This is a genomic window from Methanobrevibacter sp. AbM4 (assembly GCF_000404165.1).
Lineage (GTDB): Archaea > Methanobacteriota > Methanobacteria > Methanobacteriales > Methanobacteriaceae > Methanarmilla > Methanarmilla boviskoreani.
The window spans coordinates 1,118,529-1,349,214 of the sequence record NC_021355.1; the positions used below are offsets into that span (position 1 = coordinate 1,118,529).

A 230,686-nucleotide genomic window follows, 5' to 3' on the forward strand; every position below is an offset into this window, starting at 1 on the left:
TTCAAGCTCTATTTCAGGATAATCTGAGGACATATACTTTTCAAACTCATTATACAAATCATCTTCAGGATTCATTATATCACTGAATATTTAACCTCTAGCCAATTGTTGATGAGCCCTTGCAAGGTGACCTGCTGCAAGTGCACCTAAAAGTGAAAGTTCTCCTGCAAGTACAGTAGATATAACGATTTCTGCAAACTTACGAGCTCCACCATCACCCTTTACACCTAAAATATTAAGACCTTCACTAGCCGTTGCAAGGGAAGTTCCTCCACCAACGGTTGCAATAGGAACATCAGGCATATTTACAGAGAAATATAAATCCCCATCCCTATCCTCTGCTGTTGTAATTCCAATAGAACCTTCACTTACATGAGCTGCATCCTGACCTGTTGCAAGGAAAATAGCCGCAATCATATTTGCATAATGAGCATTATAAGCCATACTACCTGCAACAGCAGATCCCAATAAGTTTTTAGCCGTATTAACTTCCGCAATAGCTACAGCAGTGGTTTTTAATTTAGCCTCCACAACATCTTTCGGAATCAATATATCCGCAACAAGTGACTTTCCTCTACCTTCAATCATATTGATTGATGCAGGTTTCTTATCAACACATACATTACCACTTAATGCAATATGTACGGCATTTGTTTCCTCTGCCATTTTGTTTAATACCTTTTCCGTTGCAATGGTAACCATATTCATACCCATACTGTCTCCAGTAGAGTATACAAATCTTGGATAGATATAATCCCCAACAACAAATATTGGATCTATCTTAAGCAATTTTCCATGTGAGGTAGTAGATTCCGCAATCTCTTTAAGTTCTTTGAAATTATCCTCAAACCATTTTTTAACATTTAATGCATCCACTGCAGAAGGTGCTTTAATAACAGGTGCCCTTGTCATTTTATCATCAATAATTCTAGCATTGACACCGCCAGACGCTTTAATGGTAGAGCATCCTCTGTTAATGGATGCTACAAGTGCACCTTCTGATGTTGCAAGGGGTATGTAAAATTCCCCATTTACCTCCTCACCATTTATCAATAATGGTCCTGCCACACCAAGAGGTAATTGGATTGCTCCAATTGGATTTTCAATATTCTTCTTAAATACATTATCCATATCAAGGGTATAATGTGAAACATTTTCAAGACTAGTAGAGGTATATTTTTCAATAAATTCCCTTCTAACATCAACAGCCTCGTCAATAGAATCAGTGTATTTTTCTATCTGGTAAAGTTTCATTTCACCATTAAGTAATTTTTCAATAATTTGAGATTTATCCATTTTATAACCTAACCACTCATAAACTATTATTAAACCAAAAGAACATAGCAAAATTAATTAATTCCAGCTTGATGAAGTAAATCCACAAGTTCTGAAGGTTTTTTAGCAACATGAACTCCAACCTTCTCAAAAGTTTCGGTTTTTGTTTTTGCAGTTCCACTACTACCTTCAATAATAGCACCTGCGTGTCCCATTCTTTTACCTGGAGGTGCGGTTCTTCCAGCAATATATGAAACTACAGGTTTTGAAATATTATCTTTAATGTATTCCGCTGCCTTTTCCTCAGCATTTCCACCTATTTCACCTATAAGCACAACTGCATCAGTGTCATCATCATCTTCAAACATTTGAAGAACCTGAGTGTAATCTGTACCCACTACGGGATCTCCACCAATACCAAGACAAGTACTTTGACCAATGTTCGCCCTTGTAAGTTGACTTGCAACCTCATAGGTTAATGTTCCACTACGGGAGATAACACCAACATTTCCCTTTTCAAAAATATGGGTTGGCATGATTCCCATTTTACCAACACCTGGTGTAATGATTCCTGGAGTGTTAGGTCCTATAACAGTTGTATTGTTCCTTTTAGCATATTCAACAAGTTCCATTGTATCATGGACTGGAATATGTTCTGTTATTATTACAACTAAATCAAAGTTTTTGATTGATTCAAATGCAGCATCTTTTGCAAAAGGTGCTGGTACAAAAATAATAGAAGAGTTAATGTCTTCGTTTTCTTTTGCTTCACGAATAGAATTATAAACAGGTACACCAAAGTGTTCTTGCCCTCCTTTACCCGGAGTTACACCTGCCACAATATTAGTATTATATTCAAGCATTTGCTGTGTATGGAATGAACCTTGTTTACCTGTTATTCCTTGAACTAAAATCTTAGTATCATTATCTAACAAAATCATATTATCACGTAACTATTCTTAAATTTATAATTACTTTATTTGAAAATCTAAACCATAACAAGTTTTTTAAAAACCCTTATTTTAACACACAATAATTTAGAAATATAAAAATTAATTAAAATATAATATTTAATCATTATATAATATATTTACTTTATATTTATTAATTAATAAAAGTTTCTAAATATAAAAGGTAATCTAATCAAAAAATAATAGACTTTTAGAATAGAATATAAAAACTGTACTTTAAAACATTAAAAGAAATTAAGGCTATTTAATATAAAATTAATACAAAAGATTATACAAAGACTTAAAGTTAATATTCCATTCTATATTAATCATTACAGATAATAAAAAACAATTCCCGATTATAAAAATAGCTAAATCTGAATAGTTTTTATGGAATAATTGAAAAAAGTAATTTAAAATTATAAAAACAATAAAACTTGAATAATTATTATGAAATAATTGAAAAAAGTAATTTGAAATTATAAAAATAGCTAATTATTATATTTAAGAAAAACTAAAAAAGGTTATAAAAATTAGGAATTATCTTAAAATTCTTGTTTTGTTTTCAAACGGAACAGCTAAATCAAGGGTATTTCCATTCATGAAAGCTGTTGCACTTACAATTACACTTCCAGGAATTACATTACAAGGAGTGCCATATTCTACAAGATAAGTATTCTTACAACCAAGTGCCGCACCAATCATTGAAAAGGCTATAGTACCCATAGATTCCAAACCATTTACTGTAGCACAGACTACAGGATCATCAGTTTCATTGGATACATACCCTACACCAGGGATCTTTCTAACCTTACCGCTTATCGGTTTACATACATCATGTACGGCAAAGAAATTTGAAGCGGCCTGAATTGTTGAATTCGCAACATCTTCAACAAATGGTTCTCCACCATATGTATCAAAATGTAAAATTACGCTATCCGGATAGATATCATCTTGAACATCAGCTTCAGCATAGGATACCCCTTCACCAGCACTCTCTTTATCCTCTGAAATACCAGTCAAATCACCGAGATTTTCAGCATTATCCCTCATCAAATGAATAATACCCCTATTAACTTCCTCAAGTAAATCATCTTCAACATAAGCGGCAATTACTAGATCATCACCAGTTACATTTGTTAAAGCTGCCCTGTAAGCACCTAAATCCAATAATTTTGGAATATCTTTATTTATATTTTTAATCAAAGATTTACTACAAGAAACATCATTAGAAGATATATCTGCTCCAAATACTGTAAGTTTCATAATACACCCTTTTTTTATTTAATTAATTGAATCATCTAAAATTACTAAATCTAATTAATTATAATTTTTAAAACTAATATTATTTATTATTTTATAATTTACTTAAAAATCCTAAATTAAAGAACATGTGTAATAAAATTTAATATCTAATAATTTAAAATATATTATTAAGTAATTTAAAAATTAGTTTTTAATTTTTTGAAAATAAAGAATTTAGTTAGATGTTAAAATGTATTCACAAACAAAAATAGCTATACCAATTGCTCAAAAAGAGAAAGAGGACGTGATTGAAGTTGCACATGACTGTATACGTAAAGGTGCAGATATTCTTGAATTCCGCATTGATGCAATGAACAATCCTACAAGTGACTTAATTGTTGAAATTGCAAAGGAAATCAACTTTCCAATGATTGCAACCAATAGAATTGATATTGAAGGAGGCTCCTTTAAGGGTAGTGAAAAGGAAAGGGTTGAACTTCTAAAATCTATTGCACCATATGTTGATTATATTGACATAGAGCTTGTAACAGATGATAAGTATATCGAGGAAATTAAAAATACTGGTACAAAAACCATTATTTCCTATCACAACTTTGAAAAAACACCGGAATTAAATGAGTTAACCTACATAGTTGAAAAGGAAAAACAGATTGGAGACATTGCAAAAGTCGCGGTAATGCCTGAGAAATTAGAGGACACACTGGTTATACTTGCAATACTTTCAAGATTTGATGATACCATTGCAATTTCAATGGGGGAACTCGGAAGCTATACACGTGTAATGGCATCTAAATTTAATTCACCAATAACATTTGCTGCAGGAAGGGATGTTACAGCACCTGGACAATTAGATATTGAAACTATGAAAATGTTATTGAATATGGATATTATGGATGATGACGAGTTAGATGATATCAATTAGATTAACTCATTATTCATAATACAGGTTACTTTTAAAACTCTTAAGTAAAATACTCAAAAAACTCCTAATAAATCAAATAAATAATTGTTAACTAAAATATTATCCAATTAACTTCTAATAAATCAATTAAATAAAAAAAACTCAAAAAAACTTAAACATAACACCTTCTAAACAAAAAAAAATTTGGAAACTTCCAGATTAAATAAGTATTATAAAGTTTAAAACTAATTTTTAAATTACTCATAATAATATGGTGTTTAAATGAAAAGTCATACTAAATGGATTCTTTCATTTATTATAATCATATTAGCTCTAGTTGGAACCATAGGATTTATGAACTTTAATGATGCTTTAATTGTTGATTTAAAACTCAATGGAGTAACAGTGGAATCGGATATTCATACTATTAACTTCCTAGAAGATAATGATCAAATGAATAGTGACATTACAAACTATGTAAAAGAGGAAATGATAAATGAGAATTCTACTGTGGACAGCATTAAATCAGGAGTTTCCAACATAACTAAGAAATATGGTTATACCAACACAGAAATTAACATCAAATCCGAGTTTGGTGACGATACCTTACCAATGTTTTTTAATGTGGAGGGTACCTCAATGCTACCAACATTTCATGATGGAGAATCCGTTATTATAAATAAAACCCATGATGTTTCCGTTGGAGACTGTGTAGTTGCAGATAGTCCGGAATATGGACGTATCATAAAAAGAGTAAGCCAAATTAATGGTAACGAAGTTTATTTAACGAGTGATAATAAAGAAGTTAAATACCGATACGAGGATGGTTATACCATTAAAGAAGAGGGAATTAAAACTTGGGTTAATAAAAACAATATAATTGGTGTTGTTAAGATATCCAATATTACCAATAACACTAATTTAAATGTTTAAAATTAAAAATTTTTTAATTTTTTATTTTCATGTTCTTTTTAAACTCAAATTATAAACAAACTTATTTTAAATAATTATTTTTAAATTTCATCCTTTAATTCAAACTCTTAACTTTTCTAGAAAGGTTTCTTAATACTCGATTTAAATCTTAAGCATAGTTAAGGTAAAAATCAATTCCAATCAATTTTTAAAAATAAGTAAAACTTAAGATATTTTTAATAAAAAACAGCAAAAAATAAAACTTCAATCAATTTTTAAAAACAAAATTAAAACCTAACTTTAATAAAAAATAGCAAAATAATAAAAATAAAAAAAATAAAGAATGATTGATTAAATTATACAAAAATACAATTAAAAGGAATTAACAACAATCAGAGGCAAGATAAAAAATTTAATTTAATCAAACATTCCATAAATATGAATCCCGTAATATAAGGTAAATTAGAAAATACTATAATAATAGTACTTTCCCGTGTTTTGTGTGATTTATATAGTTAACAAAAATGTTTAAAGAAGAATACTATTATATAGCATCTTCTCCAGTTTCACCAGTTCTAATTCTAACTAATTCTTCAACATTAGAGACAAATATTTTTCCATCTCCAATATCACCGGTTCTACCACCTTCGCAGATAGCTTCTACAACTTTATCAACATCTGAATCAGAAACAACTAATTCAACACGAGTTTTTGGAAGTAAATCAATACAATAATTAGATCCCCTATAAGTTTCTTTAACACCTAATTGAGTACCTCTTCCTTTGACTTCAATAACAGTCATACCTTTAAATCCAGCTGCATCTAAAGCTTTTTTTACATCTTCAAATTTTTCTTGTCTAATAACAGCTATAACTCTTTTCATTTTAAAACCTCATAAAAAATTTATGATTTTACAAACTCCATATATAATTCTAATGTTATATATACTTCAATACATACAAGGTAATCAATTATCTCAATTCTAATAAATTAATATAATTAATTATTTCCTCGAGATTTAAGTTAAATACATCTTCATCAATGAAATGAAGATAATAGGTTTTAATAACCTATTAAACTTCGATAATTGAAGAAGATCTTAATCTGAATTTATAATCTGTATCCAGATTCTCCATGGAGTTGAGTATCTAATCCTTTAACTTCAGTAGCTTCATCTACTCTAATACCCATTGTGACATCAAGTACTTTAGCAATGATGTAACTTAATACAAATGCATATATAACAGTTGCAACTGCTGCAATGATCTGTATTACAACTTGGTTTGGATTACCATATAATAATCCAGCTGCTTCATTAATTGCTGGGTTTGCAAATATACCTGTTGCGATTGCTCCCCATAAACCTGACATACCATGGATACCGAATACATCTAATGCATCGTCGTAACCAAGTTTTGGTTTTAAGTAGTATAATGCAAAGTAAGATACAAATGATGTTACGAAACCAATAACTATTGCTGCAGGTACATCAACGAAACCAGCTGCAGGAGTAATTGCTACTAAACCTGCTACTGCACCGGAAATTGCACCTAATACAGTTGGTTTTCCTACTTTTACTTTATCAATGACTACCCAAGTGACTAATGCAACTGCTGCTGCAACGTTAGTTACAAGAATTGCGTTTGCTGCAAGACCGTTTGCTGCAAGACCTGATCCACCGTTGAATCCTAACCAACCAAACCAGAGGAATGCTGCACCAATTACAGAATATCCTAAGTGGTGAGGTAATAATGTGGCATCTTTACGAGGTCCGAGAACTAATGCTAATGCTAATGCACTTACCCCTGAATCTATGTGTACAACTGTACCACCAGCGAAATCAAGAGCTCCCATTTCCATTAACCATCCTCCACCCCATACCCAGTGAGCTACAGGGACGTAAACTAAGGTAACCCATAAAATAACAAATGCTACCCAAGCGGAGGTTTTCATTCTTCCTACTACACCACCAGAAATAAGTGCTGCAGTTAATCCACAGAATGTTAATTGGAAAATAACAAATAACAATGCAGGAATTGTACCGTTAAGATCATTTACACCCATTCCAGTCATAAATAGATTTGCTGGAGCACCAATCAATCCATTTATTGTGGAACCGAAGGCAAATGAATATCCATAACATACCCAAATGATACTTGCAACGGAAAATGCTATGAAAGTTAAATAAATTGTGTTTAATACATTTTTACTTTTACTTAGACCACTATAATATAAGGCAATACCTGGAATACTCATTAACAATACTAAAATAGTAGCCATAAGCATCCAAGCAGTATCACCTGGATTTAAAACAACCATATTATCTTCTTCTCTATAATATTTTTTAACAATAAATTAAATACAACCAACTTAAAAAGTGAATAGGTTTTGAATAATATATAATACAAAAAATTTTTAAAAGGGCTTTTTTAAAATAAAACTTTTTTATTATCAAGGAAAAGATTTTAAACTAAATTTTAATTATTCAAACCTATGCATCTTTTTTACAAAAAATTTTTCAATTTAAAAATTTTTATAGTCGGAAGACGGAAACCATGTTCCGTTATATTAAGATTATCTGTAAGAGTATATAAAGGTTTCGGAAGTATACTTCCGATTACCCTCATTCTTTAAAAATGATAATTATACAAATTATAGTTAAGATTAAAAAATTTTATAAAAAAATTATTTTTATTTAAAAAAAATATAATATTGAATAAAATTATTTAAAAAAATTATAAATTAGAAAATAGAAGCTAATCGGAAAAAATAATCCTAAAAATTTTCAAAAAAATGAAAATTGTAATAAATTAAAAAAATATATAAGATACAGATAATTTAGTTTTTTAAAAAAATTATATATAAAATCCCATTAATTAATAATAAAAACTATAAATTGAATAGTATTTTAAAAATAAATTAAATAAAATAACAAATATAGAGGAAGACGGTTTTTTCATAAAATTTCATAGAATATTACTGAATTTTTCTTAGGATACGGAAAATTTTGAAAAAAAGATACTGTAAAGATGAAAAATTTCCGCCGGAAAAAATCTGAAATAGAAAGTCTCCTCATAATTGTCATAAAAAAAAATCTTAAAAAATATTATGAAATCTAAAGGGTAATTAAAAAAATCAAAATCTGAAAAGAAAACAAAAGTATAAATCAAATTACAAGAAAAATATTAAAAAAATAGTCAATTAAAAAAAAGTATCTATCTTCAAAATCTAAAAAAAAAACAGAAGCATGTTAAACTATAAAAGAACCAATGAAAAATAGCCACTTTAAGAAAATATAAAAATAAAAAGATTATTCATCTTCAACATAGAGATGTTTATTTAATTCCTTTCTGATATCATCAGGAATACGAATTGATTTTTGCTCGTTAAAATCAAAATGAACCATTACAGCAGTACCTTTAGCACATAAACGATCATCTTGCCAAGCTTCGTGATATGTGGTAAATGAACTATTACCAATTCTTAAAACATAAGTTCTTATCTCAACATCAGTACCATAAAACATTTGATCCAAATATTCATAAGTGGTTTTAACCATAATCAATTTCCAGTCATCATGACTTACGGATAAGTCTGGTGTAAAGATTCTGAAAATATCATTTCTTGCAAGTTCAAACCATGTTCCTAAAACATTGTTGTTTATGTGTTGTAGCGCATCGGTATCACCAAATAATGGTGTAACCATTATATTAAACATTGTATCTCCTTAAATAAATTATTTAAATAAAAATCATCTATTTTTTTATTAAAATGATATTATATCTTATATTTAAACTATTATATAAAATGTTTTTTAATAAAAAACAGATTCAAAATCTTAAAAATCTACTGTAATCCCATTTAAAAAATTAAACCCGCAAAATTTTTTAAAGACCTTGAAAGTTAGAAACTATGTTTATATTAAAATCTTAAAACTTTTATAATCCAAAAGTTACCAGTTAAGAATTCAACATTAAAAAAAATAAAATAAAATAAAATAATTAAAACTTGTATAATTCAATCATGACATGTATATTCATAGATTAAAATCATTATAACTCATAATGATTATTAAAATAATTAAAAGTAGATATGATTAAATTAAAAATATAAAAAAATTATAAAACAGATAATGATTAGAATAAAAAATTTAATAAGAAAAAATAGAAAAAATACTCGATAATTGCTAATGAATAATAGAACACAGATTATTAGAAAATATACTCAATAGTACTCTCAGAAACATTAAACTCATCAGCAATATCATCAATATCTTTTCTAATCTTAATTAAATCGTCCTTATTATCAGATGTAACCTTAAGTTTTGCAGACATAATCTGATCTATACCATCCAAACTCCAAAGGTGAATATCTAAAATATCCTCAACATTATCAATTGATAGAATTTCTCCTTTAAGATTTTCAAAATTATATAAATCCGGAACCCTTTGAAGTAAAATCCTAATACTGTCTATTAATGTTTTACCTAACTGATATATCAGCCATATTGCTATTACAAGGGATATGATTGGATCAAGTATAGCTACATCCCAAAACATTAAAAGTACACTTAATACTAAAATAGCTAGCCATCTAAACACATCACCTAACATGTGGTAGCTGATTGCTTTTTCATTATAGGTTTGACCTTTATAAACCTTATAAACAGATAAACCTTTAAAAAGTATACCTACAAGTGCAAATACAAACATTCCTTTTGCATCAGGTGTTACAACACTAAACAATCTTGTTAAAGATTCATAAACAACTATAACTGATGCCACTATAACAGTACATGATGTAATTACAGCACCTAAAACAGAAAGTCTTTGATAACCATAGGTATATCTATCATTTTTCTCCTTAAGGGAAAATTTTTCAAGTATCCATGAAATTAATAGACAAAATGTATCAGTCATATCATGTATAGCATCTGATACAATAGCAATACTATTGGTATAAACGCCACCGAAGATTACAAAAATATTAAATAAAAGGCTTAGAATCAATGTTATAGATATATTCCCACTAGCTTTCTTATGAAAATCTTTTGATTTCTCAGTTGTACATTGTGCCATATTATTTATTATATAACAATAACTTAAAAAAGATTTATATGAATATATGTACAGATATTAAAAAAATATGATTTAAATTTATAAAATAAGAATTATATTATCTAGAAACTATTAATAGAATATAAACTACTTAAAAGAAGCTTATTAAAAGTGAAATTCCAATTAAAAATTTATTTAACTTAAACATTCACTAAAAGTTATTACAAACACCAATTTCCAACCAAAGAATATAAATTTTTAATCAATACTAAAAAATAACTTTTAGAAAAATAGATTTAATTTTAAAAACCCAAATTATCGAGTAATCTATCCAAGACATCTAATATGCTATCTTTAAATGGACCATTATTTTCCAATTTTAATGTTGATACAATGGAAGCGAATTGACCACTCTCATAAATGTTAGATTTGTTAAGACGTTTTACAATATATGCAGCCATATATGTGTCCCCTGCTCCTGTTGGAGAGGATATTTTTCCTGTAGGGCAAGCTTCAATATCATATAATCTTTCCTCATACTTATTATATATTAAAGATCCCTTACTATTTTCAGTTACTATAATCTCATTTGGACCTAAAGTAGACAAGTTTTTAATTGTATCTATCAAATCCAAGCTGTCCCCATATATGAACTCTGCTTCAAACTCATCTAAAAATAAAACATTTACATATTTTAGAATTTCTCTAAATTTATCAGGCATTGATTTTTTAACATAACCATTTAATGAATAATCCCTTAAAATTCCCTGTATTGAAAAGAATATCGGTAAATCAAAACCGCTTAAATATTTTAGCAAATCCAAGTCCACATCGGATAATAGCAGAGGATTAATTAAGATTCCATCATAATCCTTTAAATCAATATTTAGATTTTTAAAGTCCTTAAGTGTAATTGGTATTTCCGCAAAATTGGACTTTTGAATCCTATTTGAATCATTTAAATATTCATTTATAAAGATTAGTGTTTCATCTTTAAAAACCGGAATTATTCTATCTTCATTTGGAAAATTGTTTAATAGATACTCATCGTCTTTTGATAGAGCCGTAACAATTGTGTAGTCAGACTCTAAATTTTCCAAGACATATGACTCATAATATACAGCTCCCCCTATTGAGGATTTTGACTTGTTATTAAAAATATTCTTATCCTTTGTAATAGGACCAATAAGTAACAGATTGACCATACCATCACCTCCACAATAAATGGCTTAAAAAAATATCAAGAATTATATAAAATTAAAATAGAATAAATAGTTTTCTATAGAATATGGCTTTAAATTAGAATTATGAAATTAAAAAAAAAGAAAAGGAATTTAAAAAATAGATAATATCTAAATACCTCTATCTTGCATTCTGTCTTCTTGGGATAAAGTAGACATGTCTAAACCTTTCATTGCTTCACCTAAGTTTTTAGAAACCTCAGCTAAAACATCAGGTTTATCATAGTTTGCGGTAGCTTCCACAATAGCATGTGCAAATGCAGGAGGATTATTGGATTTGAAGATTCCTGAACCTACAAAGATTCCATCTGATCCTAATTGCATCATTAATGAAGCGTCTGCAGGGGTAGCAATACCTCCAGCAGCAAAGTTAACTACAGGTAATTTACCAAGTTTTGCAGTTTCACGAACGAGTTCAATCGGTGCTTCGATATCCCTTGCATATCTCCAAATTTCCTCTTCATCCAAACCTTGAACAGTTCTGATTTCACCCATAACCATTCTCATATGACGAACAGCTTCAACAATGTTTCCAGTACCAGGTTCACCTTTGGTACGAATCATTGCAGCACCTTCATCAATTCTTCTTAATGCTTCACCTAAGTTTCTAGCACCACATACAAATGGAATGGTGAATTCTTTCTTATTAATATGATAAACATCATCGGCAGGTGTAAGTACTTCACTCTCATCAATCATGTCTACGCCTAAAGTTTCGAGTATTTGAGCTTCTGCAATATGACCAATTCTACATTTAGCCATGACAGGAATGGAAACAGCATCAACTACTTCTTCAGTAATGGATGGATCAGCCATTCTAGCTACTCCACCAGCTTTACGGATATCTGCAGGAACTTTTTCTAAAGCCATAACAGCTACAGCACCAGCATCTTCTGCAATACCTGCTTGTTCTGCATTTACAACATCCATAATGACTCCGCCTTTTGTCATTTTAGCGAAACCTTCTTTTAATACATCAGTACCTTTTTGCATTATATTTTCTCCTTTCTATAATTTTAAAACTAGTCAATTATCGAAAATTAATATTAAATTGCAAATATTTAATATCCATTGTAAATTTCTATTAAAATATAGAGCAATCTTATTTTTATAATAACTATAATATAAAATTTAATTATTAACTATTGTTATAATTTATTTTCTAAAAATAGATTCTGAAAACAAGAATCATGAAAAGTAACTATCCTAAAAGAATAGGACGTAAAACTATAAATGGACTGAAAGCCGCTATCAGAAACAAAACAATACCTACCATTAATTTATATCTGTTATTATCCATTTCACCAGAGATTATAAATAATACTCCAAAGAAAGCTAAAACAACTGGTAATATATGTGAAAATAATAATGTTCCGTTTACTGGCATTTTATCACTAAATTAACATTTTTTAAAAAAAATATAGTTATTATTCAATAATATTATACTATTAATATTTAATAATAAAGTTATATATATGTTTCCCTTCATTGGAATTTTTATACTATAAACAACATTTTTAAATTTTATAAACACCGGAAAAAGAATAAGCTTTAACTGTTTTCAATATTTAAAAAGAATAATATTTCTATACGAGGTTGTAAAAAATTCAACTGATGGCTTGAATTTTTTTAAATTTGTTTTATTGTTTTGTAGTTTCTTATGATTTCTTTGGTTTGGAATTCGTTTTTTACTCCGTTTACTGTTCGGAATATGTTTTTTCTGCTTCTTGGTAGTGTTGTTCTGAATAATAGTTCTATTGTGTTGTTTGTTTTTGGTATGTTTTTGTTTTTCATATGATTTAAGTAGTTTTCTATGTTTTTGGTGATTTTTGGTATTTTTTTGGCTATTATTTCGGGTATTTGGTCTATTTCTTCTTTTAATTTGTTTATTCTTTTTGTTGCTGTTTTTATTTTTTTGGATTTGAATATTAATGATATTTTGTCCATGTATTTTTCTAGTTTTTTGATTTTGTGTTTGTTTTCTCTTATTTTAAATTTTAGAATGTTTAATTGTATTTTTAGGCTTTTTATTTGTTCATTTATTTTTATTCTTTTTTTGTCTGTTTTTTTGATTCTGCCTCTTTTGATTTGGATTTTACTTTGTAATTTTTCGATTTTAGTTGTTATTTTTTCTATTTTATTTTTGTTTGTTTTGTTTTGTCTTTTTAGTTTGTTTATTTGTTTGTATGCGGGTTTTCGTATTTCATGTATTAAATGGAATACACATTGTTGGTGTATTATGTTGTTTTCTTTGCAGAATTTTTTATAGATTGGGTGTCCGTCTGTTATTAGTACTTTTAGTTTAAATTCTTTTGTGGATTCTTTGATGAAGTTTTCGAACGTTTTTTGGTTGAATTTGTTTTTGTGTATTATTTTTGTGTTAATTGTTATTTTGCTTATTGCGTCTATTATGCTTAATCTGAGGTATGTTTGTCTTGATATGTTCAAATATTGTTCGTCGTAGTGGATTATTCCACTATATTCGATTTCATGTTCTTTGATTTGTTTTTTAATGTGTTTTTCGTGTTTTAGTATCCAGTCATCGATTTTTTGTTTAAATGTGTTGTAGATTGTTTGATGGCTTATATTTAGGTTTTCTGTTTTGTTTATGATGTTTGCAACTTTGTTATATGGTATATAGGTTTGTGTTTTGAATATTATTGCTTTTTCTTTTGTTTTCTTTGAATAATTGCAGTATTTGTCTTTAAATTTTGTTATATCTGTTGTTTCGTAGTGTTTGCATTTTTTCGAGCTGCAAACGTATTTTTGTAGATATATTTCGTGTTTTTTCTCGTATTTTATTTTGGTTAGTCCGTTTTTGTTTAGTGGTGCTCCGCATTTACTGCAATATTCTTTTTTCTTGACTATTATTGCTTTGTTAGTGGGTTCAGTTAGTTTTAAGAAGATAATTGCTATTTCAGGGTCTAGATCATTTGTGATTTTTATGTGATTTTTTTGTGTTTTTGAATCGAAAAAAATAAATATTTCTTCATTTAAATTATTAATTGTGGGTGTATTTTGCTTCATATTAATATATATGCCCACATTATTATTTAACTCTTTTTATGCTATTTTTCAGTTGAAATAGCGCTTATTATTTTATTATTTTGTATATTACTTTATATTAATTAAGTATTTTATTTTTAGGACTTGTTTTGTTTGTTTTTATTAAATTAGAGTTTTGTTTTGTTTATTTTGGTGTTATGATTTTCTGTTGTTATTTTGGTTCATTGTTCTTTTATTTTAATGTAACTTATTATTTTTTAGTTTTATGTTATTTTATAACTTTTGAAGTTGTATTTCAACTGTAAATTGTTTTTTAGTTAGAATTAGAAAAAATAAGTGGTTTATCATCAGTTGAATTTTTTACAGTCCCTTCTATACCATTATAATTTCTAAAATAAGAACAGATCCTAACTGTTTTTAAAAAATAATAATAAAAAAATCATTAAAAATTCAATTAATTAAAATTATAATGTGGAAATACTTCCGTTATGTAAGGCAGTACCTATTAATGCTTTTTTTACACCATACCTTTCAAGGGGCTCTAAATCCTCTTGATTAATACCTCCGCCAATTATGATCTTATCCTTAAACTCTTTAAAATCATCCAAAAAGCGAGTATCATAACCATTTCCAGTTCCAACATCAGATATATTTAAAAGGATAATCTCATTAGGATCAAGTTCCCTTAACACATCCTTAAACTCTTCCAGATTCATATCCAAATTGTTTGAATAAAGTCGTCCGTCTTTAATATCAACACTTACAACAATCCTCTCACGTGGAAATGTGTTAAAAATTTTCCTCATCTCGTCAATGGATTCAATCGTCTCAGTTGCAACTATAAGTTTATATGCAAAATCAAGATAAAACTTAAAAGATTCAAAATCCTTAATACCGCAATCCAACATTACAGGCAAAACAGTATTAACATCCTTGATTTTATAAAGATTATTACCCTGTTTTTCAATTAAATCCAAATCAGCGATGTAAATCTCCTTGGCACCATAAAGCTCAAGGCCATTTGCAATATTCAAAGGGTCTGAGTTTGGAGCATAAATTGTATTTAATGGAGTATAGGTAGACCTATTGCCACTTTTTCCACTGACAGCCTGATTACCTTTTAAATCTAAAACTGGTACTATTTCAATCATTTAATCACTTGTTAATCACTTGCATATAATAATTATTATATTATATAAAAGAACTTAATTTAATATTTTTCTAAAAATAATACATTCTTAAAAAAATAATAAAAATTAAGATAAAATGATCAATAGCCAATTAGTAGAAATCCCATAAATAAGTATAAAGGACTTTAATTTTTTATAAAAAGAGCAATAAAAAAAGAGATTATATAAAAATAGAACAATTAAGAATAGTGAAATCAGACATTAAAAACTAAAATGAAAAAAAATCAACACTTTTAAAAAATCAAATAATTTAAACTAGATAATGAAAGATTTATAAAAAAAAATGAAAAATTATACCGGCTCGTTAGATTCAACAACTACATAAATCTCATTTGCCAATTCTTTATCTACGGCTAACTGGGTATTACCTAACTGAAATACAAAGATTGGAAATTTTTGAATCAATTGAATCTTAGAACCTGGAAGAAGACCCAAATTCATAATCTTCTGTAATTTCTTAGCATCTGCAGTCTTAATATATGATACTGTTCCAATATCACCTACCTCAGTTTCAAGAAGTGGAACGGCTGAATCCTTATTATCGACTACCATACCATCACGTGGCGGAATTGTATGACCATGTGGGCATTTTTTAGGATAACCGAGAATCCTCATAATATTGTCTTCAACATCATGACTCATTACATGTTCAATCTGATCCGCCAAATCCTCCATCTCATCCCTATCTGCAAGGAACAAATCAGCCACAACAGTCTCGGCAATCCTATGTTTTCTGACAAGTTCCCTTCCCAGATATTCACCAGACTCTGATAATAAGATTTTATGATGATCTATATTAATATATCCTTTTTTAAATAATTCTGTAATATAGTCCTTATCAATTTGATCTTCGGTCATGATGTCCTTATCTTCCTTTTCCTTAACCCAAAGATTACGAAGAATATCCTCTATGTCTTTAGTTCTTAATGACATTTTTAATCCCCTTTATAATATTATCTGTTAAAAATATGATTCTAAACTTTTATCAGTCTAATAAAACTACATTTTAAAAATTAATCCAAACTTTTTGTAATAAATAAAATAACCTGTAAAAAGAAATTCTGAAATTTTTATAGTTTAAATTAGAATCACCTGTTAAAAATACAATCCTTTATCTTTCCTACTGAGTTTTCAATGAATTTATATGACTTTGATTCCGGTAAAATCTCATATCCACAATTAGGACAGTGAATTACCTGGCAGTCTATTGGACAGCCTTCACAACTTTCACCATCACAGAGTTTAAATTCATATCCACAAAACTCACATTTTACCATAACATCTTCTGACATATTATCCGCCACTATCCTTTATGAAATCATTAGAAAATTGAATATTATCAATCCACTACCATAATAATTTCAATGAAAAGTATAAATTAAATTTAAGTATTCACCTGATAATTAAAATAATAAATTAAATATTTTCATCAATCAAATAACCCCATTATAAATATTATTCTATATAAATAAATTAAAATAAAAAATTTATAATTAATATAATTAATTATAGATTTAATTTACTTAATCATACTTTTAAAACTATAGTAATGAATTGTGTAAATACACATATTGCTAATTAAATAATTATATCCTGACAATTTTTAATTCCATCACAATATCCATGTTAAATAAGCCAATTTAGTAAACAGCTGCATTTCATGTTTAATATCCTATTTAAAATACTACTCCAAATGTCGTAAGTACTAAGTTAAGTAGGAAACCTGCTGTAAATGCAAGTACAATACTTAATATTGCAATACCTACAGCTATCTTTACCCCTCTTTCCTTAATCATTACAATAAACTGTGCAATACATGGTACAAACAAGGTTAAGGTAACACTTGCTACAAGTAATTGTACACCAGTTAAGGTATCCCTAATCTTTAAGATTCCCGCTGCACCAAAGTCTCTTCTAAAGAATCCTAAGATAAATGATTGGGTTGTTGAAGTTGGAAGACCTATAGCCTGTATAATCGGATTAAATAATTTAATGATTAATTGGAAGATACCTACAAGATCAAGACCCCAGATTAAAACACTTATAAGGATAAATATTGGTAACAATTCCTTAATATACATTACAACCCTTGTCCAGGTTTTTTTAAGTATATGCTTAGGTTTAGGAACTCTTAAAGGAGGAAGTTCCATGAAGAAACTTGCCTGTGAACCTGGTACAAATCTCTTAGCAATAAGCCCTACAACTATAAAGTTGAATATGATTATTCCAAGCCATATCCATAATGTAATGGGATGTGAGGATAACAATGACATTATTACTCCAAGCTGTGCAGAACATGGAATAGTTAAAGCCATGAGTATTGTTGCAATAATTCTTTCACGGTTGGTCTCAAGAGTACGTGTGGTCATGGTTGCCATACTTCCACAGCCTACTGCCAAAACCATAGGAATAATTGAACGACCACTTAAACCTATCTTTTTAAAAGCGTTGTCAGTTAAAAGTGCAAGTCTTGGAAGATAACCGCTATCTTCAAGTATTGAAAATACAATGAAGAACAAACTCACAATTGGGAAAATAATTCCAATACCATAACTTAAACCGAATGTTACAATACCATAACTACCTATAAACAAGTCTTGTATTGGTTTCCATGGTATAACAGCCAAAACAATTTGAGTTAAAAATGGATTTATCCATTCTCCAAATATTACATCCTCAAAGAAATCAACCAAATATCCGGCACCTAAAACCCCTACGAATAGATACAATCCGAAGTATAAAACCAATGCCAGAATAATCAAACCGTAAACCGGATGTATCATCAATCTTGATAGTTTTTCTTTAAAATCATCATTTGTCTGAGGTTTAACCTTGTTTATTGTTGTAAATTCATCTTTAAAATATAGTGCATACTTAGACAATTGTAATTTGGTTAAATATTTAATCGGATCGTCATACTCCTTTTCAATTGAATCTACTAAACTAAAAACATCCGCATAGTTTTTTTCATGTTTTTTAACGGTATTTCTAATATCTTTATCTCCCTCTAAAAGTAGAATAGCTACTGCACGATTAGTCATCTCATCATATCTATGTTCCAATTTAGATTCCACTTTATTAATGGAGCTTTCTAAATCATTACCATAATGGATTACAATTCTGGCTTTTGAATTAGAATCGATATTCTTTTTAATATCATCATAATTTAATATTGTATTCTTTAGCTCGTCTAAACCAATATCGTTTGCAGCTGAAGTTAAGACTACGGGAATACCTAATTTAGCAGACAATCCTTCCTTATCTACTTTAGCACCCATACAGTCTAATTCATCAATCATATTTAATACCAAAATTACATCAGTACCTGCATCAATCAACTGTAAAGTCAAATCAATCGATTTATCAATATTTTTAGCATCTATAACATGTACAACTAAATCATAATCTCCACTAAATAGAAGTAATTTAGCAATTCTTTCCTCTTCGGTTATTGTATTTAAATCATACATTCCTGGAGGATCTGTAATTTCAATTGTTTCTCCATCAATTTTAAAATTACCTGTATCAATATCAACAGTTGTTCCAGGATAATTGGAAACTGTAGCAGAAAGACCTGTTAATTTATTAAAAGTAAGACTTTTACCTACATTAGGATTACCTATAAGCAATACATTATGAAGGTAATTTGTACTGTCCTTCTTGTTTTCCAATAATTTTTCATCTCTTGTTTCTTGACCATCTAAAATAGAAAACCCCTCTCTTTAAAAAAATTAATAAATAAAATTTTAGGTTTACCTAAACAAAGTATTATTTTTACCACATATATAGTTTATTGAGTTTAGGTTTACCTAAAAAGAAATTAAAATTTTAATCAAGGTTAAATTTAATAGAAGACAATTTATATTGAATTTAAAAATTAAGAAATAATATTTATAAAACCTATTAGAAAAGATTCAAAACCAATTAAACATACATAAGGGTAATGAAAAATTAATTGAGGATATTAGAGTAATAGAACTAAAAAATAAAATGAAACAATAAAGAATACAATGTTTAAAAAAAGGCCAATTAAAAAAATAATAGAATAGATTAACCATTAAAATAGAAAATAAAATCAAAAAACAATTGAAATCAGCCAATTGATTAGTAAAAATAGAAAATAAAATCAAATAAATGAGATTAATCAATTATTAAAAATCGGAAAATCAGATAAAAAATATTATTAAAAGATTAAAGTTAAATGAATAATAAATTATAAACTTTTAGCCTTGTCAAGCTCTTCATCTATAATCTTTTCAAGTTCCTCTTTTACAATACCAACACAGATTTCCCCCTCATCATCCAACCTTGCGGAATCATTTGGTTCATGACCTGTAGGTTTTAAAATCTGATCTATATTAATATGGCGAACCACATCAATACCTTTGCTTTTTAATATTTTATTAACACAATTACTCTGACAGCCATTGATTGCAATAATCGGATATTTATCAATGAGATTAATAAAATTCTCATTATCTGCAGATGTTGCGGATATACAAATAGACATTACATCATCAGAATCAATAGCTACATCAGTCACTACAGCTCTACCCACTAATCCATTAGGGCTCATTCCACTACAACATGAAATAGCTACCTTATTATCATCCCATACAATTTCATCATTTTCTTCCATCTTATCAACCACTAAAATAGTATAAACTCTTAATGAAATTAAATATACTTAATTTTAAAAATCTAATAAAATATTTAATCCTTATATTACTTATAATTTTATACAAATTTAATTATTAGGAAAGGATTTTCACATAAAGTCATTAATAAAAATAGAAAACAATAAACCATTATTAGAATTAAAAAAATGCCTTAATAAAAAAAGTTGTTGATAAAAGGTAAAGTAACCCTAATATTACCCTTTAATAAAAAATAAAAACTAAGGTTGGACCCTTACACATACTTTTAAACTTTCTAGTATATAAATGTTATTTGAAAATAATTAAAGTTTACTTTAAAATATTATAGACAAATTTATAAAAAAATAAGGATCATATCAAGTAAAATAGCAGAATTCTAGTTTATAAAAAGTGAAACTAATAAAAACAGGCAAAACAAGATTATTATTAAAAAATAATTAACAATTGTTCATGTGTTCTAAAATAAATGAGAGCTAAATAAAAAAAATTTATTAAAATAAACCTTAATAGAATATAATTTTAAACAGAATAAGTAAAATTCATCAGATGTTTAATAGAAATAAAAATCTAAAAAAATCCGTTATTAAAAAAAGTTAATTAGTAAAATAGTTATAAAAAACTATTCTCTATAATTTTCATCTATGAAAACATCTAATTTTTCATAGGATTCATCTACAACATTTTGAATATCTTCCTGACTTAGATTTGATAAAGCATCAACATCAACATTAATTTTTAAATCAACATTAAGTTCTTCATTTTCGTAACTTATGTCTGTTAAAATACTTTGATCTATAACTTCTTTAGAAGATACATGTTGTGATAATTTATTTTCTGCAGTGTTGGTAAGAAAATAAGTTATAGCATCTAAGTCATCTTGTGTTAATTCTTTAAGTTTTCTCATATAGTCATCTTTTGAAAATTTTAAATTAAAAAGTAATAAGTATTTAAAAATACTTAGTTAATATTTAAACCATTCATAGTATTTTGAATACTGGTTTGCATTTCCTGAAGTTTTTTCATGACTCTTTCTTCTTGACGTGCCATGGTTTTTTGTCTTAATTGAAGGGTTTCTAATTGTTCTTTAGTTTCATCATAAATATCATCACGATTTACTTTAATAAGTAAAGAACCAGCAGATTTGTAAACCTCAGTATCAGAATTAGTCTTTTCAAGTTCAGCAATAGCCCTTTCAGTTTCATTTATTTGTAAATCGAGGTTTTGTTTTTGAACGGTTACAGCTTGAGCTTGTTGTTGTAAATTTTGATATTGATTCAATTGTTCTTGTACATTTTTTGGTAAATCCATAATATCACCTTTTTTTGAAATATTTAATTAAATAATATTAATATTATAATTTAATTTATATATTTAATATTTAATAAAGATATCTTAAATTAGTCAGATTATCATCAGAAAAAATATTATTAATAAAACTTTACCCATTGAAAAAGAAACTAATATTATCTAAAAATTTAATAAACCACATAAATGAAAAGCTCATTTAAAGGATTTAAAATCTCTTAACCTATTTATTAATAAATAATTTATTCATTCAAAGAGAATTAATTTCCTAATATACCTATTATTTATGATTTGGTCATCAAATAGAAAAAATAATTTAATTTAGATATAAATCAATAGAAATTACTCGATAAGATTATTAACTTCTAAGGATAGTTTAATCCATTTAATAGCCGAATTTATAGATGCCCTATAACTTGTTGCATCCTCGGCCTCTATATTAATAGTAATTATATTATCATGAACCTCTAAATCCATAGATGATCTATAATCTGGAGAAGTTTCAAATTCAAGTAAAACCGCATCATATATAATCTTAGCTTGTTTTGCATCATCAAATTTTATTGTAATATTATGGTTAATTGAATCAATAAAATTATTTTCCTTCTCCATAATCCTCACATAATAAATTAGTTATAAAAAAAATAAAGTAAATAGTCTAATTATCAAGAATCTTCCTAACTGCTATTTGAAGATCAATTTTTTCCCCATTTTTATTGTAAAAATCGATTATTCCAATTTTATAATCTACATAATCCTTCTCTATATACTCCTTTTGATCTTCCTCAGTATATTTATGAATGTAGAGATAATTCTCACTTGGATTATCATCTAATTCCGCATCAAGTAAGTCTGCAATTACAGCCAATTCCTCCACTTCACATTTAACTTTGAGATTTTTAGGGTTCATATGAAGACGGGTATTCTGGGTTTTAACAGTAACCAATATTGATAAAACCTTTTCTGCCCTTGAAAAAAATGTAATTTTACTAGGATTGCCCTTAATCTCATATACAAAAGCAGTTGAATCATTACCTAGAGTAGTGGATTTTAAAAGTATATCCCTAATACTACTTTTTCCTCTATTAATATATTCTGAACCTGTAGCATGCATTAAATTCTTACAAAATTTACGTGTATTTTGAGAAGGTTTTCTAGATGTTGAAATAAGCATATAATCACTGATAAAATAAATATCAAATTACAAAGTAATTAAATTAAAATAAGTTAATAAAAAATTAGAGATATAAGTTAAAAAGAAAAATAAAAATTATCTTGCTTTAATTGTCCTTTTTACAGCAGGAGTTTGTTTGAATAAGATTCTGTATCTGCATTTAGGACATTTATTTTCTTCATAACTTTTGTGGTCCATTACATAGCCACAGTTAGGACATCTATACAATTAGTTTCCCCCATTTTTAACATTACGTTTTGCAGCTTTTGCCATAGGAGTTTCAGGAGTGTATGCTCCACCAGTGAAAACTGTTCCACATTTATTACATTTCCATATTCCTGCAGCAACTCTTTTTACACCAGGTCTGTCACATTGAGGACATACATGTTTTTGTTTCATGTTTTCTTCAATAATTTTAACAGATCTTTTAGCTTTTCTTCCGTATCTTGCACCGAATCTTCCAGTGATTCCCACTTTTTTTGTTCTAGCCATTATATTTCTCTCCAAATAATTATAATATAAAATATCATTAATCCATATATGGACTAAATAAAAGCCTATTAAACTAATCAAAAAATAATTAATGTTAATAGAAAAAAATTCCCTATTATTTAATGAAATAATATAAGAATAAAATTATAAAATTTATCTTTAATTGTGAATTAATAAAACATAAATTTATCTAATATAATAATTTAGCACTTTACAGTATTTAAAGTTATTGTTTTTACCAGTATTTTTAATATAAAATTTCAATAAATAAAAAAATATCACATCTAAAACCTTAATCTCGATATATGAATTTTAAGAGCAAATAAAATTCGAGAAGGATTTTAGACCGTTTAAATAAAATTTCAAAATGATGTTACAATAAAAATTAAAAAAAGAATGAAAAATTTTATTTAAAAATCTAAATTAGATAGAATCATTTCATTTTTAGATAATGCTACCTTTACCGCATCAAATATTTCCTCTTTACTTAAAGGTTTGGAACCGCCTTTTTGCATGGAACAAATACTTCCTGATTCAGTAATACCTACTGATAATCTGGCAGATAAAACACGTTCCTCATCAAGTGAAGGATCTAAAACCATTTTATCACCGATTTTAACAAAGGTGGATAATGCGACATTATGATTTAAGGGAACATTATATGTTTCTTCCTCATCAAGAACAACCTCATCATCAACAACTGTTGCCTTTGGTAACTTACATGTTTTAAGTGCAGCATTTACAGCCAGATTAGCACAGTCAAAAAGATTTCCACAGTTATCTATCACATGAATATCAATAAACAACATCCAGACATGTTTACCTTCTTCAATACATAACTCATCTAATTTGACCATTTCACTTTCTCGGATTCCACGATCCACAACACGTGCAAGTTCAATGGATTCCTGTGAAGGTGGACCTGGTTCAAATTCAGGATCAGCCATTGGAAGCAATTCACAGTTTGTCATCAATACTCCAACATCAGGTGTATCTGGGAATGGTTCCCCAATGGAAGGTTTAATTCCAACAACAACCTTGGTCTTTCCAAGCTGGCATAAAGCTGAACCTTCAGCCTTAGGAATTATATCTGTTTCAATGTTAATGTTTCTATATTCATCAAGAGCCCTTCCATCAACTCTCTCATTATTATTTACAAGATTTGTAATATTATCAATAGTAATTTCCGGTATTACATCCATAATATCCCTCTATTCCTCTTCTTCAGGTACCTCGGTTGTACGTAAATAACGATCTTTAAGTGCTTCCTTCTGTACTTTACTAACTTCCATACAACCTTCAATAGCCAAATTAATAGCCTCTTCAAATTCTTCATCTGTTAAATTACCATCAGTTTGTAACAATGTAATCTCACCAGTTCTTGGCAATATCACTACAGGTACATCGGCCTGACCTGTCTTATCCTCAACCTCAGATAAATCCAATACAATGTCTCCATCCATTTTACCTGCTGCACATCCTACAGGAATGTCCCTCATAGGTATTCCAGCATCGGCTAAAGCAACAGCGGCAGCTGTTACACCAGCACAACGTGTTCCACCTTCTGCAGCAATAACCTCAATAGAAATATCAATAAGAGATCTTGGATATCCCTCCAACATCAATGCAGGAAGAAGTGCATCTGTTGTAATCTTTGAAATTTCATTTGATCTTCTATCCGGACCTGGTCTCTTTCTAGAGTCTACAGAAAATGGTGCCATATTATATCTTACCTTAATAACACCTGTATCTGGACGTAAAAATCTTCTTAAATATGATTCCTTAGGACCATAGACAGAAGCCAATATTTTATTTCCACCTACTTCAACATAAGCAGATCCATCAGCTCTTTCCAATACTCCTGCTTCTATTTTAATAGGACGAAGTTCATTATATGCTCTTCCATCAGCCCTTAATTTTTTTTCTTCACTAATAAAAATCACCTAATCAACATAAATTTTTAAAACATTCAAATACAACTACTCATCATCTCTTAAAATAGAAAAACCTGATTTTTTACGACCAATTTCAAAATGAGACTTGTGAGATTTTTTCTCCTTTTCAATATTCTCCAAATTACTTATAAAATCATTATTTCTTTTGGTTTCAGCCTGTCTTTTAGCCTCAATCTCTTCTTTCAATTCCTCTTTAAAGTTTTCAAGTTTAGGTTTTTCTAACTCATATTTACTGGCTGAATTGTCTTTCTTATTTAACCTTTTATGGAATCCTTTATTATGTTTTCTATTACCGTGAGAACTAAAATCTGAGGTTCTTGACTCCTCAGGGAGATCTTCATCCAAATCATCAGGAATTTCACCGTCAATTTCAAGATATAATTTATCACGGATTCTATTAGTTAAACCAGAGGTATGTGCCTGTTCTTCAATAATATGAATAATGTCTCTAGTAATTTGTTCCATCTTAGGTTCTCCCCTAACCCAAACAAGACCGTTTTGACCAACCACAATTTTACAACCAGTCTTGTCCTTAATCATATTAATCATGGAACCTTTCTTACCAATTAAACGTGGAACCTTAGTTGGAGCAATGTCTACAATAATTCCTCCCTTAAACTTACCCATTCCACGGCCTTTAAGTCCAAGTTTAACTTTCTTAACCTCATCCACATCTACAACTCTTAAAAATAGAACATCTCCAACATCAAAAACCTTACTTAGACTTTTTTTATCTCTTCCAAAAACCTCAGAAGATGGGATTATACCAGAATATGGGGAATTAATATCTACATCCCACATTGAGAATCGAACATCTTCGATTTTACCGATGACCACATCTCCCTTCTTTGGAACATATTTACTTTTTAAAGGAATAACACTTATTTTTTTATTCCTTAAGGAAACTAAGCCCATTAAAGAAGAACAGATTTGACCATTCTCTTTAAAAGTTCCTCTTCCTGAGTAGAAATCCTCATCTGCAAGAACATCACCAGGAATTACTAAGTCTTTATTTTCTACATAAATCATCTTATACACACCGTATAATAAATAAAAATCTAAAATTTTTACTTTAGATTATATAAACATGATATTTGATTAATATTTCTTCCCCATCCAATAAACAAGTTAAAATCCATTTTTAACCTATCAATATTAATCTTTAAAATATATATTAAAATCCATTTTTAACATATATCGATTTTTAACTTAAAATTAAATCGCATTATAAAAAATATTAGAAACTAAAAAAATTAATTATTTAATTAATTTAGTTTCCCCATTTCCATTAGAAAGCTCAGCCATTTTTCCAGAGAATTTATCCTGAAGACCACCAGGAATTTCAATAACTCCAATCCATGATCCATCCTGTTGCCATTCTTCCTCTAAGATTTTACCAAAACTTCTAATTGTAGAATATGCGTGTCCTACACTATCACCAGGTAAACGGACAGCCATTTTAACTTTTTCAAAACGAATTGGTATAAGTGGTCTAATAGCTTTAAGAGCAACTTGAACTTGTTGATCTACTGAAACAAACGGATCGATTTTAACTTTTGCCTCATCCATAGCATTCTCAATTCTTTGAGGGGGATGAGGATAACCTGTTTGAGGGTTAATCGCTTCTCTTGAAATCTTATTAATAACTAACTTACGTTTTTCCTTCTGCATTTGCCTTTTTTGCTCGGCAGTAAGTTGAACATGCCCTCTTTCAAGAATTTGTTTCGCAACTTCCAAAGGATCTGTAGTATTAAATACCTTTTCCATAGCTTCCTCAGAAGCTAAATCTCCTTTTTTAGAATCTTTGAAAATCTCTTCAACTGCTAAAATATCCTCGACTTCAACATCCTTTCCATCAGGGTTTCTAAATTCGGCAGCCAAATCAGGGTCAACTAATATTTCAAAGTGTTCCCCATAAGATTCTAATTTAGCAATAATTGCATCATCAACATTTACCATATTTCTTACTCCATAGAACACTTATTTTATGCCTATTCCTCTTCAGAATCAGAATCTTCTTCAGTTTCATCTTCGGAATCTTCTTCATCCTCTTCTTTATTACGTTCTAAAAGTGATTCAACATAGGTAGCTACTTCATCGTCATCGAGTTTTCTGTATTTTCCTGTTTCTTTTTCGATAACTGCAATTTCAACATTATCTTTTGTAGTTTTACCGTCGGTAGCCTCATATATTGCATCTAAAGCTAAATCAATAGCCTGATTTAAAGTTAAATCATCATCATATTTTTCTTCAAAAACATCCATAGCTTCATTTCTTCCAGCACCAATTGCAGTAGCCTTATATTCAATTAATGCCCCACTAGGATCTGTTTCGAATAATCTACAATTACCTTTATTAATTCCACCAATAATAAGTGCGGAACCAAATGGTCTTACACCACCATTTTGGGTGTACATTTGTTTCATGTCACATATCTTTTTAACAAGTGCTTCAACACCAATAGGTTCGTTATAAGTGATTTTATTAACTTGAGATTCAACTCTAGCCCTATCAACTAAAGCTCTTGCATCAGCAACTAAACCTGATGAAGCAGCACCAATATGATCATCAATTTGGAAAATTTTTTCAATAGATTTAGGTTCAACTAATCTACTAGTAGATCTTTTATCAACTGCTAAAACAATACCTTCTTTGGTTTTAACTCCTAAGGAAGTAGTACCTCTTTTAACAGCTTCTCTTGCATATTCGACTTGGAAAAGTCTTCCATCTGGGCTGAATACAGTAATAGCCCTATCATAACCAGCATTTTGTAAAGGTTGCATATTTATTACCTCACTTTTACTAACTTAATCAATTAGTTAACTAAAAAAAATTCTTAAAAAAAATTTAACTATTTTTTTATTTTCATTAAAAAAAATAAATCAAATCTCCATGATTTGATTAAATACTTTTATTACCCTAATGTCCTAATTAATATTTAATTTTATAATATAATAAATGTATCTATTTTTAATTTGAAAATAAATTATTTTTTTTAAAAAATTCACTAAATATTATATTCATCTATAAGTTTATTGCAAATAGATAATATATAAATCTAATTGTTTTATTAGATTCAAAAACTGATTTTTAAAAAATAAAACAACAATTCTTAAAAAAAAATCAAAAAAATGACAAGAACTTAAGAACAAATTAAAAAAAATAGTAAATTTTTAAAAGAATAAGTAAAAGATAGTAAAAGCTAAAAAAAGATAAAAAAATAATAAATTTTTAAAAAAAATATGTAAAAAATGGTAAAAGCTTAAAAAAAGTAAAAATTAATAGGTTATACAAAAACTACTCGATATATTTTTCAATTGAGGATTTAATAGTTCCGGATAAACCAATAGTATTTATTGCAATCTGACGACCATTAAATTTGGTAATTGTTGAAAGACCACTGCGAACCTCTCCCTCATATCCTCTTTGACAACGTAAAATAGCTTTCATATGATGACAATCAGTTCGATCATCTAAATAATAAACCCTCATTAGCCATAGATTAAAGTTACTAGTTTCCATCTCTCCAAATAATCTAATACAAGAATCCCAAACAGCTAAAATTAAATCATTTTTATTGAAATAATCTAATGTTTTAATATCCAATGTGAGATAACGATTATTTTTTCTAAGTGTTGGGGGTAATACTTTCATTTTCATTTTAATCAACTATTTTTAATATAAAAAACCATGATATTTGATTTGCACATAGTTTAAATAAATATTATAAGGTTCTTATGGCCATTCTTAATAAAATTTCATAAATCCGATTTTAATTAATGATGGAATCCAATATAATAAGTGATTGGATTATGATCTTGTTAATCATCTTTATTAACTATATGAACTCCTTCAAATAAGAAATTTTCCCTATTCTTATTAAAATCAACTATGCTTTTAGGATATTCCATCAATCCATTTTTTATTTCCCGATCATTTAAACCTAAAACTTTAAAAAAATTAGATATGTCTATCGGAGAGCGTATATCAAAAATACTTTCACTGCCAGTGGTTATAATCAAAGGAAATTCAAACTTTCTCTGTAAAGCAATAATATCTCTAAAATTAGCTAAAACCTTAGCCCTATAGGATAAAAAGTTAGTTAAAATATCTTTAAAACATAGTTCTATGGCTACCTGATTTTTAAAAGCCTCTTTAGCTAAAACATGATTTAATCCACAGTCATTTTTCTTATAATAGGGCCTAGATAAAACATCAACATGACGATTTTCAAGGGATACCCTGTTAATCTCATTAGTTCCACCGAAAACTGAGATAAAATCGGATTTGTTTCTAAATCTGTTCACTGTTTTTCTAACAGTATTTACATTTGATGAATTAATATTTAAACCAAAATTAATCTCCAAAGGTTTATTCTCAACAGCAAATGTTGAAATTTCTTCAACGAGTTTATCCTTATAATCCAATGCATTTTGAAACTCTTCAGGAGAATATTGTAAATTTAAATAATTCCAACCGAAATTATATGCCTCTTTGATTAAGTTATAATCATTATTATAATTAGAACCTTTAAGATTTAAATCATAGAATATCATGTAAAACCATTCTTAAACTTTAATTATTATTAGATTTATGATTTTCAATTTAATAAATGTATTTTTAATCTGGAAGAAATATTTCTAGAATTAGATTTTTAGGATAAATAGAACCTAATTAGAAAATCAGTCACGTATACCCCATTCCAGGAAAGTCTTAAATTATGATCAAATTTTTCAAAATCAATCATCTTTAGCCTCAATCTCAGAGATTAGATATTCACTAAAGTTTTTTAATGCAATATCTTTTTTAGCAGGATAAGCGGCAATTTTTATCTTTAAATGAATACTATCTCCCCTATCAACAATTTGCCATTTCTCATCTACTGCAGCATCCTTTGAAAACCTTAAGAAAAGATTACATTGATCATCCATTTTTCTTTCCATATCATCATATAGTTTCAATAATTGATCTTTATCTAATTGATTCATTAAATTAAATAAGAAATCCTTAAGATATCTTTTCTTATCCACAATACCAGAATATATTAAAATATTATCATCTTCACCAAACATTCCCTCTGCCTCTTCAAGCTCTGGCACCACATCTGGTAAAATATTATGTAAACCATTAATCAATTCTTCTTCGTCTTCATTTTCATATACAAATAATCGATATCTAATATTGTGAATCATATAAATCATTTTAAATTAGTTAAAATCATGAAAAAATAGTATTTAATTAAAAAAATTCTAAAAAGTTAAGTAAGTTTAGTAAATTAAAAAAACATCATTCTAAAAAGTTAAATGGATTAAAGCCATTGAAGAAACTATATAGAATAAAAAAAATTAAATAGAAAAAAGTAAGAGGAATTATCCTCTTCTTGCGTGTTCAGCTCCTTTACCTTTAACGGAGAGACCACGACCTTTTTTACCAGCACTAGTTAAACCTCTACCAGCCCTGTCTTTGTGTTGACTTTCACAAATCCAGTTGATTTTGTGATCGTTTTTAATGGAAGGACTTTGTGGGTCTACTAAAATTACTTCGTAGTATTTGAATTTACCGTCAGCCCATACCCAGTAGGAGTTTAATACTTCTAAGTTAGGGTATTTTTTAGAAACACGTTCTTCAGCAATTCTTTGGATAGATTTTGAAGCGGTAATCTTGTTTACTCCCATTTTAGATGGTTTACGACCTGAAGTGAAACGAGATTTTCTTCTTGAACCACGTCTTACCCTAGTTCTTACTACAACATATCCTTTTTTAGCTTTGTAACCTAAAGATCGTGCACGATCTAATCTAGTAGGTCTTTCAATTCTAGTTATAACTGGTTGTCTTCTCCATTTAGGAGCTCTTTCCCACATGAGTTCTCTTACATAAGATTCATCTGGGTTTTTCCATGCATCTCTAATATATTTATACATCATAAATAAACACCTTTTTTGTTCAGCTTAAAAGCCACATCCAGGGAATAAATCCCAAAAAAGTTTATCGTTGATAACTATAAAACTCTTTAATATTTGAAAAATCATTGAATAATATTAATCATAGTAAAAATAGTAAACATTACAACGATAATAGAATTTTGGTTATAATCACATATAAATGTTATGTTAATTATATAAAAAAAAGAATAAAAAATAAAAAATTTATAAAAATAGATTTAATCTAATGCATTCAGGATTGTTACGGCATGCATAAATGCAGGCATTCCGGAAGTTAATAAAACTATTTTTAAAACGTCCATAACTTCTTCTTTGGTTATACCTAACTCTTTAATACCACTTTTAATTTGTTTCCTGGTAGCTTGTTTATCACATTTGGAAGCTGCAATACCAATAGCAATTAATTTCTGAGTTTTATAATCTAATGAACTACCGGAATATACAGTTTCATTAAGCTTTACAATGGTATCGTAGATATCTGGATAATCCTCTTTTATAATATCCATTGAATTACTATAAAATTTTTCTTGTTTCACTTAAATCACCTAAAATATTATATTTAATATTATGGTTAAATTAATATTTAAAATTTATTAACTATCGAAAAAACAATTAAAAAATAGACAATTAATAAGTATTATAGAAATATATTGAAAATTAAACAAGATATGAAAAATTGATTATAACAAATCTCAAAATTATGTATGAATTTTAAAAAAAGTATTATTGAAATAAACTCAAGCAAATTAAATTTGTAAATCTGAAAATAAAACTTAAATCAATCTGGAAAAATAGAAAAAAATCAAGTAAAACTAAAATAAAAATAAGGATTAATCAAAAAATGCTAAAAAATAAATAGAATTAAAAATAGAGATATTAAATCCAAAATGAAATATAAACCGGTAAAAAAAATAGGAATAATAATCTCAAAAACAAAAGACTAAAAAACAAGGATAGAATCCCTTAAAAAATAATGATAAAAGAATAAGTATGAATAAAGTTTAATTATTCAATACCTATTCAATATCACATTCCTCAGTTCCAGTAGCAAGACCTTTATAAGTTAAGGCACCTAAAATACCACCTACAATAGGTCCAATTATGTAAATTAATAAATAATTCCATAGGTTTCCGCCACCTACTAATGAATCAATTAGGTATGGTCCAAAAGTACGTGCCGGGTTAATAGATCCTCCAGTAATAGGTCCAAGAACAAAGATTGCTGCGGCAACAGTTAAACCAATTGCAACACCTGCAAATCCAGGTTCTGCTTTTTTATCAACTGCGACACCCATTACAACAAATACAAGTAAGAATGTACCGATCAATTCAGCAACGGTTGCCTGTATAAAACTAATATTTGATGCAGGATAGGTAGCACCTAATGCTGCAACTGTTGCAGATGTCGGACCGAAACAGAAGTAAATACAAATGCTTCCAATTACAGCACCAATCAACTGTGCAATAATATACACAACTGAGTCTTTTCCTGAAATGTTTCCAGTTGAAAGTAATCCTAATGTAACTGCTGGATTAAAATGTGCTCCTGAGATCTTACCTACAGCATAAATGAAAATAATTACTGTAATACCAAAAGCTAAAGAAACACCAAACCATTCAGCAAATCCACCAACCATACCTATACCAACAAGTTTAGGATTTACAGCCCGTGAGATTAAAGTATCAGCCACTACTGAACCGGTACCAACAAACACTAAAAAGAATGTACCTATTAACTCAGCTAAAAATTTTTTACTTAAACTAGCCATCTTTTTCTCCTCCTTGAAAATATTTTAATTAAAAAAATAATAGTTAATGATAATTTTTAATTATATTAATCAATTTTTAACCAATTAATAAAAAAATGGAATCATAAATAGATTCCATTATTTATTCCTATACAGCTTCCCTCCATTGACAGTAATGATGTCTGAAGTCCATGAGAGATGCGACAGCACAGTTTTTACATCCTCTAACTGGTGAGTTAGGAATTTCCTTACTAAGTGCAATAACATTTGTCATTAAAGTAGCGGTCATTGGTTCTGAGGTAAGTAAACATGGATAATCTGCAAGACGCATAAGGGAGGAGAACCTGACAGATATAGCGCATGATGGATATGTATACCTTTGCGGATTCATGATCACCTCATTATTATCAACAGGACTTAAATCTACCTTATAACCTTTAATCATTGGTACTAAAGGATCAGGTTCTGATGATCTTGCCTTTCTTGCCTTTTCAATATATCCATATCCCCTGTAAACCATATCCATAAAGTCAGAGTTATGAAGTTCTGCAGCGGCACCTCTAGTTGGGTACATTTGAACAAAGTTGTGGAAACGTTTTGTAAGTAAATCAACAATCATTACAGCATTAAAACCGTCTAATTCCAACATATATTCAGTTGCACATGCAGATGCACCGGTGGTTAAATTTAAAATATCAGTACTGGATTTGAAATTCTCCAAGTTGTTGCGTAAGGTAGATTCAATTACATCTGTTGTAGCTTCAATACATGCCATTACAACATCATCCTTACACATGTTATAGGTAGATTGAGAGATATGGTGTCCAATATCCCCTACACAATATGCAGGAACAGTTACAATATTTCCATAATGAACTCCGTCATCCATTGCCGCTTTTACATAAGGAGTCATCAGTTTTTTATAATTTTTCATATATTTCCTTACATCAAAAGAAGATTCCTTTGCTGCATCCATAAGTTTTCCCTGTGCCTCAATAGGATCTAAGTAAATATCTTGTAACTGAGCAATTTCTACTTCAGTGGCTTCAGAAGCTGTAGCACCAGATTCAAGAGCTTGAGAGAAAGCATCTCCAACACCATAAGAGGTATTCATACCCCATGATTTAGAAGCTAAAATAGCCTGTTTATGAGGAGTTGGAATATCTGTTTTTGAAAGAATTTGGTTTACAATATTACTGGTACTTCCAGGAATTAATGCGAAGTCAACAACACATGTAGGACCATAAAATCCTGCATAGTGTCTAATGGATTCTTTTGAAACAATAGCCTCATGTTCTGCAATAGATTCTGCGAATTTTTCGACACTGTCATTGAACGCACTGTCCTCTTCTTTTAAGATTTCAAGTACTGGAGGTGTTTGATAATGTTCTACCATAGGATCGTCTTCAGGTCTTATGGTATCTGCTAAACTTACAAGGGTATCATAATGGGACTTTACTGAATTAGTATGTAAATCAAATACAGATTGTGCTTGATCGCCTATTGGTTTCATACTAGTTGCAGCTTCCATATATGGCTTAGCATCAGTTATTTTAAATTTACCGCCTCTTTTTTCCTTTATTACGTTAACATCAGCCCTTTGTGCGGCAACTGACTCGTTGACCATTTTTTCATATAATTCATTCATTTTTGTCACCTTAAATCACAAATATATAATGGTAAAATTAAAAATATTTCAAAACCCATTTATATTTAATTAAGAATAGATTAATACTTCTATTTAATACTTTTGACTCAAAATAATTATACAAAAAGTCATTAAAATAGAAATAAAATGAATAATATTTAATAGATTTTAAAGCGGAACTATAAAAAATATACAGATAAATAAAATTTAAGAAATAGCTAATAAAAAAAAACAATAAAAATTCCTATAAAAATAAAGATAAATAGACAAATAAGAATTATGTTTTAATGAAAAAATATCTATAAAATTAACTTCAATCAAAAATAAGAACTCAAAAAAATAAACAAAAAACAAATTAGTGTATAAAGATTTAATAAATAAAGAAAATTATTAGCTGCAATATAAATTTTTTTTAAATGTCACATCTTTTTTATACTTGTACTAATAGATTGCAGTTAATAAAATCCAATATAAGAATTAAATCTAGTTACAAGTAATTTTACCTTCATAGGTCAAAGTTTTAAAATCAGTAGTTTCTCCTGGTTTTAAAGTACGCATTGGAGAATTAGCTAACATAATATTATTACAAATTTCTCTAATACTGTTATTTGAAATCACTTCAGGATTAACCTTTTCATGAGTATTTTCATCTTCGTAATAAAAATCATAGTCTCCTTCATCTTTTTTTAAAGAAAAAGAAATACTATTACCTTTTCTAGTATTCTTTGCATCTATATTGTAAATCATAAAATTACCTCACACTATTATGTATATAATTATAGTTAATATTATATTTAAAAATTTTTATATTTTTCTAGATTTTAGGATTAAAAACCATTTATTTTAGAAAAATAAAGCAAAATTTCTATAATAATATCAAATATAAAACTGACTTTTAAAATTAAACGATGAATTTAATTAATAACTTAAACCATCTTTTCAATTAAATTTTAATTAATTAGAAATATTTAATATTTCAAATTTTAGATTAATCGGCCCCTAATTTTCAAGCCAGTAGTTAATCCATTATAAAGAAAAAAATTAGATTTAACCATGAATCAAGTAATCAACTAATGATTTCATTTAATGTATCTTCAAACTTATCAACAATACTTTCCCAATCATTATCCTTTACATATTCACGTGCAGTTTTTGAAAGTGTTTCATACCTTCCACTATCAATAATCGATTGAGCTTTATCTAAAACTTCACTTGCCTCGCGAACATATTCAACACCATGATCATATCCAAATTCTGTTGAAATTCCTGGAAGTTCTGTTGCAATAACCACCTTTTCCATGGCAAGGTATTCATATATTTTAATTGGCACAATATCTTGCATAATCTCCTCGTCTATATATGCGGGAAGAAGACAAAAACTAGCTGCTGATAAAAATTCCGGGATTTTCTCAAATGGCTGGCGACCTGTTAATATCAATTGATCCTGAAGATCGTAGTCATTTTTAATTCTAACCAAATCATCATATGCATCACCGTCACCAACTATAAGGATTTTATAGTTGGGATACTTATCCTTGTTTCTACCTAGTTCAATTGCAAGTTCTTTCATTCCTGCAAAATCATAGATAAAACCCATAAAGAAAAGCACAATATCATCATCATTAATATTATATTCCTTTTTAATAGCTGATGCATCAAGATTAGGATCATATGACTTTAAATCAATACCTGCATCGATTTTAATTGTGTCCTCTGGTTTTGCACCTAAGCTTATTGCAAGTTCTGATAGTTTTTCATTAATGGTGATGACCTTTCTAGAATTTTTAATAGCCTTTTTATTTATTTTCTTGCCTAATGATTGAAATGTCTTTTCCGGAATCAACGCATATAATACATCAATCAAATAATATACAAAGGGTATATCATATTTCATACATAGCTTAGATGCTGAATATGCATTAAGTAATCCTAAACCAACAATTACATCAGGTTTAAAATTTTCAATCTGATATTTGATTTCTGCCTTATGGGATCTGTAAAGTGAAATATAATTAAGTACAGGTTTCTTGATAAAACCTGGTCTTATAACCTGAATATTTGCCTTCTTATCCACTTTATAAACATTGTCTACTACCTGTCTATTGAATCTAAAACCTTCCGGGTCATCCTTAGGCCAATCAATTGGATAATCAATTACCTTAATTTCATGACCCCTTACAGACATTCTATCCATAAGATGATGTTGTTGATGAGGATTCCTCTTTAACCAATCAGACTCTTGAACAACTAAAATCTTCATAATAATCAATTAAAATAGCTTGAATTATTTAAAATTAAAAATATTTAAAATAGAAAAAAGAGAAAAGGAATAATTTATCTAATCAAACTCAGCTGATTCCTGTATATTATCCCAATTGTCCACAAACCAATCATGAACTTTTACAAGACCGTCATCAAATGAAACAGTAGGTTTATATCCAAGAATATCATGGGCTTTGTCAATACAACTTAAAAGTTTAGTCTTTGCATCCCAATTTCTTCTTTCTTTAAATTCAATACCTGCTTCGTTTCCAGATAATTCATTAACCCTATTAGCCATATCTATAACCCTATGGTCTTTACCAGAACCAAGGTTAATAGCCTCACCAATAGCCTCCTCTTCAATACCCATTGCTAAAAGACCATTACAGATATCTCCAACATAGGTCCAATCACGGGTTTCAGTACCTTCACCAGTAATAGGTAAAGCCTGACCATTCATAGACCAATAGAAAAAGTTTGGAATTACATTTCTATATTTACCTGGAACTTCTCCAGGACCAAATACATTAAAGAACCTTGCATTTACAATTGGTAAATCATATAAATTATGGAAATAATTGGTATATAATTCTCCAAGCAACTTTGTTAATTGATAAGGAGTGTGCAATGAAATGGATATATCATATTCTTTAAAAGGCATTTTGGAATCCAGACCATAAACTCCACAACCAGATGAGGAATAAACAAATCTTTCAACTCCAGTTAATTGTGCATGTTCTAAAACCTTGAGAATTCCTAAACCATTAACCATTAAATCAGTTTCAGGTTGATCTACACTATTCTGATTTGCAAAGTGAGCTGCTAAATGATAAACATAATCCGGTCTTTCTTTAAAAACACGATTTAAGTCTTCATCACTTCTTATATCTCCCTCAACAAATTCAACATTATCCGCTTTTACAACATTCCAATGATATGCGGAAGACATATTATCCAAGATAATTACCTTTTCAGCACCTAAATCAGAAAGTTTACGTGTAAGGTTACCTCCTACACAACCTGCTCCACCAGTTATTAAAATCGTTTTTCCTTCAAATTCATTATATGTTCTCATGAAAAATCCCTGTAATTTATATTTTTTAGAAATTTGATTATATTTAATAATTTATCAATATATCTTTTTGTTAATATTCATATAAATAAATTAAGTTTTTAAAAAAAAGAGGCCATTCAATAAAAATAGAATTATTTCATGAAAAGAAATATAAAAATAGAAACTAGAATAAAACAATACAAACAAAAATCCAATAGAAAAATTAAAAGTCCTTACTACATCCAATAAAACAAGAAATTCAATTAAAAGATGAATAGTCCATATTACCATCAATAAAACTAGAAATTCAATAGAAAACTTAACAGTCTCTACAACATCCAATAAAACAAGAAATTCAATTAAAAGATGAATAGTTTTTATTAAAGTAAAATCCTAATAAATAAAAACTTAATATAAAATTTAAATTAAATTTTATCTAGGTCTAGAACCGACTCTACGAGCCATTACTAATTCCCCTACAGAAATTAATCCTGTAAAGAAGTTTTCAAGACCGCCAGTTGCCCATATAGCATTACCAAATGTAACTGCATGAATCCTTTTATCATACTCTTCAGGAGTAATTTTTTCACCGGTTTCACGTCTTGTAACAATAGCTGATGCTTCCATAAGCTCTTCCCAGGAAACTCCTTTTAATTGTTTTAACATAGCTTCATAGAATTTATATACCTTAGTTTCATATAAATCTGAGAAGGTATGTATAATATCAAAGGAACGTATAATACCTGTCAATATCTCATCATCATTATATACAGGAATAGCTATAACTTTATTACTATCGGTTTCAAGTACTGCATCCCTTGCTGAATCGTTTTCATGTAAATAATTAGTTTCCTCGGGAGGATGCATGATCTCTGCAACCTTTTCATTACCTTCACGTAATCCTTTTGTTAAATCTAAAGCAGTAATCCAACCTATTAATTTCATATTATCGTCCACAACGGGACATGTGAAATTTTTATGATCCTCTAATAATTTAGAAGTATCACTGATTGAATCAAATGCATGAACACTTAAAAAATTCTTATCCATCATTTCTTTTGCTTTCATATTATACCCTTCATTTATTTATTATTATAAATCTGAATTTAAATCAACATCCACTAACTCTAATGCACCTACAGGACACCTATCTGAACATGTATTACATCGAATACACTTATCGGCATCTAATTCCGGAATATTCTCTGAATTTAAAACAATTGCTGCTGTAGGACAATTATCCTCACACAAGAAACATGAGACGCATTTATCATCGTGTATTAAAAGATTCTTGGTCTGCACTAGGGGACCAATATAATTATCTATATTGTAAACACCCTGGGCACATATATTACTACATGATCCGCAGCCAACACATAGTTTCTTATTAATAAATGGATATAACTGACCTTTCTCAAAGTTATCATAAACCTGGCATTCAGCCTCTTCAATATATTCTTTAGTCTTTAGCTTATTAGCTTTAGTTGGACAATATTTAACACAGTGACCACAACCGATACATTTACTTCTATCCATTTCAATATCATTGAGGCGTATAATCCTATGAGGTATTGTCACCTGTTTAAATGTATAGTCTAAGGTTTGGTCTTCAATGTCATCAGCCTCATTATTTATTACTGCCTCTGATTCAAATATGTAAATAGCTGATACAGGACAAGTTTGAACACATATTTCACATTTTACACAATTATCTAAAATTTTAGCACGTTTTGAATAGGTTGAATCACTTATAGCACCTACAGGACAATTCTCAACACAGAGGTTACATCTAATACAACGTGGAGATATAGCCATGAACCTTTCATTAGATTCAAAATCACCTATATCTACTTCAAAATCATCAAAATCATCATCTAAATCAACAGATTTTAAAATTACCTCTTTTTCAATAAGTTTCATCTGTTTTTTGAATTTAAGTTCCATAACCTATCATCCTGCAAATACCTGTTTAATCAACCATCACTAAATTACTTAATTAATTATATATCTTTATTATTAATTAATTTTTTTAAATAAAATTTAATCCCCATCATTTTCTTTGTCATACTCTTCTAAGAAATCTTCCAAATCATCAATCATTGGAAGACCAGAGATACCCATTTCCTGAACAGCTTTAGATGCAACCCAATTTCCAACAGTGACAGATTTTTCTAAATCGAAACCTTTCACATAACTATATAAAAATCCTGCATTAAATGAGTCACCTGCAGCGGTCGTATCCTTTGCATCTACTAAAAATGCTGGAACCTTAACCTCATCATCATTGGAATTTATACCATATGCTCCTTTAGTTCCCCGTTTTACAATTACGGTGTCTATTCCGTCATCTCTGATTTTAATGGCCAAGTCCCTAAAACTTAAGTTCTCATCTTCAGGAATATTATCCCTTTTTCTATAATAATCCTCATATAGAATAAACATCTCGTTTTCATTTATAAGCAAGATATCAGTTCTATCTAAAATTACTTTAAGTTCATCCACACCAAGTTTCGCATATATTAAACCTGGATCAAAACTCAAAATCATAGATTCTGGAAGTCTTGAGATTAAATCCTTTTGAGTTTGGAAAGTCTCACCAAACATTGAAGTGTAATGTATAATATGACCACGTGCAAGTTCGATAGGGTTAATCTCATCTAGTTCAATTGTTTCATTAACGCCTGTGTCGACATATAATGCCCTTTCACCATTCTGATCTACAAAACCTAAAACCTTACCTGACACACCGGTATCTGAATAAATTAGATTATTTAAGTATACTCCATGTTCTGCTAGATTGTATTCAAGTAATTCCCCTTCTGCATCATCTGCAATTTTACCTATATATGAGGTTGTAAGACCTAAATTTGCAAGACCAATTATTGTATTGGCTGCAGAACCACCTGGACTTTCCTCCTCGGATATGATAGATCTTTCTTCATCATGACATGCAATCTCATCAACCGTAAATAGTTTATCCACATTCAATGCACCAAATCCAATAACATCATATTGGATATCATCAACAATTTCCATTTAAACACCTAAATAACCTAATTATAATTAATTTTAGACCAATATAAATAAAGAATTATAAATGATTTATTGGTTAAAAACCTATCTATCATTTATAAATCATGATAATGATTTTAACTTTATTCATACCAATTTAAATACCTAAAATATCATGTAAATAAAAGGTATCCTCTCCAAGTTTTCCACCAAAGTTACCTGCAGAGATTTTTACAATTCCATCAATATCTAAAATACTGTCAATTGCCGCTTTTACGGCTTTCCTCATGGACTCCTCATTTACAGCATCTATAACAATTTCAGGAATATAGTTTACACCATCAGGTACCTTACTTTCATCACCTAATCTTTCTTTAAGTGAAGGACAATATGGATGATTTGTGGAAGGTCCGATCTGTGGGAAATTGGTTTCAGGTTTACTTGCAGCTGAACAAACACCAAATGGTGCACATGCTCCGGGAACATTTAGAATTGCATCAACAATATTTCTTCCTGCCTCAAGTACTGCCTCTTTAGTGCTACACATATACCAGAAGTTAGCACCCATAATACCATTTCCATATCCCATTTCTTTATCAATTAAAAAGTCAGGAACGGCAATAGGGACATGAATCATATCCCTACCATAGATATTTTCTTCCCATTCGTAACCGTCACCGCAATGACCTACCTGTTCCATCATGCCAATGTAACCGTCAGGGTTTTCAGTTGCTGAAAACATTGAGGTAAATGGTTTTACTAAAATATCCTGTCTAATCCTATAGGATAGTTCCAACTCATATTTTTTCAAATCATCAAGACCAAACCAATATTGAGCCATATATCCTGGTCTTCCGTCAGGAGTGAAATTGGCAGATACAGGTCCTTCAACTCCACCTTCAATTCTTCCAATAACTGAACTTGGTGTTGCAGTAGAATCATATGCTGCCTCTTTTGCGGTTTGTTCATCTTCAGCAGTAATTAATGCTCGTATATATTTTCCTCTGAAACTTTCAAAGAATGTATCTTCAACTAAACTATAATCTGTCATTTGAATCACGAATTTAATAATATTATAAAATAAGCAATTGCTTATTATAAACTTAACTTACATAATTGATGCAATATCCTTACCACGTAACTTAGCCCTCATTTCAATACTTTTATCAGCTAGTTCGTCTCTATTTTTATCAGTAATCTTAGCAATAATGGGATATTCTTTACCATCAAAATGTTCCTTAAAGTAATCTAAGAAACGGTGACTAATTCTGAATCCCTCATACATACCTTCAGGTAAAAATTCGTATTGATCTATAAATCCCATTGTATAATATTTACCTATTCTATAGAATAAATCAAGAATTACTGTAAATGGAATTGCATCCTCGGATATAATTGCAACTTCAGCTGCATTTATTGCATATTCATTTCCATTAAATGCAACTGCCAAACCTCCATGTGATTTTACATATTGAAGAGGTTCCAAATCTGTAATACTATCTCCTGCATAAATCACATTTTTAGGATCGATATCATTTTTTTCAATAATATCTTTTAGGGCCTTTTCTTTCTCAATACCCCCAACGGGATTAATGTTAAACATGTCCTCTGCAAAACTCATGTTCTTAAATTGATTAAAGAAGATATCATCAAGTAAATCTCCTTCCCTTTCAAGCTCTTCTGAATCTAGATTATTTCTATAATCTTGCATGAGATTACATTCAAGGATTTTACATCTGAATTCCTCAACTTTAACCTTTTCCTCATCTGTAATAGGCATTGAATCCAAATCAACCTCGGTATGATAAGTATTCTCATATGGAAAATCCATTTTATCACATAATGCTCTAATGTATTGACCATAGCTTGTACTTACAATATAGGAGTCAATGAATTCTTCTGCAATGAAAAATGAATTCTCAACACCATTAACAGTTTTTAAGGTTTCCTTTGCATAATCAATTAAATCCTGATTAGTAATATCCTCAGCTTTAAAGAATGGAGTGATATATGCCAAGGTTCCACCAACATGATAACCTTCCCTATTTTCTACTTCAACTAAGTAATCGTCATAACTACTTAAAATCTTATAAAGTTTACTGCCATCCCGAATAAAATGGGAACATGCCTCATAAGCATTATCATTAATAGTTAACGGACCTTCACAATCTGTTACATAAACTTTCTTACTCAAATTAATCCTCCTAATCTAAAGTATTTAAAAAAATGATAAAAATTAATGAAATAAAATTTAAAATGAAACAGTATTTTGGTTTTTAAGAATCTGTAAGTTGATTATTATCATCAGAATCTACAATATCAGAGCCTGTTTTATTGCTTATAGAATCTTCACCATCATCTGAATCTGTAGCTTGAGCATCAACATTATCAGAATCCGGCATTTCTGAATTATTTGAATCAGTATCTTCACCGCCAGGGTTCTGACAATCCTTAATAATGTCAATGTCAATTGCATTTACAGGACATAGACATTCACATTCCCTACAATAAATACAGTTATCCTCGATATATTCAACCTTATCACTTACCATCTCAAGTGCATCTGTAGGACAGTTATTCACACATACACCGCAAGATAAACATCTAATATTGGATAATGTTAGTTTACCTTCCCTAGGCTTTTGAATCTCTGTGGACAAGTAATAGATTGTATCGCCTTTGGATTCAAATGATTCCTCGTAAATCGTAATGACATCAAACCTGCAAGCTTCAACACACTTACCACAAAAGACACATGAATCTGTAACATGTACCGGTGCAGGAGTATCTAACCATAATGCATCATCTACAGGACATACGTTCATACATTCTCCACAGCCAATACATCTGAACTCATCTATAAATATTCTTCTTTTCGGTGGGAATGAATCAATCAAATTATTCATTTCTGTTATTTTAAAGTTTGAACCAGTGATATCCTCAAATTTTTTAGTAATTACCTCTGATGCGTTAAATTTAAGTTCAAATAAATTCTCGGATTCAATGATATCATCGGGTTTTACATTCTCTGCAGTTACCTCATCCAAATGTTTTGAAAATTGAAGTGATAAATCAGATAAGATCCTGTCAATTCTTGAAATGTTATGAGACAACACTGAAACATCTTTATCCACAATTTCTGATATGGTATCGGAGGTTCTAATCTTACTATATTGGGCATATGCTCTTTTACGTGAGGAGAATTTAATTGCCGTGGAAGGACATGCATGCATACACTCTTCACATCTTGCACAGTATCCTGGATTAATGTATGGTAGCTTTAATGTTTTACTAATAATAATGGAACCTTTAGACGGACATACCCTTACACAGGTTAAACAACCAATACATTTCTTATGGTTTACAACAATCGCCTTTCCACCTTTGACGGTTCTCGGCAATATCTCACCATATTTAATTGCATCTGTAGGACATACCCTATAGCAATATCCGCATCTCATACATTTGTCTTCATCGATCTCACTGAAAGTCTCAGAACCCTCTGAACGTAGGTGAATAGCCCCCGTTTTACAATTAGCCACACATGCCCCACATGCTCTACACAATGCCTTGTTAATATTTGGAACATTTTCCTTAATTGGTTCCGCAATCTTTGTAGTCATTGTGATGGCATCATAAGGACAGGCATTTCTACATAGTACACAGCCAAAACATGAATCATGTAACCTAATATTGCCGTTAGGATCCAAATAGATGGCTTCAACTGGACATGATTTTAAACATGGTTTTTCAACACAATGAGCGCATTTATTATCATCAATATCCCATTGAACTTCCACTTCACGTATAGGTTTTCCGAAACGTTCATAATCTTCTCTAACCTGCATTGTGCTCACCTTTTATAAAATCATGATCTAATTGGGAAGGAGTAACGGTGATAAAGGCATATTCATTACCCTCATCATCAGAGTCAAGTACAAATTTAGCAAGGAATAATTTAATCACTGCAAATGGACAAGTTTGGAAACAAATACTACATCTACAACACTTATCATGATCTCTTACAATGGTATCCCTCTCCTCATCAAAACTAATTGCCCCAATTGGACATTCCTTAACACACATTTGACATTTCTTACACTTTTCACTGTTCCATGTAATAACCCTAATCTTTAATCTGTCAACTGCATTTTCAATTATTTCATGTGCGATTTCGGTATCCGGAATAATCTTTAATGCCTCATCCCAGATATTTGATATTGGGAATTTTAATTGTAACAATGATTCTGGAGCCAATTTTTCTAAATCTTCCTGTTGAGCTTCAATATATTTTTCCAGACTGTCAACAACTAGTTTAATCAATTTTCTTTGATCTTGTAGGTTATCGATAAATATTCCTTTCATGGCACCTTTAACTTTACAAGCCTTAACACATTCTCCGCATGCAATACATTTTAATTGATTTACTTTTACATGTCCGTCAACAACTGAAACCGCATCTACGGGACATGCTTTAATACATGAATTACATTTGATACATAAATAATCATCAACAATATATCTGCGTTTAGATGGAATGATATTGAAATCTTCTTTAATTAAATGATTTTCCCCACATTCTAAAGTTTTTGGATTAGACGGGCAAACCTCAGCACAGAAACCACATCTAATACAGCCACCCTCATTAATTACAGGATAGACTAAACCTTCTGCTTCTTCAGTTGTCTCATCCCTTACAAGCTTGATTGCTGTTGGAGATGGACAACTTGCAATACAAGAACCGCATCCAATACAATTTTCCTTAATAACAACTGGAAAATCTCTAAATCTAGAAGGTTTTTCAACTGATTCTTTATGAGATTTTGCATCAGTAAAACGATTGATCCAGGTTTTTCTTGCAAATTCATATACATACCAAATTAAAGAACTCATAAACCATCATCTTTTAATTGAATTTAAAACATATCTTTTACGATTTTTTCATTAGTGTCTCTATTTAAAACTTGAACACGTTCAGCACATGCAATACAAGGATCACATGATGCATATGTAGCCACTGCATCTGCAACAGTTGGAACATTAGTCAACATATATTTAGCACATGAATCTATATTTGTAATACTTGGAGTACGTATTGAAATATGTTTTATTAAATTGCCGTTTGTCTCACACATATACTTTACTTCGCCACGAGGAGCCTCATTTACCCATTCACTGTAACCTGTATTAACTTCAACAGGTACTCTAATATCACCTTTAGGCATGTTATCAATAGCCTGTTTGATTAAATCAATTGATTGAGGTATCTCATCAAATCTGTTCATGGCACGGGCATAATTATCTCCTTCTTTTCTCCAAATAGGAGAGAAATCCAAATGATCTCTATAGGTAGGATGGAATTCCCTGCAATCATGTTTAAGACCTGATGCCCTACCAATAGGGCCTACTGCACGACCTTTTAATGCCTCTTCTCTGGTCATTTCTCCTACACCCTTAGTCCTTAAAGCTAAAACAGAACCTTCAGAGAATAATTCCACTATCCTATCATGGTTTTCCTCAATGACCTTAAGATTTTCAAGTATGGCATTGAAATGTTCTTCATTGGCATCCATTCTTACTCCACCAAGAACATTCCAACCCATATTAACCCTGTTACCTGTTAACAATTCAATAGAATCCATAGCATATTCCCTAAGTTCCAATACTTTCATGAATAATAACTCATGGTCCAAACATTTAAAGAATGTGGAATTTGCCAGATAATGGGACTGAATTCTATCCAATTCGTTAGTGATGACTCTTAAAAATTGGGCTCTTGGAGGTGCGTAAACTCCTGCCATATGCTCTAAAACCTCTGCAAATGATTGGGTATGTTCATAGGAACAAATACCACATATTCTTTCTGCAAGATAAATACATTTTTGCCAGGTTTTACCTTCCATAATCTTCTCTATTCCACGGTGGACATAACCATAATCTATTTCAGCTTTGACTACTCTTTCACCCTGAGTTTCAAGCTTTAATCTTAAAGGTTCCTTTAAACCTGGATGGACCGGACCTATAGGTACTATCATTTCTTACACCTCATCCTCATCATCTTTAATCTTCTTGTTCTCATGACTTTTTGCAACCATGGCATCAGGCGCAACATTTAAAATTGCATTAATAATTTCAGGGGGACTTGGAGGACAGCCAGATACAGCCCCATCTATAGGGATAAAATTAGATGCTGGAGCACTAACCCTACCACCTTCTTGAGCAAAAACACTTCCCGTTTGAGGACAGTTTCCAACAGCTAAAACAAGTTTTGGCTCTGGAGTCTTAGCATATATTCTTCTTAACTTATCCTCCCACTGTTCAGTGACAGGTCCTGTTAAAAGTATTATATCTGCATCACGAGGGTTGTTTTGTAAATAAATACCATATTGTTCAAGATCATATCTAGGAGATAAACATGCAACGAGTTCTACATCACATCCATTACATCCGCCACAATTAACAATACAAACATTAATTGAGGTTTTTCGTACAATATCCTTAAGACGATCTAACATTTTCTTACCTCTAAACTGAAATTATTATCTAATAAAAATTATCTTAATTTTTCAACCAATATCCTTCTTCCTTCATCTACCGCATCACTGTAATCTTTACCATGAAGGATTTCCTCTGTCAATTTAAATTTAATATCCCTTGCTTCCTCCTGTGAAAGCAATTGAAGTACATCCACATACCATATAAATCTTAAATCAATATGTAATCTCATCATAATTTCTTCAGGAATTGCTGATTCATATGTTGAGTGAAGTGCCTCCAATGAGGACATGTCTAAATTTTTCATAAGAATATCCTCAAACTCTTCAACAGATATTCCCAGTTCTTTAGATAAAGGAACAATTAAATCATCATGCCATTTGAAACTTCTAAGAATTCTTAATTTATAAAGTTTCATTTTCTCTTCATCATCCATATAATCACCAATAGACTAAAATTAAATTATATTAAATAAACATTGTGTAAAAAACCAAATTACCACTGCAACTATAATACCAATTACAGTTTCTCTTCTACCATAACCTGGTCTCATATCTATTACAAAACCTATTAAGAATAGACCAATACTTATAACAATAAAGCTTGGAATAAAGTTAAGGAGACTGTAGTTAACAAATAAAAACCAACCAAGAATAGCCATAACTAATATTGGTATATTGGTTTCTTTAATAATATATGGTTCTAAATGTTTTTGATAGCTGTATAGAAGACCAAGAATAGCCCCAACTATAAAAACTATTAGATATATTAAAACATGTAATTGTTCTATCATAATCATCATCTGATTGGTTTGTTTTTAATTTAAATAATCTGTTATAATGGTCTGTATAATAATATAATTGAAATGCAGATCACAGCAAAGGTAATGAAAAACATTATCTTCTCTAGATTTTCTGCAAGTTCTGAACCTTTCTCTGTATATTGATATAATATTAACGGAGCAATAAGTATAGCTATAACTACAAGTGGCAAAACAACAGGACTTTGAAATATGACAGCAAGTCCACTAATAAATATAATACCAATAGCTACTAATGATGTAAGTATTAAAAAGTCTTTTTCTTGACTCATTTTCTCTCTCCGTATTTCATTTTTTAATTAAATTACCATTGGAACTAATGTTCCGAATACACATATAACTGCAATTGTAAACTGTGACATGACTGAGTGGTTTGGATTTAACATAGGTGTTGTGGCACTTATAAAACCTGTAATTACAGATATTATTATCATCCCAATTGCATAACCCACTATTGTTAAAGGTCCACAGAATATTGTAAGGAACAACCATAATAGAACATACCATAACATAGATTCGGAAAACATTATGAATCCTCTTAGGAATCCGAAATGTTCCGTTTCAAATCCGGAAATAATATCCTTACCTGTAGTAATTCCAAATGGAGAATATGGAGCCTTTGTAATAATAATCATAAAGAACATCAATGCCGCAAGTGGAATTGAAAATATTAGTGGTCCATGTGCAGATTGATAAGATATTATTTGTCCAATATTCATTGTATGAGTTTCCAAATAAACAAGTACAATAGCTGCAAACAATAAAAGCTCGGATGAAGCAGAGAAAACCGCCCTTACACAACTAAGTTTTCCATAGGGAGAACCTGATGAGGAACCTGAGTTATGTTCTACAATCTTATGAACCGCATAGATACCAAACATTACCATTAAAGATCCATAGGTTACAGGACCAACAATTACACCGGTAACCCATATAGCACATAATATAGTTACAATTGCTATGTAAAATGGTTTTGAAATTGTTTTAGGCCATGAAGATTCTTTAAAGAAAAATTTTAAAGAATGCAATAAATACTGAATCAAAGGAGGTCCTGGCCTTAACTGAACACGAGCCATAACTTTCCTATGTAAACCTAAAAGTAAGCTCCCAGCAAGAAAAGCTATCATTACATTTATTAGAATATCTGCCATTAAATTATACATATAAATCGAATACACACTCTATAAAGGATTTAATATCCAATAAATGGTTCCTGTATTCTTTCCTCCTTCTCATCTTTTTTAGGTTTAGCCATAGTAAGTAAACCTAATGAAAGGATAAAAAATGGTATAAATACAATTGCTACAGCATAGACAATCCAATCTGCAGGATTAAATATTAAGGCATATAATATTGCAATTGTTGATATGATAAGTAATATGCTACTTACAGTTTTTAATTTATTCATTTTTAACACCTTTTCTAAGTACAAATAATGAGTAATACTTCAATTACCCTTATAATAATAAATAATGAACTTAAATGTACAATTAATAAAAATGGAGAACCTGGGGTCCTAAACATCTCTGCTTTAGATGCGAAGAATGGTGCTATACCTGATTCACCACAGGCTCCGATAAATATTAATATTGCACCGAAAATCATCATTGCAGTAGGTTTCATACTTTGAATTGCAAGTAAACTTACTGTTCCACATGCTCCAAGAACAATTGCTGCACCTCCAAATAATGGTAAGCTACACATCATCGCAATTAAACCATATTGGAAAACAGAATCCAAAACATCTACTTGTTTTACTGATGATATAATACCAATATTTAAGATTCCGACAAGGGACATGAATAAGGTCAAATTATATAAATCCCCTGTAATCATCGCACCTGCTGTAGCTATACCACAAATCACAGACAAGAATCTTCTTGCTTTAAACTCCTTAATATCTACGGATTTTCTTTTGTCTGCAAGTGTACCGAACTCGGCTTCAACCTGAGTTTCCGTATGGCCTATAGCAATAAGAAATGTGAATATCAATATAGTCACAAACATGAACAAATGAAATGGATTTAAATAGAATACAATATCCCCTAAAGGTACTATCCCAAGTAAATTTCCACCTAAACTTGCAATACTCATAATTTTCCTCTATCAAATTTTTAATTCAACAACTAATATTTTAAATATTAAAATTAATTAGTTTAAGCTAATTAATTATTTTTTACCAAAATCTTCTCTCATAAGGACTCCGATCAATCCCATTTTTGTTGCAACTTTTAAGAGTAATCCGCAAGCTGCAAGGAATAAACATAATAACCAATATTGTGGCATGGTAAAGAACAACCAGAAAGATATAATCCACATACACCAGCCAAGTCCAGATATACCGGAAATACCATTTAATTCAAGTACAGGTAATCCCCTTGCTTTTCTTGAAAGGATATATAATAGGATACCTCCACCTGCAACTGCACCACCTGTGAATCCAGTTAAGAAAACTCCATAAGCAAGTAAAATCAAACTTAAGAAGTTTGGAGCTGTGGTTAATATTTCCATATTGTAATCCATAGGCATTGGAGCGAAGGATACATTAGGTTGATTTGATGAAATCTTTCTCATTTCACGGGATATTAAGATTTCGGAAATTGCCATAATCTCCGCAAGTTCCACAACCAAACCTGGTAGAATAAATGACTCAGCCAAATCTGTACCTACACCGGCAACTACGATAATCATTGCAAATCCAATTAAATCGGTTAAGATAAGAACATGGATATCACGTTTCTGCATTGCTATTGCAATACATGTAAAGAAACCTACAATTATTGCAGTGTAAAATGCAGGCAGATACATATTTGCATATATAAGGGGAACTGTTGTAGGAACTAACATTAATTGTCCCTCCTGTTCTGCTTAATATGAGCTTTACGATTATTCATCTCAACCTCGGAAGCCAATCTATCAGATTCAGATATTGCAACCTTCATATCTTTCTTAATATTTTCAGGATCATTCTTTCTATTCATGGTATAGTTTACACATAACCATGAGGCAATAATAAATGCCATCATTAAAATTGAAGATTCAAGAACCGTATCGAAACCTCTGGTATAGTATAAAATCTCGTCTATAAGTCCACCAGGAGATGAGTAGATACTCGTACCAAAGTATGGTGATATGCTCATAACAAATTGAGACAGTGGTGAAACGTAAGAGTTAATCCAACCTAAATTAGGCTCATACTGTGGATATTGAGATATAGTTATACCTCTCTCTTTAAGAGGTTCACCTCCACGGGCATAAGGAGCCATTGCCATACCCTGATCCACTTGAACCTGAGGCTCAGGTCTTGGATAAATTTGGTCTACATTTAATCCGACCGGAATTAAAAGACCAATGATTAAAGCGATACCTAAAATCAAAGCAAATAACCGTGGAATTCTTTTAGGAGTAGCTAACTTATTCCATAAATCTCCTATTCTCATAAGTTACACCCCTTAAACTTTAATACCATTAAACATCAGCTCCTATTTCTTCTAAACGTGAAATAGCTCTAAATAGAATTAATGTACATATAACAGATGTAGCAATCATTGTTAAAAGAGCTAATGTATGGTTATAACATAATAATATTAATGAAACACCAACTGAGGCAACCTCAGTATTCATAGTCCTAACAACCGGGTCTTTTACACCAGGACCCCAGCAAGCACCTAAAGTACCTACAACAGCCAGAATAATTCCTGCATAAAACCATATGTAAATATTAAACATTAGGACCACCTTCCCGATTATTATGCCTAATTCTATCAATTTTTAAAATTGACATTAAGAAAATGATAGTAGATACAGGACCTAAAATTGCTATGGCAAATGCAACATCCAAATACTTAAATGTCACTACAGCAAGTAGAAAACCAGCATCAACAATACTGTACAAGATAACTTTATCTATCGGTTTTTTTACAACTAACATACCAATTGAACCAATAAACATTAAAGCTAAAGCAACAGTAGTAATGTTAAAAAATCCTAGAAAATTCATTTTTATTCTCCATCTAAGACAATTTCATCATCTAATTTATTTAATGTATATGCAATTGCATTAGAACTAATTGTTGAACAGACAAAGAATACAGCTGCAACTATCAATGCAAAAGGTGTATTAATATATAATGCAATCATAGCAGGAACTGAAAATCCGATAACATTAATATACAATAATTTCTCAGCCCTATTTTGAGTTATTAAAGCTCTTAATGCCATGAGAATAGTAATAATACCCAAAATTTCCATATACATCTTATCGCCCCATATCTTTATTTAAAACTTAACCACTTATCTAAATAGATTTTTAGATATTTTTCAATAATTATTCTAATTTAGTATACCTATTAAATTTCCTTGCAATAGTACCGAGAAGTTTAGTACTTGCAGGATGGTGAATACCCTGTATTACAAATATTGCAATTACCATACCCACAACAAACATAATCGGCTTGAATCCGAGATAATCACAGAATATTGTAAGAATTACAGTCATAGTAAGAGCACCGGTAGTTCCCGCATATCCTGGATCTGCACATAATCTATTTCCAATATAAACTAAAAATGCAGCAAGGATTCCACCATTAATTCCTAGAACCATAAATCCAATACTTGCAAGTAAAGTTCCTGCAGATGCATCTGGAGAACATAATATATTTCCTTGGAAAAATCCGCCAGACAAATCTCCGCCCCTTTGTTTAATAGAGTGTCCAACATTATCTGCCCCTTTAACACCAGGTTCCTCAGGAAGACCTAAATACGTATCAATAAGTACAAAATTAAGCCAGGAAATAATTGCCGCTATGATTAATCCGATGATCTCATTCATTATTTCCACCCTCTGCATTTGGTGAATCAGGAAATACATATCTGAATAAATATTTCACAAATACTGCTGATAAAACACCTATAATTATCGCAAGTAATTTCCCATCATATAACCAATAGAAATTAATTGAAAAACAGAATGATAAAATACCCATAGCTATAATAGCTGTAGGAAAAACAGCACTTTTAGTCCATGAAAACCTTCTAGGTTTTTCTGGAAGAAATGGCATTCCTAAAAGTAAAGCCACTGCAATAGAAACTATTATTGTAATTAGATAATTTAACAATAATGAGGTTTCACTAATTAGATATATCATAGTATTAATTATCCGATTAAATAATATATAAATTTTATGTATAAAAAGTTATATCTTAAAATTGTATTTTTAAGAAATAAAATCAATAAAACTAGTTTTAAACAAATCTATTAAAAATTAAACTCAAATAAATAAATAAATAAGACAAAGATAAACATTAATTTTAAAAATAATAATTAGTTTGAATATAAGAGAAAGGAAATTTTAATATACACTATTTTATAATGTTCAATTTATTTCGACATATATAGTATTTTAAAACATCAGAATATTAAAAGTGAAAAAAAGCATGGTTTAAGGAAAGACAGGAAAAACCTATTAAAATAATCGGACAATACTATTGAGGATTATCCATAAACCATTTAATAGTTTCTTTAAGTTGATTTTTAAAGTTATTTGAATCGACAGTGAAACCGATATTCTTCTGATTAGATATATCCGCAATAGAATGTTTAATATCACCAATACGTTCGTCTTCATAAATAGGCTTTATGTCACTGCCCAATACCTCGGTGATAATATCATATAGTTGGTTAATTGAAAGACCATTACCACTTGCAATATTTACTATACCATTATAGTCAGACTCACATGCAAGAATATTGGCCCTTACGATATCCTTTACATAAATAAAATCCCTCGTCTGTTCACCGTCACCAAATATAGTAGGCTGTCTACCATTTAACAAACCATAAATAAAATTAGGAATTACTGCAGCATAAGAGGAGTTGATGTTTTGTTTAGGTCCGAAAACATTGAAATATCTTAATGAAACATAATTCAAGCCATAACTTTCATTAAAAGCCTTAAGATACAATTCAGAACCTGCTTTTTGTACTGCATATGGTGATTCCGGCATATATGGTTCAGTTTCCTTAAGGGGAATATTTGGATTCTCCCCATATATTGCCGCTGACGAAGAAAAGACTACCTTTTTAACATTATTATTTTTAGCCGCAACAAATAATTTTAAACTTCCATCCAAATTATTTTCATTGGAAAATAAAGGTTTTTCAACACTTTCAGGCACACTTGCAAGTGCAGCTAAATGAAACACATAATCAGTGCCTTTTAGGATTTTATCCAAATCCAGATCATTTAAATCCCCCTTAATGATTTTAAGATTTTCATGATTTGGATATTTAAGATTATCAATTTTACCTGATGAAAAATTATCGATTACTGTAACCCTGTTATTTTCTACCAATTCATCAACAATATGAGAACCAATAAAACCTAAACCTCCAGTTACAACTATATCCTTTCCTTCCATCGAAATCCACATATAAAAATTTATAAAAATAAAAAATAAATCTTGAAAATTAAAAACAGTAAATTTTCAAATATAATATTATTATATTAATTTTTATTCAATATAAATATATTGATTTAAAATAAGTAATAGTTAATTTATTTGTTAGTAAACTAGCTTTTTGTATAAAAAGTCTGGATAAATTCTATTAAAAAATAAACAATTAAAAAATAGTCTTTACGAATAAAAATTAAGAAAATCTTTATTTCTAATAAAAATAAAAAAATAAGGCAAAGAATGTAAAAAATAGATTACATAATTCCAAGATATGGGAAATCAGGAATTATGTTTAAAATAAACTTTTGAAAACCTCTAAAAAAAACAGAAAGAATGTGTAGAATTAAGCCGTAAAATTATGGAAACCACAATTTACACATTCATGTTCCTCTTCAAATTTAGGCGGGTTCTTAAGTTCTTGTAAGGTTATTGTAAAGAATGCATTGTTACCTAAACCATTTGAACCTTTATTTACAATTGGAGAAACACCTTTAAAGTAACATGGAATATCACCAGTTCCACCAATATCCACCTTTACAGGTTCAAACATTTTTAATCCTTCAAAGAAAATCATAGATTTACCTACAATTTCCTGTGGTGCATTTACAGTAAAAACAAACATGTCCTCATCTAAAGCTTTTAAGCGTACAAACTTATCATCAAACTCAAATTTGTCACCGTCGCCTCTTTTAAATAAAACTACATTTGAAATCTCATTGTTTGCCATAATATCACCTTCAAATGATTTTATAAAATTAAAATATCCTGAAATAGACTATTCCAATTTAAATTCTACTACTTAACAATTTAATAAAATATCATTATTAAAAATCTATTTAAAACAACTTTATTTCATTAACTCAAATTATATAAAATTAATAAACATTATTAATTCAACTAAACATCTACTTAATAATTTAATAGATACCATGAAATAATCTTATTCTAGACCAATACAATACTTTATTTAAATTCTTTAATTAAACTTTTATTATATTCATAAAGTTGAATATAAACATTGATTAAAGAATATAGTTTTATGATTTATAAAGTTAATGTTTTGGTAAACCCATTTTATATAATACTTTTTTAAATCAAATATCTTTATAAGATATATTATAATAATATTATATTATAATAATTTATATATTAAATTAAAATTCCCATGGAATTACTGTTTTAATTTTTTGAAGATAATAAAATTTTAATGCAATTATAATTTTTTTAAACTAATTTTAAGAAATATCGAGGTTATAAATATGAATGAATACAATATTGATATCGGAAATAGAATTAAAGAGCTTAGAGAACTTTCAGATGTTAGTACTGAGGAATTATCTGAAAAATTAAATCTTGATAAAGAACTTTATGAAAAATATGAAAGTGGCCAAATCGATATTCCTGCAAGCGTTGTATATGAAATCTCCCGTATTTTTCAGGTGGATATGGGATTGCTTTTAACCGGTGAAGAGAGTAGAATGTCAATATTTGATGTTACACGTGCTGGTGAAGGTGTGTCCGTTGAACGAAGAAAAGAATACAAATACGAAAACTTATGTAAACGTTTCATCAACAAGAAAGCGGAAATGTACATTGTAACAGTAGATCCTAAAGAGGACGTAAGTCCTTCCTTTAATAACCATCCAGGTCAGGAATTTAACTATATTCTGAAAGGACAGATGAAACTTTATATCAAAAATAATGAAATTGTTTTAAATGAAGGAGATTGTGTATTCTTTGATTCAACCAATGACCATGCAATGGTTGCTTTAAATAATGAAGAAGCTAAATTTTTAGTTGTGTTAATGTAAATTATTATTTTTTATAATTTTTTGTGGTAATATAATGACATCGTTAATAAGTGAATATGTAAATAGAGTAGATTTTGACTCATATGAAGATTTTGCGGAAAATTTTCAATTTAAAATACCGGAAGATTTTAACTTTGGTTTTGATATTGTTGACAAATACGCCGAAATAGATCCCAATAAAAGGGCACTTGTTTGGTGTGACGATAATGAAGACAAGATCTTCACATTCAAAGATATTAAAGAAGAGTCAAACAAGGTTGCTAATTTCTTAAAAAAATTAGGAATCAAAAAGGGAGACTGTGTAATCCTTACCCTAAAAAACAGGTATGAATGGTGGTATACAATGGTTGCACTTCATAAAATAGGTGCAATTGCAATATCTGCAACACATATGTTGAAACTTCATGATATTAAATACCGTCTTAAAAAAGCACATATGAAAGCCATCATCACTATTGATGAAGATAACCTTATTAGAGATTATAATAAGGCTGTTGATGAGCTTGAAATGAATACCATAAAAATCACAGTTAGTGATGAAAAATTCGATGGCTGGTATAACCTTCATGAAGAGATGGATAAACAATATGATACCTTTAAAAGACCTACCGGAAGTCAGGCTACAGATATCCATGATCCCCTTGTAATGTATTTCTCATCAGGAACAAGCGGAGAACCTAAAATGGTTAAACATAATGGAAGATATCCAATTGGAGACATTGTTACTGCACAATACTGGCATGAGGTTGTAGAAGATGGACTTCACCATACCGCAGCTGACACCGGATGGATCAAAGCCGTATGGGGTAATCTTTATGGACAATGGATCTGTGGTTCCGCTGTTTTCATCTATGATTATGTGAGATTCAACGCATATGATTTAATTAAGAAGATTACTGAACATCATGTTGATACATTCTGTGCACCTCCAACAATTTTCAGATTCCTCATTAAGGAAGACCTGTCAAAAATAGACTTCTCCAATCTTAAACATGTTTCAACAGCTGGAGAATCCTTACCTCCAGAGGTATTTAACAGATTTAAAGAACTAACTGGTCTTGAGATTAAGGAAGCATTTGGACAGACAGAAACCGTTATCAGTATTGGTACCTTCAAATGGTTAAAACCAAAACTAGGTTCTGTTGGTAAACCAAACCCGGTATTTAAAATTGACCTTTTAAATGAAGAGGGCAAACCCGTCGATTATGGTGAAGAGGGAGAAATATGTTTCGATCTAAGTGCGGATAACACTGGTCTATTTGACGAGTATAATAATGATCCTAAACGTAACCATGAAACCAGATATGACGGCCATTACCATTGTGGAGATAAGGCATGGAAGGATGAGGATGGATATTACCACTTTGTTGGTAGAAATGATGATGTGATTAAAAGTTCAGGTTATCGTATAGGACCTTACGAAGTGGAAAGCGCTGTAATTTCACACCCTGCCGTAGTTGAATGTGCGATTACCGCCTATCCTCATGAAATAAGGGGTCAAGTTGTAAAGGCTACAATTGTTCTTGCAAAAGGTTACGAACCTAGTGAGGAATTAAAGAAGGATATTCAAAATCATGTTAAGAAGGTTACCGCCCCCTATAAATATCCCCGTATGATTAATTTTGTGGATGAAATACCTAAAACATCTAATGGAAAAATCATAAGGAAGGTTATTCGTGAGGCAGACCTAAAAAAATATGCCGAAGAGCAAAAGAATAAACAAAAATAGATTTTAACCCCAAAGACCGATTTGAAATTAGACATTATTAATTTCTAATCTTAACTATTATTTTAAAAATTTTAAATTAACCATACTTATAGAAAACAAATATTTAAAGTGATTAAATGGCTTATAAAGAAAATTCAAAAAACTTTTTATCTAATGCAAATATAACCATAGGGGATTTGGTGAAAGTTTCAAAAGAAGGAACCTCCTATACAGGTATATTATTAGATAGATCCGAAGATGCTGAAGATAACTATATAGTTATAAAGTTAGACAGTGGATATAATGTAGGTATTGAAATTACCGATGCCTCAATTGAACTAATTGAACATAAAGATAAACCAAAAATTGGTTACGATGAGACAGAATTAACTAAGGATCCTGAAAAGATGAATATATCCATTATATCCACCGGTGGTACAATATCCTCAATCATTGATTATAGTACCGGTGCGGTTCATCCTGCATTTACAGCTGGGGATTTACTTAGGGCAAATCCTGAAATCATAGACCTTGCAAACTATGACGTTAAAGCTTTATATAACATTCTAAGTGAGAACATGGAACCAAAATATTGGTTAGAAGCTGCTAAAAACATTGCAGATGATATTTCCTCTGGTTCAGAAGGTGTTATTGTGGCTCATGGTACAGATACAATGCATTATACATCTGCGGCACTTAGTTTCCTACTTGAAACACCTGTACCTATCGTTGTAACAGGTGCTCAAAGAAGTTCCGACAGACCTTCTACAGATACACACTTAAATCTAATCAATTCCATTGGAGCTGCAAAATCCGATATTGCAGAGGTAGGTGTCTGTATGCATGATTCATTAAACGATGACGTATGTGCATTACATAGTGGCGTGAAAGTAAGAAAGATGCATACTTCCAGAAGGGATACATTTAGAAGTATTGACTCAGAACCTATTGCATATCTAAAAGATGGCGAAATAAAAGAGACCACAAGACCATACGTCAAGAGGAATGAAAAAGAACTGAAAGTTCAGGACAATATTGAGGACAAAGTTGGTCTTATTAAAAGTTATCCGGGAATTTCCCAGGAACTCATCGATTATCACATTGATAAAGGATATAAAGGTCTTTTGATTGAGGGAACTGGTCTCGGACATGTACCTGAGTATATGGTTCCGTCACTTGAAAGGGCGGCTGATGAGGGTATTCCTTGCGTTATGACATCACAGTGTATTTATGGAAGAGTAAATATGAATGTCTACAGTACAGGACGTAAACTTATTGATGCACATCTCATATCAGGTGAAGACATGACCCCCGAGGTGGGATATGTTAAACTATGCTGTGCTTTAGGACAGACTGATGATATAGAGGAAGTTAGAAGAATTATGGAAACCAACATTGCTGGTGAAATTACAGACAGAACCTCAGCAAAATACTTTTTAAATTAGGTGAGACAATGAGCGAAAAATATGATTGGAAAGATTTAGGCCTTAAAATGGGACTTGAAATACATCAACAATTAAATACAAAATCAAAACTATTCTGTTCATGTCCTACTGAACTTGTTGATGATGATGTGGATTTAACGATTAGAAGAAATTTAAGACCTACTCAAAGTGAATTAGGTCAAATGGATAGGGCTGCCCTTCAAGAATCAATGAGAAATTTGAATTTCAACTATGAGTCATTTAATAAACACACCTGTCTTGTAGAATGTGATGATGAACCACCTCATGCATTAAATCAAGAGGCATTAGAACTTGCAATTACAATATCCACACTTCTAAACATGCATATTGTAGATGAATTCCATACCATGAGGAAACAGGTTATTGACGGAAGTAACACAAGTGGATTCCAGAGAACAGGACTTCTTGCAACTGACGGATATTTGGATACCCCATATGGTAGGGTTAAAATAGAAACAATAGGTCTTGAGGAAGATGCCGCAAGAAGAGTGGATACCAATAGTGAATTTACCGAATTTAGATTAGACAGACTTGGAATACCCCTTGTAGAAATTACAACAGATCCCTCCATGCATCACCCTAAACAGGTTGAAGAAGTCGCATATATGATTGGTCAGGTTCTACGTAGTACAAATGTAAAAAGAGGACTTGGAACAATCAGACAAGATTTAAACGTTTCAATTGCAAAGGGTGCAAGAGTTGAGATTAAAGGTGTTCAAAATCTTGAATTAATGCCTTTAATAGTTGAAAGGGAAGTTGAAAGACAATTAAAACTTATAGAAATTAAGGAAGAACTTGAAAAACGTCATGCGGAAGTTGATGAAACAATATATGACTTAGATGAGGTATTCAAGGATACCGAAAGTAAAATCTTAAAATCAGCAAAATCCATTAAAGGAATTATACTTAAAGGATTTGACGGACTTATAGGTGTTGAAGTTCAGGAAGGCAGAAGATTCGGTACAGAACTCTCAAGTTATGCCAAAAAACGTGGAGTAAGTGGCCTTTTCCATACTGACGAACTACCTGCATACGGCATTACCCAGGAAGAGGTAGACAGTTTAAGAGAATTTTTAGATGCGAAACCGGAGGATGCAATAATTATAGTAGCACATGACCCTGATATTGCAGAATCAGCTCTTGAGGAAGTTATCAGAAGAGCCAAACTTGCATTTGAAGGTGTTGTGGAAGAAACACGTAAATCATTAGATGACGGTAATACTGAATATATGAGACCCCTTGCAACAGCAAATAGGATGTATCTAGAAACCGATATACCATTATTTAAAATTACAGATGAGATTATAGAACCTATTAAAAATAATCTTCCCGAGCTTCCTGATGTTAAAAAGGAAAGAATCATCAAGGAATATAATTTAAGTGAGGATCTTGCAAGCCAAATTGTAAGAAGAACCCTTGGTGATGAATTCGAGAATATCCTAAAAGAGGTAGAAGTGGATCCTACAGTGGTCGCATCCACATTAAGCTATGATTTAAGGGATATTAGAAGGGAAGGTACCGATGTAGTTTCCATTACTGAGGATAAATTAATTGAAGTATTCAAATTACTTAAGGCCAATAAGATATCTAAAGACGCGATTAAAAAGTTAATTGAATCCATGTGTAAAAACCCTGATAAAAGTGCCGAGGTTGTCGCAGAGGAAAATAATTTAAGCCTACTAAGTTTAGATGATGTTAAAGCAATCATTGAAGAAATTGCAGATAAAAACGATTCAATGATTAAAGAACGTCAGATGGGTGCGATGGGACCTTTAATGGGTATGAGTATGAAACAACTAAAAGGTAAGGCAGATGGAAGTACTGTAAATAAAATAGTGAAAGAGGAGATTCAAAAACGTTTATAGACATGAACTTTTAATTAACAGATTCAAAAGCAGCATAAATATAAAACTTCCATTTACTTTTTAATTTTTTATGGAAATTAAGAGAAATTAGTAAAAAACAACCATACAATATTTTAAAAAAAAAGTTCATGAAAAATTGATGTCTTTAATAAAAAAAATTCCAGCAAGACAATTGAAAACAAGTAAAAATAAACAAGAATCCAAATAAACAAAAACAAAGGAAAATAACTTAATTTTAAAATTAAGTTAAAATATTATTAAAATAAAATTAACATAACAATCTAGTATCCTCCATTACCAAACCTATCATTTAAGAACATATAAATGAAGAATGTAATTAAAAGAATTACTATTACAGGTAATAACCACATAAATAAATAGAATACTACAATTGCTAATAGTAATGCAATTAAAATAAATACTAAATCCTGAGTTTCCATACTTATTAATATTAAAAATCTAGTATATAAAACATTTGAATTATAAAAAAATATAAAAGAATTATAATTATATATAATTATAGTATATATCTAAAAAAATATCATTAGATACTTTAAAAATCATAGCGAGAATATATTATGAAAATTATTATTATAAATAATAGAGGTCAATATAATCACAGGATTCAAAGAAGCCTACAAAACTTAGATATACCTTGTGAGCTTGTAAGCAATTCCCTAACAGTTGACGAAATTAAAGAAAAAGAACCAATGGGACTAATTTTAGGTGGAGGTCCATCCATTGAATTAAGTGGAAATAGTTCCGATTATATTGGTGAAATTGATGTTCCTACATTAGGAATCTGTTTAGGCCATCAATTGATTGCCTTAAAATATGGCGGTGAAGTAGAAACCTCAAAGACCGAAAGTTATGCACAGGTTCAAATTAATATTACCGAAGAGGAGGAACTTCTAAAAGGTCTTGGACCTGACATGGATGTTTGGACATCACATAAGGACGAAGTTAAGACTTTACCAAAAGACTTTAAAATACTTGCCAACTCTGACGTCTGTGATATTGAAGCTATGAAACATAAGGATAAAGATATTTACGGAATTCAATTCCACCCAGAAGTACATACCACCCCTAGAGGAGATGAGGTATTCTTAAACTTCTATGAAATATGTAAAAATAGTTTATAAAACTGATTTAAACTTCAAATAATATTATTCGATTAAATTTAAAAGATATTACACTTGTAAAATTATTAAAAAGAGGTTAAAAAAATGATTGACAATCCAGAAGACTTGAAAAACAAAGCATTAGAATATAAACCAAATCTTAAAAGAGAAAAATTAGTCGTACCTATAGGTAGCGAAGACTATGAATTTAGAATCTCAGGTATTGGTGAAAAAAGTATTAAAATAGAAAAATACATCAAATACGATGCTATTATGGAAGCTGTGGATGCCGGAAATGAAGACGGTCTTGAATCAATACTTTTAAAATTAGTAGACGATTTCCAACCTCCTGAAGACACAGAATAGATTGATTTTTGAGGAATGATTTATGTTTACACCTAAGGGTTTTATAGATGAGGCTATAAAAAATGTTAAAGAAACAATCCAGGATGATAAAGCGGTTATAGCATTATCTGGTGGAGTTGATAGTTCTGTATGTTCAGTTCTTGTTGGTGAAGCCATTGGAGATAACTTAACTGCCATCTTTGTAGATCATGGATTACTTAGGAAAGGTGAAGCTGAACAAGTTATTGAAACCTTTAAAGATAGATTAAATTTCATTTATGTAGATGCATCAGAGGAATTTTTAGATGCCCTTAAAGGCATTACAGATCCCGAGAAGAAAAGAAAGATAATAGGTAAAAAATTTATTGATGTGTTTGAAAGAGAGGCTAAAAAAATAGATGCGAAATATCTTATTCAAGGTACAATTGCACCTGATTGGATTGAAAGCCAGGGAAAAATTAAATCTCACCACAACCTTGCACTTCCAAGTGGAATGGTTTTAGAAGTTGTAGAGCCTATCCGTGAATTATATAAAGATGAGGTTAGGGAAATAGGTGAGGAATTAGGACTTCCTGATGCAATAGTACATCGCCAGCCATTTCCTGGCCCAGGTTTAGCTGTTCGTGTTATAGGTGAACTTACAAGAGAAAAAATAAAGGTATGTCAAGATGCCGATTTAATTGTCAGAGAAGAGGTTGAAAAGTCTGGATTTGATAAAGAATTATGGCAATATTTTGCTGCTTTAACAAACACAAAAGTAACTGGTGTTAAAGGGGATCAAAGGGACTTTGGATATTTAGTTGTGGTAAGGATGGTTGCATCATTTGATGCCATGACCGCATATGTTCCGGAAATACCTTGGGAACTCATAAAAAACATATCCAGAAGAATCACCTCCGAAGTTCCTGAAGTTACACATGTATCCCTTTCAGTTAGTGATAAACCACCTGCAACTATTGAATTTGCTTAAGAATTTAAAATGATAGTGAAGGTTAAATGATATTAATCTCATTAAAAATTAAAATTTAAAAACCTTCCCTACTTAATAAAAAACTAAAAAGATGAGAAAAATGCATGGTACAACAACTAAATACTGTATTTATTGTGGTAAAAAAATACCAATAGATACTAAGAAATGTCCTTACTGTCTTAAATGGCAAGAAGATGAGGACGACGTTTCAAGAAATCATTTTATCAATAGTTATGTATCACCAGAACACGAAATGGAATTAAAAGAGAAATCCAAAAATAAAAAAGAAGAAACAAGAAAAGAAAGTATTCAAGACAATACCCGATATAATCTTAATGAGGAATATTCCGACATACTGCCAATTAGAAGACAGTTGCTTCTTTTACTTGTTGGTGGTTGGTTTTACTCAATTTGGTGGTATTATAAATCAAACACATTATTAAAAGATAGGTTTAACAAGGATATTCGTCCAGGTTGGCGTACAGTTGGTTTTATAATACCTATAGTTAACTGGTTTATGTATTATATTCTACTTAGGGACTATGAAAAATTAATTAGAAACGAGAACATAGAATCCTATGACTCAATCTTAAACACTTTAATATTTATTTTCATACCGGTTATTGGTGATGTATGGACATTCTGTAATGTTCAGGAATCAATGAACCAGTTATGGCAAGTCAAGGAAAGAAATCTACCAATCAGACGTAGCTTTACCAACGGAGAGATAATATTTTTAGTGATTATAATAGTTCTAATGATATTCTTAATAATGACACTCCTATCAGTAATTTTTTATAGTCTACAGTTTTTGGCAATGTAGGATTATAAATTAAAACAACTCTTTTTTATTTTTAAACTTTTAATTAACCTATTTTTGAATATTTTAATTTTACATTATTAAAAAATTTTAAAGGATAAAATGAAAGGTAAAAATCAAAGAACAACAAAGCATGCTTATCTTGAGAGATTGACCAAAGACATGAAGATGAAATCCGTAAAGGTAGGTAGGGACCTTGAGGGTAGTACCCCGCCTTCTGTTTTTATAGGTCGTTGGAACTATCCTAAAGTATATGCCGGACCAATGATGGCTAACCAATTAGGAGATACCTATATCATGGATTCACCAGAGTCCTGGTTAAATCAAAATAAAAGTCAGGACGATATCTTAAAGTACCGTATGAATCTAGTACGTGGAAAACAATTAATGAGGATAGATGACTTGGATAATCCTTTTGTTGAAAAACTTCAGGACATTTCACTTGCATCAAAATCCACTGATGCCGAAGCAAATTTCCTCAAAAGGCCAAGGGGTGCAAGCTTATCACAGGAGTCTATGCCCCATGGACCTAGCGGAATACTTGAAAACTTTGATATAGATGCTGTAAAATGGGACAGACAACTTGAAAAATCATATTATGATACTGACCTATCAGCCAAAGATGCTGTAATGAGGTTACATGAGAAGAATGTGCCTTTCTCAGCAATTCAGAAATCATTCTCTGTAGGTGCGTTCGGAATTGGCAAAAATAGAAAGTTAGTACCAACCAGATGGTCCATCACCGCTGTCGATTCAAGTCTAGCAGATGAACTACTTAAGGACGTTAGGAAAAATCCGATTCTTGATACCTATAGGGTTTACGAGAATGAGGATCTTAATAACTATTATGGAATCATATTAACACCTACAGAATGGCAATTTGAATGGATTGAGGCATTCTATAAAGTTAAAAATAATGAGGAACTAATTTTTTCCGATTATGAAACTAACGAGGACAAGAAAGAATATTCCTCAGTTGGCGGCTGTTATTATACAAGCAAAATGGTTGTATTAGATGCGCTAAAACAAATGAATCTGCAATCTGGTCTTTTAATATTAAGGGAAGCCTATACAGGTTACGTTCCAATGGGTGTGTTTAATGTTAGGGAAAATATTAAGAAAGCCATGGAGGAACCTTATAAAGAGTTTGAAGATTTAAAATCAGCTGTAAGATATGTCGGTTCCAATTTAAATATTCCATTAAGCAGATATGTGAAATCAAGTCACCTACTTAATGAGCTTTTACATACGAAACAAACAAGTTTAGATGCATTCTTTAAAAAGGAGCATCCAAACTAAACCCTTTTTTTAATCTAGGAATTTAAGAATTAAAATATTTTAAATGCTAATTTTTTTTAAAGACTAATTTTGATGTTTCTTAATTACTTCAATAATCCTATCCAAGTTATCTTTTTCAAGCTCTGATATATCAAGATTCTTAATTTCAATAGCTACAGCCTTTTCTTTAACCCTATTATAATTGGGACATCTGGTTATCATACCATGTTCATCAAGATTAAATTCCTTTTTAAGATTCCATGACAATTCCTTAGGATTATCCGATTTAACTATAATGTTTATACCCCTTTTATCAGGATATATCACATTGTCCAAATTACTTTTAATATACATACAAGCGTCTATTGTTTTATTAAGATTATCCTCAGCAAATGAAAGCTCGGATACGATACCGCTTGCCGTAATCTCATTTGACTTGAAGGATTTTAGTAATATTCTATTGTCCTCAAATATGGACGGATCATCAGATGTGATAAATCCCCCGTCCCGGACATTTAATATTTTGGGACTGCCTGTTGAACCTACAATAATATCCGAATATTTACCATTAGCAAGTCTTGATTTACTATCCGCTATAGATCCTGATACATCCTCAATTAATATCACATCATTATCATGACATATTTTGGATATTTCCCTAATGTTCTGCTCCGCGGTATACCCTGCAAAACTAGTTAGAACAAATCCGTTTTTTACGGATTTATCCAGGGAGGATAGGATATCATTCAAGTTTTCAAGATCTATTAATCCCAAATCTGTTTCAACCATTTCAAAAGGTTTATTTAAGAATCTGGAAATCTGCTTGAAGCCATTCCATCCACCCTGGTTCGGTAGAATTATCTTACCTGTAACAGAAGCCAGTGCCGTAAAAATAGCTCCATTACCACTGCTTACAATATGAGCGTATTTATGGTTTACAGTCCCCTCAAGATTATATTGGGCAATCTCGGTAAAAGACATATCCTTCTCATCCAAAGGAGTTTTACCAATAGCCACTCTAGACATGATTCGTTTAGTCTCCTCATGAGGTTTTTTAAATAATAAATCCATTTTCCCACCATAATAATGATTGTTTTATTAAAAAAAGACAATTTATTTTTTTACCCAGGAATTAATTCAATTAATTTAAGGTTAAAAAGTTAAAATACTTATAAATTTTTATATTTCCACAGTTAAATTTGTAGTTTTATCAATTAATATATCCTCGATATACATTGACTCGAATTGTTTATCTGAAATATTATAAAGACCTTTCAAATATTCGATGTCCGGTTTGAATACATCGTCGTTTCTAGAAAACATGTCATTTAACTCGTCAACAAAATAATCTGGACAATCAATCATGACAACACAAATATCCATTTTACCTTCATGTAGACCTAAAACCTTAAGGGCTTTAGAGATTTGTCTTTGGGCGGATATCCTGATACATAACTCAATACCCAGATCATTAGCTAAATTAGTTCCCCTTTGAAAGGCTTTAATAGCCTGTATTGTACCTTGAAGAACATGACGTTTTCCTCCAATACCCTTAGCATCAATTAATTGAATAACAACACCATCGCAACACTGATCCTTTAATTTGTCAATATCTTTTAATGTTCTTGACACATCATCAATTTCACTTGTAAAACCTAGTATTTTAATATTGTCTGTAATATTATCCAAATAAATAACCTCTATTAAATTTATAATGTAAATTAGAATAAATAAATGAATTTTAAACCTATTATAATGCAAATCCAAAAATAGATTTCAAATTCACAATATAAATAAAATGAATGTATTCAATTAAAAAAAAGGAATATTGATTTAAAATATTCCATTTTATTAAAATAGAATACAATAGATTAGACTAGTTATAAGTCCTCATCATTTTCCTCCAAAAGTCTGTTAACACCAGTGAGATATGATTCAACACTTGCAATAATTATATCGGAATCTGTTCCCCTTGAGGATATTACCTTATCCCCCAAACTTACCTTGGTAATTACATCAATAAGTGCGTCTGCACCACCTGTAATTGCATCCACGTGGAACTCCTCTAGTTCAACATCTGAGAATTCGTTAAGACATTTTTTAACTGCATTATATGCAGCATCAACAGGACCCAAACCAGTGCTGGATTCTAGAATTTCAGAATCATCTGTTTTAAGTTTTACAGATGCAGTAGGTGTAACGTTATTACCTGACACCACAGTTACCTCTTCAAGATTTACCTTCTGTTTCATATCCTTTTCAAGAACCTTATCAGATATGGCCTGAAGATCCACATCAGTTAAACATTTACCCTTATCGGAGAAGTCCTTAACCTGTTTAAAAATTTCAAGTAGCTGCTCCTTATCAACATCAATACCCAATTCTTTAAGGCGGTTCTTTAATCCCTTGGTTCCAGTATGTTTACCTACCACAAATTTTCTGTGACGGCCCAATAACTCGGGAGTGATTGACTCATAGGTAGATGCATTCTTAATCACACCATCTGCATGAATACCTGATTCATGTGCGAAGACATTTTCACCTACAATAGCTTTATTAGGTTGAAGATATACCCCGGTTGTTCTTGATACTAATTTTGAGGCATTGTATAATTGGTTAATTTTAATATCGGTAGCATATTTTCCCTCATAAAGATTGTTCAATGCAACTACAATCTCCTCCAAAGACGCGTTACCTGCACGTTCACCAATACCATTGATAGTTCCATGAATTACTGTTGCTCCACCACGTATAGCCTCCAGAGTATTTGCAACTGCAAGACCATAGTCGTTATGACAATGTGCACTTAGAGGTCCGTCTAAAAAGGACAGTTTATTATAGAAGTCATAGGACTTTTCAGGGGTAAGTACCCCTACGGTATCACATGGACATAATCTGTCAGCACCTGTATCCAATGCTGTCTGGAATACTTTCTTCAAATATTCAAAATCGGTTCTTGTTGCATCCTCGGCAGATAGTTCCACAATTAAACCATGATCCTTTGCATATTCAATATTTGAAACCATATTCTCTATAACCTCATCCCGGCTTGAGTTTAATTTATATTTAATATGAATATCACTAGTAGATACAACAAGATTTACACAATCCACATCGCAGTCAATACATGAATCGATATCCCCCTTGAGAGAACGTGCAAAACTTGATATTTCAGCATTTAAACCCTGATGAGTAATTTGACGAATAGCTTCTTTTTCTCCTTCTGAAGTAATAGCTGAACCTGCTTCAATAATATCTACTCCAATCTCATCTAATTTCTTTGCTATTCTTAATTTCTCATTTGATGTTAAAGAAACACCTGGAGTCTGCTCTCCATCTCTTAAAGTCGTATCTAATACATTGATTTTCATTTTATCACTATAATAAATTTTTTAAATATAAAAAATGGATTATTAAGTAAATTTATTATTATTTACATTTATAAAATTTTGTATAAAAACTTTAAAAAAAAGCAAGTTTATTAATATTTACATTTATTGCATAAAAAAGAAAATAAAAAAGAAAAGGAAAATTCTAATGATTTAATTATCCAGAGCTATTACAGAAATGATACGTGTTAGACTTTTATGCATTTTAATCTGGTATCTTTCTAATAATTTAAAGCCCACCTCATCCAAAAACTGATCTATGTTAACGAAATGTGGACTGGCAATGACCAAAAGGGCATTTTCTTTCATGTTTCTTTTTATTGCTAGTAAAAAATCCTTAAAGATCAAATCATTACGGCCACCAGTGGTGGTGGATATTCCATAGGGAGGATCAGTTACTACCGCATCACATAACTCATACATTTTAAGTTCATTAATGTCCACTTGATAGGTTTTATAATCCTTAACACCTGCATATTCACAGTTAATGGCGGAACCATTCTTCATATTCCAGTCAATATCTGTTCCAACTACCCTTGCACCTATCAATCCACCTTCCATAAGCATGCCACCGGTACCACAGAATGGATCAAGAAGTAATTGGCCTTTCTTTATTCTAGATAGATTAACCATACATCTTGCAAGTTTCGGAGACATGCAACCTGGATGGAAAAAAGGTCTTTTATGAGGCTTAAAATCCTGGAAATACTTTTTATTTAAAATATATTTTTCCATACAAATATAGACAGTATTTTCATATACAATTAACCTGATTTTTGTATTTGGTTTGGTTAGATTCACCTTAAGGTTTTCAGAGTTATCCAATATTAAACTGCCTATCTTTCTTTCATAATCCTCAACATTTACATCTTTGTTAAATGTTTTAACCCTAACTACAAAGGTCTTATCAATTATATTATTCCAATCTATTTTGGAAATATCCTCTTTTAGATCATCCAAATTGGAATTGGATATTACCTGATTGATTTGATGAGTGTATGCCAACCTTTCAACCAACCTTTTATAGATATCATCGATCTCATCCGGATTGATTGAGTTTAAAATCGTTAAACCGGGTCTTATTTTCTCTATATTGCACCTGAAATCTTCGGCTTCAAGAACGGCTTTAAGTTCTGCAATAGGTAAAGATTCATGTTCCTGAGATTGAATTAAAAGAAGTTCCATATTTTTGCTCCTAAATAAATAACAAATTCATTTTTAATAAATTTAAATCAAAATATAAACATATAATCATTATTAAAAGTATGGATTTAACTCCAAATACAGGATATTTTACTTGATATGACCTTTGGAGTAATTTTAAATAACAATCCTCTTTTTAACACTTCCTTTACAAGAACGGATTGTTTATCCATATCCCCATATTCTGAGATAAGTCCTTCACCATTGTTTTCCTTGATTTTTTTAAATAGATAGTCAAGATTCCTATCAGATAGAATATTTAATGTATTATGAACCTTAACCTCAGTATTTAATTCTCCAGAGTATAATTTTTTAAATTCCTTTGAATAATTCTTTAAAACACTTACATCATCTTTTAAAAGTGTATCCTTAATCGTATCTACAGCAATGTCTATGGCTGAAAATCCGTAGATTAATCCACCGCCGGTTGTAGGTTTTACCTGACTTGCAGCATCACCGATTAAAATAGCCCTATCTTTAACAATAATCTTGTTTTTATCATAAAATGGGATGTTTCCACGATATTTCTCAATTATCTCGTAATAGGTAATGTTAAGATTATTATTTTCAAATTCTCCTCCATTATTTAAAAAATCATCAAGAATATTAGAATCCCCTTTGATTTTATTGTCCGAGAAAAGACCTATTCTAAACAGATTATCCCCAAGGGGTATGGACCATAAGAAACCAGGCAAAACACTACTATTTACAAAAACATCAACATGAGACAAGCTTAATTTAGAGGTATCACTATCACCTAATCTAACTAGATATTGACATGCCGGAGAATATTTTAACTTATTTCCCATGGTTTTAGACACAAGTGAATTACAGCCATCGGCACCCACAATTATCCTTGCTTTAAATTCCCCTTTATTAGTGTTTACAATACCTTCTTTGAGATTTAGATCAATTACCTTATGTTGTAAGAATACTTTAACACCATGGTTTACAGCACGGTTGATTAAATACTGATCATATCCTACCCTATCAATAATTAGGGCCTCAGTCTCATTTTTTTCAACTTTTAAGGTATAGTTTGGTGAATGTAAAAACGCCCCTTTAACCTTATTAATAATTACGTCATCTGGTAAGTCATTAAGCTCATAGACTGATTTACTTAATATTCCCGCACATTGTAGGGGGTATCCAACAAATTTCTTCTTATCAAAAACAGCTACGGAAATACCCTGAAGGGCAAGTCTATAGGCTAAACTTGAACCGACAGGTCCTCCACCAACTATCGCCACATCAAAATCATAAAGCATATAAAAACCTGAAAAATTTCTAAAAAAAAATTAAAAACAAGAATTAATTTTTTCTAAATTTACGAGCATGTTTTGCTAAAACGTCACTACTTGTTTTTTCACCGTTTTCATGATTAGGAGTGTTATTCTCGGCACCATGAAAGTCATTATTAAATATCCGATTATGTTTATTATTAGATTTGTAATGATTCTCCTGTTTATGTTTGTGATAACTGCTATCCTCATTTAAATATTCATTAGCTCTGTTATCATATCTATTGAAATCTTCATCTATCCTATTATCATAAGTTCCATTGCTTCTATTATTATAATTTACATCGTAATTTTCATTATAATTTCCACTGCCCCTATTACCATAATTTACGTTACCATAGTTTCCATTATAATTTCCACTGCCCCTATTATCAAAATTTCTGTTAGGATTTACATATGGTTTTCCATTATGGTTGGTTCTATGATAATTGTTTCTATTGTTATAGTTACCACTATAATCCACTTTACTATCTGAGTGTCGGTTATTCAATAAATTGCCATATTGACCTTCAATAGAATGACCCTGATAAGTAATATTGGATCTGGGATATCCCCTAGGAATATTGTTGTCCATGACCTTGTCATCCTTGAATTTTAGGTTACCATCCAAATCTCTTACAGCACGATTTATAGTCTCATCAAGTTCATCGGGATCATGATAATCATTATAATAGATTTCATTATCGTTATAAGAATCTAATGGTTGGTTACTTAAATTAGATAAGGAATCATAATATCTTCCTTTCTGATATTCCTCTTCGGGATTATAATCGGGATAGTTTTCTTTAATATAATCCCCTTTTATATTGTTCTGGGGATTATATCCATAGTTAGGATTTTGATAATAATCGTTAGGATATCCTTGATTGAAAGAGGAGGATATATTGTTCATTCCATCAAATATGATCTCTTCAATATCCTTTGGTCCACTAATACATTTTAATGAAACATCACTATTATCATAAGCACTCATTATCTCAATAGTGCCCACGCCCAATATCTTCTGGAAAATAGTTTGGGATACCTGAATATCCTGAATATTTTTAAATGATACATATGATTTGTTTTGTCTAATAACACCGGTCTTAGTAATAATTCTCCTATCGGTGACTATATAATTAATATTATACCATTTGATCAGATTCCAAACCATCCAGATAAGGATAAGAAATACGATTCCATATATTACTAAAGCCACAATACCAGCCATAGGACGATTAACGAAGTTAAGTGTATATGTCTGCATATTAGAAATGGAACTGATTACAGTCATAGCACTACCTAATATAAAAGATATTAGAATAAAACCTATTATAACATTTTTACAGAAAAATATGAAACTAGGTTTCCCTTCATATAATACTTCTTCATTAGCTAATATTTCATCATCATCAAACATCATTATTTAGTTATTTAGTAATTTAATTTAAATAAGTTTTTGCATTTATTAAAAAAAATTGGATTAAAAAAAGATTATCTAATTATTTACATATAAAAATAGGGTTTTAATTAAAAAATGGATAAATAAGAAACTTAAAAAAAATAGAAAATAGGGTTATTTAAAAAAGACCCTATGAAACCTTTATTTTATTTGAAATCCTCATAGTACCATAATAGGTGACAATGGTATAAGTACCCCTTTTCAAGTTAATGTTTAACCTAGCCTGACCCTTAGAATCAGTGATCTTATAATAAGACTTACCACAAACAGTAAACTTAACCTTAACACCAGACAAAGCCTTACCATGATTATCCACCAACTTAGCAACAAACTTAGAGCCGCTACGATACTTCATATTCAAGTTACTAGCACTTAACCTAGACAAAACACTAATACTATTGGAAACCTTCAAATCACCATAAGTAGTTGTAATAGTGTATTTTTTAGGAGCCAAATTAATAGCCAAACTAGCAAAACCATCAGCATCAGTAACCCTACTATAAGTCTTACCACAAACAGTAAACTTAACACTTACATCAGAGGCATAACTACCATCCAAACCAACAATCCTAACAACAAAACGACTACCATTCTTATAATACATAACCAAATTACTACTCCTAACTGGAGATAAAACAGTAACATTATAAGATCTGGACTCACCAGTAACAGAATTCTTAACAACAATAGGATAAACACCAGGCCTAAGATTAATATTCAAACCAGCAAAACCATTAGCGTCGGTATACCTTACATAAGTAACACCTGAGATTTTAAAGCTTGCAGGAATATTAACTAACGGATTACCATTCTTATCTAAAAACAATCCAGTGAATTTAGTAGCGTTTTTATAAATCTTTACAAGATTGTCTGCTATAATAGTCTGACCTGTTTGATTATTTGAAACATTTACAGCACCGTCAGACTCAATTACATCATAGCCTCTGCTACCATTGTAAGTACCATTTATTAAATAGAGACCTGGCTTAGTAAAGGTATAATTTAGTGAAACTGATCCCTCGTTAACTGCAATTGCAAAGTCTTCACCATTAACTGTAAGTATTATAGATCCCCCACTAATTGGATTACCCATATCATCGGTTAAGATAGCTTTGATTGAACAAGGAACATTAGGTCTTGCAGATACTGTTTTATTATCTAATATTTTGATATATGTATTTCCAATTCTTAAATCATTGAATATGTATTTACCAGTACTTGCATTTGGATTTATCATAATATTAGAGGATAATGTTGTAATTCCATTTGAATAAATTACACCACCAATATTTGCAGAACCCTGATTAAAAGTATTATTTCTAATAGTTACAATAACATCTGAGCCTTCACTATAAATGGAACCTCCATTTGATGATGCACCATTATTAATAAATTTATTATCAATAATATCAGCCGTACCATAGACAGTATAGATAGCTCCACCATTTACAGCCGTATTAAAATCAAATATTGAACCATATACTTGAAGATTAGTTCCAATTGAATTAATTGCACCACCATTAACACCTTTATTTCCTGTAAAGTTTGAACCATTTACATAAATGGTGTTTTCATTAGATGTATCTGTGGATATGGCCGTGTAATTACTTCCTGCAATAGTTGAATTAATAAGGTAAAGTATGCCGCCTTCAGATACATATAATGGATAGTCATCATGATTGTTTAGAATACTTGAATTAATAAATCTTGAGTTTCCAGCCCTGACAAATGAGGCCCTACCATAAGAGTTATTAAATAATGTATTTTTAGCAATTAAAACCCCTCCATAATTTAGGATTCCGCTAGTTTCACTAGATGGAGCAGAGCTGCCATTTACAGTTAATCCATTATTGTCAAATATTATATTTTCAAGTTCCAAATAAGAATTTTCACCACGTGATACGATTGAGGATGAACGGTAACCGCCAATTACATACAAGTTAGTGAAGTTTGTATTTTTAATTGTTCCGTTTCCGTCTACAATATAGACATATCCCGCTAGGCTACCTGAGCTACAATTAGTAAACAATGAATTATTTACGCTTAGATAACCGCCATCAACATAGATTGCAGAATTCAAATAGGTTTTATCATTACCATTTGCAAATATAAGGCCATTCAAATATAGGCTTCCAGTAGAATCAACCTTAAATATATTATAGGAATTTTCCCTATTCAATATAACCTCACCATTATAAGAGGTGATTGTAATATTTACATCACTTATATTTGTTGAGTTAAGATTATAAACTCCTTTTTTTAGATAAATAGTAGATCCGGAACTTTTAGCATATATTAAACCATGTTCTATTGTTGCAAATGGATTAGATTCACTACCATCACCATTTATATCGCTTCCATCAACGGATACATAGATAGTATCTAATGTAGGGACATATTTATATGAAAAGTTTAAAGTCTCATCATCAATAACCGCACTACCGTTTATGTCCCCTGTAGCACCACCGACAACATATTCCAAAGTATAATTGTCAAACATGCTTAAATAATTATCATCAGTACTATTTTCAAAATTGAAGGTAAGTTTCAAATCAGGTGTAAATTCTTCGAAGCTTGAATTATCATTTAATAATAATCTTATTGTTATAGTGTCAGTAGAATCGGATTTTAAATAGGTTTTTGTAGTGTTAAGATCTACGATTAACCATTTGCTAGCAACAATATTTCCATAGACAATATTATTTCTAGATGGACCTTGATTTTGACCCCACCAGTTATAATCACCATTAATGATTGAAGATCCTGCATTATAAATAGCTAAACCGTTATCTGCAGAATTATTATTAAATTGGTTATATTTTAAATCTACTTTTGTGGAATTTGATGCGTAAATAGCTCCACCATTTACAGCTTTATTATTTCGAACTACACATGAAGTAAGCTCAAGAGTGGAATTAGAATCCAGATATATTGCTCCACCATCAGTAACGTTTCCATTAATTAGTGTAATGTTAAATAGCTTTAAAGTATTTCCAGATTTAACATTGAAAATTCTGTAATTAGATTCACCGGAAATTACAACCTCATCGTCATATGCTCTAATTGTTAAATTTGATAGAACATTTATGGTATTGGACAAGGTATAGTCCCCAGGAAGGAATTTAATGGTATCGTAATATGAATCTGTATTCACCTTACTAATTGCATCATTTAAACTATAGGGATTAGCTAAAGTTCCATTACCTTCACCATCCTCTGCATCTGAGGAAACATATAACGGAATCTTAGTGACGGTAATGTTCTTGTTTAATACCTGTCCACTTCCAACTTTAGCACTTATCGTGTAGGTTCCATAACTTGAAGGTGTAAATATACCTGATACATGGTGATCTGTAATATTAGCTAATGCAATGCTTAAGTTACCTCCATTTGATGAGAATTCCGCAGGGATATAAGGTATATAAATTCCAGAGTAAACATCCTCACCATCATTATTTAAAAATTTAAGTGTGAATACACTGGTTCCGTCTTCAGAAATCTCATCCTTATCAGAGGATAAATCTAAAACATACCATTTACTAACATTTAAATTGTTTACATAGGTTTTATTTAAATAAATTGAAGGATTATTTACTCCCCAATAGTTATAGCCAATTACAGTTGAGAATCCCTCACTGGTATAATAAGGAACATCAGTATTGTTATAAACAATACAGTTGAATAAGCCTAGACCTAAATAGCCAATACCATAGAAGATACCGCCGGTACCTCCACTATTATTTATAAAAGTACAGGAATTTGCAGTTAAGATATTAAAGTTATCGTTTCCCCTCTGATAAAATGCACCACCATGGGATGTAGCGGTGTTATTTATAAAAGTACAATTATTAAAGGTGGTCTGATGATTAATATTAGACGCATGCACAGCGGCACCATTATCTGCATATCCCCCCGTAAAAACAATATTATTCATGGTTAATTCTGAGTTTGAACCCAAATATAGGATCCTAGTCTGACCTCCACCATTAATTATTACCTGTCCATTTCCATTAATTGTAATGGCTTTGTCAATGGACAATGAACTATTAATGTAGTAGGTACCATTAGAGATGTTTAAGGTTTTACCATCGGGAGTATTGTCAATACCTTTTTGAATAGTAGCATATGGATTATTTATAGTTCCATCACCTGCACTATCACTACCATTACCAGATACAAATACAGTATCAACAGTAGAATTGTCATCATGTAATATATTGGAATCTGATATTGGAGTAGAAAGAGATAGATTAGATTCTGATGAATCAATAGTAACATTATCCGAATCCACAGCAGATACAGCACCAATACTTACATATAAAATAGCCACAAATAATAAAACCAAATAAATTTTATTAATTCTATTCACTACCTGTCCTCCTTTTTATTAAAGTAAACAGTTACATATCATTAAAATAATTAATGTTATTTATAAAAAAATAATCAAAAATAATGATTTAAAACCAAATATATTATTTAAAAACAAAATCTCCAATCATTTTTTTAAAAATAATAGGTTTAAATTATTTTTCTAACGATTCTTAAATAAATCACGATATGAACATTAATAAATATTAAAAAAATAGTATATATTTTTTATGACTTTAAAAGGTTAAAATAATCAACCTATATCAGAAATGAATATATTATAAATTAAATTTAAAAACTATTTCTTTGAGGAATTTTTTTATGTTAAAAATAACCTCTAACTTAAAAAGATAATAAAATAGCTAATTAAAATAAAAAATGAAGAAATAGACATTTAATAAAAAAATGAAATAAAAATACCAATGAAATTTTAAAAAAAAACCAGATAAATAAAATAAACAATGAAATCAGAAGAGACATTAAAGTAAAATAAATAAAAAACAAAATTAGCCAAATCCTAAAAAAAAATAAAGAAAAATGAAAAAAATTATCTTAAATTTTTAATATCATCCCTATAATATATGTAACAGGATAGTAAAATAATTAAGAATACTAAAAATTCTCCAGCTATACGAGTAACCTGGTTTTCATCCAAATCAATAAATTTAGGTCCTGAATCAGAACCTGCTGATGAGGATTCAGAAGCACCATCACTTGAAGAGGATGCAGAATCTGATCCGTCATTACTTGATGAATCTGATGATGAACTTGAACCAGATGCAGATGAAGCAACAGCAGTAGCGGCAGTTGAAAATCCTATAGCAGTATTTGCTCCAGTGCTGGAACCAGATATTCCGCTATTGGAATTTGAACCGGAATTTGATCCGCCATTTCCCTGATTGTTGGAAGTTCCATTTCCACCAGAGTTTCCACCTGAATTTCCACCTGAATTTCCTCCAGTATCAGTACCGGAGTTTCCCCCGTTTCCATGAATCTTTTGCCAATTCTTATCCACATCATCCTGAGTCTTAACATTACCACTGTCTATTTTACCAAGTGACGGATCTGTAAAATCATCACTTGAAGCTTGATAAGTTATTTGCTGATTAGCTTTATCAATTGTTACAGTGATTTTATCACCATTAGATCCCTCAATACTTATTTTAGTTGAAGAGCCGGTTGTACTGATAGAGGTGACTCTACCATTATTGTTTTTATAACTTATAGTTCTTGAAGGAAGAGAAACTACCACAGAACCGTCAGGATTATAAAATGTAACCGTTGCTGTATTGGTACCGGTTTGTTTAACCCCAAATGTAATTAACCCAGTTTTAATTTTATTACATATTGCAGGGTTTCCACCATACCAATTATTTCCAATTTCTAAACGATCATTTCCAAAACCATATGATGAATCCTTAGCATTTACATCCCTAAAAGTATTAGACTGAATAACATTATAGCTAATATCCTGACCTTTAGGTTTAATATAATAGGTACCGAAATAGATTCCATTACTATTACGTTCGATTACATTTTGGGTAATTGTATTGGAACCTACTTTATTTAAGCTAATACCTTTATTGATATTATTTGAAATAGTGTTATTCAATATTTGAATACCACTACCGGCATCTTCTAGTTCAATACCATTATGATTGTTTTTAACAGTATTATACATCATACTAAGGTTACTAGCCCCTTCAGAATAGATATAGTTATTCAACTCAACAGAAGAGTATACACCCTTTGTATTGTTCAATATTGAATTATTCCATATTTTAATATTAGAACTTTGAGCCAATCCAACACCATAATCATTATTACGAATTAGATTATTAGAAATGTCAATATTATTTCCCTCTGAAATTGAAGCCCCAGATTTGGAATTTCCAATAATATTGTTATTTATAATATTAAGGTTTTCCACCTTTATCGCTTTAATTCCATTAGATTTACTTGTAATGGTATTCTGTGAAATTGTGATATTGGAGGCATTTTCAATTACAATACCATCGGTTCTGGTACTGTTAATATTAAAACCGCTGACAACAACAGGACCTGCTGTAGAGTCTATAGTTATTATAGGTTTATCCTTCCTTGAATTTAATGTAGAACCTACATATGAAATCAAACTCAAGGGTTTATTTATTACCAAATATAGATTACTATAATATTCATCTGTAAAATACAGTCTAGTACCGGGACTTGCCTTGTCTATTATATTCTGTATCTGATAAGAATTCAGGTTACTAGAAATTAAAACACCATCATATTTATACAATGTGGTTGAATTTGATGAGGAGTCATAAAACTCATTTCCCTTATATAGTGCTGTTAAGGTATATCTACCATCCCCCATATCACTAAAATCAAAGGTTATAAAACCTTCATTATTAGTAACACCTGAAAAGATTGATGAATTTACGTTAACACGGACAGTTTGATTTACAATAGGTTTAGAATTGGAATCAACTAATCTGACAGTATAATTTGAGTCATTACTTGATATAACTGATTTATTTTGAAGTATCACATTTGTTTTATCTAAAATATTAACAGTAGAATTACTAGTATCATTATCTTCTATGAAGGTTGAATTGTCAGAAAGAACACTTCCTGTATCATTTGTAGATTCAGCAGATATAGATACTATTGATAAGAATAATATTAATGATAGTATAACAAACATTAACTTCTTATTCAGTTTTTCCACCTCCCCTTAATTAAAGAGGATTAAATATTATCTCCCAATATTTAATCATGATTTTTATTATATCGATTAACATATATAACATTTCGTATTTATATTTACAATAATTTCTATAAAAATTGTTTAATCAAATAGAACAATTAGAATTAATCTAATTTACATTATTCCATAGAATCCAGATAAACATGAAATAATCGAATAATATTATAATAAATCCATGTAAAGAATTTGAAAACGATATATAATTTTAAACAAATCGGATTATGAAATCTGATTCTAGAATAAAAAAAATGATGATTTAAAAAAAAACAATTGGTTTTAAGATTTTAGAATAAAAAAAATGATGATTTAAAAAAAAACTAAAAAAAACCAGTTTTAATTTTAGGAATTATCGGCTGATGGTTCTAATTTAATTCTAGCTCCAAACAGGATTAAGCTTATCATTAAAACCACAATTGAACCAAGGAATATAAAACTGGTACCCTGATTTACAATAATAACCCCACCAATACTAGTTCCAATGGTTACACCAATATTTGCCATACTTAAAAAGATTCCATTGGCAAATTCAGGTGCCTTTGGCGCAGCGGTAACAATCCAAAATTGAAGTATATTATTAATAATACCTGCTATCAATCCCCAGAATATTACAAGAATACCTGTTGGAATTGTTGAACTGCCAACAAGGAACAAGCTTACAAATATTAAAGATAAAAATATTGGAGTTAAAATCACTGTTATATGGGGCCTGCTTGAAAGTAATTTACCGCCAACCCAATTACCGAATATGGATGTGATACCATATAAGAATAACAGTATTGTTAAATCCAGGTTAATAATATGGGTTACTGATTGTAAAAATTCTGAAACATATGAATAAGATAAGAACTGGCCACAGTTAAGCATTATTACACCTAAAACTGAGACAATGAAAATCATGCTCTTGGCTTCAGATACCTGGGATCCATAAGACTGTTCCTTTCCGGGAATACTTGGAAACAGCACAACAGTCGCTACCAATGCAAGAAGATTTACAAATGTAAACCATAACATTGCAATTTCATATCCGAAATAGCTAGCAAAATATGCTGTTATCGGAACACCAATAATCATTCCAGCACTGACACCCATTATTACCTTACTAATTGAATCGCGGGCCTCCTCTTTCGGAACAATTTCACCAGCTACAGTTAAACTTAATCCACAATATATAGGCATGAATAGTGATATGATCACCCTACATAAAAGTGCAATATAAAAATCAGTTGTAAATGCACTTACTGCCGTGAATATTACAAAGATTAAAAGGGATAAGGTAAAAACTTTTTTTCTGTTATACCTACCAAATAGAAGTGGTAATATTAATCCACTTACAGCAGAACCTATTGCAAAAAGACTTACAAACAGTCCCGCTTGGTCTATAGTAATATTGAAGTAATGAGCCACTTGAGGCAAAATACCTATCATACCCATTTCTGTACTTAGAATACTGAAAGTACCTAACATCATTATATAAATTGCTAAACTCTGTCGTTTCATATGAAAAAAATCCTATAAAATTATAAAACGATACAACTTAATTTCTTCCAATAATGTTAAATATTAAAATACAAAAAGCCTTCTCATATTTATTAATTGAAAGGTCTTATTTAAATTAATCTATTAATTTTCTATGGAACATATAATACCAGACCACCTATAGAAAATAGCTACCAAGAAAACAATCTATAAATCACATGATATTGTATCCAATATCATTTATTTATCCAAATAGAACAGGCATTTACAATCAGATATTTACCGGTTAACTAAACTAAAAATGTATAACCGAAAAAATAGACAACAAAAACCAACCAGAAAAAAATAACCACACAGAAAACAGGAATATCCTTAAATGAAACCAGTTACAACAAAAAATATTCAAAAATAGAAAAATCCACAGACAAAAAAAAACAACCGGAAAAAATAATCACACAAAACAGGAATGTCCATAAATAAAACTAGTTACAACAAAAAATATTCAAAAATAGAAAAATCCACAGACAAACCAGTGAAATAAACCATGCAAACCAATAAAAATTAAAAACAAGAATAGAATATAAATAAAAAAAGGCCTCAGTTCGCCCATCATTCATCACATATCAGAGCTCATAGGGTTCATCATTGGCCTCGTTTAATAGAATTAAGGGTAAATCAAAATTCCAAAAAAAAATTGAAAATTGAAATTTTAGATTATCTTATATGTTTAACCGAACATTACTCCAGCTTCTTTTTGGAATTCGTCATCACTGTTTACATCCATGATTTTATCAACTGCATCCATAAAGTCGCTGACAGTAACACTGTCTCTGTCTGCCCTTATTGCAAACATACCTGCCTCAGTACAGATCGCTTTTAAATCAGCACCAGAACAACCATCGGTTAAAGTTGCAAGTAAATCTAAATCAGCCTCCTCATCTAAAGCCATTTTAGATGTATGGATCTTTAAGATTTGTTTTCTTGCTTCCTCATTAGGTTCAGGAACTTCTATAAACCTATCAAACCTTCCAGGTCTTAAAAGAGCAGGATCTAAAATATCAGGTCTGTTGGTAGCTCCAATAATACCTATATCTCCACGGGATTCAAATCCATCAAGTTCTGCAAGTAATTGCATTAAGGTCCTTTGGACTTCCCTATCACCACTTGTTGAACTTTTAAGTCTTTTAGCAGCTACTGCGTCAATCTCGTCAATAAATATAATGGCAGGGGCTTTCTCCTTAGCAAGTTCGAAAACTTCCCTTACAAGTCTTGCACCCTCACCAATATATTTTTTAACAAATTCGGATGCGACAATCTTAATAAAGGTTGCGTTAGTCTCATTAGCAACTGCCTTAGCAAGCAACGTTTTACCTGTTCCAGGTGGTCCATATAGAAGAATACCTTTAGGTGGATCAATACCTATCTTTTTAAATAATTCTGGTTTAGTAAGAGGTAACTCTACTGTTTCCTTAACCTCTACAATTTGGTCATCTAAACCACCAATATCATCATATGTAACATCAGGTTTAGTTTCAACTTCCATTCCAGATACACTTGGATCTTTTTCTGAAGGTAAAACCTCCACCACACCAAATGTTTGTTGATTTAAGGCAACTCTTGCACCTGGTTGTAATAATTTAGGATCAATAAATTTAGAATAATTGATTAAAAAATTTGGACCAGTACTACTTTTAACAGTCATTCTAGTATCGTCGATTACTTCATTAATTGTAGCAATTACTAAAGGAGGTGATCTAAATCTTTCAACTTCACCCCTTAATGATTTGACTTCCCTTTCTAGTCTGATTTTTTCATTTTCAGTTAGAACCTTATCCTTTTCAAGTTTTCTAACTTTCCACATTAAATTGCGTTTTGTTTTGGTATTTTCTTCTTTAAGCAAGTTTACTTCATCTTTCAATTCTTCGATTTTAGTAAGTAATGCCTGTGAAGAATTTTCTTCATGTTCATCCATTTTAAACGCTCCTAATTGAAATATGTTCTATTAATGTTCATCCATATATTAAAAATAAATTAAATAAAAAGGAAAAAAATAATAGATTGTTCTAATAATATAAAACAAACATTTCAAATATTTAATTCCATTTTATCTAACGTTTTACGGCGAAAACTCATTTTTAAATAAAAACTCACCGGAAAACAATATTTTTAAACATACCCAATAGTTATTTTTCATTAATTTTTAACAAATATGTCCTTATATATCATATTAAATTATGTAAACATAATATATATACTTTCTTAAAACTTTCCTTAATATGAATATTAATAGAACAATTAAATAAACTTGAACAACATTTTAAAAAACAGAACCATAAAATAAAATTAGTATATTAGAAAAGTTTAAAAAAGAAAAAACAATTATAAAATATGGATTGCGAAATGTGTGGTCAACCTATTAAAGGTCAACCAATTAGAATAAAAATTGATGGCGCAACAATGGATGTTTGTAAAGAATGCTCCAAATTTGGTAAGGTACAAAAAGTCCCTAGACGCCCAAAATATGTACAGAAAAATAAAAAATCTGGAAAAAATAATTCTAATAACAACAAAAACAATTACTCTAGAAGACCTGAAGAGCCAACCGATGAGTTAATTGAAAATTATGGTAAAGTTGTAAGACAAGGACGTGAAGCTCAACATCTTTCTAGAGAGCAATTAGGTGAAAAGGTTTTCGAAAAGGTTTCTGTCATTGCAAAAATAGAATCCGAGAAAATGGAACCCGATATTAAAACTGCTAAAAAATTAGAAAAGGCATTAAATATTAATCTAATTGAAAAAGTTGAACCATTAGATTTAGAAACCATGAAAAATATTTCAAGTGGTGCAAACACTATTGGAAGCATTGTAAAATTCAAAAAATCTAAGAAGTAAACTTTAAAAAACGAAATTGTTGTAAAATCATTAAACAAAACATCTTTCCATAATTAGATTTTTATAATCTAATTACTATTTTTTTCTTTTTTTAAAATATATAAAGTCTATTAGAAATCAATGAAAACAACTTATTTTAAGATTTAAAAAATTGATCTAAAATGTTTTATCAGATTCATTGAATTAAAATTAGTATGCATATGTTTACATTTTAAAATACGATGAACAGATAGATTAACTTTTTATGGAAAATAGCATTTTAAAGTTAATCCAAAATTAGAAGACTCTTTCTTATAAAATTTTTAAGATTAAATCAAATTAAAAAAAAAAACCGAAAAACAACAACAGAAATCCAAAAAAAGTAAATCAAATTAAAAAAAAAAACCAAAAAACAACAACAAAAATCCAAAAAAAGTAATTCAAATTAAAAAAAAACCAAAAAACACCACCAAAAATCCCAAAAAAAAGTAATTCAATTTAAAAAACCATAAAAAAATAAAAATCTATAAAAAAACTAATAAAAAACCTAAAGTTTAGGTTTTTTTGGCATTTTTTTATAATCAATTGTTTTTGTATTTTTTGCTTTAGCAGAATAATATCCTTCAAAATATTTTGCTTCATCCATCTTATTCAATAAATCCTCATAAATTTCATCATACTCATCACTAACCACAATGATATGTGCAGGTGGATGAATACTTCTAATTTTTGAAATTGCCAAGGTCGGATTTTCCTGAATGGAAAATACAGCTGCAACTTTGGATTCATTCTTTATATCTGCTTTTAAAATTTTTGAAACAATATTATCCGCAATATTAGCATCTAATGCTCGTGGCTTTGATGTTAAATGTAGACCCCCATGTTTTTCAACATCAGATATCGCATTAAGCACTTTTGAATTGTTTTCTCCTCTAATTAAAATTAAAGCCATAATATCACATAAAATAGAAAAATTAGAAGAAAAGATTATTTATTCCTTTTCTGGAAGGAAGTAAGCAATCTTCCTCTAAATATTACTAGAACTATAATTACAATTCCGATAACTGTTTGGATTGCTCCAAGAACATTAAGTAAAAATGTGTTTATTGGTAAATTCCATGGAGGTGATGTTCTTCCATCTGGAAGTGCAGTATAATATACACCTACAGACTTAGCATTCTTGTTAACATTAATATCTTTAGCCTCAACATAGTTTACACCAACAATAATACCATTGTTGATTGCTTTGTTAATTGCTGAAGCTATGTTTGTAGAGCTATATCCGTTTTTAGAAACTTCATATTGTACAACTTCTTGTGTAGTAGCCGTTAAACCTTGCTCATCAGAACCATAAACATATACATTCGCACTGTCATCACTAACTGTTATAGCCTTCTCCAGGGCATCATATGCATATTGGGTTTTTAGTTCCCCACCACAATACGGACATCTATTATAGTTTTCGGCAGCAGGATAAGCAACTGACCATCCACATTTTTGACAAACCTTGTTATAAGGATCGGACATCACATATCCTTTTTGATTTAACTCTGCTGGAGTGAACATATCACCGGTAGAAATACCACAGTAAAGGTTATCTGCACCTCCACCGTAAACCTCTCCAGTTTCAGTGGATACCAATCTAAAAACAGTACCCATAATATGTGTAGCAGAATATCCATCTCTTAATTCTTTTGCAATCTCGGTAGCGATAGCTTGTCTGTTGGCAGCTGCACCACCAGCAGATCCTGGACTATCCCTCAAGTGAATAATCGCTCCTTTTTTACCGGCAGGAATAGATACGGTACCACCTGAATAAGGAGTTACAGTATAAGATCCATTGTCCTGTTCAACAATAACATATGCATCGAAAGAACCACCAATTGCCATACCTACTTTAGGACCACCTACAATTGCCCTCATTCCAGAATAGGAACTAGCAACTGCAGCTGAGGATGAAGCTGAACCTCCACCTTCAATATCAGCTAAAGCGTTACAAACCATTTGAAGCCTTAAACTATCATCTTCACTTTCACCACCAGAAAGTACAGCATATTGATTTTTAGTAGACATTACAAATGTAGATTGAAACATGTTCTCTTCAAAAGACATACTACCTGCGGCAGCACCATTAGGATCATTACCACTAGGATCACTAATAATAATACAGTTCATAGTAGCTGAAACAGCACTAGCAGAAACCAAAGCAAGAAGTACACATAAAATTAATAAAATTAATTTAGACCTTTTCACTTAATCCCTCCTATCCTGAACTTGTTGTACGATAATATGAATTAGTACTATTTGAATTAGTAGTAGTGGAATTACCTAAATTAACTCTTGAAAAGTCTTCAACAACAGTAACAGTTACAATACCTGTGGTATTATCAATCTTGATATCCACTGCAGTAATAGGTCGTGCAGTAGTACCGGGTATTGTTGAGGCCATTGCATAGGTCTTAGCATCCGAAACCGCTTCAGTAAGAGGTAATGTCCTCTTAGTCGTGTGTAACATACTACCATCTATATAACTACCTTCCCTTAAACCAGAGCTTGCCACATTAGCTTTAATGGTTTCTAAAGGAATTACATCATTACCTTTAATCTGAACTCCAGTAATAGGGACACCTTGTTCTTCTTGAATAGTTGAAGCATATGCCACATAAGTTATTACTCTACCACATACAATAAGTAGAAATGCTAATAGTAAGATAATCAAAGTATCTCTTCTAACTTTTATAAGCATGAATTTCACTTCACTAATACCTAATAAATTAATTATTCATTTTTAAATTTGTTTAAATAAATAAAATTAATATTTTTTAATGTTTTTAAAACCTTAATGGTTTAAAACGAATATTACAAATCAATATTAAAATTTTATATTCATTTTTAAAGTTTAAATCAATATAAAATATTAGTATTCAATTTACAATATAAATATCTATTAGATTATTATTACATATATATTTTAACTATTTTTATAAATTATATAAACTAAGTCAAATTCTATCAAAATATAAAAAAGAATCGATTATAAATCGACGAATCCGAATATCAGATACCAGATAAATTTAAAAACCATTAAAACAAAACAAGAAAAAAATAAAAACACAGAAAACCGGAAAACATTAAATAAAAAATAAAGAATAGTTGAACTAAATTTTAAAACTAGTACAACTAAATAAAAACAGATAGAAAAAATCACATCATGTTTTTAAGTATCTTCTCTGCAGGATCCATTCCCTGAGCTCCAAGAAGTAATATGGTATCATTTACATCTGCATTATTCAAAACATTGACCAATGCATCCTTAAGATGTTCGAAATGAGTATATTCGATATCCGCGTCATCCAATTTAGATAGAAATATTTCCCTTTCAGAATCTTTTACAATGTTTAAATGATCCACCACATCCTCACTTGAAGATAAGACCAGATTGACCTTACGTCCGTCCTCATCATGAATTCTTGTAATTACCTCGACAAGTGCATCTGCGTTTAACCCGTTTAATGTCTCACCACGTGAACCGCGTATTGCGTTTACAATCCAGAGGTGGCCTTTATCAGACAATAATTTATACCCTGCATAAACAGTTGATTTAATTCCATCTGGGTTATGTGCAAAGTCATCATATATCTCAGGATGTTCATTTAATTTAACGAATCTTCTTTTAAGTGGTCTGTAGGTTTTAACACCATCAACCACAACACTTAAAGGTACACCTAAAGACAATGTTCCGGCAATAGCCGCCAATGTATTCTGGATGAAATGGTTAGTCTTAAATGGCAAGTCATCGATGGTTAAAATTTCAACATTGTCCACAAGCACAACCTCGTTATCCGTATCAAATACCACATTATGAGTAGCGTTATCCTTATCCATTGAGAAGAATATTCTGTTTACACCGTCGTTTGGTTTAATTTGACTAACGTTTACGTCATCCTTATTCAATATGAGTGTTCCCTTTTTAAGTCCGCGGGCAAGTCCTGAGGTTTCCCTTAAAACATCATCAATAGAGTTTACAAGTCCAATATGATCCATTGTGACATTTGTAATTATTCCAACATCGGGATTTATAGCACTGGTCATTAAATAAGCATGGTCACGCATTACATGATCCAACCATCCCTGAACCTCTGATACTTCAATTACGGCATAATCCAAAGGACCGTTTTCTTCAACTTCCTCATAAATCATTTTTGATACCATCGGATCAATTAGAGTATTGAATTCAGACCTTGCATCAGTATTGGTTAAAACATGAGCCCCGGAGTTTTTAATGATATGATAAATCATGTGGGAGGTTGTGGATTTTCCATTTGTACCTGTGATTGCAACCCTTTTAGAGTCCTTATCAAAATGATCAAAGACCCATTTTATTGCAAATGAATTTGCAATCTCGATTTTTTCAACTACAATCACAGGAAAATTTAACTGTTCCGCATTTTCCAAAGCATTTTCCAAAGGATTTTGAGTAATGATGGCTGCAGCCTCGTTTGCCTTAGCAATCTCAATTCCTTTACCGTTGATTTTATGACGAATTACAATATCCCCCCTCTTAGCATGGGCTAAAAAATCAAATTTTCCAGAGAAACTATAACCACAATTATAATCATCACTACCAATGATTTTACCACCAATGGCTTCTGCTAACTCATCAATACTTAAATTAAAATCTGACATAAAATATTCTCCATCAAATGAAATAAATATAAGATTTGTTTTGTTTAAAATATTTAAAAAAACTTTCTATAATAACTAAATGTTTAAAATCATCAAAAATATTGAAATAAAAAAATTAAAAAAAGAAATTATGTTTTGTTAATTATATAAAGAATAGATAATCAACAATTAATCCAATAGCACATAATAAAACTGTTGCTCCCCAATAAGAGTAAATGATAGTTGTCTCAGGAATACCCTTATAGTTTAATGCATGGTGTAGCGGTTCTACAGGCATTTCTATTAAATGTGCTCTGTGAGCTAAACTTACACAAACTGAGAAAATTGGAACTCCTAATGCTAAGACTCCAAAGTATGGAACATCACATAACATTACCGCTGCAGCATAACCTGCACCAAGAAGTATTGAACCAGTATCTCCCATAAATATACTTGCCGGATACTTGTTAAACACTAAGAATCCTAAACAGATTGCTGTAAGTATAGCGAATGGAGGTATAATTTCCATTCTTCCATTGATAATACCAAATATTATACATGAAAATGATGCGATAGCTAAAATTCCTGCAGCCAATCCATCCATTCCATCTATTAAATTAACAGTGTTTACCGCACCTAATACTGCAATGACAACGATAGGTATTGCCCAAATTCCCAAATTGAATCCGCCAAGGGTGGTGATTGAACATGTCAATGCTAGCAAAACACCTAAGAACAATTGTACAAATATTTGTTCCGCCTCACCGGTTTCATATTTGATTGGAATCTGATCTATAACTTCAACCTTACCTTCCTCAAGTAATTGGTCCACCTGAGCCTTTGCCTTATCAGATGCAACCCTTGCCTCTTCACCTGGTTCAAGATTAAGTAAACCTATAGGTACAACCTCATCTGTAACGTTTTTTACAAGTTTCTGTACCTCTGAGATCTTAAGACCAAGCAAATCATCTACAAGTCCCATAATACCTGCAGCTACCATAATAAAACAAGTAATTAAAATATAGTTATTTTTGTAATAAATAGCTGTGATTAAAAGAATAGAAAATAAAAATGCTATTCCACCCATTGTTGGGGTTCCAGCCTTATGACGATGCTCACTAACAATTGGACTGTCAGTTATCTTTGCCTGTAGCAATATCCTTCTAATATACCATGTGAAGAATATTGTTGAGAATAATGTAATAAAGAACATTATTATAATATCAACTGTCTTCATAATTTATCACAAAAATTCAATTTTATATTAATAATAGTTTGTTTTAGATACTATTTATAATTTAATATTCCTTTATAAATGATTAAATAAAACATGAAAAATGTTTAAAAACAAAATAAGTAAAAAAAGTAATATTGAAATTAGATTTCAATATCCCTACCTGTAATGTTTTTAACCTTAGATATTAACTCATCCTTTGAGGATGCCCTAATGGTTACCCTCTGATATCCCACAGGTCCATGAACAACATAATCCTTTTCTTTAAAGGTTTTTTCGGGTATTTCTCCCTCATATGTACCTACAGGTATCTCCGCACAGTAATAGTTCCTGATTCTGGATTCCACATCCCCAATAGAAAAAACACCTGCGGCCATATCAACAAGTTCTGCAAGAGTGTTAATGGTGGAGCTTGCCTGTGTTAAATACCTGGTACCGCTTGGACGGGTGTTAGCTTCAATAGCATATAGTTTATTGTTTTTTCTATCATAGATAAAATCCAAATCAAGATTTCCTTCGGTCCTGATGTTTTGAGCAATCTTTAAAGCGGTAGCCCTTATCTCCTCATTATCCAATTTCTCAAAATTGGTAGGCCCATACCTTACACGGGTAATAGGGTGTGTTGCATTGATACCGGTATCCCCCTTATAGATAGGTACAAGCGGCAGATATTCACCTTTCCATCCCAATGTCTCTATTGAAATTTCAGCTCCTTCAATGAAATTCTCACATAAAGCCCCATCAAATGTTTCGAAGTACTTCCTAACACCGTCAAGATCTGAGACAATGGAGATGTCCTTTCCACCCTGGCCCTGATTCTGTTTTAATACCACAGGAAAGTCAAAGCCCTCATTATGGATAATATCCTCAAAATCATCAAGGTCCTCTTTATAGACATAAACAGACTCAGGGGTGTTTACCCCTATCTTACGAAATATTTCTTTAGTCTTTGATTTATCAGATGATATCTGTACTGCATGGACATTTGAGGCCACAACAGGTATGTTGTTTTCGGCTTCGACTTCCTCCTTCATATATGCGACGTCCAAAAGAGGAGGATCGATACCGATTAATGGAACAATACCATCCACCTTTTCCTTTATAGCAACATCACGTGGAAATTTCATTCCCCTAGGTCCTATAAAAACTTCATCCGCCAAATCCAAATTGTCTGCATCAGGGTTTGATTCTGTTACAACGCTTTCAATGCCTTTTTCTCTAAAATAAGGCGCAACATCATCAAACAGCCTTGAACCAATACATAAAATTTTCATATAATCACATAAATTAATTAAAAAAACAAAATAATAAAATCTTCAACATGATTTAATTTAAAGATTAATAAGAATACTAAATAATTATTAATTAATAATACTTAATTAAATTTTCTAAAAAATAATAAAATAATTTAAAAAAATATCCAAGGAAATCAACATCTTAAAAATAAAAAAGAATTCAATTGATACTTTCCCAGTAGTTCTTCATCCAAAACATCACCACCAGTATCTGGGATATTAGGAATCAAAACGGCACCTTTCAAAATCATGAAAAATAACAGACCCCCTCAACTTTAATAGTCTAATTAAAAAAGAGGTTTCCTTTTCAAAAGGAGTATAAAAGAAAAAATAACAGATAAAAAAAAAGGAAAAAAATATAAAAGAAATAATAAATTACAATAGAGGATTAATTAAAATTAAAAAATCTTCGAAAAAAATAAATGATCTTTAAAAAAATAGAATAATATTGTTTTTCTATACTTCCACAATTCTTTATATTTACTATGTTTTTATACTTCAACATATAAAAGTGGAAAATTAGAAAACACAAAAAAAATAGATAAAAAAAATAAAAAATAGTTACAATAAGTATATAGAATATTTGTTTAAGCAATTAAAAAAAAAGATTAAACTGCTCCATCAGAGTAAAGGGAAACATGAGTTTCATAGGGATTCTTTTTTAATTTTCTACTTAATAAATTACCCTCATCATCATAAATAGATACAACACAATATTCTGCAAAATATTTAGTATAATCCACATATTCAATAATTTTATATCCTTTTTTTAATTTAATTTTTTCTTTCCTAGGATATTTAACTATAGGTATAAACATTTTATCACCCATATAATAATTTTTCAATAATTTTAGATCTGTTCGGATAATTTTTTATAAAATTATCTCTATCATCCCATAAATATAAACATATAGAAACTGCAAAATCCTCCATATATAATAATTTATTTTTTTTATTATTTAAATATGCTTTATATCTCTCAAAGGCATAATCAGTTACAAATTGTAATTTAAAATTCCCATCCTTAATCATTGCATTTTCTCATTCTGGGGAATTAGATACCCCCACATAATTAGTAAAATGGTAAAATTTTTTATTATAATTTAAATCCAAAATATGCCCTAATTCATGAATTAAAACAGGAATATAATCTTGTTTATTGAAAGGAGTGTTATAAATATTTATAATTTCAGTATCATGAGGAAATACCTTTCCACCAACATAACCCCCCAAAGTATAAAGTACCTTTTTATTTATTTCACATATTTTGTTAGACGTGGTTGTTTTGTTTTTGATGTTTGATATTAAACTATAATTATTTTGAGTGTACCTTTTCTTATTTGTGTTTTTAATTTTTTAATCTACTTGTATTGTTACTTTACTTTTAGGGTTACCTGTTTTTTTAATAAATATGTTCCACCTATTTAAACTTTTAAAAAAAACTTTTTCCAATTTATAAAAGAGAATCCAAAACATCAATAACACTGTCCGAGGAATCCTTACAGACCTTACTCATATCCTCAACAAGGCCCATTGATTCAGGTTGAATACCTAAAAACACAATGTTATATGGCTTCTCTATCTCCAAATATTTGATTAGAAATGACAAGGACATAGAATGGGTAGAGACACTTAATCCACCAACCTGCTCTTTTGAGATTACTCTAACAGTGCCAGGTTCCTCATTCATTAAAACGGCATCAATTATAAGTATATGGCTTGGATCTATCTTTCTGATTTTGCCTGTGAAATTCTCTGGAACGGTCTTAGCATTGATTATTATTACATCATCACTTTCCTTACCCAAATCCTTCAAGCTCTCTACAATATATTGGCCTACTCCATCATCGCCACGAATGTCATTACCGATTCCCAAAATAACAAGTCTAGTACAATCATGAAGGAAGTCTTTCAAATCCTTTTCAAACATAATATCACACAAAAAATATTAATTAAACCAATCAGATTAATTCTGTTTTGATTGTTTCAATTCCCCCACCCATTTTATATGATAGTTTTACCTTAACTGTATCCCCCGCTCTACAGTTTATCTCATCAACAGGTATAAAAAGCGGCGGATTAAACATAGGCGTTGGACCACAGACAATATTATCTCTGATTAAGGTTATGGTTGTAATCTTAATTCCATTAAATTTACTGTCCTCATTGATAGCAAATTCCAGAACATCTTCAAAATTCTCATCAATTCTGCTTTGAAGGTCTATCTCACTATAGCAAATGGATTTACCTATTATATTATAGTTTGGATGATAATCATCATCCTCCCAATGGACATTTCTCCGTTCCATTGAAACAGGTTCCGCATAATTCAAAACCTTACTTGGAATTACCGTACAATTATCCTCCTTAAAATCAATGAAATGGTTTAAAGCAAGAACTTCCTCCTCATCAATTAATGCGGTATCCAACATTTCACATATAATTAAATCAGCCTTGGCAAGTCCCTCCAATTTTAAAACATCCTCATTAACTATCAATACATTTTCAAAATCCTTGAGATTCTCCTTAGCATATCCTGCAATTTTACTATCCTTTTCAAAACCAACTACAGCTGAAAAATATAAGGCCGCAAAATAAGTTAGAACCCCACTTCCGCAGCCCAGATCATATACAACCCTATTGATCAGGCCTTCTTCATTTTTAAGATAATCCAAATCCCTTGCATACTGGGATATGCCTTCATAAAATGCTGATAGACGTTCCGTATCCTTAATTAAATGTGAATGGTAAGGGGTTGTTTTAAATTTCATTATTCTAGATATGTTATTTATTATTAATAGTTTTTTATATCCCGAGAAATCTAACAGGATATGTAAATATAGAACCAATAATTGAAAAATTAAAAATCAGAAGATTAGATTAGAAACATTAAAAAACACCGATCAATAATTAAAAGAAATAGATTATAAAATATTAAAAAACAAAATCAGCTAATAAAAAAATTAGATTAGAAACATTAAAAAACTCCAACCGGCCAATTAAAAAAAAAGTGGATTAAACATGGAAAAAACTATCATAATAAACTAAAAAAAAGGAAGTAGAAAGGAGTTTATGTATCCCTGATATCGTCACTGCTATCCGGATCGAAATTCTTACCGTTAGCAGTACTTGTAAGTTTTACGTGTTCAACCCCTTTAAGTTTCATCATTTTTTCATAAACGGAACGAATATCTTTAACGTCCCCATTGACAATAACGACTTCCATACAATACTTCTCGGTCATATGCACATGCATGGTTGCTATAATGGTATCCTTATAATGATGTTGAATCTCAGCAAGTTCTTCCATTACACCAGTATAATGATGGTCATAAATTATAGTTATAACACCTATTCTTTCTCCTTCCATCTCATTCATCCATTGATAACGGAGAATATAATCCTGAAGAGCATCCCTTATACCTTTTGACCTTGACTGATATCCCCTATCTTTTAAAACTTCATCAAAATCAGACAATAACTTTTTTGGTAATGACATACTGATTCTCATCATATCCCGAACTCCTGTAATTTATTAAAATAAAAAAGTAATAAAAATCACTTAATTAATATTAATTAGTTGTTTAACATATATAAAATTAATCATATTATCCAGTAATTAGCATTTATATAAAACCTATATTATATAATGTTTTTTTATTTAATATAAGTTTTTAAAAAAGAAATATTATTAAAAAACTAGAATTAATTATAAAAAAATGAACAAAATTAATATAATAATTTTTAATAAAAAATTATTAATTTCAATATGGTTATACAATTGATTAATTAAAAGGCAAAAAATTAAATTTTGTTTAAAACAAATATTTAGCTATTTTTATTAAGGAATATTGGAAGTTTAAAATTAAAAACAAATGAAACAACACCATATAGCACCATTTCCAGAAACCATAAAACAAAAATAATAAAAACAAATAAAACAGTATTATTTTTTTAATAATTTGTAAAACTAAATTATTAAGAATTAAATTAGAATAATACTTTTAAATTAAGAATTATTATAGCTATAAGGAACAGTTATATAGTATAACCCATAAATAAAGAAATATATCAATTTAATAAAAAAAATAATTTAAAAATAAAAATTATATGGAAGGGTAATATGAGTTGTTATAAATATTGGCCAAAAATCGAAGAAATCGCTGAGAAATTAGAAGAATATGGTGTAGACTCATTAGATGATTTAAGTTCATTAGACACTGTTAGTTTAAATGAAATTACTGAATTATTAGATGAAATAGAAGTTATTGCACACGATGAAGAAATTGATTTTGATTCAGCAAAACACATATTAGATAATGATAGAATGAATAAAGCTTTAAAACTCATTAGAAAATTCTATTTATATATGGGTGTAAGATTAGAAACACAAAATGCATATGACATTATAAATTCTGATGATCCTCAGGCTGAGCTTGACAAGTTCCATTTTTATGAAAGATATGAGGGATTACTTAAAAACGAATCAAGACTCGCTAAATTCAATAAAGACAAAACCTTTGTATTTGTTGGAAGTGGACCTTTACCACTTACATTAATATTATTTAGACAAAAGTTCGGATGTAAATGTATTGGTATTGAAATTAAGGAGGATGTTGCAGAACTATCAAGGAAAGTTATCGATAAGTTAGGTTTGTCTGATGGTATTGAAATTCTAGTTGGAGATGAAAATACCCTCAAGGATATAGATTTTGATATATTAATGGTTGCGGCATTTGCAGAGCCTAAAGATAGAGTATTCGCTAATGTATGGGAAACCGTTGATGAGAAAACCCCTGTACTTGTTAGAACTTATAGTGGTATGAGAGCTATTCTATATGCTCCTTTAACTGACAAGGTTTTAAGGGGTTTCCATAAAGAGATTATGCTTTTACCAATAGGAAATACCAATAATACCAGTGTTTTACTTAGAAAAGTAGAAACATGATTCTACTTTTTATAATATTTTAATATTATTAACCATTTTCTTATAATAAGTTCTAATTTAAAATAATTTACAATTTTTAATTTCTATTAATTGATCACTTTTTTTATAATAGGTTCTAATTCTAATTAAACTACGATTTTTTAAATTTTAATTAAGCACCTTTTATATCATAACCATAATGAGTCCTAATTTTTTAAAGTTTAACTAAACTTTTACAATTTATATAATTTACAAGACAATATTAATTATACAATACCTTAATTAATCATCTAGCTTCATTATTTTCTACTAAAACTTATTTTTTTAGCATATATCCATTAATTAAAGATTTTTTAAATGATATAATGATAGTATTGTTTTTTTAATAATTTCATAAGATTTTAACCATTTTAAAAAAAGGAATACATATTTAAAAAATGAATACATTTATATACCACCACTTCTAATTACTAATTGTATACAAAAAATAAATTTGTAATACAAACTAACAGGTGATAAAATATGTGTAATAATCCAAATTTTAGGTATGGCATGAACATAAATTTTAATGATTTTGACAGTGATTTTCCATACACTCACCACCACGGAAACCACCAATACAGAAACTGCAAACACCCAGAGGACGAATTCGGAAAATGCAATCACCGCCACTACAGAAACTGCAAACACCCCGAAGACGAATTCGGAAAATGCAATCACCACCATAGACATCATCATAAGGATTGCAAAGATCATAATGACTATGATGATTTTCATGGCAAAAAATGCCATAGAGACCAATTTTACGGCCCCTATGGAAGGGATTTTGATGAGTTAAGTGATGAAGAATTTAGGAATTTTTGCCATAGAAGACAAAAAATGATAAGAGAAATGAGAAAAAACGGTGAATTTTCAAGAGGTTTTGGACCTAGATGGATGGATGATGAAGGGGATGGGAAAAAACAAAGACTACAACCATTAAGCATTAGAGTAAAACCCCATACTAAAAAATTCCTAAAAGAAGATTCAGTACTATCTGCAAGGGAAATACTCGAACTTTATGAAGACTTTGCAAATGGATCTGAAGAGTATGTACTTTCCCTTGAAGAAGATGAAGAGGCTTTAAAAGAAGAGTTATCTAAATTAGAAGATAAAATTAAAAATGCAAAATCATTTACAGACAATCTAGAAAATCTAAAATCCGAGGAGAAAGGTGCAGAAGAGGATGATGAAGGAGAATAAATTTATCATCCCCCTTCTAGAAATTTAAAACATTGAATCATTTATTAACTTAAAGTCATTACCTTAAAATATTTTAAGAGTTAGCTAAAATTACAATCCCTCCAAAATAATTATAACTTTATTAGTAAAAATTGAATTTTGGCTAACTTATCTTAAAATACATACATAACTATTTTTAAAAAAAAGATTAAACTTATAAAAAAAACTATTTAAAATAAATTAATCTCAAATAAACTGTTTCTAAAAAAGATTAAACTTATAAAAAAAAACTATTTAAAATAAATTAATCTTAAATAAACTGTTTTTAAAAATCAATGAAAAAATCTATTTTTAAACTTATACCCTATTTAAAATAGATATAAGAAACCTATTACTTATTGTAAAAAATCTATTTTTAACCCCCTAAACCATATAAAAAACTATATTAAACTTATTTTAAAAATATAAAAAATAATTAAAATGAAAACAAACTGATTATATGAGTAAAATAGAAGTAAATTCAATAAATGTTAATTATGAGATTAAGGGAGAAGGCTATCCCGTAGTTTTAATACATGGTTTGGCTGAAGATTTACATTACTGGACGTATATTTCAAACTATTTAAAAGACTATTTTAAGGTTGTTTCAATAGATTTAAGAGGTCATGGAAAAAGCGAATCCGGAGAGGACACAATCAGTATTGAATTATTCGCAGATGACATATACAAATTACTTAAAAAACTAGATATAAACCAGACAAATATTATCGGATACTCCCTTGGAGGCCAGGTAGCCATTGAATCCGTAATTGAACATCCCGGTTTATATAACAAGCTTGTTTTAATCTCAACGTTTTCCCAGATGGAAGATGAGATGAAAGAAACCTTTAAAAGGATGTATGACAGTTCCGCCATTGATTATGAATTGTTCTTTGACACCATCATACAGTATATTCTTCCTGACGATATGCTAGTCCAATATAAGGACAGGTTAAATCGAAGCAAAAAGGAACTTAAAAACAGCAAAGACATAGATTTCATACATAACACCCTTTACAGCTGTTCCATATTCAATGCCACAGATGAATTAGAAAAGATTCAGAATGATACATTGATATTGTATGGAAAGGACGATCCGATTATTCCGAAAAAGGCAACCGATAGATTAAACAACAATATTAAAAATTCAAGACTAGTCAAGTTTGAGGATACAAAACATAACGTTTTAATTAAAAAGAATTTTGATAAGGCCAAAGTTATTATTAAGGATTTTCTAGAAGAATAAAAAAAATTAGAAATAAAATATCTACTAAAAAAAAATTTCCAAAAAGAACAATCCTAAATATTTTTTAAAGGAAAAAATTAGAGAAATAGAACAATTATTAAAAAAAAATCATAGAAAAAATAAAAATAAGCTTAAATATTCTCTAAAAAAGTAAAAATTAGAAATAAAAATATTTGAATATTCAATCTTCCTCTGTTAACATCAAACGATAATATTGCTCTCCATAACGGAGAACAGGTTTAATTATGCCCTTGTTTGTTAAGGATATCACCACATGATACATTCTAAAATCAGATAGCTTTAATGGACCATATAACAGATTGCCCTCAAGAACATATTTGGGTACAACGCCGTCATGTACAATGGATTTGATTAACTCAATAGATTTTTCCTCGATCTGATCTATTTCCGCATCAATAACATCCTGTTTTGAATCAACTGTGTTAATCTTCTCTTTAATATCCAGAAGCTTTACACGGTTATCGTCATATTCAATTATACCCTTTCTTTTAAGACTGTTTAATATTTCATATAATTGATATTCGTGGATTTGAAGTTCACTCTGTAGAACTTCCTGAGGAATATCCCCATCATAATCCTCATCAAACTTTCTGATCTGATCCAAGACCTTTTTTTCTTTTTTTGTAATCGTTTTCATAATATCATAAAATAATAATTAATATTAAAAAATAAAGAATCAACTAAGTAATATTTTAGGTTATACAGATAAATATATTTTAAGATGAAAATATTTTAATCACCAATAATATAATAAATTACATATAATAAATATTTTAACTTAATTTTAAAAAGGAATAATTATGTTTGATAGACTGGAAGAACTTCAAGAACAGAATGAGATATCCAAGAACGATATTTTAAACATCATTAAAGACGAGGCAAGACATTTAACAATTTATGATGAGATGGCCGCATCATCATACCTTCAGGAGGAAGGCAAATACATTCAAAAGTCATACCGCGACGAGTATTTGGATGTCACCATCAAATACTTTCTAAAAAGGCTCCATAGAATCAAGAATGACAACAGGGATTATCCCGAAACCGTTGACAAAAAAAGACTTAAGGGATCCCTTAGGATTCTGAAGAACCAATATCTACAACAGAAAGGAAATCTTCCGGAAAGCAATAAAACACCTTTGATGTATGGAATAATATCAATCTACACCACATTCATTCTTGAGGAATCCATCCATCCGCTAAATACCCCATTTCCAGCAGGCGAAAAGATCATACTTAAGGATGGCACATATTATTGTCCTGTAAAACACAACCAATCCAAAAATCCAGACGCTTTATGTAGATTATGCATCGCAAAAGAGATGGAGGATTTAACCAATTAGTTTAATTAAGAAACATGATTATTCTAAAACCTTTTTTTATTATCCCTTATCGTTTAATCTATTGTTTCTTTAAGATAATTAAATAAATCCAATTGCTATTTTTCTTAACCTAATTTTAAAACTCAAATCATAGTATTAAATCCGGTATTTTTATAAGGATTAGTTAATGGTACCATAATCTAAAAAAAATAATATTAAAATTAAAAAAAACAGCAAGTTTTAATATGATTAAAATTTTTACAATTTTAAAAACAGGAATGAAAAACCAATTTTTATAAAGTTTAGAAAAAATAATTTAAATTTCCCAAATAATGAAAAGGATAGATAAAATAATCCAATTTAAAAAAATAGACAACAATAAATAAATAATCAAACAAAAAAAATAGTTAAAACAAAATAGGATACCTTTCCTATCAGTATATAATGTATGCAAAATAAACAAGACCAAATAGAAAATAAAAACAAAAACAACCATAAAACTAAAACTAAAACTAAAAAAACCCAACAAAATTTTTACACAAAAAATAAACAAAACAAGAAAAACCAAGCATAAAGTAAAACAAACAACATCAACAAAAATAAATCCAACAATAAACAGTAATAATACGAAACAAAACCAATAAAATTAAATTAAAAATTAGCAAAAAATCAGATAAAAATAGAAGATCCAATTTAATAAAGTAAACCAAATCCATTAAAAAACCAAAAAAAATCAAAATCAGACAAAAATAGAAAAAAGAGAAGGGAATCTAATGTGGGAATTCATTACCCGCCATTGGAACTCCAGTTAAAGCTGAAGCTTCAAGGGATAAAGATCTGAGATTCTCTTTCTCAAGTTTTGAAAGATGAGTGTTTCCAGCCTGTTGAACCAACATACAAGCCTCATTTGTCATAGCTTTAATATAATTTGCCACCTGAATACCTGCCTGTTTAACATTTAATCTATGTCTCAATTCAAGGTTTTGGGTAGCGATACCTTTCTTACAGTTACCGGTTTGACATTGTTGACAAACCCTACAACCAATGGATACGAGGGCACCAGTTGCAACATATACTGCATCTGCACCTAAAGCCATAGCTTTAGCTACATCAGGACCACTTCTAATACCGCCGGCAATGACAAGATCAACATCTTCCCTTAGGTTGATTTCTCTTAATGCCCTATCAGCTTCAACAACGGAAGCCAATGTTGGTATACCTGAGTGTTCCATAATTACATCAGGACCTGCACCGGTACCACCTTGCATACCGTCCACTACAATTATGTCTGCTCCACCTTTAGCTGCAATTTTTACATCGCTTGCAACTTTACCTGATGCGAATTTAACCATGATAGGTACTTTCCAATCTGTAATTTCCCTAAGCTGTGCGATCTTCATTGCTAGATCCTCAGGACCTACAATATCCATATGTCTTGCAGGGGATAGTGCATCTGAACCTATTGGGATGTTTCTGATTCTTGCAACATCTGCGGTTACCTTTTCACCTAGGAGGTGTCCACCCATACCAGATTTTGCACCTTGACCTATCTTAATCTCGATTGCATCACCTTTGTTTAATGTGTCGGCAGATATACCGAATCTACCTGATGCATACTGGACAATAAGTTTATCAGCCAATTCACGTTCCTCAGGAAGCATTCCACCTTCACCAGTATTGGTAGCTGTTCCTGCAAGTGATGCACCAATAGCCAATGCCATTTTTGCTTCCTTACTAAGTGCACCGAAAGACATTGCACCTATCATAATAGGGGTATCAATCTTTAATGGGTTTTCGGCATATCTGCTTCCCAGTACAACATCTGTACCACAAGGTTCCCTGTATTTATCCAGTGGTGGTCTTGATACCTGTGCCGGAGTAATTATTAAATCGTCAAAGGTTGGTATTTTTCTAAGTGCACCTGTACTTCTGATTTGATACTTTCCTGTTTGGGATTTCCTTTCAATTTCCATGACATCAGGATATTTCCAGGATTCCCTGTAATCCTCAGGAATAGCCTCAATTTCAATAGCCTTATTAGGACACATCTCCATACAGATCCTGCATCCAACACATCTTTCAGGATAAACCGCATATGGTTCCCCACCAACTACCTCATAAACGTCATGAGGACAGTTATTTACACATGAAAAACATTTGTGACATATTTTAGGATTCCTATCATCACATAAATACCAGCAACATCCTGGCCTATCAAAATGTCTTTTACATAATACTGGACTTCTTTTTACTTTATATGGCATTCTATCACTCCAACTTAATTACCATAAACCGGTCTTGAACTTTCAGATACAATCTTTGTAAATTTGTTATAGTCATCATCACTTAGCTTAAAGTCATAATGTTCAAGAACTGATTTCAATTCTTTTTTATCGTCATCAGTAACATCTACAATAACTGCATTTTTACCTAAGCTTGTAACTTCTCCAAGAACGTAGATCTCTCCACGAATAATGGATTCAGCTGCATCTGCACCTAAATCACCTAGAATGATCATACGACCACCCATCATGAAGATACCGGTCATGAATCCGGAATCTCCACCAATGATGATTGTACCATTCTTCATGATTTCTCCAGTTCTTGAACCTACGCCTTCTCTTACGACTACGGTTCCACCATATATTCCTTGTCCTGCACCATCACCTGCAGATCCTTCAACTATGATTTCACCGCTAGTCATATTATCTCCAACAAACCAACCGGCATTTCCCTTAATAACGATGTTTGCTTTATCTACCATGGTTCCTGCAAAATAACCTGCGGATCCATCGATTACAATGTCATTATCTCCAACAAATCCTGCCGCAATATAATGTTCTGCCCCTGGGTTTTTAATAATGATTTTATCGTAATCCTTACCATATTTTCGAATCTTTCTATTTAATTCACGAGGTGTAACTGATGATGCATCAATTTCTATTTCTCCTGCCATCTAATCACCAACAATTAATTTAATAATTACTAAAAAATCTAAATCTCAAATACTCTTGTTTCACCTGGATAAATTTGCTCAACCTGATCAATATTAATGACTTCTTGAAGGGATACCTCCTCTGAAGCTATTGCAAATATTTCATCATTTTCAGCCATTACACCTGGTCTTAAACCTAGTTTATCTTTTGCAATACCGATACCTTGAGGAGTTGCAACTATATAAGAGAATGGACCGTCCATATCAACAATTGACTGTTCCAATGCCTCTTCCAGGGAATAGTTATTGGATATTTTATCTGCAATATAATGTACCAAACACTCGGTATCATTATTTGTTTCAAAGATATGACCTTTCCTTTCAAGCTCGTCCCTAACTTTCCAATAGTTAGTAATCTGTCCATTATGTACAACGGTTACATCCCTTAAGATATATGTTTGGAATGGATGAGCGTGGTATAAATCCACACCACTTTCAGTAGCGAATCTTGTATGTCCAATAGCATGGGTTCCTTTTATATCATCAACATCATATCTTTCAGCTATATCAAGTACATGACCAACATCCTTTACCATTCTAAAGGAATGTTCCCCATTGATAACAACCACATTATCATCAACGGAATCGATTTCACGGATAAGAGGTTTCAATAAATTAAACTCATCCAAAGCTATTTTACATTGATATAAACAATTATTCTCCATTGTTGCTAATTGTTTCTCAGATATAATTGGAGTAACTTCATTGATTGTATCTTGAACCTCATTAAATAGTTCGTCACTTCTTTTATCAAATTCAATATTAAGTAAATATTCATTCTCTTTTAAATCTAAACCACCATAAAGGGAAAAACCTGCTGAATCAGGACCTCTGTGTTGAAGGGCATTGAGCATTTTAGTCATGTCCTCTCCAACATTATGTATTTTACCATCTTTGTAAACAATTCCAGCTATTCCACACATTTTTCCACCTCCTTTATAAAGTATTCGTGTATTAGTGTATTATCAGTTAGTTCTGGATGGAAGGTACAAGCAATATTATGTCCTTGTTTTATCGCAATTACTTGATTGTCTAATCTTGATAATACCTCTATGTCTTTCTTAGTTTTATCATAACCAATAATTGACGGAGCTCTAATAAAGACCCCATTAAACTTTTCACCTAAAATTGATATTTCCGTTTCAAAAGAATTTTTTTGAGAGCCAAAAGCATTTCTCTTAACATCCATATCCATCATCTCAAGTGTTTTCTGATCTTTAAAATCTATCTTACGGGCCAATAAAACCACTCCGGCACAGGTACCGAAAACAGGTATATTATTCTCTTTGATTACCTTATCAATTCCTCTCTCAAAGATAATCTTACCTATTACAGTACTCTCACCACCGGAAATGACTACACCGTCACATGATTCCACGTCTTCGGCATATCGGACATTTTCACAGCAAGCCTCAATACCCAAATGTTCAATAGCCAACCTCATCATGTCATAGTGTTCACTAACAGCACCCTGAAGATTTAAAATTCCAATCTTTAACATTACATCGCCTAAAAATTCAATTATAAATAGTTAGATGTTTTCCATTAAATTTTAAATATTTTAATATAATAAAACCTTTTTTTAGAAAATTCAATCAGATTATTCTTATTAAAAAAACATGGATAATATTAGAATAGATCAACTTTATTTAAAAAAAATCAACCTATAACATTAAAATATTACATTACAATAATATTTTTTTTGTAAACTAATAAATCACTATAGATATATTTCACCTTAATTATATATAAAAGTGTGCAATTTAGGATTGAAAAATGAAGTTTTTTCTAAAAAATTATTAATCAAATTAAAAATTAAAGATAATTTGTTTAAAAATAATAAATTTTTTTAAAAAAAATAATTATTTTTTAAAAGCTTTTATTTTTAAATTTATAAAAAAACAAAAAATACTTTACAATAATTTAAAAATATTTAGAAAACCCATTCTAAAATATGAATATTTATAGCAATTCTTTTCAATATATATTTAAAAATCTAGTTTTTTTAAGAAAAGATGTTAAACCATGTTAAAATAAATGAAAAACAATAAACAAACAAGAATTCTGGTAAAAATAAAAGTTTCTAAAAGATTTGTAAAATGGAATGAGACATCCAAATTTAAAAACCAACGACAAATGTTTTAAAAATTTAAATTGAACATTACATATTTAAAATAAAAATGGTAAACCTTCAGAACCGTTGAATATCCAGATAAACAACTATCGAAAACTAAAAACAACCCAACTAAATGAAGGTAGAAGGCTTAATAAAAAAACCTAACTTTAAAAACAGTCAAACAAGTCAAAACCTAGAATAAATAAAGACAGAATCCTTAAGAATAATTTGACAAATAAATAAAAGTCAAAAATTAACAAAATAGAATAAAATAAAATTAAAGAATTAAGATTTAATTGGATTCTTTAATTTGATTGATTGCAGACTTAGCACCTGCTTTTACAAAACCACTTTCATCATTAAGAAGTGGCTCCAAGGATTCGATAGCCTCTTCCTTACCTAATCCACCTAAAGCCCAAGCTGCAGCACCGCGAACTCTCCAGTTTTCATGGTTCAATAATTCAATCAATGAATCGTATGCAGGTTCACCGATACGTAGTAAAGCGGTTGAAGCTTCCCTTCTGACAAATTTATTGTTGTCCTCTAAAACAACGATTAAAGGTTCAATTGCCCTTTCATCTCCAATATATCCGAGAACTTGAGCTGAGTATCTTCTGATTTTTTTATTTCTATTACCTAAAGCCTCAACTAAAGAGTCAAAGGACTCTTCGGATCTTGCTTCAAGTTGACCTAAAGCTTCTTCTCTATCAAAATCATCATCAGTTTTTAATTGTTGAATTAATTCATCTATAGTTTTTTCCATAATGAAAACCCCTTTTATAATTAATTATATAAAATGAATTATAAAAAATTATATTCGTAACATATAATACTTATATCCAAATTATATTAAAGCAATTAATATATAATTATATAATATTATATAAATATGTTTCGATAACATACGAACAAATTTTTAGAGATTATAAAATGATTAACATTGCAACAATACCTGGTGATGGAATAGGTAAGGAAGTGTTGAAAGCTGGATTATATATTCTTGACTATTTTGATTTGAACTTTGAGTATACCCCTGCACCTGCAGGTAGGGAATGCTTCAATAAAACAGGAGAGACGATTCCCGATGAGACAATCAAGATAGCTAAGAATGCTGATGCAACATTGTTCGGAGCCATCACATCAACCCCAGGTGAAAAGAGTCCGATAGTAACTTTAAGAAAAGAACTAGATACATATGGAAATATTAGGCCAATAAAATCCTTTAAAGGTGTGGATTGCATATATGATGATTTAGACTTTGTGATTGTACGTGAAAATACCGAGGGATTATATTCACAGTCCGAGGAAATCATCGAAGAGGACAAGTATGTAATCGCAAACAAGATTATTACAAAAAAAGCGTCAGAAAGGATTTGTAAACTTGCATTTAATCTTGCCGTTAAGGAAGGAAGAAAAAGCGTGGTGGCATCCCATAAAGCGAATGTTTTAAGAAAAACCGACGGTCTGTTTAGGGACACCTTCTATGAAGTGGCAGAGGATTATCCGAATATAGAGACCAACGATTACTACGTGGATGCAACGAGCATGTTTCTTGTAACACAGCCACAGAACTTTGATGTGATCGTTGCGGGAAACCTTTATGGGGATATACTATCAGACGTGTCTGCAGGTCTTGTAGGTGGTCTTGGTCTTGCACCAAGCGGAAATATAGGAGACAAGCATGGCCTGTTTGAACCGGTACATGGTTCAGCACCGGACATTGCAGGTAAAGACATATCAAATCCGATAGCTATGCTGCTTTCAACAAGCATGATGTTGGACTATCTCAGCTTTAACTATGAGGCGGACCTACTTAAAAGGGCATGTGAGGAAGTTTTAAGAAAGGGTAATGTGCTAACACCTGATTTAGGCGGTACCGCCAAAACATATGAAATGGCGGATGCGGTTGTATGTAACATACGTGAACTAGAAAAATCAGATTAATTTTCCCTTAAATTTGAAGATTTGAAGTTAATTATAAATCCCGTTATATAGTTTTTCTTAGAATTTGAAAATCTGAAGTTAATTATAAATCCTATCATATAGTTATAATAATTATATATTGATTTTAAATTTATTCAATTTTAGAAATGACTTAATACAGTTTCAAACCCATTGAAACTTAAGTAAATTTAAATTAATCTAAAAGAAATTAAACATATCAATTAAAAAAAAATAAGGAGGGTTTTATATACTAAATGTAACTACTTTTTTAGATGCAAATAGTAAAAGATTATCTAAGGATGTCTTTTATTCACCAGAACGTAACACAAGATATTCATCTAGTGAAATATTATCAATCATATCTGAGTTTGGAAGAATATTAAAAAGCAAGGGAATTGAAAAGGGGGATAGAGTTTTAATATACCTAAACAATAGTCCGGAATATTTATTCTCAATACTTGGACTATGGAGAATTGGAGCTATTGCAATACCTACCAATAGAATATTAACCAAGGATGAACTTCAATACATGATTAACAACTCTGAGGCCAAACTTATTATAAGTGATGATGAAGCAAAAGAGACCATTGAAAAATTAAACATCGATTCATTTATTCCACATCCTGAAGAGACCGAATCATATAGGGAAGCCGATGTTTTACCTGCCGAGACAACCGACTGGGATGATGTGTGTCAACTTCAATATACCTCAGGTACAACAGGTAAACCTAAGGGAACAATGTTGACACATGGTAACTGGTTTGCTGCCATCCATAATGAATGTGACGTGCTTCAATTAAGACAGAATGATGTGGCATTAATCATCTATCCAATGGCACATGTAGGTCTTTCATGGGCCATATCCGCACTCAGCAGTGGTGCACTATACATAATGATGAGTCAATACAATATTGAAGATTACAGATACCTATGTGAAGAGGAAAGGGTAACGGTACTTGGTGGAATGCCACCAATCATACATACCCTTACAACACATCCAGAATATGTAAAACAGTTCAACTCAGTCCGTGAGATCATATCCGGTGGGGGACCACTCCATAAGAAAATATGGAAACAATTCCAGCACCTCTACGGAATACCTGTAATCAACTCATATGGTTTAAGTGAAACCATTGTAATCGGAACTGGAACAGTCATCAGACCTGAGGATTACTGGAGCGCAGACAGATATGAGAGTGTAGGCCATCCGGTATGTTTCTCCGAGGTAAAGATAGTGGATCCGAACGATGCAAGCAAAGAATTGCCTCTATATGAAAATGGTGAGATTGCATTGAGGGGACCGGCTGTGGCTAAAGGTTACTGGAACATGGAAAAGGAAACCAGGGAAACGTTCCTTGAAGACGGATGGTTCTTAACCGGAGATATCGGATATATAGACCAGGACAATCGTCTATTTATTACAGACCGTAAGAAAGACATGATTGTAATGAGCGGATGGAAGATTTATCCAACCGAGGTAGAGGAAATCTTGATTAAACATCCGGCAGTCGAAGACCTTGCTGTTTTCTCAATTGACGATTGCCATAAAGGCGAGCTTCCTGTTGTGGCAGTCATATGGAAGGAAGATGTCCTGACAGAGGACAATGAAGAGGAGTTAAAAGCAGATCTTGACAAGTATGCACGTGAACGCCTTGCAAGATATAAGGTTCCACATAAGATATTTACAACAAACAAGCTTCCGAGGGTAAATAATTGGAAACTACTTAGAAGAGAGTTAAAGGAAGAATATAACATCTATGCAGACATGGATTAATTCTTCCCCACTTTTTTTATTTTTACTAGTTTTAATATTAACCTCATTTGAAAAATAATTTTTTTATAGATAGCTATTTTTATTAACAATTTCAAGATTATGATTTCTAAACTAGATTCATATTAACCTTATTTGAGAAATCATTTCCTACAAAAAACATGCAGTTTAATAACTTGATGTATATCATATAGTACAAAATCACTAATTTTATACTATCAATTTTTTTAATTGATTTTAAGCATGATAAGAATAGGTGAAAATACCACATTATGTTTTAATCATAAAAATTACTATAAAAATTAGATAATTTTCATATCACATCAACAGGTTGTAAAAATTATATCTAAAACAAAAATATTATAGATAAAAAAAATAGTTAAAACAAAAAAGTAAAAAAAATTCATCAATTAATACTCCAACATAAAATAAAACATCACAGACTTTATGTTATGTAAATTTTCCTAATAAATTTATTATAAAAATAGTTATTATAAAATGTTTTAGTTAAATTATAATAAAAAGATAAAAAATAAAGATAGCTATTTTGTAACCATAGTTCCGATACCCTCTTTTGTAAAAATCTCAAGAAGGATTGTATGAGGAACCCTACCATCAAGAATGTGAGCTGATTTTACCCCACCCTTAACCGCGTCCACACAGGTTTCGATTTTAGGAATCATACCACCTGATATGATACCATCTTCAATTAACTGTGGGACCTCATCCACACGGATTCTTTGGATTAAAGTTGAAGGGTCATCAGGATCCCTTAAAACACCTGGAACATCGGTTAAGATAATGAGTTTTTCGGCTTTAACACTTTGTCCGATTTCACCTGCCGCGGTATCCGCATTAATGTTTAAGGTTGAACCATTATCAGCCATTCCGATAGGTGCGATTACAGGTATATAATCGTTTTCAGTGAACATGTCAAGGATACCATGGTTTACGGATACAACCTCACCTACCAAACCTAAATCAACCTTCTGAGATTCACCAGTATCTGAATCAGTGAATACTTGAAGAGGTCTTTTTTTAGCCCTAATAAGTTCACTGTCCTTACCAGAAATACCTATACCCTTTCCACCATGTAGATTAATCTGAGATACAATATTGGTACTGATCTTACCAACAAGAACCATCTTAATAATTTCCATGGTTTCCTCATCGGTTACACGAAGACCATTTACAAAATTAGCTTCCTTACCAAGTTTCTCCATAGACCTTGAAATCTCAGGCCCTCCACCATGAACTACTATAGGTTCCATACCTACGTATTTAAGTAAAACGGTGTCTCTTGCTGTTGAGGCCATAGCTTCTTTATTTACCATAGCATGACCTCCGTATTTAATTAATATCTTTTTACCGTAAAATTTTTTAATATATGGTAATGCTTCCACCAAAATATTTACATCTGTCATATAATCACTAATAATAAACTAATAATATAATTATAATCATAATAGATTTCTAAAATAAATAGATTAATATAAAATATATATTAATAATAGACTATATCTTTCAATGCATATAAACATTAAGATATTCGAAAGATTTAGAATATTTTATAAGATAAACTAAAAAAATAGGTTAAGTTAAAGGAAAAAACCAAAATAAAAGCTATTTTTCCCATTTCATTATTGTTTTTCCAAATCTAAGGTTGGTATCCCTATTAAATGCATAATGAATATCCTCAAGGCTTCTTACTGTAATTACCTCACCTATAATACTTTCAAGATAGGATAAAAACCTGGTATTTCCATATAATTCAACTGTTTTTAGAAAGTCGTCCCTTCCACTACGGCTTGCGCCAATAACGGATAAACCCTTAGACAATACATCACGTGTGTTTATTGGTATTGGATATTCACTTACACCCATCAATAAGATAGTACCTTCAGGATTTATTAAATCGATAATCTGATTGATAGCTGACTGGGAGCCTTGTCCTCCAACACATTCAAATCCATGGTCTATTCTTACATCCTCCGGAACATCATCCACCAGGAATCTTTTGTCTGCAAATGTAAAAAGATTCAATTTATCGAGATGTGGTCCAAATACATATATTTTAGATTGGGGCATGGCTATCTTTAAGACCAATGCCACAACATATCCGAGGTTACCGTCACCCCATACACCAATGGTGTCTCTTCTTTTATGCGCATATCTATTGAATCTTCTAATTCCATGAACCGCCACGGATATGAATTCTGTAAAAGAGGCAATTTCAGGATTTAAGTCATCAGGTACCTTGACAACCCTATCGGGATTTACTACAATATAATCCTCCATAAATCCATCGGAACCACTTGAGGAGAACTTGGAGCTTGAAAGATAGTTTTCACTTATTATATCATCCTTTTCAACTGGCGTGTTTGGAATTACCACGACCTTATCCCCTACATTAAAATGTCCTGTTAAATCTTTAACAACCACTCCAGTTGCCTCATGTGTTAATGCCATCGGCAATTTTTTAGACAATACAGATGCAGAGCGCTTACCCTGATAATATCTTTGATCAGCACGACAAATTGACAGATAGCTAGGCCTTATTATAACCTTATCCCTAATGTCAACCTCTATGTATATCTCCTCAAATAATTTTGGAGAAACCAATCTACAAACTGTATTAATCATATCAACACCAATTAGTTAAAAAAATAATCTTGAATATAATCTATTATCCATATAAACCCTAATGGTTAAATAAACCTAATAGCTAGAATACAACTTCCATAGTTAATAGCTAGAATTATAAACTATAACAAACTTAATAGCTAGAATACAACTTCCATAGTTAATAGCTAGAATAATTCACTTAAATATCCAAATATCAACTTAAAATCTTAAACAACTTAATCCCTATTTAGATTATTATCTAAAATACTATTTGCAACCTTCAAATCATATAAATAGGTAATCTTGATATTGGTTACATCACCTTTAACCAATTTAACATCCTGACCTTTAAGAACAAATATCTTAGCTGCATCGGTCAATATGGATTTTTCCTCTTCTGTAAGTTCATTGAAGAACCTTTTAAGTTTTAGAATATTAAAAGACTGGGGAGTCTGACCCTGATACATGAATGCCCTATTGGGCATATTAGTAATTTTTTTACCGTCACGGCTTTCGACGATTGTATCGGATGCTGGAAAAACAGTGTCACATGCATCATATTTTAATGCGGTTTCAATGTTATCCTCGATAATCCTGTGAGATACAAATGGCCTTACAGAATCATGGGTAAGTATTATGTCATCCTCATTTAATCCATAGTTGTTTTCAATATAATCTATTGCAGCCATTATTGTATCGTTTCTTTCTAGTCCACCTTCGATTACAACAATATTATCGCTGTCAGGAATATACTCCTCAACCAATGATTTGGTATAGTTAATCCACTCGGAAGGTGTCAATACAATAACCTTCTCAAACCTACTGTTTACATAGAATTTTTCAATGGTATGGATTATAATAGGTTTGGTTCCTAATTTTAAAAATTGTTTAGGCTTTTCAGTTTGACCCATTCTCTTACCTACTCCACCTGCCAGAATAGCTGCAAATATCAAAAATAAACTCTCCTAAAATATTTAATATGATAATTTTTATATTTCATTTAGTATTTATTATTTTTTAAATATATTTTGAGAAAGTAGACCAAGAAAAAATAGAAAAAAAGTTATAATAAGATTAAAGATTCCTTTCATTAATAGTTAGAATAAAGAAATATATTGGAAATAGATGATTAGTAAATTGATATTCTCCTCGTTTTTTAGAACCAGCTAATTCAATAATCCCTAAATCTTTAGCACGCCTAATAAAACCATTAAATACTTGAAATTCAGATTCATCTAAAATATTTTCAAATTCTTTTTTAGTAAAAGGACTATCAGGACTAATTACTAATTGTTTTCCGATTTTTTTAAATAAGGATAGATATTCTGCACTTCTAATCTTTTTATCAAGTAAAGGTTGCAAATATTTCAATCCTATTCTTTGACCGGCTTCAATAATACCTCTAAATGCATCATCAATATCAATACAATCATCAGTATTAATCCAAAAAGTTGCATCACCAATCTCTTGCATCATAGTAGGCATACCTGATGAATATAAAATCATCTCTTCCAATGCATCGTCATTAATTGAAATATTATAAAATGAAAAAATATCCTCATAGAAAAGTTCAATATCTTTATCAGATAACGCTTTCAACTCATGAACATGAAATATTCTATTAACAGAGGGATTTTGCTCATATAATCTATTATATTTTTCGGGATATCCTGTTAACATGAAACAAATACGAGGATTATCAACAGAGGTAGCTAAAGTATCTACAAAACTTTTATACCAATTAGCAAACTTTGGAGTTTCAGATAAACCATTGATATCATCAATAACAATGAATAGACCTTTTTTATCCTCAAATCTATTTACAATATCATTTAAATAAAATGCAAAATTATCTTTAATGTTTTCTAATTCCTCATCTTTTGGTTTAAATTTTATATTAATTCCACCGAAACCAAAACGTTCTATACGATCACCTAAGATATCAAATATCTTCTCAGACCAGGCTTCAGATTTTATGGAATTTAATATTCTTTCAATGATTTGAGTAGTTAATTCATTAACATTATGAAAACTATCATTCATAATATGGGCTGTAATCATTGAGTAATTCTTCTCTGCAAAATCCCTTACAAAATTTGCTAATGATGTTTTTCCCATTCCCCTTTTACCTGTGATAAAAAAATGTTGAGGATTACCATTTATAACCCCTGGAAAATATTTTAATATTTCTTCCAAGATTTGTTTTCTGCCTTTAAATCTTTCAGGACTAACTGGTTGACCTGGTTGAAATAATGACTCTTTTGATGCAATCTCCATATTATAATCTCCATTCAGTCATAATGATTTAATCATTAATTTATTATATTTTCTTATTTTATAAATAATTATTTTTTATATTATACCCCTTACTATAATAGGTTTAAATAATTATTTAAAATTATATTGTTCAGTGAACTTTAAAAAACATGAGAATTCTTAACAAGTAATTAAATTCCCTGTTAAAACTATTCTTATAACTTAAAGAAATTAAAATAAATTAATCAAATAATAAAAGTTTATATAAAAAAAATCTTAAAGTATAACATTAAGGTGATGAGGTTCCACCTTTAACCGTCAGTGATTACTGAATGATGACTTCTATTTTTCAAAAATGTAATAAGATTAACCTAATCTATAAATCATGATTTAATCACTGAAGTGGAGTTTAAATTAGATACTGTTTTTTATAGAGAAGATTGATTTATCTTAGATTTAACTTTAAGAAGATTTTAAAAATTGATTAGTGATTTCTATCCTGTAGTACTGGCTGTTTTAATAGTGATTGCAAGCATGATTTCAATTAAATGGGGAATTTCCATATCCATTGTGGAGATTGTACTGAGAATTGTTGCGGAAATTTAGGTCTGCTTGAACCTGAATCATGGATGATATACGTTGCAGGTTTAGGTGGTATGGTTTTAACATTTCTTGCTGGTACTGAAATAGATATAGACGTAATGAGAAAGAATTTGTCCGAATGTATTGGCATTGGTGTTGGATCTTTTCTGATATCCTTTGTTTTAGTATTTATAACATGTAATTATCTACTAAACTGGCCACTTAAATCCGCACTGCTTGTTGCAACCGCATTATCCGAAACTTCCATTGCAATAGTTTATTCAATAATTCTCGATATGGAATTTTCAGGACGTAAGATAGGGACAATACTTATGGGTTCCACATTTATAACAAACATCTGCACTGCAACGGCATTAAGTGTTCTATTTATGAGGCCAGGTTATGAAACATTGATCTTTATAATCGCATCAATACTCATACTCCTATTTTCATACAAATATTCAAACACACTGTTTGAAAGCAAAACCTTCAGCATGACAAGTAATGAGCTTGAGCTCAAATATATATTCCTACTGATAGTATTGTTAATATTCTTTGCAGCATTAGGTGGCGGACAGGCATTGCTTCCTGTATTCATTCTTGGAACCATTCTCTCAAAGCCATTCAGCCACACCAACAAGAATGATATGTTACAGAGGTTACAAACCGTTGCATTCAGTATAATTACACCAATATTCTTTATAGTTGGAGGAGCCAAAGTTTCAATACCTGTCATTATCGGTTCAATAGGAATATTCCTACTAATATTTATTATCCGTCAGGTTGGAAAGTTCATAGGAGTATACACAATTGTAAGGGCAACGTTAAGCAGATATCACATGTATGTTACCCTGATAATGAGTACCGGTTTGACATTTGGTCTTGTTGCCGCGGCCTATGGTTTAAATAACAATCTGATATCCACAAACATCTACAGTATCCTAACTGGAGTTTTAGTTCTAAGTGCGATTATTCCAAGCATTATTGGAAACAAATACTTTGCGCCAACAGAGGAGGATTTAGCAAGGTCCTCCCAATGAAATTTGATATTAAATGAACAGTATTTAAAAAATATAGATATAGTAGGGTAAAAACTGTTTTATTCTACTTTTTTTAGTTTTCATAGACTCAAAATGAATAGAAAAAAGAATATTTAAAAAAAGAAGGGAATTATTAAATATGTTCCGGCACTAAAGCTAAATTGAAATGATATACAAAGTAACCAAAATAATAACAGCAATAATTACGGCTGTAACCCCGACTATAATCAGGTTATCACTATCGGATTGATTACTGTTATTAACGTTATTGTTAAATGTTGGTGACGGAGAACTTACAGTAGAACCTACTGGCTTTCCACATTTGGGACAGAATTTGGAATCCTTGTTCTCAATAACAGATCCGCAGTTGTTACAAAAAACCATATTGGAACTTAGTTCCTCTCCACATTTAGGACAAAACTTAAACATATCATTATCCACTTTTGCTCCACATTTCTTACAATATCTAACCATAGTTAATAATATAAAATTTATAATTTAAATTCTTTTTCAAAAATTTACCCTGTTTTATATACTAAAAACATATATTTAAATAATATGAAAAACAAAAATTGTTAATATCATGTGGGCTTGTAGCTCAGTCTGGCTAGAGCGCTTGGCTCTTAACCTTGTTGCCGCGGGTTCAAATCCCGTCAGGCCCGCTTAACTATTTTTAAAGATTTTACTTATTTTATACACTTTTTTAAATCATTTTAACTATTTAATTCTTATTTTGGGACTTTATTCAACTAGTTTTTGATATGGAAAATAAGACTCTAAATTATACATCCAAATTCCAATGATCCATCCATAATTCTTATCCAAAATAAGTTAAAAATAAAACAACCATAGAAAGAAAAAAAACCAGAAAATCAAATAAATAATAATCCAAAAAACATAAGGCAATAAACAAAAAAACAATAAAACCAAACTAAAAACAAAATAAACAATAAAGTAATATAAAAAAATAAGACAATAAAAAAATAAGACTAAGCTAAAAACAAAATAAGTAATTAAAAATTCATAAAATTGTATAAAAAGAAGTAAAAAAATATTTAGATTTAAACAAACCTATCGTTTTTTCCAGGTTTGCTTAGCTCCTCTACCATGTTTACTTCCAGGTTTTTTATAACCAGATTTAGGTCTAGTTCTTTTATTAGTACCTCTAACTTTTGCCATAATTTCACCTTGTAATATTGATTTAATAAAAAAATGTATAATACTTATAGTTAAGTACTACGGATTATAATAAAATCTAATTTATAGTATTTCTAATAAAAAATTCTAAAAGAAATAGAATGTATTATATAACATAAAGATATTTCTTTTATGTAGTATATAATAGTTTCTATTATTTGGATTTTTAAATTAAAAAAATACTTTTTTTCTCAATGTTTAATAATAATAAAATCTTTTATCCAATAAATTCCAATAAGAAATAATTTAAAAAGAAAAAATTTTATTTACTTAAAACATAGTATTATTAATGTTTAAGTAGGCGGTAATATGGATTTTGAAAAGATTTTACAGGACTTTGGTAGATACTGGCAGATACTTATCAAAAGGTTAGAAGCCTATAACAATAAAAGAAAGAAGAGAAATGCCATTAAGAAACGTGAAAAACAACGTCAAAAGGTAATTAAAGCCCAAAGAAAAGCAAGGAAACAAGCAGAATATCAAAAATACCTTCAATCCGATGAGTACCAGGAAAGGATTCGGGAAGCAGAAAGACGTAGAAAAGAACAAGAGGAAGACGACGAGCTATTAGACGATTTATATCTATTAGGTTTCTGGCACTAAAAATAGAAAAAAAACAATCCTAATTTAATAAAATTAAAATAAAAATACTTTTAAAAAAGATTAATAAAATAATTTTATTAGTTTTTATACTATTTTTTTAATCATATTGTAATCGTTTGGATTCCAATAATGAAATATTATCTTAATAAGAGATTATCCGGATTTACTTAATTTTCCGCATTAATTCAATATTTTCAATTAACTATTTTTATCACATACATATATTGAATATTTAATTAAAACAATTCTAATAGTTTTATAAATTAAATAATCTATTAAATTAAAGTATTATACTCATTTTAAAAAAAAGACTGATAAAATAGCAAATAAGATAATAAAAGAGATAAATAAATATTAAAAAGACATCATATAAAAATAAAGATAAAAAAGTAAAATAAAGATCAAAAAAGATTATGTGGTATATTCACCATTAATTTTAACATAATCATAACTTAAATCACAGCCCCAGGCAGTTGCCTCACCATCAGACATGTTAAGGTTAATATCAACTACAATATCCTCGGAAGCCATTAGTTTTTCAGCCTTATTAAGATTTTCAGTTCCGTCAAATGCTAAGATTTCCCCATCCTTTACAAGATAAACGGATTTATCAGTGTCTTTATTTCTAAATAAACTCTCACATCCAATAGCTATTGAAACTATATCAGGGTCAAATTCACAGCCGGAATATCCTACCGCTGAGACGATTCTACCCCAATTCGGATCCTCACCAAACACTGCAGCTTTAAATAGCATACTACTTACAACTGCCTTTGCCGCAAGTTTTGCATCCTCAGGAGATCTTCCGCCTTCAACATTGACCTCTAAAAATTTAGTCTCTCCCTCACCATCACGTGCCATCTGTTTTGCAAGTGACATGCAAAGGTAGGTTAGGGCATTTTGGAAATCCTTATTAATAACGCCTTTTGGTGCTACATCAACACCGGATCGACCATTAGCCATCAATATTGCAGTATCGTTAGTACTCTGGTCTCCGTCAACAACAACCATATTAAAGCTTACGTCAACTGCATTTCTAATTGCGATTTGAATCTCCCTGGAATCAATCTCTGCATCGGTTGCGATAAAACATAACATTGTACCCATATTAGGTGCAATCATTCCACTACCCTTACAGATACCACCAATCTTAACAGGTTTTCCATTAATCTCGACTTCTACAGCACCCTGTTTAACATGCATATCAGTAGTCATCATACCCTTGGTTGCATCAGTAGAAGCTTCCATTGAATGATCTAGATTTGGATAGACCTTGTCAATCAAAGGCAATATTATATCCATAGGCATCTTTCTTCCGATTACACCTGTTGAAGAGGATGCAATCTCAGAGGAAGGTATTCCTAAAAGTTCACTTGCATGTGATACTATTGTATCACAGTCTTCAATACCTTGCTCGCCTGTAAAACAATTTGCATTACCACTATTAATTACAATTGCTGAAAGTCTACCATCCTTCAAGACTTCTTTTGTATGGGTAATAGGTGCAGCTACCACTTTATTGGATGTGAATACTCCTGCAGCTTTACTATTTGGGGACACTATAATTGATACCCCATATTTGCCTTCTTTAAATCCTGCAGCCTGTACATCACTTACGGCACATATTCCTCCATCAATGAGTTTAACTTTATCAGATTTCTCAAACATTTATATCATCAAAATAGTATTATAAAAAAAATAATAATTTACTAATTAGATATTGGTTTAAGAAGTTTAAAAACTTTACTTAATTAAAGTAAAATCAGGATAATATTCAATCTCTAATTAGAAACCTTCTAAATATAGTTTAGATGTATGTTAAAAAAATAAATCGAAATTCAAAAATTAAATAAGAAAAAAAAGACCTTAGGAAAATCTAAATTAAAATTAGTAAAAAAATATCTTAAAATGAGAAAAATAAAAAAATATTTTGGGAATTATTAATAGTGGGAGTGTTTAATAATATTGAGATCCATTGACATCTGTTGTCTGATAATAAGAATCTGATGAGTTATGTGATTGATAATCCACCACACCTTCACTTGATGTAGATGCATTCAAGTTTTCATTAGTATCATCTGAGTGATTTTCATATGCACTGATGTTATGGGTTACATCCACTGGAACATGTGTTGTATTATTCTGTACAACATTATCATCGGTGCTGTTAAATCCCATTGAGATACCTATAGTAGATCCTATACCAAATGCAACAATCAATAAAATAAAACCAAGAAATATTCTCTGTTGTTTTCGTCTTCTTCTAGAACTCATTTTTCCCAAATACCTTAATTTTTATTTTTGACATAAATCAATAACATCCTGATAAAAGAATATTGTTAAACTTGTTTCAATAAGACTGCTTTTCAATATGATTATAATTGTATATTAAATAATTACAATCAATCCACATTGAAATCTATACAATTAACAATAGATATTCAAAATCACATTCCCGTATGGGACTGTGAAAACCAGAATGTTATACTAATTATATACTATTATATTAAAATCTATTTATATACTTTGTTATGTGTGTATGTGTGTACACACATAAACAGTTAATATTGATTTGACAGATTTTTACTAAAAAATTGAAAATGGATAAATCAATGCAAAACGATATAAATAAGGATAATTTAAATAACATAAGTGAAAATTTAGAAAAATAGGTATTAGATTTTAAAAAATAAAAACATAATTTAATATATTTTAAAAAGATGTCTTTACTAATAATAGATATAAAATCCATAAAATATTTACATTTATTTAACAAAACAAATCATTTAAAATTTAATAAAAACCTGAGATTTAATGTATTAAATTTAAGAAAATATAAGTTTGTGTGTACATACACACATACACACATTTATAAAGAATTTTATAAAACATTACACTTGATTATAATTACATATATTTTACATTATATTTGTAATCATAAGTACACATATTGAAATATTTATATAAATAATGAGAAAATAATATATATATGATTATAAAAACTATACTATAATGGCAAATAAAGAAGAAGTGGATAGGATTTGGAAACTATCCGAAAAATCACGAATGAATATTTCTCTTCCAAAAGACTTGGCTAATTGGTTAGACAATAATGCGTCTGAGAATTGGAAATTAGATAAAGGTGCAAGGTCCAAAGAAGTCACCCGTATCTTACTTGAGGCTAAACGTCGAAGTGAGGAAGAACTTTAGATTTTTTTTAAAACACAACATTTTTTATACTTTAACAATCATTTTACTGCTTTTTACACATTTATATTAATAATAAACGTTTTATATCCATTTAAAAAATTAAAATTTTAACTTATTCTAATTAGATATTTTAGATATCTGAAGGCTGAAATCACTTTAAATAAACTTTCAACTATTTTTAATTATATACAAGAAAAACAATCATTAACCTACTATTTTTAAATGTTTTAAATAACACATAATTGACTTAGTATTTTTAAATAAATTTAAAGAGTTTATATAGTTCTTTACCAAAAGTTTATACCTAATGAATTATAAAGATATGTTCATGGAAAAATTTAATAATAAAATTGAAAAACATTTGGAACTTTCAGAAATTGCAGATATGCTGAAAGAGTACAAGGAATATTACAATGTTTACAGACGTCTTTTGTTAATTCACATGGTTGCAAACGGTGAAAGTATTGCTAAAGCCTCAAAAAACATTAATATTTCAAGAAAAACAGGCGAACGTTGGGTCAAACAATATAATGAAAAAGGTGTTGACGGTTTATTTTCAAATTATTCTAACTGTGGAAGGAAATCTTACTTAAATAATCAACAACTAAAAGAATTAAAAGAAATAATAACTGGAAATGAAGAAAAATATAATTTAAAAGATGTACAAAACTTAATTAAAGAAAAATACGGTATAACATATAGTGAAAAGCAAGTATGGGTCATTACAAGACAAAAACTAAATTTAAACTATGGAAAACCATTCATTAAATACAACACCCGTCCTGAGAATCCGGAAGAGGATCTTAAAAAAAACTAAAAACAACAGACATAAAAACAGAATACTTTGCTTTTTTAGATGAAACGTCTTGCCAAAATGTTCCAAATGTTAGAAGAATATTATATACTCCTGGAGAAAAAAATATACAAGTAAAATATCCAGTAAAATTTGGAATAAATGTAACAGGATTTCAAGGAATCAATTGCAACTCCTACATGGAAGCAAATACAAAAAACAATGCATTTCAATTTGTAATTACATTATGTCATTACCGTATTGAAAACATGACCAATAAATTAGGTAAACAATTAATCGAGGAAGCAATAAAGAATGAAAACCTGTCTGATGAAAAAATAAAAAAATATTTATCCTCCAAATCATTGAACGAAATGGATCTGATAAATAAAATCAATAATGAACTATATAATGACAATTCCAAACAGAAGTCAATAGAAAAAATTCAAAAGATTTGCAGGAAAGAAGACAACAATAATTCAAGAAAAATCTGGTATGAAAAAAGATTAAGATTAATAAATAACCTATTAAATCCAAAAATAACCGAAATAAACTCAAAAGAAAAAAGAATAAACATTATTTTAGATAACGCAAGAATACATCATGCCAAAATTGTTGAAAAAGCCTGTGAAATATTGAACATAAACTTAATTTTTCTAAAACCATATTGCCCGGATTTAAACCCAATCGAAGATGTATGGCGTAAAATTAAATCCAAAGTGTATAAATCAATGTATAAAAATTTAAACGAATTAATTAAAATATTTGAAGATGAATTCTATAAAATAGTTGATTTAACCTCATTCTACACAAATTGGGTCAACGAATATTTAGGTATAAACATTTGGTAAAATACTATAAATAGAATAAAGAATAATCAAAGGGCATTTTTAGAAAATAATAAAAAAATGATAGTTTATAATCAAACAAATGATAAATAATTAATGAAAATAAAAAAAGAAGCATTAATTAAATGTTTTAAAAAAAGATATAACTAAATGTTTTAATAAAATAAAAAAAAGATCAATTAAGAGCTTTAATTAAATGCTTTAAATAAAAAAAAATAGAGATGTCTTAAATTAAGACAATGCACCATATAGTAATACAAGAACCAATATAGCAAGTATAAATCCCGGATGACCAATTGCAGTAACAAAATAAGCTAAGAAAGCCACAACAACTAACAATCCAACTAGTTTACCTTTCTGATTAGTCAATAAATCTATAATTGTTCTTGAAAACTCTGAAGGTATATTATATGCATAGATACCGTTTGCAAGTTCAAATACCACAAGGGATAACGGATTTCCCATTACAAATATCTGATCTGCAAGTTGAGCCCTTTCACCTGCCTCCCTTCTACTTCTTCCAATACCTGCCCTAACCTTAGCACCATTGTTTAGAATGTACCAGGCAGTATCAAGACCAGCACGTATTGCCAAATCCTTACTTGGGAATCTTGCAATAAAGTCGTCTCCACCTTCACGATAACCTTCAATTTGACCTTGACATTGAGTCTCAATAAAGTTATTAACACCTGTCATTAACTCTAAAAGTTTATCCCTTCCATGTTTTGAGATAAAACCTGTTGAATCGATAATATCAATAAATAGGTAGTTATCGTAAACTGGTTTATGAGATTCGCCAATCTCAAATGGACCGTCTATTACAATGGCATACTCCCCTCCAAGTTTGGTAAATGCCACACCTGAAAACTCACCAACCTCATGGGTATAGTCAATGGATCTCTCAAGTGCCGCAGCACCTGTCATTCCCACTGCACCTACAACTTTAATGTTGAATTTATAACCTAAACTGATCATCTGAAGGGCAACCTTAATTGCCATATTCTTACTGACCATTCTTGCTATAATCTCTGTGGCGGACTGCTCCACAATCTCACCATGGGAGTTTATAATCATTCTACTAAATTCGTTAATGATATTGTTAGGATAAGGTATCTCAACATATAAATAACGGTCGTTACCCATTATGATATCACTTACAAGTGCATACTCCTCTACCCTTTGCTCTGCAGGTTTAAATTCATAGAAACTATGATTAGGAGGTATATTTTCCTTACCTACATCACGAATCAGATTATAGAAAATACTGTCAGTTGTAATCTGTGCTTCCTGAATCTCAAGTAATACAGTTTCTGTATAATTAAAGAGATCCACATATTCTGTTTCTGTTTCATTTGTAGGATAAAATTTAGTTCCAATACTTAAAGCTTTATGATGAGTAAAAAGAGAGATTAAATACCTTGTGATTGGGTGATCAGACATCATCATAGCCTCCCTTTTCAAGGAATATCTCAAAATCTCCAGGATTTTCAAGCATTATGTCCGGTTTTACTGTAACAAATGGGAATTTCCATGACCCTAACCTGGATGCAACGGTACTTGCAATGTTTCTTGAATTTTTCTTAATGAATGTCTCATCAAAGCTGTCAATATGAATCTCTATATTAAATGGAGGATAGTCCATGACCTCATCACTATATAGAGTGTTTAAATTAAAGGTTCCCGGTTTTGTAAACAAATCATTACGAACTGCTATTAAAGGTTTTTTAGGTAATCTTAACCTTTCAGATACCGCATTAGAAATGGAACCTGCGTTTTTAACGGTAACCTTGTAATCCCTAGGATGTACAAGTACAAATATTATAAATGGAGCCGCAGTTTCAACACCATCCACCATGTTCATAACTTCCTTAAACATAGGAATCTTAGATAGGACACCTTCAATCTTATTATCCAAACCTGAATTCTGGGCATCGTCAAGCTGAATAATGGCTTCCTTTGCAATATTTAAGGGTGTAAGTTCAATACCGTTTTTAACCCTAAAGGTTTCCCAACGTTTGGATTCCAACTGATCCAAAATATTATCACAGATATGCTGTAGAATGTTCTTGTCCTTTTTAGGTGATTTGGATTTACCCATAACAAGTCTACTGCCGTCAAAGGAAAATGGAATTCTCATTGAATCAATATTTAAGAACTCATCCTTGAAATCCCTAAACTTATCATTGGACAATATTCTAGCATTGTTTTCCTCTGCTATCTTTAAAATGTAATGATCAGCATTATTTCCTGTAGGAACCTCTTCAATACTCTCATCAGCAACTAATTTATGATAGTCTTCTTTATTATCAATATCATGAGATAATGATGCATCTGCTATAACCATAAATTCATCATTTTTAGCTTCCAAAGCATCTACAGCAGCCAAAATATTAGCTAGCATCGGCTCATCATTTTCGTTTTTTCTAAAATGTGCAACATTAGATGCATCAACAATAACTTTCATTATATATTCCCCATTTCTTTAATAATTATAATTTGTTTCTAATCCTGTCGATAAAAGCATTGAAATACTTTTAAAAATTATTTTTTTGAAACTAAAAAATAAATCATAATATTATATACTTCTTATCACATATTTAAATTTTATTAGTATTATATAGTTTAATTTTAATACTTAAAAACTTATTTAAAAATTAGTTTCTAAATTAGAAAACGAAATAGACAATCATCAAAAACAGAAAAAATAAGCCATTTAAATTCAAAATACAATCAAATAAAATAGATAAAAAATATTTTCATAATGAAAAAATACCTGAACTAAATTAAATTGATGTATAAACAGAAAACTATAAAAATATATTAAATATATGTATATGAATTGTTAAAAATATATAAGTTTCACATTAAAAAAAAATAATTTAAAGAGTTTAAATTATATTCCTATAATTTTTTCGAAATTATCCTTCAACATGTTATAATTTAAAATATAATCTATATCTGGACAAACATTTTTTAATGTATTAACCATTTTCAACCAACCTGAACCATCAGTAATCCAAATAAAATTAAGATCAACTAATGAAAGTTCCTCTTGTAATTCTTGATAAGCACTTGCAACTTCAATAGGTTTACTACCAGTACTATTATAAAAATTACATTCTATAATATATTTCTGTTGATTGTTCTTATATATTATAAAATCAGCCCTTTTTCTCCTAGAAATATTCTTAACATAATCTTGTGACTTTAAATTAAAAACTTCTTTTCCAAAATTTCTATTTAAATCATTAAGTTTTCTGTTTAATAATGTTTCAATAAGATTTTCATAATTAGTTCCACTTCTATTTTTACGAGCATTAGTGTCTAATCCTACTTCAGTACCTACAAGATAAGAATATAAATTATCAATCTTATTAAATAAATTTAATAAACCAGTTTGTTTTGAAAATTTAGTAATAACATCAATATTAAAATTATTTTTATCAAAATCGCAAGTTTCAACTTGCATATATTCTTCATCCAATATATCAAGATATTTATTATTATTTTTAAATCTAATAGCTAAGATTGAAGGTAGAACAGAAACTACTTCAGGATATTTAGTTATAATTTTTTTAAACTCTTCTTCAAGATTACTTTCATCAACTTTACATAAACTATTTAAAATATATATCTCAGTTCTATTATTATTTACTTTCTCAAATACTTTATCCCAATTAACAAAATAATTGAATGTATGGTTAGTAGTCAATACTGATTTTAAGAAATCCAACAAATAATCACTAAAATCATCATAACCCAATTCTTCATATTTTACCATATTATCACTTAATAATTTCTAATAAGTAATTCATTAATAGCCCCTCTTTTTGCACCATTACTATTAATACTTCTTCTAGCTTTTACACGTTCTATATTGAAATCTTTGTACAAATCATCAAAAAAGTCATCATTAGGGTCAGTATTATGAGGATCACTATTACTTAACATGATTTTAGCTCCTTTATCATTAATCCGCTTATAAAATTTAGATAATTCTATTTGTTCTACATCATCAAAATCAACACTATAATACGTATTAAAATTAGATGTACCACTAAGAGGCCTATAAGGAGGATCAAGATAAACAAATGAGCTTTCACTAATTAAATCTTCAGAATCAGAAAATGATGCACATTTAATATCAGTTTTCTTTAATACTTTATGAACATTTTTAAGATTATCTGCATCACAAATATTAGGATTTTTATATTTTCCAGCTGGAACATTAAATTCTCCTTTTTTATTTAATCTAAAAAGACCATTAAAACCAGTTTTATTCATAAAAATTGTATAACTAGCCCTTTCGATATTTGATTCATCATATGTATCAAAATCAAATGTTTTTAAATCTTGATTAAATTTTAATCGGATATTTAAATACATTTTTTTTCTACCAGCATCATCATATTCCATATATTCTGATTTTAATATTTTTAATCTTTCAGTTAACTCTTTATAATCTTTTTTAATAACATCATATGTTAAAATTAATTCTTCATTAATATCTGAAATATAAGCATGTTTAACTTCATAATTGCTCATTAAATAAAAAAAAACTGCACCTCCACCAATAAATGGCTCAAAATATTCTTCTATTTTTCCAGAAGAAAGAATATTCTCAGGTAATCTTTTTTGAATTGTTGGTAATAATTGTTTTTTACCTCCCGCCCATTTTAAAAATGGAGTTGCATTAATATTATCATCCACAAGTTTCATTTTATATATACACCATAAAAATATATGTTAAATTAAAAAATAAATAAAAATATTGATTATAAATCAACAGCATCCCTACGTTTGAAGTTACCAAGTAATATTTTGTTTCCATCCAATTTATTCAAATAGATTTCAATATCCCTGTCGGTAACCTCTATAGTATTATAGGAGTTAACATCCTTACCCCTTAACTTGTAAGAGGACAAAGATCCCGCATTGACAAATAAGGTACCCTGCATTTTCCAGAGATTCGGAACATGTTTATGTCCACCTATAACTATGTCAACATCATGACTAATTACAGACTGTAAAATATCACCTGCATCAAATAATATATTACGTTCCCTACCTGTTCTTGGTATAGGAATTGCATGGTGATGCATTGCAACAATGGAGAATTTATTCTCAAGAATACACTTGTCTAATTCATTCTCCATCCATAACTGCTGTAGTTTACCGATATTTCCATCATCCAAATCTGGAGTGGTACTATCTAATCCCAAAACCACAACATCCTCATCGTCTTTTGTAAGTTTCCAACTACAATCCCCTATCAAATCTTCAAATGATTGTTTTCCAATATTCCTTGCATCATGATTTCCAGGTATTGCAAAGAGATTAGACTCAAACATTTTCAAGTATTCTTTAGCTTCTTCAAACTGTGCATAATAACCATTTTCTGTCAAGTCACCAGTTAAAATAATCATATCGGGATTCAATGCATTTATCTCATCAACTGCCCTCAGGAATGCAGATTCATTGAAACCCACATGACTTACATGTAAATCTGAAATATGAGCTATCAATACCATAATATCAATCAAACTTTATTGATTTAATTTGAGGATCGCTTCTGCTAAATCTCCTTTTGCTTCAATCAAAGCGTTTTCTGCATCTTCAGCAGAGACACCTGCCTGGTTAGCTACAAGTTCAATATCTTCCTGATTGATTTCGATTTCAACTTCCTTTTCTATTTCTTGAGCATCACCAGTAATTTGATAGGTATCACTACCCATTACAGTCATGACATTTACTTCAGGATTGGAAATGACAATGTCCTTATCTTCACATTTAATGACGACTTCCTCAACGCCTTCAATATCTTCCATTTTCATTCCCATTTTTTTCATTTGTCTTTCCATTTGTTTCATTTGTTTAGGATTCATACCAGGTATCATTTTATAAAACCTCTGTTAACATATAAATTATATTATAAATATTAGTACTCATTTTATTTAATATTTTTTTATAAAAATTTAACTAAAAATTATTCTCTAAAACCCTTTCTAGTTTTAATAGCCTGACCACTTCATGAAAATTTAACTAAAAATTATTCTCTAAAACCCTTTCTAGTTTTAATAGCCTGACCATTATTAAAGCTTTCAATTTCTCTTTTATTAAGTAGTGCCTTACCTATTGCAAGTAAATCATCGTCTTCATTTACAATAAGCACTTCATCATTTGCACGTATATTATCATCACAGTCCACTACAAATTGACAGAAAACGCTTTTTCCATCCCTTGTAAATGGTTCGGAATCCTGGTTTACAACTACCCTGTTTTGAGGATATTCCGTAGCAGCATGCAATTTTCTTCCACCATCTTTTGTAAGTACCAGAAATGAATCGGATGCCCTCATGTTAGCAACAAGTTTGCCATCTGATGAGATATGTCTTATTTTACCAGTTCTTTTAGACTTTTCAATCTTAATTTTACCATCAAACAAGGCGTCCCCTGCACCTACTCCAAACTGATAGTCAGCAATTGCCTTAATCTTTCTAATATCATCTTTGACATATCTTATCTCATCTGACTGTGGATGAATAATACTGAAATCAAAGTCATAATGGTTTGCAATACTCTGATGTATCAGGACCTGTTCATAATATTCTGAAAATTCCGCAAGACAATCCTCAATAAACTCAATTGAATCTGTATCCATGTTTCTTGGTGCATCGTTTTGACTTAAAGGGTACACCTCATCCATATCAAGAGGTATAAGACCAAATGGAATATCCAAAACCATAAAGTCACAATCATCTAAGTCTATTTCCTTTTCCTCCCCATAAACATAGAATCTTCCTAGTTTTCCGGACAAGTTCTTGGAGTAAGGTTTTCTTGTAGGTGGAACCAATACCAATGTGGATTTCTTAGGCATTTGGCGAATCTTTTGAATATGGCGTCTTATTTCAGGTCTTTGAAGTGATTCAGGACCAGTATAAAAGAATGCTGAATTTTTACTACTTGGATTATAGTATTCCAAATCCTTTGTATAGTTACCCAATTGTCTTAGACCGTCCAGTAATGCAGGATGAGCTCTACAGCGTTCTTCAACAAGTTCCATTAAACTTCCCTCATAAATAGCCTGACGAACAGTTCTAAGTTCACCTAAAGATACTGCAAGATTATGCTGTGCAATTAACTGCACACGTTCCTCTTTAGGAAGTGCCCTCAACTCATCGGGAGTATATTTACAACATACCTCACAGGAACATGGCATTTCAGTTAGATTCTCAAGTTTATAGGTTCCCCTTGTGGACAGAAGTCTGTCATCCTCGGCATATAAAACATATGCAGCAGAATCAAATAAATCACAACCCATTGCAGCACATAATGCAAAGATCATTGGATGGCCTGCGCCCATTAAATGTCTAGGTACATTATCCGGCAAATGTTCCATGGAATGCATTACAACGTCCACCAAATCAGCATACTTGTACATTTCCATTAAAGGAACAACAGCACCGATAGGGTATAAGTCCGCATCCAACTTTGTAAGTTCATCTGCACATTTCTCCCTTAAATCCAAGAATGTGGATCCCTGAACAACGGAATTTAAAAGCATGGAGATATCGTTATCCTTCTTATATTGAACGGCCTCCTTAGCCCTTTCAATAGTAATTTCCATATCCTCTTCAGCTTTTTTACGTGTAACATATGGTGCAGTTGGAATATCCAGACTTGTTCCAATGTCTGTACCGATAGCCTCCTGAAAATCAATAACCTCCTTATTAGTAACATCAATATCACCATAAACAGACAACTGAAAAGATCCGGAATCAGTCATGATAGGTCCATCAAAATTGATTAATTTATGAACCCCCTCTTTTAATGCCCTTTGTTTTAACTCCTCATCTTTAAATATGATATATGAGTTTGTAATAACAATATCCGCACCATATTTACCAACATCAATAGTTTGTCTTCCGGGATGTATAACGGGCATTAATGCAGGAGTCGGCACATCACCATGTTCAGTATGAAGTACTCCAACCCTTGCCCTATTATCTTTAGCTTTAATTTCAAACATTAACTTTCCTCATTAAAAATTATAAAAAACAGTTAAAATAAAAATTAGTATTTATTATAAGAATACTTTGTATAATAAGTTATTTAATGGTTTGCAGTATTTAAAATTAGAATAAAAATTTTAAAAAATTTAAAAAGATTAAATTGAAATTTGTAAATTTTCTCTCTTAATTAATTCAACAAAATCAATACATTCAAAAGCATAACTTTTATTTGCATAAAACTTATCACAACTTTCCATAGTACATTTAGCACCTTCCAAGTCACATAAAGTAGGTATTTTTATTTTTTTCTGACTCATATTCTGTTTATAATTATATGTTTCCTGAGTAACTAATGTAAAATTATTAGATTTAACGAATGCTACTAATGGAATATCTGCAATACTTTTCTTTTTAAAATTTTTTTGAGATAACTCATCATATCTCTGATTAAGATCTTCAAGTGACTTTAAAGATTTATTATCTAATTTTTTAAATACATATTTATAATTATCAATCCATTCGTTATATTCCTCATGATTATAACGAGTTAATTCAATCTCAACTAAATCTATAGATATAATTTTTCCCTGTTCAACTAATCTGTCAAAATTTCGCCATTGAACTGGAAATGCAGCTTCATCATAAACTCCTTTATTATTACGTCGAAGCAACATGGAGGTATCTACAACATATTTAGGATCCATATATTAATCCCTCCATTTCTCATCCATTATTTGAATTATTGATTTGACAATATCAATTGATACATCTAAATTTCTAGCAATATCCAACAAAGTTAAAATATCATTATAATAGGCATAAATTAATGAACTTATATAATAATCCCCATTTTCAGTTATCGTTTTTTGAGCTATTCTTCTGTTGGTTTCTTTTTTTCTTTTTTCTTTTTCTTCAACAGTAATATCCTCTTTCTGTTTTTTAATTGATTTTTTAGAATTCTTTTTAGATGTAGGAAACAAATATTTATTTAAATCATTTTTATAAATTTCATAATCTTTAGAATTAATATAGTCACCCATTAAAAATTTTCTAACAATAACTTCTCCACTTACTTTATAATAATTTGCTAATTTTTTAATTAAATTGGAATTTGTAAAGTCTTTAATTTCACCATTTTTAACCCTATAATCAATATCTTTATTAGGTACTAAGACTTCACCGGCAATATAATTGCACTGAACCTCAATATCATTATTTAAATTATATGACTCAAAATTACTTAAACCCTCTTTTTTAAGCAGTAGATGGGCTAATTCATGAAATAAAGTAAATTTTCTACCATTTTCCGTTTCCCTATGATTAATACCAATTATAGGTAATTTATCATAATATAAAACATAACCCCTTAAATCTTTTGGGGGAATCCCATAAAATTGAAATACTAAAATACCCAAATCTTCCATTTTACTTATCCAATAATTTAATTTTCTTTGATTTCGTTTAGCCTTACTCATTTCTAGAACATTATTCAATATATTTACAACATCATCTGAAGATGTGCATGAATAATCTTTTAATTTAAATTCTTTAACATGGAAATCTTCACTTTCATCTTCAATATCTAATAATGTTTCTCTCTTATTTTTTGCATTTCTAAGTTCAAAATTAATGTCCGGTGAAATTTCAATTTTCTTATTTTCTAAAGTTCTAAAATCAACAATTGGTTTTTCATAAACTGGATCAGCCTTACTAAAAAACATATGTGGAGCCACTTGGCAAATTTCAGAAAGTTTTATCAATTGAGAATAAGTAATCTTACCTGTTCTTTCCCAATCCCTTATTTTTTCCTTGTTTATATTCATCTTTTGAGCAACTGTTTCTTCATCATAATTAACTGATTTTCTAGCCCAAACTAACCAATTTTTGTTTGTTTGAATTATATCAGTGCTCATTATTAAATCCCCTTTTATAATAAATTTAAATAAAAATATTTATTAACTTATATATTTTTATATTTACCCATTATCTTCTAAAATAGTATAAAATTTTTAATACATTTTAGATATTTTATCTTAAATTTTAAATATAAATATTTAAGATAAATAATATTTTTTATTTTCATATATAAATAAATATATCATATCTATTTTATTTAAATAATGTATAAACAATATTTAATTATATTTTTCCAAGAGAGCATAGGAAAAATAATTTAATAGCACAATACATAATTACAACATTTTCATAAAATCTTTTGCAAAAATTATATAAGCATTAAAAAAGATAGTTAATCAAGCAATCAAAGTAAAAAAATTTTAAAAATTGAATATTATTTAAAAATCATTTATTTTAGGATATTTGGATAATATTCTAACGATTATCAAAGAGGTGATTAAAATAACAAGTAAATCATTTACAATAATATTGATTGTATTAATTGTAGGATTAGTACTTGCTTTAGCTGTTACAGGTGGAATAATTAATACCAATAACACAGATAATAATACTACATTAGAAAACAATTCAACTAATGCTACAATTAATTTAACTGATAACACGAGTGATTTAAATAATGGCAATGGAACTGCTGATGTTAATGTAGAAGGTGGCGACTTGAATAACAATGATACATACTATGAAATGGTAAATGGTGAAAAAAGGTATATGAGTGAAGAGGAATATGCCGAAAAATATCCCGACATTTACCAACAAAGAAAAAACGGTAATTTTGAAAACGTGGCATAAAATAAATTTTAAATAATATATTTAAACTTACTTTTTTTATTTTTTAGTTTTTTTAAGATTTTCAATTAAAGCTTATTTTTAATAAAATTGTATTTTTTAAGACTTTTAACTTAAATCTTATTTTGAATATTAAAATCCTATTTTTAAGGATTTTATTAACTTAAATCATATTACGAATATTTGAATTCCATTTTTAAGGATTTTTCAACCTAAAAATTATTTTGAATATTTAAACTCCATTTTTTTAAAATTCTTAACTTAAAGATTCTTAGGTTAAAAAGTTGTTTTTTTAAAAAATAAGTATTATGCTGTTTTTTATAGATTAATACAATTAATAATTTTAATTTATAGTTCTTTACCAAAAGTTTATACCTAATGAATTATAAAGATATGTTCATGGAAAAATTTAATAATAAAATTGAAAAACATTTGGAACTTTCAGAAATTGCAGATATGCTGAAAGAGTACAAGGAATATTACAATGTTTACAGACGTCTTTTGTTAATTCACATGGTTGCAAACGGTGAAAGTATTGCTAAAGCCTCAAAAAACATTAATATTTCAAGAAAAACAGGCGAACGTTGGGTCAAACAATATAATGAAAAAGGTGTTGACGGTTTATTTTCAAATTATTCTAACTGTGGAAGGAAATCTTACTTAAATAATCAACAACTAAAAGAATTAAAAGAAATAATAACTGGAAATGAAGAAAAATATAATTTAAAAGATGTACAAAACTTAATTAAAGAAAAATACGGTATAACATATAGTGAAAAGCAAGTATGGGTCATTACAAGACAAAAACTAAATTTAAACTATGGAAAACCATTCATTAAATACAACACCCGTCCTGAGAATCCGGAAGAGGATCTTAAAAAAAACTAAAAACAACAGACATAAAAACAGAATACTTTGCTTTTTTAGATGAAACGTCTTGCCAAAATGTTCCAAATGTTAGAAGAATATTATATACTCCTGGAGAAAAAAATATACAAGTAAAATATCCAGTAAAATTTGGAATAAATGTAACAGGATTTCAAGGAATCAATTGCAACTCCTACATGGAAGCAAATACAAAAAACAATGCATTTCAATTTGTAATTACATTATGTCATTACCGTATTGAAAACATGACCAATAAATTAGGTAAACAATTAATCGAGGAAGCAATAAAGAATGAAAACCTGTCTGATGAAAAAATAAAAAAATATTTATCCTCCAAATCATTGAACGAAATGGATCTGATAAATAAAATCAATAATGAACTATATAATGACAATTCCAAACAGAAGTCAATAGAAAAAATTCAAAAGATTTGCAGGAAAGAAGACAACAATAATTCAAGAAAAATCTGGTATGAAAAAAGATTAAGATTAATAAATAACCTATTAAATCCAAAAATAACCGAAATAAACTCAAAAGAAAAAAGAATAAACATTATTTTAGATAACGCAAGAATACATCATGCCAAAATTGTTGAAAAAGCCTGTGAAATATTGAACATAAACTTAATTTTTCTAAAACCATATTGCCCGGATTTAAACCCAATCGAAGATGTATGGCGTAAAATTAAATCCAAAGTGTATAAATCAATGTATAAAAATTTAAACGAATTAATTAAAATATTTGAAGATGAATTCTATAAAATAGTTGATTTAACCTCATTCTACACAAATTGGGTCAACGAATATTTAGGTATAAACATTTGGTAAAATACTATAAAAGAAAAAATAGATAAGATATAATTAAAAATAAGTATTAGTTACTTTGACGCCAGGTGTTTCCACATTTGGCACATCTAATAAAGTATGTAGGCGCCTCATCAGCAGATCTTGTCTGAAGGGTCCACCAATATCCAACTGTACCCCCACATTTATAACATGTGATTTTAGTAGTTGGAAGTACAACATCATCGGGAGTAGTGACCACTACTTTCTGTTCCTCGTTTTTCTCTCCCTCAAAACTGTATTCATCTTTAACTTCTTCTTTAGTTAAACTTTCTTCATAACCACATTTACATTTTAATCTACCATCGGCTGATGGAAGAATCATCGCACCACATTTTGGACAAAATTTCATGTTAACTAAAACCTCTTTAGTTTAATTTCCTTTTGTTTATTATCTTTAGATTAAATATCTAACAATAGATTATAATCTAACTTAATTTCCGTTTGTTTATCATTTTTAGATTAATTTAATCATGAATTATAATAGATGATTGATTAAATTTCCATTTAGATTCTATCTTCCTTTAATTGCTCATTTGCAGATTTCAATAGCATTTCCTTCCATGAATCAAACTGGGTTGTTTTTTTAACAAACTTATCCCATCTCTTGTTATCAAATAAATCTGCTGTTTTTACATTTGACATTGGAGATTCCCTTTTCATCTGGTCAAATGATGAAAATTTTGTGTATCTTTCCATAAATTCATCAGAGAAAACTCCAACCATACATACATCATTATCTGCCATAATAATCACTTCAATACAATATATTTACATTAATTTTTAATGCTTTTAAATTTAACTAATTTGAAAACCCTTATAATAATAGCCAAAAACCCAGGACAACTTCATGTCTGATTTTTTCTAATTATCCTTAAACCTACCATTAATTACATCATCTAATCGTTTAGACATATTTAATATCCTATCTCTTGAGTTATGTTTTAAATTTGAATCTTCACTGTAACCATTTTGAGGTTCTATAATATAGTAAGCCTCATCAGATTTTACACCCGGAATATTAACTTTTGCTAAATTCCTTTCGACTCTCCTTTTAAGTGGAGCATCATCTATATCTTCACCTAAAAATATTGGTGTTTTTACAGCTGAGGATATTTTACTTACATGTCTTTTTTCATGTCTTTCTTCTGTCCTAACCTGATTGATTCCATCACTTGAACTATTAAGGTTAATATCCCTAAATGGTATACCAACATCTGATAATGCAATACGTCGTTCATCAAGGATATTTAAAGATTTACCTAAAGTTTCAGGATTTGGACTAGCTATAGTGCCACCTTGGAAACGACCAAAAACTGGTCCTTCACCAACATGAAAACCTGCTTCAATAAACCCGCCTCTTACAGGTGCTGATGAGGTATATGTTGCAACAATTCCATTATCTTTAATGACTCTTTTAAATTCCTTAAACAAGTCACATGTAAATAACTCAGGTGCCATGGTCTGTGAGAAGGGATCTAGAAATATTGCATCATAGGTATTATCCTCTAATCTCTGAACAGTTTGTCTTGCATCCTCAATAAAAACTGAGATATCGATATTATCTGGGATTTCAAATGATTCAAGATGGAGTGATGCGAAATTAGAACGGACCAATTCATCTTCAATAGCCTTTTTAACAATATCATGTTCCGCAATTGGAGAGGGTACAATCATTCCACAAGCCAATGTCTCGGGAGATATTTCAACCATATCCACCTTAAGACTGGTTGTATTGTCGGTATGTTGCATAAAGTCAAAAACCGCTGCTGAAGTGTTATAACCTAGACCTGCACATATATCCAAAATAGCTATATCCCTTGAATAGTCAAGTTTTAACGGATCTATAAATTTTTTAAAACTTTCTGATATTGCACCTGACTTGGTGTGCAATGTCTCAACCTTATTGTTAATTGGTCTTGACTTTATTGAATAGGAACCGTCATCTGTTTTAACAAAATAATCCTTTATTTGATTAAATAGATTTTCCCTATATTTTGAATCATTTGTTTCTACTTCCTTGTCAAATGCTTCTTTTATAATCTCAAATACGTCATTGTCTATAACTACAGCATCGTCTTGATATGTCATGTTATCAGCTTAATTTGAAAAATTAGTTTAAAAAAAATTAAAAATAAAATATAAGTATATTTTAGATAAAACTAGTATTTATATATTTAAATTAGCAATTTCAATAGGATTTTTTACAAATTTTAATGGATAATCGCTTAAATAGTCTTTTTCCGTAGATTGACCCCATGTTACAAGCAGCATATCCAAATTGGCATTCTTTGCTGTTAATATATCAGTATTCTTATCACCAATATATAAAACCTCATCTCTGTTATAATTGGAATTGTTTATGATTTCATTTAATCTATATGGATCTGGCTTATCTGGTTTTTCCACAACAGAACCGGATATGTCAATGAATTCATAGTCCTTGAAGAATTCATCAACAAGATCAATGAGATTTGGCTCATATTTATTAGAACAAATAGCTAAGTCTATATTTTTAGCCTTTAACCCATCCAACATCTGATAAACACCATCATAAACATGAGTGTTAGGTTTTTCAAGTTTATTATACTCAGTGTCAAACTTTAAAAAGAAATCTGAGACACTGATTTCACTATGTTTTTTATGTAGATCATCTAAAAACCTTAAAAAATCATCATAAACAAGATTTGAATAATCATCAACATGATATCTTGGCAGGCCATATGAACCTAAAACATTATTAAAACATTCCATAGAGTCTACAATTGTATTAAGCAAAGTGCCATCAAAATCAAAGATATATAATTTTTTCATTGTTTTTATTCCTATAATTGAATACTTCATTATAAAAAATATTTTATATACTTATTTCTAAATACAATTAAGAATTTTATATTTAAGATATGTATAGTTTACTATGTTACATTAATGTTTAATTATTAAAAATTAAATCATAACTATTCAATATTATCCATGAAATAATTATATAAATCTTCTTTAACAGTAGTATGTAATTTAAGTTTAAAATTAACAATAGGTAACTCTTTACCTTTATCGTTTCTAATTGTTGTTTCAGTCCACATATCTTTAATTGGATCTACTTGCCCCATATAATAAAAACTGTTTCCTTCATCATCACTTTTATTAATGAATAAATGGATTTTAAGGTTTTGATTATTTATTATTTCCTGAGACTCCTTACTAGTTAATTTAACTTTACTTCTTGTCATCCAACTAAAAATATCCCTTGATTCAAATGCATCTTCATACTTTGTACTACTTGAAATATCTTCCTTCTTTTTATATGTTACAAAGATAGGGCAGGTATCATACTTAATAGAGTACCCATAAATAGTTGAACTTTCATTTTCCGGCCAATTTAATAAACGACAAACATCTTTTCTAGAATATTTCTCAAATAGCTTTAAATTTTCTCCTTCTGTTTGCTCATTATACCTTGTTTTATACCTTAAAAGGGCATAGTCAACTAAATCATTAAAATGTTTTTTATAAACATCTGAACTTAAAAATCTTTTAAAATCATCTGATATATCATATTTTTTATCTTTAAGATTTTCTAAATTATCTAAATCACTGTCATTAAAGTCAAAGTAATTTATTCCAGAATATTTTTCCTTATCTCCACCTTTAAAGAAACTTAAAATAAACATTCTAAATGAATGTTTTATAGATTTAAAATCATTGAAAATATTATAGTCTTTTAAAGCTTTTTCCACTAATTCAATTGTAAAATAATGGTTTAAGGACAATATTTTTAGAATTAAAAGTTCATGTGGTCTTTTACCATCAGCAAAATTATCAGTAATAAATTTTAATGATTTAACCTCTTCATCAGATAAATACTCATCATAATCTTTATCATATTTCTTTAAGAAGTTATAATAAGAGTCAAAACTATTATGACTTATTATTAAATAAGGATCTAAATCACCATTTTCATAAAAATCAACTAAATAAGGAATTCTTCCTAATTTATATTTTAGATTCAGATATTTATCTTTAAATAATGCAGTCTTAAAGGTTGCCTTATTAATTGCATTATATATTCTCTTTTTAGATATCTCATCAAAACTTATAGAAGATGAGCCTTTAATTATTTTGTTTCCCTCCATAAGATATTTTCGGATAATATCCTTATCATATGATTTATCTCCAGATAATGCAATAGGAATTAAGAAATTGTTTTTATAGTTTCCAATAAAGTCAATAATAACTACATATTCCTTATTTTTAAATTTACGTAAACCCCTTCCCAATTGTTGAATAAAAATAATTGATGATTGAGTAGGCCTTACAAGTAATACCTGATTAATTTCTGGAATATCTACTCCCTCATTAAATATATCTACAGTAATAATATACTCTAATTTATCCTCTACATCATCATCAGTTAATCTTCTTATTGCATCTTCCCTTTCCTCTTGAGAATTTTCACCAGTAAGTGCAACTGTAGGATGACCTTTATTATTAAATCCTTTAGCTAGTTCTTTAGCTTCTTTTTTAGTACTACAGAATACAAGTGCTTTAAGTCTATCTCCAGAATATCCATAGTATTCAGATTGTTCAAGTATATAATTGATTCTATCATCAGATACCAAATATTGAAAATCAGAGTTATCATCTAAAACTTTACCATTAACAGTTAAATCAGTAATTCCAAAATAATGGAATGGACAAAGTAAATCCTCTTCAAGAGCATCCTGAAGTCTAATATTAAGTGCCACATTATAATCAAATAATTCATAAATATTATAACCATCTGTTCTCTCAGGAGATGCTGACATTCCAAGACAGAATTTAGGTGTAAAATAATTCAATATTTTCTGATAACTAGCTGCACCTGCCTTATGTACCTCATCTATAATGATATAGTCAAATTCATCTCTTCTAAACTTACTGTAAACATCATCTTTAGACATAGTTTGAATAGTTGAGAAGAGATAATACTTATCATATTGTTTGGAATTACCTGATAATAATCCAAACTTATAATCTTCATCTTTAAAAACCTTTTTAAAGGTTTTCATTGCTTGTTTTGCAATTTGTTCTCTGTGAACTAAAAATAAGAATTTATCTGGATTAAATTTTTTGACTGCAAAAGCAGATGCATATGTTTTACCTGTACCTGTTGCAGATACCAAAAGGGCTTTATTTTCTCCTTTACTAATCAAATCATCAATATTATTTAGAAAATCAGCTTGCATTGAATTTGGTGTTAAATTCTTCCCATCAGTTTTATCATCCAAAATCTCTTTATTTGTCTCTAAAGCCCTTTTATTTTCATTATAAATTTTTTCATATTCATCAATAATATCTATAAGATCCTTTGACTCATCCCATAGTTTTTTAAATTCATCAAATAAATTCTTAATAATTTCGCCATTATTTAAAGATGAAAAACCAATATTCCATTCTTTATTAATGGTTAATGCATTTAAAGTAATATTAGAACTTCCAATAATTCCCTTATAAACATTTTTATCCTTAAAAATATAACCTTTAGTGTGAAAACCCTCTTCTTGACAGAATTTAACCCCAATGTTTTCAAATTCATTAAGTTTCTTTAAGGCAGCAGGTTCTGTAAAATTTAGGTAATTTGTGGTAATGATTTTTCCTTTAATATTTTTAGCTTCAAGCTCTTTAAAATCCTGTAATAAAGGAGTTATACCCCCCATAGTAATAAATGCAACACTAATATAAAATTCTTCACATCTATGTAATTCTTCTTTAATTGAATTTATAACCTTATTACCGTCATTATTTACAATTAATTTAGGTTTTAAACCATCATAGGATTGGAGGTCTTTATCAACAAAAGCAATTTTTGCCCCTTCCACAATCTCTTCACCATTAGACATCTACAAACCTCTTTTCTAAAGATTTTCCTTCAAGTAATTTACAACTTTTATATCCGCTTCAATCCATTGAACTGAATCTAATTCATCTTTACCTAACCATTTTCCATTCATATGTTCCAGAAGTTTTAAATCGCTTTCTAAACTACATTCATAACAGGACATATATAAATAAAAATTAGGATATTGCCACTCTAAATCTAAAGCAAATTTATCAATTTTAATATCTGCATTTAACTCTTCTTTGATTTCCCTAATTAAAGCTTCCTTTTTAGATTCACCTTTTTCTATTTTTCCACCAGGAAACTCCCAAAGACCTTTAAATTCACCATATCCACGTTGAGTAGCTAAAATTTTATCATCTTTTTTAATAATTGCTGCTACTACATGTAACTTCTTCATTAAATCCCTCTAATTATAATTAAAATATTATTTGTTTTTAAATATAATTAAAGATTATTATAATTTTTTTAAAACTTAAATTTAAAACAAAAAAATTATGATAAAATAAAATTAATAAATTAATAATATGAAAAGTAGGATTGAAATTCAAAAAAGATGTAACACTGCAGAAGAGAGATTAAATAATCTTGAAGTTAAAACAACTGAGGACAAATATTATGAACTTAGTTATATTATTAATATTAAAACCTTAAACTCAATACTTGATGAGAATAAAGATGAGGCAAAAGTATCTGCAGAACTAGACAAGGTTAAAGCTAAGGTTTATAGACTTCAAAAAAGTGGTAATCAATTAGAAATCTTAAAAAATAATCTTGAAATGAGAACATATAATTGGGTTTTAAATGATTCTAATAATGTTGAAATAGAATGGGTACCACTTAAATTTAAAAAATAGATAAATTGATTCCAATAAATAGAATGAACTACTTAAATTTAAAATTTAATAAAAAATAAAAGTTAAAAATATATCTTTAATCATAAACTGTTAATCCATGATTTAATATCATCACCAGATGTAACTAATTCATCTGCATCATAATCTGTTGTAAATTGGATTTCCATTGGATTTTCCACATTTGCACCATTTGCTTCTGCAACTCTACTTGCCTCTTTAATAGCAGATCTTGGCCAGCCAGCATGAGTTACAAATGGTATAACAGTTTTTCCTGTAAAATCATTTGAGGATAAGAATGTTCTAATAGGTGGAGCTATAGTATACCACCAAACTGGACTTCCAACTACAATTGTATCATAACCAGATATATCCTTATCTAATGGTTGTAATTCAGGCTTGGTTTGACTTTTCAAATTATCTACAGTTTCATCTACAAGGGCGTCATAATCATCTGTATAATCATCAACAGTTTTAATTTCACATAAATCAAAACCTGTAATTTCACTAATTTTTTCTGCAATCATTCTTGTATGATTTTTATATGAATAATAAACAATTAATCCACTCATTTTATCACTTTAACAATTTTTAAAAATAAATTTATAAAATTTAATTAGGTTAATATTACTATATATAAAGTAGTATATATATTTTATTTAAAAAAAAATTATATATACATATAAAAATATTATGAAAATAATTATAGATAAAATTATAAAATTTTTATAAAAAAAGATGTTTAATGCTTAGTTTTATCTTTATTAATTAAGAATTTGTAAATTGATTTTAAATAAGTTTAAATCTTGAAAAAAAAGTTTAATAAAGAATATGATTCCATTAAAAATATAATGGAATCATTAAATCATAATTTCCACTAAATTAAGGAATATATTACATGGTTATTAATTGGAAATTATGATATTTTTATAAATTGCAAGTTCCATACATAACAGATCTTACAACTATAAATTTAATAGTAAAGGTAATTACGGAAATCAACCTAAGATTCGTAATTACAAAGTGAATTGAAAAAATAATTACAGAAATCAAATTCAAGGATTCTGCAATTAAAAAAACAAATTAATTAATAATTGTAGGCTCCACACCCCCATAGACCTACAATTATAAAATTAACAGTGAAAAATAATTGCAGGCTCTACACCCCCATAGACCTACAATTATAAGACTCATGGTATATGATAATTGCAAAAATCTACCCCCATAAGATTCTGCAATTATATATGATAAAAAATATAAAAAGTTATTTTTACTTAAATAAACTTTTTACACCTTCCTGTAAAGGAATTGCATATATTCACCATTAACCTATGTTTTTTAGTAAGTATATTAACATGAATTGTAATTTTCTAATTTGTATTCCAACTGATAGTTTAGATTAATAATCCTCTATCCTATTTTTTATTTTAATTAATATTTCACCAGATATTGGAGTTTTTGAAGCAGATATCTTAAGCAATAGTTCCATTGCCTCCTCACTGCTCATAATGCCTTTTTCAATACTATTTACAAAAATATCCTCCAATGAGATATAATTGATTTGGAACCTATCTAAATACTCCTTCATTTCATTAGGATCCTCCACAAGAATAACTCCATTATTTACCTTTGCCATAGCCATCAACATAGCCTCGTTATCACTTACATATTTACTTGAAGTTAAATCCATAAAGACTTTAAACTCTTCAGAATAAACTTTAATATCTTTAAGTTGGATAATCTTATTTTCAACCAAAGGTTTTAACCTCTTTTCCATTTTTATTGAACGGCAAAGATCATTATAAGTTTTTGGAGTGGTAACAATCTTATTGAATTGTCTATTTAACAAGTCAATATTATCAACTCTAACAAATGTAAAAAGAATATTGTTGTTTAGGTAGAGAGTTTTAGATTCCATTTAGTCACCTTTTATATTTATATACAATCTCATCTTGGAATCCATCTAACAACATTCCATTTCTTTTATCTTCAGATATAAGATTAGAATTGTAAGCATCCTCAACTAGACGAACATAATTACCAATCACTCTTTTGCTATTATATTCCGGAACCTGATAAATTGATTTATCAAAACCTCTTAACTTCGCTTCATGACTAATCTTAACATTAGATAAATTGTCAAATTCTCTTTCATCAATAAATCCATCTTGAAGAAGCCTTGTAATTAAAGCCTGATGTGAAATTTGGAAATATTGTTCACACACTATGGCATCATCCAAGGTCCATTTTTTAATACCTCTAGATTTGATAAATTTCTTTAAACCCTCATAGGGAATCAATACATATGAACCGAAGAGCTCAGCCTCCTGCTCTGAATCACTTTTATCATTATAATTACAGACAACAATATCCTCATTGAAGTTATCGTCATATAATAAATGATATAATTCATGGGCAAGTGTAAACCTTTGTCTACCTAAAGAGGAATTGGAATTTATACCTATAATACTATTGGTACCATTCTTTACACACATACCACTAGTATTTGATGACATTGGATGGAATATTATAGTATAATCTGTAAAACAGGTCGGGACCATGTGAAATAAATCTATAGGAATATAAGGATTCATATTCAATTCATCCCTAAGCTCAACAGCAAATGAATTCAATTCTATTGGACTTTTCACATCAATCATCCTCCTTTAGATTATCTAAAAATTCAATATTCAAAACAATCTTGTTTATAACAGCGATTGCCTCTAAATCTTCAACACTAACTTTTTTAGATCTGAACGCAAAATTTAAAGGAGTATACTTGTCGGTTTTTCCAATAACATAATCCCTAGAACAGCCATATAATTCACAAAGCTTGTTTAGGGACGTTAAATTTAATGAACGTTTCCCGGATTCAATCTTAGCTAGAGTACTTTGGTCAATGCCCAAATAATTAGCTATACTAGACTGATTAATATTCTGGGAAGTTCTTAACTCTTTTAATCTTTTACCCATCTCAATATTTTTTTCGCTTTCTGCCAAAGAAATGCCTCCAAAGTAGACATGAATATATTTGTCATAATACTATTTAAATGTTTTTAAGAAAATATGACATATCAATAAAAATGAATATAATCACCCTTGATTAAAACAGACACAAATTGGTAAAAAAGATAGATAAACCTTAAAAATCCTTTAAAAATTTATATGATGTGAATCAGTTAAGTTTAATTAAAATAAACCTTAAAGATACATAATTTTTATATCATTGTAGATTATTTATCAAATAAAATAGATGTAAGGATTATATGACAACAATCCAACAAAAAATAGCCTGATAAGATTAATAAAAAAATAAAAGTTTGGAATATAATCCGTTTAAATAAACCAGATAATAATTAAATATTTAAAAACATTGATTTAAGATTTGATTTTCTTTGTATGAGGAACGAATGCAATATAATTTAATATTGATGCAATAACCATTAATCCTAAAACTAATGAATTTACCTTATAAAAGAAATAGATTCCTGCAAATAATGTTGCAGTATTGATAAATATCCCCACAAAAGCATCGGATCTATTATAAACTGACTCGGTTCTTGTTATAAGATATAGAAATATTAGTATAAAACATAGAATTGTAACATAAAATCTAATATCAGTAATGTTTTTAAAAGCAAAGTATTCTAAAATCAATGAAATGGCCAATAATACTATGGATATAATAACTAAAACTCTCTGAAACATATTATATCCAGGTTTACTTCTAAAAAATTTATCATTATTCATAAAGAACTATTTAATTTAAGAAATATTTATAACTTTTTACAGGTTTTAGTGATTCTGTCATAAAAATTCAGTGAAACAAATTAAAAATCCATTAAAATTTATGCCAAAATATTATGACCGATTATTTATAGGAACATATGAATTTTAGAATTGTCATAAAAATCTAGTGAAAAAAATTAAAAACCTATCAAATTTTATGCCAAAGTTATTATCCACCTAAAAAAAAGTGAAAAATAAGAGGTAAGTCTAAATGAAAAAATAGCTAAAAGTTAAAATTGGATTAAATTGAAAAAAATAAAAATCAAATAAACTCCAAAAACGGAAAAAACTAAAAAAACATAATAGATAGAGAGCATTATGGTTATAATTCTATAATATGCGGTTTAATATCGGGATCATGGTTTGCAAGGCTCTCAATGCAATTCTCATTTAGACTTGTCTGTCTAATCCATTTAAGAGATTCGATAGCCTGATCTAGATTATCCGCAATACCCGGTAGAATCATCTCCCTCCATGATTTTTCAGCATAACCACCATCGGAGAAAAGTAAAACATATTTACCGGTATAGGTATTGGTAATCTTTAATGCGACCAAACCTGGAGTATGTCCAGGTATATTAATTAATTGGAATTTCCCATCACCAAACAGATCATAGACCCTTCCAACAGGACCGTTTTCAAAGATTTCCTCCTCGGTACCATGTAGCCTGTCCTCAAACTCGAAGGTATCCAAATCGACACCTTTCCACATGTTCCCAACATATCTAATCTTATTCTTATTTGCAAAATCAAGTTCGTCCCTGCTTACCATAATCTTTTTGGCATCCCCAACATGTTTAAGACCGGAGGCATGATCCACATCAAGGTGACTTAATATCACATAGTCCAGGTCGGATGTTTTAATGTTTAAAGATTCCAATTGTTCATTTATGGCCTGACCTTCCGGCACTAGTCCCTGATTGGTCAAATAGTCCTTTAAGGTTTGATGTCTAATCTGGGATAGTTTTTCATATTTTCCATTTGGTGAAATATCCCTATGCCAGCCGGTATCATATAGAATCAGATAATCATCATATTCTATTAGATATGCCGATACAGGAAACCATTTCCTGTTTTTTCTACCATAAGAACTTAGAACCGTAAGTTTCGGTAATGAGGGATTTACCTCCTCATCACGAAAAGCTAGTGACTCGGATATATTTACCTGCCCTGTCTGTAAAACATGTATCTTCATCATTTACATCACTGAGAATTTTATATAGATAATAACTATAAACCTATTATACTCTTTATTTATACCTAGAAATATAAGATTTAAGATTTAACGAAATATCTCTAAAAAAAATTAAATCTTAATAAATAAAAAAAATCAAACTTGTAAAAAAAAAAGAATAAATAAATGGATAATCAGGAATCTAATCGTCTTCCTTTGTAAAGGCGTCCTTGAGATTCCTGTTATAATCATGTATTAAAGAGTAATGCTCAAAGTTTTTATATTCCAATATAAACATCAGATAATTATCCTGGAAATTCTCATATACGTTAAAGAATTCTTTTATAATGTCTGAGTTGAATTTTGTAAATGAATCAAAATTCCCTTCCTCAACCATTTTAAATTTAAAATCCGCTACCTTTAAAAGGTCCTTTAATGCAAACTCCAATAAGGTCAATAGATATTTATAGATTACATCATTTTGAAATACCTCATACAAATAGCCGGATAACTCTTTAAAATCTTCGTATTCGGCATTTACAACATATTCTGTTTCAAGAAAGCTCAATATATATTTAACATTATCCTCTACATCTTGACGGATATTATCATCACAGAGTACAAAGGCCTCCTCTGTTGTATCAATCATGTTGGAGTTAATTTCTATCAAGTTAATAATTGATTCCTTATACTTTTCACCATAATCCATAATACCACATCATTTTTTTAGATTAATAACTTATCTGCATCAAGTAAATAATTATTTTAATTAAAATACATTTTTACTTTTCAATATTAAAATAGATTAGTTATTTGATTTTATTGTTAATTTATATAAAGTCACTGAATTAAGTTATTGATTTTTTTATTATTTAAACCCTATTAAATTCCAAATAGGGTTTGATTCTATTGGTTACTGAATTCCAAATTAAGTTGTTTTCTTGTTTAATATGGATTAATGTAATAACCATGAGGATACTCAGAGATCCAGAATCTCTGATGGTTTATCTACAACCTTTATAGGATAATCATCAAGGTATGCATCATCGGAACCCTGACCCCATTTTACCACAATAACATCAACATCAACATTCTTTCCCGTTTGAATATCGGTATACCTATCTCCAATATACACAATCTCCTCCTTTAAAAAGTCCTCGGACTTGATTATCTTGTTAATTAAAAATGGATCAGGTTTGAATGGCTCATCCCTTATATGGCCTATCACATATTTGAAATCTATATTAGGAAATAGCTTCAATACAAGCATCCTTAATAGGTCATCCATACGATTAGAACATACCGCCAGGGTTATGTCCGGATTGCTGTTAAGTTCAGCAAGTGTTTCCAAAATGCCATCGTATGGTTTTGTATGGTCCTTAGGACTCCTTATGTAGATATCCATATATTCCTCCAGAATATCCTCATCGGAGCCCATGAATGATATGAACTCCTCAAAGTTGATGTCATCTGCAGTTTTAAATGGAAATATCGGTTGATTAAATTTTTCCAAAGCCTTATTATATGCACTTACGGAATCGTATAATGTATCCACAAGCGTTCCGTCAAAATCAAAAATATACAGTTTTTTCATTATACCACTTATCAATGTGATTATACATAGTTTCTAAAGTATACCGGAATATTTAAAAAAAATAATCATAATTCTAATTTTAATTTTTTTATAATATATTCCATGTTTTTAAAACAATTTTCAACATCTTTATCAGTTATATCATGAAACATCTCATAATCAGCAATATTCCTAATTCTCTTACATTCCATCAACTTGTTAGAACAAGTAAACTGTTTTTTATATTTTAATTCATCAATAACTTGCCTATGCTCCGATTTATATTGCTCATTATCATTTATAAAATCCCAAGATTTCTTAACCTTAAAATTATATTTATTATTTAACCATAAAGAGGAATAAGAATAAGCACTATAATAAGATCTATTAATAATCGTACTATTAATACATCTATCATCACAAGAATCAGGAATTAAATCCTCCTTATTTTCATAAATAAGTTTAGTAAACAAATATAATTGGTACTGGGGATAATTTTTAATTTTTAAAATATTAATCACCTGGAAAAATAATTAATATTCGCAAATTATATTTGAATTTAAAAAAAGAGACTCCCTATTTTTATTAGTTTTAGAGTATTGCCACATTTCATTGATTATTTTTTCAAAATTTTTAGTGTATTCTTCCCAACCCATATTTTTAGGCACATGAATAACAAACAAATCCTCAGGAACTCCGCAATCATATTCCCTTTTAAACTCCACATCGCCTAAGTCATATTGGTTAGATAATTCTTGAAGCCTATTTAAAAACTCTCTTTTACAATTATGATAAAAATAACTTTCTTTAAAATATAAATCATCATTAGTAAATGACTTTTTAGGATTTCCTGGGAAAATCTCCATTTCTTTATTAACTATAGATTCCATAGTAACCCCCCAACAAGAATAATAATTTTATAAACTGTCAGACATTTTATCAATATTGTCAGGATTATTAGAAACACTGATAACAACAGTATTATTACTTAAGTCATCATCATTTCGATAGCCTACAGTAACATTATCATTTTCAATATCATCTTTCTCTACTGAAAATCCAATTACCACAGGTGAAATCTTCAAATCCTTAAAATTAGAATTTAATTTGTCTAAAAATTCTTGATTAAATAATTTTTTAAGATCCACATCCTCTTGGAGTATCCTTAAAACTTTTTTTTCAGTCATCTTAAAAAACCTTCCCTATCAATAATTAATTAATATTATATTATTATTTATAATAAATATTTCCAAAACTATTTCTTAAAGCGAAATTATTATAAAAAATATTAAAATTAATTACAAATCCAAAAGGTCATAAGCGTTATCAATCATCTTTAAAGGATAATTACAGTGCATGGAGATATCATCCTTCTGACCCCAGGTTACAAAAGCCATATCAACATTGGCATTCTCTGCAGTCAGGATATCGGCACTTCTATCCCCAACATACAACACATTGTCCTTATCCAGATTTGACTTTTCAATTATCCTATTAAGTTTATATGGATCCGGTTTTCCAGGTAGACCTTCCCTATATCCAACAACGCAGTCAAATGCGATATCACCCAACAGGTAATCAACCAAACTATCAAGCAATATCTGATCACGGTTGGAGCATATTGATATAGAAACACCATTATCCTTTAATGTTTTCAGGACATCATGAATACCAGGATATAGTTCCGTATGATACCTTTTGGATTCAAGTGAGTTCCTCCTGTATGCCAGCTGGATATCCTTAATGGGCAGGTTATCTGCATTGTCTTCCAGCCTATGTGCAAAGTTTCTAAAATCCACATAGCTAACATTTTCCAAATCGTTTATGTGAAACGTGTCCACATCATATTCAATCAATGATTTGTTGAATGCAATCAAAGAATCCAGGAAAGTGTCCGCCAATGTTCCATCAAAATCAAAAATATATCCCTTTCTCATCAAATAGCCCCTTTACTAAAGGTTTAAATACATATCATTTAATGTTTAAATTCCAGTCCATGACAATGGATTAAAACCTAAAATTCAAATGATTATAATAAACCCCAACAATCAAATCAAAAATCCAAATCTAATCCAGATAATAATAGTAATAATAATAATAAAAAATCTAACAACCAAATCAAAAATCCAAATCCAATATATCATAAGGTGAGTCAATGATTCTTAAAGGATAATCGCTTGAATAATCCTCATCATTGCCCTGACCATATGTCACCAAAACCATATCCATGGAGGCATTCTCTGCAGCTGCAATATCAGCATCCTTATCACCGAAATACAATACTTCATCCTTGCTGCAGCCTTCCATTTCGACTATCTCATTTAGTCTGTATGGATTAGGCTTGTCAGGTATGCCTTTCCTATAGCCTGAGATATACTTAAAATTGATATCCTTGAAAAGCTCCTTAGAAAATTCATTCAAATATTTCTCATCCCTGTTTGAGCATATCGCCAATGTTTTTCCCCGATTGGACAACTCTTCTAGAACCTCTTTAACACCGTCATATGGACGGGTGTGGACTTTCGGATAATCCTTATATAAATCAATATATGCAGGATACACGTCTGTTTCCTTACCTGCATCGATATCTTTTAGAAACTGTCTAAAATCCTTATAATATAATGTTTTCAGATCTTTATCATAAGTTGGTTTATCAAATCTTTTTAAAACCTCGTTAACACATGCAATGGAATCCACTATAGAATCCACCAAAGTTCCATCAAAGTCAAAGATATACAATTCTTTCATAATATTATATTATGGTATATTATATTAAAATATTTTTTAAGGTCATGAGCGATTGGTATTTTTATAAAACTGGAATTTAAATTTCCTATGGACATACCTAGAAGAAAATCCGATTCTACCTTAAACACTAATGGAAATTTTTTTATAACTAGTGAATGATATAATTAAATGATTGTTAAAGGTTTAATCATATTTAATAATGATACTTTATAAAGATATTTTCTAGAAAGGTCCAATCAGACCTAATAAAAATATTATTTAAAAATATCTTATAAGAATGTTTAATCAAGCTTATAAGGATATTCTTTAAAAACTCTTTCAAAAGCTGATTGGAAATATCTTTATTAGATTCCAGATCTATAAAGGATTGACCTAAAATTTTAATAAAAAAGTTAATTTGGGGATAAATATGTCTGATGAGGTTAACAACAAACGTTTAAACGATTTAATTAATGTAAGTGCAGAGAAGAGAACACGTGAATATGAGAAGATGCTTATTGAAGAGTTGAAAAAAGCGTCCTTACTTTTGCCCATTGAGTTTACAAGAAACAAAGATGCACTGGAAAATGTGAAGGTAGGGGAAACCTATACAACCAAGGAACCCCTTGGATTTAAACCCTTGACCTATGTGGATGAAAATGGAAACGTGCATCTATTTGTATTTACAAACGAAAAGGAGTTAATCAACGTTAACTGCGACAACATATTACTAATAGATAGTGCGGATATTGCTGAAAAATTTAAAACAGCAAACTTTATAGACATTGTCATTAATCCGTTTAATGAGAATGGTTTTTCAATAGCGTTTAAAGATTTTTTACGTTTATTTGATGATAAAAAGCATTCAGGTAAGTTAAGTCAGAAGGAGAAGGTTAACATGGCCTATGACCAGGTAGGTTTCTTTGTCAGAGACCTAGATCTATCCAAAGATCTAATCAACAAATATGAAATCGGCCAGATAATTCAGGAAAGGGCATTTGTAGATTCAAGTAATAAAATCGGTAAAATTGTTACAAACTGTCGTTTTGCCATCATATCCAATCATTGCATTGACTGTTCAGAGTTTGAAGAGGAGACTAATTGGAATTTATTTACCTGTGGCCCTAATTCATTGTTTAAGGTTTTAGATATTTATGAATATAAGGGCAAAGTACAGATTGTTCTTTTACATCTATTTAAAGACAATTGGAAAGCATTCATTGGTAATGATACAATTAACCCATCACTTGTTAACGATTCAAGAAGAATATTTAGACAGACTTTTAACACTGCCCCTATTCCAGAACTTACAACCGATAGATGGTTGGAAAGATGCGGATTTCCAGTCGGTTTAGATAATGACGGTAATTTCTGGGAGATTGAATAAACTGTTTTAGAAGATTTAACAAACATTTTAAAACCAGTTAATTCCTGATTTAATATTTTTAATTATTTTAGAATGGAATTGTAGACTTTATGTCCTTAAATGATGAAAAATTGGTAATTGATCATCCAATTTACTGAAAAAACAATTAAAAATTATATTTTAAAATCAGGTAAAAAAAACATAAAAAAAGCAATGAATAGAGATTCTACTTTAAATCAACTAAAAAAAAGTCCGAACTTAAAATCCAATAAAAAAACAATTGAGAAATCCAATCCCAGAATTCAATGAAAAAAAGTGTAAAAAAAGTAATTAATGAAATCTAATTACTTTCAGCATCAACCAAAGCCAAAGCCTCCTCAATGATCTTATCCATATTATAATATTTATATAGACCTAGACGACCACCGAAGATAACCTTGTCCTCCTTATCCGCTAATTTTTGGTATTTTGCAAATAGGTTATTGTTTGCCTCGTTATTTACAGGATAGTATGCCTCCATGCCCCTTTTCCAGGTCTGTGGATATTCATGGGTAATGATGGTGACATCTGATTCGGCAGATTCAAAGTGCTTATGTTCGATGATTCTTGTAAATGGAGTTTCAGCATCGGTATAGTTTACAACAGCGTTACCCTGATAGTTATCGGTATCCTTCAATTCAGTCTCAAACTTAAGGCCCCTATATTCAAGTTCACCATAACAGTAATCGTAGAACTGGTCTATCATACCGGTAAATATCACCTTGTCCGCAACATTCATCCATTTCTCCTTATCGTCAAAGAAATCGCAGTTAATCTTAACATAAATGCCGTCCAAAAGCTTTTCAATAATCTGGGTATATCCACCAATAGGTATTCCCTGGTATAAATCGTTGAAATAGTTATTGTCATAGATTAGTCTTACAGGCAAACGTTTAATAATAAATGCAGGAAGTTCACTACATTTCCTTCCCCACTGTTTTTCGGTATATCCCTTAACCAACTTCTCGTAAATATCCTTACCTACAAGACTGATAGCCTGTTCCTCAAGGTTCTTAGGTTCTGTAATATTTGCCTCGGCCTTTTGAGATTCAATAATTTCAACAGCCTCCTGAGGGGTTTTGATTCCCCACATCTCATGGAAGGTATTCATATTGAAAGGAAGATTGTATAGTTCACCCTTATAGTTTGCAATAGGTGAGTTTGTAAAACGGTTAAAATCAGCATATTTATTTACATATTCCCAGACCTCTTTATTGTCTGTGTGGAATATATGTGCACCATACATATGAACATTTATACCATGGTCCTCCTTAGTGTAAACGTTACCTCCTATATGGTCCCTTCTTTCAATAACTAAACATTTCTTACCTTTATCTGTCATTTCACGTGCAAATACAGAACCAAAAAGTCCTGAACCAACTATTAAATAATCATATTCCATATAAATCACAATATTTTTATAAAATTTATAAAACTAATTATAATAATAAATTATATATGTTTCCTGATTAAATAAATTTTAGCCTTTCTATATTAGAATCTAAAAAAAGTGGAAACTAGAAAAAGTAGATGAAAAAACAATACCCCATAACCAATAGATTTCAGCATTTATTATAAAATCTTTAAAATAGTGGAAATTAAAAAAAAGGTAAATTAAAAAGCAATGCATCCTAATTAAATGGATTTCAGCATTTATTCTAAAATCTTAAAAAATAGAGTAAAATAAAAAAAGTAATTTAATAATAGTCTTCAGGATAGGGCATGTGGAATGAAAACCACCAGGTTAACAATGGATGATGCCAAAACAAATGAAACGTTAAGCAGGCTAGTGTTCCAATAAACCGCCACAACAACCATAAGCAAGACTATGGTCATGATAAGTGCAAATATGGCCTCGGATTTACTGTTTGAATTTGGAATCAATCTTTCATCCTTGGATACAATGTAGATAAAGAAGATTAAAAAAACTCCAATGGCTACAGCAAAATTAAAGTTATATTGATTTACATCTATCCAGAACTGTAGAAACATACAGATGAAAAGTAGTGCACATGAAAAATAGATTAAATACTTCTGAAGCCTTGAATATCCAGAATCCCCTTTCATCAATTCCTCTTTAAAATTCATATTAGTACTTTATTTAAAGTGATATATAATTTTTATCAAATCTACTTAAATAGAATATTAAAAAAGCAATATAAAAACCTGACAAAAATGAAATCCGATTAAATACAATATTAAAAAACCCATTTAGAAGCCTAGTAAAAATGAAATCTACTTAAATACACTATTAAAAAAACCCCAATTAGAAGCATAGTAAAGATAAAAAATTAAAATAAAAAAAGTCGATTAAATAATCATTTTACAGGAAATATTAATTTCTATTTGGACAAGCTGGGATGAATAACCTTTATGCCATCATCCTTTAGCACGTCATATAACTCGGCATGCTCCGTATGGACAGGATATAAAACATCGGGATGAATCTCCCTTACCATCTCAAGAAGTTCAGGACCCTTCGCATGACCTGATACATGGAAGTGGTTATAGATTGGAATATCAAAATGGTTCAGCCAATTTTCGGTTATCTCATAATTCATCTCCATCTCCTCATTAAATGGTTCGGTTGTACTGTGAAGATAGATCGCATTTTCAGGTTTAATATCGATCAGCTCCATGAATGAAAAATTATCAAGGCGTATGATAAAGCCTGATTCATTATCCTGGATATCCCTATAGGTGTATGCGTTATCATAGTCCAGAAATTCCCTTTCCCATTTTTCATATTCCTTTATATAGATGTCCTCATCTGCATTAACCCAATTATTATCCTTTGAAACATAGAAATCACTTGAATGGCCATCACCATTTCTCAGGGAGGATACAAGTCCGTCGCCCTTACGCCTTATATATATTCCAATATTCTCATCATGGATACTTGGATAGATGGTCTTCTCCTCGTTTTCCTCCTCAATGAGCTTTAACATATATGCCTGTTTAGTGGAAACGAGCAATGTTCTGTCGGTCTCCTTTGCAATGTTATGGAAGGTAATCAGCCTGTCAAGATCCCTGAGGGGGAAATTGGCGATGACAAGGCCCTTGAAGTCACCGATTAGATTATAGACCCTCTCCTCGATATCCTCCTCCAGTTCAAGATACTCGATTCTGTTTCCTTCATCGTCGAATTCCTTTCTATGTTCCTCACTGTTGATTCTTGTACCCTCACATATCATGACATTAGGTGAGAATCTTCTGGCATGTTTTACAAAGTCCCTGGTCAAATCCCTGTTTCTACCGTGGAAACGTAGGTCCCCAGTATATACAACGTTTTCCTGGCTCCCCTCAATTAGAAAACCTGCGGCACCTGGAAGTGAGTGATCAACAGACGCAAGCTGAACGTTTAAGTCCCCGATAGCTTGAACATCATAAGGCTCAAGTATTCGAATATCCCTCGGATGTTTGGCCTCATCACCTGTAAGCTTCTTGAAACCGCTGCCGGTTTTTTTGGGAACATAGGTAAACTGTGTTTTATATTGATAGATATCCTTGAAACCGGAGTTGAGACCTGTCTCACCAATAACCTGCAGTATTATCTTGGAGTTCCGGGTCATGTAAATCGGAATGTCACTTCTAAGATGTGATATGTAATCCGCATGGTCCGCATGTGCATGTGATAGAAGCAGACCGTCCACGGCAGGTTTTTCCTCCTGTGGGATTCCCATATGACCTAGAAAATCAGACCTGTATATTCCCTTAACATCGGGTATAAGTCCCAGTTCAATAAAGTCCCCGATACCGTTAGCCTTTCTAGGATTAATGAATTCTGAGAAAAACTTACCGTATTGCTTAAAGCTCATTCCAAAATCAAGTAAAAGTGAGGTGGAATCCATATCCAATTTGATCTTGTTTCCACCAATCTCATCTACTCCGCCATAAAAACTAATATCACTCATATAAACCCCTTAAATTACATTCTAAAAAATAATTATTTTATAATAATTCGACACCGACTTATAAAGGATATTGGGATATCCTTTTATAGTTGGAATTACTATAATAATTATTGAAAAACATTATAAATCATGAAAAACATATTATAGTAATAGTATTAATTTAATGATTTATATAAATTAATAAATTAGTTTTATTGTTTTTTATAGTTCCTTAGTGTAATGGCAATCATACGAGACCCTGGATCTTGTGATGGCGGTTCGACTCCGCCAGGAACTACTATAACTTTTTGTTCTATTCCCTTTTTTTCTTATATAATAACATGTATTATTAAAACTGATTTTTATAATTTTTTAATGAAATCTTCAATTGAATTTAATAAAAAAATAAGGGTTTATTATTAATATTCATTTTTATAGAAAGCGTTATTAATTTTGAAAAAAAATGAGAAAAAGAGGATAATAATATTTTTTTTATTTTAAGTAGTGGTAATAAATGCAATCTACTTCGTCTGTGTTTGGTATCATGAAGCGGATTAAACAACCATAGTTATCATTAAATAATATTGTTGCTTCCATTAAGTCAGTGCTCCATGTTTTGCCATTATCGGATTTTTTAAGCATACTGTAACTTATGGGTAAATTCTCTTTAGATCCTTTTAGTGTGAATGCTGGTGGTTCGCGGTTGAATTGGTATTCCTCGTTTACTGCATTTGGTATTAGTTTTTCTATTACCTCATTTAATGATGCAAGATTGTTTTCTTCTTTTAATATTTTTAGTTCATCTGCAAGATTTGAATTTATTTTAATTGAAGTATATTTTCCCATATCCTATTTCCCCTTTTTAAAAAAATAAAAGAAATATATTGTTATATCTCTTTTATAATATCAAATATTCTATTATTATGCCGAATATTATTATTACAACAAATATTATGTAAAAATATTGGTTTTTGTTTAATTTTTTATTTTCTTTGAAATTTTTATATATTAAATATATTAAGAGTATTAATAAAATTAATTCTATTATATTTATAATATAATTCATTTTTCTCACCCCATTATTTTTTGGAAATTTTTATATATTAAGAAAAAGAATATATTACTATAAAAGTTATTAAGGGATTTCTCCCTTAATATTTTATTAGTAATATCTTAACTATTTGTAATAGTAGGATAATAATAGTTAAGATTTTTTCATCTTTTTCTTTAATTTTTTCCACCTCCTATTTGTTTTTACAATATTATATTGTACTACATACTATATAAATATTTTTATTTTCTTCTTTAAAAGTAGTATATATTATTAAAAAAAATAAAAAAGTAATAATAATTTTTAAAAAAAATAGCACTAAATCATATTTCCCTTATTAATCTGTGGGTAAAAAAAGAGAACATGTGATTTACTGCTAAAACATTTTTCCTTCATAATTTCCAGAATATAATTGAAACTTTAATTTAAATGTTTATGATTACATCTTACTATTACACTATTTTTTATACAAAAATAATTATTGTAATTAGTAGTTAATTACAACCGGTACCGAAACGGAATATAATATAATCATCAGAACCTACAGCATGAATATCAGACTCCAACTGTTTAACACCAATATCAACAACATATATTTTTTCAACACCTAACTGTCCAGTAGAATTAACTTTAGCCTCCTCAAAGAAGTCAGTGATAATTTTAACATCAGATGAATCAGAACCTAATGATTTAATAACTGATTGACTATTAGTGTAACTTTCAATACTAATATTTTCTACTTCATGATTACTGCCTACTATGAAAACAGGTATTTCTGCACCAACACCATCAAGTGAAAGATAATTAGTATTGTCATTAACAACAATTCGTGGTCTATTTTTCAATGCTTCATAAGTTACCATATTTTTATATCTCCTTATTTTTATATTGGATTAATTTTTTTCTAAATTCTGATAAGGTAATACTTGGCATAATTTTATCTTCTTGAAAAGAGTTTAATAATTTTTTTTCTTCCTCAAATTGAGAAGTTAATTTATTATATGCAAGCATACCCATATGTAGTGAGTTATTCTCATCTACAAGACTAATTAAGGTTAATTTAGATTTTTTATTTTTAGAATTATTCTTCACGTCCTTTTTAATTTCTTCATTTTGATTATCTTTATTTTCTGTCATGATTTAAACCTAAAAATTAATTTTTTTTATAAAACTAAATAATTATCTGGATTCCATCTGCGACCGCCGATAAGATGCTTTTTATAATAATCTACATTGAGTTTGATAATTCTACGATACAAGATAGGATTACGGTTATACTCATCTTGATTAAAAATAGCTTGAATTCGGAATGTAGTAGGAAAAATAAAATTATTAAAAAGAAGATTAGATGGATGATATTCATCAGGATTAGGACAAAATCCTTTCACGGCAAGACTATTTTTACTAGTTCTTGCAGAACATTCTTTGTGACTTGTAGAACATAAATGAGTTTTATTATCATAATTTATACAGAACATATAATTCTGTGTTCTTGCAAGAAACAATAACTCCTCTACTCTATCAGAAATAACATCACGGTCTCTTTTGTCATTGTACCAACAATTTATAACAATTGTATCAGAGGTTTTCTGATAGTATACATCTTGAGTAAATAACTTGTTAGGATGATCTGAATCATATTGTGGATGATTTTCATCCAAGGGTAATTTCTCTTGTAATACATAAGGTAAATCTGAAGGTCTTCCCCCTTCAGAATCAATTGTTATACAAGGGATCGTGTCTAAAGGAAATTGTCTTATTACAACAGGAACATTTTCCCCAAGATGAGTTTTAACATTATCTTGAAGAATTTTGAGTATTATTTGTTGTATATTCATTTTAAGCCCCTTTTTTGTAATGCTAAATCTAAAGCTTTAGTAGTTGTTTGATTTTGTTCAAGAGCTTCAATTGCACGTAATGGGAAATTATTGGGTGCCATTTTAGAAGTACCATTAATTACATATTGCACATATTCAACATTAGGAGTTTTAATATATTTTACATGAGGATTACCTTTATCAGAAACAATACTTCCCCTTAAATTTCCAGTATCTACAGGAGCTCCTCCACTTGGATTTTTCCCCCCAGCTACACCTTCACCTGGTTTCATCATTTCATGTACTGCCTCATCAGTAATATGATCGAGAACATCAGAAAGGATTGCCGAATATGTTTTTTGTGATAATTTTTCCATTCCCGATCCAGATATATCAATTTTAAAACCTAACATATTAATCCATATCCCCAAGTAAAAAAAAATTTTTTAAATTTAAAAAAAATGAGTAATGTTTTTAATCTTCTAATTTTATTGGAGGTACACGTAATTCAAATAAGGTTAATTCCATATGATTTAAGAAATGATTCCATAATGCTGGACGTCCATAAACTTTAAAATATTGTCCATTATAGAGAATAATATCTTCTTCTTGAACGTTTGCTGATGGTTCAAGATTTGCTATATATTGATTTTTTTGTTCATTACCATGTTCGGAGTTTTCATTATCAAATCTTTTTTTCTGAATATCTGCTATATATTCTGCAATGAATTTATTTACAAATTCAGGTTCCCCATCATCATCATAATCTCCAGTTTCAGTATATCTATAAACACGGATTTTAGCATTTGGGAAGAATAAACTCATAACATCACACACCTACAATGATACCTATTTTTTAAAGAATTAATTTTATTATTGATTTGTGTGTAAAGTGATGTATTTGAATTATATGAAATAGACACGTTACCTTCAGTTATTGATGATATTTCATTTGCTTGATTATCTGCTTTTTGAAATGTATATAATATAATATCATATAGTAATGATTTGATTGTACTGTTAAATTCTTGTTGAGTAAACCCAACAAGATATTCTAATTCAATTTTTCCATTAAAAATATGATTAAAATATATTATACCTTCCTTTGGTATAAGCATATAATCATCTAAATTTAAGTTTTTATCATTAATAATTAATTTTTGAATTGAAAGTACAGGGTAATAATCAAGAAGAATAACATCGGATGAAAAATTATTAATGTAAATAGTATTTACTTTTGGATTAATATTTATTCCAATTAAACCTTCAAGTTGATTTAATTTAACTTCACACAAATTAATTAATTCTTCATCAGTTAAATCCAAAGTTATATTATTCATTTTAAGATAATTTTTTAATTCAATGATATTAAAATCAAAATTATTCATCTTAAATAACCCTTCTATAATTATTTATTATGTTGCAGTTAAAGATACAATTTTATCTGCAACATTCCCTTCAACATCTAAATCATCTGTAACAGTAGTATAACCAGTACATTTTACGGTTGCAACATATGATCCCATAGGAACATTATTTATATTGCAACCACCAGTAGATCCAGATTTTCCACTAGCATATACCTCTCCAGTAACCTTATTTTTTAATGTTACACTTGCACCAGTAATTGGATTTGTACCATCATTAATAGTATAATGCACAGTATAAGTTTTACTGGTGTCATCTACTTTTTTCCAATACCACTAATAAATCCATTTCTAAACTGAGCAATATTTTGAGAAGTAATGAAGTTTGCAACAGCAAAACGTTTTCCAAGTTTATTTGTTGGGATATTTTCTATAACACTAGGAGCCATGAGTTCACGAACTTCGATAGTGGAAGAATCAACAAAGAGCATACTATCATTTCCAGTTGAATCAGATTTAAGATTTGCATCAATGAGGATAGGGATTTCTGAACCATTCATTGACTCATATGTATTAACTCTATGACCAAGACCAATGTCAATTTTATCGTTATAACGTCTATATGGTGCAGCGAGTTTTTTCAATTGTTTCCCTACATTTGCGGTAGTGACAATGCAATCCACATTACCTCCATTTCCATCGATAATTTTTGTAAGCATGTCATCAATTACATCTTCACTGATTCCTTCACCTTTAAGATCTATTTTATTATCAGTAACTTGACTAGTAAAACCTTTAAAAGTATTATTTGTACCATCACCTTGTAACAATGCACTATCTGCCATATTTTTTACATTAATAAATCCTTTATCAATCTCTCTTTGAATAAGATCAATTACAGTATTCCCCATTTCAGCCATCATAGAAATATCAATAGGTTGAATAAGAGTAGCCATTTTAGCAGTTTCTTCTGTATAAGTAGTTGAGGTAGCTTCAGGAATATCATCATCCTCAGCGATAAATTGTGCTACAGACCCATTATTTTCTTTATAAAAACCAACTTGAGAAGTACTTGCACTTTGAACACAACCTTTTGACTCTAAAAATCGAAGATATGGTGCTTGATCAAAGATTTTACTTTTAATCTCTTTAGTATATTCAATTTGCATTGAAGTTGGTGCATTAGTAGTAACAGTCATCGCTTTTCTTAATTCTTTTAATTCATTTGACTGTGATTCAAGTTTAGTTGCAATATCATGGATAGTTAATTCAGACATAAATATCAATTACTCCTAATATTTTTTAAAAAAAATTTATTTTTTATATAAAAATAGTATATTCTAATTCATACTAACTATTTTTTCAGCTATACTTTTTGTAGAATATTCATTTTCATTTTTTTCTACTGATTCATTTTGTAAAGCTTTATCTACATGGTTTTTTGGATTTCTATTATCTTGAAGATTTTTAAAAAATCTATTATTAAATTCCTGAAGTTTAGAATCCATGTTCTTATTGAATTCAGTAAGTAAACTTTTTACAATTTCATCATCAGATTCGGTATCTGATTCAGTTTTGTTTCCTTGTTCTAATGCTTCAGCTATAGCAGTATTAACCATACTATTAATTTTTGATTCAACGTTACTAAGAACAGTTTCAGCGATTGATTGTTCTTTTTCAGCCATTAACTCATTGAAATATTTTTCAGCATCTTCTTGTGTAATGAATTTTGTATTTTCATTATTTTCAGTTTCATTTTCATTAACATCAATATTATTATTGGTTTCTTCTTCTTTAGACATATTATTCGCCTTTAAATTTTTTATTATATTATGACATGCCCCGGTAAAACAATTTGATTTTACGAGATTTTTACTTCTAACAGTTCCGAAAGTATCCCAATTCGCAGGTAATGCTGTTAGACTAATCTCTTTTAAATTAATGTTTTTTATTGTCTTTGTGGTGGTATCATAATCTTTTACAAATCCACCAATACTAAGTCCAAGATGAATACCAGTATCTAACATGTCCTTAATAAGTGGTGAATATTTTTTGGTTACAAGAAATTTTATATGGAGTTTTCCTTCACTTTCAGAAACATCTTTAACTGCACCTATTACATGATCAAGACCATATCTATGATCACCATGAATATTTAGTGTAGGTGCTTGTTCAACCATTTTTTTCATTGCATCTGGAGAAATAATTTCACCATACAAATCTTTATTTGTAGTTGAGGCTATTCCCTCAAGTAGAATCCTTTCATTTTCTTCAGTATTAGCTGTAAAGTCCTCTACAGATTTTCTTGTTAGTGGACTATACACAATGAATCCATTTGACATAATTCACCTTTATCTTTTATTAAAAAAAGTTTAATTTAATATATAAGTTTCTTCTTAAAGAGAATTCTTTTAATTAAAAAGATTTAAAAAATAATATTATATAAAAAGAATAAAAAAATAATGGAAGAATAAAAAAATGAGAATAATGAATTTTAGATTTAGAGTGTGAATAATATTCCATATAGAAAAACAGGTATTTTTAATCTAAAAAAAATTGAATCTTATTTTTTTTTACTCTTCAAAATATAAAGGTGGAAAAATAGAAAATCATATTAAAAAAGTATTATTAAAATAATTAAAAAAAAATCAATGTAAATATTATAGAAATAATTAATAATCTAAAACCACACCTACTTTTACAAATTTTGGGTTTGTTGAATTCCTATTTTTTATAAAAATTTAAACAATAATTAATGCTTGAAAATCAATTTTAAGAAAATTTATTCAAAAGATTTTGAGGATTTCAACAAAGCCCAAATTTTATCATTAATAATCTTATCATTACCTTTAATCACATCTTCAAATGTAGCAAGTAGTCCTCCTTGAAAATCATGCATATTAAAATCTTCACAAAAAAGAGAATCAACAAGAAAAGAAGAATCAGGAACAGACTCAAAATTCATAGAAAAAGCATAAGCAAAAATAAAACAAATTAAAGAAACAAATAAAAACAATAACGAAACAAACAATAAACCACAAGAAGAGAATTTACCTAAAAAAGAAATACCATCATTAAACAAAATACAATTAACCCAAAGACTAGAAAGTAAAGTAACCTCCAAAGTTAACATTGCACCAGTTAACAAAATCATCCGACTATTTTTCTCATCAACCAACCGGTTACGATCAACATCCTCATCATACACATGCAACATCAACTCCAACAATAACCCATCATCCAGATTACGCAAACTTACCACTCTTTTATATAATTCTTTAAAAAAAGAAAATAATCCCGTTTAAAATATATTACAGTATATTTTAAACTTGAAAAAAATAGTATTAATTACTCACTTAATACAAGTTATAATTAATACTATTTTTTTCTGATTATTAATCTTTAAAGTTTTCTAATCATCTGAGTAAATTTTTACTCCATGTTCTTTTTTCCATTCTTTAAATTCCTTAGAAGACATTTTTCCAATTCTTTCTAATTCTTCCATGGAACAAGCCGAAAGAGCTTCTCTTAATTTATTTACATTTTCAGAACTAAATTCAAAAGGACATTCATCAGACATTATAAGTCCACCTCTTTAAATTTAATATTCTCATTTAACAAAGAATCATTTTTGATTTTATACCATAACCTATCATTAAACTCATAAGGATAAGACAAACCATACCTCTGAGATATTAAAAAATTATCAGAATATAAATCATTAAATTTATCAGCAATAGATTCTGCATAATATTCATCGGTTATATGTTTTTTAATTTTTCATTAAATATATGATTTACGAATTTAAATCATGTATAGATTTTACTACTAAAAAATTATATATTGCAGATACAAATATAACAGACAAAGATTATGCAAAAAAAGTTTATGATGAATTTGACGAATTATGTGCTGATAACTTTATTGTTGCTCATAAATATGGTTTATCTTATCCTTATGATTTTAATGAAAGATTATGGTATAAAATTAGAACTAATTCTTTATTGAATGAAATTATTAAATTTAAAGAGGTGGACTTATAATGTCTGAAGAATTGTTTAAAACATTTGGAAAAGGTAATTTTTATAAATTAGGCGAAATTATTTTTTCTTTATCTGAGGAAGAACAAGATAAAATTTTGAATATGTCTTCTGAGGAATTTAAAAAATGGAAAAAAGAGCATGGATTAAAAGATTATAATTAAAATAGAAATATTTAATTATTAAACCATATTATCCTTGTTTTTAATTCATTTTATTTTAAAAATTCGTAAATCATATATTTAATGAAAAATTAAAAAACATATCAAAAAAATAAAAATTTGATTAAAATGTCTAATGAAATACAAATAAATAAAAAAGAAGTAAAAAGTATTTTTACTAAATCTAATTTACCAGTAGGTGACTATTCAATAAATCCTTATATAGGATGTTTGCATGCATGTAAGTACTGTTATGCAACATTTATGAAAAGATTCACAAAACATGACGAGAAATGGGGAGAATTTTTAGATATTAAATATTGGCCAAAAATACGAAACCCAAATAAATATGATGGAAAATCAATATTCATAGGATCAGTAACAGATCCCTACCAAAAGGCAGAAGAAAAATATGAAAGAACAAAATCATTACTAGAACAACTAGAAGGAGTAAATGTTGAAATAAGTATTGCAACAAAATCCGACCTTGTACTAAGAGATCTTGATTTAATCAAATCATTTCCAAATTCAAGAGTATCATGGTCAATAAATACTTTAGATGATACTTTTCAGCAGGACATGGATAAGGCAGTAAGTATATCTAGAAGAATAAAAGCAATGAAAAAATTCCATAAAGAAGGAGTAAGAACAACATGTTTTATTTCACCTATATTTCCAGAAATCACTGATATACCTAGTATAATAGAAAAAACCAGAAAATATTGTAATCTTATATGGTTAGAAAACCTTAATTTAAGAGGAGACTATAAAAAAGTCATATTAAATTATATTAAACAGAATTATCCACAATATGAAGAATTATATCAGCAAATATATAATAAAAAAGATAAATCATATTGGGTAAAATTAGATAATCAAATGAAACAGTACTGTAGAAAAGAAAATTTACTGTATTTAATTAATGATGATTCTATAAAAAGACCATTTAATGATAATCCAATAGTGGTAAATTATTTCTATCATGAAAAAATTAAAAAATCCTCACGAAAAAATAATTCAAATTAAAAATAGAAACTTAAATTTTATAATTATTTTTTTATAAAATTAGTTATTTTTTTAAAAGAAGTTTATTAAAATTTAAAATTAAGGTGGAATTATTGACTTCCACCAACAATTGCATCTTGTATTCTAGTATGTGGACCTCCATCACCAACTGGTGCAATTTGACCATCTTTACCACAGAATCCAACACTAGTTTTAAAGTCAGATCCAAGTCCATCAATATGTTTAAGTGTTTCAAGTATATTACCACTTAAAGATACATCACGTAATGGATTCGTAAATCATATATTTAATGAAAAATTAAAAAACCCAGATGGAAATTTTATTATTTCAGAAAATGCAAATATTGAAAGAAAAGATTTTTAATCTTTTCTCCAACTTTTTTTATAAACCCAATCTTCTTTTTTCCTTCAAAAAGAGAATAATGATAAATATATTACAAAAAATTTAATATTCACTTACAATAATTACAAAATCAAAATCCCACCCATTATCATAATAATAATGACATAACGGATAATACAAATCATCAACTAAATCCTTTTTTTGTTTAAATGTAATTACTGTGTTTAATTTAAAAATTATTTCAACATTACTATCTAAATATTCAGGTAATTTAAAAATAGAATATCCATCTATAATTGAATAATAATCCAAATAATTACCTAATATTTCCTCAGAAATATATTTTTCTATTTGCTCTTGATTTTTAAAAAACACATTATCAACCATTCAAATCACCATATAAAAAAAATAAAAATCTTTATTTATAAACCCAATCTTCTTTTTTCCTTCAAAAGAGCATTGCGCTCTCTTGTAAAATCCTTATGTGCATGTTTACTGAGAAAACTTGAACCCAACGGTGCCTTCTCAGTATCCCGGACAATCAAAACCCCCTGATTTATTAATTTCCTCCTTTTTCGTTGATATGCTGCTTTTTGTTCTTTTCTTGCCTGAGTCCTGCAATAATCGCTGCAGTATAGTTGTATTCGTAAATCATATATTTAATGAAAAATTAAAAAACAGAATCAAATACTTTTTAAATTTTCTTTAATAACATGATTATTTTTATCAAATATTTGTTCAAGATAGTGAGTAGCTGAAGATTTAGGAGCATCAAAAAATTTATCACCATCTTTTATTAAATAAATATTTATTTTTTTACCATTTTTTAAGGGATAAACATCAAATGTTAATTCTGTAATACGGTCATCAAAACATATAGAGGAATCATCTATTTTACAAAATTTTTCAACAAAAATATCAAATGCATTCTCCATTAACCATTCTTGAGGAATTTCATATAATTTTTCCCAAGATAACTTTTTAAGTTCATCATAAGATAAATCTTTATAATTCATACTTTCACTTCTATCATTTTAATTTTTAATTTTTTGTTAAATATATGATTTACAAATGTGTATATTGAAAGAAAAGGTTAACCTTCTTCAACTTTTTTTATAATTTTAATCTTTTTCATTCAAAAAGAGCATTATAATAAATATAGTACAAAAAGTTTTAATATTCACTTACAATTACAAAGTCAATATCCCAATCCCTGCTAAAATAATAATGAGATAACTCGTATAAATCATCAACTAAATCTTCTTTTTGTTCAACACTAATTTCTTTATTTAATTTAAAAATGATTTCCACATTCTTTATTAAATAATCAGGTAAAGGAACAACAAAATAATCATCTATAATAGGATATTTTTTAATTAATTCCTCAGAAATATATTTTTCTATTTGCTCTTGATTTTTAAAAAATACATTATCCACCATTCAAATCACCATACAAAAAATAAAATTCTTTATAACCCCCAATCTCCTTTTTTCTTTCAAAAAAGAGTATATATTCCAAATAAAATCATTATCTTTTACTTTATAAATATTAATTCAAATTTATAAATAAATTGAAATATAATTTTTAAAATTACTATCTACGAATTCAATATTAGACAAACATAATTCTTGGATAGCATAATCTAAATAACCTTTATCAAATTCCTCTAAAAATAATTTAATATCTTCATCAGATATTTCTTTCCCCTTAATTATATTTTCTTTTGAAGGTATTTCATATTCAATTCCCATTTCTATAAAAAATTTTTTAACTAATTCAATTTCCTCTTTTTTAATTCCTTTATTAACATTTTTATTAAATATCTTTTTTATTGAGTGTCTTCGTTTATCTTCAATTAATTTTATTGCTTGAAGAGCATTAATATTTAAAATTTCACCTGTTTCAATATGTCTAAAATAACTTTCAGAATAATCCCCAAAAATACTTTTATCTGGATTAAACATATACTCCCATTTTCTATTTTCCAATAATATCTGATTAATATTTTTTGAATCAAGATTTTTACTAAATATTTTTCTAAGCATAATATCCCATATTATAAAACTTAATCTTCTTTTATTTAAAAAACAGTGATTTCCTTTTAAAAATTTTATGTTCATATTTACTAAGAAAATTTTAACCTAAAAAAGGCTTTTTTCAGTATATTTAACAATAATAAGATTATCACAGATAAACTTTTCTTCATTATTAAAATTCTACTTTCTGTTTTTTCTCTATTTTTGTACAAAAAATCTATAATGTTATTATTTAATTTCACAGTTTTATTAAAGCCGTTACACAAGTTTTTAATTAATTTAGAATATTAATAATAAAAATAAATTGTAATTAGCAATCAATTACAAAAATACAATATAAAAAAATAGTTAATTTAAAAATACCTCCTTTAACAAAGCATTTCCAATAATCGAACTGGTTGGATTAATAATCCTCTATCAGAAAAAAGATATTCTGAATCAACTATTCCCAAATCTTCAGGATCATCATAATTAGCACAATCCTCACCATATAAATTTCTAATAAAATCAGAATCATTTTTTAATAAGTCATCATTTAAAAATTCTAATTTCCGTTTAATATCATGAAATCCAGTTATTAAAAATAGTTCAATAACTTTTTTTTTCATATTCTTCATAAGTCATAGGATACTTTTTTTTCTTTCATCTTTTTCATCTCCTATACCTTATTCCTTCAACAATATCAAAATTTCTATTTTTATACTTATTATTGTTTAAAAATATTTAAATTTTTCATATGAACTTATTTTTTGTGTATAATATCTTCAAGTTTATATTATTTAAATTCATTTTATATTTTTTCCAACTATTAAAATAAAATTTTTCCACTATTTTAAGAAAAAATTAAAACAAAATAAGTTATGATGAATATAAAAAAATATGATGTTAATAGCCATAATAAACATCATAATTAACATAATAACAAGTTAATTGGGAATTAAATTTCCAAATTATAATATTATCTTTATATTCCTATAACATAAAAAACTCCTTAATAAAAATAAAATTTAAGATAGAATAAAAAAAAGAGATATACAAATAATAATCTTAATAATAAGTTCAAATATATATCAAATAATAAAAAAGATAGTTTCATATCTTTAAGAAAAAAACTAACAATAAAAATTGGAAAAAATAGAAATAATAATTGCAATTATTAAAATAGTGCTAGATATAATTGCAATAATTATAAGTATTAAAGAGATAAATTCCCTTTATAATTATAATTTATTCTATTTTTCCTAATATATAAAATTGTCTAAAAGAGGTTAAAAAAATAAATATTATAATTCCAAGAATAATTGCTAAAATAATAGTATTAAGTATAATATCTTATTTAACAATTAAATTATAGTCAAAAAAGAAAAAACAATAATAATCATGTCTTTAAGAAAAAAATCAACAATATAAACTATTAAAGTTTTAATTTTAATTCTTCATTATTTATTTTAGCATAAATATCCTCTTTTAACCAATGATTTTTACAAGCTACATTATCTAACAATACACATTGTGGAGGAATTGATAAATTACTAGATTTCCATCCTCCAGAAATAAGATTTAATACACAAGTAATACCAATAATACTTAATTCTCCCATATCCTCTTTTTTTACACCCTTAAATGCTGTTGATTCATGAGATATTATATAAACTTCATGGTTTGGATTATTTTTACATATTTTATATACATTACAATGAGAATTACAAAATGAACAAATACGACCTAATCTACTGTTTTTTGCTTTACATTTACTATTATTAGAATTCATACATGATGGCAATATTAATGCTTTTCTTTTTCTTTTATCATAATCATCCTTAAATATTCTATTCATTATTTCTGCACCTAACATATTTAAATGATATTCAAGTTCATGACCATGATAAAATATAATATCTTCCTTCATTAAATGAGTATCTCTATTATTATTAAGATATTTCTCTAAGTTATTAGTATACTCACCAAGGTATTTTCCACTATTTTCATAAAACCATTTAGTTATTTTAAGACAATCATCTAAGTCATGACTAAAGTTTTTAAAATGAGGTATTTGATCTACATAGTCTCCTGTTGCTTCTAAAAAATTTATAAGTAGATTTAAATTTTCTTTATTTAAATTATTATAATTCTTCTTAAAAGGTTTAAATAAAAATTTTGTTAAAAGTTTACCTCTTAATTCATCAATAAAAAGTTTATCTTCAGGAAATGCCCTACGATATTCTGATAAATTGCTTAATGCTTTATGAATATTATTATTTAAATCCATTGCAGTTGTACCATAAATATACCAGTAAACTCCAATACACAATGCTTCCAATATTTCCTCATCATCTCTAAAATTAAATTTTCTAGAGAATTCTAAGAATTCATCACAAAAAATTTTTATTTTAATATAATAATCTTCATTTAATTTATAAGGAAAAATTATTTCATCCATTTACTTCACCTTAACAGAGTTCAATATAAATTTAGCATGTTCTTCTGATTCTTTAAACAGATTATCTATTGAACTTTGAGGAATATCATCATATTTTGCACAGATTTCTAATAATAAATAAATCGGAAAACTATAATATTCTTTAGCTAAAAATTTTGGATTAGAATCTTTACGTATAATACCTTTTTCTTTTAAAATAGTGAAAAATTCATTCCAAAAAACTAATGGTTTAACAAGAATTTCATTTTGGAAGAATAACCTTATAGTTTCATTATAATTCATTTGTATAAATATTAATTTCCAAATTTTTAAATTTCTTTTACTAGATAATAATTCTTTAAAAGCTTCAGATCCTTTATGATAAAATATCTCTGGATTTTCAAGTAATATTTTATTATCCTTACTTAATAAAAACTCTTTACTATTAAGTAATTCATCTTCTTTAAAGAGATTTGTGAAGTATTCAAATATATCCATTAATATTGCTTCTTTTGATGGATAATGACTATATATTGAACTTTTTTTAATTCCTACTTCTTCTGCAATTTCTCTAAGGGATACTGAATCATAACCTTTTTTTGAAAATTGATTTAAAGCAACTTCAAAAATTTTTTCTTTAGTATTCATAAAAAACAACCTACCATTCGTTAGGTATATTATTTTTTTAATAATATATAAAATTAATTATTTTAATAAATTTTTTAATTTATTAGAGTTTGTTGAAAACTATTTTTTATAAAAATTTAAACAATAATTAATGCTTTAAAATCAATTTTAAGAAAATTTATTCAAAAGTTTTTGAGGATTTCAACAAAGCTATTTATTAATAAACTTAAATAAGCATTTAATTAAATATAAATAATCTTTAAATAATCAAAAAAAATAAATAATAAAAAAATATTAAATAATAAACCAAAAAAGCAAGATAAACTAAGAAAATTAAGAATTAATAATAAAAAAATAAAACAAGTAAAATATATAAACTAAGTAAAATTTTAATTAAATATAAAATACCATTTATATTATTAAAAAAGTACAATTTCAAGAAATCTATTTTTTAATTAAAATTCTTTAAATGTAATTTATCAATTTATAAACTTTCTTTTATCCTTATTAAATCAAAATATTCATAATATCAATACATATTTATACCATGTAAAAAATATATTACATAGTAAAAAAATACTTTATAAATTAAATATTGTTTATTAATTTTTTAAATAAATATAAATTTTAATCTTTTTTTTAGAAAAAAATTTTAATAAAACTAAACTAAATAAAATACTTGATTTTATACAAAATAAGGTATTTTTAAGAATTTATTATAGTGTTTTTTAATTTTTCATTAAATATATGATTTACGAATACAAAAACAGGTAAAATTATGGGTGAAAAATCTATGTGGGCAGACCGTGCTGAAGGTAAAATCCTTGATAATGTAACTGAAGTATATCCTGGATTATATGTAACTGGTATGGCTGCTAATGCTGTTCATGGTTCCCAACGTATGGGGCCAATATTTGGTGGAATGTTATTGTCTGGTGAAGATGTTGCTAAAAAGGTAATAAAAGACTTGGAAAACAGATAATCTCTTAAAAAATATATTATATTTTTATATAATATATTTATTATCTTCCTATATTATTAAATCTATTTTTAGTCTAAATATTGGTTTTATTGAACTTTTCAGAATAAATTTATTCTAATTTAATGAATATGTTTATAAAAAAATAAATCCCCAAACCCTACTTTTAAAATACAAAACCAATAAAAAAACAATTTTTATAAAAAATAAATAATATTTTATATCTCTTTTACCTATCATTATATAAGTAAAACATTTTTTTATTTGGGTAGGTGAATAAAAATGATACGTGGACCTGATTTTAATGGTGATGGAAGGTTTGATGCTGAAGATGTAATGATTTATGATATTGTTACTGATGATTATGATCGTGATGAGGCAGAAAGAAGAGCAAAAATAGAAGAGGAAAAACCGAGTTATGATGTACCTAAGAAAGATGATAAAATAACTTCTGCTCAAGAGATAGGTACTGCAATAGGTAATGTTATAAGTGTTATTATAGCTTCTGTATTTCTTGGTTTTTTATTAATTATTCTTTATCTGGTTATTTCATTTTTAGTTAATGCTTTATGGTAATTATTTTAAAGCATGTTTAGGGCAGTATACAATATTTAATATATTATATGGAAGATTCGATTGAGTTTTTTAATTTTTCATTAAATATATGATTTACGAATTCAATAATATAAGGTGGACAAATAGATATATAAAATAATATTTTTATCTATAAGAAAATAGTAAGTTAATTTAAATAAAAAGAGTATTATAAAAGTGGAAAATTAGAAAACACAAAAAAAATAGGTAAAAAAAAGTTAATGATTAATCTTGGTCATTGTCATTTAATTTTTTCTTCTTCTTAAATATTTCTGATGCTTGATCCATTAATCTGCTGATTTCCTCAATATCTTCAAGAAATTCTTCATCAGTAAGTTCCCCATTATTATATCTCCTAGTTAAATCAAAAATTGGTTTATCATTAAAAGAACCTGGATCAGTGGTTAATATATTTTTTTTAATATGTTCTGGTATCATTTTCTTATCCTCCTAAACTCCATATATTCGTTTAAAATTGGATCATTAATATACTCATTCCACATTTTATTAGTTTGACCTATTTCTCCTTTATTGGCGTTTTTTAATTTTTCATTAAATATATGATTTACGAATATTAAAGAACAAATCAAAACTTAAATTTAAAGAAAAACGTAAACTAAAAGAATATAATGAACAAATAGAATTCAATGAATTACATATAAAAAAATCTAAAGAAGCATTATCTTTAGATGAAGAAAAAAGATACAAAGAATTATATTCAAAATTTAAAGATAAATTCAACCTCCCAGAACTAGAGCAAGCAAAAAATAACATTCAAAAAGAAGACACAAAATATGTGGGAGACACAGACAATCTAAAAAATTATAAACAATTTAAAGGAACAAGTCCTGATGGAATGTTACCTGGAAATGAAAGCATTGATAATTATTTCACTAAAAACGTTTCTACAACTGGAAAATATGATGAAATAATAAACAAATGGGTATATAAAGAAGGATATAAAGATATTCAATTTTATGATAAAACATTAAAATGGGATAAGAAAAAATTAAAAGAATGGATAAAAAATGAAAGTGACTTTAGGGATTCATCACATAGAAAACAGAAAGAAGAATATGAAAATATTTTAATTGAATGGGAACAATTCCATGAATTAATGAAAGAAGGTAAACTTAAAAAGAATATGGTTTTACATAGATCTCAAGAAAAATTATATATGGGTAACAATCCAAGACCTGGAGATGTAGTTACTTTGCCTTCTTATAGAAGTACATCTATTTCAAAAGAGGGAATGAATTATTATAAAGATAATGTTAAAGATTGGTGGGATTTATACATTTATGCTCCAGCAGGAACCAAAGGAGTATACATTTCACCAAAAGCTATAAATCCTGAAAAAAATAATAAATATATAAAACAAATGGAGACAATTTTAGGTCCAGATACTAAAGTAGAGATTTTAGAAATTAAATCGTATAAACGTGAAATTTACTTAAAAGTAGTGAAATAGGAAGTTATTTATATGGAAAGTGAATTAATACCTGGCTATGATTTTGAATATACTCTTGATGGAGTTTTAGCACCAGAATATGATGAACAACTACATAAAAAATATAAAATAGATAGAGGTTATCTTCATAAACATGAAGATGAATTATTGAATTTGGGTGATGTTTGCATAGCTTTCACACCAGTAATCTCAAAAAAAATAGGTGGACGTTTTATGAGAGATTTAGATGTTGATGGAAATGGAACATTAGGTTTATATCAATGGGTTAATCTTTTTGGAAAAATGTATGATTCTTATGATATTGAAAAGATCTATGAGGATGATGTTCGTATGGCTTTGGATTTGGTTAAAAAATATCCGGAACATAAAGATCTTGTTAAACTAATTGATGGGGAATAAATAATTATGGTTATGGAAGATATTAGTTTTGTAGGTAATGTTAGGGAAGATGAAATTGTATTCTCTGATTTTATTGTAAAAATAGATTTTGGGGATAAAAATTTTGTTGATGATTTTGGATTTTGGGAATCATGTTCTACACCTAATCGTAGGTGTAGGTTGTTTGATAGGGAAGGTAATCTTATTGAAGAAGTAATTGATGATAATCCTTATCAATTTGATGTTCCATATGATGTTTTTTCAGAAAATCCTGACATTATCTATTAATCATATAATTGTAATTATTTATTAATTACAAAAATTATTATTTTTTTTAGTTAAAAATATGGGGAGAATAAAGCCATTAAAATGAAGGAGTCGTTTTTTTCATGTCAAATGATATTGATTATATGGAGAAAGAGGAAATTAGATTTTCTGATTTTATAATAAAAATTGATTATGGTATTAAAGATCTTGATGATTTTGGAAATAGGGATTATGTTTACTCAACTCAACGTAGGTGTAGGTTGTTTGATAAGGATGGTAATCTTATTGAAGAGGTAATTGATGATAATCCTTATGAAAGAGGAATACCAGAAGAAGTTTTAAAGGGAGAAATTCCTCTAAATAATAAACGTTTTTTAAAAGATTAACCAAATTTTTTTTACTATTTTTTTGTGTTTAATAGCTATTTTTTTCTCTTTATTGTTTTCTAATTTTCCACTTTTATATGTTGAAGTAGGAAAAAAAGACACACATGTTCATATGATTTTTAAAAACCTCTTATTTAATTATTAAAAAAATTTTTATTTTTTGCATATTATCTCGTTCCTAAAAAATAAAGGGATTAACCTAAAAAAAATATATATTTTTTTCTATTTTTTTTACTTTTTTTCCTAATTTCACACTTAAAAAAATATTGGGATATTAAATATTTTTTTGTATACCTTTTTTTTATATTTTAAAAAATTGATTTTTGGTGATCATAATTATGGAATCACTAGAAAACATATCACTTAAAGGTGATGGGACTGATGAACTATTTTTTACTGCACCGGTAATGATTCCTGGAGAAGCAGACTGTGATTTTAACCGTGGTGAAAAACCTTTTACACCTGAGGAAATCCGTGAAATAGCTGTAGCTTATAAGAATTATCAGATTGTGGATAAGGAACATGAGTTTTTCCAGACTGGAGAAAGGGTTGGTGTTCCTGTTAAATCTTGGATTACTGATGAACCATTGAAGATTAAATATTTTGATGGGGAGGAAACCACCGTGCCTGCTGGTACTTGGATGGCTACAACGAAAATCACAGACCCTACCACTATTAGGCAGGCTTTGAATGGTGATTTCACTGGTTATAGTCCTACTGTTTTGAAGAGAAAGAGTGCAGATAAAATTAGTATGAAACGTAGTCAAGGTGATATTATACACAGTTTTATTGATGAGGATCCTGTGGGTTTCACTATAAGTCTTGTTAATAAGCCTTGCCTTCGTAAAGCTAAATTTTGTAAATGTGATAAGGTGAAAGATATGGATGATAAAACTTTTAAAGACCAATTAAGAAGTTTCATTGGTCTTGAAAATAATGCAACTGGAAATGTGGAGGTTGCTGAGAAATCTGTAGAATATGTTACTAAAGAAGAGTTTGATGAATTTAAAGAGGATTTTCTTGTTGCTATGAAAGCAGTTAGTAAAGTTTTTTAATTTTTCATTAAATATATGATTTACGAATAGTAACTTATTTTCTTTGTTTAATGTATTTTAGTTCATATTATTACTTATTTTTTTGGAATTATGTGGAAACTATTTATAACGGTGTTATAGATATTATGTTTCCACGATTTTAATTATAAATTTTAAATTAAAATATTTTTAATTTTTTAATAAATTTATCTTCTATTTTTTATTATTTTAACTTTTTTTTAAATATTTATATAAAAACTTTTATAGAAATCTGTATTAATTTTAATTTATATTCTACTTTATTTTATATTTATATTTTTATAATATCTATATTTTTATAATAATCTAGATAGTTTTACACATTTATATAAAAATATTATTATCTTAATATCTCTTAATTTTATTAAATATTCTATGTTCTATTTCTGTATACTTTTATTTCAAATATTTATTGGTTTAATTGATTTAGATAAATTTATTTATTTACTTTTTGTATATACTCTATTAATATATGTTTTTAAAAATTTAATTTAAGGAGGATATTATGAAATATTGTGTTTCTTTTGATATTAAATTTAAAACTAATAAAATAAATTTATTGAAAATAATTAAACATTATGGTTTTAAGAAGATTCATAGTTCATTATATTTTGGGGATTTAAATAAAGATGATCTTTTTGAGATGAAAACAAAAATTATGGAATATATAAAATTAGAAGATTGTATACTTGTTTTTCCTATATGTATGAATTGTTATAGTAAATTAGATTCATTTGGTAGGTTTATAAATTTTGAAGAAGAATTATATAAAATATATTAAAAGGAGATTTTATATGAAAATAATAATTGAAGGATATAATAAATCAATACATAAAAGAGATAATCAATTGTTGATTATGGAGAAAGAAATAGAAATTGATAAAGTTAATATTAATAAGATTGATGATATTACTATTGTAGGTAAAGGTTTAATTACATTTGATGCATTAAGATTAATTTCAAAAAATAATATTCCAGTAATTTCTATTGATTATTTTGGCAATATTGATTATTTGTTAGAATATCCTAATGAAACTAATATTTTTATTAAGAAAAGACAATATAAATTAAGTGATGATTATAATGGTTTGTATTTAGCACGTGAAATTATATCTGCTAAATTATTAAATCAAAAAGCATGTATTAGGACTTTAAATAAAAATAAAAATTTAGATCATGTTAAAGATAGTATTATTAAAATTGATGAATATTTAAATCAATTAAAAAATATGCGTTTTGGTCCAAATATTAATGTTGAAAATTCTAAGTTAAAAATCATGGGTATTGAAGGTAAAGCTTCAACAGAATATTGGTCTAGTATAAGTAAATTATTGCCTTCTAATTTAGGCTTTAAAAAGAGAATTAATAGACATCCTACAGATATTACAAATGCTATGTTAAATTATGCTTATGCAATACTTGCTAGTGAAGTTGCTAAAATTTTAGTTTTAAATGGTTTAGATTCTTTTTGTGGTTTTTTACATTTTGATAGGGATAAAAGAAATAGTTTAATATTTGATGTTATTGAAGAATTTAGACAACAAATCGTTGATAAAGTAGTTTTTTCTTTATTAAATACAAAACAAATTGGATCATCTGATCTTGATAATAGAAATAATACTATTAAATTAGATAAAAGAAAATTAATTGTTTCTAAAATCTTAGATAAATTAAATTCAAGAATAAAATATATGGATAAAAATTTAACATATTTAGAAATCATCGATTTACAAGTAAAACAGATAATTGAATATATATTAAATGGTACTAAGTACAATGGTTTTTATTTAAGATGGTAAGATTAAAATTTTAAAATATTATATAATCTTATTATAGATAATATTTTATTAAATAATAATCATTATTTTTATTAATGATTAATTCCAGTTTATACTTTGGAAATGGCTTTTTAAATGGATTATCCTTAAATCAACTATTTTTTTATACCGTATTTTTTGAGGTCACCTGTTAATTCCAATTTTATTAAACACCATACTAAAATATAAAGTATTTAATAATATTAGAAATATACTTTACAATAATATAATTTATTTGATTAAATTTTAATGTGAGAGTATGGTTAGTATAAGAAGGATATTTAAAAATTCAACATGGATGATGGCCTCACAGACCATCACCAATTTATGTGCATTTGTATGGACCATACTCATGGCAAGGTATCTAGGTACCTCTGACTTTGGTATTCTATCATTCGCCATTTCCCTTTCAACGGTGGTTGGAGTTCTGATGGACTCAGGTACCCAGACATATATTGTAAGGGCCATCTCCAAAGACTACAATCTCACCGAGAGATACTTTGAAAAAACGGTACCTCTAAAAGTGGTTTTAAGTGTCCTGATAATTATGGGTACGGTTCTTTTCCTAATTCTAACCGGAAGATCCGATTCCGTTGTCAATGTAAGTTTTATAATGCTGTGCCAATATGCTTTCCTAAGTATGAACGGATTCTTCTACGGGATATTCCAGGCATATGAGAAAATGGAATACCAGTCCATAGCCTCAGCATTGAATGCGGTGGTCCTACTCGTCATCGTGTTTCTAACGATATATCTCAATCTGGGATTGTATGGAATGGCATTCGGATATCTGATTGCAATGTTCTGTGCGTTCCTGTACATCTATTCAAAAATCGGCAATCTGAATTTCAGGCCACATTACAATTTCGATTATGGTTTCTCCAAAGAACTGTTAAAAGCGGCATTGCCCTTTGGCCTAACCGGAATATTCTACTCCATCTACTTTACAATAGACATGACCATGCTGCAATATCTGGCGACAAACGCGGCTGTAGGTATGTATAACGCATCCTATAAAATAGTATCATTGATTACAACATTCTACGCATTGTATCCGCAGGTGATATTTCCTGTGATGGTCAAGTTATTCGAGGACTCAGCGGACCTATTGAAGTTCTCCTATGAAAGGTCCATGAAATATCTGCTTCTAATAATCCTACCGATATGTGCAGGTGTCATACTATATGCGGAACCGTTAATGACCTTAATCTATGGTAGCCAATATGCAGGTTCAGGTATGATTGTGATGGTTCTGATGTTTACGATACCGTTTTTATTTGTGAATGGAGCTTCAACCGTTGCAATGAACTCATCCAATAATGAGGTGCTGGTTACCAAGATATATTGTGTGGCTGCAATTGTTAACGTGGTTCTAAATCTATTGCTCATACCACATTACTCATACTTAGGTGCAGCATTTGCAACGGTAATCAGTGAAATCATTATCTCAATATTGATGTTTAGGGTAACCCTGAAAACAGAGTATGCCCCTGGATGGATAGTCGTTAAAGATATCGTCAAACTGTTAATAGCTACAATTGTAATGTACATGGTATTGGATTACCTTAAAGTCAATATGTTTGCAGGTATTGTTCTGGGAGCCATAATTTATATTGTCATGATCTTTGCCGAGAGAACATTGGATGATAAGGATAAAAATATAATTAAAATTATTTTAAATAAAAAACAAGATTATTAATGGAAGTTTATTTAATTCCAATGAATTATATTGTCCAGAAAGTAAAGAATTGCATTTTATGAAAATCTGTGAAAAATACGGATATACATTCATAGCATAGCTAAAAAAAATATTTTATTAAAAGGAGTGGAGTTAATTTGACATATAAAGTATCTGTTATTATTCCAACCTATAATGCAGAAAAATCAATCAAACGATGCATAGACTCTGTCATAAATCAAACATTTGGATTTGAAAATATTGAATTATTGATTTGCGATGATAAATCAACAGATAATACACAGGAATTAATCAAAGATTATGCAAGAAAATATAATAACATCAAACCAATTTTTTTAGAAAAAAATAGCGGTCCAGGATATGTTAGAGGATTAACTATTGAAAATGCGACCTCACCATATATAATGTTTTTAGATAGCGATGATGCATATGAAAAGGATATCTGCGAAGTATTATACAATTCTATCCAATCAAATTGTGTGGATTATGTTCAGTGCAATTTTAAAATAATAACGGAAGATAAAGATATTACTTACAATGACGAATCATACTTTCCAGACTATCCGTTTATACCTGAGGAATATCCAAGGGCATACACACAGTCAATGGTTTGGGATAAAATCTATAAAACGAAAATTGTCAAAAATAAAAATTTAAAATTATATAAAACATACTTCCCTGATGATGGGCTTTTTAATATTGAATTTTTAGTAAACTCCAATTCAAAAATTCTGATTTTAAAGGATTACTACGGATATAATTATTATATCCACGATGATTCCCTTACTAAAAGCATACCCTATCGAAACATTGAAAAATATCCGAAAGGTTTAATAAAATTATCAGATTTACTTATTGAAAAACAGATTGATAGTAAACTCTATGATACAATTATCAACACTTTATATTATTATATATTATTTAATCTTACAATAACCACAGATTTAAACAAAAAGGACTATAAAAAAGAAATAGACAATGCATACGTTGCAGAAAAATATTTACCTATTAAAATAAGACCTACAATGAAATGGACAAGGATTTTAAATGAGTTGGTTATGAAAAAAAGATATAGTCTAGTTAGATATTATTGTAAAACAATCAATTCATTAAGTCAATCAAAAATCTTATTAAAGATTTATAGAACAAGAATAAATAAATTCAACAAAGGTTAATTTATAATTTTCTTTTGTATTTAAAACTTTATTTATAACAATTACCCAAAAATAATCAAAGAATAATTAAAGGCAGTATAATGACTAAAAAAACAGAAGTATATGTAATCACCCATAGTCCAGACGACATTGTAAATATCAAGGAGGATGAAATCTACAAACCCCTATTTGTAGGTCGAAACGGTCAAGACAATATGGGATTTTTAAGTGATGACTCCGGAGACAATATCTCCAGTAAGAATCCGGCATACTGTGAATTGACCGGTCTTTATTGGATGTGGAAGAACTCCGATGCGGATATTATTGGTTTAGTTCATTACAGACGTTACTTTGCAAAAAGAAAATATGGTAAAATATTAGATAAAAACGATTTGGAGGAAATCTTTAAGGACTATGATATAATCCTACCTAAAAGAACCACATCCCTATTCGATAACGTTTACGAGGACTATGCACATTGGAACTATGCACAGGATCTTGATTTGTGTAGGGAGATCATTGAGGAGACAACTCCAGAGTATTTAAATAGCTTTGACAAGGTTATGGAAGGAAACTCACTTTACTACTATAATATGTTTATCGCTCCAAAATATGTGATTGTAGGTTACTGCCAGTGGATTTTCCCTCTTTTATTCGAACTTGAAAAAAGGGTAGATTTAAAGGGTTACGACTCCTATCAACAGAGAATCTACGGATTTCTAACCGAAAGATTGTTTGACGTATGGATGGATATGCAGGATTTAAAAGTTAAGGAATGTGAGCTAAAGGTAATTGGAAGAAGGCTGAATTTTCATATGTGGATAGCTAAACGTTGGATTACCAGGTTTGTATATAAAAATATCTATGTTGGACTTCTACATAAAAGTAAAAAAAGATAATGATTAACTATTTTTTAGGGAGATATTGATTTGACTTATAAAATTTCTATAATTATTCCTACTTACAATGCAAAAAATTATTTAATGACTGCTATTGATTCTGTAATTAATCAAGACTTTGGATTTAATAATATTGAATTAATTCTAGTAGATGATAATTCAAATGACGGAACTAAAGAAATATTAAAAGAATTATCAAATAAATATGAAAATATTGTCCCAATATTTCTTAAGGAAAATAGTGGATCCCCTTCTAAACCTAGAAACATTGGAATTCAAAATGCTAGTTCTGAATATATAATGTTTTTAGACAATGACGATTATTATTGCCCTGATTTTTGTAAAACAATGTATAACACCATCACAAAATACAATGCAGATGTTATTTCATGCAGAAATTATGATTATATCAACGGAGAATTTAGAAAATTCCATTCTATTTTAGATAAAAAAGATGAAATAATCGAATTAAATTCAATTGAAGAAGATACTTCTTTATTAACAGTTACATCTATGCTTATATGGAACAAAATATATAAAAGGAAATTTTTATTAAAAAACAATATTATTGTTCCCATTGGTACATTATATGAAGATGTTTATTTTAATTTAAATGTTTATATTAATGCTCATTCAATTGTCTTCTTAAATGATTTTTATGGTTATGTTTATAATATAAGATTAGATGAAAATAATAAATCCACCTCACAAGATTTTAAAGAATCAAATTTAAACAAATTTTATAGAGGTTTGAAAAATATTTTTAATTTATTAGATAAAGAAAACAAAAAATTTGATAGTTTCGAAGCTGAAATGTTAGTAGGATTTAGTAAATGGTTAATAATGACTCCTTCCAATAAAAAAAACAAATTAAAAATGTTTAATGATTTTAAACCACATTATAAAAAATTTAATGTTTTTACTAGATTAAATCACATCTCATTAATCAATAATATTATCATAAATATACTAATTAAATTCATTTCTTTAAATGATAATTGTTTAAAACTTGTTTTAAAATTATATAATGTTATTTCATAATTATTCTACTTTTATAATATTTAATATTATTAATTTAAACAATATAATTCATTTAAAATTAATTTTTATATTGAAAAACAATGATTAAAATAATTTTTAATAAAAAAAAGCACCAATAACATTAAATAAAAATAAAACATATTTAAATTCATTATATGAAAAAATACAAGGCCGATTAAAATGATGAGTGAACTTGAAAAGCTTAAAGCTGGACTTGAATACTGTTATGATGATGTGGAAATAGCCAATATTAAAGAAAACGCCATGAAACAGACAGACATATATAATAGAATACCTGCAGAGGATACCGAGGCACAGCAGAAACAATTGAAAAAGATGTTGGGAAGTATCGGCGACAAGGTGGAGATCATGAGACCATTCCAATGTGATAACGGTAAGAACATCACAATTGGAAACAACTTCACAGGAAACTATAATCTTGTGATTCTCGACTGCAATAAGGTAACCATTGGAGACAATGTAATGATAGGACCGAATACCCTAATCACAAGTGTCGGCCACCCCATATCACCAAAAGGAAGAAGGGAACATCTAGGCGTAACCGATCCCGTAACAATAGGAAATGATGTATGGATTGGTGGAAATGTCACAATCCTACCAGGGGTTACAATAGGGGATAATGTCGTAATAGGTGCAGGAGCCGTAGTTACAAAGGACATTCCCGACAATTCACTTGCAGTGGGAGTGCCTGCAAGGGTTATAAAAGAAATTGAAAATGATTTAGAGGAGTAAAACCCTTTTAAACCTAATTTTTTTATGATGTTTGAAAACACAAAAAAACCACCTCTTTTTTAACGATTTATGAAAAAACAGTTAAAGTCTTAAATCAACACCAGAACATAATTTTAAAAAAATAGCTGATTCTATAGAACCACATACTCATTAAATTAAATATTATAAAAATTAAAGTATAACCATATTTAATCAGATTAACAAAATGTTCAGTGGTAAAATGTCATTTTTAAAGACACCTATAGAATACATTCCATCCGACCCGTTTTCAAACATATCAAGAAGGATTCCAACTAGAAGAATAGCTTTTATTGATGAGCTACGGGCCTTAAGTATAATGAGCCTTGTTTTGATAAACACGTCAACATTACTCAGCAATAAGGGAGTCTTCACCTATGAGGAATATGTCCTGTTTTCAACCATGGCCTTTGGTGTGCCGATATTCTTGATGCTTCTTGGAACATTGATGCTCGAGAGGGACTATTACGACGACATCCCCAAGTTTTTAAAAGGCAGGTTTATGCACATCATACTGCCGTTTCTACTATGGAATACGGTCATAGCCATAGTCTACACCTATTATCATGGAGATCTAGGTCTTAGCATGTTTGGTCTTACCGCACTTTTCAAGACCTTCCTACTTCAGCATTGGTATGCATGGATGTTAATAGGGATATATCTGTCACTGCCTATCCTCAATTCATATATCAAGGAAACGAAGATAGGTGGCGCAGAATATTTTCTGGTGTTGTCATTTCTTGCGGTGGTTATCTACCAGGCCCTGGAAATCTTTAACACACCGACATATTTCAACCTGACCTTCTTCATAGGTCCCATAATATACCTGTTTCTAGGATATTACCTGGACCATAAGGAATTTAAAAGCGGCCCAAATAAAATGATATGGATAGGTTTGATATTGTTTCTGGCCACAACCGCATTTATCGTATACTTTGATGTCTTCCACCAAGGCTTCCAGAGGACACTGTTCCTACACCACTACAACTTTTACACACGTTCCTATATGGATGTGAGTCTGGTCATTATACTGCAGGCTGCAGGCGTATTCCTATTCTGGAAGTATATCAATTTTGATAGTACCGAGGGAATATTCAAAAGATTCGCGCTATTGTTTAAAAAACCACTGATCAGTGTTGGCATTAAGTCAATAAGCAGGTCCTGCTATGGCATCTATCTAACCCATCAAACGATGCTACTTATAATATTCCTGCTTGTGGATGTTAATTACTTCAACGCATATTATTGGACATTCATACTTGCATTTCTAACCTTTGTAAGTAGCTGGGGCATAATCACGGTTTTAAGAAAGATAGGCATACCTGGTTATTATATCGGTTATGATTAAATCCGGACATTTGAAGATAAAACTTTAAAATTATTCCGGATATACCCCTTTTAAATCAAATTTTAAAGATTAGCCGACATAATGTTAAGCCCAATTTAAATATTATAAACCACATTTAAACTAATTATATAAACCACCATTTACAAAGTTTAATTACTTAGTTTTTAATAGATAAAATACTGATTTTTAGTTAATCTGGTTTTCGATAATATGGATATAGTTTCAACCTTACTTATTGCAGTCGCACTTGCCATGGACGCATTTAGCGTTTCACTTACAAAGGGCTTTACACTTAAAAATATAACCTTAAAACAGATATTATGGTTTGGAGTATTCTTTGGCGGTTTCCAATCGTTGATGCCGATACTTGGATGGACCTTAGGTGTACAGCTTCAGCTAATCGTATCAGAGGTAGCCCCATGGATTGCATTCATACTGCTTGTTCTGATTGGAGCAAACATGATCCGTGAAAGCTTCTCTGATGATTTGGATGATGACGAGGACACCTTCTCCTTTGCTGAACTAATCCTTCTTGCCGTTGCAACAAGTATTGATGCATTTGCAGTAGGTGTAACCTATGCGGTTTTAAAGATAGACATTCTAATACCTGTAATCATAATCGGTCTTGTTGCATTTATATTTACAATCATCGGTATTTATTTAGGTAAGAAGATTGGGGACTACTTTGGTGACAAGTTCGAAATCCTTGGTGGTGTGATTCTAATTCTTCTTGGATGTAGAATACTACTTGAGGGTCTTGGATTCCTATAACACCTAATAACAAATTAAAAAAAATAACATCAATTTATTATTTTTTAATCACATATTACTGATTATATACTATTTTTTTTCAATTTTTAACCTGTTTAAATCAATATCAAGTAAAATATGCACATGAATGATTAGATCTTCAGGAACATGCTTTAATCAGATTTTACTTATTTTATAAAGACCATCTTTCACAATCCAGGAAAGCTTTATATATCAAAATACACAAAACCTTAAAATGTAAAATATTTTTGACATGATTTGGAAAATATATTTTAATCAGATTTTGCTTATTTTATGGGAACTATTTTTCACAATTTAAGAAAGCTTTATATATTAGGATATACCAAATCTTAAGATGTAAAATATTTTTGACATTTTATGATTATACAAATTTTATCAAAATCAAGGTTATAAAAGTTAATATAGTTGTAAATAAAGATATGAATATAATTTTAATTTCAGGAGTGAATTTATGAGTTTTGATATAAGGGAATCCGTAATAATTTTTCTTAAAGGATTATTTATGGGTTCTGCAGATATTATTCCAGGGGTATCTGGAGGTACCATTGCATTGATTACCGGTATCTACGAACGTCTGGTACATGCGATAAGTAGTATTAATTTTACTTTTATGAAACCTCTTTTAAAAGGAGATTTCTCAGGCTTTAAAGAAAGACTGTTATATGAGATAGACTTTGAACTGTTCATACCATTGCTTCTAGGTATAGCTGTTGCATTCCTATCACTTGCAAAACTAATCAGTTACCTGCTTGTTGCACAGACCGCAAACATATTTGCATTCTTTTTAGGATTAATTTTAGCATCCGCATATATCCTATATACCAAACTGGACGGATTAAACTTCAAGCTGATAGTTACAACCGTAATTGGAATAGTGTTATCATATATCTTTGTTGGTTTAAATCCAATAGCTGCAAACCATAGTCTAATTGTAATATTCTTCTCAGGAATAATAGCTATATGTGCAATGATTCTACCAGGTATATCAGGATCATTTTTATTGTTGCTTCTCGGACAATACCAGTATATGCTAAACTGTTTAAGCAATCTAAAAATTACGGAAATGATTGTATTTATTGTCGGTGCGGTGATTGGTATTTTAGGATTTTCAAAAGTCTTAAACTATCTACTTGAAAATCATGAATCAATTACAATGGCATTCTTGATTGGTATTATGATTGGAACATTGAGACTACCAGTAGATAAGATCACAACCAGCATCAGTGGTTCATGGATTCCATGTGTAGTCCTTGCAATCATAGGTTTTGTTTTAATAATAGTTATGGAGAAAAAATTTAATTATATTGAAGATTAAACCCTTCTTATAATTAATTCATTATTAATTTTTAAATACCAACTGTCTTCTAGTCCAATTCCCTTTTTTTAAGCAAAAAACAATATTAATTTTTAAATATTAACTGTCTTTTAGTTTAATTCTCTTTTTTAAGGAAATAGTATTATTAAATTTTAAATATTAATTATTTTAGTCCAATTCCTTTTTTTTCAAGCAATTCAACACATCATTGATTATTCTGGAATGATTTTTTTATCTGATAACTGTTCTTTGATTATTTTCATATTTTAATTAGTGTTAATCAATCTTGTTTAAGTTGAAAATTAATATTAAGCAATTAAAATAGCTGAAATTTAAGAGCTATTTCTGATTAATCCCTTGATATATAAATCGGCCCATACCATGGTGATGGTATTTACCACCAATTCACCTAGAACTATTCCAAGCCATGCGCCATATACTCCCCAGTCTAAATAGATTGATAAGAATACCGCAAAAGCCAATGTGAAAATGGTTTCCCTTAAGATTGTTTGAAACATTGCGGTAATGCCCTTACCTACACCCTGAAACACATAGGTTGATGTGGCACCGTAACCCATAGTCGGGAAAAAGAAAACGATGCATAACAGAAATGCGATTAGGCTTCCGTTTAGTCGTTGACTTGTACCTCCATAGGTAAATATAGCCACAATCTGAGGCGCAAATATATATACAACAACGGCCGCAATCAGACCAAATAGAATACCCATCTTTACGGAGTATCTGTGGGCTATCCTAATGTTCTCATAGTTTTTTCTACCATAATTAACACCTACAACGGATACGAGCGCCGTTGCAATGGCAAGTATCGGTGTGGTTGCAACGGTAACCACCCTCCAGCCTGTTGAATATACCGCAACCGCATCGGTTGTTCCGATATATGCAAGAAGCATTGAGAATAAGGCTGCAAATACCGCATTATTTATCAGTTCGAGACTTGCAGGAAGTCCTACCTTTAGGATATCCCTTGTAATATCCAAATCAAATTTAAAGTTACCGATGAAAGGTTTGAGATAGGTGTCCTTCTTAATATAAAACCAGTACATCAATATCAAGTTTACAAACACCAGTGAGATTACGGTGGCAACCGCCGCACCCCTAATTCCAAGATTCAAACCATAGATGAATATCGGATCCAGAATGATATTTAGAATTGAGGAGAACAGCATTGCATACATAGTCCTGTTTGAGTCTCCCTCACCCCTTAAGACACCATATAATGAATTGGACAATATGATAAAGACAGAACCTAAAACGATTATATATCCATAGTCCAGACTGTAACTAATCGTGTTTCCAGCACCTATAAAGATCAAAATAGGCTTTAAAAATACTAAAAGGATTACTGTCGTGATTATTGAAATAATTAAAGTGATTAGTATTGTATGTATGGATCCGTTATCTGCCCTATGTTTATCGTCCTCACCGATATACTTTGACAATGCTGAGGAAGAACCTGCAGCCAAACCATTTCCAATACCTAAAAGGGCCGTGAATATGGGCATTATGAATCCTACAGCCGCAAGCTGATTTGCACCTAAACCAGATACCCATATAGCATCTATTAGATTGTATAAACTGGAGATGAAAAGTGAAATGATTAAAGGAATGGAAGTGTTCCATAAAGCTTTCTTGGGATCCCCCAGTAGAATATCCACTCCTTTTGTATTATCCAATGTACCTACCATAGTATAGCCCTAATAATTTTATTCCACATAAATTTTAAAAATAGTCAACCCTTTAATAATCCTCAAACTTCTATAAAAACTGATAGATTAAAACTATTCCCTACCCAATATTGAAATTATTCTTTATCTGATTATAAAAGAATTTAAAGGAATATTGAAAATTCAAGAAGCCTTAATTTTTATAAAATAAATTAAAAACCATTCCATATAAGATTATAAAGGAATCTAAAGTAATTATTAAAATCTAATAAAATAAAACACTACCTAAATTTTAAACATATGCATAATATCTTTATATTCTTTTTAATTAAAATAAATTTATTAAAAACAGCTGAAATACTTAAATTCTATAAGCTTTCCACAGATAATGGAAACAATGCATAATCACAGAATCAGCCTAATACCCTTAAGAACTGATGCCTTTAAAAAGTCCAACCGTCATATCCAATTTCAACATTAAACCATATGATATACAGTATTTTAAGGTTTATTATTGATATTATTCAGATTTTAGCCGGCTGGTTTTCTAGTTTAATTGAATTATTAGATTTAAACCCAGAACTTTTGGATTAGAAAAATAAACCAAATCGATTTATATATAAAATAATATAATTATTATTAAGATTTGAACTAGTAGAATCGATATAGAAACTAGACAATTAATTAATAAAACCGATGATGTTTATGAAAATCTGTCTTTATGGTGCTGGAAGTAAGAACATTGCCGAGAAATACAAGAAAGAGGCATATGAATTAGGAAAGGAAATAGCTAAAAGAAACCATCAACTGGTCTATGGTGGAGGAGACACCGGAATAATGGGTGCCACCTCAAGGGGTGTTATCGACAATGGTGGAAAGGTTCTGGGAATTGCCCCGGAATGGATGACCGACTATGAGGGATTATGTAAGGATTGCAGCAGGTTTATACATACAAAGACCATGGATGATAGGAAAACATTATTTTTAAAACATTCAGACGCATTCATCGTTGCACCTGGTGGCATAGGCACACTTGATGAATTCTTTGAGATACTTACATTAAGAAGACTTGAAAGACATGACAAGAAGATAGTCATCTTCAATAGCCACGGATTCTACAACCACCTGCTTTCAATGATGGATTTCCTATTTAATGAGAAAGTTTTAGTTGACAATATATATGACATGTTCCATGTAGCCAACAGTATTGATGAGGTATTTAAATATTTAGAGGATTGATTAATTAAATCAATTCCAATCCTATTTTTTATATTTAGATTAATCAATCAAATAATATTTTAAATCAAAATGCTACTTTTAAAATTTCAATTTTAAAGAATACCGATCAATACATTATTTATAATCAAAAATGCAATCTAAATAAAAAAATTATAACATCTTAATAAAAAAATCAAATATAGCAAAAATGAAAAAAGAATCTTAAAGTTTAAGGTTCGAAAATTTCAAAAATAGAGATAAAAAGAATTTAAGGTTAAAATATCTTTATTTAGACATATTCTACTTTATCATAGTCCAAATCGGACAAATCATGTCCATCAGGCTTCTTATCTGGCACACCTAATGATAGAATTCCAACTATTCTGTATTTCCCGTCAAGATCAAATAATTCCCTTACGTAATCCTCGGAATTTTTATTGGTTCCTGTTTTTCTTAGATGTATTTGAACCCAACAGGATCCGATAGCCTGCTCCTCAGCCATGAGATTCATATAGCTTAATGCAATAGAGGAATCCTCAATCCAGGTATCCGCCTTATCAGAATCCGCATATACCACTATTGCGGTATTTGCACCTTTAAGCATTTTGGAACCTGTTCTTTTAGATTTGGATAACTTATTTAATGTTTCCCTATCCTTAACCACCATAAAATTGCATGGTTTTCTATTACGGCTTGTAGGTGCAAGAAGACCTGCCTGTATGATCTTTTCCAGTTTCTCCTCCGGAATATCCTCATCGGTATATTTTCTAATACTACGTCTGTTTTTCATCACATCGATCAATGACATTTTATCGACCTTACCTCAGTTAATAATTAAATATACATTTCACACATTTATAGATTTTTCTACATTTAATGAAATTACAATCCTTTTATAGATAAAATAGGGATTTTTGAAAATTAATTAAAAGAAAAAAAATCAGAAAATCTGAAAACAAAGACGATGTAATCTCCAATATAAAATTAAAAAGTTAAAACCTATTTATAAATCAAATAAAGATTAAAAAAAAAAATAGAATAGATAAAATAGATAAATAATAAAAAATATTATTAGGATTTAAAAAAGTCAAAAAATAAGGCTATTTATTTAAAAAAAAAGAATTTTTAAATAAAAAAATAAAAGAATTGAAAAAATTTAGTTTAATAGGTTTTTACCGAATTCTTTAACTTGAGCTAACTGATCATCTTTTTCCTTAATAGCCCCAGGAACATTGTTGTCAGATAATGATAGGATTTCACCCTGGTTAAAACCTAACATGACGAAGTTGCCCATTTGTAGATCTAATGATGGCTTGAATGATTCAGCAGGAGCAACACCATTACTGGTAATGAATGATACGGTTTTATTTCCGAATTCCTTCTGGTATTTTTCACTCATAAAGAATGCATACATCCTATCCATAATGATTTTAGCCTGTGCAGTAAAGTCACTGAAATAGATTGGGGTTCCAATTACAATGGAATCAGCTTCCTTAATGTCATCATAAATAGCCTGCATATCATCCTGTAATGCGCATTGTGCGTCATGTTCCTTACAATAGTTATCCCCCTGGCAAGGACGAATGTTTAATTTGTTGGTGCTTACTATTTTGGTCTCAGCACCGCCATCAGCTGCCTCTTTTAAAGCAGTTTCTAAAGCGATTAAAACGTTACTATCATTTCTTGGACTAGCGTTAATACCTAAAATCTTCATAATATCACACTCTAAATTTATAAAAAAAATATTGGTATATTTAAATTAATCAATATGTCATATATTATTATATTTTAAGATAATATAAAGATTCCTTATAAAGAGCAGGATATTAGATGAAATTAGTAAAAGTTAATAGATTAGATAAAACTTAGATAGTTAACTTTCTAAAGCAAGGAAAATCCAACCAATAATAGGCATAAGAAAATAAGATAAATAGGACAAATAAAAAAAACTGATTAAGAAAGCCGAAACATAGCAATAATCAATAAATCCCCTAATAAATTAAAATAATAAAAAAACTAATTAAAAGCCAAAACAGGAACAAAACAATGAATCGGATAAATTAGAACATTAAAAAAATCCGATAGATTAGACCAATATAACTGGCAAAATAAAAAAAATTATAAAAAGATAAGCCTGATTTTTAAAAATTAATCATATAAATCCATATAAAAACTCAAGGGTACACCTCATATATTTACATAATGATTTACCACAGAAACAAGACAATCTGGAGAAAAGTTACAAGTAATTACCCGTCCTTTAGCATACTTTAATGGCAACCCTTCCTCAAAAGAAAGACATTCAATAATTGATTCCAATGTAATTATTAAATATTCTGGAACCTGTGAAATATTCCAGCATATTCCGAATCACTGTTTTTACTTTTTCGTGATGCCTTAAAACTATAGGTTTCACCAGAATCCATGCATTCAACTATTCCTGTGATTATTTCTTCTGAAATTTCAGAGACATTTTCTAAATCATTTATATTGTTTATTTCATATTGAATCATAATACACTCCGCAAGCCACCAAATGTCCATTTTATAGATCATAATAAACAGTCATAACATTAAATAATTTAAAGCCTGTAACCCATATAAAAGGACATAAACACTCATTTTAGTCTATTTATATACTACAATTTTTTTAACCTCAACATTAGTTCAATACAGCTTTTTAAAAAATTAGCCAATCATTGAATTTCAATTCACTTAAAATTTCAAAGAGGTAACTTCTCCTAAATCTGTATAAACATAATGTATAACTAATAGTATATAAATTTTTAGGTATACCTAAAAATTTTAAGTTAATTAAGAACTAGGAAAAAATGGAAACAACAGAGGTAAACGATTTATTTAAAAAAAACAAATAAAAACTGAAGTTTAAGAATGATAAAGATGACCATTAAATAAGTTAATACAAATAATCTTAAAAAAAGATACACTATGCAAAAAAAATAAAAATATAAAGTTTAAAGTTTAATTTTTCTTAAATGGAATTAATCCTAAAGACAAGATACAGATTAACAAAATCAATAAAGGATTTCCAGTTTTAGGCATGGTTCTAACTGCAAATATACCTGCCTTACCATTTTTAAGTACAGAGATATTTGGATCATTGCTTGTTTTAACGTTCTTACCTGTATCATTGGTTGTGTTATCAGTTGTGTTACTATCGGTATTGTTAGTATTATTATTAGGAGTTACATTAGTATTATTGTTTGTATTATTAGTAGTATTACCAATTATAACCTCGGTGGAATTCTCAGCTGTAACATTCTGGGTTTGATTAGATCAGGCAATAACATAATTTGTAAAATTACCTGTTTTAGTAGTGTTAAAGTATGCAGTAAATTCTGCAGACTCTCCTGGTGCCAAATAATTAATGTAATACCAGGTATGTTTACCGTCATTTAAGCTATGAGTCCAGTTCGCATCATTGTTCCATGAATCATAAACCAAACCATCATCCCACTTATCTTCAACAACAAACACATTATCCAAAGTATAATTACAATCATTTGTAACGCGGATAATAAATGGGGCTTTACTGGTTAAATTGACTAAAGGTTTTACAGTAATCTTTTCAACTTCCATATGGGTATCCAATTCATCCAAATAACTTACATTAAACATTATACAAGTTTGATGAACCGTTGTGGTTAAGAATGTTTTAAAGTTAAATATCATATAGGAACCATTGTCTAATTTTCTAACAGCATTATGGGTAGGAACTCTAAAACCACTTTCATACAATTCAACTGTTTTATTAAGTGACGGATAATACTTAGCTAACCTATTGAAATTTCCAGTTGTGAATTCTGCAAGATATAATTGCATATCATAACCCAATAAATCAGAGGACACGTTAGTATTATTATAATAATACCATATGAAGATCTTCAAATACTCGGAAACATCATTACCGTTTAAATCTGTAAGTGAACTTAGATCATCTATTGCATAACCGTCGCCGCCTTCGGTAGCATATGGTTCAATACAATATCCATAATATCCATTACTAAAGTTAATTAAACCCCTGTAAGTACCATAGACTATTTTGGTTAAGTTAAGGGATGTTTCCCTGTTGTCATCATTGGAGTTGTTTATGGTGTAGTTAGTTATAGTAAATATTGAAGAGTTGTTTCCGTCATGGTTGTTTGTAAAGTTTGAGTTGTTTATAGTGGCATTTACCGCAAATATAGAGGCACCATATTTTGATGCCTAGTTTCCTTTAAAATTGCTGTTATTAACGTTAATTGTAGTTCCACTTATTGCTCCACCAGATTTATATGCAGTATTATTAATGAATGTACAATTGTCAATGTTTCCAATTCCATCAACCAGTATTGCACCTCCACGGAAATTTGCAGTGTTACCTTCAAATAAGGAATTTGAAACATTCAAATTTCCATTTGAGTATATTCCTGAACCTAGATAATTTTTATTACCTGTATTATTTATAAATTTAGAATTGTTTACAACAACATCAGTTCCATATACAGCGGCACCATATTTGCCTGCGGTATTACATATAAAAGTACAATTATCAACGTTCATATTTATTCCAGCACCTAAAACTCCAGCTCCATATGGATCATAATTACTGTTGTTTAAGAAAGTGCAATCACTTGCGTTAACATTTCTACCCATTACAACGAATCGCGTTCCGCTGTTATTCTCAAAGTTAGATCCGTAAACCTCAACATTTTTCAGTGAATATATTGCACTACCACCGGTTGCATAGGAATCGTATCTAACCATATAATTATCAGTGAAATTGGAATTGTATACATTAACATCATGTGATGAGTATACCGCAGCTCCATAGATATAATCGGAATTTCTAAGTCTGCTTGAATTAAAGTTGGAGTTGTTAATAATAGTGGTTGTTGACCTTGAATTAATAGCCCCGCCATGCTGGGTTCCTGTATTGTTCGTGAAATTACAGTTATTTACAATTAATTCGTCACCTGTAGAATCAATTGCACCGCCCATATTGGAGTTTTTAGCATTGGCATTTTTAAAGGTCAAATCGCTTATTGTAACTGCTGAGTTAGTGATGTTAAATATAAAAGATTTACCATCGGCATCAATCACATGATTGTTACCATTGATAGTTAGATCTTTAGTAATTTTTATTCCGCCTTTTGAGTCAATATTAGAATCAAATTTATAATCGCTGTCAATATCAATTGTTCCGTTAGTGTTAGAATCTATAAAATCCTGTAAATCTTTAAATGATTTAGTATTGCCGTCATCACCAACAACATAATTAGATGAGTTGGAGATAACTTCATTAATTATTTGTGAATCGTCCATAGCATCATTATCTACATCGCTAATATTCTCGCTAGCAGATATTGCGCCTATACTTAAAAACAATATAATTAGAATCAATAAAGCTTTTACCTGCTTAATATAATTCACCTCCATTTGATTTGTATTTACAATCCTTATTCTAATTAAAATAAGAATCAGATAGTTTTATATTAAATTAATCATGGCCTAATCCGATCAGATATAGGCCTTTTTTGAAATCAATATGAAACCAATTAAAATTTAGGCATACCTAAAATATAAACTTTGTTATTTTTTTGGATTTTTTTAAAAATACTTAAATAAAATATAAAGCTTATGTAAAAAAAATATACAGTTTTTTGATGTATGGACGGTTTACTATTGTTTTTAGGTACACCTAAATTTCAAATATGAAAATAGAGATTCCATATAGAAGAAAAGTTAAAAAATAGGTTTTATAGATTATTCCATTGAAGGTGGAAATAAGGCATTTAAAAAAAAGCCAAAACAAGACCTAAAAAAAGATGATAGAATAGACTGAAAAAAGCCAAAACTTAAAAAGATGAAAGTAGGATAAATCAGAAAAGCTAAAACAAGACCTAAAAAAAGAAAATGGAACAGCTTAAAAGGAACCAAAACCTTAAAAAAAGAAAATGGAATAGATTAAAGAATTTACAGTTCATCAAATAATTTAATTCTAGAATGTCTGGGTACCGCTTGTAGCACTTAGATATACTGTTTTTTGATCTTGCCTATTACCGTCACTGTCATATAAGGTCAGTATAATCTGATCAGGATAATATTTAAATCCGTCAGCACTATTAACATCAACATAACCAGCTGAATCAACATTGGTACTTACAATCCTACCTTCATTAAGATTGTTGCCGTCACGACTAAATAGGGCGCTGATTCTTACAGAGTCCCCTGCATGGTCGGATCCGACATAGACATGACAATAGGACTTATCCGAATCGCTGCTGCCAGTAGATACACTACCGCTTATGATTTTAAGATTGCTTACAGCAGTTGCACTGCTACTGCCACTACCTGATGAGGGGTTATTTACATTGGTATCTGTATTCTGCTGATTCTGATCTGGATTTGTATCGTTTTGCTGATTTGAGGAATTGTTGCTTGAAAAGATAACCGCCCCTGCAATGATTCCGGTGCATAATATAATCACAATAGCTATAATCAAAATGTTTTTATTCAGACCATTTTCATCCTGTTTCTCTTCATTGAAATTCTCTTTTCTATTTTTATTGGAAGGGATGCTATTCTTATTTATATCATGGATGTCCATACTGATCAATTTTCCACATTTGACACAATATTTAGAATTATCTTTGTTTTTTGCACCGCAATTTGGACAATATCTAACCATGATTCACCTCCTTAGTTTTAGGATTATGATTTTTAATATCAATTGATTCCTAAAATAATATTAATAATATTATATAGCTTTTATAATATTTTATATTTTTGTAAAATTTATGCAATAAACTGAATTTAATGCTTTATATTTTTCCAGATAAACAGGGCTTCCTGGATTAATAACAATTTAAGATCATGTGGAACTTAAACAAAGACAGAATAAATTCAATAAACTTAAAAAAGTTTTATTTTAATCATGATGGAGATTTAATTGATAATCATTTATATGTTCCATTATTCAGAAAAAACTAAGATATCATGAGAGTATAAAGCATGAAAACTAAACAAGATTATAAACTAAAAAATTATCTTAAAGCTTTATATATCTTTTTATATAAAATTTAATTAAGTAACTGTTTAGGGAGGTGAAAAAGTGAGTAAGTATTGTCCTAAATGTGGTCAAAAACTATCCGATGATGCAACCTTTTGTTCCAAATGTGGTAATAAATTAAACTCAGAGTTTACACCAAATACCGCAAACAATAAAGAGTCTAAGGATAACACAAAGAATATAATCATTGTTGGACTTGCAGCAGTGATCATCTGCCTAATAATATTAGGTGTTGTGTATGCCGTATATAATGACGGCGATAATCCGATTTCATCATTAGTCCATAAAGAGGATAAGATCCTACAAATATCTGATTTAAAACTAAACATGACCGGATATGACTATAAACTAATAGGTAATTCTTCCACCAATATTGGAGACAGCCAAGCTACTGACTTAGCCTATCAAGTCAACGGTAACGGGGATTCATTTACTTTAACCGTTATTACAGTTGATGCTGCAGGAGCAGATCCATCTTTACTTGAAGGCAATATAAGTGCAAATGGTGCAGTTGCCAAAGAGTTATATATTAATGACAAATATTATTGGGTACAAATTACAGGTGCCAACAAGGACCACAATACCCAGGAATATCTTGATTCAATAATATTATCAAAAAACACTACTAAAAAATCCAGTTCCGATGACAGTAGTAGTGACAGTTCATCAGTTTCAAGTTCCTCAGGTTCTGCACATGCAATGACCGAGGCCGAATGTATTGCATCAGGAAAACATGATACAAACCACGACGGATATTGTACAAACTGCCATCATTATACTAACTATGACAGATCAGGTACTGACGGCATAAGTAGAAGCCAATGTATTGCACAAGGTACCCATGATACAGATGGCGATGGTTACTGTAAAGTATGTCATACATATGGATAAATGAGAATCTTTATCTACATTTATCCTAACTTTTTTTAATTTTAACTATTCTTCAATTCGAACTAATTCCACTAACTTTATTTGATTTTAACTATTCTTCAATTCGAACTAATTCCCCTAAATTTTTTTATTTTAATTATTCTTCAAATTTCAACTATTTCCACTAATTATTATATCTATTGTTTACTTAATTTAATTAAACATTCAACAAATGGATAGGCCATACTAATGAATTTTCGATTAAATTTTATTTTGAATTATCTTTTACAAAACTTAATTTTTTTATAATAAATTATTAAGATTTTAATATTTTAAAAAAAAATTATACAAAATTCATTTTATAGAACATTATTATAAAATTTTTAAAAAATCAAAAGAAGGAAATTTAAGTAGAATACACAGTTATAAGATTTTTATTCATAATCACAATAATTCTGTTCAGAACAGACTTAAAACAATCCATTAAAGTTGAACATATCTCATTTTTTTATAGAAATATCATGTAAAAAATCATATTTTTAAACAAAATCAAATAAGGTATAAAAATAAAAAGAATATTTCTAGTTTAAAACAAGTCATTTTTCAAGAAAAGAAGCAAACACTAAATAAAAATAGAAAAATCAAATCAAAAGTTATTTATATATGGAAGATGATATATTTTAACCTACAATTTAGATTTTAAAAAATAGGAGAATTATTATGATTAATTCTGATGCCGTCAGTGATTTACCATTAGAAGAATCTGATGAATATCTTTTTAATTGTGGTAATGAAACTATACCCAACCAAAAAACTAGAAAGAAATCCGATGAAACCAGTAATAAAAGGGACATTATCAACGAAGAAATAAAAAACCAGTATGAATTAAACAACAATGAAGATATCGATAACTTTACTCAAGTAGAAATGATTATGAACAACCATTCATTTATTAAAATCATACCTAAAAAAAAGCTCTAACAGTATTTAAAATCCAACAAAACCACATAACATTATAAATTATTTTTATTTTAATTTTTCCAAAATTGAAATAAACATAGGGATAATTTATAGCAATCTAATTTTTGACAGATTTTAATTTATTTTCATGATTTTTTAAAAGATTAAAATAAAAATCCCAGTTTTAAGATTGATACCAATTCTAAAACAATAACATAAAATCCGAGTTTTCTAAAATCAAACTATTCTTGAAATATTATTGAAACTCGATTTAACTTAAACTATAAAAGAAACAAAAAACTAATTTTGTCCAAATATCCATGGATATTTTAAATTTTATTATAAAATATTAAATTATTTTTAAAAATCTTAATAAATCTTAAGATAAGTTTATATGTAAGTAGGTACTTACTTACATTATGGAAGTTAAAAATATGAGTACTGAGGAAAGGATTATCAATGCTTCTTTTCATGTTTTAGAGGAAAATGGAATATCCAAAACAACCACTAAAAAAATAGCTGAGGAAGCAGGAGTAAGTGAAGTTACTCTTTTTAGAAAATTTAAATCTAAAGATAATCTTATCGAGGTTTCTAAGAAAGTATTCGTAGAAGAATTTATAAAACAAATCAATAAAATTTTTGAGTTTGATGATTCAATTTCAGTAAACGACTATTTGAGAGAATCCTATCTTAAAATTATAAACCTTCCAAATGACGACTTTAAAATAATTAAAGTTGCACTGGAGGAAATCGATGGAATACCATTTGAGGAAAGTATAATTTTAAAAATAGCCGATACAATCATTAACAAACTTAAAAGCTTTTTTAAAATGCAAATATCTAAAAAAAATATCAGGGATGTGAATCCGGATATTCTTGCAATTAATATTTATAGTGTTTTCTTTGAAACTATTGTTTTATGGAAATTTTTTGCCAAGACTCCTCAATATGATATAAATAAATATATTGACGACTTCCTTGATGTTTTAAATAATGGAATTTTAATTAAATAATATATATTTAAAATATTAAATGGAATTAGAAGACTATTTCTAATTATTTAAATGAATTTTTAATATAAAATTCTAATTATTAATTTATAAATAATTATTTTTATTAAAAATGAGGTGAAAGATGTCAAAAAATCATATAATGAAACATCTTCATAATGTAAAGGAAATTACTTCTAAAGATGCCCATGAAGCTTTTAAAAATCCTATTGTGGTAATTACATTAATTGCAATAATTATTTTACCTTCATTATATGCCGTTTTAAACATTGAAGCATGTTGGAACCCATATGAAAATACCAAAGATATTGACTTTGCAATTGCAAACGTTGATGATGGTGCTACATACAATGGCGAAAGCCTAAATGTAGGTGACGACATTGTTAAAGATTTAAGAAAGAACAATGATTTCCATTGGGTTTTTGTAAGTGAAAGTGATCTTCGACGGGGGGTTCATAATGGAACCTACTATGCAGGTATAGTTATACCCCATAACTTCAGTAAATCCATTGCTTCAATTACAACAGATAATCCAAAATCTGCACAACTACAATATGTCATAAACAGAAAGTCCAATCCGGTAGCAAGTAAACTATGTGATTCTGGTGCAAAGGCTGTGTATAATGATGTTAACAGAGAGATTGTGGAATTCATTAATGTTGCGGCATATGGTAAGTTAGGAGACTTACAGTCCAGTCTTTCTTCAGGAGCAGGACAACTATCCTCCGGAGCGGGACAACTATCCTCAGGTGCAAGCCAAGTATCATCAGGAGCGGGACAGGTTTCATCTGGTGTAGGACAGGTACAAAGAGGAGCAAGCCAAGTACAAAGCGGAGCCGGAAAGGTATCTTCAGGAGCAGGACAGGTGCAAAGTGGAGCAAGCCAGGTATCATCAGGTGCAAGTAAAGTCCAGGAGGGATCTCGTCAGTTATCCGGTGTCAATACAACAGGTTTACCTGATCAGGTTAAAGGAGTTGTTGATGGCTCTGTAAAACTCGCAAACTCCAGTTCCGAATTAGCAGGTGCCTCCAATAATCTAGCTCAGGGATCCTCCAAATTGGCAGGTAGTTCAGTTGAATTAGCAAACGGCGCTTCCCAAGTTGCAGGAGGTTCTGTATCCCTAGCAAATGGGGCTCTTAGTTTAGCTGCAGGTTCCGAATTACTTGCAAACTCTGCATCAGGTGCATTGTTTACTGCAGCAGGTTCACTTTCATCTGCATCAAGTTCATTATCCGATGTAACCGGTGTCAATGAAGATCAAATAGGAGATTACTTCTATTCCCCTGTTAAACTAGATAAAAAGGAATTATATCCTGTTGATGATTATGGTTCAGAGGTTGCACCATTTTACATAGTGTTATCCATGTGGGTAGGTGCTGTAATTACCGCTGTAATGCTTAAACCAGGACAGGCAACCGGAACCAAATACACCCCAATAGAAATGTACTTTGGTAAATTGTTAATATTTATCATCATGTCACTTCTTCAGGCAACCGTTACCATAATAGGCTGTTTCATGCTTGGAATTGAGGTAAGCAATGTTCCAATATTCATACTATCAGCATACCTGATATCCGCGGTATTTATGCTGATTTGTTATTCCCTAATCTCAGCATTAGGACAAGTAGGTAAAGCATTAAGTGTAATTCTTTTAGTATTGCAAATCTCAGGAACCGGTGGAATCTATCCTATTGAAATTATGAGTCAATTCTTTAAAACATTATATCCATACTTACCAATGACACATTCAATTACACTTCTACGTGAGTCAGCATTAGGATTGCTATGGACCTCTTATACCCCTGCATTAATTTATATGATGGGTTTAGGTATTGGTACTGTAATTATCTCAGCCATAGTAAAACAATTTGCAGATAAAGGTGCACATTGGTTTGATGGTAAACTTAATGAAACGGACCTATTCGGATAAAAGAATTTCTTTATCTACTAAAATTTAATACAATCTTAAATTAAATTCTTAATTTAAGATCCTTTTTTTATTTACTTTTTTTAAGATTATAGAATCAGCAGGAACTATGAAAATTTTTACAAAAAAGAATTATAATGGATATTTCTATATTTTAATTATTATTTCATATGTACAAACTGGATTAAATAAAATCAAAAAACTAATTGAAAAAATAGAGAATAATCAAACTAAATTTAAAATTTTAATAATTAGAAATAAGAAAAAATAAAAAATTAAAAGGTTAATTAAAATTCAACAATGTTTAATAGCCAATAAACAATAATCAAAAAAAAATAATCTAATTATTTAAACTAAATAATTAAATTTTATACTTTCTTTTCATTATTAAAACACCTAAACCTAAACCAATAATTAAACCAATAATTACACCTCCAATTAATGGTAAAATATAATTTACGGTTTCAGGTTGAGTTTTAACAGACAATAATTGATTAATAGAAGAATGAATAGTTTGATTATTAACATCATCTACAATAATTAACCTATTAGACAAATCACTATGTTTATTTAAAAAATCATGAGCAGTATCTTGATATGATAAAACAATAACCCTTTTATTTGAATTATTTAACATATGCTCCATAATATGCTCCGCTTCACCAGAGGATGTGAATTTATAAACTGTAACATTTACATTCATCTCATCAACAATTTCCTTTGCAAGAATACAATTTGATTCATTTGCAATAATCATTGTATCATCAGTTACATCCACTCCATGAGCACTGATGGAACTTAATCCACATAAACATATTAAAAAAATTAAACTAACTAAAAATACCTTCTTAAACTCCATTTTATCACATATATAATTTTTATAATTTATATAAAAAGATCAAATCTTTTCAGAATCCAGAAATATTTGAAATAAATTCTCTATTAAATCCTTCCAAATTCCAAAACATTTATTATAAGTCCTTAATTAAAACCATCAAATTCTAATATTCTCTATTAAATCTTTCCAAAATCCAATACATTCGGCATAAGTTTTCTGATTAAATATAAAATAAATATATTTAAAATACCTTCAATTATAGCAACTAACAAGTAGAATGGCACTAATGTAGATACTAACATCTCAATATTAGTGGATCCAGAAATTATTAAAACAAAAACCTGAAAGATTGTTGCACAGATTATGCTTATAAATGTACTTGCAAATATTCCAAATTTGTCATTTAGTAGGCTAAAGATTCTATAAGAATAATAAGTAACAAAACTTATTGTTAAACCCATTATTAAAAAATTAACCCCTAATGTCGTGAATCCACCAATACCTAAAAAAGATTGGAACAACAAAGCGATGAAAGAAATAATTGACGCAGTAACCGGACCCAATAATAGACTATCTAAAGGAAACATGAAAAAATGTATTGAAATCCCGAAAGGTGTAGGAACTGTTACAGCTGAAGCTACTGTAGTAACCGCTGTTAACACTCCAATAAAAACTATTTTCTTTTCTTTCACTTTATTACGTTTAAATAAAATATAATCAAATAAAAAAATAAAAATTAAGGCTATTACCCAATATATAATAGCTTGAGAAAATGGAATTAAACCATCAGCTAAATGCATTTATTATCCCTACTTAAAAATACCATATTTAAATAATAAAACTACAATTAAAAATACCACTACAAAGATTATTATCAAAACTACAATGTTTGATAAATTGAATAAATTAGAATCCTGATTCTTATCTGTTGAATTTACAGTAGAATTATTGCTTTCATTAGTATTATTAGTTTTATTCAACTTTTTAGAATTATCATTAGAGGAGGCACTATTTCCATTATCATTTGTATCCGAGGATACTTGATTTTGAGAACTACTACCTGAAGAGTCGGAATGGCCACCTGATGAACTACTTGATCCACTGGAAGAAGAACCAGAACCACTTGAATAGGAAGAACCGCCAGATTGACTAGATTGACTAGAATGTGATGATCCAGAACTACTTTGTTGTACATCCTGTGTTGTAACCTCTTCCGGATATTCTTGACCATGTCCAGGATGAGCAAAAACTATACCTAGACTCAAAGAACTAATTAAACAAAAAACTGATAAAAAAATAAGAAACTTTTTCAAATTAGTAATAATAAACACCTCATAAAAAAAAATGAGATTAATAAGGATATTAATCTCAAAAATATTTATTCTTCATTATTATTTCTAGATTTAGAGTATATTACACCAGCAAATACAGCTAATAACATGACCAATATTACTGCTAAGTAGAATGGATAGTTTGGATCATTGTTGGATATAGCAGCACCGGTTTTATTTATTTCATAAGCTTTAGGACTAGCTTTTGAATTGGAATCACTTCCAGTACTTGCAGCACTAACTGGTTCTAAACCTACACTGAAACTATCACCAGAGGATGATGCAGAAGAAGTATCGACTCCTGAGCCGGTATTTGATGAACCACCATTGGATGCACTACCACCATTTACTCTAGAATTTGCATTGGAATTATGATTAGCATTAGCGGAATTATTATTCATGTTTCCAGAATTATTATTCCTATTAGCATTTGCTATAGCCAATACTTGATTCCTGCTTAAATCCGGTAAATTCCTTAAATAAGCAAGACTACTTCCATTACCACCAGAAGTTAACATGTTATACTGATCTTGAGTAATCCATCTTGAGTCACTATGACTTACGATAGGATTGGTCTTTACGATAGAATTTTCCTGACCTTTGTATAAATCAATGAAAGCTTGAATTTGAGCAGCTCTTTTAGCCTCTGAAGTTGCATAATTACTTAAGTCATAAGTAGGCCATTTAAAGTTAAGAGATACTGCTTGACCAATATTATTTTTTGAATCCCAGATAATTAATATACCTTCCTCATCAAGATCGTCTACACCTTTATACTCATTGGTAGTTAATTTCTGTACAAGATAGTTTCCAAGACCAGGGGATACATCTAATATGTATTCTAAACTGTCATCCTTACAATACTGTTCATTAGCAATATATGTATAAGATTGAGTGGAAGTCTTATTGAAATTCTTTTGAATATAATCAGTAATGAAGAAACCTGGTTGAACACCTGGACATGCATGATTATGGAATAAGAATGACATGACCTGATCAAAATAAGGCTCTCCAGACCAAGCATTTGTTAAACTTTGAATACTGAAATAATTACCATCAGGATATGCATTTTTGCTTATTGCAGCAGATAATGCGGAATTATTTAAAGTACTCATATTAATGTTATTTACTTGACTACCATTATATTCACCAATATACCAGGATCCATCAGGGTTATATCTCATGTAAAGACTCATAAGAGAGCCATCATTTTGTTTTAAAACAAAATTAAACCATAATGGAGTCCAAGTAGCTTTATGTACTGGTAATAATGTAGTTCTAGATAATCTAGATCCTAATACATCAAAAAGACCATCCCAACAACCTTCAGTTGATTGTTCATTTAATAGAACATAACCTGCAGAGGTTAAGACTAAGAAATTAGGCATGTCTTTATAGATTGTTACATTTAATGATTTTTCAAATATGGATTTAGCTTTAGTAGCTGCCTCTTTACCAATATTTTTAAAATCAGAATATGTTAAATTAGCTTTGGTACCTACATTATTTGCACGTGTAGCATTAGGTAAGTTTAAACCTTTAATATAGTTATAATCTAAACCATGAGAATTACATGCCTCAATTACGGTACCATTTGGTAATGTGACATTGTCAGCAGTACCGATTAAGTAGTAATATTGTTCTGGTCTTAGATTATCTTTTTCAACTAATACATTTACCAAACTTGCGGGATTTTTATAAATCCTATTAATCCACCAAGTATTATATTTTAACTGTTCTAAACTACCATTGCCTTTTATACCAGTTTCCTTCTCAAATAATGCTTTATTCTTTTTAGAATTATATTCCATTACAACGATAGTTCCATTGTTGGTTTTATCATTCCATCTGATAAAAGCAATCATGTTTGATTTTGCACCAGTAGAAGTGGTGTTAAAACCAATATAGGAACGTTTTCCAGAAGTTGCATCTAAGAAGAATAGAACAGCATCGTTTGCAGAATCACCAGGAACACCTAATATTTTATAAGAAGTGATGTCTCCTGGAGACTGATTACCTACTCCAGTTTCTTGAATTGGAGGATAATATTGAAGTAATGCTTTAGTTATAGTATAACCGCCTAAAGTACCTTCACAGATATGTCCATGGAAAGCTGCTTCTTGTAAAACATCAAAAGTAACTCCATCATACCAACCATTTGCTAAGCTTGCAAATGAGAATGCATTTTCTCCACCAACTGTTTTAACTAATTTATTCCATTGGGTCCTATTCATATATTCAGAGATAGTACCTAAATATGAACATTTAGTACTTCCATTTAAGAAAATTGCTGCTTTTAAAGTTTTACCTTTTTTAACAACAAAACAGAAATCAATTGGATCAGTTGCTGTTTGACGTAACATTAAGATATTTCCTCTACCATAAGAGATATAATTTTTAGCATAATTAAGTATTCCATCTATTGCATTTTCACTAGTTTTACCATCTAATTTTGGAACACCAGCAGTTGTAATAGCCAATACTTTATCAGCATTTTTAAAGTTAAGCAATTTATCTGCTTGATAAGTAACATCTCTTCCTAATTGATAACTTTTGGTAGCTTTCAAATCAAATACCACATTAGCTAAATTATTGGTCTCATCAAGGGTTACTAATTTCCATTGACTGATATAACCTGGAGCTGAAACTGAGACATTTAAATTCTTTAAAACTTCAGTGCCATTTATTTTAACCATATATGAATTTGAATTCTTAGAATAGTTTTTAGAAATAATATTTACCTTTTTATTATCATTTTCACTTACATTGATTGAAGGAGTTATATTACCATTATCACTCTTATATTGATAATTAACAGTTACATTAATTGATTTAGAAGAATCTTCATTAGTATCTGCTAAAATATTTGAACTGTTATCAACTCCACTATTAGCAACACCTACATGATTATCAACGGATTGAACATCACTAAGGTTATCTGTTGCTGATATACCACCAATTGTTAGAAAAATTAATAATAAAGATATAATTAAAAATTTTTTATTATTCATCAAACCAACATTTCGCTTTATTTAAAAAAAATGTAATAACATTTAACATCAAAAAGAGTAATTAGTAATACTTAGTTTGACATTTTTATTAAATTATTACAATGTTATATACTTTTATTTTAATATATAAAACTATTTATTACAAATAAGCTTAAAACAGCATAAAAAGTAATAAATATGGAGTAATTGTAAAATATAACAATAATAATATGTTTTAAAAGAAATAAACAATAGTTATAATTTTTTAAGTAATATAATTAATTTATAATATAAGAAACAATGAAAAAAAATTTTAATTTATTGTACATAATATTAAGATTTATAAAAAATCTAAAAATTTTTTAAGCAATATAAATTTAAATTAAAAAAATATTACTTACTATTTAATACAATTTAGGAAAATCCATGGCTCTATAAAAAGGTTAGAATTTACTCCAATAATTTTATCTAAATTTAAATTGAAAATCAAAAAATATTTTTTAAATTAAAAAAATAAGATAAAATAACAGATAAAAATTAAAATGGGTTTAATATGGAAGAAGAAAAAAAATTCACATGGATAAACTTCTACATGGAGTTTGCAGATAGATTACTTGAGTATAAAAATAATAGAACAGAATTAATTAACAAGATTATTACAATATTTGATAATATTGATTTAAAGTTACCCCTACTTGAAACAAACAATGATATTACAGATATTGGACCATTTACAATTTTTGGACTTTTTAATAAAAACATAAAAACCGAGAATAAGAATAAAATTTTAAAGGAAATTAAAAAGTCATTTTCATTAGAAGCAGATTTACCTACTGACTTTAAAGGTGTTCCTGAACTAAACCCTGTAAACAGTACATTTTACTACTTTAAAGGATATAGAGGGGATAAAGATATTGATAATTTGTGGGACTTATTTGAAATTGCATTAAAATATTCTGAGAATAAAAGTCCACAATTATATAATGAATTTGTAAAAACTTATAATAATGTTTTAAATCAAGTGAATATTAAATGGAACATTACAATGGGTTTATTCTGGATTAGACCTTATGAATATATCAGTCTTAATTCACGTACTAGATGGTATTTAACCAATCCTAATTTTGTAAATGATGAAATTATAAATAGAATTAAACCATCTGACAAATCAAATACACCACCAAAAGGAGAGGAATATTTAAAGATTTGTAACGATTTTAAAGAAATAATTAAAAATAATGATTATGAATTTAAAAATTTCCCAGAGCTTATCTATATTTCATATATTGAGTCTGTAAAAGATGATGAATTAGAAAAAGAGTATAAAGAAAAAAAGAAAATTGGAGATGGAATAGGAGATTCCAATATAAATAATGATGGAAATTATTGATTATACTCTCCAGGTCAAGGTGCGTTTGCATGGGAAAAATTCCGTGATAAAAACCTAATGGGTATAGGATGGGAAGCCGTAGGAAATTTAAAAGAATATACATCAAAAAAAGAGATAGAATCAAAATTACAGGAAATAAATAATAGTAAAAGAAAATTTTTTAATGATACACTTGCTTTATGGGAATTTGCAAATAAAATTAAAATTGGAGATGTTGTATTTGCAAAGAAGGGATTACATGAAATAATCGCATATGGAATGGTTAAAGGAAAATATTTTTTTGATACTAATATCGATGAACAATTTCCAAATCTTATTGAAATCGAATGGAAAGAGGAGATAAATACAAAAACTAACCTCTATCTACCTACTAAAACATTAACACGGATAACAGATTATGAGGATATGCTAAATAATATAAAAAACTTATTTGAAGATGATATTGAACCAGAGAAACCTTCCAATGAGAAACTTCCAATATATACTAAAGAAAACTTCCTTGAGGAATCATTTATAAGTGAGGAGATGTATGATAATTTAGTTAATCTTATCAGGTATAAGATGAATGTGATCATTGAAGGTGCACCGGGAGTTGGAAAAACATTCACCTCCAAGAGATTAGCATATTCCATTATCGGTGTTAAGGATAAGGAAAGGGTAGAGCTTATACAATTCCACCAAAGCTATTCCTATGAGGATTTCATCATGGGATACAGACCAACGCAGAACGGTTTTAGCCTTGAAAATGGGGTTTTCTACAACTTCTGTAAAAAGGCGGAAGCGGATGAGGAGAATGACTACTTCTTCATTATTGATGAGATAAACAGAGGAAATCTCAGTAAAATCTTTGGTGAGCTTTTCATGCTTATTGAAAAGGATAAACGTGGAAACAAAGTACGTTTATTATACAATGGAGAATTATTCAGCATCCCTAAGAATCTGTATATCATCGGCTTAATGAATACCGCCGACAGAAGTCTTGCAATGATTGACTATGCACTTAGAAGAAGATTTGCATTTTACACATTAAAACCGGCATTCGACTCTGAAAACTTCATTGAATACCAAAAGTCCTTAAATAATCCTAAATTCGATAACGTTATCAACCTTGTTAAAGAATTAAATGATGAAATTAAAAACGATGAGGTTCTTTGAGAAGGTTTCCAGATTGGACATAGTTATTTCTGTAGTTTAGATGGGAAGACGATAGACAAGAAACTAGATTTTATAATTAATTTTGAGATAATTCCGCTGCTTAAAGAATACTGGTTTGATGAGGCAAACAAGGTAGAAACATGGAGCAACAGATTAAGAAATGCACTTATATAATCTTTGAAGATGTGATTAAATGATCCCGATTAAAAACATCTATTATATGTTAAGCTATGCATTCCAAGTATTGAGTGAAAAATCATATGAAAACTTAGGTACAGAAGAATTCGGCAACATAAATGAATTGTTTGCAGAAATTCTTATTATCAGTATAAGCAGACAGATAAAAAGGGGACTTGAAAAGGACTATATCGAAAATACTGATGAACTGCCCACCATAAAAGGCAAGATAGAACTTACCCAATCAATCGCTAGCTTAAGAAATAAGAGGGTTGTATGTTCCTATGACAATTTTACGGTTGACTCCTATAAGAACCAGATTATAAAATCAACAATGTACCTACTTTTAAAAAGGGCCAAACTCTCAAAAAACAGGAAAAAGAATCTTAAAAGATTGTATTTGTATTTTAAAGATGTGAGTTTAATTGATTTAAACACTGTTAACTGGAACATCCAATATAACAAGAATAATCAAACCTATAGAATGATTATAGGAATCTGCTATCTTACAAGCAAGGGATTACTTCAAAACCAATCAGAGGGTAAAACAAAACTTATCGATTTCCATGAAAGCAATATGCCGAGACTATATGAAAAATTCATACTCGAATATTATAAAAAGGAATATAGAAATATAAAAGCGGAATCTTCCCAGATCAAATGGCAATTAGATGATGAGATAGACACCAACTTACCAATTATGCAGACAGACATTACCTTGACGAAGGATTATAAAACCGTGATTATAGATGCCAAGTATTACACACATTCCATGCAGGAACACTACAATACAAAAACTGTTCATTCCGGAAATCTATATCAGATCTTTACATATGTGAAGAATAAAGAGGCGGAATTGTCAAATCAGAAACATGAGGTTTCCGGAATTTTACTATATGCCAAAACAGACGAAGAAAAACAGCCCGATTTCACATATAGAATGAGCGGAAACAGGATTAGTGCTAAAACTTTAGATCTCAATCAAGACTTTGATATGATTAAAAAACAGTTGGATTCAATTGTTGAAGAGTATTTTTAAACAAAGATTGATTAAAAAATAGTCATTATATTTAAAAATCAATTTTTAAATTTTTAAATATAAACTATCTTAAACCCCCCTATTTTATTTTTTGTAATATTGAAAAACTTTTTTTTTAAAAAATTGAAATAATTCAAAGTAAAGAAAATAATTAATAAATAAAAAAGATATAATAAATATATTATAATATATTACAAAATTTTATTTTAAAGCTTATCATAAGTAATTAAATTATAAACACATATTTAGGAGAAATTATATTGTTAGATATAAAATTGTTTAGAGAAAATCCGGATTTAATTATTGAATCTGAAAAGAAAAGATTTAGAGACACTACTAATGTAGAAAACGTAATAAAGTATGATAATTTATGGAGAGAAGGTGAAACCAAATTAAATGAATTACGTCAAAAGAAGAATAAATTATCTAAATCCTTCAAACAAGCAAAAAAAGATGGAACAATCGATGAAGTAATTTCAGAATCAAAAGCTGTGGCAGCTGAAATTAAGGAAATTACGGCAAAAAATGAGGAATACAAACAGTTACGTGAGGATTACAGATACAAAGTGGGAAACATTATTGATGAGGATGTACCTATTTCCGATACCGAGGACGATAACGAGATTATAAGAACCGTTGGGGATATTCCAGAATTTGACTTCAAACCATTAAACCATGTGGATTTAATAAACAAGATTGACGGTGCAGATTTAGAAACCGCGGCAGAGGTATCAGGTGCAAGATTTTACTACCTAAAAAGGGATATCCTACATCTTAACCTAGCATTGATTCAATTTGCCTTAGACAAATTAGAATCCAAAGGTTATATTGCACTTCAAACACCTTTCTTTGTAAAGAGTGAAGTTGCAGCAGAAACTTCAGAATTAGGTGAATTTGAAGAGACATTATACAAACTAGAAAATGAGGATTTATACCTAATTGCCACTGCAGAACAAACACTTGCGGCATTACACAGGAATGAAATCATCTCACCGGACGACTTACCTATGAAATATTGCGCTTTATCAACCTGTTTTAGAAAAGAGGCAGGATCACATGGAAAAGATACTTTAGGTATCTTTAGAGTACATCAATTTGAAAAAATTGAACAATACATCTATTGTAGTCCTGAGGATTCCAAAAGAATACACAAGGAATTACTTGAAACAACAGAGGAAATCTATAAGGATTTAAAACTTCCATACCACATTGTAGCAATTGTATCCTCTGCATTAAATGACAATGCATCAATCAAATACGATCTTGAAGCATGGTTCCCTGGATCTGAAACCTATAGGGAACTTGTATCCTGTACTAACTGTAAGGATTACCAGGCAAGGAAAACTAAAACACGTGTCGGTAGGGCAGGTTCCGGTGATGCACAGGTATTACATACATTAAACAGTACTGCCATTGCGACTGAAAGAACAATGTGCTGTATATTGGAAAATTACCAGGACGAGAATGGTAATGTTAAAATCCCTGAGGTATTAGTACCTTATATGGGTGGAAAAACAGTAATGGAAGCTAAAAACTAATTCTAGCTTTATTTTTTTCTATTTTTTTAAAATTAATATTATAAACTGAAATCTATTCCTTATTTAAAAATTATTTCTCAACTAGTTGATTAAAGTCTATTTTTTAAAATTATCATATTGAATTTAAGACCATTTTCTATTAATTAAAGCCTATTTTTCAAAACTATCATATTATTTAATTAAATTAAAGACCATTTCCTAACTTCAACTAAAGTCTACTTTTCTACAAACCCAGTGATTAAAAAGTAAAATAGAATCTAATTTTTAATTTAAGAATCTGATTATAATCAAAAATTGTTAAAAAAAGAATAAAATTAAGCAAAATTAATATTTTTCATAATGGATTCTGGATTCATCAAACTTATCCATAAACTTGTTTTCTTGACCTTTTCCAGGATATCCGACAGTAATTATACAGTATGGTTTGATAGTCTCATTATCCACACCTACAATTTCAGCAATAGATGCCTCGATATCCTCAAAGGTAGCAATTCCATTCCAAAGTGCACCTAATCCGAGATTTACCGCTTCAAGTAACATATTCTCTGCAGCGGCACCACAATCCTGTTGCCATACAGTTTTATAAAATGCCCTTTCAATATTTGCAAGAACTACAATTGCAACAGGCGCATTTTTTACCCTAGGCTTAATTTCCCCAATTCTTTCTAATGTATCCCTATCTTTGATTACAACAAACTCCCATGGTTCCGCATTCAATCTACTTCCAGGAGCCTGCATTCCTGCACGTATAATCTTTTCAATCTTCTCATCCTCAACTTCCCAATCATCATATACACGTACACTACGTCTTGTTTTTATTACATCTTCAAAATCCATTATAACCACCATTATTAATTTAAATTTTTATTTATATATTCAAATATATAAATATATTCAAAAATTATTTTTCATAATATCTTAGAAATCAAATTTTAATCGGTTAAAAATTAAACTAATAAAACATTAAATGTTGAATTAAACTAAAAAATAAGAACAAGTATATTTAACAATTAAGATAAAAGAAATGATTTTAGAATTAGAATTAAATAGGGTATTATTTTGTATTAAACTAAATGAACTTAATTCAATTAATTTAATACAAAGGTTGGAAATTATTATCTTATTATAAGATAATCGTGAATTTTTAATTTGAAATAATCTAAAACGTGAAAATAAAAAAAATTAATAATTTAAAGATGTTTAAATAATAGTTTTTCTAAAATCAATAATTTGAAATCATTTCAACAAATTGGGGAGTGGCAATATCTGCAATAGGTTCATTCTTGTCCAATGTTTTAATTTTTTCCATATCCTCATCAGACAATTCAAAATCAAATAAATCAATGTTCTCCTTCATTCTTCCCTCTGCAGAGGATTTAGGAAAAACAATGATTCCCCTTTGAATCAACCATCTTAGGATAACCTGTGCAACGGACTTACCATATTGATCTCCAATGGCCTTCAAGGTTTCGTTTTGGAAAATACCATCCCTTCCTTCTGCAAGTGGACCCCAAGCCTCAACTTTAGCACCATATTTTTCAAAGAAATCTTCAACACCCTCCTGTTGATAGAAGGGATTTACTTCAATCTGATTTACCCTAGGTGTAATTTCACTATGTAATGCAAGGTTTACAAATCTATCTTTTGTAAAGTTACTTACCCCAATAGCTTTTACTTTACCCTCTTTGTATAATTCTTCAAATGCTCTCCATGTTGCAAATACATCACCGATATTTTGGTGAATAAGGTATAGATCAATGTAATCAGTTTGTAATTTTCTAAGTGATTCCTCACACGCTTTTTTAGCCTCTTCATAACCATGATCTGAATTCCAAATTTTAGTGGTTATGAAAAACTCCTCTCTTGGAATTCCTGATTCTTTAATCGCCTGACCTACAGCCTCCTCATTAAAGTATGCCTGTGCAGTATCGAAGTGTCTGTATCCTACTTCAATTGCTTTTGCTACTATATCTTTAGTTACATCAGGAGCTACCTGGAAAACTCCAAATCCTAATTGTGGTACTTCTACATCATTTGATAATTTTACATATTCCATTTTATCATCCCGAATTTTTGAAATTAAAAACATTTTCGTTTTTCTACTTTCTTATATGAAAATAGTAGTATATAAAGTTTACTATGTAAACAGTTATCTAAGTAAAAAAACATGATTCTTCCCATTTAAAAATTTTTTCATATAAATACTATAATAAAATCCAAGTAGGATACTTAATATTTTTATATTAAATATCTATTATAAATCAGAAATGATCAGAATAAACATAAAAAGATTATTAGTGGTTTGTTTGAAAATTTTATTATATATGAACTATTTATAAATAAAAATAATATAATATTAAATTGAATAGTAAAATTAAACTACAAATATAATTAAATCATATAAAAGATCCATAATAAACATTTTTAATGATAAAAATAAACAATAATAATAATTAAAAAACAAAAATAAACTGCAAACATGGTTAAATAACATAAATCAATGATATTTACAATTAGATAATAATTTTAAGTTCTAATTATAATTAAATAATATAAAATAGCCATTATAATAATTAAACAATAAAATGAAGCTATAACCATAATTATATAATATAGATAACCTTCTTTTAATAGAATTTAACAATGAATTTTAGAATTTTCATTAACTTTAAATAGTATAAAACAAAAAATAAAAGATAAGTTTACTTTATAAACAGTTACTTATGTAAATTTTAATAGTTTCTTAAAAATTTTCATTAGATTAACAATCATTAAAAAAAGTTGAAAATATGGATAAAAATAATTTGATTATATATATTATGGTTTTAGGTACTTTTGGAATATTAAGTACCGAAATGGGAGTGGTGGGAATACTCCCACAGATTGCAGAATATTTTAATGTGAGTATAACACAGGCAGGTCTATTTGTAAGCATGTTTGCCTTAACAATAGCCATATTTGCAATATTTATGCATGTGATTTTCAGTAAATACGAAAGAAAGAAAACATTCATACTGGTTCTTACAGTGTTTACAGTGTTTACAGCAATAGGTGCATTTGTAAAGGATTTTAACATAGCATTGATCTGCCGTATAATACCTGCAATGTTTCACCCAATATACTGTAGTTTAAGTATGACAGTAGCTGCAGAAATAGTGGAACCTGACAAAGCCCAAGATGCGGTAAGTAAGGTTATTATGGGGGTAAGTGCCGGAATGATCGTTGGTGTTCCGATTACCACATTTTTAGCAAGTCACCTCGGTTACCAGTATGCGATGTTATGGTTTACAACAATCAACTTTATAGTATTAATACTTACAATACTATTCTTCCCTAAAATACCTGGAAAGGAGGATTCATACCTATCCCAAATATCCGCTGCCAAAACAGGAGTATTTTTAATATCAGTATTAGGTGTAATATTTTTAAATGCAGGAATGTATACAGGATACTCATACATCTCAGAGTTCTTAAATGTATTGACCCATATTGTAGGAACTAAGCTAAGTATTGTATTACTCCTATATGGTGTTGCATCAATTATAGGTAATTGGTTAGGGGCTAAATTACTTGATAGGGACAGTAGGAAAATAATCTTAGCATCACCAATAGTAGTCTCAATCATATTATTTGGAATATTTACAGTAAGCAGCCAAACGATTCCAACAGTAATATTTATAATCTTCTGGGGATTGTTTGCAGGAATAATCAATGATATTTCACAATATCTGATGGTCTCAGCTGCACCACAGGCACCTGAATTTGCAAATGGAATATTCTTAAGTATGGGAAATGTTGGAGTCACAATTGGAACAACAATAGCAGGATTTGTTGTAGCAGGTATTGGAGTCCGTTATGTAATGTTATTTGCGATTTTAGTCCTAGTCTTCGATTTAATACTATTATTTACAAGAACCCGAAAATACAACATCGATTAGAAAAAAATATAATATAAATTAATTAAATCTTTTATATAATATTTCAAAACCAGGAAAAAAGGGATAATATGATGTTACCAAGCCAATTTAAAGAAGAGAATTCTAAAAACATTAGAATCTATCATTATGTAGAGGAGTTAGTTGGAAGTTATAAAGAATTTATGAACAAAAATAGTGGTGAAGATGAGATTCCCCTTTCATATCTTCCCTTTCTACTTAGAATAAGATTTTCAAACAATACCACCCAGAAGGATTTAACAAAACTGTTTAATGTCAGCAAGGGTTATACTGCAAGATTACTTAAAAACTTTGAAGACTGTGGTTGGATTACAAGAGAAGAGAATCCCGATAACCACAGGGAAAAGATTGTTAACTTAACCGATAAGGGTATGAAAAAAACAAATGAAATCATCAAGAAAGTAGATCAATGGGAAGATATGGTAACAAGTTCCCTATCTGATACAGAGGTGATGATATTGAAAAAGTTATTGTTCGATGTGGTTGTAGAAGCTGATAAAATATAATATAATTATTATTAAACTAATAACACTACTTTTTTCAATCATATTATAGCTTTAATAATTTTATATTAAAATAAAAAGAGGTTGTAAAAAATTCAACTGATGGCTTGAATTTTTTTTTAAATTTGTTTTATTGTTTTGTAGTTTCTTATGATTTCTTTGGTTTGGAATTCGTTTTTTACTCCGTTTACTGTTCGGAATATGTTTTTTCTGCTTCTTGGTAGTGTTGTTCTGAATAATAGTTCTATTGTGTTGTTTGTTTTTGGTATGTTTTTGTTTTTCATATGATTTAAGTAGTTTTCTATGTTTTTGGTGATTTTTGGTATTTTTTTGGCTATTATTTCGGGTATTTGGTCTATTTCTTCTTTTAATTTGTTTATTCTTTTTGTTGCTGTTTTTATTTTTTTGGATTTGAATATTAATGATATTTTGTCCATGTATTTTTCTAGTTTTTTGATTTTGTGTTTGTTTTCTCTTATTTTAAATTTTAGAATGTTTAATTGTATTTTTAGGCTTTTTATTTGTTCATTTATTTTTATTCTTTTTTTGTCTGTTTTTTTGATTCTGCCTCTTTTGATTTGGATTTTACTTTGTAATTTTTCGATTTTAGTTGTTATTTTTTCTATTTTATTTTTGTTTGTTTTGTTTTGTCTTTTTAGTTTGTTTATTTGTTTGTATGCGGGTTTTCGTATTTCATGTATTAAATGGAATACACATTGTTGGTGTATTATGTTGTTTTCTTTGCAGAATTTTTTATAGATTGGGTGTCCGTCTGTTATTAGTACTTTTAGTTTAAATTCTTTTGTGGATTCTTTGATGAAGTTTTCGAACGTTTTTTGGTTGAATTTGTTTTTGTGTATTATTTTTGTGTTAATTGTTATTTTGCTTATTGCGTCTATTATGCTTAATCTGAGGTATGTTTGTCTTGATATGTTCAAATATTGTTCGTCGTAGTGGATTATTCCACTGTATTCGATTTCATGTTCTTTGATTTGTTTTTTAATGTGTTTTTCGTGTTTTAGTATCCAGTCATCGATTTTTTGTTTAAATGTGTTGTAGATTGTTTGATGGCTTATATTTAGGTTTTCTGTTTTGTTTATGATGTTTGCAACTTTGTTATATGGTATATAGGTTTGTGTTTTGAATATTATTGCTTTTTCTTTTGTTTTCTTTGAATAATTGCAGTATTTGTCTTTAAATTTTGTTATATCTGTTGTTTCGTAGTGTTTGCATTTTTTCGAGCTGCAAACGTATTTTTGTAGATATATTTCGTGTTTTTTCTTGTATTTTATTTTGGTTAGTCCGTTTTTGTTTAGTGGTGCTCCGCATTTACTGCAATATTCTTTTTTCTTGACTATTATTGCTTTGTTAGTGGGTTCAGTTAGTTTTAAGAAGATAATTGCTATTTCAGGGTCTAGATCATTTGTGATTTTTATGTGATTTTTTTGTGTTTTTGAATCGAAAAAAATAAATATTTCTTCATTTAAATTATTAATTGTGGGTGTATTTTGCTTCATATTAATATATATGCCCACATTATTATTTAACTCTTTTTATGCTATTTTTCAGTTGAAATAGCGCTTATTATTTTATTATTTTGTATATTACTTTATATTAATTAAGTATTTTATTTTTAGGACTTGTTTTGTTTGTTTTTATTAAATTAGAGTTTTGTTTTGTTTATTTTGGTGTTATGATTTTCTGTTGTTATTTTGGTTCATTGTTCTTTTATTTTAATGTAACTTATTATTTTTTAGTTTTATGTTATTTTATAACTTTTGAAGTTGTATTTCAACTGTAAATTGTTTTTTAGTTAGAATTAGAAAAAATAAGTGGTTTATCATCAGTTGAATTTTTTACAGTCCCAATAAAAATAACTAATTTTTATATTTAAATCATTTTATAACCTTAATAAATCTATATCCCCCTAAAAAAACTAAATTCTACTTTTAAACTATTTTATAGTAATAATCATCTAGAATTTCCATAAAATATTTAATAGATTAGTTATATAGTAAAGTATTAGAAAAAATAGGTGAGTAAAATGGCAGAAGACAAACATGTAATATCCACATTAGGTAAGGCAGAGGTTGTAATTGAAAATGGTAAGATTACATCAATTGGAGAACCTAAAATCGACTATTGTCCTATTTATAAGGATATTGACAATGTTGATGAAATCACCAAGGATTATATTGAAATGAATATAAACCGAAGAATAGAAGAATTTGGCATGTGTACCTCCAAGAGAGCTATTAAAATGGGGGATATGATGACCTTTGGAATAAGTGAAACACTCGAGACAAACCTCGAACTTGGTGCAATCGACTGTGTAGTAGGTGCATGTGAAGGAGTAGGTACCGTTTTAATGACCGATCCCGATACAGTTCAGGGTGTTGGTGGAAGGGTATCCGGACTTGTATCCACAACCCCATTACCAGAGGTGGCCGAGAAACTTGGTAGGGAAAATGTTTTAAATCCAGAAACCGCGGAATTAAACCAATTGGAAGGTGTCAAAAAAGCTATTAAAAAAGGTTACAAAAACATTGCAGTTACCATAATACCCTCCCCCATGGTTAAAGAAATAAGGGAACTTGAAACACCTGATGATGTCAATATTTACATTTTTGTGGCCCACACAACCGGTGCAAGTAAGGAAGAGGTAGTTGAACTGTTTGAAAATGCGGACGTTATAACTGCCTGTGCGTCATCTGAGATACTTGATTATGCAGATAAAGTCAAGCCATATTATTCCGGTAAGAAAGTGCCATTATTTGCAGCAACAGAAAAGGGAAGGGAATTTTTAGATAACAGATTAGAAGCTATCGGTAAACCTTTGACAGTGAAAGATTACCCTTTAGATAGATCCAATAAACCTAACCCATTAGTTTAAATATGAATCTTACTTTTAATTCCAAACAATTCTTTATTTTTTTAAGATTTTTAAATATATCATAATTCCTTATATATAATTGAAAATGGTAAAATGATACTTGATGTTAGCTCCAGAACAGACATTCCCCAATATTACTCCAAATGGCTTTTAAAAAGATTTGAGGAGGGATACGTCTATGTTAGAAATCCCATGTTTCCTGAGAAAGTTTCCAAAATCGAACTTAGGGAAAATCTCATAGACTGCATCACATTTGTATCAAAAAACTATAGGCCACTTATCCCAGATATCCACAAGATCACAGACCATTATAACACATACTTTTTTTACACAATAACGGGATATAAAGAGGACATTGAGCCAAACGTTCCATCCATTGACGAGAGTATAGATACCCTGATGGAATTATCCAACATTGTTGGTAGGGATAGGGTGGCTTGGAGATACGATCCAGTATTGTATACCTCATATTATAATCTCCAATACCATAAACAGTGCTTTGAATATATCACAGAAAAGGTAAATAATTATATAGATAGATGCATCTTTAGCTTTGTGGATTTATATAAAAAACTAGAAAGGAACATGCCTGAAATCATTCCATTTACAGAAAAGGATAAAGAGGATATAGCAAAGAATCTTGGAGAAATCGCAGACAGATACAATATGAAAATACAAAGCTGTGCAAGTGATGTGGACTATGGCAAATACAATATTATAAAGGGAGCCTGCAGAAATCTGGACCTTTTTGGAAATGCAAACAATATAAAATTCAAGGATATCAAACATAAGGGAGACAGATTACACTGCCATTGTATTGAGACAAGGGATATTGGACAATACGACACCTGTTTAAATGGATGCAAATATTGCTATGCAAATACAAATCCCAAAAAAGCCTTTGAAAATATAAGATATCATAATCCCAACTCCCCCATATTAATTGGAAACCTAAAGGACAATGATATGGTTACAAAAGCAAATCAGAAAAGCTTTCTTAAAAAACCATATAGGAAACCAGATAAAAACGAAACAACCCTGGATAAATTTTTTTAACAATTGAAAAATAAACAAAACAATCTGGCAAAACTAGAAATAGAGCAACATTTTCCCTATTGAAAACTTAAAACATCAAATTTAATGGCCGTTTTAAGATTTAATATTAGATTTAGGTTTATTGATATATTAAACGAATATAATTAAATGAAAAGTTAAAAAGAAATAATTTTAAATATTTGAATTGAAAAATAAGTATTCAAGATATATTAAAAATTTATGGTGTAAGTAATGGAAAAAATAGACTACTTTATTACTATTTTAATTATAATATTATGTTTAAGTCTTGTCGCACTTGGTGCAACATTAATTCTAGACAATAACAGCTCCCTACCAGACCCTAATTCCAACCAAAGTGTCAATATAACAAACAACACTCCTGTAAATCAGGCACCTACTTTAAAGGTAGTTGAAAAAAATACAAACAATAATACAAATATTTCAAACAACACTACAAATCCTGATGCAGGTACTGTACTTGAGATTAAAGATCTAGGTAATGGTGAAATCAGATATAAAATAGCTGATGGAAATGGCGGATATACCTATAAGACTGTAAAGGAAAGCAATAACAACAATCAAAACAATAGTAAAAATAAATGATATCAAAAAAGAGGGTGAATATGATATAGAACTTATTTAATATTTAAATATTAAATATATCTATTTTTAATATAAAAAAAAGAAAATTAAATAATTAACTAACTTTATATGTAAAAATTAAGATTAAAAAAAAGAAAGTTAAATAATTATTGAAATAATTAACTAACCTTATATGTAAATTTATCCACTAATTCTTTGTTTCCATTGTCGTTTTTATAGACGAATATTTTCAGATATTTAAGTTGGAAATCATCATAGCCTTTTTTAGAGAAGACAACATTGGCATTCGTTATTGTATTTGCCGGTGTGTCATTAGATAAAATCACATTTGATTCATTGGTACCAAAGAAATTACCTACATTATCCAACAACTGATTATTGGAGTCATAACCATAAACCTCTATTGTGGTATCCGCCAAATCTTCTTTGGTAGTAAACTCCACATTATAAACTTTAGCAGACCCGGTATAGGTATCTGCAACAAAACTTTGATAATCCGTCTGTGTTACTGAATTGATCTGGATTTCATCATATTTAAATAGATATGGAACATCTTCAGGACTTCCCGCCATCACTACAACGGTAGTAACAGATACAATTAAGATCAATACCACAAGCAGTCCTGCAATCAAATGTTTTTTGTGTTTCTCATTAATGTTTTCCTGATATACATCGTCAGAGTAATCTTTGTTAAAGTGTTTATCAAAGAGTTGATTAGAGTAATTGTCTTTTAATGATGAATCACTGCTATTTCTATTAAATTCTTCCATGTTAAATTGGTATCCACATCTTTTACAATATTTAGAATTTATTGGATTCTTTTCACCACAATTAACACAGTACTTAAATCTTTCCCCCATATTAACCTCCAACAAAATATTAAACCATTTAATTGAAATTATATTATAAATTTTTCAAAACCGTTGAATAACAGTTCTACAAAAAGTCATCAAATTTAAAAATAATTATACAATTAACATTTTCAATATAAAAATACATTTTTCAAGATTATTTAAAAAACATATATTAAATTAGTTGAAAATCTTATAAATAATTTACTGAAATAGAAAATAAAATAGTTGAAATTTTATAAAAATTAAAAAAATTATTTAAATTCAATCAAAACAGAATAAAATAGAATAGATAATTAATTTAATAATTCTAAAGGATTAAAAAATATATTTATTTATTATTCAACCTATTTTAATCAGATAAAGAGCAAATTAACCAAATATAAATTTTATAAAGGTCATAATTAAAAAAAGCCAGATATTCATAGAATAGAATATTGATAAAAAAAGATAGTAAAGATTAATACATTAAAAATGTATTAAAGAAAAATATTGATTTTACAACTACACGTTTAGCTAAAAAAAACATGTCTATTCCACAGTCACACACTTAGCTAGGTTCTTAGGTTTATCAGGATCTGAGCCCCTTTCCAATGCTATGTAATAAGAGATTAGTTGAAGTGGAATTACATATACAAGTGGAGCTATGATATCCTCAACATCACCATCAATTAGGAAAACATCGTCTGCCTTATTTGAAAGTGAGTCATCACCTTTGGCACCAATAGCTATAACATCCGCACCCCTTGATTTAACCTCTTCAAGATTGCTCATGGTTTTTCTGTAGTTATCACCAGGCGGTAAAATTACAACTACAGGAATACCCTCGTCAATCAATGCAAGAGGTCCATGTTTAAGTTCACCTGCAGCATAACCCTCACCATGGATATAGGTAATCTCTTTAAGTTTAAGTGCCCCTTCAAGAGCTGTTGGATAAGCAAATCCCCTTCCAATATAGAAGAAATCATCGGCATATTTATATTTCTTGGACATTTCTTCTAAAGACTCCGCATCCTCCAGTACCTCATCAATATATTTTGGAACCATTTCCAGTTTTTCTAGAAGTTCATCGTTTTCTGCCAAAAGTCCTGCAAATAAATATATTGAGATTAACTGTGATATATAGGTTTTAGTAGCGGCCACACCTATCTCAGGACCTGCCTGTGTTTGAATCACATATTGAGCCCTACGTGTAGCAGATGAACCTGCAACATTTACAATGGCCAATGTTTTACTTGTTTTATTGGCAATATCCAAAGCCTTCAATGTATCTGCAGTTTCACCTGACTGTGAAATAAATACAACCAGAGTGTTCTCATTTAAAGTGTTTGCAGAGTATTTAAACTCTGATGCAAGAATCACATCAGTCGGTATATTCGCAAGGGTTTCGATTAAGTATTTACCGGTAAGGGAGGCATGGTAGGACGTTCCACAGGCAACAAACACAATTCTATTTATATCATCCTTGATCTCATCTACAATGGCCTTAATATTGTCCTTTTCTGTCAAGGTATTTTTAACGGCTGAACTCTCCTCATTGATTTCCTTAATCATGAAGTAATCATAACCCTCTTTTTCAGCCATTTCAGGAGTCCAGTTAATAGTCTCGATTTCCTTATCTAAAATGTTCCCCTCTGTATCCTTAACTGTTACTCCATCCATTGTTAAGGTAACAATTTCCCCTTCTACAGGATAAATGATATTATTGGTATATTTTAAAATAGCTGGAGAATCACTTGCAACAAAGAATTCGTTTTTACCTACACCTACAATTAAGGGACTGTCCTTTCTGGTTGCAACTACCTTATTTGGTTCATCAATTGAAATAGCTGCAATAGCATAAGCCCCAACCATTTTATCAATAGTTTTTACCATGGCTCCTTCAAGGTTTGAACCTTCATCCATGAATTTTCTAAGCAGATGAGGAATTACCTCAGTATCGGTATCTGATTTGAAAGTATGGCCCTCTTTGATTAGCTCTTCCTTAAGCTCAGCATAATTCTCAATGATTCCATTATGTACAACTGCTATTGTACCGTCCTCATCGGTATGTGGATGAGCATTTACACGGTTTGGATCCCCATGGGTTGCCCAACGTACATGTGCAATACCGCATTGACCTTCCATATCTCCTAAATCAAGATTAGTGTTAACATCAATAATTTTACCCTTATCCTTTTTAACATAAATTTTATTGTCTTCTGTAGCAATACCTACTGAATCATATCCCCTGTATTCAAGTTTAGATATACAATCTAGTAAAATTGGTGCTGCTTTTTTATCTCTTAAAACACAACCTACTATACCACACATAATCTATAACTCCATTAAATAAATAATCATAAAGTTTCCATCATGAATTTATATTGTAAATAAATCCTATTAATAAATCTAAATTTAAAAATTTCCATTTTATCTAAGAAACTCTTAAAAAAATCAATCCATATACATTCATTTAATTTAAATTTAATTTAATTCCACAGTTATCTATAAGATTGATTTTTATCTTTTAAGATTCCAAATGTACTTACTGTTATATTTGTTGTTTATAATTTATATATTAAAATTTAAACCTAATCTTTTAAAAAAATTTCTTATTTTGTAATAATTAAGTTGTAATACTATTTAAATATTAAGTATATCTGAAAATAAAAAAGATTTTATTAAAAATACCTGTATTTTATATAGGCGAATTGTTTTAAACTTATACTTTAATTAAATATTGCTTTTAGGTTGAGATTAAAAAAAATAGTCGTTTATCGTTGAATCTTTAACAACACTAAAAGTTTAAAGACCCTTATGTTAAAAGTATCTAAAACCTTTAAAATATTAATTTAAAAATCATATTTACTAAAATTAGATAGTTTCCATATTTAATTAATAAAATGAGATTAACAAAAAAATAATATATAAAACAATGAAAAAATGTTTAAAATTAATTTGAAATTATTAGTTCTCTTCTTTGGATGCATCCCAAGGTTGGTTTCTAATTATACTGTGCATATCTATAGTATCATCATCAATAAACTCCAATTCTAGTTTACCATCTTTAACATTCCATATAACAAAATTGTCTTGTTTAATACCTAATTCTTCCCTGTATTTTAAAGGAATTGTTAATTTAAATCCATTTTCAATCTTGGTTTTCATGTTACCACCTATAATTTCTAGTCATATTATAATCTAATTTTATCTCATATAAAAATTAATCTAATTTTATTTAATGTAGAAATTAGTTTTCATAAAAGATTATTGATGGTCAATAACAAAATATATAATTAATAATAAAATCATAAATAAGAATATTGTATATTTATTTAAAATTAATAATTTTCTTTAAATATTTTCAAATTATTAGAGGATTAAAATGATTGAAAAGACTGAACTAATGTATGAAGGAAAGGCTAAAAGCGTTTATGAAACTAATGAAGCTGATAAAGTTATTGTTGAATTCCGTGACGATATGACTGCTGGTGACGGTGCAAGAAAAGAGACCATGGATAAAAAGGGTTATTACAATTCAATAATTACCGCTAAAATCTTTGAAGTGCTTGCCGACAATGGCATTGATACCCAATTAATAGAGCTTCAAAAACCTAAGACCTTAGTTGTTAAAAAACTTGACATGATTCCCCTTGAGGTTATTGTACGTAATATAGCAACTGGAAGCTTAGTCAGGACATTTCCTTTTGAGGATAAGACTCCACTAAACCCACCTATTGTACAAACCGATTATAAAAGTGACGAGTTCCATGATCCTGCCATAAATGATTCCATCTCCAAAGCACTTGGTCTTGCAACTCAGGAGGAACTTGATTTCATTAGGGAAACCGCACTTAAAATCAATGACATAATGAAGGACATGTTTAAAAAAGTTGGCATTATCCTAGTTGACTTTAAAATTGAATTTGGTAAGGATTCCGAAGGTAGAATCGTTCTTGGTGATGAGATTAGTCCAGATAGTTGTAGGTTATGGGATGCTGACACCATGGACATGTTAGATAAAGAATTGTTCAGAAAAGGCCAAGACGATAAAGTCATGAGCGCTTATGAAGAGGTCTTCAATAGATTAATTACTGATGATGACAAAGCTAAATGGAATTTATAGACTTGTTGTTAGTTAAACTATTTAATATAAAATTTGTAATTCTAGATTATCCCAATAAAAATATATTATGAGTGATTTAAATGAAATATGATATAGAAGTAACAATATATCTTAAAGAAGGAATGTTGAATCCTGAGGCAAAGACTATTGAAAACTCACTTTCCCTACTTGGTTATAATGTATCAGACACCAAAACCAAAAGCATCATCACTTTCCAGATGGAAGGGGAAAACACTGAGGAGGTAAAATCCGAAGTGGACGATATGTGTCAAAGATTACTCTGTAACCCTGTAATTCATAATTACAAAATCCTTGTTTTCCCGGAAAGTGTAGACTGCGGACTTAAAGAATAGATACGGGGGATAACATGAGAATAGGAGTAATAAGATTTCCAGGAACAAACTGTGATAGGGATGTTCATCATGCATTGGAACTTGCTGGTGCAGAGGCCGATTACGTTTGGTGGAAGGATGAGGATCTAACCGACTATGACGGTATTGTCATTCCAGGGGGATTTTCATATGGAGATTACTTACGTGCAGGAGCAATAGCTTCAATCACACCTGTAATTGACGGAGTAAAAGCATTAGTTAAAGAGGAAAAACCAGTACTTGGAATATGTAATGGTGCTCAAATTTTAGGAGAAATAGGACTTGTTCCAGGGGTTTTCATCACAAACGAATATCCCAAATTTAATTGTCAGTCAATAGAGCTTAAGGTCAAGACCACACGCAGTCCGTTTACATCATACTACAAGAAGGATGAGGTGGTTCAAATACCGATAGCCCATGCAGAGGGAAGATTCTATACAGAGGATGTTGAGCTTTTACATGATCAGGACCAGATATTGTTCCAGTTTAATGGTGAAAATCCAAACGGATCCATTGAAAAAATCACAGGTGTATGTGATGAATCTGGACTTGTCTGTGCAATGATGCCTCACCCTGAAAGGGCATGCGAGAAAATCTTAGGTTCAGACGACGGACTTAAAGTATTCAAAGGTATGATTGACAATAGCTGATCCTTAAAAAGATAAAGGACAATAAAAAAATAAATTTCCAACTATTTAAAGAAAAAAATGTGATAAAATGGTAGTGTATTTAGTAGGTGCAGGACCTGGAGATGCAGATTTAATAACCGTAAAAGCTGTAAAAATACTTAAAAAAGCCGATGTAGTTTTATATGACTATTTGTCAAATGATGAAATATTAAATTATGCGCCGGATACTGCTAAGAAAATATATGTAGGTAAGAAAGCAGGTTCCCACTATAAAAAACAGGATGAGATCAACGAGCTTATCGTTAAGGAGGCTCAGGACAGATCCAATAACAAGGAAGGTAAGGACCCCGTTGTGGTACGTCTTAAAGGTGGAGATCCTTTTGTGTTCGGACGTGGGGGAGAGGAAATCCTCGAACTTGCAAAAGCTGGAATTGATTTTGAAGTTATTCCAGGGGTTACCTCAGCAGTAGGTGCACCTACATCACTCGGATTACCAATAACACACAGGGCAGTTGCAACGTCATTTACAGTTGTTACTGGTCATGAAGACCCAACAAAACCAGACAAACAGGTCAAATGGGATTTTACAGCAGATACCTTAATCATCCTCATGGGAATCGGAAACATTAAAGAAAATACACAGGAAATCATGAAATATCGTGACGGTAAAACACCTGCATGTGTCATAGAAAGCGGAACACTCCCCAATGAAAGGGTGATATTTGGAACACTAGATAACATTGCGGATAAAAATATAAACACACCTGCGATTTTAATAATTGGAAATGTCATTGATGTATTTAAGGATTTAGATTACCTAAAAGCTAAAGAATAAATAACAAGAGGGATATTATTTTTGGACTAAACCTACCTTTTCATCTGTACCAGCCTGCAGCAATAATAATTGGAATTATTGCAATATACTATGCCCATAGAAAATATAAAAATCATGAAATCCACTTGGGACTAATAGTGTTGTGGGACATATTCTTTATTCTAATGATTGTTGTATCATTTTTAGGTGATTTTACAACATTCATGAGTAATTACATAGGTTTTAGACGTGGTCTTGATTTGATATTCTCAGCCGCTTTAGCTATACTTCTATACTTTAGTTTCAAAACAGCTCAAAAAGTAGAGGAGCTGAATGACAATATCTATAAATTAAACAGTATTATTGATAAGAACAATAAGAAAGAATAAACAGCATTTAAAAGTTTTAAAGTTTTTCAATTTAAAAAACTTCTATTTTTCTTATTTTAAAAGTAATTTCTATAGTTAAAAACTTCTATTTTTCCAATAATGTTTTTTACATAAAATTCATAATTTAATTTAGTAAAAAAAATATTTATATTAAAAAAATAATTTCCAACATTTCCTATTTTTAAAGATAAACTTTTTACCTTAATAACTTAAAAAAAATCCAATTTCTATTATTTTAAACAACATATCTTTATATGAAAGGTTTATAGTTTTCCTAATTTAAAAAAATAAACTTTTCAATTTTATACATAAAAGAAAAGATAATACTTAAAATAAATTTAATTTAAAAAAAATAGCTAATAATGAGGAATTATTGTTCCTCACTTGATCTATGGAAGAATTTCTTAATTCTAAATGATATATATTGAGTTCCGCCACGAACGTTACGTTTAAATTCTTCCCATGTGAGATTTGCGAGAAATGTTTTAACAATATATGTAAATGAGAAATAATATTTGCTCATCAGGTTATCCCTAATTTTTTCAATCTCCTCATGACTTGCATAGGGATAGTCGACCAAGCAATTAAGATAGCCCTCATCATTCAGCCAATGGGAATAGTCCTCGGTTATGAGATAATCATTATCCCGTGCCCAATTATATAATTCAGTACCTGGGAAAGGCACTGCCTGCTGGAAGAAACACATGTCAGGATAAACCTCCTTTGCAAATTCATAGGTTTGATTAATGGTTTCAAGATTATCCCCTGTAAGACCAATCATAAAGCATCCGAATACTTTAATATCCAAATCACGAGCATATCTGGCAAAGTTACGTGACTGTTCAAGGGTGATTCCTTTTTTAGTCTTGTCAAGCACTTCCTGGTTACCTGACTCATAACCGCATACAAGTAACCTACAGCCTGCCTCCTTCATTTTGGCCATCGTTTCATAGTCAAGATCCACCCTTGTATTACAGGACCATATTGGTTTAAGACCCCTTTCTATAATCTCATCACATACTTCTATTACACGTTTCTTGTTTACTGTGAAAGTATCATCCTCAATAAATATTTCCTTGATTTCAGGCATGTCAGTTAGGATATACTCGATTTCATCCACCAGATCTTTAACGGATCTTAAACGATACAATCTTCCACCCATTGTTGATGGATAGGAACAGAAGTTACATTTATTTGGGCAGCCTCTACTTGATACAATCTGTATCATAGGTTTCTGTGCAAATGCATATGCATAATCGTTACAATCCAGGAATTCCTGATAGACCTTAGATACCCAAGGAAGCTTATCCAAATCAACTAAAGGTCTGTCAATGTTATGGACAATCTTACCGTCCTCATCCCTATAGGAGATTCCCTCAATATCTTTAAGTTGACCGTAGTCTACAATTGAATCCCCACCTGCCTTTACAATCTCAGGTACGGTAAAATCGTATTCCTGACGAACGACAATATCTACCCCGTAGCATTTGTTTAGAACATCCTCCGGCAGAATTGTAGGATGTGTTCCACCACAGATAATTTTAATATTGGGAAAACTGTCTTTAATCCTGTTTAGGGTGTTATAATCATAGCTACATGTAGGTGTAGTTGTCTCACACATAATATAATCTGGATTGTATGAGGATATTTCATTTAAGGTATCCTCTAATGTAAAGTTTTTCGTAATACAATCAACTAATTTAACGTCAATTCCATAATTCTCACATACTCCAACACAGTAAGCAAGC

The 230,686-nt window shown here is 29.4% G+C and carries 233 protein-coding genes, 1 tRNA gene, 2 pseudogenes and 1 riboswitch (2 of these 237 only partly in view); of the genes and pseudogenes, 69 read left to right on the forward strand and 167 right to left on the reverse strand.

Annotated elements, in window-relative coordinates; translation table 11 throughout:
• The 4 genes from ABM4_RS04455 to ABM4_RS04470 form a co-directional block, all read right to left on the reverse strand.
• On the reverse strand, window positions 1–75 hold the start of the coding sequence (locus ABM4_RS04455) for a hypothetical protein (protein WP_016358483.1). It extends 192 nt beyond the left edge of the window; only the first 75 of its 267 coding nucleotides appear in the window; its start codon is at window positions 73–75; its stop codon lies beyond the left edge, outside the window.
• A gap of 15 nt (window positions 76–90) precedes the next feature.
• Complete coding sequence (gene hmgA / locus ABM4_RS04460; RefSeq protein ID WP_016358484.1) at window positions 91–1,296, reverse strand: hydroxymethylglutaryl-CoA reductase (NADPH); 1,206 nt, start codon at window positions 1,294–1,296, stop codon at window positions 91–93.
• A 53-nt stretch (window positions 1,297–1,349) separates the two neighbouring features.
• Window positions 1,350–2,216: a succinate--CoA ligase subunit alpha gene (sucD, locus tag ABM4_RS04465; RefSeq protein ID WP_016358485.1), complete on the reverse strand. Its 867-nt coding sequence runs from the start codon at window positions 2,214–2,216 to the stop codon at window positions 1,350–1,352.
• Window positions 2,217–2,765: 549 nt separating this feature from the next.
• Window positions 2,766–3,491, reverse strand: a complete 726-nt coding sequence (locus ABM4_RS04470; RefSeq protein ID WP_016358486.1) for a hypothetical protein — start codon at window positions 3,489–3,491, stop codon at window positions 2,766–2,768.
• Between the two features lie 229 nt (window positions 3,492–3,720).
• On the opposite strand from ABM4_RS04470, the gene aroD reads away from it, so the two are divergent.
• The gene (gene aroD / locus ABM4_RS04475) at window positions 3,721–4,413 is read left to right on the forward strand and encodes a type I 3-dehydroquinate dehydratase (RefSeq protein WP_016358487.1); all 693 of its coding nucleotides are present in this window, start codon (window positions 3,721–3,723) and stop codon (window positions 4,411–4,413) included.
• 261 nt (window positions 4,414–4,674) lie between these two features.
• Window positions 4,675–5,325 (forward strand): S24 family peptidase, encoded by a 651-nt coding sequence (locus ABM4_RS04480; protein WP_016358488.1) that lies wholly within the window; start codon window positions 4,675–4,677, stop codon window positions 5,323–5,325.
• Window positions 5,326–5,848: 523 nt separating this feature from the next.
• Here ABM4_RS04480 and ABM4_RS04485 read toward each other — a convergent pair.
• The 58 genes from ABM4_RS04485 to ABM4_RS04770 form a co-directional block, all read right to left on the reverse strand.
• A complete protein-coding gene (locus ABM4_RS04485; protein ID WP_016358489.1) occupies window positions 5,849–6,187 on the reverse strand; it encodes a P-II family nitrogen regulator in 339 nt (112 codons plus the stop codon).
• Window positions 6,188–6,414: 227 nt separating this feature from the next.
• Window positions 6,415–7,623 (reverse strand): ammonium transporter, encoded by a 1,209-nt coding sequence (locus tag ABM4_RS04490; RefSeq protein ID WP_016358490.1) that lies wholly within the window; start codon window positions 7,621–7,623, stop codon window positions 6,415–6,417.
• A gap of 991 nt (window positions 7,624–8,614) precedes the next feature.
• Window positions 8,615–9,022, reverse strand: coding sequence for a thioesterase family protein (locus tag ABM4_RS04495; protein WP_016358491.1), 408 nt, complete (start codon window positions 9,020–9,022; stop codon window positions 8,615–8,617).
• Window positions 9,023–9,515: 493 nt separating this feature from the next.
• A complete protein-coding gene (locus ABM4_RS04500; RefSeq protein WP_016358492.1) occupies window positions 9,516–10,382 on the reverse strand; it encodes a cation diffusion facilitator family transporter in 867 nt (288 codons plus the stop codon).
• Between the two features lie 281 nt (window positions 10,383–10,663).
• Window positions 10,664–11,566 (reverse strand): PfkB family carbohydrate kinase, encoded by a 903-nt coding sequence (locus ABM4_RS04505; RefSeq protein WP_016358493.1) that lies wholly within the window; start codon window positions 11,564–11,566, stop codon window positions 10,664–10,666.
• A gap of 147 nt (window positions 11,567–11,713) precedes the next feature.
• Window positions 11,714–12,595: a pyridoxal 5'-phosphate synthase lyase subunit PdxS gene (gene pdxS / locus ABM4_RS04510; protein ID WP_016358494.1), complete on the reverse strand. Its 882-nt coding sequence runs from the start codon at window positions 12,593–12,595 to the stop codon at window positions 11,714–11,716.
• 208 nt (window positions 12,596–12,803) lie between these two features.
• Entirely contained in the window at window positions 12,804–12,989 is a 186-nt protein-coding gene (locus tag ABM4_RS04515; protein ID WP_016358495.1) for a hypothetical protein, read from the reverse strand.
• 242 nt (window positions 12,990–13,231) lie between these two features.
• On the reverse strand, window positions 13,232–14,629 hold the full coding sequence (locus ABM4_RS04520; RefSeq protein ID WP_016358496.1) for a transposase: 1,398 nt from the start codon (window positions 14,627–14,629) through the stop codon (window positions 13,232–13,234).
• A 443-nt stretch (window positions 14,630–15,072) separates the two neighbouring features.
• Window positions 15,073–15,759, reverse strand: a complete 687-nt coding sequence (locus ABM4_RS04525) for a HisA/HisF family protein (protein ID WP_016358497.1) — start codon at window positions 15,757–15,759, stop codon at window positions 15,073–15,075.
• A 330-nt stretch (window positions 15,760–16,089) separates the two neighbouring features.
• Window positions 16,090–16,731 (reverse strand): metal-dependent transcriptional regulator, encoded by a 642-nt coding sequence (locus ABM4_RS04530; protein ID WP_016358498.1) that lies wholly within the window; start codon window positions 16,729–16,731, stop codon window positions 16,090–16,092.
• Between the two features lie 155 nt (window positions 16,732–16,886).
• Window positions 16,887–17,090, reverse strand: coding sequence for a hypothetical protein (locus ABM4_RS04535; RefSeq protein WP_016358499.1), 204 nt, complete (start codon window positions 17,088–17,090; stop codon window positions 16,887–16,889).
• A gap of 384 nt (window positions 17,091–17,474) precedes the next feature.
• A complete protein-coding gene (feoB, locus tag ABM4_RS04540; protein ID WP_016358500.1) occupies window positions 17,475–19,469 on the reverse strand; it encodes a ferrous iron transport protein B in 1,995 nt (664 codons plus the stop codon).
• 542 nt (window positions 19,470–20,011) lie between these two features.
• Window positions 20,012–20,437: a putative zinc-binding protein gene (locus tag ABM4_RS04545; protein ID WP_016358501.1), complete on the reverse strand. Its 426-nt coding sequence runs from the start codon at window positions 20,435–20,437 to the stop codon at window positions 20,012–20,014.
• Window positions 20,438–21,075: 638 nt separating this feature from the next.
• Window positions 21,076–21,360: a DUF3194 domain-containing protein gene (locus ABM4_RS04550; RefSeq protein WP_016358502.1), complete on the reverse strand. Its 285-nt coding sequence runs from the start codon at window positions 21,358–21,360 to the stop codon at window positions 21,076–21,078.
• Window positions 21,361–21,413: 53 nt separating this feature from the next.
• Window positions 21,414–21,764 carry a prefoldin subunit beta gene (locus ABM4_RS04555; protein WP_016358503.1) on the reverse strand — a complete coding sequence of 117 codons (351 nt, stop codon included), beginning with the start codon at window positions 21,762–21,764 and terminating at the stop codon, window positions 21,414–21,416.
• Window positions 21,765–22,103: 339 nt separating this feature from the next.
• On the reverse strand, window positions 22,104–22,373 hold the full coding sequence (locus ABM4_RS04560; protein WP_016358504.1) for a KEOPS complex subunit Pcc1: 270 nt from the start codon (window positions 22,371–22,373) through the stop codon (window positions 22,104–22,106).
• A 46-nt stretch (window positions 22,374–22,419) separates the two neighbouring features.
• Complete coding sequence (locus tag ABM4_RS04565; RefSeq protein WP_016358505.1) at window positions 22,420–22,935, reverse strand: ribosomal biogenesis protein; 516 nt, start codon at window positions 22,933–22,935, stop codon at window positions 22,420–22,422.
• Window positions 22,936–23,031: 96 nt separating this feature from the next.
• Window positions 23,032–23,163, reverse strand: coding sequence for a DNA-directed RNA polymerase subunit P RpoP (locus ABM4_RS04570; protein WP_016358506.1), 132 nt, complete (start codon window positions 23,161–23,163; stop codon window positions 23,032–23,034).
• On the reverse strand, window positions 23,164–23,427 hold the full coding sequence (gene rpl37A, locus ABM4_RS04575; RefSeq protein WP_016358507.1) for a 50S ribosomal protein L37Ae: 264 nt from the start codon (window positions 23,425–23,427) through the stop codon (window positions 23,164–23,166).
• Window positions 23,428–23,837: 410 nt separating this feature from the next.
• The gene (gene rrp42, locus ABM4_RS04580; RefSeq protein ID WP_048200854.1) at window positions 23,838–24,632 is read right to left on the reverse strand and encodes an exosome complex protein Rrp42; all 795 of its coding nucleotides are present in this window, start codon (window positions 24,630–24,632) and stop codon (window positions 23,838–23,840) included.
• Between the two features lie 6 nt (window positions 24,633–24,638).
• Window positions 24,639–25,370, reverse strand: coding sequence for an exosome complex exonuclease Rrp41 (rrp41, locus tag ABM4_RS04585; protein ID WP_016358509.1), 732 nt, complete (start codon window positions 25,368–25,370; stop codon window positions 24,639–24,641).
• Between the two features lie 36 nt (window positions 25,371–25,406).
• Window positions 25,407–26,411, reverse strand: a complete 1,005-nt coding sequence (rrp4, locus tag ABM4_RS04590; RefSeq protein ID WP_016358510.1) for an exosome complex RNA-binding protein Rrp4 — start codon at window positions 26,409–26,411, stop codon at window positions 25,407–25,409.
• Between the two features lie 228 nt (window positions 26,412–26,639).
• Window positions 26,640–27,341, reverse strand: a complete 702-nt coding sequence (locus ABM4_RS04595; protein ID WP_016358511.1) for a ribosome assembly factor SBDS — start codon at window positions 27,339–27,341, stop codon at window positions 26,640–26,642.
• Between the two features lie 32 nt (window positions 27,342–27,373).
• A complete protein-coding gene (gene psmA, locus ABM4_RS04600; protein ID WP_016358512.1) occupies window positions 27,374–28,165 on the reverse strand; it encodes an archaeal proteasome endopeptidase complex subunit alpha in 792 nt (263 codons plus the stop codon).
• Between the two features lie 514 nt (window positions 28,166–28,679).
• Entirely contained in the window at window positions 28,680–29,042 is a 363-nt protein-coding gene (locus ABM4_RS04605) for an Rpp14/Pop5 family protein (protein ID WP_016358513.1), read from the reverse strand.
• 161 nt (window positions 29,043–29,203) lie between these two features.
• On the reverse strand, window positions 29,204–29,938 hold the full coding sequence (gene rnp3, locus ABM4_RS04610; protein ID WP_016358514.1) for a ribonuclease P protein component 3: 735 nt from the start codon (window positions 29,936–29,938) through the stop codon (window positions 29,204–29,206).
• 183 nt (window positions 29,939–30,121) lie between these two features.
• A complete protein-coding gene (locus ABM4_RS04615; RefSeq protein ID WP_016358515.1) occupies window positions 30,122–30,574 on the reverse strand; it encodes an RNA-binding protein in 453 nt (150 codons plus the stop codon).
• 177 nt (window positions 30,575–30,751) lie between these two features.
• Window positions 30,752–31,303, reverse strand: a complete 552-nt coding sequence (locus ABM4_RS04620; RefSeq protein WP_040681847.1) for a 50S ribosomal protein L15e — start codon at window positions 31,301–31,303, stop codon at window positions 30,752–30,754.
• Between the two features lie 239 nt (window positions 31,304–31,542).
• Complete coding sequence (locus ABM4_RS04625) at window positions 31,543–31,860, reverse strand: carboxymuconolactone decarboxylase family protein (RefSeq protein WP_016358517.1); 318 nt, start codon at window positions 31,858–31,860, stop codon at window positions 31,543–31,545.
• A gap of 480 nt (window positions 31,861–32,340) precedes the next feature.
• Window positions 32,341–33,093 carry an MIP/aquaporin family protein gene (locus tag ABM4_RS04630; RefSeq protein WP_016358518.1) on the reverse strand — a complete coding sequence of 251 codons (753 nt, stop codon included), beginning with the start codon at window positions 33,091–33,093 and terminating at the stop codon, window positions 32,341–32,343.
• 127 nt (window positions 33,094–33,220) lie between these two features.
• A complete protein-coding gene (locus tag ABM4_RS04635; protein WP_016358519.1) occupies window positions 33,221–34,720 on the reverse strand; it encodes a DUF2193 domain-containing protein in 1,500 nt (499 codons plus the stop codon).
• A gap of 483 nt (window positions 34,721–35,203) precedes the next feature.
• A complete protein-coding gene (locus ABM4_RS04640; RefSeq protein ID WP_016358520.1) occupies window positions 35,204–35,467 on the reverse strand; it encodes a hypothetical protein in 264 nt (87 codons plus the stop codon).
• Window positions 35,468–35,786: 319 nt separating this feature from the next.
• Entirely contained in the window at window positions 35,787–36,980 is a 1,194-nt protein-coding gene (locus ABM4_RS04645; RefSeq protein WP_016358521.1) for a glycosyltransferase family 4 protein, read from the reverse strand.
• Window positions 36,981–37,058: 78 nt separating this feature from the next.
• Entirely contained in the window at window positions 37,059–38,057 is a 999-nt protein-coding gene (locus ABM4_RS04650; protein ID WP_016358522.1) for an NAD-dependent epimerase/dehydratase family protein, read from the reverse strand.
• A 411-nt stretch (window positions 38,058–38,468) separates the two neighbouring features.
• Window positions 38,469–39,104 (reverse strand): HPP family protein, encoded by a 636-nt coding sequence (locus tag ABM4_RS04655; protein WP_016358523.1) that lies wholly within the window; start codon window positions 39,102–39,104, stop codon window positions 38,469–38,471.
• Window positions 39,105–39,128: 24 nt separating this feature from the next.
• Complete coding sequence (locus ABM4_RS04660) at window positions 39,129–39,980, reverse strand: 4Fe-4S dicluster domain-containing protein (RefSeq protein ID WP_016358524.1); 852 nt, start codon at window positions 39,978–39,980, stop codon at window positions 39,129–39,131.
• A 96-nt stretch (window positions 39,981–40,076) separates the two neighbouring features.
• Window positions 40,077–41,072: a carbohydrate kinase family protein gene (locus ABM4_RS04665; RefSeq protein WP_016358525.1), complete on the reverse strand. Its 996-nt coding sequence runs from the start codon at window positions 41,070–41,072 to the stop codon at window positions 40,077–40,079.
• 133 nt (window positions 41,073–41,205) lie between these two features.
• Window positions 41,206–42,099, reverse strand: coding sequence for a formylmethanofuran--tetrahydromethanopterin N-formyltransferase (locus ABM4_RS04670; RefSeq protein ID WP_016358526.1), 894 nt, complete (start codon window positions 42,097–42,099; stop codon window positions 41,206–41,208).
• Window positions 42,100–42,156: 57 nt separating this feature from the next.
• Window positions 42,157–43,242, reverse strand: coding sequence for an HAD hydrolase family protein (locus tag ABM4_RS04675; RefSeq protein WP_016358527.1), 1,086 nt, complete (start codon window positions 43,240–43,242; stop codon window positions 42,157–42,159).
• A gap of 82 nt (window positions 43,243–43,324) precedes the next feature.
• Window positions 43,325–44,896 (reverse strand): 4Fe-4S binding protein, encoded by a 1,572-nt coding sequence (locus ABM4_RS04680; protein WP_016358528.1) that lies wholly within the window; start codon window positions 44,894–44,896, stop codon window positions 43,325–43,327.
• Entirely contained in the window at window positions 44,886–45,941 is a 1,056-nt protein-coding gene (locus ABM4_RS04685) for a 4Fe-4S binding protein (RefSeq protein WP_016358529.1), read from the reverse strand. Before ABM4_RS04685 ends, ABM4_RS04680 begins: the two co-directional genes overlap by 11 nt.
• A 23-nt stretch (window positions 45,942–45,964) precedes the next feature.
• Complete coding sequence (locus tag ABM4_RS04690; RefSeq protein WP_016358530.1) at window positions 45,965–47,083, reverse strand: nickel-dependent hydrogenase large subunit; 1,119 nt, start codon at window positions 47,081–47,083, stop codon at window positions 45,965–45,967.
• Window positions 47,084–47,086: 3 nt separating this feature from the next.
• The gene (locus ABM4_RS04695) at window positions 47,087–47,563 is read right to left on the reverse strand and encodes an NADH-quinone oxidoreductase subunit B family protein (protein ID WP_016358531.1); all 477 of its coding nucleotides are present in this window, start codon (window positions 47,561–47,563) and stop codon (window positions 47,087–47,089) included.
• A gap of 38 nt (window positions 47,564–47,601) precedes the next feature.
• Window positions 47,602–47,979: a DUF1959 domain-containing protein gene (locus ABM4_RS04700; RefSeq protein ID WP_016358532.1), complete on the reverse strand. Its 378-nt coding sequence runs from the start codon at window positions 47,977–47,979 to the stop codon at window positions 47,602–47,604.
• Between the two features lie 21 nt (window positions 47,980–48,000).
• Window positions 48,001–48,336, reverse strand: a complete 336-nt coding sequence (locus tag ABM4_RS04705; protein WP_016358533.1) for a DUF2104 domain-containing protein — start codon at window positions 48,334–48,336, stop codon at window positions 48,001–48,003.
• A 41-nt stretch (window positions 48,337–48,377) separates the two neighbouring features.
• Window positions 48,378–48,635: a hypothetical protein gene (locus tag ABM4_RS04710; RefSeq protein ID WP_016358534.1), complete on the reverse strand. Its 258-nt coding sequence runs from the start codon at window positions 48,633–48,635 to the stop codon at window positions 48,378–48,380.
• A 27-nt stretch (window positions 48,636–48,662) separates the two neighbouring features.
• On the reverse strand, window positions 48,663–49,526 hold the full coding sequence (locus ABM4_RS04715; protein ID WP_016358535.1) for a respiratory chain complex I subunit 1 family protein: 864 nt from the start codon (window positions 49,524–49,526) through the stop codon (window positions 48,663–48,665).
• 29 nt (window positions 49,527–49,555) lie between these two features.
• Window positions 49,556–49,771, reverse strand: a complete 216-nt coding sequence (locus ABM4_RS04720) for an SND2/TMEM208 family protein (protein WP_016358536.1) — start codon at window positions 49,769–49,771, stop codon at window positions 49,556–49,558.
• Between the two features lie 14 nt (window positions 49,772–49,785).
• Window positions 49,786–50,457 (reverse strand): energy-converting hydrogenase A subunit H EhaH, encoded by a 672-nt coding sequence (locus tag ABM4_RS04725; protein WP_016358537.1) that lies wholly within the window; start codon window positions 50,455–50,457, stop codon window positions 49,786–49,788.
• 75 nt (window positions 50,458–50,532) lie between these two features.
• Window positions 50,533–51,210 (reverse strand): EhaG family protein, encoded by a 678-nt coding sequence (locus ABM4_RS04730; protein WP_016358538.1) that lies wholly within the window; start codon window positions 51,208–51,210, stop codon window positions 50,533–50,535.
• Complete coding sequence (locus ABM4_RS04735) at window positions 51,210–51,803, reverse strand: EhaF family protein (protein ID WP_016358539.1); 594 nt, start codon at window positions 51,801–51,803, stop codon at window positions 51,210–51,212. Before ABM4_RS04735 ends, ABM4_RS04730 begins: the two co-directional genes overlap by 1 nt.
• Window positions 51,804–51,831: 28 nt before the next feature.
• Window positions 51,832–52,092, reverse strand: coding sequence for an EhaE family protein (locus ABM4_RS04740; protein WP_016358540.1), 261 nt, complete (start codon window positions 52,090–52,092; stop codon window positions 51,832–51,834).
• Window positions 52,085–52,363: an EhaD family protein gene (locus ABM4_RS04745; protein WP_016358541.1), complete on the reverse strand. Its 279-nt coding sequence runs from the start codon at window positions 52,361–52,363 to the stop codon at window positions 52,085–52,087. Before ABM4_RS04745 ends, ABM4_RS04740 begins: the two co-directional genes overlap by 8 nt.
• 2 nt (window positions 52,364–52,365) lie before the next feature.
• The gene (locus ABM4_RS04750; protein ID WP_016358542.1) at window positions 52,366–52,620 is read right to left on the reverse strand and encodes a DUF2109 domain-containing protein; all 255 of its coding nucleotides are present in this window, start codon (window positions 52,618–52,620) and stop codon (window positions 52,366–52,368) included.
• Window positions 52,621–52,690: 70 nt separating this feature from the next.
• Window positions 52,691–53,194 (reverse strand): energy-converting hydrogenase A subunit B EhaB, encoded by a 504-nt coding sequence (locus ABM4_RS04755; protein ID WP_016358543.1) that lies wholly within the window; start codon window positions 53,192–53,194, stop codon window positions 52,691–52,693.
• The gene (locus ABM4_RS04760; RefSeq protein ID WP_016358544.1) at window positions 53,187–53,510 is read right to left on the reverse strand and encodes an energy-converting hydrogenase A subunit A EhaA; all 324 of its coding nucleotides are present in this window, start codon (window positions 53,508–53,510) and stop codon (window positions 53,187–53,189) included. Before ABM4_RS04760 ends, ABM4_RS04755 begins: the two co-directional genes overlap by 8 nt.
• 337 nt (window positions 53,511–53,847) lie before the next feature.
• Complete coding sequence (locus ABM4_RS04765) at window positions 53,848–54,783, reverse strand: NAD-dependent epimerase/dehydratase family protein (RefSeq protein WP_016358545.1); 936 nt, start codon at window positions 54,781–54,783, stop codon at window positions 53,848–53,850.
• Between the two features lie 379 nt (window positions 54,784–55,162).
• Entirely contained in the window at window positions 55,163–55,546 is a 384-nt protein-coding gene (locus ABM4_RS04770; RefSeq protein ID WP_016358546.1) for a hypothetical protein, read from the reverse strand.
• A gap of 532 nt (window positions 55,547–56,078) precedes the next feature.
• Here ABM4_RS04770 and ABM4_RS04775 point away from each other — a divergent pair.
• The 4 genes from ABM4_RS04775 (at window position 56,079) to gatE (ending at window position 61,669) form a co-directional block, all read left to right on the forward strand.
• Complete coding sequence (locus ABM4_RS04775; protein ID WP_016358547.1) at window positions 56,079–56,630, forward strand: helix-turn-helix domain-containing protein; 552 nt, start codon at window positions 56,079–56,081, stop codon at window positions 56,628–56,630.
• Window positions 56,631–56,664: 34 nt separating this feature from the next.
• The gene (locus ABM4_RS04780; protein ID WP_016358548.1) at window positions 56,665–58,359 is read left to right on the forward strand and encodes an AMP-binding protein; all 1,695 of its coding nucleotides are present in this window, start codon (window positions 56,665–56,667) and stop codon (window positions 58,357–58,359) included.
• A 116-nt stretch (window positions 58,360–58,475) separates the two neighbouring features.
• Window positions 58,476–59,783: a Glu-tRNA(Gln) amidotransferase subunit GatD gene (gatD, locus tag ABM4_RS04785; RefSeq protein ID WP_016358549.1), complete on the forward strand. Its 1,308-nt coding sequence runs from the start codon at window positions 58,476–58,478 to the stop codon at window positions 59,781–59,783.
• A gap of 8 nt (window positions 59,784–59,791) precedes the next feature.
• Window positions 59,792–61,669 carry a Glu-tRNA(Gln) amidotransferase subunit GatE gene (gatE, locus tag ABM4_RS04790; protein ID WP_016358550.1) on the forward strand — a complete coding sequence of 626 codons (1,878 nt, stop codon included), beginning with the start codon at window positions 59,792–59,794 and terminating at the stop codon, window positions 61,667–61,669.
• A gap of 281 nt (window positions 61,670–61,950) precedes the next feature.
• Here the strand turns inward: gatE and ABM4_RS09075 are convergent, their stop codons facing one another.
• A complete protein-coding gene (locus ABM4_RS09075) occupies window positions 61,951–62,109 on the reverse strand; it encodes a hypothetical protein (protein WP_016358551.1) in 159 nt (52 codons plus the stop codon).
• A 138-nt stretch (window positions 62,110–62,247) separates the two neighbouring features.
• On the opposite strand from ABM4_RS09075, the gene ABM4_RS04795 reads away from it, so the two are divergent.
• From ABM4_RS04795 to ABM4_RS04815, 5 genes are all read left to right on the forward strand, one after another.
• Window positions 62,248–62,811: a GMP synthase subunit A gene (locus ABM4_RS04795; protein ID WP_016358552.1), complete on the forward strand. Its 564-nt coding sequence runs from the start codon at window positions 62,248–62,250 to the stop codon at window positions 62,809–62,811.
• 84 nt (window positions 62,812–62,895) lie between these two features.
• Window positions 62,896–63,156, forward strand: coding sequence for a hypothetical protein (locus ABM4_RS04800; protein WP_016358553.1), 261 nt, complete (start codon window positions 62,896–62,898; stop codon window positions 63,154–63,156).
• A gap of 22 nt (window positions 63,157–63,178) precedes the next feature.
• Window positions 63,179–64,105, forward strand: coding sequence for a glutamine-hydrolyzing GMP synthase (gene guaA, locus ABM4_RS04805; protein WP_016358554.1), 927 nt, complete (start codon window positions 63,179–63,181; stop codon window positions 64,103–64,105).
• A gap of 100 nt (window positions 64,106–64,205) precedes the next feature.
• Window positions 64,206–64,928: a zinc ribbon domain-containing protein gene (locus ABM4_RS04810; protein ID WP_016358555.1), complete on the forward strand. Its 723-nt coding sequence runs from the start codon at window positions 64,206–64,208 to the stop codon at window positions 64,926–64,928.
• A 99-nt stretch (window positions 64,929–65,027) separates the two neighbouring features.
• Window positions 65,028–66,224 carry an Nre family DNA repair protein gene (locus ABM4_RS04815; RefSeq protein ID WP_016358556.1) on the forward strand — a complete coding sequence of 399 codons (1,197 nt, stop codon included), beginning with the start codon at window positions 65,028–65,030 and terminating at the stop codon, window positions 66,222–66,224.
• A gap of 63 nt (window positions 66,225–66,287) precedes the next feature.
• On the opposite strand, the gene ABM4_RS04820 is transcribed toward ABM4_RS04815, so the two are convergent.
• From ABM4_RS04820 to ABM4_RS04865, 10 genes are all read right to left on the reverse strand, one after another.
• Window positions 66,288–67,274: a DegT/DnrJ/EryC1/StrS family aminotransferase gene (locus ABM4_RS04820; protein ID WP_016358557.1), complete on the reverse strand. Its 987-nt coding sequence runs from the start codon at window positions 67,272–67,274 to the stop codon at window positions 66,288–66,290.
• 108 nt (window positions 67,275–67,382) lie between these two features.
• A complete protein-coding gene (cgi121, locus tag ABM4_RS04825; protein WP_016358558.1) occupies window positions 67,383–67,892 on the reverse strand; it encodes a KEOPS complex subunit Cgi121 in 510 nt (169 codons plus the stop codon).
• Between the two features lie 191 nt (window positions 67,893–68,083).
• Entirely contained in the window at window positions 68,084–69,574 is a 1,491-nt protein-coding gene (locus ABM4_RS04830; RefSeq protein ID WP_016358559.1) for a (R)-citramalate synthase, read from the reverse strand.
• A gap of 171 nt (window positions 69,575–69,745) precedes the next feature.
• A complete protein-coding gene (locus ABM4_RS04835) occupies window positions 69,746–70,777 on the reverse strand; it encodes a TIGR01177 family methyltransferase (protein WP_016358560.1) in 1,032 nt (343 codons plus the stop codon).
• An 86-nt stretch (window positions 70,778–70,863) separates the two neighbouring features.
• Entirely contained in the window at window positions 70,864–72,063 is a 1,200-nt protein-coding gene (locus ABM4_RS04840; RefSeq protein WP_016358561.1) for an NAD(P)/FAD-dependent oxidoreductase, read from the reverse strand.
• Between the two features lie 43 nt (window positions 72,064–72,106).
• Complete coding sequence (locus tag ABM4_RS04845) at window positions 72,107–73,498, reverse strand: PH domain-containing protein (RefSeq protein ID WP_016358562.1); 1,392 nt, start codon at window positions 73,496–73,498, stop codon at window positions 72,107–72,109.
• 169 nt (window positions 73,499–73,667) lie between these two features.
• Complete coding sequence (locus ABM4_RS04850; RefSeq protein WP_016358563.1) at window positions 73,668–77,906, reverse strand: adhesin-like protein; 4,239 nt, start codon at window positions 77,904–77,906, stop codon at window positions 73,668–73,670.
• A 546-nt stretch (window positions 77,907–78,452) separates the two neighbouring features.
• Window positions 78,453–80,621, reverse strand: a complete 2,169-nt coding sequence (locus ABM4_RS04855; RefSeq protein ID WP_016358564.1) for a right-handed parallel beta-helix repeat-containing protein — start codon at window positions 80,619–80,621, stop codon at window positions 78,453–78,455.
• Between the two features lie 378 nt (window positions 80,622–80,999).
• Complete coding sequence (locus ABM4_RS04860) at window positions 81,000–82,157, reverse strand: MFS transporter (RefSeq protein WP_016358565.1); 1,158 nt, start codon at window positions 82,155–82,157, stop codon at window positions 81,000–81,002.
• A 706-nt stretch (window positions 82,158–82,863) separates the two neighbouring features.
• A complete protein-coding gene (locus ABM4_RS04865) occupies window positions 82,864–84,108 on the reverse strand; it encodes a proteasome-activating nucleotidase (protein WP_016358566.1) in 1,245 nt (414 codons plus the stop codon).
• Between the two features lie 416 nt (window positions 84,109–84,524).
• Between ABM4_RS04865 and ABM4_RS04870 the strand changes: the two genes are divergently transcribed.
• Window positions 84,525–85,028, forward strand: a complete 504-nt coding sequence (locus tag ABM4_RS04870) for a multiprotein bridging factor aMBF1 (protein ID WP_040681771.1) — start codon at window positions 84,525–84,527, stop codon at window positions 85,026–85,028.
• Between the two features lie 526 nt (window positions 85,029–85,554).
• On the opposite strand, the gene ABM4_RS04875 is transcribed toward ABM4_RS04870, so the two are convergent.
• From ABM4_RS04875 to nikR, 10 genes are all read right to left on the reverse strand, one after another.
• Complete coding sequence (locus tag ABM4_RS04875) at window positions 85,555–85,959, reverse strand: DUF356 domain-containing protein (protein ID WP_016358568.1); 405 nt, start codon at window positions 85,957–85,959, stop codon at window positions 85,555–85,557.
• A 35-nt stretch (window positions 85,960–85,994) separates the two neighbouring features.
• A complete protein-coding gene (locus ABM4_RS04880) occupies window positions 85,995–87,212 on the reverse strand; it encodes a hypothetical protein (protein ID WP_048201031.1) in 1,218 nt (405 codons plus the stop codon).
• 58 nt (window positions 87,213–87,270) lie between these two features.
• On the reverse strand, window positions 87,271–87,753 hold the full coding sequence (locus tag ABM4_RS04885) for a hypothetical protein (RefSeq protein WP_016358570.1): 483 nt from the start codon (window positions 87,751–87,753) through the stop codon (window positions 87,271–87,273).
• Between the two features lie 458 nt (window positions 87,754–88,211).
• On the reverse strand, window positions 88,212–89,693 hold the full coding sequence (locus ABM4_RS04890) for a Mur ligase family protein (RefSeq protein WP_016358571.1): 1,482 nt from the start codon (window positions 89,691–89,693) through the stop codon (window positions 88,212–88,214).
• A gap of 142 nt (window positions 89,694–89,835) precedes the next feature.
• Window positions 89,836–90,909, reverse strand: coding sequence for a glycosyltransferase family 4 protein (locus tag ABM4_RS04895; protein WP_016358572.1), 1,074 nt, complete (start codon window positions 90,907–90,909; stop codon window positions 89,836–89,838).
• A 140-nt stretch (window positions 90,910–91,049) separates the two neighbouring features.
• Complete coding sequence (locus ABM4_RS04900; RefSeq protein WP_016358573.1) at window positions 91,050–92,180, reverse strand: ATP-grasp domain-containing protein; 1,131 nt, start codon at window positions 92,178–92,180, stop codon at window positions 91,050–91,052.
• 629 nt (window positions 92,181–92,809) lie between these two features.
• Entirely contained in the window at window positions 92,810–93,019 is a 210-nt protein-coding gene (locus ABM4_RS04905; protein WP_048200859.1) for a hypothetical protein, read from the reverse strand.
• Between the two features lie 635 nt (window positions 93,020–93,654).
• Entirely contained in the window at window positions 93,655–94,143 is a 489-nt protein-coding gene (gene hycI, locus ABM4_RS04920) for a hydrogenase maturation peptidase HycI (protein WP_232216509.1), read from the reverse strand.
• Between the two features lie 19 nt (window positions 94,144–94,162).
• Window positions 94,163–94,972: a methyltransferase domain-containing protein gene (locus tag ABM4_RS04925; protein ID WP_016358577.1), complete on the reverse strand. Its 810-nt coding sequence runs from the start codon at window positions 94,970–94,972 to the stop codon at window positions 94,163–94,165.
• 299 nt (window positions 94,973–95,271) lie between these two features.
• Window positions 95,272–95,715: a nickel-responsive transcriptional regulator NikR gene (gene nikR, locus ABM4_RS04930; RefSeq protein ID WP_016358578.1), complete on the reverse strand. Its 444-nt coding sequence runs from the start codon at window positions 95,713–95,715 to the stop codon at window positions 95,272–95,274.
• A 609-nt stretch (window positions 95,716–96,324) separates the two neighbouring features.
• Between nikR and ABM4_RS04935 the strand changes: the two genes are divergently transcribed.
• From ABM4_RS04935 to ABM4_RS04945, 3 genes are all read left to right on the forward strand, one after another.
• Window positions 96,325–97,149 carry a nicotianamine synthase family protein gene (locus ABM4_RS04935; RefSeq protein WP_016358579.1) on the forward strand — a complete coding sequence of 275 codons (825 nt, stop codon included), beginning with the start codon at window positions 96,325–96,327 and terminating at the stop codon, window positions 97,147–97,149.
• Between the two features lie 501 nt (window positions 97,150–97,650).
• Window positions 97,651–98,370: a hypothetical protein gene (locus tag ABM4_RS04940; RefSeq protein ID WP_048200862.1), complete on the forward strand. Its 720-nt coding sequence runs from the start codon at window positions 97,651–97,653 to the stop codon at window positions 98,368–98,370.
• A gap of 478 nt (window positions 98,371–98,848) precedes the next feature.
• Window positions 98,849–99,634, forward strand: coding sequence for an alpha/beta fold hydrolase (locus ABM4_RS04945; RefSeq protein ID WP_016358581.1), 786 nt, complete (start codon window positions 98,849–98,851; stop codon window positions 99,632–99,634).
• A gap of 181 nt (window positions 99,635–99,815) precedes the next feature.
• Here the strand turns inward: ABM4_RS04945 and ABM4_RS04950 are convergent, their stop codons facing one another.
• Entirely contained in the window at window positions 99,816–100,292 is a 477-nt protein-coding gene (locus ABM4_RS04950; protein WP_016358582.1) for a hypothetical protein, read from the reverse strand.
• A gap of 163 nt (window positions 100,293–100,455) precedes the next feature.
• Between ABM4_RS04950 and ABM4_RS04955 the strand changes: the two genes are divergently transcribed.
• Complete coding sequence (locus ABM4_RS04955; RefSeq protein ID WP_016358583.1) at window positions 100,456–100,998, forward strand: DUF2115 domain-containing protein; 543 nt, start codon at window positions 100,456–100,458, stop codon at window positions 100,996–100,998.
• A 749-nt stretch (window positions 100,999–101,747) separates the two neighbouring features.
• Here ABM4_RS04955 and ABM4_RS04960 read toward each other — a convergent pair.
• From ABM4_RS04960 to ABM4_RS04980, 5 genes are all read right to left on the reverse strand, one after another.
• A complete protein-coding gene (locus ABM4_RS04960; protein ID WP_016358584.1) occupies window positions 101,748–103,241 on the reverse strand; it encodes a glutamate synthase-related protein in 1,494 nt (497 codons plus the stop codon).
• Between the two features lie 14 nt (window positions 103,242–103,255).
• Window positions 103,256–103,933 carry a GXGXG domain-containing protein gene (locus ABM4_RS04965; protein WP_016358585.1) on the reverse strand — a complete coding sequence of 226 codons (678 nt, stop codon included), beginning with the start codon at window positions 103,931–103,933 and terminating at the stop codon, window positions 103,256–103,258.
• A 38-nt stretch (window positions 103,934–103,971) separates the two neighbouring features.
• The gene (locus ABM4_RS04970; protein ID WP_016358586.1) at window positions 103,972–104,895 is read right to left on the reverse strand and encodes a class II glutamine amidotransferase; all 924 of its coding nucleotides are present in this window, start codon (window positions 104,893–104,895) and stop codon (window positions 103,972–103,974) included.
• The gene (pdxT, locus tag ABM4_RS04975) at window positions 104,883–105,473 is read right to left on the reverse strand and encodes a pyridoxal 5'-phosphate synthase glutaminase subunit PdxT (protein WP_016358587.1); all 591 of its coding nucleotides are present in this window, start codon (window positions 105,471–105,473) and stop codon (window positions 104,883–104,885) included. Before pdxT ends, ABM4_RS04970 begins: the two co-directional genes overlap by 13 nt.
• A gap of 907 nt (window positions 105,474–106,380) precedes the next feature.
• A complete protein-coding gene (locus tag ABM4_RS04980) occupies window positions 106,381–106,851 on the reverse strand; it encodes a HEAT repeat domain-containing protein (protein WP_016358588.1) in 471 nt (156 codons plus the stop codon).
• 167 nt (window positions 106,852–107,018) lie between these two features.
• On the opposite strand from ABM4_RS04980, the gene aksF reads away from it, so the two are divergent.
• The gene (aksF, locus tag ABM4_RS04985; protein WP_016358589.1) at window positions 107,019–108,032 is read left to right on the forward strand and encodes a homoisocitrate dehydrogenase; all 1,014 of its coding nucleotides are present in this window, start codon (window positions 107,019–107,021) and stop codon (window positions 108,030–108,032) included.
• Between the two features lie 247 nt (window positions 108,033–108,279).
• Window positions 108,280–109,806: a class I adenylate-forming enzyme family protein gene (locus ABM4_RS04990; RefSeq protein WP_048200863.1), complete on the forward strand. Its 1,527-nt coding sequence runs from the start codon at window positions 108,280–108,282 to the stop codon at window positions 109,804–109,806.
• Between the two features lie 539 nt (window positions 109,807–110,345).
• Here the strand turns inward: ABM4_RS04990 and argB are convergent.
• From argB to ABM4_RS05010, 4 genes are all read right to left on the reverse strand, one after another.
• On the reverse strand, window positions 110,346–111,227 hold the full coding sequence (gene argB / locus ABM4_RS04995) for an acetylglutamate kinase (RefSeq protein ID WP_016358591.1): 882 nt from the start codon (window positions 111,225–111,227) through the stop codon (window positions 110,346–110,348).
• Window positions 111,228–111,426: 199 nt separating this feature from the next.
• Window positions 111,427–112,446: an alcohol dehydrogenase catalytic domain-containing protein gene (locus tag ABM4_RS05000; RefSeq protein WP_016358592.1), complete on the reverse strand. Its 1,020-nt coding sequence runs from the start codon at window positions 112,444–112,446 to the stop codon at window positions 111,427–111,429.
• 218 nt (window positions 112,447–112,664) lie between these two features.
• Complete coding sequence (locus ABM4_RS05005) at window positions 112,665–113,381, reverse strand: 2-C-methyl-D-erythritol 4-phosphate cytidylyltransferase (protein WP_016358593.1); 717 nt, start codon at window positions 113,379–113,381, stop codon at window positions 112,665–112,667.
• Window positions 113,382–113,502: 121 nt separating this feature from the next.
• Window positions 113,503–114,705 carry an AAA family ATPase gene (locus tag ABM4_RS05010; RefSeq protein ID WP_016358594.1) on the reverse strand — a complete coding sequence of 401 codons (1,203 nt, stop codon included), beginning with the start codon at window positions 114,703–114,705 and terminating at the stop codon, window positions 113,503–113,505.
• Between the two features lie 263 nt (window positions 114,706–114,968).
• Window positions 114,969–115,036, forward strand: a riboswitch (Fluoride riboswitch).
• Between the two features lie 128 nt (window positions 115,037–115,164).
• Between ABM4_RS05010 and ABM4_RS09155 the strand changes: the two genes are divergently transcribed.
• Window positions 115,165–115,290 (forward strand): hypothetical protein, encoded by a 126-nt coding sequence (locus ABM4_RS09155; RefSeq protein WP_255349073.1) that lies wholly within the window; start codon window positions 115,165–115,167, stop codon window positions 115,288–115,290.
• On the forward strand, window positions 115,233–116,306 hold the full coding sequence (locus ABM4_RS05015) for a cation:proton antiporter (RefSeq protein WP_016358595.1): 1,074 nt from the start codon (window positions 115,233–115,235) through the stop codon (window positions 116,304–116,306). Before ABM4_RS09155 ends, ABM4_RS05015 begins: the two co-directional genes overlap by 58 nt.
• Before the next feature lie 156 nt (window positions 116,307–116,462).
• Here the strand turns inward: ABM4_RS05015 and ABM4_RS05020 are convergent, their stop codons facing one another.
• The gene (locus ABM4_RS05020; protein WP_016358596.1) at window positions 116,463–116,780 is read right to left on the reverse strand and encodes a zinc ribbon domain-containing protein; all 318 of its coding nucleotides are present in this window, start codon (window positions 116,778–116,780) and stop codon (window positions 116,463–116,465) included.
• A gap of 113 nt (window positions 116,781–116,893) precedes the next feature.
• Between ABM4_RS05020 and ABM4_RS05025 the strand changes: the two genes are divergently transcribed.
• Together ABM4_RS05025 and ABM4_RS05030 are read left to right on the forward strand one after the other, a co-directional pair.
• Window positions 116,894–116,968: transfer RNA gene (locus ABM4_RS05025), tRNA-Lys, on the forward strand.
• 844 nt (window positions 116,969–117,812) lie between these two features.
• Window positions 117,813–118,106 carry a hypothetical protein gene (locus ABM4_RS05030; RefSeq protein ID WP_016358598.1) on the forward strand — a complete coding sequence of 98 codons (294 nt, stop codon included), beginning with the start codon at window positions 117,813–117,815 and terminating at the stop codon, window positions 118,104–118,106.
• Between the two features lie 411 nt (window positions 118,107–118,517).
• Here ABM4_RS05030 and argJ read toward each other — a convergent pair whose 3' ends face one another.
• Both argJ and ABM4_RS05040 read right to left on the reverse strand, forming a co-directional pair.
• The gene (gene argJ, locus ABM4_RS05035) at window positions 118,518–119,774 is read right to left on the reverse strand and encodes a bifunctional ornithine acetyltransferase/N-acetylglutamate synthase (protein WP_016358599.1); all 1,257 of its coding nucleotides are present in this window, start codon (window positions 119,772–119,774) and stop codon (window positions 118,518–118,520) included.
• Between the two features lie 288 nt (window positions 119,775–120,062).
• Window positions 120,063–120,380 carry a hypothetical protein gene (locus tag ABM4_RS05040; RefSeq protein WP_016358600.1) on the reverse strand — a complete coding sequence of 106 codons (318 nt, stop codon included), beginning with the start codon at window positions 120,378–120,380 and terminating at the stop codon, window positions 120,063–120,065.
• Window positions 120,381–121,118: 738 nt separating this feature from the next.
• Between ABM4_RS05040 and ABM4_RS05045 the strand changes: the two genes are divergently transcribed.
• From ABM4_RS05045 to ABM4_RS05055, 3 genes are all read left to right on the forward strand, one after another.
• Window positions 121,119–121,316: a hypothetical protein gene (locus tag ABM4_RS05045; protein ID WP_016358601.1), complete on the forward strand. Its 198-nt coding sequence runs from the start codon at window positions 121,119–121,121 to the stop codon at window positions 121,314–121,316.
• A gap of 307 nt (window positions 121,317–121,623) precedes the next feature.
• A complete protein-coding gene (locus tag ABM4_RS05050) occupies window positions 121,624–122,133 on the forward strand; it encodes a helix-turn-helix domain-containing protein (RefSeq protein WP_016357795.1) in 510 nt (169 codons plus the stop codon).
• Window positions 122,134–122,309: 176 nt separating this feature from the next.
• A complete protein-coding gene (locus tag ABM4_RS05055; protein WP_016358602.1) occupies window positions 122,310–122,960 on the forward strand; it encodes a transposase in 651 nt (216 codons plus the stop codon).
• A 228-nt stretch (window positions 122,961–123,188) separates the two neighbouring features.
• Here the strand turns inward: ABM4_RS05055 and ABM4_RS05060 are convergent, their stop codons facing one another.
• The 9 genes from ABM4_RS05060 to ABM4_RS05100 form a co-directional block, all read right to left on the reverse strand.
• Window positions 123,189–124,400 carry a hypothetical protein gene (locus tag ABM4_RS05060; protein ID WP_016358603.1) on the reverse strand — a complete coding sequence of 404 codons (1,212 nt, stop codon included), beginning with the start codon at window positions 124,398–124,400 and terminating at the stop codon, window positions 123,189–123,191.
• The gene (locus ABM4_RS05065) at window positions 124,390–125,421 is read right to left on the reverse strand and encodes a hypothetical protein (protein ID WP_016358604.1); all 1,032 of its coding nucleotides are present in this window, start codon (window positions 125,419–125,421) and stop codon (window positions 124,390–124,392) included. Before ABM4_RS05065 ends, ABM4_RS05060 begins: the two co-directional genes overlap by 11 nt.
• Before the next feature lie 429 nt (window positions 125,422–125,850).
• A complete protein-coding gene (locus ABM4_RS05070; RefSeq protein ID WP_016358605.1) occupies window positions 125,851–126,738 on the reverse strand; it encodes a type II restriction endonuclease in 888 nt (295 codons plus the stop codon).
• Window positions 126,739–126,746: 8 nt separating this feature from the next.
• Window positions 126,747–127,676: a DNA adenine methylase gene (locus ABM4_RS05075; protein ID WP_016358606.1), complete on the reverse strand. Its 930-nt coding sequence runs from the start codon at window positions 127,674–127,676 to the stop codon at window positions 126,747–126,749.
• A 56-nt stretch (window positions 127,677–127,732) separates the two neighbouring features.
• Window positions 127,733–128,488 (reverse strand): metallophosphoesterase, encoded by a 756-nt coding sequence (locus ABM4_RS05080; protein ID WP_016358607.1) that lies wholly within the window; start codon window positions 128,486–128,488, stop codon window positions 127,733–127,735.
• Window positions 128,489–128,503: 15 nt separating this feature from the next.
• The gene (locus tag ABM4_RS05085) at window positions 128,504–128,854 is read right to left on the reverse strand and encodes a nascent polypeptide-associated complex protein (protein ID WP_016358608.1); all 351 of its coding nucleotides are present in this window, start codon (window positions 128,852–128,854) and stop codon (window positions 128,504–128,506) included.
• A 152-nt stretch (window positions 128,855–129,006) separates the two neighbouring features.
• Window positions 129,007–130,986 (reverse strand): tRNA guanosine(15) transglycosylase TgtA, encoded by a 1,980-nt coding sequence (gene tgtA / locus ABM4_RS05090; protein WP_016358609.1) that lies wholly within the window; start codon window positions 130,984–130,986, stop codon window positions 129,007–129,009.
• 138 nt (window positions 130,987–131,124) lie between these two features.
• A complete protein-coding gene (locus tag ABM4_RS05095) occupies window positions 131,125–131,673 on the reverse strand; it encodes a DUF4411 family protein (protein ID WP_016358610.1) in 549 nt (182 codons plus the stop codon).
• Between the two features lie 3 nt (window positions 131,674–131,676).
• The gene (locus ABM4_RS05100) at window positions 131,677–132,882 is read right to left on the reverse strand and encodes an ImmA/IrrE family metallo-endopeptidase (RefSeq protein ID WP_016358611.1); all 1,206 of its coding nucleotides are present in this window, start codon (window positions 132,880–132,882) and stop codon (window positions 131,677–131,679) included.
• Between the two features lie 436 nt (window positions 132,883–133,318).
• Here ABM4_RS05100 and ABM4_RS05105 point away from each other — a divergent pair, with 436 nt between their 5' ends.
• The 3 genes from ABM4_RS05105 (at window position 133,319) to ABM4_RS05115 (ending at window position 135,387) form a co-directional block, all read left to right on the forward strand.
• On the forward strand, window positions 133,319–133,675 hold the full coding sequence (locus ABM4_RS05105) for a hypothetical protein (RefSeq protein WP_156815329.1): 357 nt from the start codon (window positions 133,319–133,321) through the stop codon (window positions 133,673–133,675).
• Window positions 133,676–134,050: 375 nt separating this feature from the next.
• Window positions 134,051–134,560, forward strand: a complete 510-nt coding sequence (locus ABM4_RS05110; RefSeq protein ID WP_016357795.1) for a helix-turn-helix domain-containing protein — start codon at window positions 134,051–134,053, stop codon at window positions 134,558–134,560.
• 176 nt (window positions 134,561–134,736) lie between these two features.
• Entirely contained in the window at window positions 134,737–135,387 is a 651-nt protein-coding gene (locus ABM4_RS05115; protein ID WP_016358602.1) for a transposase, read from the forward strand.
• 46 nt (window positions 135,388–135,433) lie between these two features.
• On the opposite strand, the gene ABM4_RS05120 is transcribed toward ABM4_RS05115, so the two are convergent.
• The 6 genes from ABM4_RS05120 to ABM4_RS05145 form a co-directional block, all read right to left on the reverse strand.
• A complete protein-coding gene (locus ABM4_RS05120; RefSeq protein WP_016358613.1) occupies window positions 135,434–135,754 on the reverse strand; it encodes a transcription factor S in 321 nt (106 codons plus the stop codon).
• 155 nt (window positions 135,755–135,909) lie between these two features.
• Entirely contained in the window at window positions 135,910–136,149 is a 240-nt protein-coding gene (locus tag ABM4_RS05125; RefSeq protein WP_016358614.1) for a hypothetical protein, read from the reverse strand.
• 117 nt (window positions 136,150–136,266) lie between these two features.
• The gene (locus ABM4_RS05130) at window positions 136,267–137,493 is read right to left on the reverse strand and encodes an MnmC family methyltransferase (RefSeq protein ID WP_016358615.1); all 1,227 of its coding nucleotides are present in this window, start codon (window positions 137,491–137,493) and stop codon (window positions 136,267–136,269) included.
• A 78-nt stretch (window positions 137,494–137,571) separates the two neighbouring features.
• Window positions 137,572–138,246 (reverse strand): HAD family hydrolase, encoded by a 675-nt coding sequence (locus ABM4_RS08765; protein WP_083925411.1) that lies wholly within the window; start codon window positions 138,244–138,246, stop codon window positions 137,572–137,574.
• Between the two features lie 113 nt (window positions 138,247–138,359).
• Window positions 138,360–141,281: a DEAD/DEAH box helicase gene (locus tag ABM4_RS05140; protein WP_016358617.1), complete on the reverse strand. Its 2,922-nt coding sequence runs from the start codon at window positions 141,279–141,281 to the stop codon at window positions 138,360–138,362.
• 15 nt (window positions 141,282–141,296) lie between these two features.
• The gene (locus tag ABM4_RS05145) at window positions 141,297–141,680 is read right to left on the reverse strand and encodes a (deoxy)nucleoside triphosphate pyrophosphohydrolase (RefSeq protein WP_016358618.1); all 384 of its coding nucleotides are present in this window, start codon (window positions 141,678–141,680) and stop codon (window positions 141,297–141,299) included.
• Between the two features lie 127 nt (window positions 141,681–141,807).
• Between ABM4_RS05145 and ABM4_RS05150 the strand changes: the two genes are divergently transcribed.
• A complete protein-coding gene (locus ABM4_RS05150; RefSeq protein ID WP_016358619.1) occupies window positions 141,808–142,137 on the forward strand; it encodes a hypothetical protein in 330 nt (109 codons plus the stop codon).
• 80 nt (window positions 142,138–142,217) lie between these two features.
• Here the strand turns inward: ABM4_RS05150 and ABM4_RS05155 are convergent, their stop codons facing one another.
• From ABM4_RS05155 to ABM4_RS05215, 13 genes are all read right to left on the reverse strand, one after another.
• Window positions 142,218–142,706 carry a flavodoxin gene (locus tag ABM4_RS05155; RefSeq protein WP_016358620.1) on the reverse strand — a complete coding sequence of 163 codons (489 nt, stop codon included), beginning with the start codon at window positions 142,704–142,706 and terminating at the stop codon, window positions 142,218–142,220.
• Between the two features lie 827 nt (window positions 142,707–143,533).
• Window positions 143,534–144,052, reverse strand: a complete 519-nt coding sequence (locus ABM4_RS05160) for a hypothetical protein (RefSeq protein WP_016358621.1) — start codon at window positions 144,050–144,052, stop codon at window positions 143,534–143,536.
• Window positions 144,053–144,056: 4 nt separating this feature from the next.
• Entirely contained in the window at window positions 144,057–144,785 is a 729-nt protein-coding gene (locus tag ABM4_RS05165; RefSeq protein WP_016358622.1) for an ImmA/IrrE family metallo-endopeptidase, read from the reverse strand.
• Window position 144,786: 1 nt separating this feature from the next.
• Window positions 144,787–145,134, reverse strand: coding sequence for a helix-turn-helix domain-containing protein (locus ABM4_RS05170; protein ID WP_232216514.1), 348 nt, complete (start codon window positions 145,132–145,134; stop codon window positions 144,787–144,789).
• A 378-nt stretch (window positions 145,135–145,512) separates the two neighbouring features.
• Window positions 145,513–145,884, reverse strand: a complete 372-nt coding sequence (locus ABM4_RS05175; protein ID WP_016358624.1) for a hypothetical protein — start codon at window positions 145,882–145,884, stop codon at window positions 145,513–145,515.
• Window positions 145,885–146,245: 361 nt separating this feature from the next.
• The gene (locus ABM4_RS05180; RefSeq protein WP_048201036.1) at window positions 146,246–147,118 is read right to left on the reverse strand and encodes an N-acyl homoserine lactonase family protein; all 873 of its coding nucleotides are present in this window, start codon (window positions 147,116–147,118) and stop codon (window positions 146,246–146,248) included.
• Between the two features lie 181 nt (window positions 147,119–147,299).
• Window positions 147,300–147,806, reverse strand: a complete 507-nt coding sequence (locus tag ABM4_RS05185; RefSeq protein WP_016358626.1) for a hypothetical protein — start codon at window positions 147,804–147,806, stop codon at window positions 147,300–147,302.
• Between the two features lie 270 nt (window positions 147,807–148,076).
• Complete coding sequence (locus tag ABM4_RS05190) at window positions 148,077–148,691, reverse strand: HAD family hydrolase (protein WP_016358627.1); 615 nt, start codon at window positions 148,689–148,691, stop codon at window positions 148,077–148,079.
• Between the two features lie 65 nt (window positions 148,692–148,756).
• On the reverse strand, window positions 148,757–149,143 hold the full coding sequence (locus ABM4_RS05195) for a hypothetical protein (RefSeq protein ID WP_016358628.1): 387 nt from the start codon (window positions 149,141–149,143) through the stop codon (window positions 148,757–148,759).
• Between the two features lie 60 nt (window positions 149,144–149,203).
• Window positions 149,204–149,560 (reverse strand): hypothetical protein, encoded by a 357-nt coding sequence (locus ABM4_RS05200; protein WP_016358629.1) that lies wholly within the window; start codon window positions 149,558–149,560, stop codon window positions 149,204–149,206.
• 27 nt (window positions 149,561–149,587) lie between these two features.
• Window positions 149,588–149,857 carry a hypothetical protein gene (locus ABM4_RS05205; RefSeq protein ID WP_016358630.1) on the reverse strand — a complete coding sequence of 90 codons (270 nt, stop codon included), beginning with the start codon at window positions 149,855–149,857 and terminating at the stop codon, window positions 149,588–149,590.
• A gap of 111 nt (window positions 149,858–149,968) precedes the next feature.
• The gene (locus ABM4_RS05210) at window positions 149,969–150,607 is read right to left on the reverse strand and encodes an HAD family hydrolase (protein WP_016358631.1); all 639 of its coding nucleotides are present in this window, start codon (window positions 150,605–150,607) and stop codon (window positions 149,969–149,971) included.
• Between the two features lie 181 nt (window positions 150,608–150,788).
• Window positions 150,789–151,418: an HAD family hydrolase gene (locus tag ABM4_RS05215; RefSeq protein WP_016358632.1), complete on the reverse strand. Its 630-nt coding sequence runs from the start codon at window positions 151,416–151,418 to the stop codon at window positions 150,789–150,791.
• Window positions 151,419–151,827: 409 nt separating this feature from the next.
• Here ABM4_RS05215 and ABM4_RS05220 point away from each other — a divergent pair, with 409 nt between their 5' ends.
• Window positions 151,828–152,784 (forward strand): SseB family protein, encoded by a 957-nt coding sequence (locus ABM4_RS05220; protein WP_016358633.1) that lies wholly within the window; start codon window positions 151,828–151,830, stop codon window positions 152,782–152,784.
• A 319-nt stretch (window positions 152,785–153,103) separates the two neighbouring features.
• Here the strand turns inward: ABM4_RS05220 and glf are convergent, their stop codons facing one another.
• From glf to ABM4_RS08990, 16 genes are all read right to left on the reverse strand, one after another.
• Complete coding sequence (gene glf, locus ABM4_RS05225; protein ID WP_016358634.1) at window positions 153,104–154,204, reverse strand: UDP-galactopyranose mutase; 1,101 nt, start codon at window positions 154,202–154,204, stop codon at window positions 153,104–153,106.
• Between the two features lie 308 nt (window positions 154,205–154,512).
• The gene (locus ABM4_RS05230; protein WP_016358635.1) at window positions 154,513–154,890 is read right to left on the reverse strand and encodes a hypothetical protein; all 378 of its coding nucleotides are present in this window, start codon (window positions 154,888–154,890) and stop codon (window positions 154,513–154,515) included.
• 254 nt (window positions 154,891–155,144) lie between these two features.
• Complete coding sequence (locus tag ABM4_RS05235; protein WP_016358636.1) at window positions 155,145–156,716, reverse strand: MBL fold metallo-hydrolase; 1,572 nt, start codon at window positions 156,714–156,716, stop codon at window positions 155,145–155,147.
• Window positions 156,717–157,187: 471 nt separating this feature from the next.
• The gene (locus tag ABM4_RS05240; RefSeq protein WP_016358637.1) at window positions 157,188–157,541 is read right to left on the reverse strand and encodes a hypothetical protein; all 354 of its coding nucleotides are present in this window, start codon (window positions 157,539–157,541) and stop codon (window positions 157,188–157,190) included.
• Window positions 157,542–157,593: 52 nt separating this feature from the next.
• Window positions 157,594–157,761, reverse strand: a complete 168-nt coding sequence (locus tag ABM4_RS08985; protein ID WP_156815330.1) for a hypothetical protein — start codon at window positions 157,759–157,761, stop codon at window positions 157,594–157,596.
• A 479-nt stretch (window positions 157,762–158,240) separates the two neighbouring features.
• On the reverse strand, window positions 158,241–158,609 hold the full coding sequence (locus ABM4_RS05245; protein WP_016358638.1) for a hypothetical protein: 369 nt from the start codon (window positions 158,607–158,609) through the stop codon (window positions 158,241–158,243).
• Between the two features lie 4 nt (window positions 158,610–158,613).
• On the reverse strand, window positions 158,614–158,883 hold the full coding sequence (locus ABM4_RS05250; protein WP_016358639.1) for a hypothetical protein: 270 nt from the start codon (window positions 158,881–158,883) through the stop codon (window positions 158,614–158,616).
• A 26-nt stretch (window positions 158,884–158,909) separates the two neighbouring features.
• A complete protein-coding gene (locus ABM4_RS05255; protein WP_016358640.1) occupies window positions 158,910–159,584 on the reverse strand; it encodes a hypothetical protein in 675 nt (224 codons plus the stop codon).
• Window positions 159,581–159,940 carry a hypothetical protein gene (locus ABM4_RS05260; protein WP_156815331.1) on the reverse strand — a complete coding sequence of 120 codons (360 nt, stop codon included), beginning with the start codon at window positions 159,938–159,940 and terminating at the stop codon, window positions 159,581–159,583. The genes ABM4_RS05255 and ABM4_RS05260 overlap by 4 nt, the downstream gene beginning before the upstream one ends.
• A gap of 97 nt (window positions 159,941–160,037) precedes the next feature.
• Window positions 160,038–160,388, reverse strand: a complete 351-nt coding sequence (locus tag ABM4_RS05265; protein WP_016358642.1) for a hypothetical protein — start codon at window positions 160,386–160,388, stop codon at window positions 160,038–160,040.
• The gene (locus tag ABM4_RS05270) at window positions 160,385–160,951 is read right to left on the reverse strand and encodes a hypothetical protein (protein WP_016358643.1); all 567 of its coding nucleotides are present in this window, start codon (window positions 160,949–160,951) and stop codon (window positions 160,385–160,387) included. The genes ABM4_RS05265 and ABM4_RS05270 overlap by 4 nt, the downstream gene beginning before the upstream one ends.
• 27 nt (window positions 160,952–160,978) lie before the next feature.
• Window positions 160,979–161,224 carry a carboxypeptidase-like regulatory domain-containing protein gene (locus ABM4_RS05275; protein WP_016358644.1) on the reverse strand — a complete coding sequence of 82 codons (246 nt, stop codon included), beginning with the start codon at window positions 161,222–161,224 and terminating at the stop codon, window positions 160,979–160,981.
• Between the two features lie 23 nt (window positions 161,225–161,247).
• Complete coding sequence (locus tag ABM4_RS05280) at window positions 161,248–162,207, reverse strand: phage major capsid protein (protein WP_016358645.1); 960 nt, start codon at window positions 162,205–162,207, stop codon at window positions 161,248–161,250.
• Window positions 162,208–162,270: 63 nt separating this feature from the next.
• On the reverse strand, window positions 162,271–163,272 hold the full coding sequence (locus ABM4_RS05285; RefSeq protein WP_016358646.1) for a hypothetical protein: 1,002 nt from the start codon (window positions 163,270–163,272) through the stop codon (window positions 162,271–162,273).
• Window positions 163,273–163,712: 440 nt separating this feature from the next.
• The gene (locus tag ABM4_RS05290; RefSeq protein WP_048200865.1) at window positions 163,713–164,183 is read right to left on the reverse strand and encodes a hypothetical protein; all 471 of its coding nucleotides are present in this window, start codon (window positions 164,181–164,183) and stop codon (window positions 163,713–163,715) included.
• Between the two features lie 159 nt (window positions 164,184–164,342).
• The gene (locus ABM4_RS08990) at window positions 164,343–164,510 is read right to left on the reverse strand and encodes a hypothetical protein (protein ID WP_016358648.1); all 168 of its coding nucleotides are present in this window, start codon (window positions 164,508–164,510) and stop codon (window positions 164,343–164,345) included.
• Between the two features lie 211 nt (window positions 164,511–164,721).
• On the opposite strand from ABM4_RS08990, the gene ABM4_RS05295 reads away from it, so the two are divergent.
• From ABM4_RS05295 to ABM4_RS05300, 3 genes are all read left to right on the forward strand, one after another.
• Complete coding sequence (locus tag ABM4_RS05295; RefSeq protein ID WP_016358649.1) at window positions 164,722–164,973, forward strand: hypothetical protein; 252 nt, start codon at window positions 164,722–164,724, stop codon at window positions 164,971–164,973.
• Window positions 164,973–165,134, forward strand: coding sequence for a hypothetical protein (locus ABM4_RS08995; protein ID WP_016358650.1), 162 nt, complete (start codon window positions 164,973–164,975; stop codon window positions 165,132–165,134). Before ABM4_RS05295 ends, ABM4_RS08995 begins: the two co-directional genes overlap by 1 nt.
• Window positions 165,135–165,260: 126 nt before the next feature.
• The gene (locus tag ABM4_RS05300) at window positions 165,261–166,157 is read left to right on the forward strand and encodes a radical SAM mobile pair protein B (RefSeq protein WP_016358651.1); all 897 of its coding nucleotides are present in this window, start codon (window positions 165,261–165,263) and stop codon (window positions 166,155–166,157) included.
• A gap of 89 nt (window positions 166,158–166,246) precedes the next feature.
• Here ABM4_RS05300 and ABM4_RS09125 read toward each other — a convergent pair.
• The 8 genes and pseudogenes from ABM4_RS09125 to ABM4_RS05335 all read right to left on the reverse strand — a co-directional run.
• Window positions 166,247–166,432, reverse strand: a pseudogene (locus ABM4_RS09125) (metallopeptidase TldD-related protein); the annotation flags it as partial.
• A gap of 169 nt (window positions 166,433–166,601) precedes the next feature.
• Window positions 166,602–166,886 (reverse strand): hypothetical protein, encoded by a 285-nt coding sequence (locus ABM4_RS05305; protein WP_016358652.1) that lies wholly within the window; start codon window positions 166,884–166,886, stop codon window positions 166,602–166,604.
• Window positions 166,887–167,182: 296 nt separating this feature from the next.
• Entirely contained in the window at window positions 167,183–167,515 is a 333-nt protein-coding gene (locus ABM4_RS05310) for a hypothetical protein (protein WP_016358653.1), read from the reverse strand.
• Window positions 167,516–167,672: 157 nt separating this feature from the next.
• Entirely contained in the window at window positions 167,673–167,939 is a 267-nt protein-coding gene (locus ABM4_RS05315) for a hypothetical protein (protein ID WP_016358654.1), read from the reverse strand.
• Window positions 167,940–168,059: 120 nt separating this feature from the next.
• Window positions 168,060–168,545: a hypothetical protein gene (locus ABM4_RS05320; protein ID WP_048200868.1), complete on the reverse strand. Its 486-nt coding sequence runs from the start codon at window positions 168,543–168,545 to the stop codon at window positions 168,060–168,062.
• Window positions 168,546–168,904: 359 nt separating this feature from the next.
• On the reverse strand, window positions 168,905–169,153 hold the full coding sequence (locus ABM4_RS05325) for a hypothetical protein (protein ID WP_016358656.1): 249 nt from the start codon (window positions 169,151–169,153) through the stop codon (window positions 168,905–168,907).
• Window positions 169,154–169,950: 797 nt separating this feature from the next.
• Window positions 169,951–170,976: a DUF116 domain-containing protein gene (locus ABM4_RS09130; protein WP_016358657.1), complete on the reverse strand. Its 1,026-nt coding sequence runs from the start codon at window positions 170,974–170,976 to the stop codon at window positions 169,951–169,953.
• On the reverse strand, window positions 170,977–171,603 hold the full coding sequence (locus tag ABM4_RS05335; RefSeq protein ID WP_016358658.1) for a TetR/AcrR family transcriptional regulator: 627 nt from the start codon (window positions 171,601–171,603) through the stop codon (window positions 170,977–170,979).
• Window positions 171,604–172,351: 748 nt separating this feature from the next.
• Here ABM4_RS05335 and ABM4_RS05340 point away from each other — a divergent pair.
• Together ABM4_RS05340 and ABM4_RS05345 are read left to right on the forward strand one after the other, a co-directional pair.
• A pseudogene (locus tag ABM4_RS05340) lies at window positions 172,352–172,564 on the forward strand (ribose 1,5-bisphosphate isomerase); the annotation flags it as partial.
• Window positions 172,565–172,843: 279 nt separating this feature from the next.
• Entirely contained in the window at window positions 172,844–173,137 is a 294-nt protein-coding gene (locus ABM4_RS05345) for a hypothetical protein (protein WP_016358659.1), read from the forward strand.
• Window positions 173,138–173,380: 243 nt separating this feature from the next.
• On the opposite strand, the gene ABM4_RS05350 is transcribed toward ABM4_RS05345, so the two are convergent.
• The gene (locus tag ABM4_RS05350) at window positions 173,381–173,593 is read right to left on the reverse strand and encodes a hypothetical protein (RefSeq protein WP_016358660.1); all 213 of its coding nucleotides are present in this window, start codon (window positions 173,591–173,593) and stop codon (window positions 173,381–173,383) included.
• 358 nt (window positions 173,594–173,951) lie between these two features.
• Here ABM4_RS05350 and ABM4_RS05355 point away from each other — a divergent pair, with 358 nt between their 5' ends.
• The 15 genes from ABM4_RS05355 to ABM4_RS05425 all read left to right on the forward strand — a co-directional run bounded on the left by ABM4_RS05355 (window position 173,952) and on the right by ABM4_RS05425 (window position 187,566).
• On the forward strand, window positions 173,952–174,626 hold the full coding sequence (locus ABM4_RS05355) for a hypothetical protein (RefSeq protein ID WP_016358661.1): 675 nt from the start codon (window positions 173,952–173,954) through the stop codon (window positions 174,624–174,626).
• A 12-nt stretch (window positions 174,627–174,638) separates the two neighbouring features.
• Window positions 174,639–175,025 carry a hypothetical protein gene (locus tag ABM4_RS05360; protein ID WP_016358662.1) on the forward strand — a complete coding sequence of 129 codons (387 nt, stop codon included), beginning with the start codon at window positions 174,639–174,641 and terminating at the stop codon, window positions 175,023–175,025.
• Between the two features lie 6 nt (window positions 175,026–175,031).
• Window positions 175,032–175,292 carry a hypothetical protein gene (locus ABM4_RS05365; RefSeq protein ID WP_016358663.1) on the forward strand — a complete coding sequence of 87 codons (261 nt, stop codon included), beginning with the start codon at window positions 175,032–175,034 and terminating at the stop codon, window positions 175,290–175,292.
• A 101-nt stretch (window positions 175,293–175,393) separates the two neighbouring features.
• The gene (locus ABM4_RS05370) at window positions 175,394–175,657 is read left to right on the forward strand and encodes a hypothetical protein (RefSeq protein ID WP_016358664.1); all 264 of its coding nucleotides are present in this window, start codon (window positions 175,394–175,396) and stop codon (window positions 175,655–175,657) included.
• A 338-nt stretch (window positions 175,658–175,995) separates the two neighbouring features.
• Window positions 175,996–176,712, forward strand: coding sequence for an XkdF-like putative serine protease domain-containing protein (locus ABM4_RS05375; RefSeq protein ID WP_016358665.1), 717 nt, complete (start codon window positions 175,996–175,998; stop codon window positions 176,710–176,712).
• A 523-nt stretch (window positions 176,713–177,235) separates the two neighbouring features.
• Entirely contained in the window at window positions 177,236–177,511 is a 276-nt protein-coding gene (gene cas2, locus ABM4_RS05380; RefSeq protein ID WP_016358666.1) for a CRISPR-associated endonuclease Cas2, read from the forward strand.
• A 13-nt stretch (window positions 177,512–177,524) separates the two neighbouring features.
• Complete coding sequence (cas1, locus tag ABM4_RS05385) at window positions 177,525–178,529, forward strand: CRISPR-associated endonuclease Cas1 (RefSeq protein ID WP_016358667.1); 1,005 nt, start codon at window positions 177,525–177,527, stop codon at window positions 178,527–178,529.
• Window positions 178,530–178,848: 319 nt separating this feature from the next.
• Complete coding sequence (locus ABM4_RS05390) at window positions 178,849–180,246, forward strand: flippase (RefSeq protein ID WP_232216547.1); 1,398 nt, start codon at window positions 178,849–178,851, stop codon at window positions 180,244–180,246.
• A gap of 137 nt (window positions 180,247–180,383) precedes the next feature.
• A complete protein-coding gene (locus tag ABM4_RS05395; RefSeq protein ID WP_016358669.1) occupies window positions 180,384–181,421 on the forward strand; it encodes a glycosyltransferase family 2 protein in 1,038 nt (345 codons plus the stop codon).
• Between the two features lie 80 nt (window positions 181,422–181,501).
• Window positions 181,502–182,299 carry a DUF4422 domain-containing protein gene (locus tag ABM4_RS05400; protein WP_016358670.1) on the forward strand — a complete coding sequence of 266 codons (798 nt, stop codon included), beginning with the start codon at window positions 181,502–181,504 and terminating at the stop codon, window positions 182,297–182,299.
• Between the two features lie 30 nt (window positions 182,300–182,329).
• Window positions 182,330–183,340, forward strand: a complete 1,011-nt coding sequence (locus tag ABM4_RS05405; protein WP_016358671.1) for a glycosyltransferase family 2 protein — start codon at window positions 182,330–182,332, stop codon at window positions 183,338–183,340.
• Window positions 183,341–183,520: 180 nt separating this feature from the next.
• Entirely contained in the window at window positions 183,521–184,093 is a 573-nt protein-coding gene (locus ABM4_RS09160) for a sugar O-acetyltransferase (RefSeq protein ID WP_016358672.1), read from the forward strand.
• 220 nt (window positions 184,094–184,313) lie between these two features.
• Entirely contained in the window at window positions 184,314–185,459 is a 1,146-nt protein-coding gene (locus ABM4_RS05415) for an acyltransferase (protein WP_052312814.1), read from the forward strand.
• Between the two features lie 210 nt (window positions 185,460–185,669).
• Window positions 185,670–186,230, forward strand: a complete 561-nt coding sequence (locus ABM4_RS05420; RefSeq protein ID WP_016358674.1) for a manganese efflux pump MntP family protein — start codon at window positions 185,670–185,672, stop codon at window positions 186,228–186,230.
• A gap of 523 nt (window positions 186,231–186,753) precedes the next feature.
• Window positions 186,754–187,566: a DUF368 domain-containing protein gene (locus ABM4_RS05425; protein ID WP_048201039.1), complete on the forward strand. Its 813-nt coding sequence runs from the start codon at window positions 186,754–186,756 to the stop codon at window positions 187,564–187,566.
• Window positions 187,567–187,898: 332 nt separating this feature from the next.
• Here ABM4_RS05425 and ABM4_RS05430 read toward each other — a convergent pair whose 3' ends face one another.
• Window positions 187,899–189,272 carry an MATE family efflux transporter gene (locus ABM4_RS05430; RefSeq protein WP_016358676.1) on the reverse strand — a complete coding sequence of 458 codons (1,374 nt, stop codon included), beginning with the start codon at window positions 189,270–189,272 and terminating at the stop codon, window positions 187,899–187,901.
• A gap of 684 nt (window positions 189,273–189,956) precedes the next feature.
• On the opposite strand from ABM4_RS05430, the gene ABM4_RS05435 reads away from it, so the two are divergent.
• Window positions 189,957–190,490, forward strand: a complete 534-nt coding sequence (locus ABM4_RS05435; RefSeq protein ID WP_016358677.1) for a TIGR00730 family Rossman fold protein — start codon at window positions 189,957–189,959, stop codon at window positions 190,488–190,490.
• Window positions 190,491–190,758: 268 nt separating this feature from the next.
• On the opposite strand, the gene ABM4_RS05440 is transcribed toward ABM4_RS05435, so the two are convergent.
• The 6 genes from ABM4_RS05440 to ABM4_RS05465 form a co-directional block, all read right to left on the reverse strand.
• Entirely contained in the window at window positions 190,759–191,277 is a 519-nt protein-coding gene (locus ABM4_RS05440) for a nitroreductase family protein (RefSeq protein WP_016358678.1), read from the reverse strand.
• 348 nt (window positions 191,278–191,625) lie between these two features.
• Window positions 191,626–192,183 (reverse strand): flavodoxin family protein, encoded by a 558-nt coding sequence (locus ABM4_RS05445; protein WP_016358679.1) that lies wholly within the window; start codon window positions 192,181–192,183, stop codon window positions 191,626–191,628.
• A 613-nt stretch (window positions 192,184–192,796) separates the two neighbouring features.
• Window positions 192,797–192,982, reverse strand: a complete 186-nt coding sequence (locus ABM4_RS05450) for a hypothetical protein (RefSeq protein ID WP_016358680.1) — start codon at window positions 192,980–192,982, stop codon at window positions 192,797–192,799.
• 783 nt (window positions 192,983–193,765) lie between these two features.
• Window positions 193,766–194,377, reverse strand: a complete 612-nt coding sequence (locus ABM4_RS05455) for a DUF11 domain-containing protein (RefSeq protein WP_156815333.1) — start codon at window positions 194,375–194,377, stop codon at window positions 193,766–193,768.
• Between the two features lie 318 nt (window positions 194,378–194,695).
• Complete coding sequence (locus ABM4_RS05460) at window positions 194,696–195,901, reverse strand: hypothetical protein (protein ID WP_198008267.1); 1,206 nt, start codon at window positions 195,899–195,901, stop codon at window positions 194,696–194,698.
• Window positions 195,902–196,469: 568 nt separating this feature from the next.
• Window positions 196,470–197,159 carry a zinc ribbon domain-containing protein gene (locus ABM4_RS05465; RefSeq protein WP_016358682.1) on the reverse strand — a complete coding sequence of 230 codons (690 nt, stop codon included), beginning with the start codon at window positions 197,157–197,159 and terminating at the stop codon, window positions 196,470–196,472.
• A gap of 423 nt (window positions 197,160–197,582) precedes the next feature.
• On the opposite strand from ABM4_RS05465, the gene ABM4_RS08770 reads away from it, so the two are divergent.
• The 4 genes from ABM4_RS08770 to ABM4_RS05485 all read left to right on the forward strand — a co-directional run bounded on the left by ABM4_RS08770 (window position 197,583) and on the right by ABM4_RS05485 (window position 202,310).
• A complete protein-coding gene (locus ABM4_RS08770; RefSeq protein WP_016358683.1) occupies window positions 197,583–198,431 on the forward strand; it encodes a zinc ribbon domain-containing protein in 849 nt (282 codons plus the stop codon).
• Between the two features lie 699 nt (window positions 198,432–199,130).
• On the forward strand, window positions 199,131–199,391 hold the full coding sequence (locus tag ABM4_RS05475; RefSeq protein ID WP_016358684.1) for a hypothetical protein: 261 nt from the start codon (window positions 199,131–199,133) through the stop codon (window positions 199,389–199,391).
• Between the two features lie 398 nt (window positions 199,392–199,789).
• The gene (locus ABM4_RS05480) at window positions 199,790–200,383 is read left to right on the forward strand and encodes a TetR/AcrR family transcriptional regulator (RefSeq protein ID WP_048200876.1); all 594 of its coding nucleotides are present in this window, start codon (window positions 199,790–199,792) and stop codon (window positions 200,381–200,383) included.
• A 121-nt stretch (window positions 200,384–200,504) separates the two neighbouring features.
• Entirely contained in the window at window positions 200,505–202,310 is a 1,806-nt protein-coding gene (locus ABM4_RS05485; protein WP_016358686.1) for a YhgE/Pip domain-containing protein, read from the forward strand.
• 358 nt (window positions 202,311–202,668) lie between these two features.
• Here the strand turns inward: ABM4_RS05485 and ABM4_RS05490 are convergent, their stop codons facing one another.
• The 4 genes from ABM4_RS05490 to ABM4_RS05505 form a co-directional block, all read right to left on the reverse strand.
• A complete protein-coding gene (locus ABM4_RS05490; protein ID WP_016358688.1) occupies window positions 202,669–203,166 on the reverse strand; it encodes a hypothetical protein in 498 nt (165 codons plus the stop codon).
• 155 nt (window positions 203,167–203,321) lie between these two features.
• The gene (locus tag ABM4_RS05495) at window positions 203,322–203,945 is read right to left on the reverse strand and encodes an energy-coupling factor ABC transporter permease (protein WP_016358689.1); all 624 of its coding nucleotides are present in this window, start codon (window positions 203,943–203,945) and stop codon (window positions 203,322–203,324) included.
• 9 nt (window positions 203,946–203,954) lie between these two features.
• Window positions 203,955–204,410 carry a hypothetical protein gene (locus ABM4_RS05500; protein ID WP_016358690.1) on the reverse strand — a complete coding sequence of 152 codons (456 nt, stop codon included), beginning with the start codon at window positions 204,408–204,410 and terminating at the stop codon, window positions 203,955–203,957.
• Window positions 204,411–204,523: 113 nt separating this feature from the next.
• Window positions 204,524–207,487 (reverse strand): FmdE family protein, encoded by a 2,964-nt coding sequence (locus ABM4_RS05505; RefSeq protein WP_016358691.1) that lies wholly within the window; start codon window positions 207,485–207,487, stop codon window positions 204,524–204,526.
• A 532-nt stretch (window positions 207,488–208,019) separates the two neighbouring features.
• On the opposite strand from ABM4_RS05505, the gene ABM4_RS08775 reads away from it, so the two are divergent.
• The 4 genes from ABM4_RS08775 (at window position 208,020) to serS (ending at window position 212,765) form a co-directional block, all read left to right on the forward strand.
• Window positions 208,020–208,856 carry a hypothetical protein gene (locus ABM4_RS08775; RefSeq protein WP_016358692.1) on the forward strand — a complete coding sequence of 279 codons (837 nt, stop codon included), beginning with the start codon at window positions 208,020–208,022 and terminating at the stop codon, window positions 208,854–208,856.
• Between the two features lie 57 nt (window positions 208,857–208,913).
• Window positions 208,914–210,011 carry an AAA family ATPase gene (locus ABM4_RS08780; protein WP_016358693.1) on the forward strand — a complete coding sequence of 366 codons (1,098 nt, stop codon included), beginning with the start codon at window positions 208,914–208,916 and terminating at the stop codon, window positions 210,009–210,011.
• A gap of 193 nt (window positions 210,012–210,204) precedes the next feature.
• Window positions 210,205–211,227 carry a 5-methylcytosine-specific restriction endonuclease system specificity protein McrC gene (gene mcrC, locus ABM4_RS05515; RefSeq protein ID WP_016358694.1) on the forward strand — a complete coding sequence of 341 codons (1,023 nt, stop codon included), beginning with the start codon at window positions 210,205–210,207 and terminating at the stop codon, window positions 211,225–211,227.
• 260 nt (window positions 211,228–211,487) lie between these two features.
• Window positions 211,488–212,765: a serine--tRNA ligase gene (serS, locus tag ABM4_RS05520; protein WP_016358695.1), complete on the forward strand. Its 1,278-nt coding sequence runs from the start codon at window positions 211,488–211,490 to the stop codon at window positions 212,763–212,765.
• 324 nt (window positions 212,766–213,089) lie between these two features.
• On the opposite strand, the gene ABM4_RS05525 is transcribed toward serS, so the two are convergent.
• Window positions 213,090–213,605, reverse strand: a complete 516-nt coding sequence (locus ABM4_RS05525; protein ID WP_052312825.1) for a nitroreductase family protein — start codon at window positions 213,603–213,605, stop codon at window positions 213,090–213,092.
• Between the two features lie 382 nt (window positions 213,606–213,987).
• Window positions 213,988–214,821, reverse strand: coding sequence for an aldo/keto reductase (locus ABM4_RS05530; protein WP_016358697.1), 834 nt, complete (start codon window positions 214,819–214,821; stop codon window positions 213,988–213,990).
• A 733-nt stretch (window positions 214,822–215,554) separates the two neighbouring features.
• Here ABM4_RS05530 and ABM4_RS05535 point away from each other — a divergent pair.
• Window positions 215,555–216,703: an MFS transporter gene (locus tag ABM4_RS05535; protein ID WP_016358698.1), complete on the forward strand. Its 1,149-nt coding sequence runs from the start codon at window positions 215,555–215,557 to the stop codon at window positions 216,701–216,703.
• Window positions 216,704–216,771: 68 nt separating this feature from the next.
• Window positions 216,772–217,227: a MarR family winged helix-turn-helix transcriptional regulator gene (locus ABM4_RS05540; RefSeq protein ID WP_016358699.1), complete on the forward strand. Its 456-nt coding sequence runs from the start codon at window positions 216,772–216,774 to the stop codon at window positions 217,225–217,227.
• A gap of 116 nt (window positions 217,228–217,343) precedes the next feature.
• Here the strand turns inward: ABM4_RS05540 and ABM4_RS05545 are convergent, their stop codons facing one another.
• A complete protein-coding gene (locus tag ABM4_RS05545) occupies window positions 217,344–218,741 on the reverse strand; it encodes a hypothetical protein (protein WP_016358700.1) in 1,398 nt (465 codons plus the stop codon).
• Window positions 218,742–219,268: 527 nt separating this feature from the next.
• Between ABM4_RS05545 and ABM4_RS05550 the strand changes: the two genes are divergently transcribed.
• The 3 genes from ABM4_RS05550 (at window position 219,269) to ABM4_RS05560 (ending at window position 221,776) form a co-directional block, all read left to right on the forward strand.
• Complete coding sequence (locus tag ABM4_RS05550; RefSeq protein WP_016358701.1) at window positions 219,269–220,117, forward strand: methanogenesis marker 8 protein; 849 nt, start codon at window positions 219,269–219,271, stop codon at window positions 220,115–220,117.
• A 93-nt stretch (window positions 220,118–220,210) separates the two neighbouring features.
• Window positions 220,211–221,173 carry a DUF1848 domain-containing protein gene (locus tag ABM4_RS05555; RefSeq protein ID WP_016358702.1) on the forward strand — a complete coding sequence of 321 codons (963 nt, stop codon included), beginning with the start codon at window positions 220,211–220,213 and terminating at the stop codon, window positions 221,171–221,173.
• 231 nt (window positions 221,174–221,404) lie between these two features.
• Window positions 221,405–221,776: a hypothetical protein gene (locus tag ABM4_RS05560; RefSeq protein WP_016358703.1), complete on the forward strand. Its 372-nt coding sequence runs from the start codon at window positions 221,405–221,407 to the stop codon at window positions 221,774–221,776.
• 158 nt (window positions 221,777–221,934) lie between these two features.
• Here ABM4_RS05560 and ABM4_RS05565 read toward each other — a convergent pair whose 3' ends face one another.
• The 3 genes from ABM4_RS05565 to ABM4_RS05575 form a co-directional block, all read right to left on the reverse strand.
• Complete coding sequence (locus ABM4_RS05565; RefSeq protein WP_016358704.1) at window positions 221,935–222,636, reverse strand: zinc ribbon domain-containing protein; 702 nt, start codon at window positions 222,634–222,636, stop codon at window positions 221,935–221,937.
• 522 nt (window positions 222,637–223,158) lie between these two features.
• Complete coding sequence (gene glmS, locus ABM4_RS05570) at window positions 223,159–224,940, reverse strand: glutamine--fructose-6-phosphate transaminase (isomerizing) (protein WP_016358705.1); 1,782 nt, start codon at window positions 224,938–224,940, stop codon at window positions 223,159–223,161.
• A 636-nt stretch (window positions 224,941–225,576) separates the two neighbouring features.
• Window positions 225,577–225,777 (reverse strand): AbrB family transcriptional regulator, encoded by a 201-nt coding sequence (locus ABM4_RS05575; protein ID WP_016358706.1) that lies wholly within the window; start codon window positions 225,775–225,777, stop codon window positions 225,577–225,579.
• 220 nt (window positions 225,778–225,997) lie between these two features.
• On the opposite strand from ABM4_RS05575, the gene purC reads away from it, so the two are divergent.
• The 5 genes from purC (at window position 225,998) to ABM4_RS08910 (ending at window position 228,938) form a co-directional block, all read left to right on the forward strand.
• The gene (gene purC, locus ABM4_RS05580; RefSeq protein ID WP_083925433.1) at window positions 225,998–226,735 is read left to right on the forward strand and encodes a phosphoribosylaminoimidazolesuccinocarboxamide synthase; all 738 of its coding nucleotides are present in this window, start codon (window positions 225,998–226,000) and stop codon (window positions 226,733–226,735) included.
• Between the two features lie 80 nt (window positions 226,736–226,815).
• The gene (gene purS / locus ABM4_RS05585) at window positions 226,816–227,088 is read left to right on the forward strand and encodes a phosphoribosylformylglycinamidine synthase subunit PurS (RefSeq protein ID WP_016358708.1); all 273 of its coding nucleotides are present in this window, start codon (window positions 226,816–226,818) and stop codon (window positions 227,086–227,088) included.
• A 14-nt stretch (window positions 227,089–227,102) separates the two neighbouring features.
• A complete protein-coding gene (purQ, locus tag ABM4_RS05590) occupies window positions 227,103–227,756 on the forward strand; it encodes a phosphoribosylformylglycinamidine synthase subunit PurQ (protein WP_016358709.1) in 654 nt (217 codons plus the stop codon).
• Window positions 227,757–227,823: 67 nt separating this feature from the next.
• Window positions 227,824–228,570: a uroporphyrinogen-III C-methyltransferase gene (gene cobA / locus ABM4_RS05595; protein WP_016358710.1), complete on the forward strand. Its 747-nt coding sequence runs from the start codon at window positions 227,824–227,826 to the stop codon at window positions 228,568–228,570.
• A 44-nt stretch (window positions 228,571–228,614) separates the two neighbouring features.
• Complete coding sequence (locus ABM4_RS08910) at window positions 228,615–228,938, forward strand: DUF2304 domain-containing protein (protein WP_255349078.1); 324 nt, start codon at window positions 228,615–228,617, stop codon at window positions 228,936–228,938.
• Between the two features lie 370 nt (window positions 228,939–229,308).
• Here the strand turns inward: ABM4_RS08910 and ABM4_RS05605 are convergent, their stop codons facing one another.
• Window positions 229,309–230,686 carry the 3' portion of a B12-binding domain-containing radical SAM protein gene (locus ABM4_RS05605; RefSeq protein ID WP_016358712.1) on the reverse strand. 101 nt of this gene lie beyond the right edge of the window, so the window shows 1,378 of its 1,479 coding nt (coding positions 102–1,479); its start codon lies off the right edge, out of view; it ends in the stop codon at window positions 229,309–229,311.

What these genes read in the sequence shown, in the direction of transcription:
- ABM4_RS05475 (WP_016358684.1), top strand. Translation starts at nt 199,131, where the DNA reads ATGATTAATTCTGATGCCGTCAGTGATTTACCATTAGAAGAATCTGAT.
- ABM4_RS05390 (WP_232216547.1), top strand. Translation starts at nt 178,849, where the DNA reads ATGGCCTCACAGACCATCACCAATTTATGTGCATTTGTATGGACCATA.
- ABM4_RS04565 (WP_016358505.1), bottom strand. Translation starts at nt 22,935, where the DNA reads ATGCTTATTTCAACATCTAGAAAACCTTCTCAAAATACACGTAAATTT.
- ABM4_RS05480 (WP_048200876.1), top strand. Translation starts at nt 199,790, where the DNA reads ATGGAAGTTAAAAATATGAGTACTGAGGAAAGGATTATCAATGCTTCT.
- ABM4_RS05115 (WP_016358602.1), top strand. Translation starts at nt 134,737, where the DNA reads ATGGAAGCAAATACAAAAAACAATGCATTTCAATTTGTAATTACATTA.
- ABM4_RS04645 (WP_016358521.1), bottom strand. Translation starts at nt 36,980, where the DNA reads ATGAAGATTTTAGTTGTTCAAGAGTCTGATTGGTTAAAGAGGAATCCT.
- hmgA (WP_016358484.1), bottom strand. Translation starts at nt 1,296, where the DNA reads ATGGATAAATCTCAAATTATTGAAAAATTACTTAATGGTGAAATGAAA.
- ABM4_RS05280 (WP_016358645.1), bottom strand. Translation starts at nt 162,207, where the DNA reads ATGTCTGAATTAACTATCCATGATATTGCAACTAAACTTGAATCACAG.
- ABM4_RS05430 (WP_016358676.1), bottom strand. Translation starts at nt 189,272, where the DNA reads ATGGTAGGTACATTGGATAATACAAAAGGAGTGGATATTCTACTGGGG.
- ABM4_RS05055 (WP_016358602.1), top strand. Translation starts at nt 122,310, where the DNA reads ATGGAAGCAAATACAAAAAACAATGCATTTCAATTTGTAATTACATTA.
- ABM4_RS04895 (WP_016358572.1), bottom strand. Translation starts at nt 90,909, where the DNA reads ATGAAGACAGTTGATATTATAATAATGTTCTTTATTACATTATTCTCA.
- ABM4_RS05085 (WP_016358608.1), bottom strand. Translation starts at nt 128,854, where the DNA reads ATGATACCTGGTATGAATCCTAAACAAATGAAACAAATGGAAAGACAA.
- ABM4_RS04830 (WP_016358559.1), bottom strand. Translation starts at nt 69,574, where the DNA reads ATGAAAATCAATGTATTAGATACGACTTTAAGAGATGGAGAGCAGACT.
- ABM4_RS05050 (WP_016357795.1), top strand. Translation starts at nt 121,624, where the DNA reads ATGAATTATAAAGATATGTTCATGGAAAAATTTAATAATAAAATTGAA.
- ABM4_RS05185 (WP_016358626.1), bottom strand. Translation starts at nt 147,806, where the DNA reads ATGGATTATGGTGAAAAGTATAAGGAATCAATTATTAACTTGATAGAA.
- ABM4_RS05335 (WP_016358658.1), bottom strand. Translation starts at nt 171,603, where the DNA reads ATGAATACTAAAGAAAAAATTTTTGAAGTTGCTTTAAATCAATTTTCA.
- ABM4_RS05345 (WP_016358659.1), top strand. Translation starts at nt 172,844, where the DNA reads ATGATACGTGGACCTGATTTTAATGGTGATGGAAGGTTTGATGCTGAA.
- argJ (WP_016358599.1), bottom strand. Translation starts at nt 119,774, where the DNA reads ATGTTTGAGAAATCTGATAAAGTTAAACTCATTGATGGAGGAATATGT.
- ABM4_RS04925 (WP_016358577.1), bottom strand. Translation starts at nt 94,972, where the DNA reads ATGAAATTTAAAACAACCCCTTACCATTCACATTTAATTAAGGATACG.
- ABM4_RS04860 (WP_016358565.1), bottom strand. Translation starts at nt 82,157, where the DNA reads ATGAAACGACAGAGTTTAGCAATTTATATAATGATGTTAGGTACTTTC.
- ABM4_RS04545 (WP_016358501.1), bottom strand. Translation starts at nt 20,437, where the DNA reads ATGGAAGAAAATGATGAAATTGTATGGGATGATAATAAGGTAGCTATT.
- ABM4_RS05160 (WP_016358621.1), bottom strand. Translation starts at nt 144,052, where the DNA reads ATGGAATCTAAAACTCTCTACCTAAACAACAATATTCTTTTTACATTT.
- ABM4_RS05210 (WP_016358631.1), bottom strand. Translation starts at nt 150,607, where the DNA reads ATGAGAAAGGGATATATTTTTGATTTTGATGGAACATTGGCGGACACT.
- ABM4_RS04865 (WP_016358566.1), bottom strand. Translation starts at nt 84,108, where the DNA reads ATGGATGAACATGAAGAAAATTCTTCACAGGCATTACTTACTAAAATC.
- ABM4_RS05270 (WP_016358643.1), bottom strand. Translation starts at nt 160,951, where the DNA reads ATGAATAATTTTGATTTTAATATCATTGAATTAAAAAATTATCTTAAA.
- ABM4_RS05000 (WP_016358592.1), bottom strand. Translation starts at nt 112,446, where the DNA reads ATGATTAATACAGTTTGTAGATTGGTTTCTCCAAAATTATTTGAGGAG.
- ABM4_RS04945 (WP_016358581.1), top strand. Translation starts at nt 98,849, where the DNA reads ATGAGTAAAATAGAAGTAAATTCAATAAATGTTAATTATGAGATTAAG.
- ABM4_RS05325 (WP_016358656.1), bottom strand. Translation starts at nt 169,153, where the DNA reads ATGAAGAATATGAAAAAAAAAGTTATTGAACTATTTTTAATAACTGGA.
- ABM4_RS04630 (WP_016358518.1), bottom strand. Translation starts at nt 33,093, where the DNA reads ATGGCTAGTTTAAGTAAAAAATTTTTAGCTGAGTTAATAGGTACATTC.
- ABM4_RS05200 (WP_016358629.1), bottom strand. Translation starts at nt 149,560, where the DNA reads ATGGAATCTATAGTTAATAAAGAAATGGAGATTTTCCCAGGAAATCCT.
- ABM4_RS04500 (WP_016358492.1), bottom strand. Translation starts at nt 10,382, where the DNA reads ATGGCACAATGTACAACTGAGAAATCAAAAGATTTTCATAAGAAAGCT.
- ABM4_RS04700 (WP_016358532.1), bottom strand. Translation starts at nt 47,979, where the DNA reads ATGGATGATGAAGAGAAAATGAAACTTTATAAATTAAGAATTCTTAGA.
- ABM4_RS05560 (WP_016358703.1), top strand. Translation starts at nt 221,405, where the DNA reads ATGGAAAAAATAGACTACTTTATTACTATTTTAATTATAATATTATGT.
- ABM4_RS04680 (WP_016358528.1), bottom strand. Translation starts at nt 44,896, where the DNA reads ATGCAGGTTAGAGAAGATTATGAACGTTTCGGAAAACCTATACGTGAA.
- ABM4_RS05300 (WP_016358651.1), top strand. Translation starts at nt 165,261, where the DNA reads ATGTCTAATGAAATACAAATAAATAAAAAAGAAGTAAAAAGTATTTTT.
- ABM4_RS05220 (WP_016358633.1), top strand. Translation starts at nt 151,828, where the DNA reads ATGTCTGATGAGGTTAACAACAAACGTTTAAACGATTTAATTAATGTA.
- ABM4_RS05465 (WP_016358682.1), bottom strand. Translation starts at nt 197,159, where the DNA reads ATGGTTAGATATTGTCCAAATTGCGGTGCAAAAAACAAAGATAATTCT.
- ABM4_RS05365 (WP_016358663.1), top strand. Translation starts at nt 175,032, where the DNA reads ATGGTTATGGAAGATATTAGTTTTGTAGGTAATGTTAGGGAAGATGAA.
- ABM4_RS05095 (WP_016358610.1), bottom strand. Translation starts at nt 131,673, where the DNA reads ATGGATCCTAAATATGTTGTAGATACCTCCATGTTGCTTCGACGTAAT.
- ABM4_RS05075 (WP_016358606.1), bottom strand. Translation starts at nt 127,676, where the DNA reads ATGAAACTTGTGGATGATAATATTAATGCAACTCCATTTTTAAAATGG.
- ABM4_RS05295 (WP_016358649.1), top strand. Translation starts at nt 164,722, where the DNA reads ATGATTTACGAATTTAAATCATGTATAGATTTTACTACTAAAAAATTA.
- ABM4_RS05260 (WP_156815331.1), bottom strand. Translation starts at nt 159,940, where the DNA reads ATGGAAAAATTATCACAAAAAACATATTCGGCAATCCTTTCTGATGTT.
- ABM4_RS04750 (WP_016358542.1), bottom strand. Translation starts at nt 52,620, where the DNA reads ATGTATATGGAAATTTTGGGTATTATTACTATTCTCATGGCATTAAGA.
- ABM4_RS05110 (WP_016357795.1), top strand. Translation starts at nt 134,051, where the DNA reads ATGAATTATAAAGATATGTTCATGGAAAAATTTAATAATAAAATTGAA.
- ABM4_RS05125 (WP_016358614.1), bottom strand. Translation starts at nt 136,149, where the DNA reads ATGGCAGATAATGATGTATGTATGGTTGGAGTTTTCTCTGATGAATTT.
- ABM4_RS04480 (WP_016358488.1), top strand. Translation starts at nt 4,675, where the DNA reads ATGAAAAGTCATACTAAATGGATTCTTTCATTTATTATAATCATATTA.
- nikR (WP_016358578.1), bottom strand. Translation starts at nt 95,715, where the DNA reads ATGATGAGAATCAGTATGTCATTACCAAAAAAGTTATTGTCTGATTTT.
- glf (WP_016358634.1), bottom strand. Translation starts at nt 154,204, where the DNA reads ATGGAATATGATTATTTAATAGTTGGTTCAGGACTTTTTGGTTCTGTA.
- gatD (WP_016358549.1), top strand. Translation starts at nt 58,476, where the DNA reads ATGGCTTATAAAGAAAATTCAAAAAACTTTTTATCTAATGCAAATATA.
- sucD (WP_016358485.1), bottom strand. Translation starts at nt 2,216, where the DNA reads ATGATTTTGTTAGATAATGATACTAAGATTTTAGTTCAAGGAATAACA.
- ABM4_RS05010 (WP_016358594.1), bottom strand. Translation starts at nt 114,705, where the DNA reads ATGGAGATTGCATCAAAAGAGTCATTATTTCAACCAGGTCAACCAGTT.
- ABM4_RS04795 (WP_016358552.1), top strand. Translation starts at nt 62,248, where the DNA reads ATGAAAATTATTATTATAAATAATAGAGGTCAATATAATCACAGGATT.
- ABM4_RS04715 (WP_016358535.1), bottom strand. Translation starts at nt 49,526, where the DNA reads ATGTATAATTTAATGGCAGATATTCTAATAAATGTAATGATAGCTTTT.
- ABM4_RS04845 (WP_016358562.1), bottom strand. Translation starts at nt 73,498, where the DNA reads ATGATGTTTGATGATGATGAAATATTAGCTAATGAAGAAGTATTATAT.
- ABM4_RS05565 (WP_016358704.1), bottom strand. Translation starts at nt 222,636, where the DNA reads ATGGGGGAAAGATTTAAGTACTGTGTTAATTGTGGTGAAAAGAATCCA.
- ABM4_RS04725 (WP_016358537.1), bottom strand. Translation starts at nt 50,457, where the DNA reads ATGAGTATTGCAAGTTTAGGTGGAAATTTACTTGGGATAGTACCTTTA.
- ABM4_RS04900 (WP_016358573.1), bottom strand. Translation starts at nt 92,180, where the DNA reads ATGAAAATTTTATGTATTGGTTCAAGGCTGTTTGATGATGTTGCGCCT.
- pdxT (WP_016358587.1), bottom strand. Translation starts at nt 105,473, where the DNA reads ATGTTAAAGATTGGAATTTTAAATCTTCAGGGTGCTGTTAGTGAACAC.
- ABM4_RS04595 (WP_016358511.1), bottom strand. Translation starts at nt 27,341, where the DNA reads ATGGTAAATGTTGATGATGCAATTATTGCTAAATTAGAATCTTATGGG.
- ABM4_RS04485 (WP_016358489.1), bottom strand. Translation starts at nt 6,187, where the DNA reads ATGAAAAGAGTTATAGCTGTTATTAGACAAGAAAAATTTGAAGATGTA.
- ABM4_RS04470 (WP_016358486.1), bottom strand. Translation starts at nt 3,491, where the DNA reads ATGAAACTTACAGTATTTGGAGCAGATATATCTTCTAATGATGTTTCT.
- ABM4_RS04960 (WP_016358584.1), bottom strand. Translation starts at nt 103,241, where the DNA reads ATGCCATATAAAGTAAAAAGAAGTCCAGTATTATGTAAAAGACATTTT.
- ABM4_RS04755 (WP_016358543.1), bottom strand. Translation starts at nt 53,194, where the DNA reads ATGAATGAGATCATCGGATTAATCATAGCGGCAATTATTTCCTGGCTT.
- ABM4_RS04940 (WP_048200862.1), top strand. Translation starts at nt 97,651, where the DNA reads ATGTGTAATAATCCAAATTTTAGGTATGGCATGAACATAAATTTTAAT.
- ABM4_RS05100 (WP_016358611.1), bottom strand. Translation starts at nt 132,882, where the DNA reads ATGAGCACTGATATAATTCAAACAAACAAAAATTGGTTAGTTTGGGCT.
- ABM4_RS04800 (WP_016358553.1), top strand. Translation starts at nt 62,896, where the DNA reads ATGATTGACAATCCAGAAGACTTGAAAAACAAAGCATTAGAATATAAA.
- ABM4_RS04640 (WP_016358520.1), bottom strand. Translation starts at nt 35,467, where the DNA reads ATGATTTACAATATAGATGCAAAGAATACTAGAAAAGGTAATAGTATT.
- ABM4_RS04530 (WP_016358498.1), bottom strand. Translation starts at nt 16,731, where the DNA reads ATGTCATTAAGAACTAAAGACATAGAGGATATTCTTCGTAATCTTTGG.
- ABM4_RS04840 (WP_016358561.1), bottom strand. Translation starts at nt 72,063, where the DNA reads ATGCTTTATGATTTTGATGTGGCGATAGTTGGTGGAGGACCTGTCGGT.
- ABM4_RS05490 (WP_016358688.1), bottom strand. Translation starts at nt 203,166, where the DNA reads ATGGAGTTTAAGAAGGTATTTTTAGTTAGTTTAATTTTTTTAATATGT.
- ABM4_RS04615 (WP_016358515.1), bottom strand. Translation starts at nt 30,574, where the DNA reads ATGATTCACAATATTAGATATCGATTATTTGTATATGAAAATGAAGAC.
- ABM4_RS04665 (WP_016358525.1), bottom strand. Translation starts at nt 41,072, where the DNA reads ATGGAAATTGTTGATGATATCCAATATGATGTTATTGGATTTGGTGCA.
- ABM4_RS04745 (WP_016358541.1), bottom strand. Translation starts at nt 52,363, where the DNA reads ATGAATTTTCTAGGATTTTTTAACATTACTACTGTTGCTTTAGCTTTA.
- ABM4_RS05530 (WP_016358697.1), bottom strand. Translation starts at nt 214,821, where the DNA reads ATGGAATATGTAAAATTATCAAATGATGTAGAAGTACCACAATTAGGA.
- ABM4_RS05555 (WP_016358702.1), top strand. Translation starts at nt 220,211, where the DNA reads ATGATACTTGATGTTAGCTCCAGAACAGACATTCCCCAATATTACTCC.
- ABM4_RS05145 (WP_016358618.1), bottom strand. Translation starts at nt 141,680, where the DNA reads ATGAAGAAGTTACATGTAGTAGCAGCAATTATTAAAAAAGATGATAAA.
- ABM4_RS05245 (WP_016358638.1), bottom strand. Translation starts at nt 158,609, where the DNA reads ATGGTAACTTATGAAGCATTGAAAAATAGACCACGAATTGTTGTTAAT.
- ABM4_RS08985 (WP_156815330.1), bottom strand. Translation starts at nt 157,761, where the DNA reads ATGAATTATATTATAAATATAATAGAATTAATTTTATTAATACTCTTA.
- ABM4_RS05140 (WP_016358617.1), bottom strand. Translation starts at nt 141,281, where the DNA reads ATGTCTAATGGTGAAGAGATTGTGGAAGGGGCAAAAATTGCTTTTGTT.
- ABM4_RS05505 (WP_016358691.1), bottom strand. Translation starts at nt 207,487, where the DNA reads ATGAATAATAAAAAATTTTTAATTATATCTTTATTATTAATTTTTCTA.
- cas2 (WP_016358666.1), top strand. Translation starts at nt 177,236, where the DNA reads ATGAAATATTGTGTTTCTTTTGATATTAAATTTAAAACTAATAAAATA.
- ABM4_RS05420 (WP_016358674.1), top strand. Translation starts at nt 185,670, where the DNA reads ATGGATATAGTTTCAACCTTACTTATTGCAGTCGCACTTGCCATGGAC.
- ABM4_RS04650 (WP_016358522.1), bottom strand. Translation starts at nt 38,057, where the DNA reads ATGAGAACATATAATGAATTTGAAGGAAAAACGATTTTAATAACTGGT.
- ABM4_RS08780 (WP_016358693.1), top strand. Translation starts at nt 208,914, where the DNA reads ATGGGTATAGGATGGGAAGCCGTAGGAAATTTAAAAGAATATACATCA.
- ABM4_RS05130 (WP_016358615.1), bottom strand. Translation starts at nt 137,493, where the DNA reads ATGACATATCAAGACGATGCTGTAGTTATAGACAATGACGTATTTGAG.
- ABM4_RS09075 (WP_016358551.1), bottom strand. Translation starts at nt 62,109, where the DNA reads ATGGAAACTCAGGATTTAGTATTTATTTTAATTGCATTACTATTAGCA.
- ABM4_RS04890 (WP_016358571.1), bottom strand. Translation starts at nt 89,693, where the DNA reads ATGTCAGATTTTAATTTAAGTATTGATGAGTTAGCAGAAGCCATTGGT.
- ABM4_RS05545 (WP_016358700.1), bottom strand. Translation starts at nt 218,741, where the DNA reads ATGAAGCAAAATACACCCACAATTAATAATTTAAATGAAGAAATATTT.
- ABM4_RS04965 (WP_016358585.1), bottom strand. Translation starts at nt 103,933, where the DNA reads ATGGCAGGAGAAATAGAAATTGATGCATCATCAGTTACACCTCGTGAA.
- cobA (WP_016358710.1), top strand. Translation starts at nt 227,824, where the DNA reads ATGGTAGTGTATTTAGTAGGTGCAGGACCTGGAGATGCAGATTTAATA.
- ABM4_RS05180 (WP_048201036.1), bottom strand. Translation starts at nt 147,118, where the DNA reads ATGAAGATACATGTTTTACAGACAGGGCAGGTAAATATATCCGAGTCA.
- ABM4_RS05230 (WP_016358635.1), bottom strand. Translation starts at nt 154,890, where the DNA reads ATGAATTTTAAAGAGGAATTGATGAAAGGGGATTCTGGATATTCAAGG.
- ABM4_RS04670 (WP_016358526.1), bottom strand. Translation starts at nt 42,099, where the DNA reads ATGACAGATTATAGTTTAGTTGAAGATACATTCTTTGAAAGTTTCAGA.
- ABM4_RS05020 (WP_016358596.1), bottom strand. Translation starts at nt 116,780, where the DNA reads ATGGTTAGATATTGTAAGAAATGTGGAGCAAAAGTGGATAATGATATG.
- ABM4_RS04760 (WP_016358544.1), bottom strand. Translation starts at nt 53,510, where the DNA reads ATGATATATCTAATTAGTGAAACCTCATTATTGTTAAATTATCTAATT.
- ABM4_RS05350 (WP_016358660.1), bottom strand. Translation starts at nt 173,593, where the DNA reads ATGATACCAGAACATATTAAAAAAAATATATTAACCACTGATCCAGGT.
- aroD (WP_016358487.1), top strand. Translation starts at nt 3,721, where the DNA reads ATGTATTCACAAACAAAAATAGCTATACCAATTGCTCAAAAAGAGAAA.
- ABM4_RS05155 (WP_016358620.1), bottom strand. Translation starts at nt 142,706, where the DNA reads ATGAGTGGATTAATTGTTTATTATTCATATAAAAATCATACAAGAATG.
- ABM4_RS05205 (WP_016358630.1), bottom strand. Translation starts at nt 149,857, where the DNA reads ATGACTGAAAAAAAAGTTTTAAGGATACTCCAAGAGGATGTGGATCTT.
- rrp4 (WP_016358510.1), bottom strand. Translation starts at nt 26,411, where the DNA reads ATGATTTATGTAGAAAATAAAGACTTAGTAATTCCTGGTGATGTTCTT.
- ABM4_RS05495 (WP_016358689.1), bottom strand. Translation starts at nt 203,945, where the DNA reads ATGCATTTAGCTGATGGTTTAATTCCATTTTCTCAAGCTATTATATAT.
- ABM4_RS04835 (WP_016358560.1), bottom strand. Translation starts at nt 70,777, where the DNA reads ATGGAACTTCTTTTAATTCAATCTCAGGAACATGAATCTTTACCTATT.
- ABM4_RS04605 (WP_016358513.1), bottom strand. Translation starts at nt 29,042, where the DNA reads ATGAAAATGAAAGTATTACCCCCAACACTTAGAAAAAATAATCGTTAT.
- ABM4_RS05070 (WP_016358605.1), bottom strand. Translation starts at nt 126,738, where the DNA reads ATGGTAAAATATGAAGAATTGGGTTATGATGATTTTAGTGATTATTTG.
- ABM4_RS04555 (WP_016358503.1), bottom strand. Translation starts at nt 21,764, where the DNA reads ATGGATTTACCAAAAAATGTACAAGAACAATTGAATCAATATCAAAAT.
- ABM4_RS04505 (WP_016358493.1), bottom strand. Translation starts at nt 11,566, where the DNA reads ATGGTCAATCTGTTACTTATTGGTCCTATTACAAAGGATAAGAATATT.
- ABM4_RS05435 (WP_016358677.1), top strand. Translation starts at nt 189,957, where the DNA reads ATGAAAATCTGTCTTTATGGTGCTGGAAGTAAGAACATTGCCGAGAAA.
- argB (WP_016358591.1), bottom strand. Translation starts at nt 111,227, where the DNA reads ATGACAGATGTAAATATTTTGGTGGAAGCATTACCATATATTAAAAAA.
- ABM4_RS04770 (WP_016358546.1), bottom strand. Translation starts at nt 55,546, where the DNA reads ATGGCAAACAATGAGATTTCAAATGTAGTTTTATTTAAAAGAGGCGAC.
- ABM4_RS04515 (WP_016358495.1), bottom strand. Translation starts at nt 12,989, where the DNA reads ATGCCAGTAAACGGAACATTATTATTTTCACATATATTACCAGTTGTT.
- ABM4_RS04885 (WP_016358570.1), bottom strand. Translation starts at nt 87,753, where the DNA reads ATGCTTATAAAAGTTAGAAGAGATACTTTGATTATCTTACTATTAGCA.
- ABM4_RS05040 (WP_016358600.1), bottom strand. Translation starts at nt 120,380, where the DNA reads ATGAGTTCTAGAAGAAGACGAAAACAACAGAGAATATTTCTTGGTTTT.
- ABM4_RS05120 (WP_016358613.1), bottom strand. Translation starts at nt 135,754, where the DNA reads ATGAAATTTTGTCCAAAATGTGGTGCGATGATTCTTCCATCAGCCGAT.
- ABM4_RS04635 (WP_016358519.1), bottom strand. Translation starts at nt 34,720, where the DNA reads ATGAATGAATTATATGAAAAAATGGTCAACGAGTCAGTTGCCGCACAA.
- ABM4_RS04970 (WP_016358586.1), bottom strand. Translation starts at nt 104,895, where the DNA reads ATGTGTGGAATAGCTGGAATTGTTTACAAAGATGGTAAAATACATAAT.
- purQ (WP_016358709.1), top strand. Translation starts at nt 227,103, where the DNA reads ATGAGAATAGGAGTAATAAGATTTCCAGGAACAAACTGTGATAGGGAT.
- ABM4_RS08995 (WP_016358650.1), top strand. Translation starts at nt 164,973, where the DNA reads ATGTCTGAAGAATTGTTTAAAACATTTGGAAAAGGTAATTTTTATAAA.
- rpl37A (WP_016358507.1), bottom strand. Translation starts at nt 23,427, where the DNA reads ATGGCTAGAACAAAAAAAGTGGGAATCACTGGAAGATTCGGTGCAAGA.
- ABM4_RS05310 (WP_016358653.1), bottom strand. Translation starts at nt 167,515, where the DNA reads ATGAATTATAAAGATTTATCTTATGATGAACTTAAAAAGTTATCTTGG.
- ABM4_RS05415 (WP_052312814.1), top strand. Translation starts at nt 184,314, where the DNA reads ATGTCATTTTTAAAGACACCTATAGAATACATTCCATCCGACCCGTTT.
- ABM4_RS05235 (WP_016358636.1), bottom strand. Translation starts at nt 156,716, where the DNA reads ATGAGTGATATTAGTTTTTATGGCGGAGTAGATGAGATTGGTGGAAAC.
- ABM4_RS04950 (WP_016358582.1), bottom strand. Translation starts at nt 100,292, where the DNA reads ATGAAAACGATTACAAAAAAAGAAAAAAAGGTCTTGGATCAGATCAGA.
- ABM4_RS09160 (WP_016358672.1), top strand. Translation starts at nt 183,521, where the DNA reads ATGATGAGTGAACTTGAAAAGCTTAAAGCTGGACTTGAATACTGTTAT.
- ABM4_RS05250 (WP_016358639.1), bottom strand. Translation starts at nt 158,883, where the DNA reads ATGACAGAAAATAAAGATAATCAAAATGAAGAAATTAAAAAGGACGTG.
- ABM4_RS04955 (WP_016358583.1), top strand. Translation starts at nt 100,456, where the DNA reads ATGTTTGATAGACTGGAAGAACTTCAAGAACAGAATGAGATATCCAAG.
- ABM4_RS05370 (WP_016358664.1), top strand. Translation starts at nt 175,394, where the DNA reads ATGTCAAATGATATTGATTATATGGAGAAAGAGGAAATTAGATTTTCT.
- glmS (WP_016358705.1), bottom strand. Translation starts at nt 224,940, where the DNA reads ATGTGTGGTATAGTAGGTTGTGTTTTAAGAGATAAAAAAGCAGCACCA.
- ABM4_RS05320 (WP_048200868.1), bottom strand. Translation starts at nt 168,545, where the DNA reads ATGCTTAGAAAAATATTTAGTAAAAATCTTGATTCAAAAAATATTAAT.
- ABM4_RS05445 (WP_016358679.1), bottom strand. Translation starts at nt 192,183, where the DNA reads ATGAAGATTTTAGGTATTAACGCTAGTCCAAGAAATGATAGTAACGTT.
- ABM4_RS04705 (WP_016358533.1), bottom strand. Translation starts at nt 48,336, where the DNA reads ATGATAGAACAATTACATGTTTTAATATATCTAATAGTTTTTATAGTT.
- ABM4_RS04660 (WP_016358524.1), bottom strand. Translation starts at nt 39,980, where the DNA reads ATGGAACTTAAATTCAAAAAACAGATGAAACTTATTGAAAAAGAGGTA.
- ABM4_RS05215 (WP_016358632.1), bottom strand. Translation starts at nt 151,418, where the DNA reads ATGAAAGAATTGTATATCTTTGACTTTGATGGAACTTTGGTGGATTCT.
- ABM4_RS05440 (WP_016358678.1), bottom strand. Translation starts at nt 191,277, where the DNA reads ATGTCATTGATCGATGTGATGAAAAACAGACGTAGTATTAGAAAATAT.
- ABM4_RS04735 (WP_016358539.1), bottom strand. Translation starts at nt 51,803, where the DNA reads ATGAGAATAGGAGATTTATGGAATAAGTTAGCTACTCCTAAAAGAATT.
- ABM4_RS04720 (WP_016358536.1), bottom strand. Translation starts at nt 49,771, where the DNA reads ATGAATAAATTAAAAACTGTAAGTAGCATATTACTTATCATATCAACA.
- ABM4_RS04905 (WP_048200859.1), bottom strand. Translation starts at nt 93,019, where the DNA reads ATGTTTATACCTATAGTTAAATATCCTAGGAAAGAAAAAATTAAATTA.
- ABM4_RS05060 (WP_016358603.1), bottom strand. Translation starts at nt 124,400, where the DNA reads ATGATGTCTGATCACCCAATCACAAGGTATTTAATCTCTCTTTTTACT.
- ABM4_RS04765 (WP_016358545.1), bottom strand. Translation starts at nt 54,783, where the DNA reads ATGGAAGGAAAGGATATAGTTGTAACTGGAGGTTTAGGTTTTATTGGT.
- ABM4_RS04935 (WP_016358579.1), top strand. Translation starts at nt 96,325, where the DNA reads ATGAGTTGTTATAAATATTGGCCAAAAATCGAAGAAATCGCTGAGAAA.
- ABM4_RS05485 (WP_016358686.1), top strand. Translation starts at nt 200,505, where the DNA reads ATGTCAAAAAATCATATAATGAAACATCTTCATAATGTAAAGGAAATT.
- pdxS (WP_016358494.1), bottom strand. Translation starts at nt 12,595, where the DNA reads ATGCAAAAAGGTACTGATGTATTAAAAGAAGGTTTCGCTAAAATGACA.
- ABM4_RS05065 (WP_016358604.1), bottom strand. Translation starts at nt 125,421, where the DNA reads ATGAAAGTTATTGTTGATGCATCTAATGTTGCACATTTTAGAAAAAAC.
- rnp3 (WP_016358514.1), bottom strand. Translation starts at nt 29,938, where the DNA reads ATGATATTCTATGATTTAAATCTTAAAGGTTCTAATTATAATAATGAT.
- ABM4_RS04685 (WP_016358529.1), bottom strand. Translation starts at nt 45,941, where the DNA reads ATGAGTTCTTTAATTTGGTATGTATATGAATTTGCAAGAAAAACCTGG.
- ABM4_RS04740 (WP_016358540.1), bottom strand. Translation starts at nt 52,092, where the DNA reads ATGTTTAATATTTACATATGGTTTTATGCAGGAATTATTCTGGCTGTT.
- ABM4_RS04980 (WP_016358588.1), bottom strand. Translation starts at nt 106,851, where the DNA reads ATGGAAAAAACTATAGATGAATTAATTCAACAATTAAAAACTGATGAT.
- ABM4_RS05015 (WP_016358595.1), top strand. Translation starts at nt 115,233, where the DNA reads ATGGGGAATTTCCATATCCATTGTGGAGATTGTACTGAGAATTGTTGC.
- ABM4_RS05315 (WP_016358654.1), bottom strand. Translation starts at nt 167,939, where the DNA reads ATGGTGGATAATGTATTTTTTAAAAATCAAGAGCAAATAGAAAAATAT.
- ABM4_RS04620 (WP_040681847.1), bottom strand. Translation starts at nt 31,303, where the DNA reads ATGTATAAATATATTAGAGATGCATGGAAAAACCCAGATGAATCTTAT.
- guaA (WP_016358554.1), top strand. Translation starts at nt 63,179, where the DNA reads ATGTTTACACCTAAGGGTTTTATAGATGAGGCTATAAAAAATGTTAAA.
- ABM4_RS05540 (WP_016358699.1), top strand. Translation starts at nt 216,772, where the DNA reads ATGATGTTACCAAGCCAATTTAAAGAAGAGAATTCTAAAAACATTAGA.
- ABM4_RS04520 (WP_016358496.1), bottom strand. Translation starts at nt 14,629, where the DNA reads ATGAAGCAAAATACACCCACAATTAATAATTTAAATGAAGAAATATTT.
- ABM4_RS05375 (WP_016358665.1), top strand. Translation starts at nt 175,996, where the DNA reads ATGGAATCACTAGAAAACATATCACTTAAAGGTGATGGGACTGATGAA.
- ABM4_RS05150 (WP_016358619.1), top strand. Translation starts at nt 141,808, where the DNA reads ATGAAAAGTAGGATTGAAATTCAAAAAAGATGTAACACTGCAGAAGAG.
- ABM4_RS04870 (WP_040681771.1), top strand. Translation starts at nt 84,525, where the DNA reads ATGGATTGCGAAATGTGTGGTCAACCTATTAAAGGTCAACCAATTAGA.
- psmA (WP_016358512.1), bottom strand. Translation starts at nt 28,165, where the DNA reads ATGCAACCTTTACAAAATGCTGGTTATGATAGGGCTATTACTGTATTC.
- ABM4_RS05030 (WP_016358598.1), top strand. Translation starts at nt 117,813, where the DNA reads ATGGATTTTGAAAAGATTTTACAGGACTTTGGTAGATACTGGCAGATA.
- purS (WP_016358708.1), top strand. Translation starts at nt 226,816, where the DNA reads ATGAAATATGATATAGAAGTAACAATATATCTTAAAGAAGGAATGTTG.
- ABM4_RS04525 (WP_016358497.1), bottom strand. Translation starts at nt 15,759, where the DNA reads ATGATTGAAATAGTACCAGTTTTAGATTTAAAAGGTAATCAGGCTGTC.
- gatE (WP_016358550.1), top strand. Translation starts at nt 59,792, where the DNA reads ATGAGCGAAAAATATGATTGGAAAGATTTAGGCCTTAAAATGGGACTT.
- ABM4_RS05360 (WP_016358662.1), top strand. Translation starts at nt 174,639, where the DNA reads ATGGAAAGTGAATTAATACCTGGCTATGATTTTGAATATACTCTTGAT.
- ABM4_RS04810 (WP_016358555.1), top strand. Translation starts at nt 64,206, where the DNA reads ATGCATGGTACAACAACTAAATACTGTATTTATTGTGGTAAAAAAATA.
- ABM4_RS04490 (WP_016358490.1), bottom strand. Translation starts at nt 7,623, where the DNA reads ATGGTTGTTTTAAATCCAGGTGATACTGCTTGGATGCTTATGGCTACT.
- ABM4_RS05175 (WP_016358624.1), bottom strand. Translation starts at nt 145,884, where the DNA reads ATGAATAATGATAAATTTTTTAGAAGTAAACCTGGATATAATATGTTT.
- ABM4_RS05305 (WP_016358652.1), bottom strand. Translation starts at nt 166,886, where the DNA reads ATGGTTGATAATGTGTTTTTTAAAAATCAAGAGCAAATAGAAAAATAT.
- ABM4_RS08765 (WP_083925411.1), bottom strand. Translation starts at nt 138,246, where the DNA reads ATGAAGTATTCAATTATAGGAATAAAAACAATGAAAAAATTATATATC.
- ABM4_RS05400 (WP_016358670.1), top strand. Translation starts at nt 181,502, where the DNA reads ATGACTAAAAAAACAGAAGTATATGTAATCACCCATAGTCCAGACGAC.
- ABM4_RS04535 (WP_016358499.1), bottom strand. Translation starts at nt 17,090, where the DNA reads ATGTCAGAAGATGTTATGGTAAAATGTGAGTTTTGTGGATATGAATTT.
- ABM4_RS04560 (WP_016358504.1), bottom strand. Translation starts at nt 22,373, where the DNA reads ATGGAGAAGGAAAATAATTTTATTGATTCAATTAACCATAATATTACA.
- ABM4_RS05255 (WP_016358640.1), bottom strand. Translation starts at nt 159,584, where the DNA reads ATGAATATACAACAAATAATACTCAAAATTCTTCAAGATAATGTTAAA.
- ABM4_RS04815 (WP_016358556.1), top strand. Translation starts at nt 65,028, where the DNA reads ATGAAAGGTAAAAATCAAAGAACAACAAAGCATGCTTATCTTGAGAGA.
- ABM4_RS04655 (WP_016358523.1), bottom strand. Translation starts at nt 39,104, where the DNA reads ATGAAAGCAAAAGAAATGATGGATAAGAATTTTTTAAGTGTTCATGCA.
- ABM4_RS09130 (WP_016358657.1), bottom strand. Translation starts at nt 170,976, where the DNA reads ATGGATGAAATAATTTTTCCTTATAAATTAAATGAAGATTATTATATT.
- ABM4_RS05425 (WP_048201039.1), top strand. Translation starts at nt 186,754, where the DNA reads ATGGGTTCTGCAGATATTATTCCAGGGGTATCTGGAGGTACCATTGCA.
- ABM4_RS05080 (WP_016358607.1), bottom strand. Translation starts at nt 128,488, where the DNA reads ATGGTATTGATAGCTCATATTTCAGATTTACATGTAAGTCATGTGGGT.
- ABM4_RS05535 (WP_016358698.1), top strand. Translation starts at nt 215,555, where the DNA reads ATGGATAAAAATAATTTGATTATATATATTATGGTTTTAGGTACTTTT.
- ABM4_RS04710 (WP_016358534.1), bottom strand. Translation starts at nt 48,635, where the DNA reads ATGAGTCAAGAAAAAGACTTTTTAATACTTACATCATTAGTAGCTATT.
- ABM4_RS05550 (WP_016358701.1), top strand. Translation starts at nt 219,269, where the DNA reads ATGGCAGAAGACAAACATGTAATATCCACATTAGGTAAGGCAGAGGTT.
- ABM4_RS05265 (WP_016358642.1), bottom strand. Translation starts at nt 160,388, where the DNA reads ATGAGTTTATTCTTCCCAAATGCTAAAATCCGTGTTTATAGATATACT.
- ABM4_RS04690 (WP_016358530.1), bottom strand. Translation starts at nt 47,083, where the DNA reads ATGATAGTACCTATAGGTCCGGTCCATCCAGGTTTAAAGGAACCTTTA.
- ABM4_RS05285 (WP_016358646.1), bottom strand. Translation starts at nt 163,272, where the DNA reads ATGTCAAATGGATTCATTGTGTATAGTCCACTAACAAGAAAATCTGTA.
- ABM4_RS04495 (WP_016358491.1), bottom strand. Translation starts at nt 9,022, where the DNA reads ATGTTTAATATAATGGTTACACCATTATTTGGTGATACCGATGCGCTA.
- ABM4_RS05575 (WP_016358706.1), bottom strand. Translation starts at nt 225,777, where the DNA reads ATGAAAACCAAGATTGAAAATGGATTTAAATTAACAATTCCTTTAAAA.
- ABM4_RS08775 (WP_016358692.1), top strand. Translation starts at nt 208,020, where the DNA reads ATGGAAGAAGAAAAAAAATTCACATGGATAAACTTCTACATGGAGTTT.
- aksF (WP_016358589.1), top strand. Translation starts at nt 107,019, where the DNA reads ATGATTAACATTGCAACAATACCTGGTGATGGAATAGGTAAGGAAGTG.
- ABM4_RS05045 (WP_016358601.1), top strand. Translation starts at nt 121,119, where the DNA reads ATGGCAAATAAAGAAGAAGTGGATAGGATTTGGAAACTATCCGAAAAA.
- ABM4_RS05190 (WP_016358627.1), bottom strand. Translation starts at nt 148,691, where the DNA reads ATGAAAAAACTGTATATTTTTGATTTTGACGGAACGCTTGTGGATACA.
- ABM4_RS05450 (WP_016358680.1), bottom strand. Translation starts at nt 192,982, where the DNA reads ATGATTCAATATGAAATAAACAATATAAATGATTTAGAAAATGTCTCT.
- ABM4_RS04775 (WP_016358547.1), top strand. Translation starts at nt 56,079, where the DNA reads ATGAATGAATACAATATTGATATCGGAAATAGAATTAAAGAGCTTAGA.
- ABM4_RS04550 (WP_016358502.1), bottom strand. Translation starts at nt 21,360, where the DNA reads ATGAGAAAACTTAAAGAATTAACACAAGATGACTTAGATGCTATAACT.
- ABM4_RS08990 (WP_016358648.1), bottom strand. Translation starts at nt 164,510, where the DNA reads ATGTCTGATGAATGTCCTTTTGAATTTAGTTCTGAAAATGTAAATAAA.
- cas1 (WP_016358667.1), top strand. Translation starts at nt 177,525, where the DNA reads ATGAAAATAATAATTGAAGGATATAATAAATCAATACATAAAAGAGAT.
- tgtA (WP_016358609.1), bottom strand. Translation starts at nt 130,986, where the DNA reads ATGTTTGAAATTAAAGCTAAAGATAATAGGGCAAGGGTTGGAGTACTT.
- ABM4_RS05240 (WP_016358637.1), bottom strand. Translation starts at nt 157,541, where the DNA reads ATGGGAAAATATACTTCAATTAAAATAAATTCAAATCTTGCAGATGAA.
- ABM4_RS04875 (WP_016358568.1), bottom strand. Translation starts at nt 85,959, where the DNA reads ATGGCTTTAATTTTAATTAGAGGAGAAAACAATTCAAAAGTGCTTAAT.
- ABM4_RS04695 (WP_016358531.1), bottom strand. Translation starts at nt 47,563, where the DNA reads ATGTTAGATCGTCTTAAGGATATTGTACGAAAAACCTCAATTAATGTT.
- ABM4_RS04780 (WP_016358548.1), top strand. Translation starts at nt 56,665, where the DNA reads ATGACATCGTTAATAAGTGAATATGTAAATAGAGTAGATTTTGACTCA.
- ABM4_RS04820 (WP_016358557.1), bottom strand. Translation starts at nt 67,274, where the DNA reads ATGGATTTATTATTTAAAAAACCTCATGAGGAGACTAAACGAATCATG.
- ABM4_RS04730 (WP_016358538.1), bottom strand. Translation starts at nt 51,210, where the DNA reads ATGTTAGTTCCTACAACAGTTCCCCTTATATATGCAAATATGTATCTG.
- mcrC (WP_016358694.1), top strand. Translation starts at nt 210,205, where the DNA reads ATGATCCCGATTAAAAACATCTATTATATGTTAAGCTATGCATTCCAA.